We start from the raw sequence: 230,686 nt of genomic DNA on the forward strand, positions 1-230,686 counted from the left end.
AGCGGCGCGAGTCGGAGTTCGCCGCCCAGCGGGAGCGCCTCGACGAGGTGCGGCGGCGCCTCGCGGCGCTGCCGGCCGGCGATCCGGTGGTCGCCGACCTGCGCAGCGTGCTGGACCATCTGGTACGCCGCAGCGTCTGGATCGTCGGCGGCGACGGCTGGGCGTACGACATCGGCGCGGCCGGCCTGGATCACGTGCTGGCCACCGGCCGGAACGTGAACGTGCTGGTGCTCGACACCGAGGTGTACTCGAACACCGGCGGGCAGATGTCCAAGGCCACGCCGCTGTCGGCGGTCGCCCGGTTCGCCGCCGGCGGCAAGACGACGCCGAAGAAGGACCTGGCGTTGCAGGCCATCGCGTACGGCAACGTCTACGTGGCCCGGGTGGCGATGGGCGCCGACCCGCAGCAGACACTGCAAGCCCTGCGGGAGGCGGAGGCGTACGACGGGCCGTCGCTGGTGATCGCGTACGCGCACTGCATCGCCCACGGCATCGAGATGCGCGACGGCCTGAACCAGCAGCACCGGGCGGTGGCCACCGGGTACTGGCCGCTGATGCGCTACGACCCGGTGCTGCGCGCCGCGGGCGCCAACCCGTTCCTGCTCGACTCGCCCCGGCCACGCCTGCCGCTGACCGAGTTCACCGGGCATGAGCTGCGCTTCCGGCAGCTGCACGACACCGATCCGGTCGAGGCCGAGCGGCTGGCCCGGCTCGCTCAGGAGGCGGTCGACCAGCGGTGGCGGGTGTACGAGGAGATGGCGTCGCACGGCCCGGAACGGTTCCCGGCGGATGCCCGTTCGCAGATGACGTGAACCTCGCCGCCCGCGCGGGCCGATCGGCCCTGGCCGAGCGCCCGGTGGCGGGCGAGCGTGGAGGGTGAGGACCGGCGCTGCGCGTGGTCCGTGACGGCTAGGAGGTCCCATGTTGCTATCCCAGGCGGCCCGGCGACGGATGTACCGCGGCGGCCGCCCCGACCGCGTGGCCCGATGGCTCAACCGGCTCTCCGCGGCCCAGTTCTCGGCCGGCTTCCTGACCCCGGCCACCTGGGTGACGCTGGAGGTGACCGGCCGGCGCAGCGGACGGACCATCTCGTGCCCCCTCGTGGTGACCCGCTATCGCGGGGAGCGCTACCTCGTCGCGATGCTCGGCCGGCGAGCCAACTGGGTGGCGAACGTGCGCGCCGCGGACGGGACGGTGGTGCTGCGACACGGCGATCGGGAGGAGGCCCGGCTGGTCGAGGTCGAGCCGCGGGACCGGGCGCCGATCCTGCGCGCCTTCCTCGCCGCGGCACCCGGTGCCCGGGCGCACCTGCCCGTGGACCGGCACGCCGCACTCGCCGACTTCGCCCGGATCGCCGACGACTACCCGGTGTTCCGGATCATCACCTCCGGCCGCCCGGCCGAGCATCACCGGCCGGCCGGCCGGCGAACCTGGGGTGAACTGTCCCCCGCGCAGCGAACGGCAGTTCTGGTTCTGGGCTCGGTGGAGGTGGCCCTGACCGTGACGGCCGCGCTCGACCTGGCACGCCGACCGGCGGGAGAGGTCCGGGGACCGAAGGCGCTGTGGTGGCCGGCGTTGCTGGTGCAGCCGATGGGCCCGCCGTCGTACCTGGTGTGGGGCCGCCGGCGCTGAAAAGCGAGCGGAAACAGTCCGAAGTGGCACCGCCCGCCAACTTCGGCCGGTCGCGGCACCGGAGGCTGTGACGTGATGCGACCCTTCACCGGCGGCACCGTTCACCTTCCAAGGAGCGGACATTGGAGATCACCGGATTCCTCACCGCCATCGTCATCGGCCTGATCATCGGAGCCCTCGGCCGTCTCGTGGTTCCCGGCAAGCAGCACATCGCGATCTGGCTCACCCTGCTCATCGGCGTGGTGGCCGCGCTCATCGGGACCTTCCTCGCCGCCGCCATCGGCGTCGACGACACCCCCGGCATCGACTGGATAGAACTCGCCCTGCAGGTGGGCCTGGCCGCCGCCGGCGTGGCCCTGGTCGCCGGCATCCGCGGACAACGCCGCTCCTGAGCCCCTCGCTCGGCGGAGAGCACCCAGCATGGCCGGTCAGCGACCGGCCCGGGCCGGCGAGCCGGTCCTCGTCGGCACCGACGGCTCCGCTCCCGCGCAGGCGGCTGTGCGGTGGGCCGCGGTGGAAGCCCAGCGGCGTGGCACCACACTCACCGTCCTGTGCGCCTACGATCCGGCCGGAGCCGCACTGCCCTGGCGGTCCCGCCAGGATCCGGCCACGGCGGCCGTCCTCGCGGAGGCCACCGTGGCCGACGCCCGCGCCGCTCTCGGCGCCCTGGCTCCCACGGTGAGCGTGCGCACCGTGGTCGCGCCGGGCCAGCCCGCCGCCGTGCTGCTTCAGCACAGCGGGGACGCCGGCCTGCTGGTGGTCGGCCATCGCGGCCGCGGCGGTCTCACCAGCCTGCTGCTCGGGTCGGTCGGGCAGCGGGTGTCCACCCACGCCCGGTGCACCACCGCGGTGGTGCGCGGCCGGTCCTTCGCCATCGACGGCCCGGTCGTGGTCGGCGTCGACAGCTCCCCCGGTGGCCGGGCGGCGCTGCGCGCCGCTCTCGACGCCGCCCGCCTGAGGCACGCGCCCGTGCTCGCGCTGCACGCGTATGCCGAGGCGCTGCCACCGGTCGCCTCGGGCCTGCACCCGACCCTGCCTACCGGCCCGGAGGAGTTGGCGAAGTCCCGCATGGACGAGGTGGTCGGGCTGCTGGCCGGAGGGCAGGCCGACTTCCCGGATGTTCAGGTGCGGAGCCAGGTGGCCGCCGGATCGGCTGCGGGCCTGCTGGTGGGCGCCTCGTACCACGCCCAGCTGATGGTGGTCGGCAACCACGGCCGCGGCAGCCCGCTGGGATCGGTCGGTCAGCAGTTGCTGCACCACGCGGACTGCCCGGTGCTGATCGCCCGCTGATGAGCCGTGGCCGGCCCCTGCCGAGGGCCGGCCACGCTTGCCGCGACTGCTACGAACGCTCGGCGCCGTAGAAGGCGGCCCGCATCAGCTCCCGCATGTCGGCGAGCATCGGCATCCGCGGGTTGGCCGGGGCGCACTGGTCCTCGTACGCGTTGAGCGCCTGCTGCGGCAGTGCCGCGAGGAACGCCTTCTCGTCGACGCCGAGCGCGGCGAACGACGGCTCGATGCCGACCGCGTCGCGCAACCGTTCAACGGCGGCCGCCAGGGACTCCACCGCCTCGGCCGGGGTGGCCGCGGGCAGGCCGAGCATCGCGGCGATGTCGGCGAAGCGCTCGGGTGCCCGGTAGTTCTCGTACTTCGGCCAGCCGGACAGCTTCGACGGGGTGCTGCCGTTGTAGCGGATCACGTGCGGCAGCAGGACCGCGTTGGTCCGCCCGTGCGCGAGGTGGAAGGTGGCCCCGAGGGTGTGCGACATGGCGTGCACGATGCCGAGGAACGCACTGCCGAACGCCATCCCGGCGATGGTGCCGGCGTTGTGCATCCGCTCCCGGGCCTCGCCGTCGCCGTGCACCACCGACTTCTCCAGGTTGGCGAAGATCAGCCGGATGGCGTGCAGGGCCAGGCCGTCGGTGAAGTCGTTGGCGTAGACCGACACGTACGCCTCGATCGCGTGGGTGAGCGCGTCGAACCCGCTGTCCGCGGCGATCACCCGGGGCAGGCTGGCGGTCAGCGCCGGGTCGACGATCGCCACGGTCGGGGTCAGCGCGTAGTCGGCGAGCGGGTACTTCTTGCCGGTGCGGTGGTCGGTGATGACCGCGAACGGGGTCACCTCGGCGCCGGTCCCGGAGGTGGTCGGGATGCAGACCAGCCGCGCCTTCTCCCCCAGGGTCGGGAAGGTGAACGCCCGTTTGCGGATGTCGAAGAACTTCTCCCGCATGTCGGCGAAGTCGACCTCCGGGTGCTCGTACTTGAGCCACATCACCTTGGCCGCGTCCATCGCCGAGCCGCCGCCGAGCGCGATGATGGTGTCCGGGTGGAACGAGCGCATCAGCTCGGCGCCGCGTTCCACGGTGGTCATCCGGGGTTCCGGCTCCACGTCGTCGATGATCTGCAGGACCACCCGGTTCGGCCGGTTCTGCAGCACCCGGTCGATGCGCTCGACGAAACCCAGCCGGGTCATCGTCTCGTCGGTGACCACGGTGACCCGGGCGACGTCCGGCATGTCGCTCAGGTAACGGATCGCGTGCGGCTCGAAGTAGATCTTCGACGGCACCTTGAACCACTGCAGGTTGTTGGTACGCCGGCCGATCCGCTTGACGTTGATCAGGTTGACCGCCGACACGTTGTTGGACACCGAGTTGTGCCCGTAACTCCCGCAGCCCAGGGTCAGCGAGGGCAGGAACGCGTTGTACATGTCGCCGATGCCGCCCTGCGAGGCCGGCGAGTTCCAGATCACCCGTACCGCCTTCACCCGCTGGCCGAACTCGACGACCAACTGCTCGTCCGCTGTATGGATCACGGCGCTGTGGCCCAGCCCGTGGAACTCCACCATCTGGGTGGCCGCGCGCACCCCCTCCTCCCGGGAGTGCACCCGCAGGACCGCGAGGACCGGGCACAGCTTCTCCCGGGTCAGCGGCTCGCTCGGGCCGACCTCGGCGACCTCGGTGAGGATGATCGAGGTCTGCGGCGGCACGGTGAACCCGGCCTGCTCGGCGATCCAGGCCGCGGACTGCCCGACCACCCGCGGGTTGAGCTTGGCGCCGTCGCACGCGGTGCCGAACGCCGCGACCCCGAAGATGAACTCCTCCAGCAGTCGCTTCTCCTCGGCGGTGGCGAGGTGGGCGTGCAGACCGCGGAACTCGTCCAGGGCGGCGTCGTAGATCTCGTCGTCGATGATGGCGGCCTGCTCGGAGGCGCAGATCATGCCGTTGTCGAAGGACTTCGACAGCACGATGTCGTTGATCGCCCGGGGAAGTTTCGCGGTCGCCTCCACGTAGGCGGGCACGTTCCCGGCGCCGACGCCGAGGGCGGGCTTGCCGGCCGAGTACGCCGCCCGCACCATGTTGTTGCCGCCGGTGGCCAGGATGGTCGCGACGCCCGGATGGTGCATGAGGGCCGTGGTGGCCTCGACCGACGGGTGCTCGATCCACTGCACGCAGTCCGCCGGCGCGCCGGCGGCGACCGCGGCGTCCCGCACGACCCGGGCCGCCTCGGCGCTGCACCGCTGCGCGGCCGGGTGGAACGCGAACACGATCGGGTTACGGGTCTTCAGCGCGATCAACGCCTTGAAGATGGTCGTCGAGGTCGGGTTGGTGACCGGGGTGATGCCGGCGACCACGCCGACCGGGTCGGCGATCTCGGTGACCCCGGTGATCTCGTCGTGGCTGATCACGCCGACCGTGCGCAGCTTCGCCATGCTGTGCGTGACGTGCTCGCAGGCGAAGATGTTCTTGACCGCCTTGTCCTCGAAGACGCCCCGGCCGGTCTCCTCGACGGCCAGCTGGGCCAGCGCGGCATGCCGGTCGAGAGCCGCGACCGACGCCTTCTTGACGATGTAGTCGATCTTCTCCTGGTCGAACGAGTCGTACTCGGCGAGCGCCTTGAGCGCGGCGGTCACCAGGGTGTCCACCTCGATGGCGACGTCGGAGGGCACAGGTTGCGGGCCCGATCGCTGAGCGGTCACGGCCGCCTCCTTCACTCGTGGTCCGTCTCGAACGGACCGGACACCCTCACCTTGATCCACGCAGCGGCCGGGACACAGGGCCACTGGTCCCGGACGGCGGGATGCGAAGGGCCCGATCGGGGCGGACCACGGCCGGCATGCGACCGCGACGCGGCGATCTGTCCGCGAGTTCGGGACTCCCGGCCCTGGGCTCCGCCCGGAAAGCGGCCGACACTGGCGGCAGAGGCAACCACATCGAGGTGATCACCATGACCAACGCGGTCGTGCACTGGGAGATCGGCGGCCCGAACCTGCCCGAGCTGCGCGACTTCTACGCCAAGGCCTTCGGCTGGACGATCGACGACGCGAGAGAGGACTACTGCCTGGTACGCCCGGTCGCCGACGGGACCGGCGGTGGCCTGATGCAGACCCGTGAGCGGATGCTGCCCTACGTGACGATCTACATCGACGTCCTGGACCTGGATGCCGCGCTGAAGACCATCACCGGCCTGGGCGGTGACCTGCTGACCCCGCCCACCCGCATCAACGACTCCCTGTCGTTCGCGCTGTTCCAGGACCCGGCCGGCAACGCGATCGGTCTGCTGCAGGGCGAGCCGATGACCGCCGCTTGAGGCCCCAGGCCTGCTCCGGCACGCGGCACGCCCCGGTGCCGGTCAGCCAGGTAGCCCGGTGCCGGTGGTGCTGACGCCGCCGGTCCAGGCGGCTCTGGCTCCGGAGTCACCGATGCGGTAGATGCCGTAGACACCCGTCGTCGCCACGGCGATGGCGGCCGCGGCGACCATTCCGGTGACAGCCGGCGACAGCGGCGCCAGGTAGGTGCGGCGTTCGGGTGCCCCGCCGGGACCGGTCGCCGCGATGATCTCCCGGTGCCGCCACCAGACGAGCAGGGCCAGCACGGCGATCGGGACGGCGTAGAAGATGGCGCTGTCCCCGAGTTCGGCGTGTTCGTGTACCAGGACGCTGCCGGGGACACGGCGCTCCAGCCACTCCCCCGCCTCGGTGGTCAGCGGCACCAGCCCGGTGACGCCCCAGGCCAGCAGGGCGTTCGCCCCGGCCAGCCGGTGCCGGGCGGCCGGCCAGAGCGCGGTGAGCACCAGCAACAGGGCGCTCAGCGGAAGCAGCACGACGACGGCGTGCACGAGCAGGACGTGTGCGGGGAGTCCGTTGATGGTTGACATGCGAGAGCCTTCCGGATTCTGTACGAGGTGATCGGGCTGCCGGGCATTCCTGGCAGCGTAGGAGTCGTTTTCTTGGAGTTTTCCGATGCGGTCGCGGCATTCTTGGCCGGTGCGGACCACGACCACAGCGACCGGCGGCGGCGGCCGGCACCCGGCGGAACGGCGGATCCTAGTGGTGGAGGACGACCGGGAAGTCGGTGACATGCTGCTGCGCCTGTTCCAGCAGGCGGGGTACATCGCGGATCTGGCCCGTGACGGTCAGGCCGGACTGCATCTGGCGCTGATCCGTCGCTACGACGTCCTGGTGCTCGATCGCCGGCTGCCCGCCATCGAGGGCCTGGACCTGCTCGCGCGGCTGCGGCGCAGCGGTATCACCACCCCGGCGCTGGTCCTGACCGCTCTGGGCACCGTCGACGACCGAGTGGCGGGCCTGGACGGCGGAGCCGAGGACTATCTGGTCAAGCCGTTCGAGGTCGACGAGCTGCTGGCCCGGGTGCGGGTGCTGCTGCGTCGCCCGGTCGCCGCGGTGACCACCCTGTCCGTCGGGACGTCCGAGTTCGACCTGCTCACCCGGCAGGTCACCGGTGCTGATGGCAGCGTCGCCGCGCTGTCCGGGCGAGAGGCCGACCTGCTGCGCATGCTGGCCGAGGCGCCGGACCGGACCTTCAGCCGGGCCGACATCGTCGCCCGCGTCTTCCCCGACGCGGCAGCGGAGACCCTGGTCGACACCTACGTGCACTACCTGCGCCGCAAACTCGGCGCCGAGGTCGTGCACACCGTGCGCGGCGCCGGTTACCGGCTGGGCGCGCGATGAGCGCCGCCGGCCCCGACCGGCAGCTGCTGCGGCGGGCGCGCCGTGCCCTCGCGGTGCAGAACACCGTGACGGTGGCCCTGATCCTGCTGATGTTCGGCCTCGTCACGGCGTACACCGTCGCGCGCGCCCAACGTGCCGAGCTGCAGCGGTCCCTGTGGAAGACCGCCGCCACGGCGGAGGACGTGATCGACCCGCCGGATGGCACCTGGATCTTCCGGGTGGCTCCGGACGGCCGGCTGACCTCGACCGCGCATCCGCCGCACGGCCTGCCGGACCGGGCCGCACTGGACCGGGTCCGGGCCGGCGGCGCCGCCGAGACGACCGGGATCGACATCGACGGATCCGACTACCTGATGGTGACCCGGAGCCGCGGCCACAGCACGGTGCAGGTGGTCGGCAGCCTCGCCGGCGAGGAGGACGAGCGGCACCGGCTGCTGACCGCGCTCGGCGTGGCCGGGCTGTTCGGCCTGGCCGCCGCGGGCGCGGCCGGGACGCTGCTGGCGCGCCGGGCCACCGCACCCCTCGGCGAGGCGCTGGCCCGGCAGCGCCGGTTCGTCGCCGATGCCAGCCATGAGCTGCGGACCCCGGTCACGCAACTGCACACCCGCGCCCAGCTGCTGCAACAGGATCTGCTGGCCGGGGCGTCGCGGGACGCCATGGCAGCGGACGTCGCCCAGCTGGTGACAGGTACCGGGCAGCTCGGCGAGGTGATCGAGGACCTGCTGCTCTCCACCGGGCCGGCGCACAACGCCGGCGCGACGGCCGAGGTCGACCTGGGTGTGCTGGCCGCCGGCGTGGTCGCGGCCTTCGCCGCCCGGGCTCACCACCAGAACGTCGAACTCGCCCTGAATCCCGACCCGGACAGTCCGTCGCTGGTCCACGGCCGGGAGGCGGCACTGCGCCGGGTGGTCGTCGCGCTGGTCGACAACGCGCTGAGCCACACGCCGGCCGGTGGACACGTCACTGTCGAACTGCGTTTCCAGCGCCAGGAGAACTCGGTGCGGCTTACCGTACGTGATGACGGCACCGGTTTCGACCCGGCCGACGCCGAGCGCATCTTCGACCGGTTCGCCCGCGGCCACGGCGATCATCGCCGCTTCGGCCTCGGCCTGGCGCTGGCCCGCGAGGTGGTGGCCGGGCACGGTGGCACCATCGAGGCCGGCGGCGAACCCGGCCGCGGCGCCACCTTCACCATCCGGCTGCCCGCCCCGCAGTGACCGACATCCGCCGGACCGTTGCCAATCGCCTCACGCGCCCGTGCTGGAGTCGCCTTTCTCCGGCACCGACAGCGGGTGTTCCTCGTCGTCCCGGGCCGCCAGCCGTTCCAGCGCATGCTGGTACTGGCCGCGGTTGATCTCACCGCGGACAAGCTGAGCGGCCAGCGCGCCCTCCAGGGTGGTCGCCCGGACCAGCCGATCTTCAAGGTCGGGGGACGCGGTGGCGTCCTTCGACGGCACCGCCGTGACCGCCGGCCATGCGGCGAACACGGCGGTGAACAGCAGGGCCATCGTGAACAAGACCAGGTAGAACAAAGCTTCCACCTCCTCCGACGTCAACCCTGGTGGGTAGTGACCTCGATCAGCAGGGACCAAGGTCCCGTCCGCGAAGTTCGGATGACCCGTGACCAAGCCATCGGGCGCGCCTCGTTCACTCCGGGAACATGCGGGCGGCTACCGTGACCGGGTCAACCCACGAGGAACGCCGGCGTCCGGTCGGCCGACTGCCGGTCGTCGATGTCGTGACCGAGCCGGCAGTCGACGTCGAGCACCCCGGGCACCAGGCGGACCAGCCGGACGGTCAGGGCCATCGTGGACCACCGCTCGACCCGGCCGGTCAGGGTGACGACGCCCTGCTCGACGCTCGCCTCGGCCTGCGCGGTGTTCTCGGTGTAGGTGGCCTCGTGGACCGCCGCGCGCACCTCGGCGAGGATCTCCGCGTCCGGGCGCAGATACTCCCTGAGCAGGTCGCTGCGGCTGACGATGCCGACCAGCCGGCCCAGGTCGTCCTCCACCGGCAGCTGCTTGACGTGCGCCTGGTCCATCCGGCGGGCGGCCGTACGGATACTCGTCGTCGGCAGCACCACCTCGACCGGCGCGGTCATCAACTCCCCGGCGGTCAGCGCGCCGGCCTTGCGGCGGGCGGCGCGCTCCCGCCGCTGGAACCAGCGCGGCTGATCCGCGCCCACGTATTCGATCTTGCGCAGCAGGTCCGACTCGGACACCACGCCGAGGACCCATCGTCCCGCGTCCACCACCGGCAACGCGTTGATCCGGTGCGTGGCCAGCAGGGCGACCAGTTCCCGGTACGGTGTGTCCGGCCCGACCGCGACAACGTCGGTGGTCATCACGTCGCTGACATGCCAAGTCTTCATCGTCGATCCCTCCACCTCCGACGCTAGGCCTGTGGCGCCGGGAAGGGCAGGACGGTTGGTCCCGTCGGCCGGGGTCCATCGGCCGCGCGGAGCAGCACCTCGGACAGCGCCCGGCGCGGGCTGCCGCCGGGCGTCTGCACGCGGCCGTAGCCGACGCGCACCACCAGTTGCGGCGACATGCCCGGCGTCCGGGCGGCCAGCGTGGCACGCACCGCGGGCGCCTCGATCGGCTGGCTGATCGGCATGGTGGCGAGGCCCAGCCAGGTAGCGGTCAACAGGACTCGTTGCAGCGCCTGCCCGGCACGCAGCCAGTCGAGCCGGGTGTCCCCGCCGGTGGCCAACACCATGATCGTCGGGTAGGGCTCGAACGGCTCCGGGGCCGGCTGGCGCCGCGCCCGCGTCGCGAAGTCGCGGACCGGTACCACCTCGAGGGCGTCCCACGGGCCGGCCGCCCACACCGGTACCCCGTCGTGCCGCCGACGGCCGGTCCAGTCGCCGAGTTCTGCCCGGTAACCAGGCTGGTCGCGCAGCCAGCGATCGGCGGCCCGGGCCAGGTCGAGCACCGCGTCCCGACCGACCGGGTCCGCGACGGTCAGCACCGCGCCCTCCCGGCGGGCGGCGTCCCGGAGCCGGCCGAGCTGGTCGGCGGGCACCGGCACCTGCGCGAACGGCCAGCGGTTGGTGTGCCGGTACGGGATCGCCGCGGCGAGCGCCTCGGCCGGCGGGTCGACGGCCAGGGCCCGGGTCGCGGTGACCCGGGCGGCCAGCGTCGGCTGGTCCGGGTCGGGCAACAGGTCGCAGCGCGTGTCGTAGCCGGCCCCGCGCACCGCCGCCCGCAGTGTGAACACCGCAGCGCCCACACTTATCAGCAGCTCCCGGCCGTCCGGGTCCACCACCGGCAGTCGCCGGGACGGGTCGGCGTACACGTCGACGTGCGGGCCACTGATCCGGAACAGCCACGGCTGACTGTTGTGCAACGACGGCGCGGTCATCGCCGAGCGAACGCAGTCGGTGAGCACTCCCCGCGACGGCGGGACGAAGGAAACGTTCATGACTCCTCCTCTGCTCTCCTTCCACGAGACCCTCCACTCGCCCACCCGGCCAGGGTCTTTGGTCCCCGCGATGGCATACACGACGGGACTTCCGGAACATGCGGAGCCGGCCGGGTCCGGCCTAGCGTCAAGTCATGGCCCGCTGCGGGCGATCTCGCCGAGGGCCGGCACCGCGTCCGGTGGGACGGGTGGCCGGGCGGACCCGCGTCCGCCCGGTGACCGGCCGGGTCCGGCCGATCGAGCACGCGCTCACCGAGGTGGCGCGCCTCGACGAAGCACCATCGCCGATCTTCGCCGCTCCAGGCGGCCGGCGCCGGCCGCGGCACTGGTGGTACGCCGCCGGGATGCTGCTGCCGCTGTGGCCGTTGTGGAGCCTGCCCCTGCAGCAGATCGCCTACCGCCAATTCCTGTACCTGGTGCTGCTGCGCGCCGCGCTGACCGCACTGACCGGCCGGGGGCTGCGCTGGCAGAAGTTGCGCCGGACCGGCGGGGTCGTGGTCCCGGCCCGCTCCGGATGAGCGAACGAAAGGAGATTCGCGATGCCACACGCACCCGGCGACCTGATCGCCGGCCGCTACCGGCTCGACGACCCAATCGCCGCCGGTGGCATGGGCGAGATCTGGCAGGCCACCGACACCGCGCTGAACCGGCCGGTCGCGGTCAAGACGCTACGCGCCGACCGGGCCCTCGACCCGCAGTTCCAGATCCGGTTCCGCCAGGAGGCACATGCCCTGGCCGCCCTGCACCATCCGGGCGTCGTCGACGTCTACGACTACGGCCAGGAGTCCGGCGCTGATGCGTATCTGGTCATGGCCCGGGTGCACGGGCAGCCGCTGGACGAGCGGCTCGCCGAGCGCGGCCGTCTCGGCCCGGCCGAGACGATGTCGATCGTCGCGCACGTGGGCCGGGCGTTGCAGGCGGTCCACGAGGCCGGCATCGTGCACCGGGACGTCAAACCCGCCAACCTGATCATCCAGCCGGACGGTTCCGTGGTCCTGGTCGACTTCGGCATCGCCCGCTCGGCCGGATCGGCCACCCTCACCGGGGTGGGCGAGGTGGTCGGCACCGCCGGTTACATGGCGCCCGAGCAGGTAGCCCGGCGCCCCGTCGGCCCGGGCGCGGACGTGTACGCGGTGGGTGTCGTCGGCTACCACTGTCTGGCCGGGCATCCGCCGTTCCTCGGTGACAACCCGGTCGCCGTCGCCATGCAGCACCTGCACGACGAGCCGCCCCCACTCCCCCCGGACGTCCCGGCGGCGGTGCGCGCCGTGATCACCACCGCGCTGGCCAAGGATCCGGCCGATCGCTTCCCGTCGGCGGCGGCGATGGCCACGGCCGCCGACCGGGCCGCGGGCGTCGCGGCAGGCGGCGACGTCACGGTCGTCCTTCCCCGGGACAGCGTTTACGGTACGCCGGACGCCCCGCCCCCCACGGGCAGCCGTCGCGGGCTCCTGCTGGCCGTGCTGGCCGCCCTGCTGACCTTGCTCGCGACCGGCACGGCGCTGGCTTTCGCCGACCCGTTCGGCTGGTTCCCCGGAGCCCCGCAACCGTCCACGTCGACCTCGTCCGCGAGCCACCGGCCTCCGTCGGCCACTCCCACCGAGGACTCCCCGACCACCGGGGCGACGAGCACCGCCCCTCGCCCACGCCGGTCCACGCCGCACCCGTCGACCAGCCGGTCGCCGGCCAGCAGCCCATCACCGTCGAGCCCGCCGCCGTCCAGCAGCCCGCCGCCGGCCAGCAGCCGGCCACCGGCCAGCAGCCGGCCAGCAGCCACGGCCACCACGACTCCAACGACCACGACCCCGCCGGCCGAAGGTGTCCAGCCATGAGCATCGAGATCGTCCACGACGTCCCCCGGAGTTGGTCGAGGCCGTCGGCCACCTGCTGCCGCAACCGTCATCGTCAGCTCGGGCCCGGACCGTCGACCTCACCTCGCGGCCGTCGCGCCGGGCGGCGATACGGCTCTACGAGCGGCTGGGCTTCCGCCCGCGCGAGTCCCGGGTCTACCGGCTTCCGGCTGGCACGGATGTCCGTTGATGATCCGACCTTCGGCTCTGCCGCCCGTACCCCGCCCGGCCGAGGATGAGTGCAGGCCCAGCACTTCGGGGAGGGGATCGGCATGACGTACCCGGCGACCATGACACTTCCAGGGCAAGCGGCGGAACTGTCCGCTTGCGATCGCACCGACCTGCTCCGTCGGATGCTGGTCCTGCGGCACCTGGCCGTGCTGCGCCACTCGCCGAGCCGGGGTGCGGAGGCCGTACTGGCCGGCATCCGAGCGGCCCTCTCGCCGTCCGACACCATTCGCGTCGTCGGTGGCCGGCCCTCGCCGGATCAACTGACCGGAACCGCTGCCGGCGTCACCGTCTGGCTCGCGCACTTCGGCGGCAACGGCGGCCCGGACCGGATCTGTGCGCTGTTCGCTCACCAGTATCGGGACCGGGTCCAACGGCAGCTGGCCGTCGACGGCTGGGATGCGGAGGCGGTGCTGGCCGCGTCGGCCGGGGCCGCCCGGGTCGTCCGGACCTGGGGTGCCGCCCGGCTGCTGACCCTGCGCACCGCCGCGCGCCGCGGACGCCGGGATCCGATAGCGGTGCTGGCCACTCGGATGCGGCTGGCCCGCCAGCTCGACGACGGCACTTTCCGGGCGTTGGAACTCGACGCCCGCCGGATCGCCAACCGGCTCAGCCGCGACAGGGGGTTCGACAGCGGACTGGCGGCGCTGGCGACGGCCGCCGATGAGCTGGCACCCCGGTTCGCTCCGGGAGTCCCGGAGGCAGCGGGCGAACCGCCCGGTCAGCGGCCGCGGCGATAGTGATCGGCGAGCAGGAAGGCGACGGTGGCGACGCCCACGAGGATGGTCAGCACCACACCGGCCGCTCCCCAGGCGACCATCGCGACCGAGAGCAGCCCCCAGAACAGCCCGCCGAGCACGGCAGCGGTGATCCGGACCCGGCGCGGCCAGGGACGCCGGCCCGCCAGGCCGGGGAAGTCGTCGACCAGCCGGGCGACGATCCGATCGAACTCTCGCTGGTCCCTGTCGCTGTCCACCGGGCCACCTCCGCTTCGGAGCCCCCGAGTCTCACCACCAGAGTAGGCCGCCATCCGCGCCACGGCTCCCGCCTCGATCCTCCGATCCCCACAAACATCAAAACCCGCCTCGTGTACGCCCGGAGCACAGTCCCGCCCGTCCCCGTCGCGTCGCACCCATCCACGCCGGACCGCCGCGCGGCCCCGGTCCCCAGGCGGTCAGACCATCGCCCGGGCGCTGCTGCCCAGGCCGTACCCGATGACCCCTCTGTCCGGGCCGGCGGGACCTACGGCCCTGGCCTCTCCCAACCGGCCGGCGGGACGCTGGCGGTGAGCGACGCGGGAACTCGACGCGAAGAAGGTGGCCGCCATGCGGCAGAGCATCAGGCTCGGCACGGTCCGCGGGATTCCGGTGGGTGTCCACTGGTCCGTGCTGGTCATTGTCTTCCTGCTGACCTACAGCCTGGCCGCGGTCCAGTTGCCCGCGGCGGCGGCCGGGTACCCCACGGTCGCCTATTGGCTGACCGCCGGCTGGATGGCGGTGCTGTTCCTGACCGCTCTGGTCGGGCACGAGCTGGCGCACGCGCTGGTCGCGCAGCACTACCGGATCAGGGTCCAGTCGATCACGTTGTGGGCCCTGGGCGGCGTCTCGACGCTCGACGAGCAGGCCAGCCATCCGCGGGCGGAGCTGTTCACCGCGCTGGCCGGGCCGGTCACCAGCCTGGCCGCCGCCGGGCTGTTCGCCGCCGCGACGATCCCGGCCGGGCTGCTCGGCTCGGACCTGCCCCGGCTCGGCTGCTCCTGGCTGGCCGTGGCCAACCTGGTGCTCGCGGTGTTCAACCTGCTGCCCGGCGCGCCGCTGGACGGCGGCCGGATCCTCACCGCGATCGTGTGGTGGAGCCGCGGCGACCGGGCCGCGGCCCGACGGGCCGGCGCGCGGGCCGGCGGGTTGCTCGGCCTGGTCCTGGCCGGCCTGGGGGTGGTCCTGGTCTTCGGCTACACCGCCACCGGCGGGCTGTGGCTGATCGTACTGGGCTGGTATCTCAGCTTCGCCGCCCGCGCCGAACTCGCCACGGCCGTGGTGAGTGAGCAGTTGCGGGGCGTGCCGGTACGCGCGGCCATGTCCCGCCCGGCGGTCTGCGGGTACGCCGGGCACACCGTCACCGAGTTCGTGGCGCACACCGCACGGTTGTGCCCGCACCAGAGCTATCCGGTCGTCGACCTGGACGGCCGGCTCGCCGGCCTGGTCACCGTCGACGCGCTGATGGCGGTACCACCGGAGCACCGGGTGATCACCAGGCTGGCCGAGGTGATGGCGCCACGCGCCCGGCTGCGCGCCGTGCACCCGGACGAACCGTTGCTGGGCGTGGTCGGCGCGCTGAACAACCCGGCGCGGCTGCTGGTGGTGGTCGAGCAGGACCGCCCGTGCGGGGTGCTCACCACCGGGGACGTCGCCCGCCTGGTGGGGGTGGCCCAGCTCGGGGTCGCACCGGCCGGCCGGGTCGACGTCAGCACGGTCGGTTGATCCGTATCACTGGTGAGGAGGGGCCTCGTGGGCATCGCGATACAGACCTGGCAGCTGAGCAAGACGTACCACGGCCGGCCGGCGCTGTCGGCGATGGATCTGACCGTGCCGTCCGACATGGTCTTCGGCTACCTGGGTCCGAACGGCGCGGGAAAAACCACGACGATCCGGCTGCTGGCCGGGCTGCTGCGACCCAGTGGCGGCCGGGCCGAGATCGGCGGGCACGACGTGGTCCGCGAGCGGGAGCAAGCCCAGCGGCGGATCGGCTACCTGCCCGGTGACTTCGCCGGCTATCCACGAATGACAGCGGCGGCCTACCTGGACTACCTCGGGCACCTGCGCGGCGGCCCGGACCACGGGACCATCCGGGCCCTCGCCGACCGCCTCGACCTGGACCTGACGGTCCGCATCGGCGCGATGTCGCACGGCACCCGGCAGAAGGTCGGGATCGTGCAGGCGTTCATGCACACGCCGGCCCTGCTGGTGCTGGACGAGCCGACCGCCGGTCTGGACCCGCTGATCCAGCGGGAGTTCCTCGGCCTGGTGCGTGAGGCCCGGGATCGGGGGCAGACCGTCTTTCTCTCCTCGCACAACCTGTACGAGGTCGAGGCGGTCGCCGACATGGTGGGGATCCTGGTCCGCGGCCGGCTCGCCGTGGTCGAGGAGGTCGGCAAGCTGAAGGCGCAGGCGGTCCGCCGGATCGATCTGACCTTCGCCGGTGTCCCGCCGGACGCCGTCCTGCGCGAGGTCGCCGCCGTTCAGCAGCTCACGGTCACCGGGCACACCGCCCACCTGGTCGTCGAGGGCCACACCGCGGAGCTGCTGCGGGTCGCGGCGCCGTACGGCGTCGAGCAGATCGTCACGCACGAACCGGACCTGGAGGACGTATTCCTCAGCTACTACGACGCGCAGGGGTGAATAGGATGCGCTCAGTCTTCGTCAGGGCCCTGGCCGACCAGCGGCGTTCGCTGATCGGGTGGGGTATCGGCCTGTTCCTCATGGTGCTGATGGAGACGGCACTGTGGCCGTCCATCGGCAAGATGCCCGACCTGCGGCAGTTCCTGGCGAACTATCCGGAGGCGATGCGCAAGCTGTTCGACATCGAGGACTTCGGCACCGGCGCCGGGTTCGTCAACACGGAGTTGTTCAGCATCCTGGTGCCGGTGCTGTTGCTGACGTACGCGATCGGCCGCGGCGCCCGGGCGATCGCCGGCGAGGAGGAAGCCGGCACCCTCGACGTGCTGCTGGTGACCCCGGTGACCACCACCGGCCTGCTCGCCTACCAGGCGGCCGCGTTGCTGACCGGCCTGCTGACGCTGGGCACGGTGCTGTACGCCGCGGTGGTGGCCGGGTCGGTGCTGTTCGGGCTGGGCATCGGGCTGTTCCCGCTGTTGTCCGCGACGCTGGCGATGGTGCTGCTGGCGGCCGAGTTCGGCTTCCTCGCCCTGGCCGTCGGCGCGGTCACCGGGCGGCGGGCCGTGGCGATCGGTGTCGCCGCGGCGTCAGCGGTCGGCGCGTACCTGCTGTACGTGGCCGGAGAACTGGTCACGGCCGTGCAGCCGTGGCAGTGGCTGTCGCCGTTCGACCAGGCGATGAGCGGCGGACCGATCGGTGCCGGATTCCGGGCCGTTCACCTGGTGATGCCGGTGGTGGCGGTACTGCTGGTGGCCGCCGCGGCACCCCGTTTCGCGCGCCGGGACATCTCGGTCGCGCACTGAAGGTGTGAGGAGACATCATGACCATCCATACCGGCGCGCCGGTCGTCGTCGGGGTCGACGGTTCGGCCTCGGCGCTGCACGCGGTCGAGGCGGCCGCGGCCGAGGCCGCCCTGCGACGCCGTCCGCTGAAGATCGTGCACGGGTACGCCTGGCCGCCCAACGGCGTCCCGTTCTCGCCCAGCCTGGCCGCTTCGGCGGACGCGACGCTGCGGCGCGCCTCCGCCGAGATCCTGGCGGAAGCGGCCCGGCACGCTGCCAAGGTGGCGCCCGATCTGCCCGGCGATCCGCTCACCGTCATCGGGTCGCCGGCGAGGGCTCTGCTACAGCTCAGCGAGGAAGCCGCCCTGCTGGTGCTGGGCGCGCGTGGCACCGGCGGTTTCGCCGGGATGACGCTCGGCTCGGTCGCCGCGCACACCGCCCTGCACGCCCTCTGCCCGGTCATGGTGATCCGTGGGGCGGCCGGCAACGGGCCGGTTGTCGTCGGGGTGGACGGTTCGCCTGGTTCGATGGCGGCCTGCGAGTTCGCGGCCGACGAGGCGGACCGCCGTGGGGCCGAACTCGTCGCCCTGCACGCGTGGACGCCGGGCCAGGCCAGCGAGCTCGACTACGGTCTGCCGCTCAGCTATGAGACGTGGCACGGTGCGGACGAGCATGAGCGGCTGCTGGCCGAGGCGGTCGCCGGCCTCGCCGAACGGCATCCGGGTCTGCGTATCCGCCGGCAGGTGCGGGAGGGGATGGCCCGGCAGCTGCTCACCGACTGGTCGCAGGACGCGCAACTGGTCGTGGTGGGCAGCCGCGGGCACGGTGGCTTCGCCGGGTTGCTGCTCGGTTCGGTCAGTCAGCACCTGACCTACCGTGCCGCCTGCCCGGTCGCCGTGGTGCGCCGGGTTCCGGTCGCGGCCTGAGCCGCCGCCATCGCGTCTTCGTCCGCACGCGACGAAACCGTTCCCTTACCGTCGGCGACGCGGCACGGTCTCGAGCTTCCCTCGGGCGGCCCTACCCGGCAGGATGGGACCCGTGGCCCTGGCCGGTGGGGCAGCGCCGGCGCGACGCTGAAGGTTGGCGTCCGGACGCGAAGGCCGTGATGACGATGACGAGTATGCCGATCATCAGCGATCCCGACGGCGCCGACGCGCTGGCCTCCGATGGTGGCATCGTCACCATCCGGCCGGTCCGGCCGGGCGACCGGGGAGCGCTGGCCGGGCTCTATGCCGGGGCGTCACGGGAGAACCTGTTGCTGCGGTTCTTCATCGTGCCGGGCCGGCTGACGATCGCCGCCGAGCTGGATTCGCTGTGCCGGCCGGAGACCCGGGACCGGCTCACCGTCGTCGCCTGGCAGGCCACCGAACTGATCGGGGTCGCCTCCTGCGTCCGCCTCGACGCCGGCAGCCGGATGGCCGAGATCGCCGCGTTCGTCGCCGACGAACACCACGGACGCGGCATCGGCACCCTGCTGCTGGAACACCTGGCCGCCCGGGCGAAGCGGGTCGGCATCACCGACTTCGTCGGGGAGATGCTGCCCGGCAACATCGGTGTGCTGCGGATGGTCCATGATTTCCACGAGCACACGCACACCCAGACCCGCGCCGGGTATGTCGACCTGAACATCGATCTCACCGACCAGTTCGCCTTCGAGCGGGCCGTCGACGCCCGGGACCGGCTCGCCGAGCGGGCTTCGCTGCGCCCGCTGCTCGCGCCCCGCTCGGTGGTGGTGATCGGCGCCGGGCAGCGGCACGGCACCGCCGGACACGAGACGCTGCGGGCGCTGCGCGACTACGGTTTCGCCGGCCGGCTGTACGCGATCAATCCAGCCGGCCGTCCGGTCTGCGGACTCCCGGCCCATCGCCACGTCGGTGACCTGCCGGAAGCCGTCGATCTGGCGGTCATCACGGTGCGTGCCGAGCTGGTGCCCGGCGCGCTCAAGGAGGCGGGTCAGCGAGGGGTGCGGGCGGCGGTCGTGCTCAGCAAGGGGTTCGGCACGTCCGGGCCGGTCGGCCGGCAGCGGCGCGCCGACATGCTGCGGATCGCCAGGGAGCACGGCATACGACTGGTCGGTCCGAGCAGCATCGGGGTGCTCGGCACCGGTGCGCAGCTGCGGCTCAACGCCTGCCTGTCCCCCATCCGGCCGCCGGCCGGCGGTCTGGCGGTCGCCACCCAGTCCGGGACGGTGGGCATCGCGCTGCTGGCGAACGCCGCCCGCAGCGGATGCGGCATCTCCAGCTTCGTGTCGCTGGGCGAGAAGCTCGACGTCAGCGGCAACGATCTGATCGCGTACTGGTACGACGATCCGGACACCCAGGCGGTCGCGCTCTACCTGGAGTCCTTCGGCAATCCGCGCCGGTTCGCCCGCACCGTCCGGGCACTCGGCCGCCGTAAGCCGGTGCTGGCGTTGGAGACCGGGCGATCGCTCGCCGCCCGGCACACCGAGGCCGCCACCCCGGAGTTGATGGACGCCCTGTTCACCCAGGCGGGCGTCATCCGGGTCACCGGCATCGACGAGATGCTGGACACCGCGCGGATGCTGATCGGCCAGCCGCAGCCGGCCGGGACCCGGCTGGCGATCGTCGGCAACGGCGGTGGGCTGACCGCGCTGGCCGCCGACCACGCCGTGGCGGGCGGCTTCACGCTGGTGCCGCTCAGCCGCGACACCCGCCGTCAGCTTCCCCGCGGTCGCGACAACCCGGTGGATCTCGGCATCGAGGCCACCCCGGCGACAATCGCGGCGGCCGCCGAGACCATCGCGAACAGCGGCGAGGCCGACATCCTGCTGCTCATGATCGTCGGTACCCGGGCCAACTGTTCGGTGGGGACGATGGCCGCCCTCGCCGAGGTGGTCGACAATCATCCCGACATCACCATCGCGGCCGTGTTGACCGGCAGCAACGACGACATCCAGCGGTTCGGGGCGCGGGGCGCGCCGGTCTTCGCGCAGCCGGAGCCGGCGATCCGGGCCCTCGCGCATGCCCAGCGGTACGCGCGGTGGCAACGGCAGCCACTGGGCCGGCACCCCGACCTGCCCGGCATCCAGCGGGCGCGGGCACGGACCCTGATCGCACAGGCGCTGGCGACCGGGCCGGGCTGGCTGCCGCGGATCCGGGTCGCGGCGCTGCTCCGGGCGTACGGGATCTCGCTCGTGCCGGCGTCCGCGGCCCGGACCGGAGTCGACGCGGTCGCCGTGGCCGAGCGTCTCGGCTTTCCGGTGGTGTTGCGCTCCGCTCACCCGGCACCGGATCGGGTGACAACGGTCCGGCGCGACCTGTCCAGCGCGGCCGCGGTCCGGGACGCCTTCGACGCGGTGATCGGGAACTGCCCGGGGCCGACCGGCGTGCTGCTCCAGCGGCAACTCGCGGCGCCGGTCGAACTGGCCGCCGGCATCCGGCATGATCCGCTGTTCGGTTCCCTGGTACGGCTCGGGCTGCACGACGGCTGGACCGGGCACACCGCGCGCCTGGTGCCGCTCACCGATCTCGACGCCGGCCGGATGTGGCGGGATCTGCCAGCCGCGGCGTCGTCCGGCCCGCGCCGGCTGGCGCAGCTGCTCGACACGTCCGTCTTGGAGGATCTGCTGCTGCGGCTGGGCCGCCTGGCCGAGGACCATCCGGAGATCGCCGAGCTGGACCTCGCGCCGATCTTCGCCGGGCCGGACGGGGTGCTGGTCGCCGACGCGCGGATCCGGCTCGCCGCGGTCGGCGCCGAACCGGACGCCACCCTGCGCCGGCTCTCCCCGGTCGCCCTGCCGGCCGCTCCGGCCCGGCCGGAACGCGGGACGTTGGACTCTGTCCGCGGCACCCGGGCGGCCTCCTAGGCTGAGAGGGTCTCAGCGGAGGTGACCCGATGTCCGTGATCCGCGCAGAGGACCTGCACGATCTCGCTTGCCTGCACGATCCCACCGGTGTGCTCTCGGTGTACGTCACCGTCGGTCCGCACGGGGAGACGGCCGTTCCGGCGCCCTGGCAGGTGGGCGTCCCGCATCTGCTGGCCGAGCTGGGCCGGCGGGCTCCGGCCACCCTGCGGCACCGGCTCGACCTGCTCGAACCGGAGCTCAAGACGCTGCTGGACATCACGACGGTGGGCCGTGGCCGGGCGCTGTTCGCCACCGTGGACGGCGGGGACATACGCCTGATGCGGGTGCAGTCGGCGCTGACGGACACCGTCCGGTTCGGCGAGTCGGCGTACTTGGGTCCACTCGCCGCCGCGTACAGCCAGGCGTCGCCGGCCGGGATCGTCGCCGTGAGCGGGCACGGCGTACGGGTGGTGGATTACCGGCTCGGGCAAGCCGAACAGGTGGGGGCCGCGGACTACCGGCCGGGCACCCCGCCGCGGGCGTCGAACCGGCGTGGTGGCGCCCAGCGCGACCGGCAGGACCGGCGTTGGACGGTCCACCTGGAGCGCTTCCTCACCGCCAGCGGTTCCGGGCTCGCCCGGCTCGGCGCCCGCCCGGACTGGGAGCATCTGCTGGTGACCGGCGACACCGATCTGGTCGCGGCGTTCGTCGCGCGACTGCCTCACCTGCCGCACACCGAAGTGCTCACCGCCCACCACGTGGTCGCCGCCGGGCTGCCGGTGCCCCGGATCGCCGCCCTCGTGGCGACCGAACTCCGAGTGGCCCGGGAGGACACGCACGTGCGACTGGCCGTGACGGCTCGCGACACCGCACACGCCGGTGGCGCGGCGACTGCCGGGCCCGGCGATACCGCGCGGGCCGCGGCGCAGGGCCGGATCCGGCGTCTGCTGCTGGACGGCTCCGCCCGGCACGGCACAGGAACCGACCTGGCCGAGCTGCTGATCGAGCGGACCTACCGCGCCGGCGGTGCCGTCACCCTCGTCGGCGGCACGGCCGCCCAGTCCCTGGCCGGCTGCGGGGGCGTCGCAGCCCTGCTGCATCCCTGATCTGGCGCCGTTCGCGCCGCACGCCGGGCCGCGGCCCGGCGTGCGGCGCGAACGGCGGTTCACGAATGCTGATCGGAGACCGCGTCGGCGTAGAGGAAGTCCTTGACGTTCAGCCGCCGCCACACCCAGCGCCGGGCGGGCCGCACCCGCGGCAGTGCCTGGTCGGGACCGATCACCTGGAAGCCGGTGAGGGTGGAACGCCGCCCGTGCAGGTCGATCGTGGCCCGGCCGGCCGCGCGCAGGTTGCGCTGCCAGTCCACCCCGCTGCCGTAGGGCATCGGGATCAGGAAGCCACCGGGCACCGGCTCGGCGACCACCGGGGTGGTGTAGGCCCGGCCCGAGTTGCGGCCGGTGTGGTGCAGCGCCGCGGCATACCAGTGCCGCCGGCCCGCCATCGTCCGCATCACCGGATTCAGTACGCGTTTGGTGAACTGCCGCACCGCCTCGTGGTGGTGGGTGTCCTTACTGGTCGGCACGGCCCCTCCCGAGTCAGAGCTTGTAGCCGAGTTCCCGCAGCAGCGTGTGCCGCTCGGCGGCGTCGGCGTCACTTTCGATCCCCAGGGGCGTGCCGCCGTCCAGCACTGCCGCGACGCCACGCGCACCCTGGACGGTTGCCACGACGACCCCGATCGGGTTGGCGGTGGCACACCAGATGCCGCACACCTCCGGCACGGCCTTGACGGCGTTGAGCACGCTGACCGGGTACCCGCCACGCAACATGACGACGAAACTGTGGCCGGCCCCGATCTGCTCGGCGGCCCGGCAGGCGCTGGCCTGCAGCTCCTGGTCGTTGCCGCTGTGCCGGATCAGGCGGGCACCGGACGCCTCGCAGAACGCGATGCCGAACCGCAGGTGCGGCCCGGTCCCGGCGATCACTTCGAAGAGGTCTTCGACGGTCTTGACGAAATGCGCCTGGCCGAGGATGACATTGGCGTCCGCGGGCTTGTGCAGGTTGACGAAGTCGAAATCGATACCCATGGCATCTCACCCCTCTCCAGTCTCGGGTCGGGCAGGAACCCCCCGTAGGGCCGGAGGTCCCTACCGGCGCACCCCCTTCGCACATGCCCCGGGGGGGTATCAGGAGGTGGTGACGGTGCGTCGGCTACTCGTCCTGGGCGCGGGACCGCGGGCACCATGGTGGTCAACAAACTGCGCCGCGACCATTGGCGGATCACCGTCGTCGAGGCCGGGGACCGGCACTTCTACCAGCCGGGCTTCCTTTTCGTACCGTTCCGGACCTACACCCCGAAGCTGGTGTCGAAGCCCACCGAGCGGCTGATCGCCGACGGCGTCGAGCCGCGATCGACTTCCTGCGCCGTGACTACGCGGCGCAGGGCGAGACCGCGACACTGCGCCGGGTCTCGATCGCCGGCGGCATACCGGTCAAGGAGCTGTTCGCGCTCTTCCTCACGAAGCCGGCGAAGAAGATGGCCTACATCGGCGGCCTGCCCAAGCCACACGGCTGCGTCTGACAGGAGGTCACACCATGACCAGCGACGCCGCGCCGGCCCTCGTCCCGGACTTCGGCGACGAGCGGAGCACCGGCCGCAAACTCGCCATCATCTGCTCCAAGGGCGACCTCGACATGGCCTACCCCGCCCTGGTGCTGGCCAATGCCGCCCTCGGCGAGGGCGTGGAGACACACCTCTTCTTCACCTTCTGGGGCTTCGACATGATCACCAAGACGCGGATGGCGGACCTCAAGTTCACCATGCTCGGCAACACCGCCACCCACCTTCCCCAGGGCCTGGGCGGGCTACCCGGGATGACCGCGCTGGCCACCCATCGCATGCAGGACCAGATCGCTGCCATCGGCGTGCCCGAGGTGCCGGAATTCCTCGACCAGATCGTCGACTCCGGCGGCCACCTGTGGGCCTGCCGGATGTCCGCCGGCATGATGCGGCTGACCCGCGACGACCTCTACGACGGCGTCGAGGACGTCATCAACGCGTCCGACTTCATCGAGAAGACCGCCGGCGCCCAGCTGCTGTTCATCTGACGCCCGCCGGCGACGGGACGTTCGGCCCTGGCCGCCGCCCCGGCGCGAGACACAGGTTGGGTGGGTGATGACGGCGCGATGAGTAAGGAGACGGCGATGACCACCATGAAGGACGCCGCGTCGGAGTTCCTCGCCAAGAAGCGGATCGCGGTCACCGGAGTGTCCCGCAACCCGCAGGGGCACGGCAGCAACGCCGTGTACAAGCGGCTGCGGGACCGCGGCTACCAGGTGTACGCGATCAACCCGAACGCCGACCGGGTGGAGGGCGATCGCTGCTACCCCGACCTCTCCTCGGTCCCGGACGATGTCGAGGCGGTCGTGATCGGGACCAGGCCGGAACTCGCCGACGCCACCGTGCGGGAGTGCGTCGAACTGGGCATCCGGCACGTGTGGATGCACCGTGGCCCGGGCGCCGGCAGCGTGTCCGCGCCGGCGACCGAATACGGCCGGCAGCACGGCGTGTCGGTCATCGACGGCGGCTGCCCCTGCATGTTCGAGCCGACCGCCGACATCGGGCACAAGATCGCTCGCCTGGTGTTGTCGGCCACCGGCAACGTGCCCCGCACCGTCAAGAACCCCTGAGGCGGCGCGGGGCCCGGACGACCCTCAACCGCAGTGACGAAGGTCGATGACCCTACGGTCTTTCGGGCCTGTCGGTGACCGGGACGCCACTGCGACGCTTGGCGTAGGAACGACCTCGGGAAGCACCGTGTCCAGACCCAGCACCACGGCACATCTCAGCCTCACCAGAACCCTCGTCCTGCCGGCCCGGGTTCCCCGCCTCGTGCCCATCCACAAGGCGCACAGCGGCAGCGGTGAGAGCCTGGTGCTGCTCGCCCTCGACGGGCTCGCCGTCACCGCCGTGGTGTGGGCCGCCCAGGCGCCCTGGCCGGTGGCCTTCCTGCCCGCCGCCCTCGCGGCTGCCGGTCTCTACCGCACCCGCCTGCACTTCTCGGTGCTCGACGACCTGCCCCGGCTGGTCCTGGCCATCGTGCTGACCGCGGCCTCGATCCACCTGATCGGCCCGTCGCCGGGCCCGGACCTGGCCGTGCTCGGTGTCCTGCTCGGGGCGGTTCTGCTCGCCCGGGCCACCGGGTACGCCCTGCTGCACGCGCACCGCCGCAGTTCCCCGGGCCGGGCCGCGATCGTGGTCGGCAGCGGCGAGCTGGCCGTCCGGGTCGCCGGCGCGCTGCGCCGGGACCGCTCGTGCGGGCTGACCCCGGTCGGTTTCGTCGGGCCGCGCACCCTCGCCCAGCACGACATGCCGGTGCTCGCTCCGGTGGAGGAGCTGGAGAAGGCCGTCCTGCGGTACCAGCCGCTGCACCTGATCGTGGCCTACCCGGCCGTGCCGGACAGCGAACTGGTCGCCCGGCTGCGCCGCTGCCGCCGGCTCGGGGTGACCGTCCACGTGGTGCCGCGACTGCACGAGCTGGCGGTCGGCAGCAGTGGCGCGGACGTGGTCCGTGGTATTCCGCTGACCCGGCTGCGCCCGGAACCGATGCAGCTGCGCCGGTGGGGGTTCAAGCGGCTGATCGACGTGGTCGGTGCGGTCGTCGCGCTGGTGCTGCTCGCACCGGTGTTGCTGCTCTGCGCGCTGGCGGTGAAGCTGGAGTCCGGGCGGCACGCCGTGCTGTTCCGCCAGGAACGGGTGACCCGCGACGGCGAGCCGTTCACCATCCTCAAGTTCCGTTCGCTCACGCCGGGCGACGAGACCGAGTCCCGCCGACGCTGGAACATCGACACCGACGCGCGGGTCGGCCCGGTCGGCCGCCTGCTGCGCAACTCGTCACTGGATGAACTGCCGCAGCTGGTGAACGTGCTGACCGGCAGCATGTCGCTGGTCGGCCCGCGACCCGAGCGCCCGTACTTCGCGAACCGCTTCGGGCACGTCTACAACGGCTACCCGGACCGGCACCGGGTGCCCGCCGGGATCACCGGCTGGGCGCAGATCCACGGCTTGCGCGGCGACACCTCGATCACCGACCGGCTGCGCTTCGACAACTACTACATCGAGCACTGGTCCCTCGGCCTCGACCTGAAGATCATGCTGCGGACCCTCGGCAGCATGCTGCACCGGCCGCGGGGGTGAGCCATGCGCACCGGTCAGCGGCACCTGCGGCCGAGCCTGCTGATCGCCGGCACGGTGCTGCTGGCATGCCTGCCGGGCGCCACCGGTGACCCGGCCACCTCCCGGCTGAGCCCGGCCGACGTCGCCGCCGGTCTGCTCGTCGCGGTGATCGCGGTGCGGCTGCTCGCCGGCCTGCGCACCGGCGTCCGGTGGGGGTGGCTGCCGTTCGGCGTCGCGCTGGCGTCGTTCGCGCTGGCGACCGTGACCGCCTCGGACGTGTCCACCAGCGTGTTCGGCTTCATCCGTTACGCCGAGATCTTCGTGCTCGTGCCGGTGGCGGTGGCACTGTCCGTACGGGATCGCTACGACCTGCGGGTGGTCGCGGGCGCCTTCGTCACGATCGCGGCCGCCGAGGGCGCCGTCGGCGTCCACCAGTACCTGACCGGGACCGGCGCCTCGTACGCCGGCGAATACGTCCGGGCGATCGGCACGTTCGGACCCGAGGCGATCATGGCGCTCGCCACTCTGCTGGGTTACGGCATCGTCGTCGCCCTGGCCCTCGGTCTTGCGGCGCACGGGCCGGCCCGGCCGCTGCTGATCGTTCTCGCCGGCCTGTTGCTCGTCCCGCTCGCGCTCACGCTCAGCCGCGGCGCCTGGATCGCGACCGCGGTCGCCGTGCTCGCGGTGCTGGCCGTGGCGAACTGGCGGGTGGCCGCCGGCGTCGCCGGTGCCGGGGCGCTGTTACTGGTCACGCTGTCGCTGACGGCCGGGGGCAACGCCGCGAACGGCACGTTCGTGCAGCGCGTCACCAGCATCGCGACCTCCGCCAGCAGCCCCGACCAGTCCGTGCTGGACCGCTACGCGCTGTGGCGGACCGCGACCGCCATCTGGGCCGACCATCCGGTGCTCGGCGTCGGGATCAAGGACTTCGCCGGGTACCGCGACTCCTACGCCTCGGTGGCCCTGTCGGCCGGCAGCGACATCGGAGACCCGTCCAGCGGGATGGGTCGTGAGCCGCTGCAATCGGCTCACAACCAGTACCTGCAGGTCCTCAGTGAGCAGGGCACCATCGGACTGCTCGCGTTCGGCGGGCTGCTGGCGGCGCTCGCGGTGAGCTCGCTCCGCCGGGTCTCGCCCGGGCCCGAGAAGCATTTCCTGGACCTGGCAGCGCCCGGCATCATCGCCTGGACCCTGATCGACTTCGTCTACGGGGACCTGGGCGGGGGGCCGGCAGCGGTCCTGCTGGCGGTGCTGCTCGGCCTCGCCGCGCGCCGCGCCCTCATCGTCCCGGCCACCCGGCCGGTGGCGGTGGCGGCATGAACACCGCGACGTTGACCAGGGCGGCGGTCCTCACGGTCGGGATCTCGCTGACCGGTACCGCGCTGGGGCTGGGCCGGGATCTGCTGCTGGCCCGCTACTTCGGCGCCGGTGGCGGCACCGACGCGTTCCTGGTCGCGTGGACGGTGCCGGAGACGGCGTACGTCCTGGTGGTGGAGGGCGCGATGTCGCTGCTGATGATCCCGTTGTTCAGCGCCGCGCTGGCCCACGACGGCGACGCCCGTACGGTGGTGGCCACCACCCTCCCCCGGATCACGTTCGTGCTGGTCACCGTGTGCGCGATGGCGCTGGCCGCCGCGCCGCTGCTGGTCCGTGTGCTCGCGCCCGGCCTGGCCACTCACGACGTGGCCGTCACCTGCACCCGCTGGACCGCCCTCACCGTGCTGACCTTCGGCCTGGCCGGCTATCTGAGCGCCGCCCTGCGCGCACACCAGGTGTTCGGCGCCCCGGCCGCGCTGACGCTGGTCTACAACCTCGGGATCGTCGGCTCGATGGTGCTGCTGCACCACCGCGCCGGGGTGGTCGGCGCGGCCGCCGGGGTCGCCCTGGGCGGGCTGTTCATGGTCCTCGTCCAGGTGCCGTCGTATCTGCGGCGCGTCGGCCTGCCCCGGTTCTGGCGGCTCGGCGGGTCGGCGCTCACCGTCGGGGCGGTGCTGCCGGTGATCGCCTACACGCTGGCCCGGCAGGGACAGGTGTTCGTCGAACGCTTCGTCGGTTCCGGTCTGCCGCCCGGAACCATCTCGCATCTCAACTACGCGCAGAAGATCGACCAGATCCCGATGCTGATCGCGCTGCTGATCTGCGCGGTGACGTTCCCGGCGCTGGCCCGCGACGTCGCGGCCGGGGAGGTGGATCAGGCGCGCCGCCGAGTCGAGTCGGATCTGCGTACGGTCACCGCCCTGATCCTGGTCTCGGTCGCGTTCCTGATCGCCTACGCGCCACAGGTCATCGCCGTCCTGCTGCAACACGGCCAGTTCACCGCCGCGGACACCGCCGCGACCGCCACGGTCACCCGCGTCTACGCGCTGGGGGTGCTGGGGCACGCGTTCGTCGGCGTGCTCGCCCGGCCGTTCTACACCGGCGGGCAGCGCACCTGGTACCCGGTCGCCGCGATGGCGGCGGGGCTGGGCCTGACCGCCGTGCTCGCCGCCGCCGGGGCGCCGGCCCTCGGCGCGCCCGCGATCGCCGCCGCCAACGGCGTCGGTATCACCGTCACCGCCCTGCTGCTGCTGATCGGAGTGCACCGCCGGGTGCTGCCCATCTCGGTGCACGCGATCGCCGGGACGGCGGGCCGGCTCGTCCTGGCAGCGGCCGCCGCGTGCGCCGCCGGGCTGCTCGCCGCGCGGCTGACGACCGGGCTGCCGTCCCTGGTGCAGGCGCTCGCCGGCGGCCTCGTCGTGCTGGCCGTGTTCGCCGTCGCGGCGCGGCTGGCCGGATTCCACGAATGGAGGTTGCGCGATGCCGGCTGAGACGGCGCCGTTCGTGCTGATGTACCACTCGGTGCAGGCGTACCGGGCCGACCCGTACCGGGTGACCGTGCGGCCCGGCCGGTTCGAGGAACAGCTGCGCTGGCTGGACCGGCGTGGCCGGCGCGGCGTGTCGGTCCGCGACCTGCTGCGCGCCCGTCGTGCCGGGCGGGGCGCCGGGCTGGTCGGGCTGACGTTCGACGACGGGTACGCCGACTTCGCCACGCAGGCGCTGCCGGCCCTGTGCCGGCACGGCTTCACCGCGACCGTGTTCGTCGTCGCCGGCTCGCTCGGCGGGCGCAACGCCTGGGACGAACCCGGCCCCCGCAAGGAACTGCTGACCGCCGGACAGGTGCGGGAGATAGCCGCCGCCGGCATGGAGATCGGCTCCCACAACCTGTGCCACGTGCACCTGCCCCGGCTCGACCCCGCGCAACTGAACGAGCAGGTACGCCGCAGCCGTCAGATTCTCGCGGCCCTGACCGGCGAGCCGGTGATCGGATTCTGCTACCCGTACGGCGACGCCGGTCCCCGGGAGACGGCAGCGGTGGCCGCCGCCGGTTACGAGTACGCCTGCGCCGCCGGCCGCGACCTGCCCACCGGTTCGTTCACCCTGCCACGCACCTTCGTCGGTGACCACGACACCAGCCCGCGCCTGTACGCGAAGCTGATCCGCCACCGCCTGACCACCGGGTGGGTGCCGGTATGAGGGTGCTGCACGTGATCAGCGGGCTGGACGCCGGCGGCGCCGAGCATCAGCTGCGCCTGCTGCTGCCCCGCCTGCCGGTCGACGGTGAGGTCGTCACGCTGTCCCATCCGGGAGCGGTCGCCCGTGCGCTCCGCGCCGGCGGCACCCGGGTGCACGAGGTGGGCATGACCAGCAACCGGGACGTCACGGTCGTACCCCGGCTGGTCCGTCTGATCCGCGGCGGCGGCTTCGATCTCGTCCACACCCACCTGTACCGCGCGTGCGTGTACGGGCGGGTCGCGGCGCGGCTGGCCGGCGTGCCGGCCGTGGCCACCGAGCACTCGCTCGGCGACGGCGTGCTCGAGGGCCGCCGCACGTCGGCCGGTGTCCGCGCGCTCTACCTGGCCACCGAGCGCCTGGGCCGGATGACCATCGCGGTCTCCGCGGTGGTCGCCGCGCGGCTGGCGGCGTGGGGCGTTCCCGCCCGCCGGATCACCGTGATCCCGAACGGGATCGACCCGGCCGAGTTCCGCTTCGACCCCCACCTGCGCCGCACCACCCGGCGCCGCCTCGGCATCCGCCCGGACACCCCGGTCATCGGAGCGGTCGGGCGGCTCGTCCCCGGCAAGCGCTTCGACCTGCTGATCCCGGCCCTGGCCCGGGCGCCGGGGGCGACGTTGCTGCTCGTCGGGGCCGGCCCGGCGGGCACCGCGCTGGAGAAGCTGGCCGCGCGGTACGGCGTGGCCGACCGGTTCGTCGTCACCGGCGAAGTCGCCGAGCCTCACCAGCTGTACTGCGCGATGGATCTGTTCGCGTCCCCGTCGCCGCAGGAGACCTTCGGGCTGGCCGTCATCGAGGCGCTCGCCAGCGGCCTGCCCGCGATCTACGCGTGCTGCCCGGCGCTGGACGGCGTCTCGCCCGGCGACCGGTGGCGGCGGATCGCCGGACCCGAGGCGCTGAGTGGCGCGCTGGCCGCCGGACTCGCCGCGGTCCGCGAGCGCGCCGGCGCCCGGCTGCCGGTTCCGGACGTGGTCGGGCACTACGACATCGCGCGGCTGGCCGGCTCGGTCGCGGACCTCTACCGGCGCGTCGTGTCGCCGGTCCCGGAAGGGAGATCCTCGTGAACTCGTCATCGGTCCGGCGCCGGACGCTCCGGCGGATCGCCCTGATCGTGCTGCTCGCTTTGCTCGGCGGCGCGGCCGGGGCGGTGTACGCGGCGGTGAAGACGCCGACCTACACCGCGAAGGCCTACGTGGTGGCCACCGCCCGCGACGACCCGGCGACCGCACTGAACTTCGCCCAGGCGTACGGCCGGATCGCCACCAGCGGGCCGGTGCTCGCCACCGCCCGCAGCGCGTTGTCCGACCCGACCGGCCTGTCGTCGGTACGGTCGTCCACCTCGCCGGACGCTCCCGTCGTCGAGATCGTCGCCACCGGCGGCGACCCGCAGCACACCGCCGGCCTCGCCAACGCGGTGGCCGGCGCGCTCGCCGACTATGCGAACAAGCGCAGCAAGGCCACCACCGTGAAGCTGTCAGTGCTCGCCCCGGCGACCGTGCCGGCCCGGCCCACATCGCCGAAACCGCCGCTGGAACTGGCGGTCGGGGCCGCCGCCGGGCTGCTCATCGGCGGGCTGGCCGCGCTGGGCGGCGGCGCTCGCGGCGAGCCGCCGCCGCGACCCGAACCGGCACCCCGGCCGGCGCCCGAGCGCGTCGCCCGCGCAATGGCGCGTCCGCCGTCGCCGCGGACCGCCACCATCCCGGTGTTCGCCATGCCACCACCGGCACCGACATCGAACCTGGACGCGGAGCCGCCTGCCGTCGGACGCGCCGTCGTGGACGGATCGGAGGACGAGCGATGAGCACGCGGACCGGCACCGGATGGACCACCGAGACGGTCCGCGACGACGCCGCGTTCCGGGATCTGCGCGACGACTGGGACGAGCTGTACCGGCACTGCGCCACGGCTTCGGCCTTCCAGAGCCACGGATGGCTGACCGGCTGGTGGCAGGGATACGCCCGGCCGGGCCGTCTGCGGCTGACCGTGGTCCGCCGGCACGGCCGGCTGGTCGCCGCCGCCCCGCTGATGCTGGACCGCCGTGGCGCCTTCGGGGTGCTGGTGCCGCTGGGCGGCGCGCTCGCCGACCACACCGAGGTCCTGGTCGCCGACGACGTCGCCGGGCCCGCCGCGCGGGCCCTGGCGGCCGCGCTGCTCGCCGAGCCCGGCTGGCAGGCGGTCGACCTGCCCGAGTCGCGGCCCGGCGCGGTGACCGGCACGGCGTTCTGGGATGCCTGGCCGGGCCGCCGCTACCGGCTCGCCTCGTCGGTGTGCCAGGACCTGCCCGCGCTCCCGCTGACCGGCTTCCTCGCCCAGCTTCCCGGGAAGCAGCGCCGCACCGCCCGGCACGGGCTGGTCACGCTGAACCGATCCGGGCTGGTGCCGCACGAGGTCACGGCGGACGAGGCGGACCGGGCGGTGGCCGACCTGCTACGGCTGCACGAGCTGCAATGGCGCGGCCGGGGCATCGACCCCGAGCACGTCAGTCCGGCGTTCGCGGCGTACCTGTGCCGGGCGGTCACGGCGATGCTCGCCACCGGGCAGGCCGCCCTGGTCGAATACCGGGCCGGGGACCGGCTGATGGCCTCGCACCTGATGTTCGTGAGTCACGACTCGCTGGACGGTTACCTGTCCGGGGTGGACCCGGCGCTGCGCAAGGGCCTGGACGTGACCATGACGCTGCTGGCCGACGCGCTGCCGCGGGCGCACCGGCTCGGGCTGGCCAGGGTCGGGTTCCTGCGCGGCGAGGAGCCGTACAAGGACCGGTGGCGCCCGCGCCGGGTGCGCAACCAGCGGATCGTGCTGGTCCGGCCGGCGAGCGTGGCCGGGCTCGGCTACGCCGCCCGGGTGCGCGCCGGGCGCGCCGTCGTGGCCGCCGCGAAACGGCACGCGCCGTGGCTGCGCACGCTGCGCGATCGGCTCCGGCGATGACGATCACCGTGCTGCACGTGGCTCAGCCGACCGAGGCCGGCGTGGCCCGCTACGTCCTGGGCGCCTGCCAGGACCAGCACGCTCGTGGCTGGCTGGTCACGGCCGCCTGCCCGGACGGTGGGCGGCTCGCCGACGGCCTGGCCCGCGCGGGCATCCCCCGGCGGCATTGGGCCGCCACCCGCGGTCCCGGCTTCCGCTCGCTCACCGAGACCGTCCGGCTGCGCGAGCTGATCCGTTCGGTACGGCCGGACGTGCTGCACCTGCACGCGTCGAAGGCCGGGCTGGCCGGCCGGCTGTGGCCGGTCCCGCGGCTGCCGATCCTCTTCCAGCCGCACGGCTGGTCGTGGTTGGCCGTCGACGGTGCGCTGCGCCGGGCCTGCGTGGCGTGGGAGCGAGCCGCCGCCCGCCGCACCGCCCTGCTGATCTGTGTCGGCGAGGACGAGGCGGAGCAGGGCCGGCAGCGGGGCGTCCGTGGCCGGTACGCGATCATCCGCAACGGCGTGGACCTGACCGAGTTCCGGCTCGCCGGCGCCACCGAGCGGGCCGCCGCCCGGCGCAGGCTGGGAGTTCCCGCCGGGGTGCCGCTGGCGGTCTGCCCCGGCCGGCTGACCCGGCAGAAGGGGCAGGACGTACTGCTGACCGCCTGGCCGGCGGTCCGGCACGCCTGCCCGGACGCCCACCTGGCCCTGATCGGTGACGGCGAGCTCGCCGAGCCGCTACATGCCCGGGCGACGCCCGGCGTCACGTTCGCCGGCGCGGTCGACGACGTACGGGACTGGCTGGCCGCCGCCGACGTCGTCGCCCTGCCGTCGCGGTGGGAGGGGCTGTCACTGGCCCTGCTGGAGGCGATGGCCACCGGGCGCGGTGTGGTGGCCAGCGACGTGCCGGGCCTGCGTGAGGCGCTCGGCCCCGGGGCCGGGCAACTGGTGGCCGCCGGCGATCCGGTGCCGCTGGCACACGGCTTGATCACGCGGCTGCGCGATCCGGCGGCCCGAGCCGCCGAGGGCGCCGAAGCGGCCCGGCAGGCCACGCGGTTCGACCTGCGACGTACCTATCAGCAACTCGCGGCGCACACCGAGCAGGTGCTCCAGTGATCCGCCGGATGCTGGTCCTGCTGACCTGCGTGGTCCTGTCCGGCTGCGGCGCCGCGACTCCGGCGGAGACCATCCGGCCGCTCGGCGCGCCCGGCGGCTGGCGCCTGATATTCGGTGACGACTTCGACGGTACGGCCCTCGACCCGGCGCGCTGGGCCGATCGTTCCAGTGCGGAACCGGACGACGGCCGCGGCAACCCGGGCAACGAGCAGCTCGAATGGAACCAGGCCGCCAACTGCCGGGTCGGCGACGGCCGGCTGACCATGACCGCCCGTCGCGAACCGGTGACCTCGCCGCTCTCCGGGCAGCGCTACGCCTGGACGTCCTGCCTGATCACCAGCAGCCCGGCGGCCCATTTCCGGTACGGGTTCGTGGAGGAACGCGCGATCCTGCCGGCGCACCGCGGCTTCTGGCCGGCCTTCTGGACGTGGCAGGCGCCCGGCGTGGACCGACACGCCGAGACCGACGTGTACGAGTACTACTCGGACAACCCGCTGCGGCTTTACGGCACCCAGTTCTCCGGGGCGGGCGGTCGCTGCGAGTGGCGCCCGCCGTTCCACCCGGCCGGCGGCTGGCACACCTACGGCGCCGCGATCGAGCCCGACGGCACCACCTGGTACGTCGACGGCACGGCGATCTGCCACACCACGGCCACCTCGGACGCGCCGACGGCTCTCATCTCCAACCTGGCCGTCTACTCCCGCATCCCGCCCGAACCGGGCACCGGTGCCGCGGTCAAACAGGTCGACTACATCCGCGCGTGGGCGACGGCACCGAGCCGTCAGGGGTGATCGGGAGCCACGGCCGCCGCGTGCCGCCACAGGGCACCGGCGATCCAGGCGAGCCACCCGAACAGCAGCACGCCGTAGATCGCGTAGGCCCCGCCGAGCACCGGCCGCAGCACCTCCGCGATCACCCCGGTGGCGCCGGTCGCCACACCCAGCCACGCGACACCCGAAGCGAACGGCCCCCTGAGCATCAGCAGCGAGATCAGCAGGATGCCGAGCGTCTGCAGCACCCCGATCACGGCCGGCACGTCGTTGAGCGCGATCAGCAGTTCCGCGCCGGCGACGAACGGTGCCCGGTCCACGGCGGTGCTCACGTCCGCGTACCTGTCGGCGAGCAGCACCATGGCCAGCGAGCCGTCCCCGGTGGTCGGCCACGCGAGCGACACCGCCCAGGAGGTGACCGCGACGAGCCCGCCGGCGGCCGCGAGACCCCGGCTCCGGAAGCGCAGCGCCACCGCGAGGGCGAGGAAGACCACCATCAGGAACACGCTGGGGACCGTCCAGAGCAACTGCCTGACGATGTAGAGGGTCCGGTGCCGCTCGACGTACTCCAGGACGCTCGCAGCCCCCGACGTGGGTGGCGAGCTGGTGCTCGCGACGATGACCAGCGCCGTCACGTACGAGACGACCGCCAGTCCCGCCGAGACGGCTCCGGCGCGGTAGAGCGACCGGACTGCCGGATCGCCGTCCGGCGCCCGGCCGGCGCCGGGTGTACGACCAGAACGTGACGACGAGATCATTGTCGTGCGGAGATCAGGCTCGGCCGTACGGCAGGTCGTTACCGGCCTCGATGTCGATCAGCCGGTTGTATTTGGCCACGCGTTCGCCGCGGGCGGGTGCTCCGGTCTTGAGCTGGCCGCAGCCGGTGCCGGTGGCGAGGTCGGCGATGAACGTGTCCTCGGTCTCGCCGGAACGGTGCGAGACCATCTGCGCCCAGCCGGCGTCGCGACAGATCCGCATGGTCTCGAGGGTCTCGGTGACGGTTCCCACCTGGTTGACCTTGATCAGGGCGGCGGTGGCGGCCTCGCGGCTGATCGCCTCGGTGACGATGGCGGGATTGGTGACCAGCAGGTCGTCCCCGACGAGCTGCACCCGGTGGCCGAGGCGTTCGGTGAGCCGCACCCAGCCGTCCAGGTCGTCCTCGGCGAGGCCGTCCTCGATGCTCCACACCGGGAACCGGTCCACGATGGCTTCGTACCGGGTGATCATGTCGGTGCTGGTGAGATTCTCGCCGGCGACGCGGTAACGGCCGTCGCGGTGAAACTCGCTGGCGGCCGGATCCAGCGCGATCGCCACCCCGTCCCGGCCGGGCGGATAACCGGCGTCGGCGATGGCGTCGACCAGCGTGGTCAGGACGTCCTCGGGGGCGTCGATCTCCGGGGCGAATCCGCCCTCGTCGCCGAGCCCGGTCGCGAAGCCCTTGTCGGCCAGCCCGCGGCGCAGCGCCGCGTAGATCTCGGCCCCGGCCCGGACCGCCTCGGTGAGGCTGGGTGCCCCGAGCGGCGCGATCATGAACTCTTGGAAATCGAGCCGGTTGGGTGCGTGGGCACCGCCGTTGACGACGTTGAAATGTGGAACCGGTAGGCGCGGCGGGACTCCCGGCGGGTTCAGATAGCGCCAGAGCGGCAGGCCGGCCAGGACGGCGAAGGCGCGCGCGGCAGCCATCGAGACGCCGACGATCGCATTGGCGCCGAGTCGCGCCTTGGTGCCGGTGCCGTCGGCATCGATCATCGCCCGGTCCACGGCGGCCAAGTCCGCGAATTTTCGGCCCACCAGGAGATCCGCGATCTCCCCCCGGACGTTGCCGACAGCGTGCCGAACGCCTCGGCCGGCGTACCTGTGCGGGTCGCCGTCGCGCAACTCGACGGCCTCACGGCTGCCGGTGGACGCTCCCGACGGCACACCGGCGCGCACCCGTCGGCCGCCGGGCAGCACCATTGTCACCGCCACGGTGGGACGTCCTCGCGAATCGAGCACTTCCACGGCCGAAAGGCCGGCGATCGTCAACGTCATGTCCTGCCCCTTCCGACAGCTCGACGGTCGTCTCTTTCGACTCTGCCAGCCAGAGCCCGAGGTGTGCGCGGGCCGAAGGTCCCGTCATCCGGCATGGCCGGGCGGCCCGCGGATCCATCGGCGCCTTCTCGCACTGACCCGGTAAGACGAACGTGCTGGTGGGCGACGAGAACGCAGGTGTCGCCGCCGGGACCGGCCCGGCGTGGCCGATCGAGGAAGTCGCCGCCACCGAGGGCCCGGCTCAGGCCGGGGGCGTCACCGGCCGCGCGGCCGAAGTGTTTCCGGCAGGGCGCGACAACGCCTGGCGCACCGCCTCCGGGGTGCGCGCCACGGTGGCCGTGTCCTCGTCGGCGGTGATGATCGGGCGCTGGATGAGTGCCGGATGCGCGGCCATCGCCTCGAGCCACCGGTCCCGGCCGGCCTCGTCGCGGGGCCAGTCCGCGATGCCCAGTTCGGCCGCGACGGGTTCGCCGGACCGCACGATGTGCCACGGCTCCAGGCCGAGACGGCGCAGCACCTCACGCAGCTCGGCGACGGTGGGTGGCTGCTCCAAATAGTGCCGCACGGTGTACTGGGCACGCTCGGCGTCGAGGATCGACAGCGCCGAACGGCACTTGGAGCAGTCGGGGTTGATCCAGATTTCCATCGCGCGATCATAGGCGGCTGAACACGCCCTCCTCCTCCTGCGCGTTGTGCAGGCGCAGGATCGCGTAGAGGCCGTAGAGCTGCCGCCGGAGGTCGGTGACGTCCTCGGGCATCGGGTCGTCGAGCGTACGACGCAGCCGGCTGACCTGATGTTCGATCTCCGCGTGGGTACGGCTGAGCCCGCTGGTGGCCTCGGTGCCGCCCAGCGCCCGAGCCATGATCGGCAGCAGTTCGGCCTCTTCGGCACGCTCGTGGGCCAGCAGCCGCAGCTCCAGGTCGGCCAGCAGCGCGCGGACCGGGCCCAGGTCGTACGGTGGCTGGTCGAGGTCATCACCGACGGTGCGCACCCGCTCGACCAGCGGCCGCACCTCCTGGTGCTCGGTGTACAACCGCTGCGCCGTGGCGACGTCGGCCGGGCGCAGCGCCGCGGCGTGCCCCCGGCCGGGGATCAGCGCGGTCAGCGCGATCGCGATGGCGGCCACGTCGATGCCCTCCTGCAACACCGCGCCGGCCACCGGCGGCAGGTAGCCGGCCGCCGCGACCAGCATCGCCACCGCCGACAGTCCCATTCCGGCCCCGGCCGCCCACCCGGCGACCCGGCGGCTGCGCCGGGCGATCAGGATCGCGTCGGCCAGCGCGCCGATCTGATCGACGGTCAGCACCACGTCGGCGGCCTCCGCCGACGCTGTCGCGCCGCGGGCCGCGAGGGCGACGCCCACGCTCGCCGCGGCCAGCGCGGGCGCGTCGTTGATCCCGTCCCCCACCATGATCGCCGGGGCCCGGTCCTGCTCGGCCCGGACCACTGTCAGTTTGCCGGCCGGATCGCAGTCCGCGTGCACCGCGTCGACCCCGACGATCCGGCCCACCGCCTCCGCGGTGTCCGCCCGGTCCCCGGTCACCAGCACCATCCGGCTGATCCCGGCCCGGCGCAGTGCCCGCACCATCCGCGGCGCCTGCGGGCGGATCGGATCCTCCAGCAGCAGCACCCCGGCCGGTATGTCGTCGACCGCCACGAAGACCGTCAGTGAGCCGTCCAGCAGCGCCCGCCGGCGGGCCCGCCGGATCCAGTCCGGCATCGGGCCGGGCACCACGGTGGCCGCCTTGCCCAGGTGCACCCGACGGCCGCCGACCAGGCCGGCGATGCCGTGCCCATGGCGTTCCACCACCCGGTCCGGGGTGCTCAGCCGCAGCCCGCGATCGTGGGCGGCGGTCACGATCGCGCCGGCCAGCACGTGGGCCGAGCTCTGGTCCAGGCTCGCCGCCAGGCGCAGGACCTCGGCGGCAGGCACCGGCCCGGCCACCGGGGTGACCACGTCGGACAGCACCGGCCGGCCGGCCGTCAGGGTCCCGGTCTTGTCGAAGAGCAGGACCCGGCCGGCGGCCAGCTGTTCCAGCGCGGCGCCGCCCTTGACCACCACACCGGCGCGGGCGGCCCGGGAGATCCCCGAGATGATCGCGATCGGCGCGGCCAGCAGCAGCGGGCACGGCGTCGCGACCACCAGGACCGCCACCGCGCGGACCGGGTCGCCGGCCAGCATCCAGGCCAGACCGGCGAGGGCCACGGTGACCGGCACGAACACCACGGCGAAACGATCGGCCATCCGTACGAACGGGGCGCTCTGTGCCTGCGCCTGCCCGACCAGGCGCAGCACCCCGGCGTACGTGGAGGCCGCCGCGGTCGTGGTGGCGGTCAGCCGGAATGCCTGGCCGGCGTTGACCACGCCGCTGCGCACGTCTTCCCCGGCCCGGCGCTCCACCGGCAGCGGCTCGCCGGTCAGCGCCGACTCGTCGAGCACCGCCGGGCCCAGCAGCCGCCCGTCCACCGGGACGATCTCACCGGCACCGACCAGCAACCGGTCGCCGACGACCACCTCGGCCACCGGCACCTCGACCGGTCCCGCGCCGGTGTCCCGCCGGGCGGTCCGCGGTGCCCGCGCCACCAGCGCGCTCAGCTCCCGGCGGGCGCGGGCCTCGGCACGGGCCTCCAGCAGCACACCGGTGGCCAGCATGACCGCGATCACCGCACCGGCCAGCATCTCGCCCACCCACAGGGCGCCGGCCAGCGCCAGCCAGGCGATCACGTCGACGCTCGGCTCGCGGCGGCGGACCGCCGCGATCAGGGTGACCGACGAGTACGCCAGGCCGAGCACCGCTGCCGTCGCCCAGGCGGTGTCCGCCGCGGCCCCGGCGCCGGTCGCGGCCAGCGCCAGACCGGCCAGCGACAACATCGTGGTCGCGGCGAACAGCAACTGTTCGCGGTGCTGGGCCCACCACCGCATGATGTTCCTTCCCGCCTCCACACCTCCACCGTCCGCCGTGGTCACGAGGACCACCAGGGCCGACGGGCCCGGATCATCGGGTGAAGGCGGCCAGGTGCATCTGGGACGCCATCAGCAGGTGGGTGTAGGCGCGCTGGACGTCCGGGGCGGTCAGTCCGCCGAGCGCGGCGGTCAGGGCGGCGATGTCGTCGCGTTCGACCTGCTGTGCGGCGGTCAGCGCCGCGGACCGACCCGCCTGGCCCTGTCGGAGAAGTTCGTCGTAGGTGGCCTGTACCGTGCTGTCGGTGAACGTGCCGGCCGGCTGCTTGGCGGTCGGGTCGCTCACGCCGTAACGCTGCAGCAGCACGCGGAGCACGGTCAGGTGCTGTGTCTCGGCCGCGCCGACCCGGTCGAAGACGACCGCGTCGTAGCGGGCGCCGAACTCCGCGTACAGGTCATGGGCGAGCTTCTCCTCCTGCGCCATCGACGCGAGGGTGCTCTTCTGTGCGCCGGTCAGGGTTCCCTGCGGGGCGGTGGAGACCCCGCCCTGGCAGCCGCCGCCGTAGCCCATGCCCTGGCCCATGCCCTGGCCCATGCCTTGGCCCATGCCCTGACTCATGCCGTAGCCCGTACCCCAGCCCGGCCCGTTCCCGGCCAGTGCCGGAGCCGCGACCGTCAGGCCGCCCACGCCGAGCGCGCCGGCCAGCACAACGGTGGCGGTCCGTCGAGTGATGCTCCTCATGGCTCCTCCTTCGCTGTCCCCTCACCGTGCGCCACCGGCATGGCAGCACCGTGGAGCCGGTGTGCAGATCGCATGGAGAAGGCCGGTCGGCCCTGGCCCGGCGGGTGCCGATGCGCGACGGTGAAGGCGTGCCGGCCACCGTTCTGGTCGTCGAGGACGACCGCGAGTTGCGCGAGCTGGTCCGCCGCTATCTGCAGCGGGCCGGGCACCTGGTGCACACCACCGGGTCCGGTGCCGAGGCGATCGGGCTGCTCACCGCCGGCGGCGTGGACCTCGTCGTGCTCGACCTCGGCCTGCCCGACGTGGACGGGCGCGACGTGCTGGCCGCCGCCCGCGACGGCCGGGACGTACCGGTGGTGGTGCTGACCGCGCGCAGTGCCGTCGACGACCGCATCGAGGGTTTGCGGCGCGGCGCCGACGACTACGTGACCAAGCCGTTCTCGCCCACCGAGCTGGTGTTGCGGATCGAGGCGGTGCTGCATCGCGCCCGCTCCGGGCAGTCCGATGCCGGGCCGGCCACGTTCGGCGGTGGGCGGCTGTGGTGGGACGAGGTCCGGCACGAGGCGCGGCTCGACGGCAGGCCCCTGATGCTCACCCCCACCGAGTGGGGGCTGCTCACCGCGCTGGCCGCGACTCCGGGGCGGGTGTACTCCCGATACGAGCTGATCAATCAGGTACGCGGCTATGAGTTCCCCGGTTACGAGCGCACCGTCGACTCGCACGTGAAGAACCTGCGGCGCAAGCTCGGTCCGGACGCCGCCGAGATCGTGGCGACCGTGCTGGGTGTCGGCTACCGGCTGGGGTGGTCGCGTGACCGGTGACCGCGTGCTGCCGGCCGGGCCGCTCGCCCGGCGGCTGCTGGCCGCCTTCCTGCTGGTGGCGCTCTCGTCGGTGGCGGTGCTCACGGTCGCCGCGCTGGTCGCCACCGACCGCGGCCTGGCCAGCTCCGAGCAGCACGACCGGGAACAGGCAGCCGGCCGGGTCGCCGCAGCCGCCGCCCGGGCGTACGCACAGGTCGGTGGTTGGCAGCACGCCGACCTGGCCGTGGCCTCGGCGCTGGCCACCGCCGCCGGCGCCCGGCTGGTAGCGCCCGGCACCGGTCACCGCATGGGATCCGGCATGGGGATGGGTTCCTCCGTCGACGCGGCCGTGTTGGTGAACGGCACCCAGGTCGGAACGGTACGGCTCGAGTTTCCGGCCGGGCCGGCCACCGGGCGCACCGTCGCCTGGTCCTGGATCGCCGGGGCGGCCGCCGTCGCCCTGCTGGCCGGGCTGCTGGTGAGCGGTTATGTGACCCGCCGGCTCACCCGGCCGCTGGTGGCCCTGGCCGCGACCGCCCGGAGGTTCGCGGCCGGGGAGCACACCGCCCGGGCCCGGCTGGCCGCGCCCGGCGAGCTAGGCGAGGTAGCGCACGCGTTCGACACGATGGCCGACGAGGTGGTACGCGCCGAGACCGTCCGTCGCCGGCTGGCCGCCGACGTCGCGCACGAGCTGCGCACCCCACTCGCCGGGCTGCAGGCCGGCCTGGAGGAACTGCGCGACGGGCTGCGCGAGGCCGACCCGGCCCGGCTGGCCGCGCTGCACGACCAGTCGCTGCGGCTGGGCCGGATCGTGCAGGATCTCGCCGACCTGTCCGCCGCCGAGGCGGCCGCGCTCTCGCTGCACCCGATCGACACCGACCTGGCCGAGGTCGCCACGGCCGCGCTGGCCGCCCAGCGCCCACGGCTGGACGCCGCCGGGCTCACCGTCGCGGCCCGGCTGGACACACCGGCGCCGGTGCGCGGCGATCCCGACCGGCTGCACCAGGTGGTGGCCAACCTGCTTGCCAACGCGGCCCGCTACTGCCGGCCCGGCGACCGGGTGCGGGTCGAGACCCGGGTCGAGGAGGGCACGGTGACGCTCGAAGTCGCCGACACCGGCCCGGGCATCCCGCCCGACGAGCTGCCGCACGCGTTCGAACGCCTGTGGCGCGGACGCGGCGCGGCGCGCGTCGCCGGCTCCGGTATCGGGCTGGCGGTGGTCCGCGAGCTGGTCACGGCGCACGGCGGCCGGGTCACCCTGGACGCTCCGGCCGGCGGCGGCGTCACCGTCACGCTCCACCTGCCCCGCAGGTCCTGACATCGGGTGTGGTGCGGGCTGGCTCGGCCTCGGCCGTTCCGGACATACCCCTGAACCCGGGGGTCTGATTTCCGGCTGTCCGTCAAACGGGTTAGGCGCGCTGCCAAACGACTCGGACCTGTGGGAGATTGCCGGTACGGCTCAACGGGTGGGGGAAGCCATGACGCTTGCGTTGATCCGAGCAGACGATCACCTGGTCCTCGGAGTGCGGTGGTCGGGGTTCACGCTGGCGGGAAGTGGCACCTCGGCACGGCTGGTCGCCGGCGCTCAGGCGCGCCTGGTCCTGCTGTTCCCGCCTCAGCACATCGGCGAGGAGACCTCACCACCGGGATCCGTGGGACTCCCCATGCCGCCGGAGGAGGGGGCCGCGCCGGTACCCACCTGGCGCGGCGTCGTCTCCGGCCCGAGCCGGCTGGCCTTCACCGTGCCCTCGGGAACCCGGATCCCGCTGACCGCCGAGGGCTTGCTCGCCGCGGTCACGGACAATCCGCTGCTCGCCGCGGCGGGTGTCCCCGGGCCGGACGACACCGCCGTCGAGCTGCCCTGGCGGCTGGTGATCACACCGCGCGGCCGGTCCGGAACCGTGGTCTGCCGCCACCCGGCCCAAGCCCCGCCCGGCGCCAACGGCCTGTGGCGCACCCGGCTTCTCGACTCGGCCTCCGCCGTCCGGTTGCCCGCGGCGGAGTCGGCACCGCCGGACGCGGGCCTCACGATCAGGGTCGCCGATCAGGCCACCGCGGGCGCGGCGGACCCCGCGTTCGGGCCGGGCAACTCCGTCCCCCTGGCGCGGTCCGAGCGACTGCGGCTGTTCGCCGAGACCGCCGGCACGCCCGCCCGCGCGAGCCGGCTGGAGCTGAGCGCGCTCGGCGGCACCCTCGATGCCGGCGGGGTGTTCCCGGGGTTCGAGTGGGCACAGCGCGCGGTGCTCGGCCGCGACATGCACGTTCGAACGCTGGCCAAGGGCGCGATGTATCCGTTCGGCCATCGCGCGGAATTCCAGCAGATCACCGAGCGGATCAGCGACCCGTCCGCCGGGGGCGCGGACGTGCTGCGCTCGGTGCGCGTGCTCACCATCGTCGAACCAGTGCGCCGTGCACCGGCCGAGGGTGCGATCCGCCGCGCCTTCCCGCTGGGCGACGTCGAGATCACCGGTACCGTGTTCGCCGAGCTGGCGCCACCGGTGTGGCAGGCCACCGAGCTGACCGGAGTGGGCAGGGTGGACACCCATTTCTGGCCCACCACGCTCACCGGCGAGAAGGTACGGTTCCCGGTCGCCTGCGACACCGGCGGCGGCGTGGTCAGGTTCGGCCTGCCGATGCTGTTCGTGGCGGACCTACGCCCGGCCGCCGACTCGCTGGGCAGCCCGCTCCTCGTGCGGCGGCTGGCGGCGGACTTCCCGGCCACCGAGGTGCGGATCGCCCCGACCGACATCGACCTCGTCGGAGCCGCGGCGGAACGCTTACCGGGAGACGTGCTCGAGGTACGGTCCCTCACCGTCGCCGGTGTCGCCGAGGGCCTCGACCTCGCCCAGGGCTACCGGTCCAGGCTCACCGAGCTCGAGGTCGGACTGCCCGCGCTGCGCGCCCTGAGCGGTGCGGACCCGCGAGCCAGGGTGGCCTTCGCCGAGCCGTACCTCCGCAACGGCCCGGTGGAGGACGTACTGCTCACGATGCTGCCCGGACAGTCCGTCCCGATCGACTTCAGCAAGGCGGCGGACCGGGCCGGCGGCCTGGTCGCGCCCAAGTACGCCACCAACGCGCTGTCCCGCAGCCTCGGCCCGATCGACCGGTTCGCGCTGCCCGACCCGGCCACCGGACTCATCGACCCGGCCCGCCTGTTCCCCTCCGACGAGGCCAGCCTGCTGGGCTTCCCGCTGCGCACCCTGCTGACGCAGCTGCGGTTGCCACCGGAACTCACCTACACCCCGCTCCCCGGGTCGGCGCCCGAGGTCCGGATGCGGTGGGAGGACGTGCGGCTCACGTCGGCCGGCCCGTTCCGGGCGAAGCCCACCACCCGGCTCACCCTCGCGGTCACGACCGCACCCGGCCGGGCCGAGACCGAGTGCGTCCTGACCGACGTCACGCTGGAGTTGCCGCCCGGCCCGAAGCGGGTGCTGCGGCTGTCGTTCGCGGAGATGAGGTTCACCCAGCGCGACGGAAAGGCGCCGCGGCTGGACGTCGGCGGCGTGTCGGCCGAGTTCCTCGGTGACCTCACGCTGCTGAGCAGGCTGAGCGAGGCCGTCGACCTGGGCGCCGCGGGCAAGCTGATCGACGTCCGGCCCGGTGGCGTCTCGGTGCGGTACTCGTTGCCGGTGCCGGCCGTCGCCGCCGGCGCGTTCGTGATGCGCAACATGGCGTTCACCGCCGGGATCGAGGTGCCGTTCGACGGCCGGCCGATCTCGGTGCTGCTCGGCTTCGCGAGCCGGGCGAACCCGTTCCAGCTGGCCGTGATGATGTTCGGCGGCGGCGGGTACGTGGAACTAGCGCTCGGCAAGGACGGGTTGACGCGCTTCGAGGCGGCGCTGGAGTTCGGCGCGTTCGTCGCGGTGGACTTCGTGGTCGCCGCCGGCGAGGTGCACGCGCTCGGCGGCGTACGGTTCGTACTGGAGCGGGACGGTTCCGTCACGGTCAGTGGATACCTGCGCATCGGCGGCTGCGTCCAGGTGCTCGGACTGATGTCGGTCTCCATCGAGCTGGTCCTGTCGCTCGCCTACCGGTCCGAGCGGAACGCCCTGGTCGGCCGGGCCACTCTGGTGATCGAGATCGACCTGACCCTGTGGTCGGACAGCGTCGAGCTGGACTCCGGCGACTGGGTGCTGGCCGGCGATGACCGGCCGCACCTCTTCGCCGACGCGGGCGCCACGGACGCCGCCGAGCACAGCCCGTTCGAGCTGTGGCAGATCTACCGCAAGGCGTACGTACGCGAGACCGACAGCGCCGTGGCGGTCGCCCGCGGGTTACGGAACCGGGCCGCGAACGGCGACGACGAGCGCGGGCGCCATGAGTGAGCTGCTGTGGGTGGCCGTCCCCGACGGCCGGCGGCCGACGAACCGGGCATCGATCCGGGTGTTGGTGGTGCCGCGTCTGGCCGAGGGCAGCATCCAGGAGTTCGGCCTGGGCGACTGGCCGGCCACACTGGCTGACGAGGTCGTGTTCCAGTTGCGAACCCGTACCTCGCTCGGCGAGCGGGTGGCCGCCGGGCGTCCCCGGTACGTGGCCCGGGCCCGCTCCGAGGTCTGGTCCGGCTTCTTCGGCGGCGACGCCGGCCTGACGAACGCGTACGAGGCCCGGACGAACCCGGTCCCGGACGTGACGTCGTCGTACGACGACGCCCGGACGGTGGTCGCGACGTACCGAGCCGTCACCCGGGACTGCGCCGACCCCCGCACCGACAGCGGCGCGGCGATCCGGTCGGCCCTGATCCCGCTGGCCGCGCACGAGCCGGAGCCGCCGCCGGTGAGCACCGATCCGCCGGCGTTCGCCACCCCGGACTTCCACGCCACCGTGTCCTGGCTGCGCGAACACCCGACCGTCCTGCTCGACCTGGGGCTGGTGTTCGAACTCGTCGTCGACGTCGCCGACCTGGACCTCGGCACGGCCGAGGCGGGACGGCAGCTGTCCATCCGGTGCACCGACCCGCCGTTCCTGCGCCCCTTGGTCAGCTCGCCCTGGACCCGGTACGACCTGACCGGCGCCGACTTCCGGCCGGCTCCCGAGCCGGGGTCCGACGCCGGCATCCGGCACGGCTTGCTCGATCTGTCGGACTCGGTGTCGATCACCGATCCGACAGCGCCGGCGGACCCGGTCCGCTGGGCCATCGCGACCTTCGACGTGGGCGTCGCCGGCAACCTGCGCCAGGCCGGGCGGGAACTCGCCGCGGACCCGCGGAAGCAGCCGGCCATGCCGGTCCTGCGGTCCACGGGGCTCGCGTTGCTGCGCCCGGGCCGGCGCCAGGATTTCGCCGCCCGGGTCGGTGCCGCGGCGCTCCGGAGCACTGCGGCGATGACCGACACCGTGCTCGGCGCGGAGGATCTCGTCCTCGGTTACCGGGTCGACATCCGGCGCGAGTCCACCCCGTGGCTGTCCGTCTGCGAACGGGACGCCGCATACAGCATCGACGACATCGGCATCGGGACCGCCGAGTCGCCGGACGGCTTCGTGCGGGAGGAGGGCCACGTCAAGGCGCTGGCGGCGGTGAAGGACGCCGATGGCGGGCTGCGCGCCGACGAGGTCGCGTTCCGCTGGACGGGCTGGAACCTCGCGGTGCCCCTGCCGAACCTGCGCGGCGACACCCGCGGGCCGGTCCCCGATCCGCGTCGCCCGCTGCCCTACCGCTTCATGTGGCGCTTCGCCGTACCGGTCGGGCGACTGCCCAAGCTGCGCTTCGCCGACCTCTACCAGCTGCGTGTCCGCGTCGCCGACCTGGCCGGCGGCGGCCTGCGGCCGGACGAGGTGGAGGACGCCGTCGCCGACGGCCAGGCCTTCGCCAGCGCGACAGTGACCTACCGGCGTCACGACCCGATCCCGCCACCGCGCCTGCGCGCCACCGGTCCGTACGCTCCGGGTGCCGCCATCGATCGGATGGTCGTCCGCAGTGACAAGGACCTGACCCCGGAACAGCTGCACGCCCTCGACCCCGACTATCCGCTCACCGAGACCCGCACGCTGGACACACCGATCGCGCCGCTGCAGCTGATCGAGCAGCACCGCGTCCTCGACGACCCGGAGCTGTCCGACGAGGAGACGTTCGTCCTGGCCCGGCGGGCGATGATCGCCGAAGCGGACGGCAGCGGGCTGGCCGATCCCGCGGCGGAGGGGGTCAACGCCACGGTCCCGAAGGCGCCCGGCGGGCTCGCCGATACGCTCTCCGACCGCAGCGCGTGGACCGCGCTCACACCGGGCCGGCCGGTCTGGCCGGACCGGCGACCGAAGACGATCAAGCTGGCCGCGCACGGGGCCGGGTCCGTGCCGGTCACCATGAGGTGGACCGGCGACGGCCGCAACGATCTTCAGGTCACGCTCGGCAAGGGCGAGCAGGCCACGGTCGAGCTGTCCTCCACGATCGTCGGCGACTTCGAGGATCACTTCGCGCTGACGGATCACCTCAGCAACCAGCAGATCTCCCCGGACAAGACCAAGAAGGGCCGCAACCCCGTCGTCTGCCCGCCGGCCCGCATCGTCGTGGTGCACGCCGTACGGCGGCCGCTGGCGACACCGCGGTGGCTGCCGCCGCCGGACACGGTCGTCGAGCGGGCGCCGGGCGACACGACTCTCGTGCTCAAGCCCGTCTTCGCGGCAGTCGCCGCCGGTGAGGGCCTGAACACCGACAGCACCGGCCGGCTCGACGTGGCGGCGTCGTGGACCGAGTACGAGGACGTCGGCGCGGAGGCCGGTCCGGGCGAGCGGACGGTCACCGTCGAGCACCTGCACAGTCAGTCGATCGACCGCGGTGACCCGCCGAGGATGGCGATCCGGCACGAGTTCGGCGACACCAAGCACCGGACCGTCACCTACACGCTCCACGCGACCACCCGGTACCGCGAGTACTTCAAGGCCACTGAGCCGGAGTCGCTGTTCCAGGACAGTCAGCAGCAGCAACCGGTGAACGTGCCGTCCTCGGTGCGCCCGCCCGCACCGGTCGTGCTCGGCGTCGTTCCGGCCTTCGCCTGGGAACGTACGCAGCCCGGGCCCGACCGCATCGAGCACACGCGGCGGTCCCGGCGGCTCCGCGTCGAGCTGGCCCGCCCGTGGTTCGTCACCGGCGAGGGGGAACGGCTCGCCGTCGTGCTCGCCCCGGACGACACCGGTCCCGCCGCGGCGAGCGACCTGGTCAGCAGGATCGGGCGCGACCCGCTGTTCGCGACCGCGGCCGTCCCGCCCCGGCCCGCACCGGGCTGGTTCCCGGGCACGACGGCCACGCGGGTCCCGCTGCCGGAGCTGAACGGGCAGGTCACCGTCGTGCCGTTCGATGTGGTGGCGGCGGGCGACCGCTGGTACGCCGACGTCGAGCTCGCCCCGCCCACACGCTCCTACCATCCGTTCGTCCGGCTCGCCGTGGCTCGCTACCAGCGGGACAGCCTCACCGGGCCGGCCGTGCCGCCGCTGTGGCTGTCACCGGTCGTCATCACCGAGCGCGTTCCGCTGCTGCCGGACCGGCATGTCGTCCTGACCCGTACCGGCGGCCAGGTCACCATCACCGTGGACGGGGTCGCGCCGCACCCGCCCAACCGGCTCGAAGCGATCCTGGAGACCTGCGACCCCGGCGTCGACCCCGCGGCCGTCCACCTCGTGCTCGACAACACCGTGCCGGGCGGCCCCGCGGTCGAGCCGGGGGTTCCGGCGTGGCGGCCGGTCGAGGGCGCGCGGGTCGTGCGGACCCCCGCCGGTGCCATCCCGCCGCTGCCGCTGGCCGCGACGCCCGGCCCGTTGCGGATTCGTATCCGCGAGACCGAGGACCTGCCCGGCTCGGCCGACGGCGGGCCGCCGGACCTGGTGCGCCGCAACGTCTTCGTCGACACGATCATCCTGCCGGCGGCGTGGCGGCCGGCATGAGCGCTCGCCCGTCCACCGTCGGGAGGCCCCGGACGCGGACCTCAGGGAGGCCAGAATGACCGCGAAGTACCACGGCCGGCCCGCCGAGCTCGACGTCGACGTGGCCTCCCTCGACGTGTCCGTCCCGATCGTGTGACCGGGCGGGGTGTCGCGATGCCCGGTGAAGCACCCAGCCTGACGTTCCCGCTGCCGTTCGTGCCCAGCCTGCTGCTGTGGAGCGACGACGGCAGCCGGCTCGTGGCCTGCGGGAGTTTCTGGTCGTTCGTCGACTTCGGGACGCCCGGGCTCGCCGTCGTCGACAGCGCGACCGGCGCGGTCACCTGGCAGCTGACCGGCCTGAACTGCACCGCCGCTCAGGTCGCCGGCTCTCGTCTCGCGGTCTGTCAGTTCGTCAGCTCTCCGGGGGGCGGGGTCTTGGGCGAGGGCCGGGTGGCGGCGTTCGACCTGATGACCGGGCAACAACTGTGGCTCCATGACCAGCTCTTCGGCGCGGGGATCGCGGCCGATCCGGGCGGGCGCTGGCTCGCGGTCACCGCCGCCGACCACTACGCGATCCTGGCGCTGGAGGACGGCACGGAGCTCAGCCGGGTCGTCCTGCGTCCGCTGCCGCGGTTCCGCCCGCTCATCAGCCCGACGGGCCTACATCTGGCGGTGGCGGACGCCACCCGGATGGTCATCGCCGACCTGCCGTCCGGCGCGATCCGGCACGAGCTGCCCACGGCGGCGCCGACGATCACCGCGGACTTCGACGAGGCCGGCGAGACGCTGACCATGGTCTGCAGGGACGCCTCGGTGACCGTGGTGGACGTGGCGTCGGGCCGGCCGGTCGGCCACGCCGTCCTGGCGGACGCGCACCTCCCCGCGGGCTCCGGTGACCTGGTCCTGCTGGCCGGCTGGCCGGTGGCACTCAGCCCGGACCGGCGGGTCGTGGCCGTGACGGGGACGACCGGCACCGCCACCTTCGCGGCGCGGACCGGCGCGCGGATCGGCAGCACCCCGGGGCCCACCCCGCTGGGGGCACGTACCGCCTACAGCCCGGACGCGCGCCTGCTGGCGACCACCAGGGTCACCACCCACCATCAGGTCATGACGGCGCCATCCGCGCAGGTGGTGCGGGAGCAGCGGCTCGACGCGAGAGCCGCCGCCACCTTCCACCGGTCCGGCCGGGTGGCCATCGGTTATCGGGCCGAAGGCCGGGGCATGCTCCAGATCGACGCGCCGGGCAACGGGCTGCTGCGGCAGGTCGCCGTGGCGCCGGGGACTCCGGTGCGCGGCGTCGACGTGACCCTCGCCGCGATGCCCGATGCTGTCGGCACATCGGGGACGGAGCTCCTGGTCAGCGCCTCGGACAGGATCGCCAGACTGCACACGGCCGCCTCGGGCGAGCTGCTGTTCGAACGCTCGCATCCGGCACCGCTCACCGACATCGCCCTCCTGCGGGGAGGCGCGAGCTTCGTCACGGCCTGCACGGATGGCGGGGTACGGCTCTTCGACACCGTCACCGGCGCGAAGCGCTGGGGGTTGTCACACGCCTCGGCGGTGAACGCGCTCGCTGTCGACCCGGCTGGCGAGGTGGTCTTCAGCGCCGGCAGCGACAAGACCGTACGCGGCATCGAGGCGGCGACCGGTACCGAGCTGTGGCGGGTCACGCTCCCGCGGGGCGTCGCCCGGGTGGCGGTGAGCGCCGACGGCCGCTTCCTGCTGGTGGCCTGCGCCGACCGCACCGCGCGAGCGCTCGAGATCGCGGACGGGGCGGAGCGCTGGCAGGTCCCGCACGACGGCGCGATCAATGCGCTGGCGACCGGCGCGGCGACCGTCGCGACCGCCTGCGAGGACGGGTCGGTGCGGGCACTCGCGTGCGAGACCGGAGCAATCATCCGTACGGTCGGTCATGTGCGGGCCCCGACTTCGGTGGCCTTCTCCCCGGACGGCCAGACCATGATCTCGGGGTCGCTCGACGGGGCCGTACTGGCGAGCTCGGTCCCGGAGCCGGACGCCGCGCCGGAACGGCTGACGACCACGGCCACGCCGGTCACCCAGATCGCGCGAGGCGAGGGGGCGATGGTCGTGGTCACCGAGGACGGCACCGTCAGGATCATCGATGTGCGGCTACGGGCCGAACTCGCCCGCTTCTTCCACGACGCCGCGGTGCACGACGTCGCCGTGGACACCCGGAACGGCCTGCTGGTGACCGGGGCCGCTGACGGGGTCGTCCGCGTCTGGGAATGGCCGGCGACCGACCGGACCGAGGGCATGTCGTGATGCCGGGCAGCGCCGCCCCCTCCGCGCCAGTGATCCTGCGGTGGATGCCCGTCAGGCTCGCACCATGACGGACCGGCGTCGTGGGTGCGTGGCTGCTGGCGGCCGGGCCGTTCGAGGTGGCGCGGTGTCGCTCGGGTGGGTCTCCGATCAGGATCCGCGGGAACGCGGCGGGAAACGTGGCTTCACGCTGGATCGGGTCCCTGGATCACCGCTCGGACGCCGATCGCGGCGAGCCAGGCGATCAGCGCCGGGTCGTCGGCACGCTCGGCGCTGGCGCCCACGTGCCCGTCGGGACGGACCACCAGCAGGCCCTGTCCGGGCGTGCCGCTGAGCCGCCGGACATGCACTGTCCCCCTGTCCGCGGTGACCGCCGGCGCGTCCCGGTCGAGCAGCAGGTGCACACCGGGGACGGCGGTCAGCTCATGCAGCCGCATCGGGGTGCCGTCCACGGTGACCGGCTGCTCCGGCAGCCGGTCACCCGGCATCGGAGCGCCAGGCCGGTGGGGCGCGGCGCGGGACAATGAACCGGCCCGGTAACTCAGGTCGAGCTGTCCCAGCATCCGCACCGCGCCGCTGATCAGGCGGCGCCGGCGCAGCACCGCCGGAATCAGCGGCGCGCCCAGCGGCAACAGCACGCCCCGGACGAAGCCGGACACCGGGTCGGTACCGGACTCGGCTCGGAAGATCAGGTTCGTCAGCCGGCGCGCGCGCAGCGCCGCCGGACGGCGTTCGTCGGTGTACGAGTCGAGCAGGTCGTCCGGCTGGCTGCTGTACGGCTCCAGCGCCAGCTTCCAGCCCAGGTTGATCGCGTCCTGGATGCCGATGTTCATGCCCAGCCCGCCGGCCGGTGAGTGCACGTGGGCCGCGTCGCCGGCCAGGAACAACGGTCCGTTCCGGTACGTCCGCGCGACGCCGTGCCGCAGCCGTAGCCGGGTGGACCAGGCGACGGCCGTGACCCGGACCGGGATCTGGGACCGGTCCAGCAACGCCTGCAACTCGGCCCGGTCCGGTGGCGGCCCGACGCGTGCCTCGGCACCGAGCGGTCCGCTGACCGGCCGGGTGGTCAGCAGTCGCCAGGGCGCCCGCTCACCGAGTGGGAAGAGGAAGGACAGGCCGTACCGGCCGGCGTGGACGTGCACCAGCCCGGGTGGGAGGTCGCCGCTCAGGGTCACGTCGGCGAGCAGGATCTCCTGCCGGTAGCCGGTCTCCCGCCGGGCCAGGCCGGCCAGCCGGCGTACCGTGCTGGCCCGGCCGTCGCAGCCGGCGATCGCCCGGCAGCGCACCTGGCTGTTCTCGCCGGCCGCGCACAGCACCGCCGCCGGTCCGTCGCCGGTGCCGGGGCCACCGTCGACGAGCTCGGTGCCGTGCTCCACCGCGACGCCACGGCCGGCCAGGGCGGCGGCGAGCACCGCCTCGAGGTGGGCTTGCCGCACCAGCGTGAGATGCGGGTACCGGGTGTCGTCGAGGCCCAGATCGGCCAGGTGAGCCGGTACCACAACGGTCCCGGCGTGCAGGCTGGCCCGCGGGGCGGTGTCGGCACCGGCCAGGATGGCGTCCACCACACCGAGCGGCCGGAGCACCTCCAGAGTGCGCGGATGCACGATCAGCGCGCGGGACGGCCGGGACAGCCACGGCCGGCGTTCCACCACGCGCACGCTCGCGCCCAGGGCATGCGCCTGCAACGCCAGGGTCAGCCCCACCGGACCGGCACCGGCGACCAGTACGTCGACCGGCCCGTTCATCACGCCGCGACCGGGCACCACCACGCGGCTCCGGCGCCGGTTGTGGCGGCGACCCAGGCCGGGGTGCGCTCCAGCACGTCCGCCCGGGTGAGACCCGGAATGACCCGGTAGTCGATCGAGGCACGATGGCTGACCAGTGCCAGCACCCACCACAGCGCACGGGCGTACCCGGCGGCCGACTCGGCGCCGTCCCACTCGTACAGCCCGCGATAGACGTCGTGCTCGTCGTGGGCCAGCCACAGCTTCGACACGAAGCCGGGGAAGCCGACGAACAGCGGCGTGTTGAGGATGCTCTCGGCACGGAACAGGGCGTGTCCGCGCCCGTGGACACCCCGCAGCCGGAACTCGACCACGAGCACGCACGGATCCCGCGGCGCGGGCCGGTCCACCACCGTGTCGCGGTAGATCCGGGCCGTCGTGCCGTCGCCGAACGACAGCCGGCGGCCCACCCGGTCACGCGGCAGATGTACCCGCCGCCGGGCCAGCAGTGCGGCGGTCACCCCGGCACAGCGGGCGACGGCCCACCCGGCCGCGGGCAGCGACAATGGGCGATCTCGCATGGCGACCTCCTTCCATTTCATCCTGGTCCGGCCCCGCGCCGTCCCGGCAGGGCCGGACGGCCGCGGCGCCCGGGCAGAATGGGGTCATGGAGGCTCCGCGCTGGCTGGCCGTGGGTGAGGCCGACCTGCCGTCCGGCACCGCCTGGCTGACCGGGGCCGAGCAGGCCCGGGCCGCCGGGCTGCGGTTCCGCAAGCGGCACGACGAGTTCCTGCTGCGCCGCCTGGCCGCCAAGCACGCGGTCGCCGCGATCCTGGGCCGGCCGGCCGATCCGGCGACCCTGGCCACCATCGAGGTCGGCAACGCGCCCAGCGGCGCGCCGCTGGTTCACGTCGACGGTGTGCCGTCCGGGCTCGACGTGTCGATCTCGGACCGGGCCGGCTGGGCGATCTGCCTGGCCGGGCCCGGCGTGGGCTGCGATCTGGAGCTGGTCGAGCCGCGCACCCCCGGGTTCGTCCGGGACTTCCTGACCGAGGCCGAACAGCGGCTGGTCACCGGTCTGCCGCCGGGTGACGCGCGGGACGCGGTGGCCAACCTGATCTGGTCGGCCAAGGAGAGCGCGCTCAAGGTTCTCCGGACCGGCCTGCGCCGCGACACCCGCGAGGTCGAGGTCACGGTGCCGGGTCCGCCGGGTGCCGGGTGGGCGCCGATTTCGGTACGCGAGAGCGGCGGTGCCACCTTCCCCGGCTGGTGTCGCCGCTCCGGCTCGTTCCTGATCACCGTGGTCGGCAGGGAACCGGCTCCACCACCGATCGCCCTGGCCGGCCCGGATCCGCTGGCCGGCGCCTCACCCCGGCACTCCTGGGTCGACCGGCCGCTGCGCTGAGGCCGCGAGGCCGCGCTCCAGCGCGTCGATCAGGTAGGGCCGGAGCCGGCTGGCGGGAATGATCCGGTCCACCGAGCCGACGGCCAGGGCCCGCTGCACGGTGTGTACCCGGTCGAACTCGTCGGCGACCTGACCGAGCTGGGCCGAGCGGACCGCCGCGGTGATCTCGGCGAGCGCGGCCCGCCGCCTGCCGGCCTCGTCGCCGTCCGCGGTGCGCAGCCGCTCGGCCGCTTCCCGCACCCGCGGATCCTGTTCGGTTCGTTGCCGCACGTCGCGGGCGAAGACGGTGGCGGCGGCCGGGGCCCCGCCGATCACCGAGGCGAACGAACCCTCGACGGCGGCGATCTCCATCCGCTCGTTGAGCCGCTGGGAGAACACCACGAACGCGCCGCCGTGGTAGCGGGAGACCACCACGAAGACGATCGGGCCGCGGAAGTTGGTGACCGCCCGGCCGATCTCCGCGCCGTACTCCAGCTGCCAGCGACGCATCGACTCCGGCGAGCCGTCGAAGCCGGACAGGTTGGCCAGCACCACGAGCGGGCGGTTGCCACTGGCCGCGTTGATCGCCCGGGCCAGTTTGCGCGACGACTGCGGGAAGAGGGTTCCGGAGGTCCACGCGGCCGGGCCACCGGCCGGAACGAACCCGCGCCGCGGCACCGGGTGCGACTCGATGCCGAGCAGGCAGACCGGGATGCCACCGAGGTGCGCGTCCCAGACGATGGCGGTCTCCGCGCCACGCCAGTGCGCCCAGCGTTCCAGCGGCTCGGCGTCGGTGTCGGTGACCGCGCGCAGCACCGAGCGCATGTCGAACGGCTTCTTCCGCTCACCGTTGTGCTCGGCGGAGAACACGTCGCCGACGGTGTGCAGATCGGTGCCGGCCACGCCGCGGTGCGGCGCGGTACGCACATCCCGATCGGCCGGGTCCGCGGTCGGCCGCCGCCGCGGTCCGGGCTCGCCCGGTACGACGTACGTGTGCTCGTAGTGTCGCAGCAGGACCTGGCACGCCTCGGCGAGGTCCGCGGCCCAGTACTGGGCCTGCCCGTTCGGTCCCATGATCCGGTCGAAGCCGCCGATGCCGAAGTTGTCCTCGGCCGACACCCCGCCGGAGAAGTCGAGCGCCTGCTTGCCGGTGAGCACCATGGCACTGGCCGGCGTCATGATCAGGATGCCGCGGGTGTGCATGAGCATCGTCGCCTCGGCGTTCCAGTACGGCTGGGCGCCCACGTTGATCCCGGTCACGACGATGTTCACCTCGCCGCCGCCCTGGGTGAACTCGATCAGCCGGCGCAGCACCGCGGCGATCCAGTCCATGTTCTCGGTGCCGCTGTCCATCGCGATCCGGGCGCCGGAGGAGAGCGCGAACCACTCCACCGGCAGCCCGTGCCGCTCGGCGAGGTCCAGCGCGGCGATGATCCGCCGGCATTCCGGTTCGGCCAGGTTGCCCAGTCCCCGGGTGGGGTCGCCGAGCACGATCACCCGTTGCATGCCGGCCGGCACCTTGGCGGTGTCGCTGGCGAGCAGCCCGGTCACGATATTGGCCGTGTTCAGCCCGTAGGGCCGGGACACCGCCGCCAGCCGGCCGTGCTCGTCCAGGTCGTACTCGGTGAACCGGCCGTGCGGGAACCGGGCGACCGCGCCCGTCGGCGGCGTCAGCATCCGGACGATCTCGTACGGGTACGGCGCACCCAGCCGCCGCGCCCGCAGCAACCTCTGCCGGTACGGCGTCAGCGGCCGGATCGGGTCCCGCCCGGGTGGGCGTTCCCGGACCGTCACGTCGTCGCCGAACGCCTCGACGTGCAGCACCGTGTCGCGGCCGTCGGCCAGGCGCACCCGCAGCACCGCCTTGTCCAGGCCGGCGCCGGCGGCCAGCGGCATCAGCGACCGGGCCAGACCGGGCCAGGCTGCCGGGGTCAGGTCCCACGGTGGTTGTACGTAGAGCACCAGCCGGTTGGCGGCCGGTCGCTGCCTCGCCGGCATCCCGGCCAGCGCGGCGCGGATCGCGGAGAGGCTGAGCAGGCCGATCAGTTCCAGTCGCGGGTAGCGGACGGCACCGTCGGCGTCCCGGACCGTGGTCAGGTCCCGCACCTCGGCGAGGGCGAACAGCCGGTGGTCGCCGGGATTGTCGTGGGCGACCGCGTCGAACAGGTAGACGTCCTCGGCCTCCGTGGGCAGCCGGCGCAGCCGGAAGCCGGACAACCGCCACAGCTCCAGGCGAGCGGCGAACATCGGGTGCAGGTCGCGGTAGCGCGGGTCCTCGGTCAGGCCGCCGTCGCCCGGCCGGTAGGTCACGTTGATCCGCTGCCCGGCCACGGTGGTGACGGCGACGTTCAGCCGGCGCAGCGACGGGCCGAAGTCGACGTCGGCCAGCGACTTGTCCAGGTCGGCGACCACCTCGTCGGCGCCGCTGTCCGGCACGTCCCGCCAGGTGACCACGTCGATCACCACCGGGCCGGCGGCCGGCTGACCGGTGACCGCCCGGGCCAGCTCGGGAAGTTCACCGACCGGCAGGAACGCGGTGATCAACCGGAAGCCCTCGGCGGGGCAGTCCGCCACGCACAGCTGGTGGCCGTCCGCTTCGGCAAAGCCCAGCCCGGTGAGCCGGACGACCCGGTAGTAGCGGCGGGCACAGACTTCCAGCAGGACCCGGCGCAGCCGCGGGTCGGCGGTGTCCCGCCAGGCGCGGACCAGCGTGCCGTGCAGCGGTTGCGGGCAGGCGACCAGCCCGGCCACCCGCTCGGCCCGGTCGGCCCGGCAGGGGTCGGCGCGCAGCGCGTCGAGGTGCCGGCGGGCGCGGGTGTACTCCTCGGCCACCGCGCCGGCGAGCAGCGGCTCGTCGACGAACCGGAACCGGACGTCCCGGGCCAGGTCGGCGACCACGGCCGGGTGTCCCCGGGTGGCGGCGGCCAGCCGGTCGAGCCGGGCCCGGGTGTCGTCGTCGACCAGGTGCAGCAGCGCGCCGCGGTGCCGCAGGCGCCGGTCCAGGATGGCCAGCACGGCCGGGACGATCTCGTCGATCCGGTGCAGCGACCGGGTCAGCCACACCACCGCCTCCACCAGGGCCGGGGTGCGGTCCAGGCCGGTCACGCCGTAGCGGCTCAGGGCCCGGGCCAGGCGCTCGCGATACTCGTACGGCAGGCCGGCCCGGTCCGGGTCGAGCCACTGCAGGTAGGCGAGCAGGTGCTCGCGGCCGCTGCCGCCGGCCGCCGGATCGTCGGTGTCGGCCGCCTCCCGAGGCCGGTACAACGCGCCGACGTCGGCGAACAGGTCGAGCAGCCCGTCCTCGCAGTGCAGCAGGCCCGGATCGGCCGGCGGCGACACCTCGCCGAGCCGGCGCTGCCGGGTCAGCATCTCGCGCAGCGTGGCCGGATCCAGGTCGTAACCGAGTAGGTAGCCGCGCAGGGCTTGGTAGACCCGGTCGCACGACGGCGTGCCCGGGGGCGGGACCGCGGTGAGCCCGGTCAGCCGCACGCTCGCGGCATCGCCGCTGGTCGTGGTCTCCGAGGCGATTATCCGTACGATCGCGGCGCCCGCCTCCACTTGCGCGTTCTCGGCCACGTCGACGGAGACGACGGTGCCGCCGAACGGGGCCGTCAGGGTGGACTCCATCTTCATGCTCTCCAGCACGGCCACCGGCTGCCCGGGCACCACGGTGTCACCGGGCGCCACCCGCAGCGCCACCACGAACGCCGGGCCGGCGCACCGCACCACCCCACCGTCGTCGCGGGACACGGTGTGCCCGATCCCGTCCACGTCGACGCGGATCGCCGCGCCCTCCACGGTGGCCAGGAAGCGGTGGGTGCGGCCGGCGACGGTCACCCGGCTCTCGTCCCGGCCCCGGCGCACCAGGCCGACGTCGGCGGCGCCCCCGGCGCCCACCACCCGGTAGGTGGCCGGGCCGGTGCGGTAGACGTGCAGGTCGTACCGGTGCCCGCGATAGGTGAGCCGGCAGCGGTGCCCGGTTGCGGGCGGCGCCTCGGCTCCGCCCCGAGCGGCCCGGGCGTGGAAGGCCGCCTGCTGGTCGGCCTCGTCGGCGTCGTACGAGGTGACCGCCGCGACCAGCAGCGCGACCGGGTCCGCGGCCGGTAGGTGCCCGCCCGCGCCGGTCAGCCGGTCCAGCCAGTGGTTGTCGTAGTCGCCGGCACGCACCTGCGGCCGGTGGAGCAGGTCGAGCAGGAAGGACCGGTTGGTGGTGCCGCCCTCGATCACCGCGGTGGTCTGGGCCAGTGCCCGCCGCAGCCGGGCCAGCGCCTCGGCGCGGTCGGCACCCCAGGCGATGATCTTCGCGATCATCGAGTCGAACTCGGCCGGGATTTGATCGCCCTCGCGGACCCCGCTGTCCACCCGGATGCCGCTGCCGGCCGGCAGGGTGAGCCGGACCAGCCGCCCGGGTGCCGGGGCGAAGTCGTTCTCCGGGTCCTCCGCGCACAGCCGGGCCTCCACGGCGTGCCCGCGCACCGGCGGCGGCGCTCCGGTCAGCCGGCCGCCGGCCGCCACGTGCAGCTGCAGTTTCACCAGGTCCAGGCCGGTGGTCACCTCGGTGACCGGGTGCTCCACCTGCAGCCGGGTGTTGACCTCCATGAACAGGTGGTGCCCGGTGTCCGGGTCGACCAGGAACTCCACGGTGCCGGCACCCCGATATCCGGCGGCGGCGACCACCCGCACGGCGGCGTCGCGGATCTCGCGCTCGACGGCCGGGTCCAGGACGGTCGAGCCGGACTCCTCGATCACCTTCTGGTGGCGGCGTTGCAGGGTGCAGTCGCGGACGCCGACCGCCCAGGTGGTGCCGTAGGAGTCGGCGATCACCTGGACCTCGACGTGCCGGGCGGCGGGCACCAGCCGTTCCAGGAACACCGTCGGGTCGCCGAAGGCCAGCGCGGCCTCGTCGCGGGCCGCGGTCAGCGCCACCTCGAGATCGGCCTCGGCCCGGATCAGCCGGATGCCGCGGCCGCCGCCACCGGCGGCCGCCTTGAGCACCAGTGAGTAGCCGAGCCGGGCCGCGTGGGTACGTGCCTGGTCCAGGTTCTCCACCGGGTCCTCGCTCCACGGCACCACCGGCACCCCGGCGCCCTGCGCCAGCCGTTTGGCGGCGACCTTGTCACCGAGCAGCCGGATGGTGGCGGCGGCCGGGCCGACGAAGGTGATGCCGGCCTGCTCGCAGCGTTCGGCGAAGCTGGCGCGTTCGGCGAGGAACCCCCAGCCCACCCAGACCGCGTCCGCGCCGGCCGCCCGCACGGCGGCCAGCACCTCGGCCTCGTTCAGATAGGCCGACTGCCGGTGCCCGGAGCCGGGATCGAGGTAGGTGGCCGGGCCGAGCGCGACGGCCTCGTCCGCCTCCCGGACGAACCACGCGTGCTCGTCCGGGTCGGTGTAGAGGGCGATGGTGGTGATCGGCGGCCGGTCACCGGCCTGGTTGATCTCGTGTACGGCGGTCAGTGCCCGGATGGCTGCCTCGCCACGATTGACGATCGCCAGCCGGCGGATGGTTGCGGGCATGGCACCAGGTCTCCTCAGCCTCGGCGCAGGATCGATCGGATCGGGGCGATCACCTGCTCGGGCGGGGTGTCCGGCAGCGGTACCGACCGGTAGCCGCGTACCGCCAGGACGACCGTGTCGCCGTCGACCACCCGGGCGTCGAACCCACCGGTCCCGTCCGGTGCGACGACGGCCAGCAGTCCGGCCCGTTCGGCCGGCGCGGCGCCGAGCCGCAGCGTGTCGAGGTGCCGCGGCAGGGCCAGCCGGCCCTCATGGCCGGCTTCGACCAGCCCGGCCGTCTGGAAGCAGAGCTCCAGCAGCCGGGCGGCGGTCAGCGTCGGCTCGCCGGTCGCCGCCGGCAGGTCGGCGGCGTACCGGGCGGCCGCGCCGTCGCCGACCGGCCAGGCCGCCTCGACCACCTGGTAGGCGGGGCCGTGGAAGTAGAGCCGATAGACGTCGGCCGGGGTGAGTGTCGCGGCGTCACCGGGTTCCGGTACCGCGGCCGGCGCCTGCTCCGCGTCCGGCGGCTCGGCGGCCAGCCGGATCGTGCCGGTGAAGTGGACGGTGCGCTGTGGCCGGTCGGCGCCGGGCAAGGTGCGTTCGGTGGTCAGCCGGCACTCGGCGGCCAGCCCGGCGCCGTCCGGGCGCACCAGCGCGGTGACGGTCAGCGTGCGCGGCTCGTCCCGGTGGAACTTGACCGGGGCCAGGAAGTCCACGTCGGCCGCGCCGGTGACGTGCGCGCCGGGCACCAGCAGCCGGGCGGCCTCGGCGAACGCCTCGATGCCCATCACGCCGGGCAGCACCGGCACGCCGTCGATCCGGTGGTGGTCCAGGAACGGCACCTGGACCGGGTCCAGGGTGCTTTCCACGACCAGGCCGTCGTGGAGGCCGAACCGGGCCACCCGGCCGGCGAACGCACCACCGGACGGCCAGGCGGCCGGGTCGACGCCGCCGCTGTCGTGCGGCTCACCGGCGAGGGCACCGAGCGCGCCGGCGACGAGCACCTCGCGGTCGGGCACGCCGGTGGCCAGCTCGCGCCGGATCCAGGCGACGCCGGCCTCGGCCGGCAGCATCTCCACCCCGGCCTGCGCCATCATCGCCGGGATCGAGCCGCGGGTGGCCATGCCGATGTCGCCCCAGGCGGTCCAGTCGACAGCGCACACCCGGGTGTCCGGCCGGGTCCGCCGCAGACTGCTGAGGATCTTGCATTGCAGGTCGTTGGCGGCGCTGTAGTCGGTCTGCCCGGCGTTGCCGAACCGGCCGGCGATCGAGCTGAACGCGATCACGGTGCCCAGCGGCACCCCGTCCAGGGCGCGCAGCACGGCGTGCAGGCCGTCCGCCTTGACGCCGAGGACCAGGCCGAACTCGTTCGGCTCCTTGTCCGGGAGCAGGTGGCTGATCTCCACTCCGGCCGCGTGCAGCAGCACGTCGACGCGGTCGTGCTGCTCGCGGACCGCGGTCAGGGCCCGCCGGACGGCGTCCGGGTCGGTCAGGTCGACCTGGTGGTAGTGGGCGGTGCCGCCGGCCCGCTCGATCGCCTGGATCGCGGTCAGCGCCGCCTGCCGGCGTTCCAGGTGGGCCAGTTCGCGTTCGATCCGGGCCGGGGTGGGCCGGTCGCCGTGCTCGCGCATCCGGGCGGCCAGTTCGGTCTTGAGAGCGTCGCGGTTCTCGGTGTACCGGCGCAGGTCCGCGTCGGCCGGGTCGGGTTCCGGGGTCAGGTCGAGCAGGTGGAAGGTGCCCCGGCAGGCGGCGGCCAGGTCGGCGGTGATCGCCGAGACGATGCTGCCGGCCGCCCCGGTGATCACGAAGACCTGGTCCGGGCCGAGCGCGCCGTCGCCCGCCGGGAACGGCCGCTCGGCCAGGCCGACACCCCAGCGGTGCCCGTCCGCGTAGCCGACCTCGACGCAGCCGGGATCGCCGAGCGTCTCCTCGATCAGCCGGGTGGCCAGCGCGGCCGGGTCCGGTCCGGTGCCGAAGTCGACGGCCTTCACCAGAGCGTCCGGCCGTTCCCGCCGGTAGGCCTTGGCGAACCCGGTGACCGCACCGCCGAGCGGGCAGGTCGCCCCGGCCTCGTGATAGCCGTGGTAACCGCCCAGCCGGGTACCGGTGACCAGGAACGGGCTGTGCTCGTAGCAGCGGCGCATGGTGGTGTGCAGGGCACGGACCCGGGTCTGCAGGGCGGCGTGCCAGCCGTCGGCGTCAAGCTGGTCCAGCGGGCCCTCGTCGTCGAGCCCGGCCAGCCAGTACACGCCGTGCACCGGACCGGCGGCGAGGAAGTCGTCCTGGCCGTGATCCGGCTCGCCGGGGCGCAGCATCAGCACCTCGGCGCCGTGCTCGCGCAGCTCGGCGGCGAGCGCCTCGCCGGTACCGGCGCTGTCCGGCATGACCAGGATGCGGGTGCCGCCGTCCAGGACCACGCCGGTCGGCAGGCAGCCGGCCAGCTCGGGGCGCAGTGCCGGGACCGGTACCCGCCGGGTGATCCGGTCGGTCGCCGTCAGGCTGCCGGTGACCGTGGGAGCCGGCGCCAGGTCGCCGGTGGTTGCCGGGGCCGGCAACTCGGCCGGCGCGACCGCCGGCGTGGCGTCGAGCCGCTCCCGGACCCAGCCGATCACGTGGGTGAGGGTCGGGAAGTCACGCAGCCGCAACGCGTCGTCGCGGGCCACCCCGAACCGCTCCCGCACCGCGGCGAACACCTCGGCCTGCTTCACCGTGTCGACACCCAGGTCCGCCTCCAGGTCCAGGTCCAGATCGAGCAGGTCGGACGGATAACCGGTCAGCCGCGACACGATCCCCACCACGGCCTCGGTGATCTCGTCGGGGGCGGCGGTGGTCGTACCGTCGAACGGGCTGACCTCGGCGGGAGGCGGCGCGGCTGCCGCGGCCGCGGCCGCGACCGGGGCGGCGGCCGCGGTCTTCTCCCGGACCCAGCCGATCACGTGGGTGAGGGTCGGGAAGTCACGCAGCCGCAACGCGTCCTCGCGGGCCACCCCGAACCGCTCCCGCACCGCCGCGAACACCTCGGCCTGCTTCACCGTGTCGACACCCAGGTCCGCCTCCAGGTCCAGGTCCAGATCGAGCAGGTCGGACGGATAACCGGTCAGCTGCGACACGATCCCCACCACGGCCTCGGTGATCTCGTCGGACGTGGTGACCGGCTCGACGGGCGCGGCGGGCGGGATCGGGGCGGGTTCCGGAACGGACACCGGGGCCGGCGGCTGCGGCCGGACGACGGCCGGGGCGGCCGCCGGGGCGGTGTCGGCGATCCGCAGCCGGCGTTGGACGACCTCCAGGTCCGTCGCTCCCCCGCTGAGCCCGGCCAGCCAGCGCTGCCAGGCCGCCGGGTCGGTGATCCGGTAGGCGTATCCCAGCTCCCGCGGCGACCGGTGCTGCCCGTCCGCCGGCGGCGTCCAGCGCAGCAGCGACATCGCGATCTGCGAGCCGAACCCGGCGGCCAGGCGCAGCGCGTAGCGCACCGGGTAGGCCCCTCCGGTGGACAGGTTGAGCCGCCCCAGCTCCGGGTCGGGTTCCTTGAAGTTCGGCACCGGCGGAACCAGGCCGGTCTCCAGCGCCTTGATCGCGACGACGTCCTCGATCCCGGCGCCCATCGCGTGCCCGGTGAAGCCCTTGGTGTTCGTGATGACCACCGCGTCGGCGTCGGCGCCGAACACCCGGCGCAGCGCGTTGATCTCGGCGGCCGCGCTGCCGCCGCGGGCCGGCGTGTACGTCTCGTGCGAGACGAACGCGGTGGCCGGCGCGATCGCGTGCCGGTCCACCCCGCGCGCCTCGGCCTGGCGGATCAGCTGCTCCATGACCTGGCCGATGTGGTCGACGTCGAGCCGGGTGCCGTGGAAGGCGCTGTTCGCGGTGACCGCGCCGAGCACCTCGCAGATCGGTTGCAGGCCACGCTCGCGGGCCGCGGCGGCGGACTCGACCACGAACGCGGCAGCGCCCATCCCGACGATCATGCCGTGCCGGCGCCTGTCGAACGGCATCGCGGCCTCCTCCACCACGTCGTCGGTGGCGGCCGCGCCGGAGGCCAGGAAGCCGGAACCCAGCCAGGGCAGCAGGGTGTCGGTGGTGGCGTCGTCGGCCGAGATGACCACGACCCGGCGGCACCGGCCGGCCCGGATCCAGTCCTCGGCCAGCGCGACCGCCTGGGTGGTGCTGGCGCAGGCCGCGTTGATCTGGGTGTTCGGCCCGCGCGCCCCGATGATCTCGGCGAACTGCGCGTGGCCCATCGACAGGATGCGGAACAGGAAGCGCCGGTCGAAGGTGTATCCGTCGCTGTCCAGCAGGTGGCGCAGCTCGCGGATGCGGCGGTCGGTCTCCGCCGCGGCCGGTTCGTCGCCGCGGATCCGGGCACGCACCGCCTCCAGCGCCGCGAGCTGATCGCGGCGGCTGCGGTCGGTGTAGTACCGCTCCAGGTCCCGGGCGAAGTTGTCCAGCCCCGGGAACGCGGACGCGAAGATCACGCCGGTGTCGTCGCGCAGCGACTCGGGCAGCCCCCAGCGGTCCGGCAGGCGGGTGCCGAGCGTGCTGGTCTTGTAGTGCATGACCAGCGGGATCCCGGCGTCGCGCAGGGCGTCGAAGCCGGCCCCGACGGCCAGCTTGGTGCCCCGGTCCAGGGCTGCTTCGCGGGCCGGGTCGACGCCGAACTCGGTGACGATGTCGACGTGGGCGCCGCGACCGGCGAGTTTGATGACGTCGGCCTCGCTGTCGATCGGGACGAAGGTGGGGTCGCCGGCGGCCGGTTTGACCAGCCGGGTGATGTGCCGGTCCACCATGGCCCGGCGCAGGCCGTGCGGGATGGTGTCGATGAACTGCTGGCCGGCCAGGATCCGGGCGAGGTTCTCGTCGTCGAAGACGCGCGGCACGCCGGGCAGGCCGAGCGCGGCCCCGGTGACCACCACCGGGTCGGTGCCGGCCGGGGCGGGTGTGCCGCCGGCCGGGGAGGTGGCGCCGGAGTAGACACGCAGGCCGCGTTCGATCGCGTCGGCGAAGAGGTGGCCCAGCTCGGTGTAGCGGTCGGTGGTCATGGTGGTCCCTCCGGTGGTGGCCGGGCTGATCTCGGAGGTGGTGGTCGTCGCGACGGCGGCGACCGGGGCGGCGGGCTGGATCTCGCCGAAACCGAGGCCCGCCGCGTAGAGGCCGCAGAGCGCCTGGTTGAACGAGGCGATGTCGCCGGTCTTGGGGTGGTTGGTGTACAGGCTGAGCACGTCGTCGCCGAGCACGTCGGCGGTGAAGCCCTGCAACGCCTTCTTCGGGCCGACCTCGACGAAGATCCGGGCGCCGGCCGCGTACAGGGTGCGCAGGCCGCTGACGAACTGCACCGGGGAGGCGACCTGGCGGCCGAGCAGCTCGACGATCGTCTCGGGGGTCGCCGCGGGCGGGTAGAAGTCGCCGGTCACGTTGGAGACGATCGGCAGGGCCGGCGGGCGCACGTCCAGGCGGCGCAGCACCGCGGTCAGCGGCTCGCTGACCGGGGCCACGATCGCGGTGTGGAAGGCATGGCTGACCGGGATCCGGTCGGCGGACAGCCCGGCGGCCCGGAAGGCGTCGACGGCCCGGTTCACCGCGTCGGTGGCGCCGCCGATCACCGCCTGGCTGGTGCTGTTGAGGTTGGCGATCACCACGTAGCCGTCGGTCGCGGTCACCACTCGTTCGATCTCGTCGAGCGGGGCGGTGACGGCGGCCATCGCGCCGTTGTCGGCCATGGCCAGTCCGGCCATCCCCCGGCCCCGGGCGCTGACCGCCTCCAGGGCGGCGTCGAACGACAGCACGCCGGCGGCGACCAGCGCGCCGTACTCGCCGAGGCTGTGGCCGATCACCAGGTCGGGGCGTACGCCGTAGGCGGCGAGCAGCCGGGTCAGCGCCAGGTCGGTGGCCAGCACCGCGGGCTGGGTGATCTCGGTCTGCATGAGCTGGCGTGCCAGCCGCTGGGTGGTGCCGGCGTCCGGGTGCTCGGCGAACACGTACTCGGACAGCGGCCTGCCGAGCAGCGGGGTCATCACCCGGTCCGCCTCGGCCATCGTCGCGGCCACTATCGGTTCACGTTCGCGCAGCTCGTGCAGCATGTTGACGTACTGGGAACCCTGCCCGGTGTAGAGGAACGCGACCTTTCCCGGCGTGCCGCGCCCCAGGAACACCCCCTGGGCCCGCAACATCTTCCACAGCGGCGCGTTCCCGGTGCGCAGCGCCTGGCTCGCCTTGGCCGCCTTGGCGGCCAGGTCGGCCGCGTCGGCGAAGTCGATGGCGACCCGGACCGCGGCGCCGGCCAGCGCCGGGTCCGGCGGCCGGACCGGCGGGGGGTCACCCGCGGCGGCCCGCTCGCGCAGGGTCTCCAGCTGGGCCAGCACCTCGGTGTCGTCGCGGCCACCGACCACGGCCGCGCCCCGCAGCGGCGCCCGTGGCGCCGTCGGCGTGACCGTGTCCACCCGCCGGGGCAGGTCCGCGCCGGCGAACGAGCGGGCCGCACCTGGGTCGCGGTGCCGGCCGGGCTGGTAGTCCTCGAGGACGGCGTGGAAGTTGGTGCCGCCGAAACCGAACGCGCTCACCCCCGCGTAGCGGACGCCGCCGGCCGGTGCGGGCCACTCCCGCAGTTCGGTGGTGACCCGGAACGGCACGTGGTCCCACTCGACGTTCGGGTTCGGCACGGCGAAGTGCAGGCTGGGTGGCAGCACCTTCTCGTGCAGGCTGAGCACGGCCTTGACCATCCCGGCCGCCCCGGCGGCGGCCTTCAGGTGACCGATGTTGCTCTTCACCGAGCCGAGCGCGATGCTGCCGGGTGCCGCGCCCGCCTTGCCGAACACGTCGGTGAGGCTGGCCAGTTCGGTCGCGTCGCCGACCCGGGTGGAGGTGCCGTGCGCCTCCACGCAGGTGGCCAGGGCCGGATCGATCCCGGCCACCTGCCAGGCCCGCTCCACGGCGAGCCGCTGGCCCACCGGGTTGGGCGCGGTGATCCCCTTGCCGCGCCCGTCGCTGGCGCCGCCGACGCCGAGCAGCACCGCGTAGATCCGGTCGCCGTCGCGTTCGGCGTCGGCGAGGCGGCGCAGCACGAACAGCGCCGCGCCCTCGCCCATCACGAAGCCGTCCGCGCCGGCGTCGAACGGCCGGGTGCCGGTCGCCGACAGGGCGCCGATCTTGCAGAATTTGACGAACGCGCCGACATTCATGTTGCGGTCCACACCGCCGGTGACCACCGCGTCGGCCTCGCCGGACTGCAGGGCGTGCAGGGCCGCGGACATCGCGGCCAGCCCGGAGGCGCAGGCCGCGTCGGTGGTGAAGTTCGGGCCGCGCAGGTCGAAGAGGTTGGCGACCCGGCCGGCGATGATGTTGGTCAGCTCGCCGGGCATGGTGTCCTCGGTGATCTCCGGCAGGCCGGCCAGCAGCGGCTCGCGGACCTCGGCCAGCAACCGGTCGCGGGCCGCCGGTGGCAGGGCAGCGAACGACGGCGCGGCCCGCAGCGCCTGCTCGACCTCGGCGTACTGCACCCGCAGCAGGGTGCGGTAGTGCTTGTCGCCGCCGAGGGCGTTGCCGATGATGACGGCGGTCCGGTCCGGGTCGACCCGCCAGTCCGGCCAGCCGGCGTCGAGCAGCGCGGCCCGGGCCGCGGCCACCGACCAGCGCTGACCCTCGTCCATCTGGGCGCCGACAGCGGGCGGCACCGGCAGGCGCCAGGCGAGCGGGTTCCAGTCGTAGTCGCGGACCCAGCCGCCGATGCGCGAGTAGGTGCGATCCGGGGCGCGCGGGTCCGGGTCGTAGTAGAGGTCGGGATTCCAGCGTTCCGGCGGTACGTCGCTGATCGAGTACCGGCCGGTGGTGAGGTTGCGCCAGAACGCGGTGGCGTCCGGGGCGTCCGGCATGATCGCGCCGATGCCGACGACGGCGACGGGCGGCGGGGTGGTGCTCATGAGGGGGTCTCCTGGGTGGGTGCCCGGCCGTAGACCGCGTCGGCGATCCGGTCGAGGTCGGCGATCAGGCCGGCCTGCACGGCGCGGACCCGGTCGAGGGGCAGGGTGGCGGCCAGAGCGGTGGAGCCGGCGCCGACGATCCAGCGCAGGCCCTCCTCGGCCACCTTCAGCGCCGCTTCGCGGGCGAAGACCCGGCTGATCGCGGCGAGGGCGTCCGGCGTGAAGCGGCGGTCCGCCTTGGGTGCGGGGGTGCCGGCGGCGCGCCGGGCCAGGGCCGCTGCGCTCTCGGCGTACGCGATCAGCTCACCGAGCCGCAGCAGGATGTGCTGGTGGCGGGTCAGCCGACCGGCCCGGCACGCCTCCATCAGCTCGGCCAGGCAGTCCAGCGCGAGGGCCGCGGCTGGGGCACCGCACGCGTCGGGCAGGCCGGCCAGCTCGCGGGCCGCGTCCCGGTAGTACTCGCCGCGGGTCTTGAGGTGCTGCTGCCAGCGGTCCCGGGCGATGGTCATCTCCAGGATCTCCGAGGTGCCCTCGTAGATCGTGGTGATCCGGACGTCGCGTTTGATCTTCTCGACCAGGTACGGGCGGGTGTAGCCGTAGCCGCCGTGCGCCTGGATCGCCGCCTCGGCCGCGGCGTTGCCGGACTCGGTGGCCAGGTACTTCGCGATCGCGCCGGCGGTGTTCAGCGCTTCCGCCGGGCTGTCGCCGGCGTCGATCAGCGCCGCGGTCTGCTCCAGGAACGCGCGGGCCGCCTCCAGCCGGACCACGTGCGGCACGATCAGCTTGTGGGTGTAGCCCTGTTTGGCGGCCAGCAGCGTGCCGCCCTGCACCCGCTGCTGGGAGTAGCCGATCGCCCGCTCCAGCGCGGCCCAGCCGCCGCCGAGGCCGAACGCCGCGACCATCACCCGGGTGTAGCCGAACACCTGTTGCGCCTGCTGCAGGCCGCGGCCCTCGACCCGGCCGACCAGGTGCTCGGCCGGGACCTCGACGTCGTCGAGGAAGAGTGCCGCGGTGTTGGACAGCCGGATGCCGTGCTTGTCCTCCGGCGGCGCGGCGGTGAACCCGGGCGTGCCCTTCTCCACCACGAACCAGGACGGGCCACCGGGGGCGAGGGCGAGCACGGTGGTGACGTCGGCGATCGACCCGTTGCTGATCCACTGTTTGCGCCCGGTGAGCCGGTACGCGGTGACCCGCCCGCCGTTCTCGACCGGGGTGGCCGTGGTGGTCAGCGCCCCGAGGTCGCTGCCGGCCTCCGGCTCGGTGGCGCCGTAGGCGAACATGGTGCCCTGCTCGGCGATCCGGCCCAGCCACTCCTTGCGCTGCTCGGGCGTGGCACCGACCAGGATCGGGTCGCTGCCCAGGAAGGTGGCGAACACCCCGGTGGCCACGCCGATGTCGACCCGGGCGAGGCGCTCACAGACCCGGTACGCGTCGAAGGCGCCACCGCCGAGCCCGCCGTACTCCTCCGGGACGAAGACCAGGTGCACGCCGAGGTCGTCGCCGCACATGGCGCGCAGCACGTCCTCCGGGCAGACGTCCTCGTGGTCGAGTTCGAGCAGGCGGCTGTCCGGCAGTGCTCCGGCGGCGAAGTCGTCCAGTGCGGACAGCATCATCGCCAGCGTGTCCGGGTCGAGCCCGGTGGTCCGGGTGCTCATCGGGTGGCCCCTTCCGGGTCGTCGGGGATGGCACGGACGGAACGCAGCAGGACGCCGGCGACGTCGGTCACCGTCACGCCCTCGGCGGCACGCTGCGCCACGCCGTCGGCCAGCATGTCGATGCAGTAGGGGCAGGCGGCCGCCACCACGTCCGCGCCGGTGGCCAGCAGCTCGTCGGTGCGGGCCTCGTTGATCCGGGTGCCGAGCGGCTCCTCCAGCCACATCCGGGCGCCGCCGGCCCCGCAGCAGAAGGACCGCTCGCGGGTCCGGTCCGGCTCGGTCAGGCGCACCCCGGCGACGCTGCCCAGGATGTCCCGCGGGGGTGCGAAGATCCGGTTGTGCCGGCCCAGGTAGCACGGGTCGTGGTAGGTCACGGTGGCCTGCACCGGGGTGACCGGGGTGAGCCGGCCCTCGGCGAGCAGCCGGGACAGCAGCTGGGTGTGGTGCACCACCTCGAAGGTGCCCCCCAGCTGCGGATACTCGTTGGCCAGGCTGTTGAAGCAGTGCGCGCAGGTCGTCACGATCTTCCGGACGCCGGCCGCGGTGAGCGTCGCCACGTTCTGCCGGGCCAGCTCCTGGAAGAGCAGCTCGTTGCCGAGCCGCCGGGCCGGATCGCCGGTGCAGGTCTCCCCCGAGCCGAGCACGGCGTACCCGACACCGGCGGTGTGCAGCAGCTCGGCGACCGCCTGGCTGGTCCGCACGGCACGCTCGTCGAAGGCGCCGGCGCAGCCGACCCAGAACAGGTATTCGGCGTCGTCGGGCAGCGCCTCGCCGTCGCCCAGGACCCGCACCGGGAAGTCCAGCTTGGCGGTCCAGTCCAGGCGGTTGGCGGCGCCGCGGCCCCAGGGGTCGCCGGCGTGCTCCAGGTTGCGCAGCAGCACCGCCGCCTCGCGCGGGAAGCTGGCCTCCATCACCACCTGGTAGCGGCGCATGTCGACGATGTGGTCGACGTGCTCGATGTCGACCGGGCACTGCTCGACGCAGGCCCCGCAGGTCGTGCACGACCACAGCACGTCCGGGGTGATCACGCCGCCCTCGGCGACCAGCGGTCGCTGGGCCTCGGCCGCCGCGAGCGCGTCCACCCCCGCGTGATCGTCGCCGGCCAGCAGGTAGGGCGCCTTGGCCAGGGCGTGGTCCCGCAAGCTCATGATCAGCAGCTTGGGCGAGAGCGGCTTGCCGGTGTTCCACGCCGGGCACTGGGACTGGCAGCGGCCGCACTCGGTGCAGCTGGCGAAGTCCAGCATGCCCTTCCAGGTGAAGTCCTCGATCGCGCCGCGGCCGATCACGTCGTCCTCGCCCGGATCGTCGAAGTCGACGAGCTTGCCACCGGAGCGCACCGGTTGCAGGGCGCCCAGCGCCCGCGGCCGGCGGGAGAACGCCACGTTGGGCGCGGCGGTGAAGATGTGCAGGTGCTTGGAGTGCACCACGATGACCAGGAAGGTCAGCACCACGCCGAGCGCGAGCAGCAGCCCCGCCGTCTCGATCACGTCGTTCGCGGTGGTGCCCAGCGGCGCGAGCACCCGGGCGACGACTTCAGAGGCGAAGGCGCCATCGGCGTACGGAAAATTGCCGGTGTTGATCTGTGCCCCGCGGTACAGCAGCAGGGTCCACACCACGTTGAAGATCATGAAGAGGATCAGCCATGCGCCGCCCAGGTGCGAGCCGAAGAACCGGGAGCGGGTGCCCTCGCGGGCCGGCAGGTGTCGCAGCCGGATGGCGGCGAAGACCAGCACGGCGAGCAGGACCGCGACGGCGAACAGGTCCTCGAGGAAGCCCAGCCACGGCTGGGTGCCGATCCACGGGAGGTGGAAGTCCCGGTCGACCAGCGCGCCGTAACCCTCGATCAGGGTGAGCCCGAGGATCAGGAAACCCCAGAAGGTGAGCAGGTGCGCGGTCCCCGGCACCGTCCACTTGAGCAGTTTGCGCTGGCCGAGCACCTCGGTGAGCTCCGCGCGCACCCGCGCGGCCACTCCCCTGGTGCGGCCGGGCTCAGCCGGCTGCCCGGCCCGGCCGAGCCGGTACAGCATCAGCAGCCGCCGCCCGGCCAGGCCGGACGCGACGACGGTGAGGAGCAGTCCGAGGATCACCCGCACGGCCATCATGGCGGCTCATCCACGCCGCTGCTGGATCTCGGCGATCAGCGCCGGGACGATGGTGTGCAGGTCACCGACCACCCCGAAGTCGGCGATCTCGAAGATCGGCGCCTTCGGGTCCTTGTTGATCGCCACGATGGTGTGCGAGCCCTGCATGCCGGCGCGGTGCTGGATCGCACCGGAGATCCCGCCGGCCAGGTAGAGCTGCGGGGTGACCGTCTTGCCGGTCTGCCCGACCTGCAGCTCGTGCGGGCACCAGCCCAGGTCGGTGGCGGCCCGGGACGCGCCGACGGCGCCGCCGAGCGTGTCGGCCAGCCGCTCCAACAGGGCGAATCCGTCCGCCGAGCCGACACCGCGGCCACCGGCGACGACCACCGTGGCGTCGGTCAACTCGGGGCGCCCGCTGGCCACCTTGGGCCGGCGCGACACCAGGCGGGGGGCCGGCGCCGGCGCGGCGGCCGGCTGCGGAACCGGCACCACCCGCGGCTCGACCGGCATCTCCTGCGGGGACACCGTGTTCGGCCGGACCGTGACCACCGGAGTTCCCCGGCACACCTGGCTGTCCACCAGCCAGGCACCGGCGAACACCGCCTGGGTGACGACCGGGCCGTCCGGACCGGCGGTGACGTCGACCGCGCCGGTGATCAGGCCGGCGTCCAGCCGGACGGCCAGCCGCGCGGCGATCTCGCTGCCCGCCGGGCCGGCGGTGATCAGCACGGCGGCGGGTGCGGTGCGACCGGCCAGCTCGGCCAGGGCCGTCACCGGTTCGGGCACCGGGTGCACCGTCGCGGCGCCGTACCGGCCCAGGACGGCGACCAGCGCGGGGTCGGCGTCTCCGGTGATCACCGCGGCTGGTTCGCCCAGGCGGCGGGCCAGGGTCAGCAGTTCCAGAGCCGGCTTGCGGACGTCGGCGCCGTCGTGTTCGACGAGGACCAAGACTGTACTCACCGTGCCCCTCCCTCGGGGTCGTGGTTCACAGCAGCTTGTTCGCGGCCAGGAAGTCGGCCAACTGGACGGCCGCGTCGCCCTCGTCGGTGATGACGGTGCCCGCCTCGCGGGCCGGCCGGGGGCGTACCGCCCGGACCACTGTGGCGGCGCCGATCCGCTCCGGCGCGATCCCGAGGTCGGCCAGCGACCAGGTGACGACCGGCTTCTTCTTGGCGGCGACGATGTTGCGGAACGACGGCAGCCGCACGTCGCCGGACCGGTCGGTGATCGACAGCAGCGCGGGCAGCGGCGCGGTCAGCTCCTCGGTGGCCACGTCGGTGTCGCGCCGCGCGGTGACCGCCGAGCCGTCCGTGCTCAGCTCGGCGGCGAGGGTCACCGCCGGCACGCCGAGCCGGTCGGCGACCATCGCGGGGACCACCGACATCTCCGCGTCGGTCGACGCCATGCCGCAGAGCACCAGGTCGAACCCGGCCTGCCGCAGCGCGGTGGCGAGTACCAGCGAGGTGGCGACGGCGTCCGCGCCGTGCAGCGCGTCGTCGAGGACGTGGACGGCGTCGTCGCCGCCCATGGCGAGGGCCTTGCGCAGGCCGTCGGCGGCCCGGGCCGGGCCCATCGTCAGGTAGCGGACGTGCGCGCCGGGAACCGTCTCGGCGATCCGGAGCGCCTGTTCGACGGCGTACTCGTCCAGCTCGGACAGGCGGCCCTCGACGTTCTGCCGGTCGAGCGTGTGGTCGTCGGCGAAGCTCCACGTGGCGGTGGGCTCGGGAACGTACTTGACCAGGACTACGATCTTCATGGGATTCCCCTGTGGATGCGGTAGTGCCTCAACTACGCACCGTAGAAACAATCGTCGATCGATTGCAGGGACCAATGACCCTGATGCTCGGGCCTGTCGCTGGTTGCCCGGGGCCGCCACGAGTGCGGAGACTGGCGGCATGACGCTCCGCAGCCCATCGGTGGCCGTGCTCGGCGGTGGGACCTGGGGCACCGTTGTCGCGTCGATCACCGCCCGCCACACCGAGACCGTGCTGTGGCTGCGGGACCCGGCGCTCGCGGCGACCATCGGCGAAACCCACCGGAACCCGCGCTACCTGCCCGACTTCTCCCTGACGCCCACCTTGCGCGCGACCGCCGACCTGGCCGGGGCGGTCCGCGACGCCGACGTGCTGATCGCCGCGGTGCCGTCGCAGTACCTGCGCGGCGTACTGATGGCGGCCGCCGACCACGTGCGTCCACTGATTTCGGTGATCAGCCTGGTCAAGGGCCTGGAGCAGGGCACCCGCAAGCGGATGACCGAGGTGGTCGCCGAGGTGCTGCCCGGGCATCCGGCCGGCGTGCTCTCCGGCCCGAACATCGCCCGGGAGATCGCCCGGGGATACGCCGCCGCCGCCACCCTGGCCATGCCGCACCACCACACCGCGCAGGCGTTGCAGGCCATCTTCAACACCGGCCGCTACCGCGTCTACACCAGCGACGACGTGATCGGCGTGGAGATCGCCGGCGCGCTGAAGAACGTCTTCGCGATCGCCGTCGGCCTCGGCGACGGGCTCGGCGCCGGCGACAACACCCGCGCCATGGTGATCACCCGCTCGCTGCACGAGCTGACCCGGCTCGGCACCGCCGTCGGCGGCCGCCCGGAGACGTTCGCCGGCCTCGCCGGCATGGGTGACCTGATCGTCACCTGCGTCAGTCCGTACAGCCGCAACCGGCACATCGGCGTCGAGCTCGGCCGCGGCCGTCCGCTGCCGGAGATCCTCGCCGGGATGCGCCAGGTCGCGGAGGGCGTGCGAACGACGGCGGCGGTCACCAAGCTCGCCGCCGAACAAGGGGTCGAGATGCCGATCGCCCACGAGGTCGACGCCGTGCTCAACCACGGCCAGCCGGTCGAGCAGACGTACCGGGGACTGCTGCGGGTGGTGCCCGGCCACGAGTTCTACGGCGACACCTGGTAGCCGGGACTCTCGGCCCTTGGCGGGTGCGCCGCCACCGGCCCACACTGACGGCATGCGGCATCCCGCGTACCCCGTGGACCCGTGGCAGGTGCGCGAGACGCGCCTGGACCGGGACGTGCTGGCCCGCGCCGAGTCGATCTTCGCGCTTGGCAACGGGCACATCGGGCTGCGCGGCAACCTCGACGAGGGTGACCCGTACGGCATTCCGGGGACCTATCTGAACTCGTTCTACGAGCTGCGCCCGCTGCCGTACGCCGAGGGTGGCTACGGCTATCCGGAGTCCGGTCAGACCATCGTCAACGTGACCGACGGCAAGGTGATCCGGCTGCTGGTCGACGACGAGCCGTTCGACGTGCGCGACGGCCGGCTGCTGCGTCACGAGCGGGTGCTCGACCTGCGGGACGGGGTGCTGCGCCGCGACGTGGAGTGGCAGTCGGCGGCCGGGCGGACGGTCCGGGTCAGCTCCACCCGGCTGGTCTCGTTCGCGCAGCGGTCGATCGCCGCGATCGAGTACGAGGTGACCCCGCTGGACGCCCCGGTCCGGGTGATCGTGCAGTCCGAGCTGGTCGCCAACGAGGCACTGCCCGGCCCGCTCAAGGATCCCCGGGTCTCGGCGGTGCTGCGGGCGCCGCTGGTGGCCGAGGAGCACACCGCCGGGCCGGCCGGGGCGGTGCTGATGCACGTCACCCGGGAGAGCGGCCTGCGCCTGGCGGCCGCCATGGACCATCTCGTGGACGGGCCGCCCGGCGTGCGCTGCGACACCGAGGCCGAACCGGACCTGGCCCGCACCACTATCGCCTGCCGGCTGGCGCCGGGACAACGGCTGCGCCTGGTCAAGCTGCTGGCGTACGGCTGGTCGAGCCGGCGCTCCCGCCCGGCGATCCGCGATCAGGTGGCAGCCGCGCTGGCCGGCGCCCGGTTCGAGGGCTGGGCCGGGCTCCGGGCCGCCCAGCGGGCCTATCTGGACGACTTCTGGGACGGCGCCGACCTGGAGCTGGACGGCGACGCCGAGGTCCAGCAGGGCGTCCGGTTCGCGATGTTCCACGTGCTGCAGGCGGGCGCCCGGGCCGAGCGGCGGCCGATCGCCGCCAAGGGGCTGACCGGCGCCGGCTACGACGGGCACGTGTTCTGGGACACCGAGCGTTTCGTGCTGCCGGTGCTGACCTACCTGCAGCCGGCCGCCGCGGCCGAGGCGCTGCGCTGGCGGCACGCGACGCTCGACCTGGCCCGGGAGCGGGCGGCGACGCTCGGCTGGGCCGGCGCGGCGTTCCCCTGGCGGACGATTCGCGGGCACGAGTGCTCCGGGTACTGGCCGGCCGGCACCGCGGCGGTTCACCTGGCCGCCGACATCGCCGACGCGGCGGTCCGGTATGTGAACGCGACAGGCGACACCCGGTTCGAGCGTGACGTCGGCGTCGATCTGCTGGTCGAGACCGCGCGGCTGTGGGCGGCGTTCGGCCACTACGACCGCAGTGGCGTCTTCCACCTCGGCGGCGTGACCGGGCCGGACGAGTACACCGCCGTCGCCGACGACAACGTGTACACCAACCTGATGGCGCGGCGGAACCTCACAGCGGCGGCCGACGTGGCGGGCCGGCATCCGGACCGGGCCGGCACGCTGCGGGTCACCGGCGCGGAGATCGCGGCATGGCGGGCGGCCGCGGCGGCGATGCACCTCCCGTACGACTCGCAGCTCGGCGTGCATCCCCAGGTCAGCGGCTTCACCCTGATGCGGGAGTGGGACTTCCGCGGTACCGCGCCCGGCGACTACCCGTTGCTGCTGCACTTCCCGTACCTGGACCTGTACCGGTCCCAGGTGGTCAAGCAGGCCGACCTGGTGCTGGCCATGCACTGGTGCGGGGACGCGTTCAGCGCCGCGGACAAGGCCCGCAACTTCGCCTACTACGAGCCCCGTACCGTCCGTGACTCCTCGTTGTCCGCCTGCGCCCAGGCGATCATCGCCGCCGAGGTGGGGCATCTCGAGCTGGCCCACGACTACCTCGGCGAGGCGGTCCTGATGGACCTGCACGACCTGCACCACAACACCCGCGACGGGGTGCACATCGCGTCGCTGGCCGGGGCGTGGCTGTCCCTGGTGGCCGGGCTGGGCGGGATGCGTGACCACGGCGGGCGGCTGTCGTTCGCGCCGCGGCTGCCCAGCCGGATCGAGCGGCTGGCGTTCTCGTTGCTCTGGCGCGGCTTGCGGCTGCACGTGACGGTCCGGCCCGCGGAGGCCGAGTACTCGCTGCGCAACGGCGACGGCGACGCCGAGCTGCACCTGTGGCACCACGGCGAGCCACTGGTGCTCACCACCACCAAGCCGGTCACCCGGCCGATCACGCCGATCACGCCGCTGACCGGCGTCCCCGATCAACCGCCCGGACGCAAGCCCGCGCACCGGGCCGATCTGCTCTCGTGAGGCGCTGATCGTGCGGGCGCCGAGGCCGGGCCGGCGGACGTGCCGCCGCGCGGCGCGCACACCTGCCTGCGGGCCGGGCCGGCACCGCGCGTCGAAGCGTCATCGAAGCGATTCGATTGCCATGGGAGCGATCCCATGCCACCATTTCTGGCCGGGCGCGGACCGGAGTCACCGCCGGCTCGCGCGCCGCGACCGCACGAGAGGAACCCCTTATGAGTTCGATGGCAAGGAGGGCCGGGCTCGCGTTCACCGCCGCCGCGCTGGCCCTCGCCGGAGCCGTGTACGGCGTGACGTCGGCCTCGGCCGACGTCACCGCCCAGCTGACCGCTCCTCAGCTGGTTGCCGACATGGGCGCCGGATGGAACCTGGGCAACCAGCTGGAGGCCAGCAACAACGGCATCCCCAGCGAGACGGCGTGGGGCAACCCGGTCGTCACGCAGGCCCTCATCAACCGGGTGAAGGCGTCGGGCTTCAAGACGATCCGCATCCCGATCTCCTACCTGGGCAACATCGGATCCGGCCCGAACTACACGATCAACTCGGCCTGGCTGAACCGGATCCAAGAGGTCGTCGACTACGCCTACGGCCAGGGCCTGTACGTCGTGATCAACATGCACGGCGACGGCTACAAGTCCGTCACCGGCTCCTGGCTGATCTGCGACGCGTCCGACCAGACGACGGTCAAGGCGAAGTACCAGAAGGTGTGGCAGCAGGTCGCCGCCCGGTTCGCGAGCTATAACGAGCACCTCATCTTCGAGTCGATGAACGAGGAGTTCGACGGCCAGTACGGCAATCCGACCCAGCCGTGCTACTCGAACATCAACGCCTACAACCAGACCTTCGTCGACACCGTACGCAGGACCGGCGGCACCAACGCGTCGCGCTGGCTGCTCGTCCCCGGCTGGAACACCAACATCGACTACACCGTCGGCAACTACGGGTTCACGCTGCCGACCGACCAGTACCGGTCGTCGTCGATCCCCAGCACCGAACAGCGGCTCATGATCTCCGTCCACTACTACGACCCGTGGGACTTCACGGGCCAGGAGGACGGCACCATCACCCAGTGGGGTCCGAACGCGACCAACCCGGCGAAGACGTCGACCTGGGGGCAGGCGGACTATCTCGACGGACAGCTGAAGAAGATGCACGACACCTTCGTCGCGCGCGGCTATCCGGTGTTCGTCGGTGAGTACGGCGCCATCGACAAGACGGCCGCCGACCCGGCCAACAACCGGTACCGCGCCGATTACGCGCGCACCCTGGTGGCGGCCGCCAAGAAGTACGGCGCGGCCACCGCGTACTGGGACAACGGCTACAACGGGGCGTACGGGTTCGGGCTGTTCAACCGCGGTTCCGCCACGGTGACCCAGCAGGGCATCATCGACGCCATCATCAGCGCCGTGGGCGGCAGCTCGCCCTCCACGCCACCCACCAGCCCGTCGACGTCACCGTCGTCCTCCCCGTCCGCCACGCCGCCGACCAGCAGCCCCGCCGGCGCCTGCCGGGTGACCAGCGCGGTCAGTGCGTGGAACACCGGGCTGACCAACAGCATCACCCTCACCAACACCGGCGCCACGACGGTCAACGGCTGGACGCTGACCTTCACGCTGGCCCCCGGACAGACCATCACCGCGGGCTGGAGCGCCACCTACGCCCCGGCCAGCGGCAATGTGACAGCGACGAACGCCGGTTACAACGGCACCCTCGCGCCGGGAGCCTCGACCACCATCGGATACCAGGCCACCCACACCGGCAACGCCGCCGCCCCCACCGGGTTCCGGCTCAACGGCGCCAGCTGCAACTGACGCGCCCCGCGGGTCGGGGCTGCTGAGCAGCGCCGACCCGCGCCTGTCGAGGCCCACGGAAACCCTCGGCGGGCCGCCGAGAAAATCTGGCCTCGGGGGACTAGACATTCTTGGCGCCGCCAGCTAACGTTGCCTTCGTTGACGACGAGGATTGGTTAAGACGCCGACGAAACAGGCCGAGCGTCAAGCAGGGCCCGACACCGTTCGCGGCTCGCTCGGTAACCGCGGTGGAAACACCTCACCGCATGCGACACAGGCAAGGTGAGTGCACGACAAGACCTTGACGTAATTCCAGGTCAGGGCAACCGCTGGCAGGGCCGACGCAGGTTCGGGGCTCTGCCGGACGCAAGAAGATCCGTCGCACGTGCGCGGGGCCATGAAGTCGCGTGGGGCTCCGACACCGGCGGGCAAGTTCCACAGGTAAGAGGAAAGAAGAGGAAAGGGAGGGCTGGACGCCGTTGGATCGCCCACTGTCAGGACGGATTCCGAGTTCTGCGGTGGACACCGTTGCCACATCGAACGTGAGGTGGTCTCCGGTCACGCTTATGCGATCCTCGCACCCCCTGCCGCCGGTAGCGGCACGGTGCGGAAAAGAGAACCCGGCGAACCTGTCGGTAGATGGTGTATTCAACCCGTAACCCCGGGCCCCGGCGCGACATGCGCCGGGGCCCTCGTTCATGAAGAGGAATGGATGGCCCAACCCGACGACATGCTCGACGACGAGCACTACCCCGCCTACACCATGGGCCGCGCCGCGGACATCGTCGGCGCTTCACCGGATTTCCTGCGCCGCCTGGACGAGGCGAAACTGATCATCCCGTTCCGCTCCGCCGGCGGGCACCGCCGCTACTCCCGCTACCAGCTGCGTCTGGCCGCACGAGCCCGGGAGATGGTCGACCGGGGCACCGCCCTGGAAGCCGCCTGCCGGATCATCGTCCTGGAAGACCAACTCGAAGAGGCCCTGCGACAGCGCCAGAACCGGCAGCACAGTCAGCGAGCCGACGCCGCCTGATCCCCGACACCTGACGGTCCCTGCTCCACCAGGAGAGGGACCGTTTGCCGTACCTGCCGGAACCTTCGGCGGAAGCCGACGCCGCGCCCCGGCATGATCCGTGCTACGGTTTTCCCGTTGCAGTTTTGATTTCCGTGGACGTTTTCGGCGCCTGATCGGGTTATCTGACACCCGCCAGGCGCTTTTTCGTTTGTCGTGTCGGTTCCGGCGCGGGTGATCAACGCGGCGGCGTGAGGGGTCCGCACACCGCGGTCCCCCGACAGCCTGCGAAGGAGCAAGACATGGCTACAGGTACCGTGAAGTGGTTCAACGGCGACAAGGGCTTCGGCTTCATCACCCCGGACGACGGCGGCGCCGACGTCTTCGCCCACTTCTCCGCCATCGCCTCGAGCGGCTTCCGCAGCCTCGACGAGAACCAGCGGGTGGAGTTCGAGATCACCCAGGGCCAGAAGGGCCTGCAGGCGGAGAACATCCGCTCGCTCTGATCCACAGCTTCGCACCGAACGGCGGCCCGACTGGTTCAGCGGGCCGCCGTTCGGCGTTCCACCACGCCGGCTACCTCCCCCACGACGGTGGACAGCGGATTCCCGCACCCCGGCGTGGCGATGCGGATCCGGTCGGCCGCCTTCGCTGGTGCCGGGGCGCTCCGGGTCAGGTGCGCGGCGCCGCCCCGTTTCCGGCCAGCGCGGCGATGTCGCCGGTGATCGCCGGCTGCAGCGCGTCCGGCAGATCGTGCCCCATGCCATTGAAGATCACTAGTTTGGCGCCCGGGACGGCCTGCGCGGTCTCCGCACCACCGGCCGGCCTGACCAGCAGGTCCTCGGTGCCGTGCACGACGAGCACCGGCATCGTGAGGTCACGCAGCAGCGGCCGCCGGTCCTCGGCCGACAGAATCGCCGCCAGCTGCCGCCGGGCGCCGTTGGGGTCGTGCGCCTCGTCGAAGTCCCGGCGGGCCGCCTCGGCGATCCACTCCTCGTCCCGGTGATACCCGGGCGAGCCGACGACCCGGAAGATGTGCACCATCCGGCGGGCCGCCGCCTCCCGGTCCCGGATCGGCCGCGGCGCCAGGGCGGCCACGGCACGCGGATGCGGCCGTCCGATGTGCGACGCCGGGGTGGAGGAGATCGAGGTGAGGGTGCGCACCCGGTCGGGGTGCAGGCAGGCAAGTGTCTGGGCGATCATCCCGCCCAGGGACACCCCCACCACGTGGGCGCTCGTCCAGCCCAGGTCGTCCAGGACCGCCACGGCGTCCCCGGCCATGTCCGCCAGCGCGTAGCCGTGCCAGCGGTGGGTCACCCAGACCAGCGGCGACGGCAGGCCCAGCTCGGTCAGATGGGTCGACCGGCCGACGTCCCGGTTGTCGAATCGGGCGACACGGAAGCCGTGTTTCACCAGCCGGCGGCGGAAGCCCGCCGGCCAGAACGACATGGACAGGCCCAGCCCCATGATCAGTAGGAGCGGGACGCCGTCCTCGGGTCCCTCCACCTCGTACGCGATCTTCACGGCCCCGTGCCGCGCGACACCCACCGCAATCCCTCCCCGGTCACGAGCCGGCGCCCTCGGCGCCGCTCATCGCCAGTACCTTCCTCGTCCACTCCCCGATCCGAGACCAGTCCCGCAGGTCACGCCGCGGGCGGCGGCCACCGGGCGGATCCGCGCCGCCGAACACGGCGACCGCCACCGGCACCAGCCAGGGCCGCCGGGTCAGCGCCCGGTCCAATTGCGCCGAACTGCCGCGCCAGGCCTCCTCCTCGTCGCGCCGAGGGCCCATCCCGAACACCGCCACCGGCACCCCGTCCAGCTCGTGGCGATGGCGCCGGAGGAACCGGTGCGCGTCGCGGTGCCAGCGGCCGGAGTAGATCGGCGCACCGAGGATGATCAGGTCCCAGTCGCTCAGCGGTGCCGTGACCAGCCGGGCCGGCATCGCCTGCGCCGTCGCCCCGCCGGCGGTGGCGGCGGTCGCCACGGCCTCGGCGGCCTCCCGGGTCGAACCGTTTCTGGTGGCGTAAGCAACCAGGATGCGTGCCATCGCAGCCACCTCCCCATCCCAGCGTGCGTCGCCGCGCCGACGGCGGTCAGGGCCGAAGGCAATGCGCTCAGGGGCCTTCCGCGGCGGCGAGCGCATTGCCCCGGTACCGGTCAGCAGCCGCCGAGCACCACGACCAGCGCGACGGCGTCCGGCACGGCGTTACGCGAGGCCACCGGACAGCTTCATCCGGGCTCGCTCAGCCGATCAGGAAGACCGGGCAATCGACCTGGTGCAGGACCGCACGGCCGACCGGGCCTAGTTCCGCCTTGCCAGCCGGCCGGCCGAGCACGACGGCGGCGGCCCGGTGCGAGGCGTCGACCAGCTCGGTGACCGGGTTGCCGGCCACGGTCCGGTTCCGCACGGCGACGCCACCACGCCGGTCGGTCCAATCCGGGGTGCCGGCCGGTTCGCGGGTCACCCGCAGCAGCTCCACGTCGCAGCCGCGGAGCCGGGCCTCCCGCACGGCGAAATCAGCCGCCTGATCCGCCGCCGCCGAACCGTCCATGCCGACCAGCAACGGCCGGGTGGCCAGTTCCGGGCCGGCCGGCCACGGCGCCTGCACCACCAGAACCGGGCCACGGTGGCGGGCTGCCACCCGGTCGGCCACACTGCGCCGCAGTGAACCCCGGATCGGCCCGTGCCGGTGTCCGACCACGATCAGGTCGTCGTCGCCGGCGTCGGCGAGCAACATCTCCGCCGGGCCCATCCCGGCACCGAGCCGGGTGGTGACAGTCACCTTCGGGGCGAAGTCGTGCACCCGCTCGACGACCTTCTCCAGCAGTCGCGGATCGCGCGGTGTGTCGCCGGCGTGCACCAGCAACAGGGCGTACCCACGCAGCTCCGCCTCGATCGCCGCGTGATCGACGGCAACGTGGCCACTCGGCGCGTCGTCCACACCGACGATCACCGTCCCGCTGGCGGTGGATTCGATCACGACCGGCGGCGTCGCGGGCTGCGGGACGTACGGATCCACGTAGGAGTAGCTGGAGAGATACCGATTGATCACTTCACCGTACCGGGTTGTCCGGCGGGACGCGCCGGCTCGCTGCCGCGCCTCCTGCTCAACCTGGAACTTGCCGAGGTCGCTCATGGCCGCCTCCCTGCCCATCTGCGCGCTGGCCACGCGCCGACGACGAAGCGACGCCCCGGAAATGCGGGGCGCCGGCCACGCTGCCGGCGCTCCTAACTTCATCTCACACCTCGGCACACGCCACGAACAGGGCTGTTAGACCTGTTCAGAGGCCATTCGCCCCGGGATTTCAGCGCTTGCCGAGCCGGTCCATCTCGGCGCGGATCGCGTCCTCGGACGGCTCCGAGCCGATCAGCACGTCCCAGGCGTGGAAGGCCAGCCCGATGCCCCAGCCGAAGATCGGGAACACCGGCCAGAAGAAGCCCTCCGGGGTGGTCAGCAACCACACCACCACCAGGAACGAGTTGAACAACAGGTAGGCCAGCGCGTGGGTACCCAGCTCGCGCCGTTTGCGCAGCCGGTCCCTCGCGATCTGGTGCAGGTCACCCGGCGGGGACGCGGCCGGGGTGCCCGACGTGGTCGTCATCGCAACTCCCCTCCCATCGCAGCCACGCCCGCGGCAGTGGGCGCCGTCGCGGACGTCGGTACCCTCCCACCCTCATCCGAGCCGTCGCGGTCCGTACAGGGCCGGAGGTCACCGGGTGGCGGGCCTGGCGGGTGCCTGCCGCAAGTCGTCGCCCCGGCCGCCGGATGACGCGCCGACGACCCGCACGGCGCTGTGCGCACGATGCCTCAGCGCGGCGATGGTGGCCGCCGCCCGAGGCCCGGGCGCGGCTGCGATGACCAGCAGGTCCGCCCGCCGGCTCGCCGCGGCCAGCGTGATCACGGCGTCCACACCGCGTCGGGCGAGGAACTCGGCCTCGACCGAGTACCGCCCGGCCCAGTGGCGCACCGTGTTCTCGAGGCGTACCGTCTCGGCGTCCGTTGCCGGGCCGGTGGCAACGACGCTGACGGCGTTGGCGTCACGTGCGGCCTCGCTGAACGCGTACCGTAAAGCATCCTCGACCGGAGCCGGGCCGATCACGCCCACGATGATGCGGCGCGTCGCCGGCGGAGCCGGCACGCCGGGGCGGGCGACCAGCGTGGCGGTCATCGTCCGACGCTTTCGAGCACACCGGGGCGGCTCCAGCGGTGCACCGGCACGCCGGTCACCGCCGCCATGGTGGCCGCCATGAGCAGCCCGCCGGCGACACCGATCGCGATCACCGCGCCGACGGCCTGGCCGGGATGCCACAGCGGCGTGCTGAAGGTCATGAAGACGGTCAGCCCGGCCAGCCAGGCGAGCGCGCTGTAGACGATCCACCGGTCCGCCCGCGGTGCCAGGTGCCGCAGGACCGTCCACTGGGCGACGCCTATCGAGTTCAGCAGGGCCAGGCCGAGCAGCACGGCCACCGGAATCAGCAGGCCGGGTGGCCAAGCCGTCCAGACGGTGACGAAGGTGGGCGCGAGCAGGGCGATCGCGTACGCGAGAACCGCCGCCGCCGCGGTGACGGCGATCCAGCGCCGCACCGGGAGGTCCGGCAGGATCCGGCGCAGCACCGAACTCTGTCCCCAGCCCAGCACCGCGCCCTCCACCGCGCCCGCGGCCAGCAGGGCCGGCACCGCGACGACCGGCCGCGCGGCGACGGTGAGCGCACCCACCGTCGCCGGTACCGCGAACCCGGTCACCTCGGCCGCCGTCACGGTCGCCATCCATACCGGCCACACCCGTTCCATGCCTCCAGCGTGGATCCGTTCCCGCCGCGGAACAGCGGCCGGAAGTCCCGGTGCCGGCGGGACCTTTCGCGCTGCCGCGACCCACGGGTCCGGGTGACGCTCGGAACATGGCCACCATCGAGGTACGCGACCTGGCGCGGGCGTACGGGCCGGTGCGAGCCGTGGACGGGATCAGCTTCTCGGTCGGCGACGGCGAGATCTTCGCGTTGCTCGGGCCGAACGGGGCCGGCAAGACGACCACCGTGGAGATCCTCGAGGGATACCGCACCCGGGACTCCGGCACCGTACGGGTGCTGGGCTACGACCCGGCGACCGGCGGGCCGGCCTACCGCTCGCGGATCGGCGTGGTGCTCCAGTCGGCCGGGTTCGAGGAGGAGTTCACCGTCCGCGAGCTGGTGCGCCTGCAGGCGAGCCTGTTCCCGCGCGGGCACGACCCGGACGAACTGATCGCCCTGGTCGGACTGGGCGACAAGAGCGGTGCCCGGGTGAAAGGACTCTCCGGTGGCCAGCGGCGCCGGCTGGATCTGGCGCTGGGCCTGGCCGGCGCACCCGAGCTGCTCTTCCTCGACGAGCCGACGACCGGGTTCGATCCGGCCGCCCGCCACCGCGCCTGGCAGCTGGTGGCCGGCCTTCGCGAGCTGGGCACCACCATCCTGCTCACCACGCACTACCTGGAGGAGGCGCAGCAGCTCGCCGACCGGGTGGCGGTGATGCGTGGCGGCCGGCTGCTGGCCACCGGAACGCCGGAGGACCTGCGAGCCGGCAGCAAGCTGCCCACTGTGATCAGCTTCGGTCTGCCGGCCGGCGACCTGCCGGCGCTGAGCGCGGCACCGGAGGTGACCGGCACGACCGTGCGGGTCGTCTCGCGGGATCCGGTCGCTGACGCGTGGCGGCTGACCGGGTGGGCGCGCGAGCATGACATCGCGCTGCCGGACTTCACGGTCAGCCCGCCGACGCTGGAGGACGTCTACCTGGCCCTGACCGAGGAGACTTCCGATGAGCCCGCGGACTGAGGCCGCGCTGACCGGGCATGCCATCCGGAGTTTCCTGCGCAACCCGGTCGCGGCGTTCTTCACCCTGGCGTTCCCGGTCACCTTCCTGATCATCGTGGCGTCGCTCGTCGGCGACGTCCGGACCGGGTCGGGCGTGCCGGTGGCGCAGTTCCTGGTGGCGCCGTTCGCGGTGTTCGGGGTGGCGCAGGCGTCCTTCGTCCTGGTCGCGGTGGACATGGCCGGGCTCCGGGAGAACGGCGTGCTGCTGCGGCTACGCGCCACGCCGGTGCCGGCGTGGGCGGTGCTCGCCGCCCGGATCGGCGCATCGGTAGTCGCCTCCGGCATGGCGGTGGCGCTGCTGGTCACGGTGGGCATCCTCGGATACGACGTGCGGATCGTGTGGCACAAGCTGCCGGCCATGCTGGTCACCCTGCTGCTGGGGATCGCTTGCTGCGCCGCCCTGGGCCTGGCCCTGGCCGCGCTGACCCGGACCGTTCTGGTCGCGCAGTCGCTGGCACAGGGATTGCTGATCACCCTGGCCTTCGTCTCCGACGTGTTCATCGTCGGTGCCGTCCTACCCCGCTGGCTGGACGTGCTCGGCTCGGTCCTGCCCCTCAAACACTTCGCCCGGGCGATGGCAGAGACCTTCGATCCGGCCCCCGGATCCGGCTTCTCCCCCGGCCATCTCACCGTTCTGGCGCTGTGGACCGTGGCCGGTGCGGTGGTCGCGAGTCTGCGGTTCGGGTGGCAGCCGCGAGGCGCCGGGACGCCCCGGGTGCCGGTCGATCCGGATTCACCCGCGGCGGCCCGGCTGTCGCCGCCGACGGTTTCCCATCGGTCACCGCTCGCGGGACAGATCGCGTACGCCCTGCTCGGACTGCGCCGCAATGGTCTCGCGGTGTTCTTCTCGCTGGTCTTCCCGGCGCTGTTGCTGGCGCTGTTCCCGACGGTCTTCGGCGGCGGGCAGGTGCACGGCATGCCGATGGCCCAGTACCTGTTCGCCGGGATGATCGCTTACAGCGCCACCGTCACCGCCTACGTCGACATGCCGGAGTCGGTGGTGGTCGCCCGCGCCGCCGGGGTGCTCAAGCGGCTGCGCGGCACCCCGCTGCCGTTCCGCTGGTATCTCGCCGGGCGCGCCGGCGCCGCCCTTTTCGCCGCGCTGCTGGCCGCCGCCCTGCTCACCGCCGTCGGCGTGGGCTTCCTGGACGTGCGGCTGGACGCCACCCGGCTCCCGGCGCTGCTGCTCACGATCGCCGCCGGTGTTCTCTGCTTCGCGGCACTCGGCCTGGCGGTCGCCGCGCTGCTGGCCTCGGCCCGCTCGATCGTCGCCGTCACGCTCGGCACGTTGCTGCCGCTCTGCTTCGTGTCCGAGGTCTTCGTGGTGGGTGACCAGCCGCTACCCGGCCGGCTGACCGCCGTGGCGAACGTCTTCCCGCTGCGGCACCTGCTCCAGGCGGTGCTGGCCGCGACGGATCCGGCGGCCACCGGCACCGGCTTGGCGCCCGGCCACCTGGCCGTCCTGGCGGGGTGGACGGCACTGGGGCTGCTGATCGCGACGCGCCGCCGGGCTGCCCTGGACTGATCCGAGGAGGCAAGATGCGGGCCGTTCTGCTGCTGGCCGGGATCGTCACCGCGCCGCTGAGTTCGCTACTGATCTTTCTGCCGTCCCGGCGGACCGGCGCCGCGTCGGTGATCCGGCGGGTGCTGCTCACCACGGCGTTCACCGCGCTGGTGTACGCCGTGCTCGCCCTGTTGGGGGCCCCGCCCGCTCAGATCGCCGGCGCCGTCATCGCCTACCTGCTGACCGGCGTGGTGTGGCTGCCGTGCACCGGCCGCTGGACCGCCCGGGCCCATGTGGCCTGGGCGTCCAGCGTCTTCCTCTTCGTCGCGTACCTGCTGTTCGTGATCGGCTGGACGCTCAGCAGTGGCCTGGGTCCCTGGGGCACCGCCGCCGGTCTGCTGCTCTGCCTCTTCGAGCTGGTCGCGGCGTTGCTGGGCGCGGCCTACCTGTGGGAGCTGTGCGACGCGCTGGGCAGTCAGGTGTGGCAACGGCGGGTGCCGGTCGACCGGTCCGTGGAGCTGGCCCGGCGCAGCCGCACCCGGGCGGCGGCCACGCTGCCCTTCGTCAGCCTGCACGTGCCGGCCCACAACGAGCCACCGGACATGGTGATCGACACGCTGCGCCGGATGAAGCTGATCGACTATCCCCGCTTCGAGGTCATCGCGATCGACGACAACACCGGCGACGAGGCTCTGTGGCGACCGGTCGAGGCCTGGTGCGCCGGGCACGGCGTCACGTTCTTCCACCTCGACGGCTGGCCCGGCTTCAAGTCCGGGGCGCTGAACTACGCGTTCGGCGAGCTGGCCGACCCGGCCGCCGAGATCATCGGGGTGGTCGACTCCGACTACCGGATCGATGCCGGGTTCCTGCGCCGGTGCGTGCCGCTCTTCGACGATCCGCGGATCGGGTTCATCCAGGCGCCGCAGGACTACCGCGACTGGCACTCGGTACCGTATCTGCGCTGGCTGTACTACTCGTACCGGTATTTCTTCGCGGTGTCACAGCCGTCCCGCAACGAGCGCGACGGGGCGATCTTCGCCGGGACGATGGGGCTGATCCGCCGGGAGGCGCTGCGCGCCGTCGGTGGCTGGGACGAGTGGTGCATCACCGAGGACGCCGAACTGTCGCTGCGCCTGCTGCGGGCCGGCTGGTCCGGTCTGCACGTCGACGCGTCGATGGGTCGCGGGGTGATGCCACTGACCTTCGAGGCGCTCAAGAGCCAGCGCTACCGCTGGTGCTTCGGCGGCATCCAGATCATGCGGATGCATTTCCGGTCGCTGCTGCCCGGGCCGCGCACCGAGCACAACCGGCTGTCGCTCGGACAGCGGTGGGCCTACCTGTCCGGGGCGCTGCAATGGTACGGCGATCTGCTCGGCCTGATCTTCTACGTCTTCCTGCTGTGCGGCGCGGTCAATCTGGCGCTCGGTGGTGACCAGCTGTTCCGCAAGCTGTCGGCGTTCCTGGTCGCCACCGTGCCGGTGCTGATCGTGCTGGGCCTGCTGCGCGCCGTGGCGCTGCTGCGCCGGGAGACCGGGGCGACCTGGCGCGATGCCGTCGGCGCCTTCTTCGTCTGGCAGTCCACCGCGCTGGTGGTGGCCCGGGCGTCGGTGCAGGGGCTGTTCGCCCGGCGGGCGGAGTTCCTGCGTACGCCGAAGACCGGCGAGCGCGAGAGTCTCGGGCAGGCGCTGCGGGCGAACTGGGCGGAGACGCTGCTGGCGGCTCTCGGCGTGGCCGGGATCGTGGCCTCGCTGACCCGGTGGGACACCTACAGCGGACCGCTGCTGGCCGGGCTGCTGGTGGTGCCGACACTCGGGCTGGCGGCGGCGCCGTACTACAGCCGGGCCGCGCAACGGGCCATGCTGCCGCCGGAGCTGGCGGCTCGCCGTCGTTCGGAATGGCAGCGCGACCGGCGTGCCGTGCTCGCCGGCACCACCGCCGGACTGACCCTGGGTGCCGCCGGGGTCGCGGTCGCCCTGCTCGTCACGCTGCTGACCGCGCCGAGCACCGGCCTGGTCAAGCCGCCCGACCTGAATCCGGCACCGACCACCCGGCCGGCCACCACGAAACCCACGCCCAGCCAGTCACCGAGCCGGTCACCGAGTCCGGCGCCGAGCAGCGCGACGCCGAGCGGCACCCCGTCGCAGAGCCCGTCCGCCTCGCCCTCGGAGAGCCCGTCGAGCGAGTCGCCCGCCCCCAGCTCCCCGACCGTCACCAGCACACCCAGCCCAGCCGGGTAGCCGCGAGAGCGGCGTGGCGGGCCGCATGGCAGGTGCGCCGCGGGTCATGCGGCCATGCCGCGCGGGTCCGGCGCGGTGTCGACTGGGGGTATGGCAAGCCCGCGCATTCCCCGCAGCATGTCCGACGACTACACCCGGACGATGGCGACGCAGCGCCGGCAGGTGCTCAGTGAGCACAGCGGCGCGGTCCTCGCCCACGTCGGGCGCTACAGCATCGATCCGGCGGTGCTGCGCGGCAACATCGAGGGCTTCATCGGCGCCGCGCAGGTGCCGATCGGCGTGGCCGGTCCCCTGCTGGTCGACGGCGAGCACGCGCGTGGCGAGTTCCTGGTGCCGCTGGCCACCACCGAGGGCACGCTGGTCGCCAGCTACAACCGCGGGATGCGCCTGCTCGGTGCGTGCGGCGGCGTCACCACCACGATCGTCGAGGAGTCCATGCAGCGCGGCCCGGCGTTCCGGTTCGACACCGCGCGGGAGGCCCGCGACTTCGGCCGGTGGGTGCTCGACAATCTCGCCGGGATCCGGGCCACGGCCGAGGCGACCACCCACGTCGGACGGCTGGTCGACATCGGCCAGTACCAGGTCGGCCCGCTGCGCTACCTGCGGTTCAACTACACCACCGGGGACGCCGCCGGGCAGAACATGACCGGCAAGGCCACCCGGGCGGCCTGCGAGTGGATCCGCCGGCACTGCCCCGGGCAGCCGTGCTACGTGCTGTCCGGCAACGTCGACACCGACAAGAAGCACTCGCAGATCAACACGCTGCTGACTCGCGGACGGCGGGTGGTCGCCGAGGCGGTACTGGGCGCCGAGGCGCTGCACCGGATCATGCGGGTCGACCCGGCCGAGTTGTTCCGCTGGCGGCAGGTGTCGATGACCGGCGCGATGCTGGCCGGCGCCGCGGGCACCGGGGTCCACGCGGCCAACGGGCTGGCCGCCCTGTTCATCGCGACCGGGCAGGACGCCGCGAACGTCGCCGAGTCGCACGCCGTGATGAGCTACACCCAGCTGCTGGACTCCGGTGACTACTACTGGTCGGTGACGCTGCCGGCGCTGATCGTGGCCACTTGCGGCGGTGGAACGGGGCTGCCGACCCAGCGGGAGTGCCTGGAACTGCTCGGCTGCTACGGGCCAGGGCGGGCACGGGCGTTCGCCGAGATCTGCGCGGCCGTGGTGCTGGCCGGCGAGATCTCGCTGGCCGCCGCGGTCCTGCACGACGACTGGGTGGGCGCGCACGAACGGCTGGGCCGCAACCGGCCCTGACCGGCAGGTCCGGGCGCGGCTGATACCGGCCGGGCGTCGCCGCACTCACCTCGGTGAGTCGCCACGTGGTCGAACACGCCGCCTGCCCGGTGCTGGTCGTCCCGTCGCCGGCCGGATGACGCGTCGACCACCGCACGCCTCCGGGTCGTATCGCCGATCTGGGCCCGTCGGCCCTATCCGGCGCCCGGTCGCCGGTGGAGGCTGAACGAGGAAAGGCAGAGTCATGACCACAGCAACCGCGAGACACCGCCCGTCGGTGGGCTCACGCCGGTTCGGCTACGGCGTCGCCGCCACGATCAACATCTTGCTGATCTATCTCGTCAACGTGCGTCCGGGCTGGGCGGCGGTCCCGTTCCTGTCTGCGGATACCGCTCAGATCATCCCCCTGGTCAACGCCTCGCTGGTCGTCGGGCTGGTCGTGGACGCCGTCCAGTTCGTCCGGGATCCGCGCTGGCTGGTCGCGCTCGGCGGACTGGCCACCACCGCGATCGGGATCGCCGTGCTGGTCCGGATGTGGCGGGTGTTCCCGTTCGACTTCGGGGACGCCTCATTCGACTGGACGCTGCTGTTCCGGTTCGGGATCGCGGCCTGCCTGGTGGGTGCGCTGATCGGCTTCATCGTGCAGGCGGTGACACTGCTGCGCGCGCTGGCCGGGCCACATCCCGGCTGACCGTCGCGGTCCCGTGCCGTAAGCTCGCTCCGCCAGGTCAGCAGGACCGCGCCGGGAAGGTGTCACTGCCGGGCGGGACGCTGGTCACCATCGGCCGGGAGGATTCATGAAAGCATTCCGTCAAGCGGTCGAGGCACGCGACATCGCCGCGATCGCCGCCCTGCTCGCCGACGACGTGGTCTTCGTCAGCCCGGTGGCGTTCCAGCCCTACTCCGGCAAGGCGATGACCGTCGCGATCCTGCGCGGGGTGCTGCGCGTCTTCGAGAATTTCCGGTACGTCGGTGAGCTCGCCGGCGCGGATGACCGGGACCACGCGCTGGTGTTCGAGACCAGCGTCGGCGGCAAGGACATCACCGGGTGCGACTTCCTGCACCTGGACGACGACGGGCTGATCGACCGGTTCACCGTGATGGTCCGGCCGCTGTCCGGGGCGCAGGCGCTGGCCGAGGCGATGAACGCCCAGTTCGACCAGATCCGGCGCGAGGCGGCTCAGGGCTGAGCGATTCGCTCATCGGTGGTAGCTTGGCCGCATCCCGGCTCGGGAGGTGCGATGGCTCGGCGACGGTGGCAGGCGGCTCGGGCGATGATCGCCGCGGCGGCGGTCATGGTGACGGTGGCCTGCGGTTCCGGCTCCAGCGCCGGGAAACCCTCCGCCAGCGCTCCGGCCGTGCTGCCGTCGAGCGGCACCGGCACCGCCGAGATCGGTGGCCGCCAGGTCACCGTGCACGTCCCGGACTCCTACCACCCCGACCGGCCGGCGCCGCTGGTCATCGGGCTGCACGGATATTCGTCCGATGCCCGGGAGTTCGAGAGCTACATGCGGTTGACGCCCGAGTCGGACCGGCGGGGCTTCGTCTACGCCTACCCAGACGGCACGACCGACGATCGTGGCAATCGCTTCTGGAACGCCACCGACGCGTGCTGCGCCTTCTCCAGCCCGGAGACCGACGACTCGGGTTACCTCAGTCAGCTCATCTCGACGATGCGGGCCACGTACCGGATCGACAGCTCCCGGGTCTACCTGATCGGCCATTCCAACGGCGGCTTCATGGCGTTCCGGATGGCCTGCGAGCACGCCGACCAGGTCACCGCGATCGTCTCGCTGAACGGCGCGAGCTGGACCGACGCCGCACGATGCCGGCCGTCCCGGCCGGTCAGCGTGCTCGCCGTGCACAGCAGCGCCGACGAGACCATCGCGTTCGGCGGCGGCCAGATCAACGGCGTCGCCTACCCGTCGGCGGCCACCACGATCACCCAGTGGCTGGGTTACGACAGGTGCGCCGCGACGGGCCGCGACGCTGCCCCGCTCGACCTGGTCACCGACCTGCCGGCCGCCGAGACGTCGGTACGTGCCTACACCCAGGGGTGCGCCGGCGGATCGACAGTGCGGGAGTGGACGATAGACGGTGGGACCCATGTGCCGCGCCTGACCTCCACCTTCGCCACCGCCGTGACGGACTTCATGGTCGCCGCGGTCCGGCCCGCCCGGTGACCCGGCGGTTCAGCAGATGCGTGGCAGCTGCTCACCCAGCGGCATGTCGAGCACCCGCCGGGAGCCGACCGCGGTGCGGACCACCACCGGTCCTTCGGGCAGGACCGTGCCGATGCGGACCGCGTCGCGGCCCTCCGCCCGCCCGCGCATCGCCGCGAGCACGGCGTCCGCCCGGCCCGGCGCGACGAACGCGACCAGGCAGCCCTCGTTGGCCACGTAGGCCGGGTCGAGACCGAGCATCTCGCACGCCGCCCGGACCGGTTCGGGTACCGGCAGTGCCCGCTCCTCGATCTCGGCCCCGGCTCCGGAGGCCACCGCGATCTCGTTGAGCGACGCGGCCAGGCCGCCCCGGGTCGGGTCGCGCAGCGCGTGCACGGCGTCTCCGCCGGCCGCCATCATCGCGGCCACCAGCCGGTGCAGCGGGCGCGTGTCGGAGGTGATGTCGGCTTCGAAGCCGAGGCCGGCACGGGTGCTGAGCACGGTGACGCCGTGGCAGCCGATCGGCCCGGAGAGCAGGATCGCGTCTCCGGGGCGGGCGCCGGCCGCTGACGGGGCGGTGCCGGGCAGCCGGCGGCCCAGACCTGCGGTGATCACGAAGAGCCGGTCGGCGGCGCCGCGGCCGACCACCTTGGTGTCACCGGTGACGACCGGCACGCCGGCGGCCACGGCGGCCGCCCCAGCGGAGGCGGTGACCCGGCGCAGGTCGGCCATCGGCAGGCCTTCCTCGACCACGTAGGCGAGGGTCAGTGCGACCGGCATGGCCGCCCGCATGGCCAGGTCGTTGACGGTGCCGTGCACGGCCAGCGCGCCGATGTCGCCGCCGGGGAAGAAGAGCGGGTCGACGACGTACGCGTCGGTGCTCAGGGCCAGCTCGGTGCCGTCGGCCCGCACCACCGCGGCGTCTTCGAGCGGCCCGCCGCAGGCGGCCGCTCCGAGCGCGGGCACCAGCACGTCGGCGATGAGTTCGGCGGAGAGCCGGCCACCGGAGCCGTGCCCGAGCAGAACGCGTTCGGTCTCCGGGACCGGCGCCGGGCATGTGCCGGCCGCCGGGTCGACGATGGTCATGACGGATCTCCCGGTGCGGGGGCGCGGCGGCGCCCGGCGGAGTAGTAGGCGGCACAGGTGCCCTCGGCGGAGACCATCGGTGCGCCCAGCGGCGTGCGCGGGGTGCAGGCGGTGCCGTAGGCATGGCAGTCGGTCGGTACCCGGTCGCCGGTCAGGATGCCGCCGGCGATGCAGTCGGGGTGCTCGCGCACCACGATGCTGCCGACATCGAAGCGGCGCCCGGCGTCGAACGCGGCGTACGCGTCGGTCAGGGTGAGTCCGCTGGCCGGGATGGCGCCGATCCCCCGCCAGCTGCGGTCGGTGATCCGGAAGACGCTGCGGACGGCGTCCTGCGCCGCGGTGTTGCCCTCGCGGCGCACCGCGCGGGCGTACTGGTTCTCCACCCGGTACGACCCGGTCTCCAGCTGCCGGACCGCCATCAGGATGCCCTCCAGCAGGTCGAGTGGCTCGAATCCGGTGACCACGATCGGCACCCGGTGCTCGGCGGCGATCGGCTCGTACTCGGTCCAGCCCATCACCGCGCAGACGTGCCCGGCGGCCAGGAAGCCCTGCACCCGGCAGGTGGGTGCGCGCAGCACCGCGGTCATCGCGGGCGGCACCAGCACGTGGCTGACCAGGACGCTGAAGTTGGTCAGGCCGAGGGTGGCGGCGTGCCGCACGGCCATGGCGTTGGCCGGCGCGGTGGTCTCGAAGCCGACCGCGAGGAACACCACCTGCCGGTCCGGGTGCGAGCGGGCCAGGGCGACCGCGTCCATCGGCGAGTACACGACGCGGACGTCGGCACCACGGGCACGCAGGGCGAGCAGATCGGTGTGCGAGCCGGGCACCCGCAGCATGTCACCGAAGCTGGTGAGGATCACCTCGGGGCGCTGGGCGATCGTCATGGCCTGGTCGAGTACTTCGAGCGGGGTGACACAGACCGGGCAACCCGGTCCGTGGATCATGCGGATGCCGCCGGGCAGCAGCTCGTCGATGCCCTGCCGGACGATGGTGTGGGTCTGCCCGCCGCACACCTCCATCAGCGTCCACGGCCGGGTGGTGACCCGGCGCAGCTCGGCGAGCAGCGCCCGGGCCAGGTCCGGGTCGCGGTATTCGTCGAGGTACTTCACGGCCCGAGCTCCTGTTCCAGGACGTCGCCCATGGCGCGCAGCACGGCCAGGGTGCGCTGTGCCTCGGTCGCGTCGACGACGCTGATCGCGAAGCCGACGTGGACGATCACGTAGTCCCCGACGCCGGCCTGCGGGGTGTAGGCCAGACAGACCTGCTTGCGGACGCCGCCGAAGTCGACGGTGCCGACCCGCAAGCCGTCCTGCTCCTCGATCCCGGTGAGCCTGCCGGGGATGCCCAGGCACATGTCAGCCGTCCTCGGCCAGCCGGGCCGCGGCGATCACTGCCTGGCCGTAGCTGATGCCGCCGTCGTTGGCCGGCACGTCGCGGTTGAGCAGCGCGGTCAGCCCGGCGGCGCGCAGGGCGTGCGGCAGGCCGGTGGCCAGGATGCGGTTCTGCAGGCAGCCACCGGAAAGGCAGACGACCCGCACACCGGTCCGCTCGGCGGCCCGGGCGCACAGCGCCACTGTCACCTCGATCACGGTACGGTGGATCGCCGCCGCCAGATCGTCGGCGGACTCCCCCGCCGCGCTGCGCTCCAGCAAAGCGCCGAGGGTGCCGGACCAGTCGTAGACCCACAGCCCGCCGACCCGGGTGATCCGCCACGGCAGCGGCTCCGGACGGGTGGCGCCACGGTGTGCCGCCGCCTCCAGCAGGATCGCGGCCTCGCCCTCGTAGCCGGCGTCGTCGCGGATGCCGAGCAGGCTGGCCACCGCGTCGAGGAAGCGGCCGGCGCTGGAGGCGGGTGGGCAGTGCACGCCGCGCTCGATCATGCGGCGGACCAGCGCCTGCTCGGCGGGGGGCATCCGGCTGAGCAGGGCCGGTTCTGGGCCGGGTGGCAGCGGGAACTCGCCACCGTACAGGTAGCCGAGTGCCATCCGGGCCGGCCGGCGCACCGCGGATCGCGCCCCGGGCAACGGCGCGGTGCCGAACCGGCCCAGCCGCCGGAATCCGGTGTAGGTGGACAGCAGCAGCTCACCACCCCAGAGCCGGCCGTCGTCGCCGAACCCGAGGCCGTCGTAGGCGACGCCGAGGAACGGACCGTCCAGGCCGTGCTCCGCGGCGCAGGACACCACGTGAGCGTGGTGGTGCTGCACTGCGATCCGCCGGGGCGGGGGTGCCGCCCGCTGGGCATAGCCGGTGGAGAGATAGTCGGGGTGCAGGTCGTGGGCGTACACCTCGGGCTCGCACCGATGCAGGTGGCACAGTTGCGCCACGGTGGCCTCGAACGCGGCGAGCGCGTCGGCGTCCGCCAGGTCGCCACCGTGCGGACCGATCAGGGCCTGGCCGGCGCGGGCCACCGCGAAGGTGTGCTTGAGCTGTGCTCCGACGGCGAGGATGGGTCGGCGGGCCGGTACCGGCAGGGGCAACGCGCCGGGGGCGTAGCCGCGGGCACGCCGGATCAGGCGGACGGTGCCGCCGGCCGCCTGGACCACCGAGTCGTCGTAGCGGGCCCGGATCGGCCGGTCGTGACCGAGGAAGCCGTCGGCGATCCCGGCGAGGCGGTCGGCCGCGTCGGCGTCATCGATCGCGATCGGCTCGTCGGCGCGATTGCCGCTGGTCACCACGAGCGGGCGGGCCAGGTCGTGCAGTAGCAGGTGGTGCAGCGGAGTGGTGGGCAGGAACAGCCCCACCCGGTCCACGCCGGGCGCGACGGCCGGCGCCAGGGCGGTCCCCGGCCGGGCCGGCACCAGCACGATCGGATGTGCCGGGCTGGTCAGCGCTTCCGCCGCGGCCGGGTCGAGACGGGCCAGGGCGTGGGCGGCGGCCAGGTCGGCCACCATCACCGCGAACGGCTTGTCGGGCCGTTGCTTGCGCAGCCGCAGCCGGCTCACCACGGCCGGGTTGGTGGCGTCGCAGATCAGCTGGAAGCCGCCGAGGCCCTTGACCGCCACGATCCGGCCGACCGCGATCGCGCCGGCCGCCGCGGCCAGCGCCTGCTCGCCATCGGTTTGACGCCCTCCGGCCCGCCAGGTGAGCCGGGGCCCACAGGCCGGGCAGGCCACCGGCTCGGCGTGGAACCGCCGGTCGGCCGGGTTGCGGTACTCCGTGGCACAGCGCGGGCAGAGCGGGAAGCCGGACATGGCGGTACGGGCCCGGTCGTACGGAAGATCGTCGACGATGGTGGCCCGCGGTCCGCAGGCGGTGCAGTTGACGAACGGGTACCGGTAGCGCCGGTCGGCCGGATCGAACAGCTCGCCGAGACAGTCGTCGCAGGTGGCGAGGTCGGCTGGTAGCCCGGCGAACCCGGCCGGCAGGGCGGCGTCGCCGCTGGGCACGACGCGGAATCCGGGTGGCGGCGCGGCGCCGTCCGGGGTGACGGTGATCGCGGCGACCCGCGCGGCCGCCGGGGCCTGCGCGCGCAGCGCCTCGACCAGCCGGGACACGGCCGTCTCGGGCCCGCCGACCCGGATGACCACCTCGCCGCCGACGTTGCGGACCTCTCCGTCGAGGTGCAGACCGGTCGCGACCCGGTGCACGAACGGGCGGAACCCGACGCCCTGCACGGTGCCGCACACCCGCACCGACCATGCTTGCGGTGTGCCGACGGCGGTCATGGCGCGGCCACCAGATCGCAGATCCGCTCGGTGACCGGCCGGATCGTGGCGGCCACCGGGGCGCTCAGTCCGGTCCCGAAGCCGAACTCGTGGCCGTAGGCGACCAGCGCGACCAGGCGGCACGGAAGCCGGTCCAGTGCCCGGGCCAGCCGGATGGTGTCGCCGAGCCCGATGCTGTGCCCGGAGGTGGCCGGCGCGGCCGGCCCGGCGTCCTCGGGCAGGCAGACCTCACACCAGCCGGTGCCGCCACCGGCGGCGACATCGACCACCACGGCGAGGGCGGCCCCGGTCCACGCCTGCAACATCCGGCTCGGTTCGCCGTCGCTGACCCGCAGCTCGACCCCGTCCAGCCGGTGATCGCCGTCGCGGCGGGCGGTCAGTTCGGCGAGCACCCGGGGGCCGAACCCGTCGTCGCGCCGGTATTCGTTGCCGACGCCGATCACCACCCTGCGCGCCGCCATGTCAGCTCCGCTCCACATGCAGGTCGAGAAAGTGAGTGGCGCACGAGATGCACGGGTCGTAGTTGCGGATCGCCTGCTCGCACTGGGTGGTGAGCCGCTCGTCGTCGAGGTCGAGCCGACCGGCGACGAAACGGGCCAGGTCGTCCTCGATGGCGGCCTGGTTCTGCGAGGTGGGCGGCACGATCCGGGCCGCGGTGATCCGGCCGTCGGGGTCGAGGTCGTAGCGGTGGAAGAGGGTGCCGCGCGGCGCCTCGGTGGCACCACGGCCGGTGCCGGCGCGGGCGGGCACCGGTACCGCCGGGCTCGGCGGCGGCTCGTAGGCGTCGATCAGCCGGATGGCCTCCTCCACCGCGTACACCGTCTCCACGGCCCGGACCACGATGCTGCGGTACGGGTTGCGGCATTCCTCGCCGAGCCCGGCCGCCGCGGCGGCCTCCCGGGCCAGTGGCGTCAGCCAGTGCCGGTTGAGGGTGTAGCGGGCGGCCGGACCGGTCAGGTATCGGCCGCGGCCGGCCAGGTGGGCGTGCAGGGCGGTGGAGTGCGGCACCTGCTCCTCGATGATGTGCTGCTCGAACTGCGCGACGTCGAAGCTGAGGCCGCCGGTGGTGGTGACGAATCCGGTTTCGATCGGGTAGGTCCCGGGCGTGCACAGCGCCAGCATCTCGTGGTCGTGGTGGAATTCCGGGAAGTCGAAGCCGGCCACCCAGCGCACCGTGTCGAGTGCCTGGTCCAGGGCGGCGCGCAGCCGCTCGCGCAGCGGCGCCAGTTCCCTGGGCGCGGGTACCCGGTAGAAGCCGCCGACCCGGACGTTGATCGGATGTATGGCCCGGCCACCGATGAGTTCGATCAGGTCGTTGCCGGCCTGTTTCAGGGCCAGGCCGCGTTCCACCAGGTCGCGCCGGTCCTTCGCGAGGGCGAGCGCGCTGCCGTAACCGAGGAAGTCGGGGGCGTGCAGCAGGTAGATGTGCAGGGTGTGGCTCTCGATCCACTCACCGCAGTAGATCAACCGGCGCAGCGCCGCGACGCCGGGCGACACCGTGACCCGGCAGGCGTCCTCGATCGCGGCGCAGGCGCTCATCTGGTACGCCACCGGGCAGATCCCGCAGATCCGGGCGGTGATGTCCGGCGGCTCGGTGTGCTGCCGGCCGCGCAGAAACGCCTCGAAGAAGCGCGGCGGTTCGTAGATCTCCAGGCGGACGTCGTCGACCGCGCCGTCGCGGACCCGCACGTGCATGGCGCCCTCGCCTTCGACCCGGGCCAGCGCCCGTACGTCGATCACCCGTTCGTAGCGGTGCGTCATGACGCCCGCTCCGTGTCGAAGGCGGTGACGTTGAAGGTGCGGTGGACCCGCCGGATGTCGTCCTCGGACATGCCGGTGGCGCGCAGCAGGGCCGCCTCGGCCGGGGCGTTCGGCGACTCGGCGGGGCCGAAACAGCCGAAACAGCCGCGCCCGAAGGCCGGGCAGATCGCTCCGCAGCCGGCCCGGGTCACCGGTCCCAGGCACGGCTCGCCGCGGGCGACGACGACGCACACGTTGTTGCGGAGTTTGCAGTCGAAGCAGACGCTGTGCGCGGGCAGGGCGGGCCGCCGGCCGGCCAGCAGCGCACCGATCGTGTCGAGCAGCTGCCGCCGGTCGATCGGGCAGCCGTGCAGCTCGTAGTCGACGTCGACGTGCGCCGCGATCGGGGTGGAGGTGGCCAGGGTGCTCAGGTACTCGGGCCGGGCGTAGACCACCTTGGCGTACTCGTCGACGTCGGCCTGATTGCGCAGGGCCTGGATGCCGCCGGCGGTGGCGCAGGCGCCGATGGTGATCAGGATGCGCGAGTCGGCCCGGACCCGCTGGATGCGCTCGGCGTCCTCGGGCGTGGTGATCGACCCTTCGACCAGCGAGATGTCGTACGGGCCGGGCAGCACGTCACTGGAGGCCTCCAGGAAGTGGGCGATCCGGACCCGGTCGGCGACGGCGAGCAGCTCGTCCTCGCAGTCGAGGAGGCTGAGCTGACAGCCGTCGCAGGAGGCGAACTTCCACACGGCGAGGGTGGGCGTCGACATCACAGCTCCCGTACCGACATCAGTGGCTCGGCGACCGGGTAGGGCACCACCGGGCCGTCCCGGCAGATCAGCAGCGGCCCCAGCTGGCAGTGCCCGCACCAGCCGACGCCGCAGCGCATGGACCGCTCCAGAGAGACCTGCACCCGCTCGGCGGGCACCCCGCGGGCGATCAGGGTCCGGGCGGTGAACCGCATCATCACCTCCGGGCCGCAGAGGTAGGCCACGCTGGCGGCGGGGTCCACAGCGGCGGCCGGGATCACCGTGGTGACCAGGCCCACCGGCCCGGTCCAGGTGTCGTCCGGGCGGTCCACGACGGTCAGCACCTGCGCCTGGGCCGCCCACCGGACGAGGTCGTCGCGGTAGAGCAGTTCGGCCGGTTGCCGGGCGCCGGCCAGGACCGTCACCTCGCCGTACGCGGAGCGGTCGGCGAGCAGCCGCTCGACGACCGGGCGCAACGGGGCCAGCCCGAGGCCGCCCGCCACCACCAGCACGTCGTGACCGGCCGCGGCGGCCAGGTCCCAGCCTATCCCGAACGGGCCGCGCACGCCGACGAGATCGCCGGGCTGAGCGGCGCACAGGGCCTGGGTGACCGCGCCGACAGCGCGGATGGTGTGCGCGGGCCCGGCACCCTCCGTCCCGCTGATCGAGATCGGGACGTCGCCGACGCCGTACGCGGTGAGCATGGCGAACTGGCCCGGCTGAAAGGCCGGCAGCGGCTCGTCGACCCCGCTCAGCTCGACGGTGACCGTGTCGGCGGTGTCCTGGCGTCGGCGGACCACCCGGCTGGGCGCGGGGACGGCGGGGTTCACGACCGGCTCCACAGGTCGAGAAGCCGCAGCCGGGTGGTGACCAGCCGGTCGCCGATCACCGGGACGAAGCGTTGCAGGATCGCGTACCCGAAGTCGGTGTCGGCGGCACAGCGCCGGCGCACCGCGGCGGCGTCGAACTCGGTGGCGATCACCGGGCTGCGGGTGGTCGCCCCGAACCGCCACCGGTACGGCGGGTAGAGCCAGGACCACCCGAGCACGTCACCGGCGCCGAGGGTCTCCAGCACCTGATCGCCGCGTTCCGGTACGTGTACGCCGAGGGCGACGGTTCCCTCCTGGACCAGCCAGAAACGATCGGCGGGCGCCCCCTCGGCGAAGATCCGGTAGCCGCCGGGGTATCGCACCCCGACGCCGCAGTCGATCAGATCGCCGAGTACCCGGGAATTCAGCCCGTCCAGGAAGGGCTGCGCGCTCATGTCCGGTCCCCGTCCGCCAGGGCGGCCGCTTCCCGGGTGATGTCGATGCCGGCCGGGCACCAGGCGATGCAGCGGCCGCAGCCGACACAGCCGGAGACACCGAACTGTTCGGGCCAGGTGCCCAGCTTGTGACTGATCCACTGCCGGTACCGGGACTGGCCGCTGGTGCGTACCGAACCGCCGTGCAGGTAGGAGAAGTCAAGGCTGAAGCAGGAGTCCCAGTGCCGCCACCGCTCCACGTGCTCGCCGGTCAGGTCGGTGACGTCCTCGGCCGTGGTGCAGAAGCAGGTGGGGCAGACCAGCGTGCAGTTGCCGCAGGTCAGGCAGCGGGAGGCGACGTCGTCCCAGTGCGGCGACTCGCGGCTCGCGGCGATCAGGCCGGGCATCGGCTCGTCCGGCAGGTGCCGGGACATGCGGCCGGCGGCCTGCCGGGTCAGCTCCTGTGCGGTGGCGACGTCGTCGTCGGCCGCGGGCCGGGTGGGCAGGGCGGCGAGCACCTCGTCGCCGGCCGGCGAGCCGGCCCGGATCAGCAACCGGTGGCCGCCGTCGAGCACCTCGGTCAGGGCCAGGTCATAGCCGGCGGTGGCGGACGGTCCGGTGCCCGTCGACGTACAGAAGCAGGTCGCGCCGGGCTCGGTGCACTCGGCCACGACCACGAAGACGCCGTCACGGCGAGCGGTGTAGATCGGGTCGGGGTATCGGCCCTCGGCGAGGACCCGGTCGAGCACGGCCATCGCGGCCACGTCGCACGGGTGCACGCCCACGAACGCGTACCGTTTGCCGGGCGGCGCCGCGGGGGCGACAGCGCCGGTCGCCCGGTCGCCTGACCAGAGCTGGGCCCTCGGTGGGTGCAGGAAATCCTTCATCGACTGCGGTCCGGCACTGTGCGCGAAGACCGCGCGGTCGCTCCGGCGGCGCAGCCGGTAGCGGCCGGCTTCGGTGTCGGCGCTCCAGCCGTACGGCAACTGGTCCGCCGAGTCGAGCTCGGCGAGCTGCACAGCGCCGTCCCGCACCGTCGGGCCGACGATCGTGTAGCCCCGATCGCGCAGCGCCCCGAACAGAGCGGCCAGCTCCGCCGGTTCCAGAATCCCCGATCGCATGGCACCTCCCGGGCCTGTCGCCTTCACCCTGCGCCGCTCGGACCCGGGGTGGACAGGGCCGGAAGTCCCGGACCGATCCGGACCGGCTCGGTGGCGCTGACCGGATCCAGGTATCGCCCGGCCGCCCCGGTGCCGGTCTGTCCGCCCCGGTCGAGGTGGTAGAGCATCGGGACCCCGGTCGGGATGTCGAGCCGTTCGACGGCAGCCGGCGAGAGTCCCTCGAGGTGCATGACGAACGCGCGCAGGCTGTTGCCGTGCCCGACGACCAGCGGCGTCTCGCCGGCCACCAGCAGCGGCCGCAGCACGTCCGACCAGTAGGGCAGCAGGCGGGCCCGGACGTCGGCGAGGCTCTCGGTACGCGGAAGTGCCTCCGGTGGCAGGCCGGCGTATCGGGGATCGGCATACATCGCCGCGGCGGCGGACTCGCTCATCGCGGGTGGGGCGATCGCGTACGACCGTCGCCACGCCCGGAACGTGGCGGCGTCCACCTCGGCGGCGACGGCCCGCTTGTCCCGGCCGGTGAGCGCACCGTAGTGGCGTTCGTTGAGCCGCCACGACCGGTGTACCGGTAGCCGGCCGAAGCCCAGTACGGCCACGACGATCGCCGCGGTGTCGATCGACCGGCGCAGCAGCGACGTGTGGACACTGGTCGGCCGCCTGCCGAGCCGGTCCAGGGTGGCGCCGGCCTGGCGTGCCTGGGTGGCGCCGAGTGCGCTCAGCGGCGGGTCGGACCAGCCGGTGAAGATGTCGGCGGCGTTGCTCACGCTCTGCCCGTGCCGTAACAGCAGCAAGGCCCCGCCCGACGCGGTCATCGGGCGGCGCGCCGCTGGACGACCCGCATCACCAGGCCGGGCAGGGCGGCGATCCCGGCGCAGGCCAGCAGTTCCACCCCGGTCAGCGGCTCGGTGGTGAGCAGCGTGCGCAGCGGCCCGGTGAGCACCGCGGCCAGCTGGAGCCCTCCGGAGAGTGCCACGGCGAGCGGCAGCCACCGGTTCGGGCGGTCGCCGGCCGCCGGGCGGGCCCGGACCGCGAGCGCGACACCCAGCTGGGCGAGGCCGAGCACCAGGAACATGACCGACTGCCAGGGCCGGCCGCCGAGCCGCGCGACGACGCCGGCGGCCAGGGTGACCGCGGTGACGGCGACCCCGCCGAGCAGGACGCCGCGCAGCAGGCCGGCGCCGAGCACCGATTCCTGCGGTGGGCGCGGCGGACGCCGCAACACGCCGGCCTCGGCGGGTTCGGCGCCCAGCGCCACGCCCGGGATGCCGTGGGTGAGCAGGTTGATCCAGAGCAGCTGGCCGGGCAGCAACGCCAGCGGCATCCCGAGCAGCGGGCCGGCGAGCATGACCAGTAGTTCGGCGAGGCCGCCGGTGAGCGCGTAGCGCAGGAACCGGCGGATGTTGTCGTAGATGCGCCGGCCCTCGCCGATGGCGGTGGCCACGGTGGCCAGGTTGTCGTCGACCAGGACCAGCTCGGCGGCCTGCCGGGCCACCTCGGTGCCGCCGCCCATCGCGACCCCGATGTCGGCGCGGCGCAGCGCCGGGGCGTCGTTGACGCCGTCACCGGTCATCGCCACCACCTCGCCGTCGTGCTGGAGGCCGGCGATGATGTCCAGCTTCTGCTCGGGACGGGTCCGGGCATGGACGCGCGATCCGTCGAGGCCGAGTTGGTCAGCGATGGCGGCGGCGGTGGCGGGATGGTCGCCGGTGATCAGGGTCAGCCGCACACCGGCCCGTTCGAAGACCTGCGCGGTGTCCCGGGCGCCGGCGCGCAGCGGGTCGCCGATGCCGACGAGCCCGGCAACCCGCAGCGGAGGCGGCGCGGCCGGGTCCACCGGTCCTCGGGTGGTCGCGGTGGCGACCGCGAGCACGCGCAGTCCGTCGGCGGCCAGGTTCTCCGCAGCGGCCAGCAGCGAAGGGCCGGCGAGCCGCTCCGGCGCACCCTTGGTGACGGTCAGGTACTCGCCGCTGTCCAGCCGGTGCACCGTGGTCATGTGCCGGGTGCGCTGGTCGAACGGCAGCTCGGCGACGCGGGGCGCCTTGGCGCGTTCGGTGTGCGGGTCGAGGCCGCAGCGGGCGGCGAAGGCGAGCAGGGCGGCCTCCATCGGATCGCCGGCCGCCGTCCAGTCCGCGCTGCCCGGCGCCGGTGCGATCAGGTCGGCGTCGTTGCACAGCAAGCCGGCCCGGGCCAGCGACTGGAGCGCCTCGTCCGGGCCAGGGGGCGGATGGATCTCGCCGGTCGGCTGGTATCCGTGGCCGGTGACCCGGTAGCGGCGGCCGTCCGCGAGGACCACCCGCTGCACCGCCATCCGGTTCTCGGTGAGCGTCCCGGTCTTGTCGGCGGCGATCACGGTCACCGAGCCGAGCGTCTCGACGGCGTGCAGCCGGCGCGGGATCGCGTTCGCGTGGGCCATCCGGCGGGCGCCGAGCGCGAGCGCCAGGGTCACCACCGCGGGCAGGCTTTCCGGCACCGCGGCGACGACCAGGCTGACCGCCGTGATCGCCATCCGGACGACCGGCTGACCGGCCAGCACGCCGAGACCGAAGACGATCGCCGAGACGGCCAGCGCGGTCAGGCCGAGGATGCGGCCGAGACGGGCCAGCCTGCGTTGCAGCGGGGTGGGACCGGGCCGGGCGGCGGCCACCATCGCGGCGATCCGGCCGAGCGAGCTGTCCGGCCCGATCCGCTCGACCGAGCCGGCGGCCCGGCCGGTGAGCAGCACGGTGCCGGCCGCGGCCGGCTCGGTCGCCTGGCGGTGCACCGGCACGGATTCGCCGGTCAGCGACGATTCGTCGAAGGTGGCCCGTTCCGCCTCGGTCAGCGTCAGGTCGGCCGGGACGATGTCGCCGGCCTCGAGGCGGACGAAGTCGCCGCGGACCACGTCGGCGGCCGCGATGATCAGGTCCTGGCCGTCCCGGACGACCCGGGCCTGCGGGGCGGCGAGCCGGTTCAGCGCGGCGATCGCCGCGTCCGCCCGGACCTCCTGCGCCACCCCGATGGCGGTGTTGACCGCGATGACCAGCGCGATGACAGCGGTGTCCGGCAGGTCCCGCAGCAGCGTGGTGACCACCGCCGCGGCCAGCAGCAGCGCCACCAACGGATCGGCCAGTTGCCGGCCGACCCGGCCGAGCAGCCGGCGCGGCGGGGCGGTCGCCACCGCGTTGGGCCCCTCGGCGGCTCGCCGGGCGGCGGCTTGCGCACTGCTCAGGCCGGTACGGATGGTCTGCACGGCTGCCTCCGGCCGGGTGATCAGATCAATGGTGGACGGAGTGCAGCGTCCGGAGGCGCTCCTGGTACTCCTCGGTGTCGATGTCGCCATGGGCATACCGGTCGGCCAGGGTCTTCTCGGCGCTGCTGTCGTCCTCGCGGCGCGACGGCCACCAGGCCAGTGCGCCGACGACGGCGATCAGCAGCAGCACGGCGAGGATCAGGAACCAGACCGGCCCTGCCATGGTCATGAAGTGCGGGTAGCCGTACATCATGGTCGTGCTCCTTCCGCTCCCCTTCATGGTCGAGCGCCCGCCGGGAAGTGGTCAGGGCCGGACGGCCCGGGCATCGCGGACTAGTGACCGTACTGGTGACCGGGGATCGCTCCATAACGTGTGGACATGGGAAAGGCCCTCGCGTCACGAGACCACCGCACCGTCGTGGTCGGCGTCGACGGCTCGATGACCAGCACGGTCACCGTCGGCCTGGCCGCTGCCGAGGCAGCCCGCCGGGCGGCGCGGCTGCTGATCGTGCACGCGTGGCCCGGGCACTATCGCGGCCGGTTCCGGATGCGTGGCCCGCACCGTGGCGAGGCGGAGGGCAGCCAGTTGCTGGCGGTCGCCGCCCGGCACGCCGCGGCCACCGATCCGGAGCTGGTGGTCGAGACCGAGCTGCGGGCCGGTCTGCCGGGTGACGCGCTCGCCGAGTGGTCACGCGAGGCCGGGCTGCTCGTGATCGGGCACCGGGACGGGCAGACCACCCGGCAGGACTGGGGCTCGACGGCACGGGCGCTGGCCCGTACCTGTCACTGCCCGCTGCTGGTGCAGCAGGGGCGCTGCAACCCGCGCGGACCGGTGGTGGCCGGTGTCTCGGGACGCCCGGGCGAGCCCGCGCTGGGATACGCGTTCGTGCAGGCCGCGCTGGCCGGCGTGGACCTGGTCGCGGCGTACGGGTGGCGCCGTCCGGCGGACCGTCCGGACCGCCATCCGCTTCCGGTGATGGCCGGCGACCCGTTACGGCAGGCGGTGGCCGAGCGACTGGCCGCGGCCCTGGTCGAGTGGTCCTGGCGGTTGCCGCAGGTGGCCGTCCAGCCGCTGGTGGTACCGGATCTGGATGTGCCGTACACGGTGGATCGTGCGTTGCGCCGGTCCCGGCTGCTGGTCACCGGAACCGGTGGCCGAGGGGAACTGACCGAGTTGATCGGCGTGCCGCCGCGGCGGGCGGCCGGCAATCACGGGTTCTGTCCGGTCCTGCTGGTTCCGCCGGACTGGCCGGTGGAGCTGCCCGACGACGCCTCCGCGCCGGCCGGCCGGGTCACCGGTTGACGGGTACTCGCCAGGTCATCGCGGCACCGGCGCCCGCCGGGCCGGGGCCGATCTCGAAGCTGCCGCCCAGGTCCTCGGCGCGTCCGCGCAGGTTCACCAGACCGCTCCGGGCCTGGGCCGGGTCGATGCCCACCCCGTCGTCCTCGACCCGGACGACGACCTCGCCATCGCTGGTGGACACCGACACCCGGACCTGAGATGCCCCGGCGTGGCGCGCGACGTTGGACAGTGTCTCGCGCACGACTGCCAGCAGCTCGGGCACGATGTCGTCGGGGACCGCGCTGTCCACCGGCCCGCTGGTGTCCAGTACCGGCCGGAATCCCAGGCTGTCGGCCGCCGCCTGGACGACCTCGCCGACGGCGGCGCGCAGTGACCGGCCGACCGGCGAACGCAGCTCGAAGATCGACCGGCGGATGTCGCGGATGGTGGCGTCCAGGTCGTCGACCGCCGCGCTGATCCGTTTGGTGACGTCCGGCTTGACGACCTGGGGAATGATGGCCTCCAGCTGCATGCCGGTGGCGAACAGCCGCTGGATGACCACGTCGTGCAGATCCCGGGCGATCCGCTCGCGGTCCTCCAGCACCGCCAGCAGTTCGCGTTCCTCCTGGGCGCGGGCCCGTTCCAGGGCGAGTGCCGCCTGCCCGGCGAACGTCGAGAGCAGCACCGCGTCCCGGTCCTCGACCGGCCGCCCGGCGGGCTGGGTGACGATCAGGACACCCTGCAGCGTGTCGCCCGCGGTGAGCGGCGCCGCGAGGGCCGGCACGGCCGGCATGTCGATCGGCCAGTCGGTGATCGCCCGCAGGTTGGTCACCGCCCGGTACCGTTCCTGCCCGAACGCGATGGCGGCGTCCCGGTCCACCGGGATGAGCCGCCCCACCAGCTCGGCAGCGGCCGGGTCGGTACCGTCGGCGACCTCGACGGCGTATCGACTGTTCGGCTCGTCGTAGAGCAGGACCAGGACCAGGCCGGCGTCGGCGACCTCACGGGCCCGGCGGGCGATCAGCCGCAGCGCCTCGGTGCGTTGCACGGTGCCCAGCAGCACGCTGGTGATCTCGGCGGTGGCACTCCCCCAGCGTTCTCGTCGCTGCGCGAGCTCGTAGAGCCGGGCGTTGTCGATGGCGATGCCGGCGGCGGCGGCCAGCGCGATCACGATCTCCTCGTCGTCGTCGGTGAACTCGGCGGCGCCCCGCTTCTCCGCCAGGTAGAGGTTGCCGAAGATCTGATCGCGGGTGCGGACCGGGACCCCGAGGAAGCTGTGCATCGGCGGGTGGTGCGGCGGGAAGCCGAAGGAGTTCGGGTGCTTGCGGATGTCCGGCAGCCGGACCGGCTCCGGCTCGGTGATCAGCAGGCCGAGCACGCCGCGGCCGTGCGGCAGGTCGCCGATCGTGGCGTGCGTGGCCGGGTCGATCCCGCGCGTGATGAAGTCGGACAGGCTGCGATGGTCGGGCGAGAGCACGCCGAGCGCGCCGTATTTGGCGCCGGCCAGGGCGCACGCCGCCTCGACGATCCGCTGCAGGGTGCTGCGCAGGTCGAGGTCGGAGCCGATGCCGACCACCGCGTCGAGCAGGGCGCGCAGCCGCTCCCGGCTGTTCACCACGTCGCCGACCCGGTCGAGCATCTCCTGGAGCAGCTCATCCAGCCGCACCCGCGACAGCGGGGAGAGGCCAAGTGACGGTGGCTCGACCATGCCGACAGCCTAGCGCCGCCCGAGGCGACACGGAACCGGCGGTACCGTGCGTCCCGGACGGCGCAGGTCACGTCCTACCGGGTGTCCGAGCCGGTCGTGCCGGCCACCGCGGCCCGGCCCGCCTCCAGCCGGGCGATCGGCACCCGGTAGGGCGAGCACGACACGTAGTCGAGCCCGGCGTCGTGGAAGAACCGCACCGAGGCGGGATCGCCGCCGTGCTCCCCGCAGACGCCCACGGTCAGCTCCGGCCGGGCCGCCCGGCCCCGCTCGACGGCCATCCGAACCAGTTCGCCGACGCCGTCGCGGTCGATGGTCTCGAACGGCGAGGCGGCGAAGACACCGAGTTCCAGGTACCTGCCGAAGAACGCGCCCTCCACGTCGTCGCGAGAGAATCCCCAGGTCATCTGGGTCAGGTCGTTGGTGCCGAAGGAGAAGAACTCGGCCACCCCGGCGATCTGCCCGGCGGTCAGCGCGGCCCGCGGCACCTCGATCATCGTGCCGATCCGGATCGGCGGCGCGCCGGGCACCGCGGCCAGTACCGACGTCGCCTCGGTGCGGACGATCTCGAGTTCCTGCACGGTGCCGACCAACGGCACCATGATCTCCGGCCGCGGGTCGCCGCCGGCGGCAACCCGGGCCGCGGCGGCCTCGGCCACCGCGCGGACCTGCATGCTGAACAGACCCGGGACGACCAGACCCAGGCGTACGCCCCGCAGCCCCAGCATCGGGTTGGCCTCGTGCATCCGGCGCACCGCGGTGAGCAGCACCCCGGCATGCCCGGCGTCCTCCCCCAGCGCCTCGGCCCGGGCGACCTTCGCGGTCAGCTCGTCGAGCGGCGGCAGGAACTCGTGCAGCGGCGGATCGATCAGCCGGATGGTGACCGGCAGGCCGTCCATCGCCGCGAACAGCTCCTCGAAGTCGGCCCGCTGCAGCGGCAGCAGGGCGGCGAGGGCGGCCTCCCGTTCGGTGTCGTTCTCGGCGAGGATCAGCCGCTCGACCAGGATCCGGCGGTCCCCGAGGAACATGTGCTCGGTGCGGCACAGCCCGATCCCGGTCGCGCCGAACCGCCGGGCCCGGACCGCGTCGGCGCCGGTGTCGGCGTTGGCGTGCACCCCGAGCCGGGCCACATGGCTCGCGTGGATCATGAGGCGCTGGACCGCGGCGAGCAGCGGGTCGCCGTGCGCGGACAGCTGCCCCTCGAAGAAGCGCACCACCTCGGACGGGCGCACCGGCACCGGGCCCGGGTAGACCCGGCCGCTGGTGCCATCGATCGAGATCACCTCACCGGCGTACACGATGGTGTCGCCGATGGTGAGCGCATCCGTGCCGATCCGGATCTCCTCGGCCCCGCAGACGCAGGTCTTGCCCATGCCGCGGGCCACTACCGCGGCGTGTGAGGTCTTGCCGCCGCGCGCGGTCAGGATGCCCTGCGCGGCGATCATGCCGGGCAGGTCGTCCGGGTTGGTCTCCCGGCGCACCAGGATGACCGGCTCGTCCGCGGCCACGGCGGCCGCCGAGTCGAACACCACCTTGCCGACCGCGGCACCGGGCGAGGCCGGGACGCCGACGGTCAGTGGCGCCGGGGCCGCCGTCTCGTCGAAGCTGGGGAACATCAGCTGGGCGAGCTGCTCGCCGGTGACCCGCCGCAGCGCCTCGTCCAGGGTGATCACCCCCTCCTCGACGAGCTGGGCGGCGATCACGAAGGCGGCCGCCGGGGTGCGCTTGCCGACCCGGGTCTGCAACATCCACAGTTTGCCGTTCTCGATGGTGAACTCGATGTCGCACAGGTCCCGGTAGTGCTGCTCGAGCCGCTGCATGATGGACAACAGCTGCGCGTAGCAGGTCGGATCGATGCTGCCCAGCTCGTGCAGCGGCACGGTGTTGCGGATCCCGGCGACCACGTCCTCGCCCTGCGCGTTGCGCAGGTAGTCGCCGTAGCTGCCGCGCCGGCCGGTGGCCGGGTCGCGGGTGAACGCCACGCCGGTGCCGGAGTCGTCACCACGGTTGCCGAACACCATGGCCATCACGTTGACAGCGGTGCCCAGGTCCTGCGGGATGCGTTCCTGCCGGCGATAGAGCACCGCCCGCTCCGCGTTCCAGGACCGGAACACCGCGCCGATGGCGAGGAACAGCTGTTCGTGCGGCGCCTGCGGAAACACGCGGCCCGTCTGGGCTTCGAACACTTTCTGGTACGCCATGACGAGGTCGCGAGGGTCCTCCGCCGTCTCCGCCTCGAACGCCTCGGCCGGCACGTCGAACACGGTCCGGCCGAACATCTGGATCAACCGCCGGTAGGAGTCCCAGGCGAACCGTTCGTCGCGACTCTGCCGGGCCAGGCCCTCGACACTGCGATCGTTGAGCCCGATGTCCAGGATCGTCTCCATCATGCCGGGCATCGAGAACCTGGCGCCGGAGCGGACCGACAGCAGCAGCGGGTCGTCCTGGTCGCCGAAGGTCTTGCCGAGCTTGAGCTGGACGGCGCGCAGGTGGTCCTCGACCTCGTCGAGCAGCCCGGCCGGGATCGCGCCGGTGCGCAGGTACTCGCGGCAGGCCTCGGTGCTGATCGTGAAGCCGGGCGGGACCGGCAGGCCCATCCGGGTCATCTCGGCGAGGTTGGCCCCCTTGCCGCCGAGCAGGTCCGCACGGTCCTTGTTGCCGTCCATGAAGTCAAACACGTATCCAGACACCTGAATCCCACCCTCGCTCCTCCGCGGTTCTTTCCCTCTTACGTTGCTAACCCGCTTCCGGCCCCGGGGAGTAGGGCCATCGGCCCTATTCCGCCCGGCACCGCGGACGTCCCATGGAGAGAGACCCGAGAAGGAGGCCCGCCACCATGCGCGACAAGAAGATCGTCATCGGTTACGACGGGTCACCCGCCGCGGAGGCGGCACTGACCTGGGCACTCGACGAGGCCGACCGTACCGGCATGCGGGCCGAGCTGGTGTACGCCGACGAGTACCCGGCCTGGGCACCCGCCGCGAGCATGGTGCCCTCACCCGCGCTGCGGCCGAGTGACTATCGGGTCCGGGTGATCGGCGGCATGCTGCGACGGGCGGTCACCGAGTCCCGGCAGACCCACCCGATGGTCCCGGTCACGGCCACCGCCGTGACCGCGCTGGCCTCGACCGCGCTGGCCGAGCGCTCCGAGCACGCCGGCCTGATCGTGCTCGGCACGCGCGGGCACGCCGCCCTGGCCGGCCTGCTCGGCTCGGTCGGCGCCGCGGTCGGCGCCCACGCGCACTGCCCGGTCGTGGTGGTGCACGACGGGACCGCGCCGCCCGCGTCCACCGCGCCGGTTGTCGCCGGACTGGACCACTCGTCGCTGGCCCCGGCCGTGCTGCGGTTCGCCGCCGAGCAGGCCGCCGACCGCGATGTCGCACTACGGGTACTCGGCAGCCGGCCCGAGGCCGACGCCGCGGTGGCCGGCATCCGCGACGACTTCCCCGGCCTGGCGATCCGGACCGAAGCCGTCCACGGTGAACCGGGCCAGGCGCTGGTGGCCGCCGGGAAGACCGCCCAGCTGCTGGTCATCGGCAGCCGCGGCCACGGTGCGGTACGCGGCCTGTTGCTCGGCGCGGTGAGCCGGCACCTGCTGCGGCACGCGACCTGCCCGATCGCGATCGTGCCCGAGGCCGTCCCGGCGGGACACCCGTCATGAGAGCGCGTACCGGGGACCGGATCGTGATCGAGCCGGCCGGCCTGAACGGCCGGCGCCGGGTCGGGATCGTCACCGGGGTGGGGCACGCGGACGGGCATCCGCCGTTCCGGGTGCACTGGCTGGACAACGGGCACACCACACTGCTCTTCCCGGGTGCGGGAGCGCACATCGAACCGCGAGGAGGCGGAGACGATGACCATGCGAACGGTCGAGATCCGCGACCCGTCGACCGGTGAGATCACCGATCGCTGCCACGGGCCCGGTCCGGACGGAGCCTGCCCGCGGACCGGCCGGCACGGTGTCGTGCCGTGCGCCGGGCGGCTGATCGGGCCGCGTGGCGGCGACCCGCGGTACTGGCCGGTCGAGGTGCCGCGCGGCTGCCGGCAGTGCCGGTTGACCTGGAACGACCAGGCCGCCGCCTGCCTGCGAGCCGCCGAACGCTGCCGTGCGGAGTGGGAGACCGGTCTGGCTCTGGAGATCGCTCACGTCCGCGAGCGGGCCGCCCTCGGCGATCCCCGCTTCCGGGACATGTCGATCCGGCAGCAGCGGGTGACCGCGCTTTGGCGGTGGCGGCTGTCCGGGCCCGCGCAGGGCCTGCGGCACGCCGAGCAGAAGGAACGGGACCGCAGCCGTCTCTACCTGGCCCTGGCCGAGCAGCAGCGGGCCGGCAGCCCGCCGCCGCCCTGAATCGCCACCCGCGCCCCGGTCAGTTCGGCCGGGGCGCGCGATCGTGTAACGCCACCGGGGCCGGCCGGGACTACAGGGCATCGACCGAGGAGGAGCGATGCCCGAAACCCGCTACGACGACCTGCGCGCCCTGTTCATCAACTGCACCCTGAAACGTTCCCCGGCACTCACGCACACCGGCGGCCTGATCGACCTCAGCCGGACGATCATGGAGAAGCAGGGGGTGCGGGTCGAGGTACTGCGGGCCGTCGACCAGGACATCGCCACCGGGGTGTGGCCGGACATGACCGAGCACGGCTGGGCCTCCGACGCCTGGCCGGCGCTGTACCGGGACCACGTGCTGCCGGCCGACATCCTGGTCGTCGCCGGGCCGATCTGGCTGGGTGACAACTCGTCGATCACCAAGAAGGTCATCGAGCGCCTCTACGCCTGCTCCCACCTGCTCAACGACGCCGGCCAGTACGCCTACTACGGCCGGGTCGGCGGCTGCCTCATCACCGGCAACGAGGACGGCGTCAAGCACTGCGCGCAGAACGTGCTGTACAGCCTGCAGCACCTCGGTTACACGATTCCGCCGCAGGCCGACGCCGGGTGGATCGGCGAGGCCGGTCCCGGGCCGTCCTACCTCGATCCCGGCTCCGGCGGCCCGCGGAACGACTTCACCAACCGCAACACCACCTTCATGACGTGGAACCTGCTGCACCTGGCCCGAATGCTCAAGGACGCCGGTGGCATCCCGGCGCACGGCAACCAGCGCAGCGAATGGGACGCCGGATGCCGCTTCGACTTCGCCAACCCCGAATACCGCTGAACGGAGAAGACCATGCCCGGTACGCCCGCCGACGTCATCACCGAGTTCGCCGCCGCCCTGCACGACGGCCGCGTCGACGACGCCGTCGCCCTGTACGAGCCGGACGCCGCGTTCATCGCGGAGCCCGGCGCGGATCCACTGCGTGGCACCGACCAGATCCGCGCGGCGCTGGCCGGATTCGCCGCCCTGCGACCCACCCTGACCCCGGAGATCCGCAAGGTCGTCGAGGCCGGTGGGGTGGCCACCGTGCGTCATGCCTGGACGCTGGAGGGGACCGGGCCGGACGGTACGCCGCTGCGGCTCAGCGGCACCAGCGCGGACGTCGTGCGCCGCCGGCCGGACGGCACCTGGGGTCTGCTCATCGACGACCCGTGGGGGGCCTGACCGGTGGCCCCGTAGAGTGCGGTGGTGGTCGAGACCGCACCCTCCGACAGCGCGCTGCCCGGCGACCCGGTCGTCGTGGCGCGGCTGCGTGCCCGGGACGAGACCATGTTCGCCGCCCTGATCGACGCGTGGTCGCCCGGCATGCTGCGGGCCGCCCGGGCTCACGTGGCCGACGACCACACCGCCCACGACGTGGTGCAGGAGGCGTGGCTGGGTGTGCTCCGGGGCATCGACCGGTTCGAGGCCCGATCCTCGTTGCGCACCTGGGTCTACCGCATCCTGATCAACAAGGCCAGGACCCGTGGCGTACGGGACGCGCGCGCCGTGCCGGTGGGCGACCTCGGCCTGGTCGGTGGGGACCGGGAGCCGACTGTCGATCCCGCCCGGTTCCGCGGTGCCGACGACCCGTACCCCGGGCATTGGCGCAGCTCGCCACCGGCCTGGCCGTCGCCCGAGGACGGCGCCGTCGCCGCCGAGACCCGCCGCGAGGTGGCGGCGGCGCTGGCCGGCCTGCCCGCCCGCCAGCGCGTCGTGGTCACCCTGCGCGACGTCACCGGGCACAGCGGCGACGAGGTCTGCGCGTTGCTGTCGATCAGCGCGGCCAACCAGCGGGTGCTGCTGCACCGCGGGCGGGCCGCGCTACGGGCCGCCCTGGAGCGGCACTGGGCCGGGGAGGCAATGTCATGAACTGCGACGCGTTCGTGGAGCTGGTCACCGCCTACCTCGACGGCGTCCTGGAACCGGCCGTCGAGCAGCGGTTCGTCGCCCATCTCGCCGAGTGCGACGGCTGTGACAGATATCTGGAGCAGATCCGCACCACCGTCGCCGCCCTGGGTCACCTGCCCGAGGAGAGCCTGGCGGCAGACGTCCGCGACCGGCTGCTGTCGGCTTTCCGGGACTGGCCCGCCGACTGAGCACGACAGGCGGGCCGGCGGCGCCGGTGTGACCGGCCGGGAAGGATATATTTGAGCCTTGTCACTTTGGCCGGGCGGAGGTCGCACCGTGAGCGACACCGAGCCGGCCCGGCGCACCGTGAGCGACACCGAGCCGGCCCGGCGCACCGTGCGGACCGAGCCGCCGGAGCGTGATCCCCGCCCGGTGCGGCTCGCGCAGTGGTCTGCCGATCTGTTCCGGGACAGCGACGACGGCATCTTCGTGGCCGACGAGGACGGCGTCGTGCTGGAGGTCAACGACGCCTGGGCGCGGATCGTCGGATACGGGCGCGACGGTGCTCCCTACCGTCCACCGCATCCCTGGTGGCCGGAGTCCGGGGACAGCGCCGAGTCCCATGCCCAGCTGGACGCCGCCCTGGCCCGGTTACGCGGCGGGGGCAGCGGATCCTACGAGGTCCGGTTCCGGCACCGGACCGGCCGCCGGCTCTGGGTGTCGATCACCGCGACGTCGGTGCCCGATCCCGGGTCGGCGCGACAGCTGCTGGTCGGCACCGCCCGCGACGTCACCCAGGAGCGGGCCGTCCGGCGGCGGCAGCAGCTCGCCGTCACGTTGTCCCAGCGACTCAACGACGCGGCCGAGGCCGACGAGGTCCTCCGGCTGCTGACCCACGATCTGGCCGAGATGTTCGACGCCGAGGTCCGGCTCACCGTCCACGACGCCGAGCCGGCCACCGACCCGCGCACCGGCGACGGGACGGCGCCGCACGATGCGGTCCGGCCGGCGACGGCATCGACCGGCCCGGTGCCCGGCGTGCCGGCCAGCATCCGGGCCGGTCGCCGGGAGTGGCGGCTGTGGATCGCGTTCGCCGAGGCACGCCCGGTCACCGGCGAGGAGCACCTGGTGCTCGGTCTCGCCTCGACCGCCGCGGCCCAGGCCTTGCAGCGGCTGCACACCCGCGACGAGCAGCGGCGACTGACCGATCGGCTGCGGTCGGCGGCGGCCAGCGCCGCCGAACAGGCGCGGGCCTGGCAACGCGAGGCGGCCACCCAGACCGAGCAGACCCGCGCCGAACGCCGGTTCCGCTCGCTGGTGGAGGCGACCAACACGGTGGTCTGGTCCCGTGACCCGGACGGCATGATCAGCGAGCCGCAGGACTCCCTGGCGCGCTACACCGGTCAGCCGTGGCCGGCCCATCGGGGAGCCGGCTGGCTCGACATGGTTCATCCCGACGACCGCCCCGGGCTGGCGACGGCGTTGCCGACGGCCGCCGGGGCGGAGCCACCCGGCGAGGTCGGCTTCCGCCTCTGGCACGCCGGCAGCGGCACCTACCGGCACGTGCTCGGCCGGGCCGCCGCCATCCGGGACCAGCGGGGTGACCTGGTGGAGTGGCTGGGCACCATCACCGACGTCCACGCTCAGGTGGCGGCCGAGCAGGACGTCCGCCGGACCACCGCGATCATCGACGCCATCCTGCGGGAGGCGCCGGTCGGCATCGGGTGGGCCGACCTCGACCTGCGCCTGCGGCACATCAACCCGGCGCTGGCGCGGATCAACGGCCGGTCCGTCGCCGACCACCTCGGGCGGCGCCCGGCCGAGCTGTGGGAGGAGGCCGGCCCGCGGATCGAGGAGCTGATGCGGCGGGCGATCGAGCACGGGCCGGTGACCGGGGTGGAGTTCACCGCGCCCGAGCCGGGCACCGGGCTGGTACGACACCGGGTGGCGAGCTACTTCCCGATCCGCATCCCGGGCTCGGCGCAGGACGTCGGCGTCGGGTTCACCATCGTCGACGTCACCGAGCGGACCCGCCTGCTGCAGGCCCTCGGTGAGCAGCGCACCCGGTTCGAGCGGCTGGTGGACACCGACGTGCTCGCGGTCTTCGGCGGCATCGACGAGGCGATCACCGAGGCCAACGACGCGTTCCTGACCATGCTGGGACACACCCGGGACGACCTGAACCGGGGCCGGCTGCGCTGGCCGGACCTCACCCCGCCCGGCTGGGAGGACGCCGACCGCCGGTCCCTCGAGGAGCTGAGCGGCACCGGCCGGTCCCGCGCGTTCCCCAAGGAGTACCTGCACGCCGACGGGCACCGGGTGCCGGTGCTGATCGGCGTGGTGGCGCTCGACCAGGCGCCGCTGCGCTGGCTGGCGTACGCCGCCGACCTGACCGCCGAGCGCGCCGCGCAGGCGGAGTCCCGGCTCTTCCAGGCCCTGGTGGAACGCTCCGGTGACCTGATCGCGGTGGCCCGGCTGGACGGCTCGGTGCGCTACGTCAATCCCGCCGGGCTGCGGATGACCGGGCACACCGACGCCCCCGGGCGGCTCACCGATCTCATCGGGGAGCCGCTGGGGACCCGTGCCGCGGACCGGCCGTCGTCGGTGCAGCGCACGATCCGGGCGCTGCCCACCGGCCGGACCGGGGTCCCCGCCGAGGTGGACCTGCAGGCCTTCACCGTCGCCGGTGACACCGAGGCGACCCCGCACCTCGCGATCGTGGCCCGCGACGTCACCGATCGCCAGCGGACCCTGCGTCAGGCGGAGGCGCTGGCCCGGCTGGCCGGCGCGCTGAGCGCCGCCACCGACCGCACGGCGGTCACCGACGCGGTGGGCCGGCTGCTGCCGCCGGTCGTCGAGGCCGCCTCGGCCACCTGGGCGGCGGTCCCGGACCCGGCCACCGATGCCGGCGCGGGCACCGGTACGACCTTCACCGTGCCGGTGGTCCCGAACTCGGCGACCCCGGACGGGTCGGTGCTGCTTCGCTGGCACCGGCCGACCGAGATCGACGATCGGTTGCGCAGTGTGCTGCGGACCGTTGCCGACCTGATCGGCCAGGCACTGCAGCGCACCGACCTGATCGCGGCCGCCTCCGGCATGGCCACGCTGGCCGCGAGGCTCAGCGTCACCCGTACGCCGGACGAGACCATCGCCGTGGTGCTGGCGACGCTCCCGGCGGTGCTCGGCGTGGCCGAGGCGGACCTGCTGGTCCTGGAGCCGGCCGACCGGCTACGGCGGTACACCACCGGCGGCCCGCACGCCGCCGCGCCCACCAGCAGCGACCTGCCGCCGGACGACGCGCGGGCCACGGTGACGGCCCTGCGGTCCGGGCATCGGACGGTCCGGTACACCACCGGGCCGGAGATCGCCACGACGGTGGCGCTGCCGCTGCACGACTCGCAGGGCCGGACGGTCGCCGCGCTCGGCCTCGGCTGGCGGCACCGGCGGCACTTCGGCGCCGACGACCTGGCCCGGCTCGACACCGTGGCCGACCTGTGCGAGCAGACGCTGGAACGGACCAGGCTGGTCGCCGCGGAACACCAGTTGATCATGCGGCTGGCCACCCGCCTGCACCCGGCGTCCGCCAGCGTGCCCCCGGAGCTGGACATCGCCGTCCGATACCGGCCGGCCCTGTCCGGCCTCGGCCTGGGCGGTGACTGGTACGACCTGATCAGCCTGCCCGGCCGCCGCTTCGCCGTGGTGGTCGGCGACGTCGTGGGACACCACATCGACGCGGCCGCCGACATGGCCCAGCTGCGGACCGTGATCAACACTCTGATCCGGCTCGAGGTGCCGCTTGCCGACCTCTTCGCCCGGTTCACCGCCCTGGTCGGGCGCGACTTCTGGGGTACGGCAGTGGTGGCGGTCGTCGACCCGGAACGCGAACGCGCCGACGTCGTCCGGGCGGGACACCCGTACCCGATCCTGCTCGGCGCGGACCTCGCACCGGCGGCGGTGGCGACCACCCGGACCCCGCCGCTGGGCCTGGTGACGCGCCCGGTGCCGGTCACCTCGGTGCCGTTCGCGCCGGGCACCGCACTGCTGGCCTACACCGACGGACTCGTCGAACGCCGCGACGCCGGGTACGACGAGGAGGTCCGTGACCTGCACGCCACCCTGGCCGCCACCAGCCCCGACGCGTCCGCCGAGGGCATCGCCGAGGCCGTGCTGACCGCGTCCCGGCCCGGCGAGGACGACCAGGCGCTGGTGGTGGTCCGGCACCGGCCGCGAACCGGCCGGGGCGAGGCGGACGGCGTCCGTACCTCGTTCACCGCCGGGATGATCGGCGGGCTGCGGCACACCACCCGGGCCGAGGCCGAGCGGGCCGGCCTCTCCCCCGACCGGGCCGAGGACTTCACCATCGCGGTGTACGAGCTGCTCACCAACGCCGTCCGGCACGGCGGCGGGCGTGGCGAGCTGCGGCTGCGCCGCACGACGACGACGCTGACGTGCGAGGTCCGCGACGACGGCACGACCGGCGGCAGCGTGAGCCCCGCGGACACGCCACCCGCGCCGGACTCCCCGGGCGGCCGCGGCCTGTGGCTCGCCCGCCGGCTCGCCGACGAATTGCACCTGCACCCGATCCGGTCCGGCGGCCTGATGGCCACCCTGCTGATGCGGCTCGCCCCGGCACCACCGGACGCCACCCCACACGATCACCAGTGAGTTCTCCGCGGCGCGCCGGGCGCGGGCCGCACGGCGTTCCGGCCCCGAGGGCACTCGCGGCATGCTGTGCTGAGCATCGTGGCAGGTCGCGACTGGCTCACCGGCGGGGGCGCCGGAACCGTGTCTCGCTGGTACCTCGGTGTCGGCGCCCTACTCGGCGCTGCCCTGCTGATGACGCCGGCGTCCTGGCGGATGTGGCTGTACACGCTGGTGGCGGTCATGGTGGTGACCGCCCTGTGCGCCGGGATCCACCGCCATCGGCCGGTGTGGTCACGGCCCTGGTGGCTGCTGGTCGCCACGGTGGGCGCGTCGGTCCTGGCCAACATCGGATGGGCCGCGTCGATGACGCCGAGCGGGGCGCCCCGGTTCCCGTCGGCCGGTGACCTGTTCTACCTCGTGTCGATGGGGATGCTGCTCACCAGCGTCTACTGGTGGGTCCGGCCCGGCCGCTATCGCGGCGGCCTGCTCGACGCGGCGATCGCCCTGGCCGGTGGGGCTGCCGTGGTCTGGGTGGCGGTGGTGGCGCCGTTGCTGTCCGGCGGCCGGTACAGCGGGCTGCGCCTGGCCGGCTACCTCTGCTACGTGGGCTTCGATCTGCTGATCCTGGCCCTGACCGTGCGGGTCGCGGTGGTCTCCCGGGTACGCACTGTGGCATATCGGCTGATGGTGGGCGCCGCGGCGCTGTGGGTGACCGCCGACACCGTCTTCTACGCCACGCTGCCCGACGGCGCGCCGGTCGCTGCCGACTGGGTCCAGGCGGGCTGGCTGACGGCGTACCTCATGATCGGCGCCGCGGCGCTGCACCCGTCGATGGCCCGCAGCACCGGAAGCATGCCGCGCAACGCGGCGTTGCTGACCCGCACCCGCCTGCTGGGGTACGTCGTCCTGAGCATGCTGGTGGCGGGCCTGGCGGTGGCCGAGACAGCCGGTGTGGCGTCCGGCGACGGGGCCTGGCGGGTGATCGTGCTGCTCTGCCTCGGCTGCCTCACCTCGGTGCTGCTGATCGGCCGGCTCGCGCAGCTGGGCGCGGCCCTCAACCAGCGTGCCCACGTGGATCCGCTGACCGGTCTGGGCAACCGGGCCGCCCTGCAGGACGCGCTGGTCCGGCGCACCCCGGAGGAGCGGGTCCTGCTGGTGCTGGACATCGACGGCTTCCGCGACATCAACGCCACCTTCGGGCACAAGGTCGGCGACGCCGTGCTGACCGAGAGCGGCCATCGGCTGCGCGCGGCGACCCCCAGCGACGCCGTGGTGGTCCGGCTCGACGCCGACGCGTTCGCCGTGCTGGCCCGTGGCGGTGAGCAGACCCTGGGCGGCCTGGCCGAACGGCTGCTGCGGGCGCTCGCCGAGCCGTACCCGACGGCCGGACTGACCAGCCGCCGGATCCGGGCCAGCATCGGCGCCGTCGCGATCCGCGCCGGCCAGGACGGCGCCGGCGCGCTGCGCGACGCCGATCTGGCCCTGCGGACCGCCCGGGACGAGGGCAACGGGACAGCCGTCTTCGACCCGGCGGCGTACGCGCGGTGGCGGGCCAACCGCGACCTGATCGCCGACCTGCAGCATGCTCTCGGCACCGACGAGCTGAGCATGCACTACCAGCCGATCGTCGATCTGGAGTCCGGCCGGATCGTCGCGGCCGAGGCCCTGCTGCGCTGGACGCGCCCGGACGGCACCGCGGTCTCGCCCGCCCACTTCATCCCGCTGGCCGAGCAGAGCGGCGACATCACGCTGCTCGGCGAATGGGTCCTCGGCCGGGTCTGCTCGGACCTGACCGGGCTGTGGGCGGCGCACCGGCTGCCGGTGACGGTGAACATATCGGCCCATCAGCTGCGCGACGCCGGCTTCGCCACCCGGCTGCTGGAGCGTCTCGAGCGGGCGGGGCTGCCCGGCGCCGCGCTGATCGCCGAGATCACCGAAACGGTACTGGTCACCACGGTGACCGACGCCGCCACGACGATCAGCCAGCTGCAGCAGCTGCGCGAACACGGCGTACGGATCGCCGTCGACGACTTCGGCACCGGTTACTCGTCGCTGGCCTACCTGCGCGAGCTGCCGGTGGACATCCTGAAGATGGACGGTTCGTTCACGTCCCGGCAGATCGAGGCCGGCAGCCCGCGCGAGATCGCCTTCGTGCGTACCATCGTGGAGCTCGGCCGCAGCCTGGACCTGTGCACGCTGGCCGAGGCCGTGGAGACCGAGGCGCAGGCGCAGCGGCTCCGGGAGCTGGGTTGTCACCTGGCCCAGGGTTACCACTTCGCCCGCCCGGCGCCGGTCGCGGTGCTACACGATCTGCTCGCCGCCCAGCGGGCCCCCTCCACCGGCACCGCGGCGTGACCCGGCGGAACGAAGTTCGCTGAGCCACCGGACGCCGAGCCGGCGGCCGTCGGGGAACCGGTCGTCGCGATCCCAGCGCCACGTGGTGATCATCGCCTGCACGAGGGTCCGGCACTCCCGGAGCAGGCGGTGGTCGACGCCCGGATAGTGGCCGGCGACCTCGTCGGGTGCGTGGGCCAAGTCGAACTCGACCGGCCCCCGGCAGCACGTCTCGAAGTCGATGAAGAGCGGGCCGGCCGCGGTGCGGAGCAGGTTGCCCGGATGAGGCTCGCCGTGCAGGAGCTGCTCGGGCCGCCCGCTGTCGCTGACCGCTCGGCGCAGGCGGTCCAGCGTGCCGGCGAGAAAGGTCCGGTCCGCTCCGGCCAGCTCCGGCGTCCGGTCGCGGGCGGCCACGAGTGTCTGTGCCTGGGCAACCCGGTCCGTGAAGTGCGGGACGGACAGGTGTACCCGGCGCATCCCGGCGTGCAGGCGGTCGAGCGCCTGAGCGTAGTCAGCGGGTGGCATCGCCGCGGTGGTCACCGGTTCGTAGTAGGTCCACAGGGTGATCTCGTAGTCGTCCCGGACGAAGACCCGGGGAGCGGTCAGGGCGGCCACCGGGCTGCCGGCCTCGGACAGCCGCTGGGCGATGTCCACTTCGAGCTGGGCGCCACGATGCGCCGCCGGTGCCACTCGGGCCAGCACGTCGCACGGCCGCAGGCGCAGGGCGATCTTGTTCGAGTTGTGCAGCACGGCGGCGTGGCGGGCGGTCAGGCCGAGCGATGAGGCGCTCGACATGGCCGCCTGTATCGCCCGCTGGACCTGGTACGCCCGCACCGGGACACGGTAACCCGGCCTTCGCCTGCTGAACCGAGCACCTCCGTGAGGCAGCCGCCCGGGCGGCCGGGTCAGCGCACGACCGAGCTTTTCAGTACGCCGCGAACGGCGGCCGCGGACTCGCCAACGTCCGGTCGTCCAGGTCGTACGCGAGGCTCGAGATCACCTCGACCACGCCGGCGACCTGGCGGCTCAAGCGTTCCGCGAGGTCGGCCGACGCCCACCGCTCGACCTTGCCGGACAGGGTGACCACGCCGTCGCTGACCTCGACGGTGACGCCGTCGGCCTCGTCGGCCAGGAACGGGCGCAGCACACCGGCCCGCACGTCGTCCCGGATCTCCTCGTCGCTGCGCAGATAGGTCCGCAGCAGGTCGCCGCGGGAGACGATCCCGACCAGCCGGCCGAGGTCGTCGGTGACCGGCAGCCGTTTGATCTCGTTGGCGTCCATCAGCCGGGCGGTGCGCGCGATCGACATGTCGGCCAGTGCCACCACGGCCGGGGTGCTCATCAGTCCGGCGGCGGTCCGGGCCAACGCCTTCGCCCGCTCACCACGGCGCCGGCGACGCTCGAAGATCCGGGGCTGCTCGTCCCCGCCGTACTCGATCTTGCGGAGCAGGTCGGCCTCGGACACCACCCCGGTGACCCGGCCGAAGTCGTCGACCACCGGGACCGCGCTGATCCGTTTCGAGACCAGCAGGTCCACCAGATCGCGATAGGGGGTGTCCTCGCCGACCGACACCACATCACTGGTCATCACGTCGCCGACCTTCCAGGTCCTCACCGTGCATCCCTCCTTCGCCGCTTTCCTACACCGTGGCCTCCGGCGGGCCCGGCGAGTAGGGACTTCCGGCCCTGATCGGTGGGCATCGACCGGCATGACGATGAGTGTGAAACCGTGGAGAGCGAGGACATCATGCGGACACAGACCGTCGTCGTCGCGGCCGACGGCACCGATGCCAGCCGCGCAGCGATCAGGTGGGCCGCGGCCGAGGCGCAGCGCCGGGAGTGGCCGTTGCGGGTGGTGCACGTGCTGGACTGGAACTGGGGCGGGGCACGCTTCGACGTCGCCGGGCACGAGTACGAGACCGCCCGCCGGCACGCGGACGCCCTCGTCGCCGGGGCCGCCCGGCAGGCGCGCGAGACAGCACCGAAGATCGAAGTGGAAACCGACGTGCTGATCGGTGACGCGGCCGCCCAGCTGATCATCGATTCGGAGTCGGCCGAGCTGATGGTGCTCGGGCACCGGGGCCACGGCGGCTTCGCCGGGCTACGGCTCGGGTCGGTCAGCCAGCGCGTCGCCACCCACGCCCGCTGCCCGGTGGTCGTGGTGCGCGGTGGCACCGGCAACGACGCCCGTCCGATCACCGCCGGGGTCGACGACTCGGACGCGGCCGACGGGGTGCTGGAGACCGCGTTCGCGGCGGCGCACCAGCGCGGCGTGGACCTGGTGGTGATCCGCTCCTACACGCCGCCGTTCCCGCACTACCGGGGCAGTCTGCCGCCGGCCCAGGTGCACACCCCCGCGCAGGACGCCGCCGAACACACCCGGCTGGCCGAGCGGGTGGCACCGTGGCAGGCGAAGTACCCCGACGTCACGGTGGAGATGCTGGTGTCGCACGACAGCGCCGCGGCGGTGCTGGTCGGCGTCTCGCACAGCGCTCAGCTGGTGGTGGTCGGCAGCCGCGGCCACGGCGTGATCGCCGGGACGCTGCTCGGCTCCACCGGCCTGCAACTACTGCACCACGCCGAGTGCCCGGTCCTGATCGTCCGCACCGGCACGAAGCACCGCCCGGCGCGATGAGCACCGGCCCGGTGGACGCGCTCACGGCGGACGGCGGGATCGTGTCGATCCGGCCGGTGACGCCGCGCGACCGCCGGGCCGTCGCCGGCCTGTACGCGCGAGCCGCGCCGGAGAATCTGCGGCTGCGCTTCTTCACCTGGCCCACCGCGGCGACCCTGGCCACCGAGGCGGACCGGCTGTGCCGCCCGCAGTCGCCGCAGTTCCTGGCGATGGCCGCCTACCAGGGTGCCGAGCTGGTCGGCGTGGCCTCCTGCGATCGGCGCGGCGAGGAGCCCCGCGGTGAGTTCGCCGTCTTCGTCGGCGACCGGCACCACGGCCGAGGGATCGGCACACTGCTGCTGGAGCATCTGGCCGCCCGTGCCCGCCGGCACGGCATCACCGAACTGGTCGGCGAGGTGCTGTCCAGCAACGCCGACATGATGAAGGTCGCCCGGGATCTCGGGCCGGACGGCCGGTCCCGGCTGGACCACGGCATCGTGGACGTCACCCTGGACACCGGTGGCGCGGCGGCCCGCGAGGCGGTGGACCGGCGCGACCGGATCGCCGAGCAGGCCTCGCTACGCGCGGTGTTCGCCCCGGCCACCGTCGCGGTGGTCGGTGCCGGGCGCCGCCCGGGTGGGGCCGGCCACGAGGCGTTCCGCGCCTTGCGGGACTACGGGTTCACCGGTCGCCTCTACGCGGTGCATCCCCGCGGCGCCCCGATCGGCGCGACGTACGCCTACCGGACCCTGGCCGACCTGCCCGAGCCGGTGGAACTGCTGGTCATCGCGGTGCCGGCCGATCGAATCTGCGGGGTGCTGCGCGACGGTGCCGCTGCCGGGGCTCGTGCCGCGATCATCCTGACCCCGCTGGGGCCGGACCCCGATGGGCGCCGGCGGGCCGAGTTGCTGCGCCAGGCCCGCTCGCACGGCGTCCGGCTGGTCGGGCCGGGCAGTCTCGGCGTGCTCAGCACTCGGCCGGAGACCCGGCTCAATGCCGGGCTGTTCCCGATCATGCCGCCAGCCGGGCGACTGGCGGTGGCCGTCGAGTCCGGGGCGGCAGCGCTCGCCGTGATCGACCACGCGGCCCGGACCGGCTGCGGGATCTCCCAGCTGGTGTCCCTCGGTGACAAGACCGACGTGGGCGGCAACGACCTGATCGCCTACTGGCACGACGACCCGGCCACCGCCGCTGTCGCCCTGCACCTGGCGTCGTTCGGGAATCCCGCCCGATTCGCCCGCACGGTACGCGAGCTGGCGCGCCACAAGCCCGTCCTGGCGGTGCGTGATTCGCGGGCGCCGGCCGGCGTGGACGAGATGTTCGCACGGGCGGGCGTCGTCCGTACCGAAAATCTGGGTGACCTGATGGACGCGGCCCGGATGCTGACCGGCCAACCGCTCCCCGCGGGCCACCGCCTCGCCGTGGTCGGCGACGCGGGCGGCCTGGTCGCCGCCGCGCACGCCACGACGATCCACGTCGGCGCCGACGCGTCACCGGCGGCCTATGCGGCCACCGCCGACGCCGTGGCCCGCGACGGCGATGCCGACCTGGTGCTGCTCGTTGTCACCGGCACGCGGGTCAACCCGGCCGGGAAGACCCTCGCGGCGCTCGGCCCGGTCGTCGACCGGTATCCACGGTTGCCGGTCGCCGCCGTGGTGCTCGGCGCCGAGGACGTGCCGGCCCGGCTGGGGCGGCGCGGCGTACCGATCTACGACCTGCCGGAGCGGGCGGCCCGGGCGCTGGCACACGCCGCCGGCTACGCGGCCTGGCTGCGGGCGACGCCCGCCGACCCGCCCGGCACCGATCCCGAACCTGGCCCGCGCGCGCTGCGCGGGCCGGCGAGCCCGTGAAGGAGGAAGACATGAACAACCATCTGATCGTCGTCGGCGTGGACGGCTCCGACGGTAGCCGCCGCGCTCTGGACTGGGCGGCCGGCGAGGCCGCCGACCGGGACACCGCGGTGCGTGCGGTGATGGCCTGGTACTGGGACGGTGTCGAGGCGGACGTGCTGACCGCGACCTCCCCCGAGGAACAGCGGCGCCACGCCAGCCAGGTGCTCCACCGGCAGGTCCAGGAGGTGATCGCGGCGCGGGGCACCCACCTGCCGATCACCGCGGAACTCGTCGAGGGCAGCCCGGCCGCGGTGCTGACCACCGCGGCACGCGGCGCCGACCTGCTGGTGCTGGGCAGCCACGGGCACGGCCGGTTGCGCCACTCGGTGCTCGGCTCGGTCAGCGAGGCCGTCATCCGCAAGGCGACCTGCCCGGTGGTGGTGGTCCCGACCCCGGTTCCGGCGAGCATCCCCGAATGAGGTCCACCGATGCGACGGCCGGCGCCCGGATCGGGCGCCGGCCATTCGCTGTCGCCGGTCACGCTCGGGCATCCGCCATCAGGCGGGTCAGGTCGAGCAGCCGGTTGGTGTAGCCCCACTCGTTGTCGTACCAGCCGAACACCTTGGCGAGAGTGCCCTGTGCCTGGGTCAGCCGGGCGTCGAACACACAGGACGCCGGGTCACCGACCACATCGGTGGAGACCAGCGGTGCCTCCGTGTACCGGATGATGCCGTGCATCGGTCCGGCCGCGGCCGCGGCGACCGCCTCGTTGATCCGCTCCGGGGTGACCTCCTCGGCGAAGGTCAGGGTCAGGTCGCTGATCGAGCCGTCGACCACCGGCACCCGCAGCGCCACGCCGTCGAGTTTCCCGTCGAGTTCGGGCAGGACCAGGCCGACCGCCTTGGCGGCGCCGGTGCTGGTCGGAATGATGTTGACGGCCGCCGCCCGGGCCCGGCGGGCATCCTTGTGCGGGGCGTCGAGCACGTTCTGGTCGTTGGTGTACGCGTGCACCGTGGTCAGGTAGCCCCGCTCGATCCCGAACGCCTCGTGCAGCACCTTGACCAGCGGCGCCACGCAGTTCGTGGTGCACGACGCGGCCGACACGACCAGGTGCTCGGCCGGGTCGAAGGTGTCCGCGTTGACCCCGGGCACCAGCGTGGCGTCGGCTTCCTTGCCGGGGGCCGAGATCAGCACCCGGCCGGCGCCCGCCTTCAGGTGGAGCGCGGCGTCGTGACGGGCCCGCAGCTTCCCGGTCGCCTCGATCACCAGGTCGACACCGAGTTCGCCCCAGGGCAGCGTGTCCGGGGTGCGCGAGGCGAACGTCGGGATCCGGTGCCAGCCGACGATCAGCTGGTCGTCGTCCCGCCCGACCTCGGCGTCGAGCCGCCCGAACGTGGAGTCGTACTCCAGCAGGTGGGCCAGGGTGGCCGTGTCGTACAGGTCGTTGATCGCCACCACCCGCAGGCCGCTGTTCACCATGTCCTTGGCGGTCAGCCGGCGCAGGAAGTTGCGGCCGATCCGGCCGAACCCATTGATCGCGATGCGGTAGGTCATCGTCGTCCTCCCCTTTGGTCTCTCCTTTCAGGGTGGTCCGGACAGCCGGGCACGGGCAGGGACGAAAGTCCCGCCCGAAGGCGGCGCCCGCCCCCTCCGCCGGGTCCCGGGACGGACCTACCTTGACGGATAGGGAGGTCTATGATGTCCGCTCCGAGCGCACAGCAGATCTGGAAGACCCTGGCCCGCCACTCCTTCGCGGTGCTCAGCCACGTGACGCCGGCCGGGGAGCCCCGCTCGAGCGGGGTGGTTTACACCATCGACGGCGACCGGATGTTCGTGGTGGTCGCCAAGGACAGTTGGAAGGCCCGGCACATCGCGGCCGGCCGGCGGGTCGCGGTGACCGTGCCGGTCCGGCGCGGTGGCCTGCTGTCGCTGGTGGCGCCGATCCCACCGGCCACCGTCAGCTTCCCGGCCGTGGCTCTCGTCCATCCCGGCGACATCCTGGCCGGAATGCCCCGGCTCGCCGCCCTGATCCCGCCCGCGCGGCGGGCCACCTGCACGGTGCTGGAGCTGCGGCCGGTGGGCCACTACGTCACCTATGGCATCGAGGTGCCGCTGCTGAGCATGCGTGACCCGGCCCGGGCCCGGGCGCGGGTCGCGGTCCCCGACGACATGCGGGAGCGACAGCCATGATCACCGAGATTCTGGACCGGGCCGGCGTGACCGCCGACCCCGCGGAGGTCCGGCAACTGCTGACCACGCCCGCCTTCACCGCCCAGGTCGACGCCCTGGCAGCGACGCTCGGGCGCGATCCGCGGCAGGTGCGGACCGAGGCCGCCGGGTATCTGCGCGAGATGGGCGCCACGCACACCCGGCGCGCGGTGGACGACTGGGGACGGATGAGCCGCTGGCTGACCCGCGCCCACGATCTGGTGCTGGATCCGGAGCAGCTGCGCCGGCTCCGGGTGCTCGATCGCACCCAGTCGCTGCTGTTCCCGTTCTCGCACCGGTCGTACCTGGACGGCATCACGGTGCCGGCCGCCGTGTCGCGCGGCGGCATCTCGCCGTCGTTCGTGCTGGCCGGCGCGAACCTCGACGTGTTCCCGTTCAACCACCTGCTGCGCCACTCCGGGTTCGTCTACGTCCGCCGGTCCACCGCCGACCTGCCCGTCTACCGGCTGGTGCTGCGCGCCTACCTGGCCGAACTGCTCCGCAACCGGCGCAACCTGTGCTGGTCGATCGAGGGCGGCCGGACCCGGACCGGCAAGTTGCGCCCGCCGACGTACGGCGTGCTGCACTACCTCGTCGACGCGCTCGACGCCGAGCCCGGCAGGCGGGCGCTGATCGTCCCGGTGTCCATCGTCTACGAGCAGCTGCACGAGGTCCGGTTGATGACCGACGAGGCACGCGGGATGCGCAAGCACCCCGAGGATCTGCGCTGGCTGTGGAACTTCGGCCGCTCCCAGCGGGAGCGGTTCGGCCGGGCCTACCTGGAGTTCGGAGACCCCATCCCGCTGCGGGACCGGCTCGCCGAGCTGCGCGCCGGCGACCCCGCCGGAACCCATGTCGTGGAGCGGGTCGCACTGGAGACCTCGCACCGGATCAACCGGGCCACCCCGGTGACCACCACGGCGGTGGTGTGTCTGGCGCTGCTGGCCGCCGACCGGGCCCTCACCCTGGACGAGGTGCTGACCACCGTCGCCCCGCTGGCGCGGTACCTCATCCGGCGCGGCCGGCCGGTGGCCGGCGCGGCGAACCTGACCGACCGGGCCACCATCCGGCGCACCCTGGACGACCTGGTCCGCTCCGGCGTGCTCGCCGGCTACGACGAGGGCACCGACACGATCTGGCGGATCGCGCCCGGCCAGCATCTGGTCGCCGCGTTCTACCGCAACAACGCGGTGCACGTGCTGGTGAACCGGGCGATCGGCGAACTGGGCCTGGCGGCTGCGGCGGAGGGGGGCGAGAACGGGCTGCGCACCGCGCACCGGGAAACCCTGCGGCTGCGCGAACTGCTCAAATTCGACTTCTTCTTCCCGTCGCGCGCCGAGTTCGCCGAGGAGATGACCACCGAGCTGGCCCTGGCCGACCCGGGCCAGGCAGCCGGGCTGCACGAGTTCACCCCGGCCGAGGCCCGCGGCTGGCTGGAACACACCCGGCCGCTGGTCGCGCACCTGGTGCTGCGCCCCTTCCTGGACGCCTATCACGTGGTCGCCGACCGGCTCGACGCCACCGACGAGTCCGAGCCGTTCGACGAGGAGCGCTTCCTGACCGAATGCCTGCGCGTCGGCAGGCAGTGGGCTCTGCAGAAGCGCCTGGCGAGTGAGGAGTCGGTGTCGCTGGAGCTGTTCAGGCCGGCGCTACGGCTGGCCCGGCACCGCGACCTGGTCGAGTCCACCTCGCCCGGCCTGGCGAAGCGGCGCGCCGACTTCCTGGCCGAGGTCCACGAGACGGTCCGGCTGGTGAACGTGATCGCCGCCCTCGCCGATCAGGACCGGTCATGAACGTCACCGCCGCCGACGTGATGGAGGCCGTCCGCAGCGGACCGGGCGGGCCACGGATCGGCGCCTTCTTCGACCTCGACGGCACCCTGGTGCGCGGCTACACGGTGGCCGCCCTCTACCAGGACCGGATCCGCCGCTGTCAGGCCGGACCGGCGGAGCTGGCCCGGGTGCTGCTCGCCGCGGTCGACGGCATGGCCCGCGACGGCGACCCCGAGGCGATCGGCCGGGCCGGTCTCGCCACGCTGCGCGGCATGCGGGCCGACGAGGTGGCGGCGATCGGGCAGCGGGTGTTCGCCGAGCGGATCGCCGGCGCGATCCGGCCGGAGGCCCGCGACCTCGTGCGGGCGCACCTGCGGCGCGGGCACACCGTCGCGGTGGCGTCCTCGGCGACCCGCCCGCAGATCGAACCGCTGGCCCGCGACCTGGGCATCCCGCACATCATCTGCACCGAGTTGGAGCAGAGCGACGGCGTCTACACCGGCCGCGGCACCACGGATCTGGTGTGTGGCGAGCGCAAGGCCGCGGCGGTGCGGGCGTTCGCCCGCGGCGCACGGATCAATTTGCGACAGAGCTTCGGGTACGCCAACGGCGCCGAAGATCTCGCGTTCCTCACCTCGGTCGGCCGGCCGTACCCGCTGAACCCGCACCCGGCGCTGACCGAGGCCGCCGCCGAGCGCGACTGGCCGGTGCTGACGCTGCGCGAGCCGAAGTCACCGACCCTGTGGGCCGGGCTCGGCACGCTCGGCGCGCTGACCGGGGTCAACGTGGCGCTGGGCGTGGGGATGGCCTACGGCCTGCTGTCCGGTGACCGGCGGCGGGGCATGAACCTCGGCATCGAGCTGGCGGTGGACACCGGGCTCGCGCTGGCCGGGGTGAAACTGAACGTGACCGGCGCGGAGCACATCGATCGGGCCCGCCCGGCGGTGTTCGTCGCCAACCACCAGAGCACCCTGGACGTGCTGGTGCTGGGCGCGCTGCTGCGGCACGACTTCACCGCGGTGGCCAAGCGGGAAGCCCGGTTCGACCCGCGGATGCTGGTGATCGGCACGATCCTGAACCCGGCGTGGATCGACCGTGCCAACCTGGCGAACGCCAAGCACACCCTGGAGCAGGCGGTGGACCGGCTGCGTGGCGGGACGTCGATCCTGGTGCTGCCCGAAGGCACCCGGATGCCGACGCCCCGGCTGGGCCGGTTCAAGAAGGGCGCGTTCCACCTGGCCATGCAGGCCGGCGTCCCGATCGTGCCGATCGTGCTGCGCAACACCGGCGAGCTGGCCTGGCGCCGCTCGCTGCTGGTCCACCCCGGAACCGTCGACGTCGCGGTGCTGGACCCGATCCCCACCACCGGCTGGACCGTGGACGAGCTGGACAAGCGGATCGCCGAGCTGCGTGACCGGTTCGCCGATACCCTGGCGAACTGGCCGGTCAGCGGCGGGTAGCACGCGGCGGCGGCGGGTAGCACGCGGCGGAGGCCGGCCTCCGCCGCGTCTTCGGCCGCCTCGCCGTGATGCCGCGCGCGGCATCACGGCGAGGGGTCGACGTCGTCGGCCCCGTCCCGTGGTCAGGCCGGCTTGCGGGCCGCTGCCGCGTCCCGCCGGCGTCGCGGCCGCTTGGCCCGCGCCCGGTGCAGCGCGTCCAGTTCCGCGGCCAGCCAGCCGGCGAGGTCGTCGGCCTCCGGAACCGAGGCGTAGTCGGTGGTGATCCCGAAGGCGGCCTGATCGGTGTAGGTGAAGGCGGCCACCCCGACGCGCATCCGCTCGCCGATCGGCACGTACGGCAGGATCTCGCGGATCGGGCGGCCCAGGATGTAGAGCGGCTTGCGGGGACCGGGCACGTTGGTGGTCACGGCGGAGAGGGCGCGCTGCGGCAGGCGCAACGCGGTACGGACGACCAGCGACACCACGCCGAACGGCTCGTTGTCGGCCAGCTCGACGATGCCGCTGACGGCCTCCACCTCGTGGGCGGCGCGCAGCTCGGCGATGCGCTGGTGCACCGCGGCCAGCCGGGCCAGCGGGTCGTCGAACTCCACCGGCAACTGCACCAGCAGTGAGGCGAGCCGGTTGTCCAGCTGGTTCCGCTGGTCGGTGCGGCGCATGCTGACCGGAACGAGGGTGCGCACCGCGAACGGATCGGCCTGCTCGCCGCGGGCCAGCAGCAGCCGGCGCAGGGCGCCGGCGACAGCGGCCAGATAGACGTCGTTGACCGTGACACCGTGCGCGTGCGCGGTCTCGACGAGCCGGGCCAGCGGGACCCGGGCCAGGGCGTACCGGCGGGCCTGGCCGATCGGGCCGAGCAGCGGGGTGGGGGTGGCCGGGACGAAGCCCTCGGCCAGCACCACCAGCCCACTAGCCACCTCGGCGGCGGCGGCCGGGGTACGCAGCAGGCCGACCAGCATCCGGGCCTGGTCGTAGGGGAACCGCAGCAGGCTGGTCAGGGTGCCCAGGGACAGGTCGAGCCCGGGACCGGGCGGGGCCGGCGTCCAGTCGTCGGTGACCGGCGGGCGCGGCTCCGGGCCGGTGTCGCAGATCAGCCGGTACAGCTCGTTGCCGGAGACGCCGTCGACCATGCAGTGGTGCACCTTGGACAGCAGCGCCCAGCGGCCGCCGGCCAGCCCCTCGATGACCCAGTCCTCCCAGAGCGGGCGTTCCCGGTCCAGCCGCTGGCTCATCACCCGGCCGATCAGGGTGGCCAGCTCGCCGTCGCCGCCCGGCGCGGGCAGGGCGGTGCGTCGCAGGTGGAACCCGAGGTCGAACTCCGGGTCGTCGGTCCAGACCGGGCGGCCCAGGTTGAACGGCATCCGGCGGACCTTCTGCCGGTAGCGTGGCACCAGTGGCAGCCGGCCGCGGATCGCCGCGGTGAACTCCTCCTGGCTCGGCGCCGGCCCGTCCAGCACGGCCACCGAGGAGATCGCGAGCGATGCGTGTGGATCCTGGTCCTCGGCGTCCAGGAAGGACGCGTCCAACGGGCTCAGATAGTCCATGACACTCCCCTTTGCATCGCTCTGGGTCGCTATCTCTTCACGATGTCGCCAGGCGTCCTCTTCTCGGCAGGGCCGGACGCCCCCTCTTGGCGGGCGAGGCGTGCAACCATGGGAGGCACAGGGGTGGGACGCATGGTGACTGAGAAACGGGTGGCCCTGGTGCTGGGGGCCGGAGGCACGCTGGGCGCGGCCTGGATGATCGGCGGCCTCGCCGCGGTTCAGGAGCGCGTCGGGCGGCCGCTGGCCGACGTGGACACCATCATCGGGACCAGCGCCGGCAGCGTGGTGGCGGCTGCCCTGCGGCACGGGTCCCGCCCGGACGACCTGGTGGCGCATCAGCTGGGCGCCGGTGACGCGACGGTGCCGGGCACCGACGAGTTCGAGCGCGACTCGGGAATCCGGCCGTCGGCGCCGCGCTGGCGGCTGGGGTCGCCGCGGATGCTGGCGACCGCCGCGCTGGCCCCGCACAGCGTGCACCCGCGCGTGCTGGCCTCCGCGCTGCTGCCCGAGGGCCGCTGCGAGCACCACTCGGTCCGCCGGTACGTGCAGGCGCTGGCCGGCGACGTCCCGGACCGGTGGCCGCGGCACCACACCTGGATCGTCGGGGTGGACTACGAAGCCGGCCGGCGCATCGTCTTCGGCCGCGCCGGCAGCCCGCCGGCACCGCTGGCGGACGCGGTGGTCGCCTCCTGTTCGATCCCCGGCTGGCACCGCCCGGCGGTGATCGGCGGCCGCCGGTACGTCGACGGCGGGGTGCGTTCGATCGCCTCGGTCGACCTGCTGTGCTCCGAGCCGTACGACGAGGTGTACGTGCTCGCCCCGATGGCCAGCTTCGAGACCGACCGGCCGCGCCACCCGGCGATACGCGCCGAGCGGATGGTTCGCCAGTTGCTCGCCGCCGAGCTGCGCCGCGACGTGGCCAAGGTGGAGCGCACCGGCGCCCGGGTCACCGTCCTGACCCCGGGCCCGGCGGATCTCGACGCGATCGGCGGCAACCTGATGGACGGGCGGCGACGCGCCGACGTGCTGCGGACCGCCCAGCGGACCATCCCGGCGGCGCTGACCGCTTAAGCTGCGAGAACTATGGCGGAGCAGGACACCCCGGTGACGCTCGGGGAGATCATCCGGAGGCAGCGCGAGCTGGCCGAGCTGTCGATGCGGCAGCTGGCCTCCATGGTGGGCATCTCGAACCCGTACCTGTCGCAGATCGAGCGGGGCCTGCGCGCCCCGTCCGAGCGGGTGCTGCACGCGATCGCCGGATCCCTGCGGACCACTGCCGACGCGCTGATGGCGGAGGCCGGGCCGACCGAGCCCGGTCCGCCGGCGGTGCTCGCCGCCATCGCCGCCGACCCGAACCTGACCGCGCGGCAACGCCAGGCGCTCGGCGAGGTGTACGCGGCGATGGCCGAGGCGACGATCGCCCGGCGTGGCCGGGAACGCCGGGCCGGGAACGGTGAGCGGCCCGGGGCCTGAGCCCCGGGCCGGTGTGGACGGATGCCTACCGCAGGATCTGGCGCGCCGTGCGGATGTAGGCCGCGCCGACGTCCTCGATGAGTCCGGCGCTCACGGTGAGCGCGTTCTTCGCCCACGGGTACGGCGTGATCTTCGCGGCGTCCTTCTCGAACGCGACGATGTCGGCGATCCCGCGCTCGTAGACGTTCACCGCGAGCGTGCCGATCTCACGGCCGTACGCACGCCGCTTCTCCGCGGCGGGCGCCGCCTTGGGCGTCTCGGCCTTGGTGGGCCGGGTGGTCGTGGTGGTCATCGCAACCTCCCTTCTCGACTCTCAATTAGCACGTTAGCCGCGCACTGCTAACACCGTCAGGGCCGTTGGTCCCGACTCAGCAGCACCTTCAACGCGCCGCTGGTCGCCGCGCTCGCGAAGACGTCGTAGGCCCGCTCGAACTCGTCCAGGCCGAACCGGTGCGTGATCATCGTGGACACGTCGAGCTGCCCGGCGACCAGCATGTCCAGCAGCCGGGGCGTCGAGTACGTGTCGACCAGGCCGGTGGTGATCGTGACGTCGCTGCCCCACAGCTCTTCCAGGTGCAGAGTGGCGGGCTTGCCGTGCACGCCGATGTTGGCGATCCGGCCGCCCGGGCGGACCAGCCGCTGGCACATCTCGAAGGTCTCCGGGATGCCCACCGCCTCCATCACGACGTCGGCGCCGAGACCGCCGGTGAGGCCGCGGATCGCGCCGAGCGGCACCCGGTCCGGGGTCATCGTGATGTCGGCGCCCAGGTTCTTGGCCGCCTGCAGCCGGCTCTCGGCCTTGTCGATCGCCACCAGATGCGCCGGGGAGAACAGCTGCGCGGTGCGGATCGCGGCCAGGCCGATCGGTCCAGCGCCGACCACGACCACCGTGTCGCCCGGCCGGACGGCGCCGTTGAGCACCCCGACCTCGTACGCGGTGGGCAGGATGTCGGCCAGCAGCACCGCGGCCTCGTCGGGCAGCTCCCGGGGCAGCTGATGGGTGGACAGGTCGGCGAACGGGATCCGGGCGTACTCGGCCTGCACGCCGTCGATGGTGTGCCCGAGCAGCCAGCCGCCACCGCCGCGGCACTGCCCGTACCGGCCCTCGCGGCAGAACACACAGCTGCCGCAGGCCGAGATGCAGGAGGCGAGCACCCGGTCGCCGGCGCTCAGCCGGCTCACCCCGGTACCGGTCTCCACCACGGTGCCGACCGCCTCGTGCCCGAGGATCCGGCCGGGCCGCACCTCGGGCACGTCACCGCCCAGGATGTGCAGGTCGGTGCCGCAGATGGTGACCGCGTCGACGCGGATCACGGCGTCCCGCGGGTCGCGGATGGTGGGGTCCGGGACCTCCGTCCAGGAACGGGCGCCGGCTCCGTCGTACACAAGGCCCTTCATGGTTTTCTCCTTCTCCGTCGAAGGATCGTGTCCGCCTCAGCGTGCGCCGTCGCGAACCGCACCGACAGGGCCGAATGGCAGCGATCGGGACCTATGACACTGTCCGGCGCGACCCGGCGGAGCGACGCTGGTCTCAGGCGCCTTCCCGCCGCCGGGATCACCGAGGGCGTGGCCGATGAGCCACCAGACCCACCGTCGTCAAGACGGTCACCCGGCGGCGGGGATCCGCCGTGATCACGGCGAAGAGGTGATCTCCGTGCTGCGAAAGATCATCGTGGGGTACGACGGATCGCCCGCCGCCGTCCACGCCCTCACCTGGGCGCTGGACGAGGCGGATCGCACCCGGACCCCGGTGGAACTGCTCCACGCCGACGAACGACCGGTGTGGACGCCGGTCGGCGACTCGCTCGCCGGCCCGGCTCACCCGCGGGATCACCTGGTCGAGGTGGTCGGCGACATGATCGAGCAGGCCCTCATCGAGGCGAAGCTGACCCATCCGACGGTGGACCTGACGGTGAAGCACGTGCGCTCCCTGCCCGCCCAGGCGCTGATCGACCGGTCCCGCCGGGCCCGGCTGGTCGTGGTCGGCGGGCGCGGGCACAGCGCGGTGGCCGATCTGCTCGGCTCGGTCAGCTCCGCGGTCAGCGCGCACGCGCACTGCCCGGTCGTGGTGGTCCGGGGCGCGCCGGCGCCGTACGCCCCGGTGGTCGCCGGCGTGGACGACGCCATGATCGCCTCGCCGGTGCTGAGTCTCGCCGCGGCCCAGGCGACAGCGCACCGGGTGTCGCTGCGGGTGGTCCGGGCCTGGGCGCCACCGACCGGCATCTGGCCCGACGGCCCGGGCCGTCTCGTGCCCGGCTCCGCACGCGAACCGTTCGACTCGCTCGTGACCGACCTGCGCGACGAGTACCCGAATCTCAGGATCGAAGCCGAGGCGGTGGCCGAGCACCCGGCGGCCGCGCTGACCCGGGAGAGCGGCGCCGCGCGGCTGGTGGTGGTCGGCAGCCGTGGCCGGGGCACGGTGCGCGGGCTGGTGCTCGGCTCGGTCAGCCAGCACCTGCTGCGGCACAGCGCCTGCTCGGTCGCCGTCGTCCACGACACCCTGATACCGGTGTGAGCCTCGCTCGGGGATGCCCCTCGGCGGAGCGGGCATCCTGCCCCACCGTGTCGAACGATCCGTCGGGCAGCTCCAGGGCCTGCGCGTCACCGAGGCTCAGCGACACCTGCCGGAGGGTTCGACGGTGCCCGACAGGGCCCGGGCCAGGTCTCGTGGAGTAAGCCGGCGGCGGCAACGGCCGGGGCGCCGCCCGGGACGGTCACCGTCGCGGGTTTGCCTCGGCCCCGAGGTGGAGCGTGGCACGCCCGGGCAACCGCGCCGGCGCTCATCCCGCTGCCCTCACCGGCGTAGTACCGCGGCGACCAGGCTGTCGGCGGCGGCGTGCAGGTCCGCGGCGTCCACCGGGCTGCCCGCGTGGACCCCGGCGATGTTGTCGAAGAGGATCCCGTCGATGCAGGCGACCAACCAGTTCGCTTGGCGAGCCGGGTCGGCGGCGCCCAGTTCGGTGAGGATCACCGCGATGCGCCGGCGCAGCTCGCCGCCGGAACGGCGCAGTTCGGCGGCGACCTCGGGGCGGCGCACCGACTCCAGGGTGAGTTCGTAGCGGGCCAGGTGGCGTTGCCGGCCGGCGGTCAGCCACCGGTGCAGGATCGCGGCGACGGATCCGGTCAGCGCGGCGGGATCGGCCGCCTTGATCATGGCCGTCAGCGCGTCCAGCTCCGCGTAGTCCGCCTCGACCAGCCGCTCCACGCAGGCGCTCAACAGGGCCGCGCGGGAGCGGTAATAGTACGACGTGGAGCCGGGCGGCAGGCCGGCGGCGGTGTCCACCGCACGGTGCGTCAGGCCCCGCGAGCCGTGCTCGGCCAGCACGTCGAGGGCGGCGTCGGCGACGAGGCGGTGCCGGGCGGAGATCATGACCACACTCTACCCATGTAGAGATTGCCACCACTCCCTCTACAGCTGTAGCGTCGCCTCTATGGATGTAGAGAGAAGGCCGTCGGCAGTAGTCGCCGGTGGCGGCATCGGCGGGCTGACCGCCGCCATCGCGCTGCACCGCGCGGGATGGACGGTGGCGGTCCACGAACGGTCCGCCACCAGGCAGCAGATCGGCGCGGGGCTGATCCTCTGGCCGAACGCGGTGCGGGCCCTGCACACCCTGGGACTCGCCGAGGCGCTGCGGTCCCGGGCGGTGGCACTGGCCGGTTCCGGGGTGCGCCGGCCCGACGGGCGATGGCTGTCGCGCACGAGCGCCGATCAGATGGTCGCCCGGTACGGTCTCCCCCAGCTGGCCCTCACCCGCGCCGGCCTGGCGGAGCTGCTCACCGCCGCGCTGCCGCCCGGCTGCCTGCGGCTGGGCGAGACGGTCACCGGCGTCGACGCCGGTGACCCCGACCGGCAGGCGAGCGTCCGCTGCGGCGACCGGCTCGTCCCCGCCGATCTCGTCGTCGCGGCCGACGGGGTCAACTCCCGGCTGCGCCAGACGTTCTGGCCGGCCCAGCCGCCGGCGGAGTTCCGCGGCTACGTCGCCTGGCGGGCACTGGTGCGCTTCCCGGCAGCGGAGATCGACGGGGCCGGCGAGACCTGGGGGCGCGGGGAACGCTTCGGCGTCGTACCGATCGGCCCCGATCTGGTCTATCTGTACGCCACCGCGAACACCACCGCCCGCGAGCCCGGCACGGCGGAGCTGGCCGGCCTGCGCAGCCGGTTCCGGCGCTGGCACGACCCCATCCCGGCCCTGCTCGACGCGATCGAGCCCGGCGACCTGCTGCGCCACGACATCACGGCGGTCCACCCGGCGCTGCCGCGGCTGCACCGCGGCCGGGTCGCGTTGCTCGGCGACGCCGGCCACGCGATGGAACCGAACCTCGGCCAGGGCGCCGGCCTGGCCATCGAGGACGCCGTCGTGCTGGCGCACGCGGTGGCCGACGGCTCGTCGACAGTCGCCGGTCTGGCCCGGTACGACCGGGCCCGGACCGGCCGTGTCACCGGCCTCGCCCGGCAGTCGCGCCTGCTAGGCCGGCTCACGCAGAGCTCCTCGGCCGCCGTCACGGCGCTGCGCGACCTCACCGTACGCCTGACTCCGGACCGTCTCGGGATGCGCGGGTTCGACGCCGCCGCCGGCTGGCACCCACCGGCACCGCGACCCGCGCCCGCCATGCCGGAGGAGCGGGCATGACCGTGCACAGCTCGCTCGCGCGTCGCCGGGCCTGCGCCGCCGGGGCCTGGTCCCTGGTGGTCGCCGGCGCCGTGCACGCGGCCGTCGTCGCCGCCGGCACCGCCGCCCCGGTGCCGGCCGCCGAACGAGCCGCCCGCGAGGCGATGGCCACCACCCACGTCGCCATCGCCGGACTCGACCGCACCATGTGGCAGCTCTTCACCGGGTTCAGCCTGACGATGGCACTGTTCATCTTCGGTCTGGGAGCGCTGAACCTGTTGGTGCTGCGCCGGGCCCCGCACCTGTTCCTCGGCAGCCGGGCCGCGCTCCTGCTCAACCTCGGCATCGCGCTCCCGGCACTCGTACTGTCGATCCTGCTCTTCCCTCCCCCGCCGATCCTGTTCCTCGGCGTGAGCTGTGCGGCGTTCGGTTACGCTCTCGCCCGGCCCTCCGCGCTGACACCCGCTCGACCGAGCGGTTACCGGGACGGCCCACGTGGAGGTGTCCGGTGAGCGAGGCATTCGGTCTGGTGGTGCGCTTCACGCTGCGCGACCCGCGAGCGGCAGCGGGGTTCGACGCGCTGACCGAGCTGACCCTGCGCGGGATCACCTCGACGGAACCCGGCACGCTGACCTATCTCGTGCACACCGTCCCGGACGAGCCACTCGTCAGAATCTTCTACGAGCTGTACGCGGATCGGGAAGCCTTCGACGTCCACGAGCGGCAGCCGCACACCCGGCACTTCCTCGCCGAGCGGGAGCAGTACCTCGCTGGGGTCGAGGTCACCTGGCTACGGGGCGGGACCGGAAAGCCGGCCACGCGGTGACCGGGCGAATGACAGACGAATGGGAACGCCACCGCGCCGTGCTCAGACTCCGATCCCGGCGGCGTCGAGCGCCGGCCGTGGTGCCCGTCGCCAAGGCCTCGATCTGATCGCACTCGAGAGCGGACCCGGTACCGCCGATGCGCGTCCTCCGGCCGGCCACCCGCTGCTGGGTGACCGGCCGAAGGATCCGTCATGCGTACGGGTCACGGGCCAGTAGCTGGGCCTTGTAGCCTTCGCCGACGCCCGGCTCCGGTGTGCCGTCGTAGCTCTTGATGAGCACAGCTCCGGTGGTGCAGCCCCAAGCGTTCCACGTCCAGGCCAGGTACGAGACGCCGTGCTCGTCCGCCCAGTTCGCCAACGTCTGCATGTAATCGAATCCACAGCCTTCCTGGCCGAACTCGCCGAGGACGATCGGCACCTGCTGCGCGACCGGGGCGACCTGGCTATCCCAGCAGGACACTGACGCGCAGGCGTTGTTGCTGTACGCGTGCCACGAGGCGGCCAGGTTGTGCAGCGGATCGGTTGGCTCGTATGCCAGCCACTGCCGCAGGTCGTTCGCCCATTCCAGCCCACCGATCATGAGGATGTTGGTCGCGCCGGTCGCCCGCACCGCGTCCACCAGGTCCTGCATGCCGGCTACCTCGTAGGGGATGCCGGTGCACATGCCGCCGTCGCGCAGGCACTGCCAGGCCAATGTCTTGTCCCAGTCGCTGGCGAGGTCCGGGTACGGCTCGTTGAACAGGTCGAAGACGACCGCGTCGTTGCCCTTGAACGCGTTGGCGACGCCGGTCCAGAACTGCGGGGCGTACTTCGCGTCCGGCATCGGCTTCTGGCAGGTCGCGTGCTCGTCCTTGCAGTGCCAGTCGGGTCCTGTGGTGTAAGCGCCCCAGGTCCAGTGCAGGTCGACGATGGGGGTGATGCCGTTGGCGACCAGCAGGTTCACGTAGTCCTTGATGCCCTGCTGGTACGTGGCGCCGCCGGGGGTTCCGTTGACACCCAGCCAGCACTCCTCGTTGAGCGGAACCCGAACGGCATGAATGTTCCACGTCTTCATCGCGTCGACGGAGGCCTGGTCCACGGGGCTGTTGTCCCAGAGACCCTTGCCCTGAACACAGGCGAACTCGGCGCTGGACCGGTCCACCCCGAGAAGCCGATACGCCCGGCCGTCGGCGGTGACGATCTTGTTGCCCGCCACGTGCAGTTTCGGCGCCGGCCCGCTGGGCGGCGGGGGCGCGGAGGTGCTCGTGCTGGGTGACGGGCTGGTACTGGGACTGGCTGTCGGGCTGGTTACCGCGCCGGTGCAGGGGGTGCCGTTGAGGGCGAACGATGTGGGTACCGGATTGGCGCCGTTCTGCGATCCGATGAATCCGATGGACGTGGACGCGCCGGTGTTCAGTGACCCGTTCCAGGCGAGGTTGGTGGCGGAAACGTGGGCGCCGGACTGAGTCCAGGTGGCGCTCCAGCCGTTGGCGACCTTCTGATCGGCGTTCGGGAAATCGAAGGTCAGGGTCCATCCGGTGACGGCGCTGCCGAGATTGGTGATCGCTACGCTGGTGGTGAACCCGGCTGGCCATTGGCTCTGGACGGTGTACGTGACGGAGCAGCCCGTGGTAGCGGCTGACGCGGGAAGTGTGGCGACTACGATGCCGCCCAGGGCGAGAGCTCCAGCGACGGTGGACGCGAGTAATGCATGACGATGTCTCATCGGATCCTCTTCTTGATCCAGAACGATCGATGGGAGCGCTCCCAAAGTTTGGTGCGAGGATCCGCGGAAGTCAATGCGCGTGGGCGCCCTGTCCAGGGCGACCGGGAGCGAGCGAGACGCAGCCATGGAAAGCTCTGTAGATCCGCCGCGACTCGGCCTGGAGATGGTCGAACTCGACTGACCGGCCGTGCCGTCGCGGCGACCGGCCGGCGGTGACTGAACGGATCACGCCAAGTCAGGAATCACCGCAGGTACCGGCTGGCTCCCGGATCGATAGGCATGGTGATCCGCCCGTTGCGGTCCCACCGCTCCAGCGTCCACCAGTTGCGCTGCTGACGGACAGTCACCTGAACGTTGGTGGATTCACCGTGCCAGGCGGAGCCGCCGATCGAGACACCGAAGCGACTCCGGGCGAGAAGACCGACCTTGGTCAGGGCGGCGCAGGCACGGCACCGGCCGTCCTCGGTCACCACGCAGTCACCGCAGGCCGCGCCCTGACACAGCCGGCACCGGCGAACCGCCTCCGGACAGGAGACACAGGTCGATTGCAGGCAGTGCGTGCACCACTCGAGCACGCCGGCCAGGTGGTGGTTCCGGCAGGGCTGGAGGGTGATGTGTGGCGTCCCCGCCTCGTCCACGAAGTACCCCTGGGTCTGACCCGGCGCCACGTCGTACATGACCGGAACCTGGAAGCCGTCCGGCAGCTGCCAGGTTTCGGCGACACGCAGCCCGACCGCGATGCGGACCACGTCGACCGGTTTGCGGCGCAGCCGCCGCAACAGCGAGGTGGTCAGGTCTTCGGGCAGGTCGAGGGGCGCGGCGGGAGCCTGGGCGGCCGGCGCGCCGACGACGACGCGAGCCTCGGCGGGGTCCATCTCGCCGCCCGGCGGGTGCTCGACGATCCGCGGAACGACGAGCTGCTGGATCCGCTGGGCGTCATGGACGTGGATGCCGGTGAAATTCTCCCGATGGGTCGCGGCAGTGACGTCGGCCAGGCGCCCCGGGTCCAGCAGGCTGGCCCCGATCATGCCGCGGTTCATGTCGTCCGGCGACTTGCTCAGCCCATGCCAGGCGGGCCGGCCGCCGTCACGCCGGACGCCCAGCTGAGCATGCCGGCCCACCCGGGCCAGGACCGCTTCCCACTCACCGAGTTGCGCGTACGCGACGATCTCCGGATCCGGCTGCCAATCCCGCGCCGCCCAGTCCACTGGCGCCGTCGGCTCGCGCCAATCAGCGACGGTCTCACCGTGGACGATGCCGCGCTCGTCGATCCCGGTCTCGTCGTCGAGATGCAGGCGGCTCACGTATCCGATCTTACTCGGCCGTCTCGGCGCCCCCTCGGGCTTCGGCTCGTCCACAGGCGCTCCCCCCATCGGGCCAGTGGCAGGCGAGGACGGCATCGAGCGGCCGTGGGCACGTACGGCGCCACGCCCGTGCCGGTTCACCCCGGTGACGCGACCGGCGCAGCTGCTCGCGGACCGGGGTCAGCGGGTGGCGACGATGCCGAACAGCGCCCCGGCGGGATCCCGCAGGAGCACGGTGGCGCCGCAGTCGAGTCCGGCGTGGGTCGCACCGAGGCGGAGCGCGCTGGTGACGGTGGCGTCGACGTCGTCGCTCGTGAAGTTGACGAGCCACAGGGAGGGTTGAGGGGTCGGGCTTGGTGGAGGCGTTCCCCTGACACCGGTTTCCGGCCGGCGTTCCGTGCCGTCGAGGTGCCACCCCAACACGCGGCGGTAGAAGTCCGACGCCTCGTCGGGTCGACCCGTCAGGAGTTCGATCGAGGCGAAGGCGCCGTGTTCTCCGACCGCCTGCATTCCCGTCTGGGTCCCGGGCTGCCACAGGGAGACCGGTGCGCCGACGGGGTCGACGACGACCGCCGCGTGCCCGAGTTCCGCGACCGGGGCGGGCGGCACGACGATCCGTGCGCCCGCCGCGGCGAACGCCGCGGCGGCGGCGTCGATGTCCTCGACGCTGAGGACAGCCGTCCAGTACGGAGGCCCCGGATCCTCGGCCGGCCCGAGACCTGACACCGCCCGGCCATCGAGCAGAGCCGCCCGGTAGCCGTCTGCCCCGGAGGCGGTGTAGGTCCAGCCGAACAGTTCCCCGTAGAACGCCGCTGTCGCATCGGGATCCGGGGCCCCGATGTCGATCCAGCAGACGGTCCCCGGGGTGTGCGCAGCGACGTCCATACCTACTCCTTCACCGCGTCGACGGCGTCCGCCGCGTAATACGGCGAGCGCAGGTCGACACTGGCGTCACGGACGACCTCCCCGTCGAACAGTCGGGTCGTCGCGGCGGCACCGGCCTGGCGGGCCTCCTCGGCGAAGGGGCCCTGCGCGAAGGCCAGCGCGTGCTCGGCCGAGTCGAACTCGTAGAACCCGCCGATCGTGTTGGTGCCCAGCCCGGACAGCCAGGTCTTCCGGATCAGTCCGGGTGCGGTCTTGATCGGGCCGTTGGCCCGCTCCCAGTCGAAGTGCTCGAACGGCACCGACGCCTGGACTTCGGTGTAGAGGAACGTCTTGCCCACTGCTCGCCTCCGCGGCTAGGGATGGAATTACCCATCAATTAGCTAGGACGTACGTACTAGCTCGGCTAGCATGGCCTAGTATGGGCGTACTAGTCAAGTGAGGAAGGCGCGGATGGCCAAGGACACCCGTACCCGGATGATCGACGCCGCAGTGGCCGCATTGCGGCAGCGGGGCCTCGCGGGGATGTCGTTCAGCGACGTTCTCGCCGACAGCGGAGCCGCCCGCGGTGCGATCTACCACCACTTTCCCGGTGGCAAGCGGCAACTCGCCGCCGAAGCGGCCAGCCGCAACGGTCAGGACGTACACGCTCACCTGGCCGGGCTTCCGAGGACCAGCCCGCTCGCCGTCGTCGAGGCGTTCCTCGCCGGCATCCGCCCGGTCGTCGAGGAATCCACCCGTGGCAGCGGCTGTGCGGTTGCCGCTGTCACTCTCGAACTGGATGGGAACAGTGCCGAACTGCGCGGGGTCGCGGCAGCCGCGTTCGCTTCCTGGGCCGGGCAACTCGCGGAGTCACTCGCTGCGGCGGGGATGGCCCGCGATGACGCCGCCGACCTCGCCAGCCTGCTCATCAGCCTCCTCGAAGGAGCACATGTGCTGTGCCGGGCGGCCGGCAGTCTCGAACCCTTCGATCAAGCAGCTCGGGCAGCCGTCGCCCTCGTGGGTGCCACGTCGGCGCGGCAGCATTAGGCCGTGCCTGACAGTCGTTTCGGTGCGCCACGAGCGCGCGATCGAACGTCCGGGCGCCAAGGCGCTCACCGTCACCCCGGTCCGGCGACGTTCAGCGTCTGTCGGAGCCGGGCCACCGCGTCGGCGAGAGGAATGGCTTCCTGCTCGATGCGGCGCAACGGGGTCGGACCCGCGGTGGCGATGGTGCCGTAGGCGACGGCCTCGCCCTCGGTGAGGTGCGGCAAGACCTCCGCGGACGGCTTGATCGGCCGGCCCGCCTTGTCGTGGTTGACGCCGTGGGCAGCGTAACGGTGCAGATCGGCGGCGTCCATGAGGATGGAGGAGACGTCCCTGGCCGGTGCGCCGTCCGGCGCGGGCACGGCGAGCGTGGCACGGAAGTGGTCGAGGATCGTGTACCCGTCCGCATCCATGTCACCCCAGTAGACGACGTAATCCGCGGAACGGATCCAGGGCACGTTCCCGAGCAGGGCGGCCGCTGCCTTGCCACCGCCCTCCACCACGATCGTGTCGCTGACCGGCGGGAACCAGAGGCGGGAGTCGCGGTTCTCCACGACCAGGACGACGCGCGGCGGGTAGGCGATGTCGTGTACGTCCCCGGTGGTCCAGGCGTCGTGCCTGCGCCTGCCCGACGCTGCGTGACGTGGGTCGACGTAGGTCAGGTGAATGACGGCCGGCCGGGGCCGGACCTCGTCGCGGACATCGCGTCCGGTGACGTCGCGCAGCAGCGCGCCGTGGGTATCGAGCCATTTGGTGTGCATTCCCGGCACGGGAAGTTGCCGCAGGGTCCAGTCACCGGCGTCGGGGTGCCGGCGTAACCAGGTCACCGCGTTGATCAGCACTTGCACGTCGCCGGTACGAAGCGCGGAGACGGCTCGCAGCGTGGCCGGGGTGAGGATCGCGCCGGCGGTCCGCAGGCTGGAAGCCAGCGCACGGGCGCGGCTGACGTCCACGGCCGGTGGTTCGGCACCGAGCAGCGCCACGGCGCCGTCCAGGCCGGCACGGAGCACGGTCGGGAATCGGCCGGTGACGCCTCGGATCGACACCGCGTCGCGGACGAGCTCCACGCCGGCCGGAAGCCGGTCCGCGAAGTCGCGCCACCGCATGTGCCAGGCGTGCCAGCTGGCATAGCCCAACTGCTCGACAGCCTTGCCCGTTCTCACTCCCGGCCGGAGCCGCACGGAGAACACCATTTCGCCGCAGATCGCCTCCGCCCACTTCTGTTCGAGCTTGCCGCGGACGGCAGCGACGGCCTCCTCCGGGGTGACCAGTGGATTCATTCGCCGGGAACACCTACCAGGGGTTTCGCCCAGGATCGCCCGTTGGCGTTCTTGAGGATCAGGTACTCCGCGTCCACGTGCGGTTCGATAGCGCTGTGCTTGTCGTTCGGGGCCCCGATGATCAGCTGGAAGCCGAGCCCGCGCCAGGCGCCGATGGCACGGCCGGTGAAGTGCGCGTCCGCCTTGATCAGGGCCTCGTCGAGAAAGACCGGGGCGTAGCGGGGGCGGGCGGCGCCCGCATCGCCCAGCTGATACCGCAACGCGGCGCCGACGATGAACGCCACCAGCTCCTGTGACTCGCCGCCGGACTTCTCGCCGATGTGGTCGTAGACCGCGACGTGGCCGCCGTCGAGGTCGACCTTCTCCGCGCTGATCCGGACGTGGTTGCGCACGTCGACGAGGTCGGCGAAATCGGGGGCGGTGCGGCGGATGCGGTCGATCACCTTGGCCATCCGGCGGTAGGCGCTTTCCCGGTCGTCGTCTGTCGCCGCCTGGTCGATGAGAGCGCGCACGTCGCGCAGTTCTTTGCGGAACCGGGCACGCGTCGCCGAATGGCTCTCCTGCGGGTCGATGCGCAGACGATGGTTGTCGTCGGCGAACGGCAAGGCGGCGAGGATCCGGTTGACCGGGTCGATCCGGTCACGGATCTCCCGGACCGCTGCGGCGAGTTCGCTGTCCAGGCCGGTCAGGTCGTTGCCGGACAGGTTGAGCAGACTGTCCCGCCACTCGGTCTCCAACTCGTGCAGACCACTGGTCTCCAGGTCGGTGAGCAGACGGTCGAAGTCGCGGTAGGAGGCGTCCGGATCGATACCGAGGTTCGGGTTCGGCCAGCGTTCGAGGAACATGGCGAAGGTGTCGGCCAGCGCTTTCCTGGACCGGCCGATCATCTCCGTCGCGAGCTGCCGGTCGGTGCGGAGCCGCTCGGCGGCACGTTTGACGTCCGCGTCGAACCGCGTCAGCGACTCGGCCGGAGTGGCGCTGTCCGGGTCGCTGCCGAACAGCGTTTCCAGGTATTCCCGGTGTTGCTCGCTGAGGCCGGCACCCGACGCGGCGGCCGCGTCCAGGACCTGCTGAGCGCTGTCCACCTCGTCGACGGTCGCCGCCCACGAGTCACCGAGCGCCTTCACGATCTCCTTCTGCCGCCCGACCCGCTCGGTCAGATCCCTGACCTGCTGTTTGAGGGCGTCCCATTGACCCTGCAGCTGGTCGATCTCCGGATTGCCGGCGCGGATCTCCTCGAGGACGCGGTGCCAGCGTTCCCGTTCGGCCCGGACCGCGCCGACATCCACCTGATCCCAGGACAACTCGGTCACGTTCTGGTAGCTCGTGCGCCGGGCCTCCAGCGAGTTGAGGTCCTTCTCCGCCCTCGAAACCGCCTCGGCGGCGTCGTCGAGGCGCTTGCGCGTGCCGCTGATCCGGTTCTCGAGGTCGGCGAGCGTCCTGCCGTTCGTGAAGCCCAGCACATTGGCTCTGCCGTGACCACCGTGCGCGCCCCGGCCACCTTCCGACGTCTGGCCGGTGATCGTGAGTGCCTTGGCATACTGCGGCAGCAGTTTGGGGGTGTCGACGCAGACGAAGGCGAACCGGCGGGCGAGTTCGGCCTTGAGCCAGGCGGTGAAGGGCGACGGCCGGTAGTCGAGCCGGCCGGGAAGCGTCTTGCCGTCGAGTCCGACCTCGTCTCGCAGCCCGGTGCGCACGCCCTCGAACTGGACCCGCCGTGCGGTCGGCACCGAGTTGATCGCCTCGCGGAACCTGTTCAGGCTGCCGATGTCGATCAGCATCCGGGTGGCGAACCCGCCGAGCGCCAGGTTGAACGCCTCACGCCACGGCTCGAACTCGGTCCGGACCTCGATCAGCTCGCCGACGAACGGCAGGTCGTCGGGGGTGAGTCCGGCAGCCTCGGCCAGCATCGCGCGAGCCGCGTGCAGCTCGGTCGGGATGTTGCCCCGGCGGGTCTTGACCGCCTCGTGCTCGGCGCGCAGCCCTTTCAGCTCCCGGTCCGCCTCGTTTCTCTCCGCAACGGCCTCGGCGTACGCGTTCTGCGCGGTCCGGCGAGCGTCGACGTCGCCCAGAGCGTGACGTGCCGTCTCGACCAGTGCCGCGAAGTCCGCACCGGTGGCGACTTCGGCGTCGATCGTGGCCAGCGCCCGGTCCAGTCGCTCCCGGGCGCGTTCGACGTCACCCAGCCGCTGCTCCACGACGCGGATTTCCCGTTGCGCGGTGTCCATGCGGTCACCGCCGGAGGCGCGAAGGGCGGCCGCCACGCCGTCGCGCTGCGCCTCGGCCGCGGTGACCGCGGCGTTCGTCTCCGCCAGCTCCTGCCGGGCCCGGCGGTGCCGCTGGTCCAGGTCCGTCTCCACCGCGCGCAACAGATCGAGGCGGCGGTGATGACGCCACAACGCGGCCGGGGACACCGCCTCGGTGAAGGAGCCGATCTCGTCGATCGAGCGCATTCGGCTCGCCGCGTCGTCGATGGTGCGCCGGTGTTCGCGGATCGGGGTCAGCGCCTTGACCTGCTGACGGGCCGTGATCATCCGGGCCCGGGTGCCGGACAGCTCGTCGAACTGCTGGACCACCGCGTCCGCGGTGGCCAGCGTGGACGGCTCCTCCAGGACCATCGTCTTGTACAGGGCGTCGACAGTGGTGATCTGCTGGCCGGCCTGAATCCGGCCGAGCAGAGCGACTGCTTTGTTCCCGTCGCCCGCCGCGCCGATGCCGAGCGTGGTGTGCAGCCGAGCGGTGAAGTCCCGATCCGTCTCACTCCAGGTCAGGCCGGTTGCCACGACGTCGGCACGGGCGAGTTTGCGGCCCGCCGGGCCCTCCAGCGCCCGCAGCTGATATCCGTGGTCGCAGGTGGCCCGGACCGCCACGACGTCGTCCAGGCTGCGCGCGGACGACGGGACGTACCAGGCCCGCAGCGCGGTGAACTCGGCACCGGTGTGGTCCACCCAGGTCATCGCGATGGCGGACCAGGTGTCCCGGTCGTCGCCACGCAGCACCCGCAGCTTCGTCTCACCGTCGGTGCGCGACTCGTCGAGCTTTCCACGGGCGTACGAGAGGATGTTGCGCTGGTCCTTGCCCCGGGGCCGGCCCACCACTCCGCCGTTGGACGCCCCGTTGAAGGGAGTGGTGTGCGGCATGAGCAACGCGATGTACGAGTCCATCAGCGTCGACTTGCCCGATCCGGACCCTCCGCTGAGCAGGGTCGCGCCGGGCGCCAGCCGCAGGTGGTGATAACCGTCGTAGCCACCCCAGTTGACCAGTTGCAGGTCCCGTGCCACCCACTGCTGGCCCCGCGACGCCGCCGGAACCAACCCGAACAGGGTGTCGATCATGCTCACGCCGTGGCCTCGTTCTGTTCGCGCAGCCACTGGTTCAGCTCGGCGAGCTTCTCCCGGCTCAGCACCACCTCCACCATCGGGGTGATCCGGTACCGCCCGGCCGACTCCTCCGCGAGCAGCCCCTCGGTGGCCAGCCGCTGCACCGCGTTGCGCACCTCCTGCTGGCGCCGGGCCAGGTTGAGGTCGTGCGGGTCGAAGTAGGTCAGCACGGTCTGTTCCAGCTCCTCGATGTCCACTCGCGCGGACGTCTCACCAGTACCGCGCTCCCGTTGGAAGACTGTCCGCAGGTGCACCAGGACCAGCGTCTCGGCCCGGTTGTAGGGGTCGTCCTTGAGCAGGATCGGCACGTCCAGCTCCACCGGCCGCACCTGCTGCTTGTACGCGACGCCCCGATCGCGGTCGACCACGAGACGGACGAACAGGTCGTGCATCCGTGACTCGATGATCTGCTGGTTCTCCAGCAGGGTGCGCCACTGCCCCGGGTTCTTCTCGGCGAGCAGGAACTTACGCCGTAACAACTGAACCAGCACCCGTCGTACGTCCGCGTCCAGCGTGCCCGCGTCGCCGGCGAACAGCTCGGCGGGATCCTCCTCCATCGAGACCGGATCGATGAAACCGTCCTCGGCGTCGATCGCCTCACTCATCGCCACCGCTCCTGTCCGTGCCCCACGCATTCGCCGCCACCACGCCGCCGAGAGCGAACCGTCGCCGGCTGCGATCGGGTCGCACCGTGTCGACCACCCTCACCTCGCCGGTCTCGGTCATCCCGGCATCATGGGCGATCTCCAGCATCCCCAGCAGGTCGACCGGCCGATGGAGCTGCTCACCCGCTGCCGCGAACGCGGCCAGCACATCGACGCTGCCCGCCTCGCCGGCGAACGCCGCCAGGTGCGTGCGCAACTCGGCGTACCGCGGGCCACCCCACGCCCGCGTGTCCGCAGCCGGAAGGTCCTCGGTCGCGTCCCAGTCCCGCAACGGCGCGGGCGGCTGCGGCGGACGCGGGTCACTCGTCCGCTGCCGCAGGTGCCCCACGTCGGCGACCGGCAGACGCCGCAGCGGCTCCACGGCCTCGCCGCGGCGCGAACCGGGAACCCACTTGTGCAGGCCCGACATCACATCCCTCAGCAGCTCGTCCACCTGGCGATCCCGCATCGGATCGTGGTTGCGCACCTGGGTGGTGATGACATGCGATGCCTGCCGCTGGGCGGCCAGCACCTCTCTGACCCCCTGCTCGATGCGCCGTGATATCTCGGTGAGTTCCCGCCGCTGCTGCTCCGGCAGCAGCTCGGTGAACCGGTGCCGCAGCACGGTACGCAGCTGGCCCCACAGGACGTCGATCTGCGCCGGGTCACCGATCAGGCGCAACGCCCCCGCGAACGCGCGTCCTTCCGACGTCGCATCCAGGATCCGCTGCCCGCGCGCGAGGTACTCACGCAGCACCTCACCGGTCGGCCGGACATCGTGCCGCAACTCGGCGACGACGTCCCGCTGAATGGCTTTGATCGACTCCGCCACCCGCGCGAAATCCGCGGGTAGCTCCCGCGCCAGGTGCAGCACGTTCTCGGCCGCCTCGAGCAGTTGCTCATCGCCGGCCGTCTCGACAGCGCCACCCTTCTCGAGCCGGGTCAGCTCCTTCTGCCGTTGCTGGATCTCCTCGTGCAGGCGCACCATCCGGGACATCAGGTCCGGATCAGCGTCCTGCGCGAGTCGCTCGATCGCCTCCAGCAGCGTCCTGACCCGCGACTCGGACACCCTGGTACGCGTCCCGCCCACCCGTCCGGCGACCTCGAGGGCGCCGACCCCGTACGCCGAGAGCCGGTACACCTCGACATCGTCGTCGGACACCTGCCGCACCAGCCACCCGGCCTGCACCCACTGCCGGCAGAGATCCCGCGCGTTCCCCGCCGGCAGCGGCTGACCGTCCTCGTCGCCGTAACCCGCGGCCCGCAGCTGATCGAGCGCGTCATTGATCTCCGCATGCACGTCCGCCACCGCCACCGCCGGGCGCTCCGCGGTGAAGACCATGGCCAGCACCGTCACCACGAACGGCGCGTGCGTCTGGTGGAGCAAGGCGAGCATCGGATTCTGGAACGCCCGGAGCGCTCCCTGGTAAGCGCCCTCAACCCCTCGTGTAACCATCAAGCAGGTAGCCTACGGTGCGGGTACGACACGGCCGGTCTCGGCGTTCACCGCCACGCGGACGGTCAGTACTTGGGTGTACCCGGACCCCGTCGTAGCCGGCCGTCAGCCTGGCACCGGAGTAGGTGCGGGGTGCGAGCCGTTCTCCTGGTGGACCAGCACGCCGACACTTCGTCCAGCATGGTCCGCAGTCCCCGCATCGTGGCCGGGAATCCGAGTGCCGCCCAGCTCGGCGAGCTCAGAAGTAGCGCGAGTAGAGATCGGTCGTGGGCCACGAGGTGACCTGGCCGGCGGCTGTCCAGAGCGCCGCGTCGATGTCGCCGTAGTCGAGTCCGGAGATGTCGTCGCGCTGGTTGAACAGCGCCGCCCAACTCATCCCGTGGTAAGTACGCACCAGCAGGGTGTAGGTTCCCGGCAGGCTGCCGGTGTGCCAGGTGTTGCGGCCCGACCCCCCAGTGACCGGCCGTACCTGCCAGCCGAGACCGTAATACCAGCCGTCCGCGTTGACGCCGATGCCGGGCTGCGCGAAGACCTGGCCGATCGCGGTTCTACCCAGCACCGCTCCGGCCTTGTCGAACACCGACGCCCAGCGCACCATGTCGACGGCCGAGGCGATCCAGCCACCGTGCGCCTCCATCAGCCGCATGCTGAACGTGCCGTACGGGGCGGCCACGGTAGCGCCGGTCTCGTCGAGCACGGTGGTGCCGGTGTACTGCGACACGTACGGCACCTCGCCCGGATGCCTGGCGATGCTCCAGCCTTGCGCCATCCGGGTGATGCCCAGCGGCGCCAACAGCTTCTGCCGCACGTACGTGGCGTACGGAAGTCCGCTGGCCCGTTCGATCACCCGGCCCGCGAGGTGGTAGCCGAAGTTGCTGTAGACCGCCTTCGTGCCCGGGTCGAAGTCCAGTGGCTGCCCGGACATGTACGTGACCACGTCCGTGGGGCGCAGCTCCATCGGCACGCCCAGCGCCCTGGCGATCACCCGGTCGTTGAACTGCGGGTCCGGCGAGACCGTCCGATCCCAGCCCGCGGTGTGCTGCAGCAGCTGCTGCAAGGTGATCTTGTCGATGCGCGGGTCCCGGGTCCGGCCGGCCGGCGGCGTGAGGTCGGCGACCGTGGCGACCCTGGTGCCGAGGGTCAGCTTGCCGTCCTGTACCAGCTTCACGATGGCGGCCGCGGTCAGCGACTTGGACAGGCTGGCGATCCGGAACAGTGACGTGGGCTGCACGTTCAGCGTGCTGTCGGCGCTCCAGCGGTAGCCGCGGGCGAGCACCAACCGCCCCTTGTAGGTCACGGCGAGCTGCCCGGCGGTGATGTCCCGCGCCTGCATGAACGCCTTCATGGTGTTGTCGAAGGGTGTCAGGGCAGGCACCGTGGTGCCGGTCGCCTTCCACATCTTGGCACCTGTCGTTCCCGCCGACGCGGCCCGCAACCCGCCGTACGTGGCGGCGCCGAATCCGGCCGCCACGGCAAGCCTGCCCAGAGAACGCCGGCTGATTCGATTCTCCCGTTCGGTCACGACCGACCATGATGCCCGACGCGCGCGCCACAGTGGACACCGATTGCCCGAATCTTGATCCTTACCGCGCGTCGAGCTCGTCGCCGAGGACGAACAGCGCGATGAAGTGCCACAGCGGCGTTCCTCGACATCCGCTCTCCGGCGCACCTGCCGTCAGCCTCATCCTCAACGCCGACATCGACACTCCGCGCGCCTGGGCCGTCGGCACCGGCCGGCTGGCCGTCCCGGGACAGCGGTGCCGGCAGCCGGCCGGTCTTCTCCACCGAGCCGTGATCGGTCATAACAATGGTCAGAGGCAGCCGGGCAGTCGGGCCGCTCAGCGCAGTCCCGCGAACAGGTCGTCCTCGGGCAGCGGCGCACCGGTCGTGTCGTGCACCCGCAGGAACGTCTCGACCCCCATCAGCTCGGTGAAACGCTCCTTGCCCATGCGCAGGAACTGGATGTTCTCGCTCTGGCTGGCGTGCGCCGCGAGCGCGTCGTACTTCTGGCCGCCGAACGCCCGGACGTCCACCCAAGTGGTGATCTCCGCATCGGGCAGGCCGAGCTGCGGGGCCGCGTCGTCCCCGGCCACTTCGGCCTCCGCCCAGTCGACCCCCAACTCGCGCAGCGCCTCGCCGAAGGCGGCCATCGCCGAGTGCGGCGCGGTCGTCCAGTAGACCTTGGCCGGAACGCCGGTCATGGCCACCGCCGCCATGGTGACGCGGTGCGCCTGAATGTGGTCGGGATGCCCGTAGAAGCCGTTCTCGTCGTAGGTGACGATGACGTCAGGCTCGTACCGTCGGATCTGTTCGGCGAGCCGGTTCGCCGCCTCGGTGATCGGTGTGCTCCAGAAGGAGCCGGGCGCGTCGTTGCCCGGCCAGCCCATCATCCCGGAGTCGGCGTAGCCGAGCAGCTCAAGGTGCGTGACCTTGAGCGCGGCGCAGCTGGCCTCGAGTTCCTCGCGACGCATCGCGGCCACCGCCACCGGATCATGCCCCGGTTCACCCGGTTTGACCCCGCCCGGCCCGTCCCCGCAGCGGCCGTCGGTACACGTCACGAGCACTGTCGTGACGCCCTCCGCGGCATAGCGGGCGAGCACCCCGCCGGTGCCGGTCGCCTCGTCGTCGGGATGGGCGTGCACCGCCATCAATGTCAGGGATCGATCAACCATGCCGACACCTTACGGCTGCCGGCTCCACTCACCTCCGGGGCACCGACGGTGCGCGATGGCAGTGCGCTACAACGACCCCGACCAGATACGGCCTTAGCCGACCGGCTCTCCGCGCATATACCTATAATAGGTTACAAATCGTCTAGACCTCGATCGAGATTTGACATGCGTCTCGCTCGGCTTCCCCAGATACTGGGGTGGCGGTTCGTCGCCGCGCCCCTGGCCGTGTGGCTCGCGCTCGCCTGCGCCGGCACAGCGGGGCTGGTCCTGGCGGAGCGTTCCAGCCACACCTCGCTGGTCCAGCGGTTCGACCTCCGGGTCGGGCTGGTGGCCGACTTCGTCACCTCCTACGTGACCGACCTCATCGACCGCGAACGCGTCCAGGCGGCGGCTTTCCTGACCGAACGGAAGGTGCCCGAACGTGAGTTCAGCCGCGCGGTGAACAGCTTCGGCTATCCCGCGGCGGTGCTGCTCGACGCCCGCGGCCGCGTGCTGCACCTGACGCCACCGGATTCCGCGCTGATCGGCAAGGACCTCACCGACCGGTACCCGCACCTGCGCACCGCCGTACGCGAGGGTCGTCCGGCGGTGTCGCCCGTCGTACCTTCGGCCGCGCGCGGGGTGCCGGTTGTGGCCTTCGCCGTGCCCTTCGACACCCCCTACGGCCGGCGGGTCTTCTCCGGCGCTGTCGCGATCGCCGACGGCCCGCTGGCCGCCTATCTGACCACGGCGGTCCCGTTGCCCGAGGTGAAGCTGCACCTGATCGACGCGGTGGGCGCGATCGTGGCGGCCAACCACACCGAGGTCAGGCGGGTGACCACCCTGGCCGAACACGAGCCGGTCCTCGCCGCCGCCCGCGGGGCGGGGCGGAGCCGGTTCCGTCAGGGCGGTCAGTGGTGGCGGCAGCTCTCTCGCACCATTCCCGGTACCCCGTGGCAGTTGTCGGCCGCCGTCCCGGAAGGCGTCCTCTACGCTCCGGCCACGAACGGCCAGGTCGCCGGGCGGGCCGCGCTGGTCACCGCCTCGCTGGTGGGACTGCTGGTGGTCGCCCTGACCGCCCGCGGCCGCCGTGACCAGCGCGAGCTGCAGGCCAGCGAGCAGCGGTTCCGGATGGTGTTCGACAACTCCCGGATCGGGATGTTCCTCACCGACCCGGCGGGAAACTTCGTCCGGGTCAACCGGGCGCTGTGCAACATGCTGGGTCGCAGCGAGTCCGAGCTGCTGGGCCACAGTTTCACCCAGTTCACCCACCCGGACGACCTCGAGGAGTGCCTGGCGTACGCCGACGCCTGCCTGACCGGCCGCGCGGACAGTTTCCTCGTGGACAAGCGCTACCTGCACACCGACGGGCACGTCATCGAGACCACGGTCACCGCCACCCTGCTGCGCGATCAGCACGGCCAGCCGCAGTACTTCGCGACCCAGATCATCGACATCACGGAACGCCGCACGATGGAACGCGCCCGCGAACGCGACGAGGCCGCGCTCGCCGAGCACGCCGAACGGCTGCAACGCGCCAACGGGCAGATGGCCGACTTCATCGCGATGCTGACCCACGACGTCCGGCAGCCGTTGGCCACCATCGTCTCCGGCGGCGAGATGCTGCTGGAGGAGTGGTGCGACATCCCCGACGAGACGAAGCACTACTATCTGCGCCGGATGACCACGGCCGGGCACCGCGCGGAGCAACTGGTCAGTGAGATCCTCACCCTGGCACAGCTGGACGACGGTGCGCTGACCGCCCGGCCGGCCCGTGTCGACGTGGCCCACGCCGTTCGCGAGGCCGTCAACGCCCAGGGCTGCGACCCGCTGAACCCGATCAGGGTGACCGCCGGCGACCAGGTCAGCGCGTTCGCCGACCCGGTCCACCTCCAGTTGGTGCTCGGCAACCTGTTGGGCAACGCGACCAAGTACGGCGCTCCGCCCGTCGAGGTCACCGTCACCGACGACCCGGCCTGGGTCAGGGTCGAGGTCAGTGACCACGGTGAGGGCGTACCGGAGGAGTTCGTGCCCACCATGTTCGAACGGTTCACCCGCGCCGACAGTGGGGTGGCCACCACCAAGCCGGGCACCGGGCTGGGGCTCTACCTGGTGCGGCAGCTCGCCGAGGCCAGTGGCGCGACGGTCGCGTACCGGTCGAACCAGCCACACGGCGCCACTTTCGTGCTGGCGCTGCCCCGGACCCCGTTCGGGCGCGGCCTGTCGGCGGGGACGGCCGTGGAGCCGGGCGTCATCCCGGTCGGCGCGAACTGACCGCCCGCCGGCCCGGTCGCCGTGCCGGCCACCGGCTGGGTTCGCCGAGACGCCGGCACGCGGACGACTGTGGCACTCACGCCAGCTTCCGCAGGTATTCGCGGTAGGTGTCGAGCACGCCGCCCGCGAGCAGCGCCCGTGGCCACAGGACCGCGGTGGCCAGGCCGACCACATCGGACTCCTCCATGACCGGCCGGGCCAGCGAGTGCATGCTGTCGAACCGGGTGACCGTCACCCGGTCTCCGAGGATCCTCCGGTACGTCGCCCGTGTCTCCTCCGTGTCGACGTTGCGGTCGTGGCGGCCCAGCATGAGCAGGACCGGCAGATGCCGGCCGGCCATGGCGTGCAGGTCGGCCGTGGCGTCCGCGGTGTAGTTGCGGGTGACGAACCGCCACCGCGCCGCGCTCATCGGCTCCGGGTCGCCGCTGCCGGCCAGGTACGTGTCGTAGTCGGCGTGGTCGTCGAGCAGCCGCCGGGTGCGTTCGCTGACGGCGATGACGCGCTCCCGTTCCGCGGCGTCCGCCCCGTCGTGGTCGAGTTCCGCGAGCAGGTTGTAGCGGCCCTGCCGCAACCAGTTGATCGCGGGGCCGACCGCCACGACGGCCTTGATGTCGTCCCGCGTCGCGGCGAGCTTGGGGAGCACCCAGCCGGCCTGGCTGGCTCCCCACAGGACCACCGGACCGGCGGGGACGTCCGGCTGCCCGCGGACGTGGTCGATGACCGCCCCGGCCTCGGCGGCCCGATCGGCCATGCTCTGCGAGAGCCAGTCACCCGTGGAGCCGCCGATCCCCGGTTTGCTCCAGGACAGCGTCGCGAACCCGGCGTCGGCGGCCGCCTCGAACCACGGGCGGTACAGCCCGTCATGGGTCGCCTCGACCGGACCGTCGCCGTGGACCATGACCACCAGGCCGCGGGCCGGGTCGCGCGGGGGCAGCGTCAGCACGGCGTCCAGACTGCCGCCGGCCACCGGCACGCTCAGCCGCCTTTCCCGCATCCGGTAGTCGTTGCCGATCAGGGTGACGACGACACCCGTGCCGAGGAGAACGATCATCGCGCACAACACTCGTAGAGCTATCTTCTTTCGCACGGTCGTAGCGTACGCGATAGAATCAAGCGCATGACGACACTGGCGATCGGGAATGGATTCACCGAGGCGGAGCGAGCCCGGGTCGGCGCGCTGTACTGGGAGGCGTTCGGCCGCAAGCTGCGCCCGGCCTTCGGCGACAGTGCCATCGGGTCGGCGCAGGTGACGGCCGCGCTCACGGCCGACCGGATGCTGGTGGCCCGCAGCGACGGCGAGGTGGTCGGCGTGTGCGGCTACCACCGGGACGGCCGCGGCGCCGCCGACCTGTCGTGGGGCCGCCTGCGGCGCGCGCTCGGCACGCCGGCCGCGCTGCGCGCCCTGCTGGTCCTCGCCCCGCTCGACCGGCGGGAGCGGCCCGGCGTGCTGGTCCTCGACGGGATCTGCGTCGACGCCGGGCAGCGCGGACGGGGCGTCGGTTCCGCGCTGCTGTCCGCCGCCGTCGAGCGGGCCCGCCACTACCATGATCAATGGGTGCAGCTCTCCGTCGTCGACACCAACCCCCGCGCCGAGGCGCTGTACCGGCGGCTCGGGTTCCGCGCCGTCGGCGAGGGCTCGCTCGGCGCCCTCGGCCAGGTGTACGGCTTCCAGCGCTTCACGACGATGCGGAAGAAGGTCGGCGAGTGACACCCACGCCCCGGACGGTCGTCGAGGCGTTCCTGCCCTTCGACGGGGTGACTCCGCTGGATCTGCTCTACGACACGGCCAATGCCGCCGGCCTCGACGACCAGCCGGTCCGGCTGAGCATCCGCCGGATGCTCGCCGCCGGCGAGGTCACCCAGAGCGGGCGCGGGCGGCGCGGCACCCTCGCGCTCACCGACGCCGGCCGGGTACGCCTCGGCCGGGACCGGCTGGCGCTGCGCCTGGCACTCGGCCAGGACCACGGGCAGGCGCCGTGGGACGGCCGGTGGCACCTGCTCGCGGTCAGCGTGCCGGAGACCGACCGCACGGTCCGCGACGCGCTCCGCCGCGACCTCACCGAGGCGGGCGCCGCACCGGTCTCCACCGGCCTCTACGTCAGCCCGCACGACCTGGGCGCGATGCTCGGCGACGCCAACGCCGAGCACCTGGTCCGCGCCGCCGCGACCGCACTCGACGTCCGCGGGACCACCGAGCCCGCCGCCATCGCCGAGCAGCTCTGGCCGGCGTCACCGATCATCGCCGGGTACGCCGTGGTGGAGCACACCGTGGCGCGGGTGCGCGCCACCACCGACGCCGGCGTCCATGCCGTCCTGGCGCACCAGCTGAGCTTGGCGGACGCCCTGGAACAGGCGATGCGCCACGACCCGCTCGTCCCGCTCGAGCTGCGCTCCGACTGGCCGCCGAGCCGGATCCGCCGGGCCTGGCATGCGACCTGGACGGCACTCACCGCCCGGCTCCCCGAGGAGATGCTCTACCGCGGCTGGCTGCCCTGACCACCGCCCCCGCCGGCCTGGCCGCCCCGCACCGCGCCGACGAACCGGGCGGTCAGGCCGGGTCGTACGCGCCGGCGGCGAACTCCTCGAGCAGCGACCGGCGCGACGGCTTCCAGTTCAGCTCGCGGCGCGCCTTCTCGCCGGTGGCCTGCTGATCGAGCAGCAGGGCCTCGCCGAACCCGCCGAGCCGCTCGACCAGCGCGGCGGCGTCCTCGGCCACCACCCGGCCGTCGAGACCCAGCCGGCGGGACGCGGCCTCGCCCAGCTCGCGGACCGTCGGGTTGTGGCCGCTCACCCCGAGGTACACCGAGCCGCTCTCGGCCCGCTCGAGCGCCGCCACGTAGAGCTCCGCCAGGTCGTCGACGTGCACGCTGGTCCAGTGCTGGGTGCCCGGGCCGACCAGGCGCAGCGCCGCCGGGTCGCCGGCCCGCTCACCGGCGAACACCAGGGTGGGGATGCCGATGCCGTTGCCGTAGACGAGGCCCGGCTCGATGAGGACCGACCGGATCCCGGGCGCGGTCAGCACCAGCGAGTCCAGCTTCTCGCGCCAGGCGACCAGAGCCGGCGCGTCGCGCGGGGTCTCCTCGGTGATCGCCGGTCCCGAGCCGTGCACCCAGACACCACCGGTGCGCAGGAAGGTGGCGCCCGGCCGCAACCCGTCGAGGACCGCCTCGGCGAACGCGGTCTCCACAGCGCTGCTGGTCGCGTCACCCGGCGACGCCGTGGCGAGCACAGCTTCGGCGCCGGCGGCCCAACGGCGTACCGAAGCAAGGTCTTGAATGTCGCCGACGACGGCCTGGGCGCCGGCGGTGCGCACGGCGGCCGCCTTCTGCTCCGAGCGCACCAGCGCCGTGACGGAGTGGCCGGCGGCGAGCAGGGCGGGCAGGACGGCCGAGCCGATGTGGCCGGTGGCGCCGGTCAGGAAGACGTTCATGGTGGCGAGCTCCTCGCTCAAGATCGGATGTCGACGCCAAGACTGCCGTGGACAAGGCATCGCCGCCAACGAATAGTTCCGATTGGCCTTATCGCCCACGGCGATTAGCATCACCGGGGTGGAACAGCGTCAACTGCAGTACTTCGTGGCCGTCGCCGAGGAGCTCAACTTCACCCGCGCCGCCCAGCGCACCCATGCCGTGCAGTCGACGGTCTCGGCGAGCGTCCGGGCGCTGGAGCGGCACTTGGGGACCCCGCTGTTCGAGCGCAGCACCAGCAAGGTCACGCTGACCGACGCCGGGAAGGCGCTGCTGCCCGAGGCGCGCCGGGCGCTCGACGCCCTGGACCAGGCGCGCGCCGCGGTCGCCGGCCTGCGCGAGGGCCTGACCGGCAGCCTGCGCGTCGGCACCCTCTCCGGCCTCACCGCCGTCGACCTGCCCGGGCTGGTCAGCGACTTCCGCGCTCGCCACCCCGGGGTGCGGCTGGGCCTGAGCATGGCCGCCGGGGGCACCGACGGGCTGCTGGCCGCCCTGCGCAGCCGCGAGCTCGACGTCGCGTTCGTCGGCGTGCAGACCGGGAGCGTGCCCGACCTGCGACTGGATCCGATCGCCGAGTTCCAGCCGCGGGTGCTGGTCCCGGCCGGCCATCCGCTGGCCGGGCGGGCCACGGTGAGCCCGGCCGCGCTGGCCGACGAGCCGTTCATCGACCTTCCACCCGGCTTCTGCAACCGCATCCGCACCGACAACGACTTCCGGCGGGCCGGCATCACCCGCACCATCGCTGTCGAGGTCAGCGACATCACCACCATTCCGGGGTACGTCGCGTCCGGCATCGGGCTGGCCCTGGTGCCGCCGCTGGCCGCCGAGGACGGGCAGGACGTCGCCCCGGTCGACCTGGACCCGCCCGCCGCGGCGTGGACCCTGGCGGTGGCCAGCCTGGGCGGGCCCACGCCGAGCCCGGCGGTGCGGGCGTTCCTCGACCTGGTCGACGCGCACGTGGTCCGCCGGGACCGCTACTAGCCCGTGTTTCGGAGTCCGACCGGGGCCGCGGCGGGCGATCCAGCCGCGATCGCACCCCGGTCCGGCCGGGGCCGGGGCGGTCGCATCCGGTTGCCGCGTCGGCGAAGATGGATGCATGCACACCCCGACCGATCGGGAAACGGGCGCGTTCCTGCTGGTGCTCGCCCTGCGCACGCTGCTGGCGCTGGCCGTCGGCGCGCTGGGCGGCGCCGTGGCGGTGTGGCTGCGCGGTCCGGACCCGACCACCTTCGCCGTGGTGAGCCTCTGGATCGCCGCGATCGCCGCGTTCCCCGCGGCCTTCGTGGTGCCGTTTGCCTCCACCCGGCCGCTGCCGCACGGGCTGCTGGAGTACCGCTGGCGGCTGGCCCGGGCGGTCCGGCAGCATCCGCCCGGGGCGCGCCGGTCGATGGCCGCCTGGCCGCCCGGTTCGAAGGCCTGGACCCTGCACAGCGCCCTGCTGGCGGGCATGGAGGCGGGCGCACGGGGGCGCGCCCGCGACCATGAACGGATCCTGCGGGCCGCGGCCCGGGTGGTCGCCACCGGCGGCGACCGGGCGGGCGACATGTCGAGCCGGCACGGCTGGGCCCGGCTGTCCGCATACCCGATGATCTTCGACGCGCTGCGGGCGCTGCACCGCACCGCGGAGATCGAGCCGTACGCGTGGGCGGCGGTCGCGGAGTTCGGCATCCCGGCGCGCCGGGCGTTGTGGTGCCCGGAGACGCTGGCGGTCGTGCGTCGGTTGTGGCGCGAGCGCTGGGCGGCCGGGGAACGCACCCCGGAACTGGGCAGGTGCCTGCTGGTGGTCACCGAGGGCGACCCGTGGCAGGAGGAGTTCCTGCGCGAGGCCGTCGCCGCCGGGCTGCCCTTCCGGCTGCCGCTGGTGCGGATGCCGGCGGTCGGGCCGGCGGAGCGCGAGGAGCTCGCCCGCGCCGGCCTGGGCACCGAACCCGAACTGCTGGGCGACCTCGTCGGCTTGCTCGGCGCCGCCGACCGGCTGGACGAGGCGATCAACCTGGCCCGCGACGAGGAGCAACGGGGCAACCCGTTCGGCGCCGAGCAGCTCGACCGGGCCGGTCAGTGGCGGCACCGCGGACATGATCCCGGGGTGCGCCGGCCGGTCGCGGCTCGCGGTTCGGCCCCGGGCTGGTCCGGCGGCTCCTACTCGCATCTGGCGAACTGGTCGGTCTCCGACAACGCCGGGGCGGCCGGCGCTCTCGCCTCGGGAAGCTTCGGATCGGGGCCGGGCGCCGGCTGACCGGACGACGGGCTTGACCCTGACGCAGCGTCAACCCTCGATGCTGACCGGCATGAGCACCCCACCGGCGGATGACCGCACCGCGATCCAGGTACGCGGCCTGACGAAATCCTTCACACAGTCGCACGTGCTCCGCGGCGTCGACATCGACGTGGCGCGGGGAAGCATCTTCGCCCTGCTCGGCTCGAACGGCGCCGGCAAGACCACCCTGGTGAAGATCCTGTCCACCCTGCTCCAGGCGGACTCCGGAAGCGCGCGGGTGAACGGGTTCGACGTGGCCGGGCAGGCCGCCGACGTCCGCCAGTCGATCAGCCTCACCGGCCAGTTCGCGGCGGTCGACGAGATCCTCACCGGCCGGGAGAACCTGATCATGGTCGCCCGGCTGCGGCACCTCAGGAACGCCGGCACGCTCGCGGACGACCTGCTGCGCCGGTTCTCCCTGACCGAGGCGGGCGCCCGCCGGGTGGGCACCTACTCCGGCGGGATGCGCCGCCGGCTGGACATCGCGATGAGCCTGGTCGGCACGCCGCCGATCATCTTCCTCGACGAGCCCACCACCGGACTCGACCCGGAGGCCCGTCTGGAGGTGTGGCGGGCCGTTCAGGAGCTCGCCTCGGGCGGCACGACAGTGCTGCTCACCACGCAGTACCTCGACGAGGCCGAACACCTGGCCGACCGGATCGCGATCCTGCACGAGGGCCGGATCCTCGTCGACGGCACCCTCGACGAGCTGCGCGCACTGCTGCCCGCGGCCAAGGTCGAATACGTCGAGAAACAGCCCACCCTCGAGGACGTCTTCCTCAGCCTGGTCGGCGCCACCCCGAACGGAGAGCAGCGATGAACCGCCACTTCCTCAGCGACACCGCCGTCCTGCTGGGCCGTTCGCTGCGCCACATCGCGCGCAGCCCGGACACCATCATCACCACGGCCATCACCCCGATCGCCATGCTCCTGCTGTTCGTCTACGTCCTCGGTGGCGCGATCCAGGCCGGCACCGGCAAGTACGTCAACTACCTGCTGCCCGGCATCCTGATCATCACGATCGCCTCGGGGATCTCCTACACCGCCTACCGGCTGTTCCTGGACCTGCGGAGCGGCATCTTCGAACGGTTCCAGTCCATGCCGATCGCCCGCTCCGCGGTGCTGTGGGCACACGTGCTGACCTCGGTCGTCGCCAACCTGATCTCCCTGGTGGTGGTACTGGTCGCCGCCCTGGTCATGGGTTTCCGGGCGCAGGCGGGCGTGCTCGGCTGGCTCGCGGTCGCCGGCGTCCTGGTGCTGTTCACCCTCGCGCTGACCTGGCTCGCCGTCATCCCCGGTCTCACCGCGAGTTCGGTGGACGGCGCGAGCGCGTTCGCGTACCCGTTGATCTTCCTGCCGTTCGTCAGCTCGGCGTTCGTGCCCACCGAGTCGATGCCCGGCCCGGTCCGGGCCTTCGCCGAGAACCAGCCGGTGACCTCCATCGTCGACAGTCTGCGGGCCCTGTTCCTCGGGCAGCCGGTCGGCTCGGGCATCTGGACCGCGCTGGCCTGGTGCGCCGGCATCCTCGTGGCGGCCGTCGCCCTCGCCGGGCTGACCTACCGCCGCCGGGTCGGCTGAGCCAGGATCGGGCCATGCTGACCATCGGGCAACTGGCCGCGTACGCCGGCGTCACGGTACGGGCGGTGCGGCACTACCACCAGATCGGCCTGTTGCCGGAGCCGGAACGCGACGCCTCCGGCTACCGCAGGTACGGCGCGCCGGCCGTGGTCGCGCTCATCAAGATCCGCACGCTCGCCGACGCCGGGGTACCGCTGGGCCGGATCGCCGACATGCTCGCCGCCGGCCCGGCGGACTTCGCCGAGGCGATCGCCGGGATCGACAGCCGCCTCCGCGACGAGATCGACCGGCTGGAGCGCAGCCGCCGGCAGGTCGCGCAGCTCGTCGCCGGCGACAGCCTGGTGCTGCCACAGCCGATCGTCGCCTACCTGGACCGGCTGCGCGAGATCGGGGCGTCCGAACGGGTCCTGGCCGGCGAGCGGGACGGCTGGATCCTGGTCGCGGCCCGCTGGCCCGACCAAGTACTGGACTGGATCCCGAGCAAGTTCGCCCAGCTCGAGGACCCGCGGCTGGTCCGGCTCTACCGGGTGTTGTCGGCGCTGATGGAAACCGCGGAGACCGACGACGCGCTGCTGAGGGAGGCCGCCGGCCTGCTGGTCGAGCTCGCCGAGGACGCCGAGGCCGCCGGTGGGCTCGACGCCGCCGCCGAGGAGCGCGACGACACGTCGTACGCGCTGCTGGACGACCTCGCCGACGCGGCCGACAAACGCGCCGAGCGGCTGCGCGAGCTGATGCGCGAGCGTGGCTGGGACGGCTGGACCCGGATGCGGCGGCTGCCGAAGCCGGCGCGGTGAGCCCCGCATGGTTCAGCACAGCTCTCCCTCCACCCGGCCCGGGCATGCCGGGCGTTCGCGGTGGAGACCTCCTGGCGGGGAGAGGCGTAACACGAACGCGGGAGATCTTCTCGGTCAGCACTACGCCGCTGACCGGGCGGACGCCGTTCGGCGGCAGTGCCGGGCCCACCCGCGCGCCGCTTGCCAATCGCCGATCGCCCGCGCCGTCGCGTGCCGGTGGACGTGCACCCGCCTGCGCCGCGCGGGCCGGCGATCTACGCGGCCTCCTGGCTCGCCGGAGTCGGCGGCAGATCGAAGAAACCGCACGTCCGAAGGTACCGTTCCGCTTGCGGAGGGCATCCGCTGACCCGTAGCCGGCGACCCTGCTGGTGCAGCTTGAAATGGGCGCACAGCAGGACCGCGACCGCCTCGGCACCGAGCAGACCCACACCTCGTAGATCGATCTCGACGTCGGCCAAGCCCGCTTGCCGGGTCAACTGATGCTCGATGGCGGCGACGCCGATGACGCGCTTGGCGCCCTTCACCCGCAACGGAGGTGTGACATCGGTGATGGACATCGGCAAGCACCTCTGAGTTCGACGCGATGAAAGTGCCGCCGACACTAAAACGACGCAGATTTCGACGCAATGCGCGACGGGCGGCATGCACTCCGTAGGGTGCCAAGATTTCCCCGTTGGGGCGCCCGGCCGAGCCGACCAGGCAGCGGCTGCACCGATGAGACGGCATCGCGCGGCCGAGCATCGCGTCCCACCCATGCCCGTGGTCCACCAGCCCGCTCTGGATCGCCCGCTGGGCGAGCGCTCCCGGCACCCTGCCCGCCGGCGCGCCGTACTACACGTTCTGGCAGTACACCGCCGGCGGATCGGTGCCGGGCATCAGCGGCGCTGTCGACCGTGACTACTTCAACGGCGACCGGACCCGGCTGGTCGCCCTGGCCAACAACACCTGATCCCGCGGCGCCGAGGGCGGTCCGGACATCATCCGGGCCGCCCTCACCGTCCGCTGCCTACTTCCCGTGGATCACGCTGGTGATCCAGCTGGTGATGTTGTCGGTACGTGCGCCGTTCTCCACCTGGGTGTGCGGGCAGCTGGGACCGTTGCTGACCACCGCCACCAGCCTCGGCCGGCCCTTCCCCTCGACGAAGTAGGGGCCGCCCGAGTCGTAGGGACACGGCGTGGTGTCCGCCTGCGGGGCGTACCCGTGGAAGCCGATCACCGAGTCGCTCAGCTCGGCCACCGACAGCTGACCGGTCCGCAGCCGGTTGACCGGCGCCGGATTGGTGCTGGTCAGCGAGCCGTAGCCGGTGAGCCGGACGACATCGCCGACGGCCGGCGGGTGGTTACCGAGCTTGATCGGGCGGATGTCACGGACCGGCTCGTCGAGCTCGGCCAGGGCGACGTCAGCGGTCGGCGACTGCCGGACCGCGACCACGGTACGCAGGTAGCCGCGGCTGGTGTCGGTGACGTCGGTACGGCCGACGGCGGCCGTGGTGAGGTCGGCGACCGGGTACTCGACCCGGGTGCCCGTCGCATCGCGGAAACAGTGCCCGGCCGTGATGATCCATCGGGCCGAGACCAGCGCGCCGGAGCAGCCGCTGTTGCGTTTCCCGCCGGTCGAGGTGGGGATGCCGGTCATCGTCAGCTTGACCGAGAACGCGTACTCGCCGATCGGGACTTCTTCGCCGTTGGCTATCGCGTTCGCCGGAGTGGACCCGGTCACCAGGCCCACCGCGACGGCGGCCGCGATCAGTGCTCCCGTCAGGGTTGGCTTTCGCATTCGCCACACACTATCGATCCATGCCAGTACGTGCACGCAGCCCTGCCCACCGGCGGAGACAGTGGACCGGCTCAGGCGCGCAGGATGCGCAGCTGGGCGTCGCACAGGTGCGGGCCGGCGTCGAGACCCAGCTCGGCGGCCAGGGTGTGCCGGGTCTGTTCGATCACGTCGAGGGCCTCGGCCTTCAGACCACAGGCCGCCAGCGACAGGGCGAACGCGGCGCGCACCTGCTCGTCGTACGGTGACTCGGTAGCCACCGGCTCGATCAGCGGCAGCGCCCGCCCGGACAGCCGGGCCTCCCGGGCCGCCGCGGCCAGGTCCAGGGTCGCCTGCCGGCGCAGCCGCTCCAGCCGGCGGGCCGCGTACTGCCGGCGCACCGCGGCCGGCGCGTCCATCCCGACCGGGCCGCGCCACAGCGCCAGCGCCGCGACGAGCAGCTCGGTCCGCTCGGCCGCGTCGGCGGCGCCGGCGGCGGACTCCACCAGCCGGCCGAAGCGGGCGGCGTCGACCTCACCGCCGGCCAGGATCAGCCGGTAGCCGCCCGGTTCCAGCTCGAGACGGTGGCCGCCGTGCCGATCCAGCCAGCGGCGCAGGCGGTGGATCGCCACGTGCATCGGCCCGGCGCTGTCGCGCCAGCGTTCGTCCTCGTCCAGGACGGCGCGGACCCGGGCGGGCGGCACCGGCTGGCCGTCGAGCAACAGCAGGGTGAGCAGTCCGCGAAGTTTCGGCGCGGTCAGGCCCCGGTGACCGCCGGGGTACCACAGCGCGAGCGGTCCGAGCACCCCGAAACGCAGGTCTGCCTGGGCGTACGTGTTCATCATGGCGGGCTCCCGGAGGGTCACAGCGAACTCGTACCCATTGACACACGTGACCCCGGTGCGGCGGTCCTGCGTGGTCTTAGGGAGGGGCCGAGGGTGGCGGGAGGTTGATAGACAATGCCGTATGTACACTGCGGCCTTCGATGGCATTTGCACGGCTGTGGGGCGGTGAACTGATGGAGACCGTGCTCATCCACGTCGCGGACGGGGACGGCGCGAAGGTGGCACTGCGGCCAGGTGGCCGGGCCCGGTTCGGGCGGGGCGCGCCGGGGATCGCGGTGGACGTGCGGCTGGCCCACCCCGGGGTCCCGCGGCTGGCCGGGGAGATCGAGGCGCGCGCCGACCACTGGTTGCTGAGCAATCTGAGCACCGACAAGACGTACGTGGTGGAGAACCCGGAGGGCGCCGGCGAGCACGTGAAGATCGTGCCGGGCCGCCTGGCCGCCCCGATCCCGTTCGAGATCTCCCGGGTGGTGCTGCCGGCCGGGCTGGACTTCGTCAGGTTCAGCGTCTTCGCGCCGATGCACACCCACCTGGACCGCACCGCCGTCGCGGCGCCGACCGGCGAGGGCACCCTGACGGCGTTCCCCCTCGACGAGTCCGCCAAGTACTTCCTGGTCCTGGTCGCGCTCTGCGAGCCACGGCTACGCGACCGCTCGCACGTCGCCATCCCCACCGTCGAGCAGGTCGTCGCCCGGCTGCGCCCGCTGCCCTCGTGCGCGGACTTGACGGTCGCCGCTGTCAACTTCCACATCGACTACCTGGCCCGCACCAAGCTGCGGGTCAAGCAGGACCCGGTGGACGGGCCGAAACGCCTGGACACCAAGCGGGCCGCGCTGGTGTCGCTGGCCCTGCGATTCAATCTGGTACGCGAGGAGCACCTGCGGCTGCTGCCGGCGAGGGCGGGAGTCGGATGAGCGGTCCGGAGCCGGCCGCGTGGTCGGTCGAGGTGCCCACCGGCTACCGCGTCGGCGGGTGGGAGGTCACCGGCGGGATCGCCACCGGGAGCTGGGGCAGCGTGTACGACGCCCGCCTGGTCGACGCCGGTGGCGACGACCTGCCGGCCCGGGCGGCGCTCAAGTTCCTGCCGACCGGGACGGTCACGACCCGGCAGCTCGGTCACCTGGCCGCGATGGCCGGCCGGGAGGTGCGGTTCCACAGCGGGGACGGGCACGACCGGCTGATCCGCTGCTACCAGACGCTTGTCGTCGAGGACCCGCGGACCCCGGCCCTGGACGGCGCCGCGGTGATCGTGATGGAGCGCGCCCGCCGGTCCCTGGCCGATCTGCTGCGCGAGCACCCGGGCCGGCCGCTGCCGGAGGCCGCGGTCCTGGTCACCCAGGTGTGTGAGGGGCTCGCCCACATGCACCAGAACGGCTGGATCCACGGCGACCTGAAGCCGGCGAACGTGCTGCTGATGGACGACGGCTCGGTGCGCCTGGCCGACTTCGGGCTGACCGCCGAGATCGAGGGCACCCACGGTTACCTGCCGCCGATCGGCTCGTCCGGCTACCTGCCGCCGGAGTACTGGACCGAACGCCTCGGCGAGCGCGGCATCGCGGTACGCACCACCGCCGACATCTGGGCCCTCGGCGTGCTCGCCTACCAGGCGTTCACCGGCGAGTTCCCGTTCGCCGGCGGAGGCCAGCGGGCCTGGGCGCTGGCCGCCGCCGAGTACGCCGAGACCGGTGCCGAGCTGCCCTTCCCGGACGGCGTGCCGGCGCCGTGGCGGGCGATCATCCGCGACTGCCTCGCCCCGAGCCACGCGCAGCGCTCCGAGCACACCGCCGCCGAGCTGCTGGCCCGGATGCGCGAGCAGCCGGTCCCGCGCCGGCGCCGGTCGCGGCAGCGGCGGCTGGTCGCGGCCGGCGCCGCGGTGCTGGTGCTCGGCGGCGCCGCCACGGCAACCACGCTGACGGTCCGGCAGCACGACTCCCCCTCCCCCACGTCGTCCCGCTTCCCGGGCGACGACTTGCTCAAGCACGGGGTCGGCATCCCCGAGCAGTACCGCGGGCTGATCGTCGCGGCCGGTACCGCCTGCGACGCTCCCGGGCTAAACCCGCCGCTGATCGCCGCGATGCTCAAGGTGGAGAGCGACTTCGACCCCAACCTGAGCGACCCGGCCAAGGACGAGTACGGCATCGCCCGCTGGACCCCGAGCGTGCTCGCCGGCTATCTGCCGGGCAGCCCGCCCCCGGTGCCGCCGAAGCCCCCGTTCCCACCGGAGATGTCCATCCCGCCGATGGGCCGCCTGCTGTGCTTCCAGGCCGAGAGGCTCCGGACGGTGCCGGGTGACCGGGGGCTGCTGCTGGCGGCCGCCTACCGGTCCTCGGCGACCAGCGTCGTCCAGGCCGGCGGCATCGCTCCGAAGTGGCGGCACTACACCGACGAGGTGGCGAAATACCGCGCCCTGTACACGCCCTGAGCGCCGGGCGTGATCACTTCCAGTCGCCGACCATCGGGCGGTCGGTGGTGACGCCGTACGCCACATGCACGTCGGCGTCCCCGCTGGAGTTGCTGTCGCGCAGGAGGAACTCCTTGGTCGACGGCCGCCGCACACCGATGGTGTCGCGGCCGTCGCCGTCCCAGTCACCGGTCACCGGCACGTCGCCGGCCGCGCCGTACACCAGCGCGTAGTCCGAGCCGCCGCTGCCGGTCAGCGCGTTGCGCAGATGGAACGACCGGTCGGCCGGGTCGTAGTAGCCCAGGCTGTCACTGCCGTCGCCGTCCCAGTCCCCGGTCAGCGGGGTGCCTGTCGACTTGCCGAACGCCTGGCTCACCTCGGCCGCGCCGGCCGTGCTGGTGTTGCGCAACCGCACCGTCTGGTCACCCGGCCGCCAGGTGCCGACGGTGTCCCGGCCGTCCCCGTCGAAGTCCCCGGCGATCGGCACGTCACCGGCGGCCGCGTACGCCGCGGTGAACTCGATGTCGAACCCGCCGGCACTCAGCGCGTCCCGCAGGTGGAACGACCGGTCGGCCGGGTCGAAGTAGCCCCAGCCGTCGATGCCGTCGCCGTCCCAGTCGCCGATCACCGGCACCTGCGAGCCGGATCCGACAGCGAACGCCGGCACGTCGTTGTTGCCGGCGGTCAGGCTGGTGCGCAGATACGCCTTGTGGTCGGCGGGCCGGAACACCCCGATGGTGTCGGTGTGCGCCGCGGGGCCGTCGCCGCTGCCCGGCCCGCGGCCGAGCAGGCTGAACGCGAGCGCGCCGGTCGAGGCGAAGTCGATCGCCGGCTCGTTGCTCATCCACGCGTCGTAGTTGTCCAGGTAACGGGCGCCGTTGCCGTTGAAGGCGGCGTAGTGGTCGACACCGTCGGCCGGGCACGCCCGCCCGGCGTCGCTGGACTCGAAGTCCTCGAAGGTGGCGGTGCCGTTCGGGCCGTTGACAGCGGCGCCGGCCAGCACGTCGCCGCCGCCGGTGAGGCTTCCGGCCAGGTTCGCCACCTGGTGGTGCGGACATTTCGGGTACGTCGTGCCGACGCCGACGATCAGCGAGGTGCCCCACGGGTTCCCGCCGAGGATCCAGTTCGCCTGCTGCTGGGCGAACGTCGCGTACCTGGTGCTGCCGGTGACGTCCCGGTACCGGACGGCCTGGGCGATCAGGCCGAGCGTGTGCGACGTCGAGTCGTAGTCGCTGTAGACGGCGCCGGCCCGGAACCGGTCGGCGGCGGCCCGCGCGACACCCGCGTCGAGCTGCTCCTCCAACGAGCCGGTCAGCTGCGCCGGGGTGACCGCGAGACCGGTGGTGGAGCCGATCGCGGTGATCAGGTCGGCGTGGGCCAGCGAGCTGACGTCGTACAGGTTGAGCGTGTCGCGGTAGTCGCCGGCCAGGTACTGCCCGGCGTACTGGGCCGCCTGGCTCAGCCAGGTCGTGGCACGGGCGTCGCCGAGCGCCTTGGCGGCCAGGTGCAGCTCGACGGCGCCCAGCGTCATGTCGTCGGTCCAGGCGTCCTCGCCGTAGTAGTCGTGCGGGAACGCGGTGACCAGCTCGCCGACCGAGGTGGTCTTCGCGATGCCGTAGATCGCGGCGGCCTTGGCGAGCTCGGTGCGGGCGCGGGCCGGGTCGCTGCTCGCGTGCACCTGGGCGGCCAGCGCGAACGCGGCGGCGACCCGCCCGGCCAGGTTCGGGCTCAGTTTCGCGCCCGGCTCGTTGGCCCGGAACACCGGCCGGTACCGCTGGTAGTACTGCCCGGTGCCGGCCGGGTCGGTGACGGTGTCGTCCTGCTCGGGCAGCCGCCACGAGTCGTGGTCGCCGTAGTACTTCTGGTTCTGCTCGCCGCTGCCGATGCCGACCTGGGCGTACAGCACGTTGGTGGTGTCGTCCCACATCTTGTCGAGCCAGCCGAGCCCGAAGTCGATCTCGGCGGCCCGGGTCGTGTCGGGTGCCCCGGAGCGCTGCGCGACCAGCAGCGTGTCCAGGGCGTACGCGGTGGTGTGGGTGAATTTCAGGTAGTCGCCGGCATCGAACCAGCCACCGGCCACGTCGACGGTGGCGGTGCCCGCCTTGGTGAGCGCGCCGACGATCGCGCCGTTCTTGTCGAACGTCGGCGTCTTGTAGACGTTCGCCGACGCGTCGGCCAGATGTGCCGGCTTGCGGTCGAGCACGCCGGGCAGCACGTCCGCCCCGTCCCGGTTGGCCTGGAAGAACCTCGTCATGGTGGCGGAGACCGGGGCGTACAGGCCGTCCGGGGTGCCGATGCCGAACGTGGGCGAGGTGGTCACGCCGGCGACCTTGATGCTGTACCGGCCGGCGGCCCGCAGCGACGAGAAGTCGATCGGGGCGACAGCGGAGTACGAACTGTTCCACGAGCCGAGGTTCGCGCCGACCGTACCGGAAAGCCTTGGTGTGCCGGTGGTGTCGACCACCTGGAACGTGCTGCCGGCCTGGGCCGTGCCGCCGAGCAGGAAGGCTACCTTCGGCCCGTCGGCGGGGTAGCCGACCTGGTTGACGCGGATGTAGGAGGTGACCGCGGCCCGCGCCGGGGTCACCGCGACGGCGCTCCCGGTGCACAGCACGACGGCGGTCAGGGCGGCGGTCAGCGGGGCCCTCATCGGTCGTCCCAGTCGCCGGCGACCGGTGTCATGCCGGCGCTGAATCCGGTGAAGGTGATGGTGGCGTTGCCGGCGCCGTGGCTGTTCTTGAGCAGGAATTGGGTGGTGTCCGGCCGGTACAGGCCGGGGGTGTCGGTGCCGTTGCCGTCCCAGTCACCTATCACTGGCTGGTCGCCGGCGCGTCCGTACACGTAGGTGTAGTCGGCGTCGCCGCCGCCGAGCGTGTTCGTGAGGGTGAATCGGGAGGTGGCGGGGTCGTAGTAGCCGACGGAGTCTTTGCCGTCGCCGTTCCAGTCGCCGGCGAGCGGGATCAGGTTGGTGTTGTCGGGGCCGAAGGAGAATGCGTAGGTGGAGGAGCCTTCGCTGAGGGCGTCGCGTAGGTGGAAGGTGCCGTCGGAGGGGCGGTAGATGCCGACGGAGTCTTTGCCGTCGCCGTTCCAGTCGCCGGCGAGGGGCAGGTCGGTGGGCAGGCCGGAGGCGAACGCGTAGTCCGAGGTGCCGCTGGTCAGGTCGTTGGACAGGTGGAAGGTGCCGGAGTCGGTACCCGGCCGGAACACGCCGACGGAGTCCTTGCCGTTGCCGTCCCAGTCCCCGGTGACCGGGAGATCGCCGACCGCGCCGTACTGGAAAGCCCACCGGGAGTTGCCTGCCGCGTTCGCGGCCAGCAGGTGGAACGAGTGACCGGCCGCGTTCCACATACCCACCGTGTCGACCGGCTTGGCGGGCGGGGTGTTGAGGGCGTCCCAGATGTTGTACGCGATGGTGCTGCCGTCCGACGCCTGCGCCTGGTACGCGGTCGGGACGGCGGACACCTGCACGTCCTGGCAGATCTGCCCGATCGAGTTGGCGGTGTTGTTCCAGGAGTTGTTCGGATAGAGCCGCACCATCTTGTTCAGGAACGCGTTGGTGGCCCAGACCGGGTCGAGCCGCTGCGACGCGGTACCCCAGGAGGCCCGCTGCTGGAACAGCCCGAGACTGTCGTGGTCGACGGCCTCGCTGATGTTCTCCAGCGTCGACTCGACGATCGCCGTGGTCACCGCGATCGCGGCGGCCCGCTTGGCCAGGCCGCGGGCGCGGACCGTCTCGACGATGCGCCGCGCGCACGACATCCGGTAACCGGTCAGGTAGCCGCGCAGCTTGCCGTTGAGTTTCGGGTTGAGGCCGGTGGCCAGCGCGGTGTCCATCGCCTTGGTGCCGCCGCAGGTGATCGTCGCGTACGCCGCCGCGGCGGCGACGCCCATGCCCGGCTCGGCCCGGGCCGGCGTCGGGACGGTGACGGCGGCCATGGTGGCCGCCAGCGTCAGCGTCAGGGTGCGTTTCATTCTCGTCCTTCCCCGCAGGGGGTGACGCGCCGGTCGACGCGCGCCACCACGGTGGCCGGAGCCCGCTTACCGACCGCTTTCGCGCGGCGGTAAGCGTGCGGAAAGCCCGCCGTGGCTTGCTCATTCCCGACCGCCGATGTCGAGGGAAGGGAACCGGCGTGCTACTCACGATCGGAAGGACGGCCGTGGTGCTGGCCGTCGCAGCGGTGGCGACAGCGGTGGCGGTGCCCCGCGCGGAGGCCGCCACCAAGGCCTACTACCTGCCGTTCCCGGCGGGTGTCAGCTATCGGGTGACCCAGGGCTGGGACGGCTCGTTCAGCCACAACGGCAGCGAGTACGTGCGCTATGCGGTCGACTTCGCGATGCCCAGCGGCAGCACCGTCGTGGCGTCCGCCCCCGGCGTCGTCTACGCGTCGTACTACTCGGCGGACAGCTGGGGCAACACCGTCGTCATCAAGCATCCGTGGGGCGAGTGCACCCGCTACTCGCACCTGTCCTCGCGCAAGGTGGTCGAGGGGCAGAGCGTCACGCAGGCCCAGATCGTCGGCATCTCCGGCGCCACCGGCAACGTCAGCGGCGCCCACCTGGACTTCAAGGCGGAGAACTGCGGCAACCGCTACTCGATCAAGATGGCGTTCCAGGAGTACGGCGGCTCGCTGTACGACTCCGCCGTCCAGGGCAAGACGCTGACCAGCCGCAACTCGCCCGCCAAGCCGGTCGACACGGTGGGTATGTGGAACGCGGCCGGTCACTCGTTCCACCTGCTCGGCGCGAACGCCGCCGGGAACTCGACGTGGGCGTTCACCTACGGCGCGGTCGGCGACCTCCCGGTCACCGGGGACTGGGACGGCAACGGCAAGGACTCCGTCGGCGTGTTCCGGCCGGGTACCGACTCCGGCACCTTCCACCTGTCCAACGACCTGACCAGCGGCACCTCGGACTACGCGTTCGCCTCCGGCCTGCCCACCGACCTGCCCCTCGCCGGCGACTGGAACGGCGACGGCAAAGACTCCGTCGGCATCTACCGCCCCTCCGACGGCACCTTCCACCTACGCGACGCCCTCAGCGAAGGCTCCTCCACCTACGCATTCTCCTTCGGCCCCGACAACACCAACCTGATCCCGCTCGCCGGCGACTGGAACGGCGACGGCAAAGACTCCGTCGGCTACTACGACCCCGCCACCTCCCGATTCACCCTCACGAACACGCTCGGCGGCGGCGACGCCGACTACACCTACGTGTACGGACGCGCCGGCGACCAGCCGGTGATAGGTGACTGGGACGGCAACGGCACCGACACCCCCGGCCTGTACCGGCCGGACACCACCCAATTCCTGCTCAAGAACAGCCACGGCGCCGGCAACGCCACCATCACCTTCACCGGATTCAGCGCCGGCATGACACCGGTCGCCGGCGACTGGGACGACCGGTGAGGGCCCGGCTCGCCGCGGCGCTCACCGCCGCCGCGCTGCTCGGCGCACTGGCCGTGACCCAGCCGGCGTCCGCCGCCGGCTACCTGGTCGGCCCGGACATCTCCAGCTACCAGCACCCGAACGGCGCGGCGGTCAACTGGGACACGGTGTACGCCTCGCAGAGCTTCGCGATCGTCAAGGCCACCGAGGACGCCGACTACACCAGCCCGACGTTCCGCGGCGACTGGACGAAGCTGCAGGCCAAGGGCGGTATCCGGGGGACGTACCACTACGCGCGCCCGAGCGGTGCCGCGAACGACGCGCTCAACGAGGCCCGCTACTACATCTCGGTGACCGGCACGCTGCGCGAGCGCAACCAGCTGCCGCCGATCCTCGACCTGGAGGAGACCGGTGGTCTCGGCCAGGCGGCGCTACGCACCTGGATCCAGACTTGGCTCACCGAGGTGCAACGGCTCACCGGGCGCAAACCGATGATCTACGTGAGCCCCGGCTTCTGGGACGCCAACGTCAACAGCACCGCGTTCGGGTCGTACCCGCTGCAGGTCGCGCACTACACGACCGCCGCCGCGCCACGGCTGCCGGTCGGCTGGAGCAAGTGGACCATGTGGCAGTACACCGACAACGCCACCGTCGCCGGTATCCCGGCGGCCACCGACCACAACCGGTTCAACGGCGACCTCGCCGCGTTGCGGGCCCTGGCCAACGGCGCGGGCGGCGGGGACCTGGTCGGGGTCTGGGACCCGTCCGGTCACTCGTTCCACCTGCTGGCCGCGAACGCGGCAGGCAACTCCCGGTGGGCTTTCCAGTACGGCGCGGTCGGCGACCTCCCGGTCACCGGGGACTGGGACGGCAACGGCAAGGACTCCGTCGGCGTGTTCCGGCCGGGTACCGACTCCGGCACCTTCCACCTGTCCAACGACCTGACCAGCGGCACCTCGGACTACGCGTTCGCCTCCGGCCTGCCCACCGACCTGCCCCTCGCCGGCGACTGGAACGGCGACGGCAAAGACTCCGTCGGCATCTACCGCCCCTCCGACGGCACCTTCCACCTACGCGACGCCCTCAGCGAAGGCTCCTCCACCTACGCGTTCTCCTTCGGCCCCGACAACACCAACCTGATCCCGCTCGCCGGCGACTGGAACGGCGACGGCAAAGACTCGATCGGCTACTACGACCCCGCCACCTCCCGATTCACCCTCACGAACACCCTCGGCGGCGGCGACACCGACTACACCTACGTGTACGGACGCGCCGGCGACCAGCCGTTCGTCGGTGACTGGGACGGCAACCGCACCGACACGCCGGCCGTGTTCCGCCCGGCGACCACCCAGTTCCTGCTCGCCAACGCCCAGGGCGGCGGCGACGCCGACATCACCTTCACCGGATTCACCGCCGACCAGGTGCCGCTGCACGGCGCCTGGGGCTGACACACGAGGGAGACGACAGATGACCATCGCACGAATCATCCGGGCCGGCGCGGCCGCCGTGACGGCGACCATCGGCTTCCTGGCCGCCACCGGATCCGGCGCGTACGCCTCGGTGACCGAGTTCCGGCACCACGACGTGGTCGGCATCCGGCAGGCCGACTACAAGATCACCTTCTACAGCGACCCCTACGGCAACGGGCGCAAGCACCTCATCGTCGCCGACAAGAGGGCCGACGGTGTCACCGCCCGCCTGCGCATCTGGCCGGCGCCCATCGCGTCGCCGTGCTCCTACATCGACTACAAGGACCAGGGCGGCGCGGACGACGGCGCCTACCACTACGACATCTACTACCCGGTCGGGATGATCGCCTACGTCTACGGCAGCGACGTCAAGGTCTGGGGTGGCACCTACAGCTACGACGAGCCCGCCATCCTCGACAACTGCTGACAGCCCCATCCCGCGCAGAGAACTGCCGGCGTCGATGACGCCGGCAGTTCTCCTGTCCCGGACAGTCCCCATCGACACCGGCATCGAGACTGGTTCGCATCGCTCCTCGATCAAGACCCTGCCGCCGGCTACTCGCCGGGAAGCAGCGCCACACCGGCACCCGCGAACACAGTGTTCGCGCCGGTCAGGAACAGTTTCGCGGTGGCGAGGCCCAGGCGTCGCACGGTCCGGCCGTCGTCGAAGCCCCGGTGGTCGCAGCCGGAGTAGCGCACCACCACCTCACCACCCCCGGCCAGCAGCACGACCACCTCGTCGCCGTAGGAAGCCTCCGGCGCGCAGTTCTGCGGCTCGTCCGGACCGCCGCCGACCGGCTCGGCGCGGACCGCGGCCAGCGCCCGTTGTGCGGCCGCCCCGTCCAGCCGCAACGAGGAGATGATCGACTCGTCCGCCGCCAGCGGGTACCGGCACGCCGACACCGACGTGACCGCGTCCCCGGCGGGCGCCCGCACCGGCCGGTACCCGGGATTCTCCGTGACCGGATGCCGCACCGGGCAGCCGTGGTGGTCGACGCCGTCGACCACCCGTACCGTGCTCGCGATTCGTTCCCGCAGGTCCTCCCCCACCTGCACAACCACCGCCACGCCACGCAGCCGCACGGTCGTCCGGTCGCCGCTTCGCGTCACCCCGTCGGAAGGCTCGCCCAGGTCCCGTTCCAGGGACACCACCGGCCCGGTGTCGGCGACGTCCACGCTCTCCGGGCACCCGGCCGCGGTGGAGATCCCGGGGCGGCCCACCACGGGCGGTGAGCCGGCGTTCGCCCGCCGCTGCCCGACGCACCACTGGCCCAGCCGCTGGCTGCCGTTGTCATACCCGAATGCGGCGGGCACCCCCACCTCGATCCCGCCGTACGACTCCCACCGCCACCCCGGGGGCAACGCGGTCGCCGACGGAACCGGTCCCGTGGCAGGCTTCCCGGCAGGGCCCGCACACGCCGTCACCGACAGTACCGCCGCCAGCGCCACCGCGATCCTTCGCGACCTCACCCGCCTAGTCTCACCCGCCTGCGCGCGGGGATCCGGCGTTCGATGGAACCGGCCGCCCACCAGGATCTTCGCGTCGGGACGCGTCCGGCGGGCCCGGTCGGCCCGGACCGCGTACCCGAAGCACCTCCCTGGCCTGAGCCACCAGCTCTCGCCCGACGGTTTCCGCCGGAAGTTAGGGTGTGGCGTGACTGTCATCGGCACGATCCGGGAGTGGAACGACGACGAGGGCTGGGGCGTCATCGATTCCCCGCGGACACCCGGCGGATGCTGGGCGCTTTTCTCGCAGGCCGCCGTCTCGGGCTACGTCAGCTTCACCGCCGGCCAATCGGTCCGGCTCGAATGGGAAAGCCCGGGCCAGGACGGATGGCCCTATCGCGCGGTCAGGTTCTGGCCCGAAGGCCAAGAGCCGGTGGACCGGTTCGCGGACGCGACGGGCGGCCCCGGCGGCGCTTACCACAGCACACTTTCGCTGTCCTTCGACGACGATCCCGAGGGCACGGATCGCCCGCGGGAATGACCGTAACCGGTGCTCCACGGACCGGAAACTGCCGGCGTCGTCGACGCCGGCAGTTTCCGGTACCGGTCAGTCCCCGTTGATCAGGTGGGTGGCCAGGTCCGGCGAGAACGTGCCGGCCGGAATGTCCGAGCCGTGGCCGCAGGACGCGTCGGCCCCGTCGGAATCGCCGGGCACCTTGACCCACAGCGTGAGCTCGGGCCCGGTGGCGCCATCGACCCGCGACGGCGCGCCGAGCTTGGCGCCGACCGGGTTGCACCACTTACCCGGCTGCCCGCCGTTGCCGTTACGGCTGGTGTCGATCAGATAGGGCTTGCCGGTGCCGGCCCGCACCTGCTCGGCGTAGGACGTGGACTCGGCCGTGGTGAAGAAGTTCGACACGTTCACCGCGACCCCGTGCGCCTCGGCGACACCGGCGCGCCGCAGACGGTCGGCCATCGTCGCCGGCGGCACCCAATGGGCGTTCCCACCGTCCGCGTACGCCCACGCCCGCCCGCCGAACTGCTCGATCGCATACCGCACCAGATCGAACCGCGTCCGCAGATCGTCGGGGTCGGGCATGCACCCGGCATCGGCCTGGGCGAGGGCGTCCGGCTCGATCACCACGATCGCCGGCCGGTCCCCCACGCCGGCCGCGAAATCGCTGATCCATTCCCGGTACGCCGCCGGGCTGCCCGCCCCGCCGCTGGACGCACCCCCGCAGTCCCGGCCGGGAATGTCGTAGGCCACCAGGATCGGCACCTTGCGCACCGCCGCCGCGGCGCTCACGTAGTCGTCGACCGCCTCGGCGATGTCGCCGCTCCAGCTGCCGAACCAGTGTGCTCCGGGCCGGCGCGCCATCGCCGCCCGGATCGCCGGCGCCCGCGAGTCGTCCGGGTGCGCCGCCAGCCACGCGTCCGGATGCGCGTCCGGATCGGCGTAGAAGCCGTACACCTTGGCCAGCCGCGCCGGGTCCGGTGCGGCGGTGTCGAGCGTGAAGTCGCCGGCCAGCGGCCGGTCGCCGGCACCGCCGTACCGGTAGGACGCGGTCACCGCGGCGGTCGCGGTGTTGCCCGCCAGCACGGTGACCGTACGCGTCGACGGCTTGTAGGCCCCCGTGGTGTCCGTGCCGTCACCGTCCCAGTCCCCCACGATCGGCAGGTCACCCGGGTCGATCCGGACATGGTCGAAGGAGCGGTCAGCGGCCCCCGAGCCGAGCGAGTCGCGCAGGAACATCGCGCCGGTCGACGGCCGGAACACGCCGACCGTGTCCCGGCCGTCGCCGTTCCAGTCCCCGGCGATCGGGGTGTCGCCGGCGGTGCCGTACCCGAAACTGACGTCCGCGCCGCCCGCGCTCAGCGCGTCACGCAGCCGGAAGGTCCGGTCCGCGGGCCGGTAGGCGCCGATGCCGTCGCGGCCGTCACCGTCCCAGTCACCGATCAGCGGGACGTCACCGGACTGAGCAAAATCGGCCACCGAGAACGCGAGATCGGACGGACCGCCCGCGTCGAGCGTGTTGCGCAGGTGAAAGGTCCGATCCGACGGCCGGAAGAAGCCCAGGCTGTCGACACCGTCGCCGTCCCAGTCACCGACGACCGGGACGTCGCCGCTCGCGCCCACCGGGAACGGCTGGACGTCGGCGTTGCCCGGCCCCAGCGAGGTGCGCAGATAGGCATTCCGGTCGGAGGACCGGAAAACCCCGACCGTGTCGGTCTTGATCGGCACGGCCGCGACCGCATTTTTCGGTACGAGTGGGAGCACGAGCAGTGGTACCAGGAGAAGCCGGCGTAGCACGGTGGAAGGCTCCTTTCGGACGGCGGCGTCGGTGGTGTGCTTCGCCGATGCTCGGCCGGCCCGCTTACCGCCCGCTTACCCGTGCCGCGCCGCCGTGGCGGTCATCGCCGGATCTCCGTCGGACCCGTCCCGGTCAGCGAGCGGCCAGCCAGCGGTAGCGGTGTTCCGGGCGGCCGGTGCTGCCGTAGCGCAGGCGCATCTCGGCCACGCCGTCGCGAGCCAGAGCGGCCAGGTAGCGCTGCGCGGTGGCCCGGGAGATGCCCAGTTCATCGGCGATCTCGGCGGCCGTGCGTGGCTGGCTCGCCTGCCGCAGGGCCTGGCTGACCAGGTGCACGGTGACCGCGGACTGGCCTTTCGGCACACTGGGCCGGTCGCCCTCGTGCAGCAGCCGCCACACCCGGTCGATCTCCTCCTGGCCCAGGTCGCGGTTACCGGCCAGCGCGCCACGATACCTTCGGTACGCCGCCAGCCGGTCGCCCAGCTGTTCCGCGGTGAACGGCTTGACCAGGTAGTTCAGCGCCCCGCGCGCCAGTGCCAGCCGCACCGACGCGGTGTCCGACGCGGCCGTCAGCATGATCGTGTCGACGCTCAGCTCGGCCAGCAGGTCCAGGCCCGGCTCGTCCGGCAGGTAGCTGTCCAGCAGCACCAGGTCCACCGGCTGGGCGGCCAGGAACTCTCGGGCCTCGGCGGCGGTCCGCGCGGTGCCGGCCACGGCGAAGCCGTCCGCGCGGGCGGTGAAGCCGACGTGCACCTGGGCGACCCGGAAGTCGTCCTCGACCACCAGTACCCGGATCACGGGGTGACCGCCACCAGGGCGTGCGGGAGTCGCGCCTCGAACACCGCGCCGTGCCCGTCGCCGGCCGGGGCGCTCAACCCGACGTCGCCGCCGAGCTGCCGGGCGGCCTGCCGGGCCAGCGCCAGCCCGAGTCCCCTGCCCTGTTCGCCGCAGGTGGTGACGCCGGCCGTGAAGACGGTCTCGCCGAGGTCCGCGGCGACCCCGTCGCCGGAGTCGACCACCGAGATGTGCAGGGCGTCGTCGTCGGAGAGCAGCGCCAGATCGACCCAGGCCGGTCGGCGGCCACCGCGGCGGGCCGCCTCCAGGGCGTTGTCGACCAGGATGCCGAGCACCGTGGTCACCTCCACCGGCGCGGTCACCCGGGTGCCGACCCAGCTGGTGTCGGACAGCGCCAGGCGTACGTCGCGCTCGGCCGCCTCGGCGGTCTTGGCGGCGACGAACGCCTGCAGGTACGGGTCGTCGACGGCGCCGACCGGACCGGCTGCGGCGATCGCCCCGCCCGCGACGGCGTGCAGATATTCCAGGGCCTCGTCGCGGTGGTCGTTCTGCAGCAGGCCGGAGAGCACGTGCAGCCGGTTGGCGAACTCATGTCGCGAGGCGCGCAGCGCGTTGCTGAGGGTGCGCACCGAGTCCAGCTCGCGGGTCACGTTCTCCAGGTCGGTACGGTCCCGCAGGGTCAGCACGCCGCCCAGGTCACGGCCGTCCCGGCGGACCTCGCGGTAGTTGACCACCAGTACGCGGTCGCCGGCCACGGTGATCTCGTTGTCCGCCGCACGCCGCTCGAAGACGGCGACCAGCCCGGGTGGCAGGCCGGCCGCGGTGACCGGGGTGCCCGGCTCCGGTGCGGTGCCGAGCAGCCGTACCGCCTCCCGGTTGCACACGGTGACCCGGCCGGTCGCGTCGACTGCCAGCACACCTTCGCTGATGCCGCGCAGCACCGCTTCGCGTTCCCGGACCAGCTCGGCCAGGTCGGCCGGTTCCAGGCCCAGGGTCAGGCGCTTGAGACGGCGGCTGAGCAGCGCCGACCCGGCCACGCCGAGCAGCAGCGCGCATCCGGCGACGATGCCGGCGACGCCCAGTTGCTGCCACATGTACTCGCTGATGTCCGAGGCCCGGAAGCCGACGCTGACCTCGCCGACGATGCTGCCGTCCGCGGCGCGCAGCGGTGTCTTGCCCCGGGCGGACAGGCCCAGGGTGCCGCGCTCGACACTGATCGTGTCGCGCCCGGCGAGCACCGCCGACGGGTCGGTGCTGACCGGTTCGTGCAGACGCTGCCGAATGGGGTGGGCGAGCCGGATCCCGTTCCGGTCGGTGATCACCACGAACAGCGCGCCGCTGGCCTTCTGCGCCGCCTCGGCGCGGGCCGGCAGCACTCCGCCCGGGTCACCGATCGCGGCGGCCGCCGGGATCGCCGGGTCGGCGGCCAGGGTGTGCGCGACGGCCAGCGCGCGGCTGCCGTACTGGTCGGTCAGCTCACGGTCGAAGAGCCAGCCGATCAGCGCGCAGCCCATCCCGAAGACGACCACGAGCAAGCCGACCTGCAGGGCCATGACCTGCCAGGCGAACGGAACGGGGCGGCGCAGCATGACGGCACTGTAACGCCGGTGACGGCCGTTCCGGCCGGTGAGCAGAACGCGCAATACGCGGTCAACGCGGCTTAGCGCCGCAAGGCCCACAAGGATTCCGGCCGGCGGCCGACCTTCCTAGGTTCTCCGCATCGGCTGGACCCATCAACAGCCATGACGACGTACCAGTTAGGAGGCGTTCTCTTGACGGTAATCGCGTTGCGGAACGCGACCAAGCGTTTCCCCGGCACCGGTGGCCAACCGCACACCGCCGTCCGGGACCTCACTCTGACCGTGGCGGCGGGCGAGTTCGTCGCCGTGGTCGGCCCGACCGGCTGCGGCAAGTCGACGACGTTGTCGCTGGTCTCCGGCCTCGAACCGCCGTCCAGCGGCGAGGTCGAGGTGGACGGGACGCCGGTGCGCGGCATCCCGGACGGGATCGGCTACATGTTCCAGGCCGACGCGGTGCTGCCCTGGCGCTCGGTGCTCGACAACGTCGCCGCCGGTCCGCGCTACCGGGGGCTGGCGAAGGCCGAGGCCCGGGCGAAGGCGATGGTCTGGGTCGAGCGGGTCGGGCTGGCCAGGTTCGCCGCCTACTACCCGCACCAGCTCTCCGGCGGCATGCGCAAGCGGGTCGCGCTGGCCCAGACACTGGTCAACGAGCCGCGGATCCTGCTGATGGACGAGCCGTTCAGCGCGCTCGACGTCCAGACCCGCCAGCTGATGCAGGACGAGTTGCTGCGGCTGTGGCAGGGCACCGGCGCGGCGGTCATCTTCGTCACCCACGACCTGGAGGAGGCGATCGCGCTCGCCGACCGGGTGGTGGTGATGACCTCCAGCCCGGCCACCATCAAGGCGGTCTTCGACGTGCCGCTGGACCGTCCCCGCGACGTCGAGGAGATCCGGATGACGCCCGAGTTCACCGCCACCTACCGCGAGATCTGGGAGAGCTTGCGCGACGAGGTCGCCCGCGCCCGGACGGAGGCCGGCCATGCAGGCTGAGATGACCGTCGCGCCCGACATCACCGCCGAGCGGGTCCGGAAGCCGGCGAATCGGCGTACCAAAATGTGGGTTGTCCGGTGTGCTCTGGTGGTGGTCTGGCTCGGCAGCTGGGAGCTGGCCGCGACCCACTGGATCGACCCGTTCTTCTATTCCAAGCCGTCGGCGATCGCGGACCGGCTGGCCGACTGGTTCACCGTCGGTACCGCGTTCGGATCGGTCTGGACGCAGCTGTCGGTCACCCTCGAGGAGTCGGTGCTCGGCTTCCTGATCGGCGCGGTGGCCGGCGTGGTGCTGGGCATCCTGCTCGGCCGGGCCCGGTTCGCCGCCGAGGTGGCCGCGCCGTTCATCAAGGCGGCCAACGCGGTGCCCCGGATCGTGCTCGCGTCGCTGTTCATCATCTGGTTCGGTTTCGGCCTGACCTCCAAGGTCGCCACCGCCGTCGTACTGGTCTTCTTCGCGGTGTTCTTCAACGCCTTCCAGGGCGCCCGCGAGGTGGACCGCAACCTGGTCGACAACGCCCGGATCCTGGGCGCCTCGCGGATGCGGGTGCTCACCTCGATCGTCGTTCCCAGCGCCACCAGCTGGATCTTCGCCTCGCTGCACGCCGCCTTCGGCTTCGCGCTGATCGGCGCGGTCGTCGGCGAGTACGCCGGCGCCGACAAGGGCCTGGGCCTGCTCATCGCGAACGCCCAGGGCACCTTCGACGCGGCCGGCATCTACGCCGGAATGATCGTCATCACCGTCGTCGCGCTGCTCGCCGAGTGGCTGCTCACGCTGCTGGAGAACCGGCTTCTCCGCTGGCGTCCCCCGGTCCGATCCCTGGGAGAACAACGTGCGTAAGTTCCTCGCTGTCACCGCCGTCGCCGCGCTCGCCCTCACCGGCTGCCGTGGCACCAGCCCCGACGACGCCGCGTCCGGTGCCTCGGCCGGACCGATCAAGATCATGGTCGGCGGGATCGACAAGGTGATCTACATGCCGGCCAAGCTGACCGAGCAACTCGGTGGATTCGCCGCCGAAGGCCTGGACGTGCGGCTGCTCACCGAGCCGTCCGGCGCGAACGCGGAGAACGTGCTGATCGCCGGCGACGTGCAGGGTGTGGTCGGGTTCTACGACCACACCATCGACCTGCAGACCAAGGGCAAGTGCATCACCGGGGTGGTGCAGTTCGCCGATGTGCCCGGCGAGGTGGAGATCGTCGCCGCCGGCCAGGCCGCCACGCTGACCGGTCCGGCGGACTTCAAGGGACACAAGCTGGGTGTCACCAGTCCCGGCTCGTCGACCGACTTCCTGACCCAGTACCTGGCCACCAAGGGCGGCCTGACCAGCGCGGACTACACGACTGTCAAGGCCGGCGCCGGGCAGACGTTCATCGCCGCCATCGACAACGGCGGGATCGACGCCGGGATGACCACCGACCCGACAGCCGCCAAACTGCTCACCACCGGCAAGGGCAAGATCCTGCTGGACATGCGTACCGAGCAGGGCACCCGGGCCGCGCTCGGCGGGCTCTACCCGGCCAGCTCGCTCTACATGGACTGCGCCTGGGTGGACGGCCACCGGGCGCAGGTGCAGAAGCTGGCGAACGCGCTGGTCAAGACGCTGCGCTGGATCAAGGGGCACAGTGCCGAGGAGATCGCCGCCAAGATGCCGGCGGAGTACGCGGCCGGTGACCCGAAGCTGTACGCCAAGGCCGTGCACGACAGCGCCGGCATGTTCAACGGCGATGGGCTGATGAAGGAGGAGGGCGCCAGGAACGTCCTCGAGGTGCTCAGCCAGTTCTCCCCGAACGTCAAGGGCAAGAAGGACCAGGTCGACCTGAGCAAGACGTACACCACCGAGTTCACCTCGAAGGTGGCCGGCTGACGGAGTTCCGGATGGCCCGCGCCGGCGTCTTCGGATGTCCGGGCGGGCTGCCCGGCGGCCCAGGTCGGCGATCGGCGGCTGGCCGCGCGGGCGGTGGCCCGGGCTCGGCTCTGATCCGTCGCGGTCGGCGATCGATGTGCCCTCGATGCCGCACTCGCCCGGCCACGGTCCTACCGTGGTGACCATGGACACCCGAGAACGACGGATCGACACCGCCCGGATCCTCGGCACCATCGCCGTGGTCGTCGGCCTTCTGATCACTGTCGTCGGCCTCGTCACCGACAGCACGCCCGCCAAGGGCTATTTCTTCGCCGGGATGCTGGTGTTCACCGGGATCGGGCTGCGCATCGAGGCCGCCGTGACCGACCGTCGCTGAGATGAGCCGGGCAGCCGGCCCCCAGGCCGCGCTGCGCCGCCAAGGGCGACAACTTCGAGTCTTCGTCGGTCCGTGGGCGTCGCAGCGCACCTCGGGTTACCGGCGCGCGTCCCGCCGCCGTTGCTGGTGGGCGGCGGCCAGGATGAGGTAACCGCTGGCGGTCCAGGTGTAGGCCCGGTCCCGCAGCCCGGCGCCGGTCTCGGCGTCGAAGTTCTCGGCGAAGCCGGACTTCTCGCACAGCGCCCGGAAGCGCTCGCTGACCGTGTCGGCGAGCCCGGCATGGCCGGCCCGGCGCAGGCCGTCCTCGATGAGGACGGTGGCCGGAGCCCAGATCGGGCCGCGCCAGTAACCGTCCGCGAGGTAGCCCGGTGACGCGATCGGCTCGGTGGCCAGGCCGTGGGCGGTGAGGTGCGACTCGATACGCACGGCCAGTGCGGCGCTGAGGTGCTCGGGCAGGTCGTCACCGAGGACGATCGGCATCAGGTCGAGCAGGCTGGAACTGGCGCGCAGGTCTCCGGTGCGGGTGGACCGGGAGACGAACGCGCAGTCTTGCCACAACTCGTCGAGCAGCGCCGTGCGTATCGAGGTGGCGGTCGCCTCCCAGGTCGCGGCGTCGGCGGGGCGGTCCAGGTCGCGGGCCAGCGCGGCCAGTTCGCGCAGCTGGAGGACGAGGAACGCGTTGAGGTCCCCGGTCTCGATGACCCGGTCCCCGTCGAAGGTCGTCGCGTTGTCCCAGCCGCTGTCGTTGCCGTGCTGGTAGTGCGCCAGCCGGCGGCCGGGCGCGCGCCGGTGGTCGAGCCAGAACCGGGTCCAGGCGGCGAGCCGCTGGTACGCCTGGCTCAACTGGCCGGGGTCGAGGTGCAGCCGTTCCCGGAGCCGGCGCAGCGCCCAGCCGTGGATGGGTGGCTTGACGAAGTTGTGGAGCACTTCGGAGTGGGTGATCGAGTCGGGCAGCGCGCCGGTCGGGTCCTGGTGGTCGAAGGGCAGGTGGAACTGGTCCCAGGCCAGGTCGGGCACGCCCGCGGCGAGAGCGAGGGCGTTGAAGCAGTGGTCCCAGCTCCAGACCTTGTCCATCCAGTGCTTGGACATCAGGACGCCCGGCCGGCCCAGGAAGCCGGCCGGGTCGACGGTGGCCGACCACATCACGTAGGCGGCGAGTTCGGCGGCCGGGGTCTCGGCGTCACGCCACGGCGCGACGGCGTCCGCGAAACCGGTGAACTCTCGGGCGGTCGCGGCGACGACGTCGTCGAAACCGCCGGTGGCGGCGAACGGCGGCCGGCCGGTCCGGTACTCCTCGATCGCGATCTCCCAGGGCTGCCCGGCGGGCAGGGTGAGGTGGCGGTCCCCGGCACCGAGGGCTTCCAGCCCGGCCGCCTCGGTGATCGCGCCGGTCAGGACGGTGATCCGGTAGCGGCGGCCGGTCTCGTAGGAGGTCAGCACATAGCCGCCGGCCACCGGATCCTGGAACAGGTAGCTGCCGGTGAACGGGGTCAGGGCACCGGCGGCCACCTGGACGCGCAGACCCAGCCCGGCGCCGCGCAGGCGGATCGTGTCGGCCCTCTGGTAGGCCGCGTCGATGCGCCCGTCGTCGCTCGTCCAGGTGAGCCGGGCGGGTGTCGCGGTGATCCGGGTGTCGGCCCGGGCGTCCGCGTGCTGGGGCAGGAACCGCAGGACGGGGTGCATGCCGGTCTGGTGGGAGACCAGGTGCAGGTCGTCGGCGTAGGTCTTCTCGGCGATGACCGGGGAGATGTCGAACCACGATCCGCGGTAGGAGAAGGGGATGTCCTGGATGGCGTACACGGTGCCTGCCTTCGTGGGTACGGGTGTGCCGGTCAGTCCTCGACGGTGGCGGGGATGCGGGCGATCACGGCGGTGGCCGCCCGGCGTGCTCGATGGCGATCGCGCATGAGGTTGGCCCCCTTCTCGAGTGCCGTGAGCGAATCGGTTCGACGACGCGATTCGACGGCACAGTAGGGCCACCCACGTGTCCTAGTCAAGCATCTACAAGCGCAAACGGGACGGTATTGACACCTGTCATTGCGGGCCCATACTGGCAAACGAATCGGTTCGATGATGCGTGCCGATCGGCGGTGCGTCATGATGAGCTGCGCGCAAGGAGGTCCAGATGAACATCGGCGAGATCGCCCGCCGGGCTGGGGTGTCCCGCAGCACCGTCTCGTACGCCCTCAGCGGCAAACGGCCGGTGACCGAGGAGACCAAGCGGCGCATCCAGGCGGTGATCGACGAGCTGGACTACCGGCCCAACGCCGCCGCCCGGGCGCTCAAGGAGGGCCGTACCCGCACGCTCGGGCTGGTCATCCCGCCGGCCGGCGCCCGGCTGACCGACATGCAGCTCGGCTTCGTCGCCAGCGTCGTGGAGGCGGCCGCCCGCGCCGACCTCGACGTGCTGCTCTCCCCCTCCGGCGGCGACCACGACCGCTCGTTCGAACGCATCGTCAGCGGCCGCCGCGTCGACGGAGCGATCCTCATGGAGATCCGGCTCGAGGACGAACGTGTCGCCCGGCTCCAGCAGACCGGACTGCCGTTCGTCACCATCGGGCACACCTCGAACCCGCACGGCACCTGCTGGGTGGACGTCGACTACGGCACCCTGATCGCCCGGTGCGTGCACCACCTGGCCGACCTCGGGCACCGCTGGATCGCGCTGATCAACCGCTCCGCCGAGCTGGTCGCCGCCGGTTACGGACCGGCGCACCGGGCCCTGGCCGGCTTCACCGAGGCCGCCGTCCAGCGCGATCTGCGCGGCATCACGCTGACCTGCGGTGATGACCCCATTGCCGGGGAGACGTGCATCGAACAACTCCGGCAGGACCATCCCGAGATCACCGCAGTGGTCACCCTCAACGAGGCAGCGCTGCCCGGCATCCAGCGCGGACTGGAACGCGCCGGCGTCCGCATCCCGCAGGACTTCTCCATCGCCGGTGTCGCCGCCCGCCACTGGGCCGAGGACTTCCGGCCCCAGCTGACCGCCGCCGACGTGCCCACCCTGGAGATGGGCGCCAGCGCCGTCGACCTGCTGCTGGAACGCATCGCGGCACCCGGCGCGCCGGCCCGGCACCTGCTGCTCACGCCGCCGATCTCGCTGCGCGCCAGCACCGGACCGGCACCCACGCGCTAGTCGCGCACCTTGATTCCCGGGACGAGCCGACCGGCTCCTCCCGCGATGTCCCCTGCCCTTCTCCGGATCCCCGGACCCGCCCGCGAAGGACCGCCATGCCCCCACTCCGCCAGTTGGGCGCCGCGATCGGCGCCACCGCCCTGCTGCTGGTCGGCTCCGCCGCACCGGCACACGCCGCCGACGAGAGCATCAGCGTCGACTTCTCGATCGCCGGCGGCACACCCGCCCACCGCGCCGCCGGCTGGATCTACGGCATGACCGAGAACGCCGCCGGTCCCGCCGACCACTTCCTCACCGACCTCAAGTTCCAGGCCATGCGCGCCGGCGGCGCCCAGCTGGACAATCCCGGCGGCTGGACCGGCGGCACGTACGACCGCCGCTGGGCCTCCACCCTCGCCCAGGCCCGCCGGACCAGCGCTCTCGGCGGCACCTTCGTCATGCTGGTGCACGACCTCTGGGGCGCCGACGGGCTGAGCTCACCGCAGTGGCCCGGCGACAACGGCGACTGGAGCACCTTCGACGCCTTCTACACCCGTCTCATCGCCGATGTCCGCGCCAGCGGCCTCCCTGTGCAGTGGGACATCTGGAACGAGCCGGACGGCGCCGGGTTCTGGGGCGCCTCCCAGGCCCAGTACCTGCAGATGTGGCAGCGGGCCTACGGCCGGATCCGCGCGGCCTTCCCGAACGCGCTGATCGTCGGACCCAGCACCGCCGCCAGCCCCAGCACCGGCAACACCTGGTGGGCGAACTACCTCACCTTCGTCAAGGCCAACAACGTCGCCCCGGACATCTGGAGCTTCCACAACCTGCCCGGCGATCCGGTGGCCACCTCGAACACCCTGGCCGGCATGCTCGACTCCCGCGGCCTGGCCCACCCGCGGCCGTTCCAGATCAACGAGTACGCCGCGCCCGGCGAGCAGAATCCGGGCGACGGCTCCTGGTACCTCACCCGGTTCGAGCGGGCCGGAGTCCAGGGCCTGCGGGCGAACTGGGCGTCGGGCCAGAACCTGCACAACGATCTCGCCAACCTGCTCGTGCGCAACGCGGCCGGGCAGTCGCTGCCCAAGGGCGAATGGTGGGTCTACCGCTTCTACGGCGGCCAGACCGGGCTGATCGCGTCCACCACCCCGAGCCCGGCCTACGACGCGTTCGCCACCAAGGACACCGGAACCGCCAAGATCCTCATCGGCGGGGGCGGCACCACCGGGAACATCGCCGTCCGGCTCAACCGGATCGACGCGACCACCGGCATCGTCGCCGACAACCGGATTCGCGTACGCGTGCAGCGCGTCCCGTTCAACGGCGGCGGCGCGGTGGCCGGCCCGGTCACCGTCGCCGACTCGATCGTCACGCTCTCCGGCAACGCCACCACGGTGAACCTCCCGCACAGCAACGCCGACGACACGTTCACCATCACCCTGCTGCCGCCCTCCGACGCCGGCTTCCCGACCGTCGCCGTGGCTCAGCACAGCCAGCAGTGCCTGGACAACACCGGCCTGTCCACCGCCGACGGCGACCGGCAGCAGCAGTACTACTGCGAGGGCGGTGACCAGCAGCTCTGGAACTTCCGGCCGGTCAGCGGCGTCGCCGGCACGTACACCGTGGTCAACCAGCAGAGCGGCAAGTGCCTCGACGTCAGCGGCGCCTCGTCCGCCGACGGCGCCGCCGTGCAGCAGTGGCCCTGCCTGAGCGGGGCGGCCAACCAGCAGTTCACGCTGCGCAAGGTCACCTACTCCGGCAGCGACTCGCACGACTACCAGCTGGTCGCCCGGCACAGCGGCAAGTGCGTGGACGTCAGCGGGATCTCCACGGCCGCGCACGCGCCGGTGCACCAGTGGACCTGCAACCCGGTCAGCCAGGGCAGCCCGCTGAACCAGACCTGGCGGCTGCTGGGCCGCTGACCAGGCCCCGGCCGGACGCCGCGACACGGCCTGCGTGCGGCTGCTGGGTAGCCTGGCGGCTCGGAACGGGGAGGGCGGCCGGGGTGGACGACGCGGGAATCGAACGGTTCGATGACGTACGCGTACGCCGCTCGTGGGAGCGGCCCGGTCGCAGGCTGCGGCCGCGACTCACTCTCGACGTCGATGCCGAGGTGGCCGTCGCGGTCGCGGCCGGCGACGGCCGCACGCTGCCGGCGGCCGGCAACGCCACCCCGGCGCGCGGCGGCGGCTGGGCGGCCCGGCTGTGGGATCCGATGACCGGCCGGCCGGTCGGGGAGCAGATCCGGGTGTGGTCGCTGGCCGCGACGCCGGCCGGGCGCGACCGGGTGCTGCTGGCGATGGGCACGGTTCTGGCGCTGGCCGCGACCGGCTCGCGGCTGGCCGTCGGGTGCGCCGAGGGCCTCGCCGTTCTCGAGATCGGCGAGGTGGCCGCGTGAACGTCGACGGCGCGTTGGAGGCGGCCGAGCGCTGGATGTCGCTGCCCCGGCACCGCAACGTGCGTATCTGCCACTACGCCGAGATCGTGGACGGCCACCCGCGCCTCGACGTCGAACAGGTCGACGGCGGCCCGGTGCGCGACCTGGTCGATGCCGCGTCGCCTCTGGACCGGGTTCTCGACATCGCGATCCAGACCGCCTGGGGGGTCGGCCACGCGCACCGGCACGGCGTCGCCCACGGGGACCTCGGGGCCGGCAGCGTGCTGATGACCCCGGACGGCACCGTCAAGGTCACCGGCTTCGGCGTCGCGCGGGAGACGGCCCGGCGAGCCGACGTGGCAGGCGTCGTGACGCTGGTGCGCGAGCTGGGCGGGCCGGCGCTGCCGGTGCCGCTCGCGGAGCTGCTCGACCGCTGCCTGGACGACGGGCCGCCGGTGGCGGACGTCGCGGCCGGCCTGGTGCGGATGTACCGGCAGCAGTGCGGCCGGCCGTACCCGCGCCCGGCGCCGCAGCCGCTCCCCCGCACCTCCGACGAGCTGAGCGATCACGGCCTGGTGCTGGCCGCCCTCGGCCGCACCGAGGCCGCCCGGTCCGCGTTCGGCCAGGCCCTGGCCCTGCATCCGGGGCATCCGGAGGCGACCTACAACGACGGGTTGCTGCGCTGGCGCGCCGGTGAGCTGACCGACGACCGGCTGCTGACCGCCCTGGACGCGATCGGGACCGGGAGTCCGCCGTGGCAGGGCGGCCATCTGCGCGGCGAGGTCCATCTCGAGCGCGGTGACGCCGCGGCGGCGCTGCCGCTGCTGCTCGAGGCCTCCCGGGCAGCCGGCGACAACATCCAGGTCGAAACCGCTTTCCGGTACGCGGTGCACGCCGAGCGCCCGCCCCGCCCGCAGCCGCGAACGGTGCGTGTCCGGCCGGGAATCAGAACCGACTCGTTGCACGGGGGCCCGGGGCACCAGGTCGACCACGTACGCCTGAGCGCGGACGGGCGGATCGCGGTGACCGCCGGCAACGAGACGGTCCAGGCGTGGGACACCCGGTCCGGCCGATGCCTGAGCGAGGCGCACGAGCACGCCGGCAAGGCCAGCGCGCTGCACATCACCGCCGACGGGCGACACGTGCTGTCCGGCGCCCGCGACGGGACCGTCTCGTGGCGCGCGCTCCGGGACGGACAGCTGCTGCGCCGGTTCCGGACGGGTGAGCAGGTCGTCGACGTGTGGGCTGGCGACGACGCGCGGACCGCCGTGATCACCGTCGAGAGCCGGTTCCAGGTGTGGGACCTGCGCGACGGCCGGCTGCTGCGCGCCATCGACCACGACGGTCCGATCGTGGCGGCCGCGGTGTCCGCCGACGGCCGGCGCGCCGTGTCGGCCGGCCGCGACCACGTCGTCCGGCTGTGGGATCTGCCGACCGGGCAGTGCCTTCTGCGCCTTGACGGTCACACCTCCCGGGTGCACGCGCTGCGGCTCAGCGCCGACGGCCGGGTGGCGGTCTCCGCGGGCGAGTACGACCCGGTGATCCGGGTCTGGGACCTGGCCGGCGGACGGTGCCGGCACCTGCTCACCGGGCACGTCCGCGAGGCGCGCGGGCTGGCCGTCAGCCCGGACGGCCGGTACGCGCTGTCCGGCGGCGGGACCGACCACACGGTACGGCTGTGGGAGCTGGCGGCGGGCCGCTGCCTGCGCACGTTCGCCAGCGAGTACGACGACACGGTGGCGCTGAGCGCGGACGGCCGGGTCGCGGCGGCCGGCGGGTTGACCGGCGTGGTGCGGGTGTGGGACGTACCGGCACCGACCGGTCATGCCGCGCCGCTCCAGCCGTGCCGGCCCCGCTCGTCCACCGAGGCGGAAGCGCTCGCCGCCGCCGCGAGCTCGATCCTCGACCGGGCGGAGCTGGCGATCGCCGAGGAGCGGTTCGACGCGGCGCATGCCCTGCTGGCCGGGCTGCGCACCGACCGGCGGCACGATCGGACGCCGCGAGCGCTGCGTGCCTGGCAGCGGCTCAGTGCGCGGGTGGACCGCGTCGCTGTCGAGGACGTCCTGGTCGCCCGGACACTCGGCGGTCACACCGACCGGGTCGCGTCGATCTGCGCCGGCCCGGACGGCCGGATCGCGGTGTCCGGCGGCCGCGACGGGACACTGCGGGTGTGGGATCTGGCGTCGGGAGAATGCCGGCGCACCCTCACCGGTCACACCGGCGCGGTGCTGTCGGTGGCGGCGAGCGGTGACGGTCGTACTGTCGTGTCCGCCGGCCGGGACAAGACGGTCCGCGTCTGGGAGCTCGATTCCGGGCGGTGCGTGCGCACCCTGACCGGGCACGACAGTCTCGTGTACGCGGTGGCGGTCAGCGCCGACGGACGCCGGGCCGTGTCGGGCGCGCGGGACGGCGACCGGCTGCTGGTGTGGGACCTGGACAGCGGCGACAGCATCCACCGCCTCGGCGGGCACACCGGTGGGGTGCCCACGGTGGCGATCACCGCCGACGGGCGGCGGGCCGTCTCCGGCAGCCACGACGGCACCGCCCGGGTGTGGGATCTCGACACCGGGGACTGTGTCCGCGTCCTCGACGCATCGCATCAGGGCTTCGCGGTCGCCGCCGTCCGGCTCGGTGCCGGCGGTGACCGGGTTCTCACCGTCGATGCGGGCGGCCGGGCCCGGCTGTGGGACCTCACCTCCGGCGCCCGCCCGCGCACCTTCGCGCCGGACTGGTCCGGGTGCACCGACGTGCGGCTCAGCGACGACGGCCGGTACGCGCTGGCCGCCGGCGACCGGCTGCTGAGGCTGTACGACCTGGCGACCGGCGACCCGGCGTACGACCTGCCGGATCGGCCGGCGGAGATCTCCGCGGTCTGCCTGAGCCCGGACGGCCGTTTCGTCGCCGCCGCCTGCCGCGACACGACGGTACGCACCTGGGAGCTGACCTGGCGGCTGCGACCCACCGCCGACCGTCGCGTGCTCGCGCGGCCTCTTGTCGAGGAGAGCGTCGCTCAGGGCAGCAACGTCATCGGCGCCGACCACGAAGGCGGATGACCGCTCTCCCGTGCGCCCTCAGTCGATATCGAAGACCTCCTCGTTGGCGTCGAATCCGTCCGTAGTCGTCACTCGGACCTTGAACGGGTTGCCTCCGCTTTCCGTACGAATGCGCTGCAGGTCGATCGACTCGGTCCGTTGGCCGACCGCCCAGGTCGTCCAGGTGCCGCCCCCGTCAAAACTTGCCTGCACGTGATAATGGACCTGAGGCGCTGAACCGACATCGGCATGCCATTCCAACTGGTCCGTTCCAGCTCGCCGTTCGACTCGGGCACCGGCGACCGCGTCGAAGCCTGACACACGCTCATAGGAACCGATCACTCTTTGACCGTCCCGGAACTCGATCCGGCTCAGCTGCGAGCTGACCGGCAGCACGGCCGTCACCAGGGCGGGCGCGGCCGGAGCGTCCTCGCTCGGCGGATGCACGACGACCGGCCCGACAACCAGTTCCTCACCGCGAGCGCCGAGCCCCACGGCGGTGAGAGCAGCAGATGGCTCGCCGACCCACGCCTGCCGTACCCGGTCGACCGACGTGACGGTGATGGCGTCGGCATCGTGGTTCCACAACCCGATGACGACCAGCAGATCGTTTTTGATCAGCCGGTTCGGCTCGGGAATCTCCCGTCCCGCCGAAGGCAGCTTGTCCTCTGCGCCGATACGGTCCATGAGGGCCTCGTAGGTGTAGGAGGAGACCCATTGGTTGGCGCAATAGCCCATGACGTCGTGCCAGACGGTTCCGTCCATCGCCTGCATCCGGATGTTCATGGCGGCATCACCGACATCGAACCCGACGAACCCGTCGGTAGGCCCCGACAGCTGCCCGGACGGGAACGGGAAGTTGGGGTCGAGCGTCCCCGGTTCGCCGCAGGTGCCGCCGACGTGCCGGCGGCCCAAGGTGTGCCCCTGCTCGTGCCCGGTGTACCAGTCTCCGTACGACCCGTCGTTGTCCCAGCCGAACGTCCCTGACCCCGTCGGGCCCGAGCCGACAGCCGATGGATCGGCCGCGCCCGCCGGGGTGTGCGAAAGACCACGCATGAACGTTCCGGTCGCCGGCGTGACCGATGCGCCGTCGAAGACGAGGCCGTAATAGTGCGTGCGTTTGTCGACACCCCCGCTTATGTCGAGTGCGCGGATCTGGGCGATCTGCGTGTTCGCCGTCGAGGCCGCCGTGCCGGTGACGGTGAAATTCGCCGCCACAGTCCGGGTGCTGTATACCAGAGAAGTTATCGGATAGGCGCGCAAGAACCACGAACGGATGAGATCGAGATCGATCTGCCGGGGCGCGTGCGAGGTCGAGTTCTGGGTGTACTGCAGACCGATGATCGTGAGACGATGCGGCGCACCGGCTGTGAAGGAAACCGTTCTGGTGAGCGTATCGGCATTCGTGCACGGTACTGTCGCACGATTACGATACATGTCCATCACCTGCAGCACTGATATCGTGCAACTGCCCTCGACGGTCAAGAAGTCGGGCAACTCGAAATTCAAACTCGTGTCAACGTTGACCCTCTTGAAGGAATCCATGTTGCCATTCCATTGATCCAACACAGAGATCGATTGGATCGAGGGGTCCACGATCACGTCGTGGCCGGCCGACTTCACCAGCAAGCGTCCAGATATCTGCCCGAACCCCTGGTCCGTCGTCACACTGAAATAGACCCTGATCACCGTTCGACGACCGGCAATCAAGGCAACCGAGTGATTCATGTCCTGGACAGCCTGCGTGACCTCGATCCCCTCGATCGTCACGGACTGGGTATATGGTGCCACAGGCCCGAATTCAGGACCGCCGAGATCTATGCCCGGCGCACCGGGTTGGGCCATCAGCGGCGCGTTCCGCTCGTCGGGGCGACCCATTATCCACCTAACCTAACTGAATGGTAGATCTGACTGAGAGGCGAGGTGACGGACAACCGCCCTACCAGTACCCAGCAGGACATTTCTCCGACGCGACTCGCGCTTTCCTTGTCGCCACACAACCGCAAAGATGGCAGACCCGCTGGTCGCTGCTGCCCACCAGCGCCACACGGTAGACCAGCTTGGTGGGCGGGTCGACAAGATGCGGACAAGAACGGCAAGTGCTGAGCCTCTGCTCGTGAAGATCTTTGGGCGCGAATCGAGCGCCGTCGGCCACCCACGACGCCAGCGAACTCACCAGTCCGCGACCGAGCTGGGTCACGGACCGCTCTGCCGAATCCTGCGGCCGCTCGAAGGCGCGGTTCCCGGCGTCGAACAGGGCCTCCTTGAGCAGATCCGGAGTGCCCCGGCAGATCATCAAATGTGCGGCGAAGCGATCGTCCGCGCGGGCCCGGCGCAGCACGGAGCCCGGGACCGGAGAATCCAATCCGAGGATACGGCCCAGCCGCAGGCACATTTCCTGCCAGCTCGCCCCGTCCTTCTCCACCTCTTCAAGGATGGGGATCATGACTGCCGATTCGCAGCGCGACCCGAGGTCTCCGAGTTCGGGATACGCCGGAAACTGATGGCACCCTGATAGGTCTGGAGCCGGTCGCCCACGGAGGGCAGTTCCGTCGTGCCGATCTGCCCGGCGCCCGAATTTTCGGAACTCACACTGGCAAATAGTGTCGCAGCTTGCTCCAGTGCTCCGGTCACCGTCGTCGCATAATGTGGACCGTCATACTTCTCACGTAAGTGGTACGCCACGGCCTCATAGTCGGCATCCGTAGCCGACGGAGTACCGTCCACATGCGCCTGCAGGACGGACAGAACCAAGGAATAGAACTCCCGATACAGCCCTTTCACACGCAGAAAAGCCCCCGTGAAAAGGATGAACTTCTGCCCGGCACGATACCAGGAAAAGGCGTTCGGTGTCTCTCCGTCCCGATCGATGATGCAAACAGTGTCCGGGTGATATGCTCGATGTTCCTTGAAGAGCCGCAACATCACCGCTTGGTTGCTGGCAATCCAGGTGCCGTGGAACTCGGCATTCTTGGCGACATCCGCGGCCTGGTCGGAAGTCAGGTACCCAACGGCTTCCCGCGGCGGCTGGATTGTCTCGGCCGGCGCGATCGGAACGATCCCCTTCGGCCAGGAGGACGGATTGTTGAGGTAAGCCTGCAACTCGGGTGACGGATAGGATCTGACATACTCAGGACTCCCGGCCACCAGGTTGTTTCCGCCCGGCTCGAACAGGGAAGCGAACGATTCGGCGTTACCTTGTCTTTCGAAGAACGTCTGGATGATGTAGTCGGCGGTGACGACCCCGTTGGAGTTGACAAGGTGACCCGAGGGGTCCGTTCCATCGAAGTCGCCGTCCATGACCAATGTGTGGACAGCGGTATCGACGTTGTCGCACCGGACAGCGAACAATACGTTCGCACTTGCGCCGTCCTTGGTGGTCAGACCATCACCTGGCACCAGGTTCTGGACGGGCTTGAGAGTACGCCTGCCATGCAGAAGGAAAAGATGATCGGGCGTAGTGACCAGGTCCCTCGTGCCGGCTTCTCCGGGAATCTGGTATCTGACCTGCCAGAGGCCGGGAACGATGCGGCGATCCAACGGCCCGGACTGGAGCCGCACTCGGCAGGGTTTCCAATCGAGGTCGAGCCCCGCGGCCAGGACCAGATCCCCCTGTTGCACATTCTCGATGAGTTCGTACTGGGCCGGCGCCACCTCGATGGGTGTACCGAGCGTGAAACACGAGCAACAGCAATAGCAAAAACCGGGAACACCCGGTCCTCCGAAGTCGGGATCCTGGGTCATGAACGGCTCCTCGTCGTTCAGACCGAGAGCCTTGCAGTGGGTACCGTCGATGAAATTTTTCTCATTACAGATCGACGGGCACGGCCGGTTCAAGGGCGGCGGCTTCGTTGCGATCTTGTCCAGGCAGATCTGGCTTACCATGTCGCGCTCCCCGATGTCGCATCAACTGTTGTCCCGCGCGTCTGCCGCACCGCCGTCAACCTCCGCGAAGACCGACGGCTCGGTCTGGCGACGTACCGGTGAAGGACGTCCCGGGACGTCCCCGGCCTGGATGCCCGATTGACCGTCCGTGGGCCCCGCCCATCGGCCGACACCTCACCACGGGTGCCGCACGCCTCACCAAGCCGCCGCACGACCCTGCTCTCCGGGTGGTGGCTCACGCCTTGCCCCCTCGCGCTCGCCGGCGGCATGCCCGCGCACCCACCGTCAGCAGGACGGTACCGACCCACAGGGCCGGCGTTCGCCGATCGCGACGATGTAGACCGAACAGGTGAACAGACGCGGCATGCCGGAGGCGTCCGGTGCGGACGGATCTCGGCGGAGCCGAGTGTCAGCGGCGTAGTGGCGCCCGGTCACCCGAACGGCCGACTGGCTTGACGGCACCGTCGGACCTGCTGTGCACGACAGAGATGGACAGACGCCACTTCATCACTCACCGGAGCGGCGGTCTGATGTGGATGGCCCGGACGCCCGGCTGGTGCCGGCCGAAAGGCGCCCGTGCGGGCACTCGTCCGGCACGACCGTCCACCAGCCGGCGGCCGAGTCGTCTACGTCAACCGGTTCGGGCCGCCGAACCGGCGGCCGCTGCCCGGCGGAGTGCCGCAACCACGAGGTCAGCCGGCCGGTTCCGAGCGACCCACCACCGTGACCACGGCGACCGACACATGACCGCCGACTCCAAGATCCGTCGTCTCGGTCACACCTTCGATGCCGCACGACGAGGCACTAACCGGACTTCTGATGGGCCTGCAACTGGGCGAGCAGGCCGCCGCGGTCGGTGAGGATCTCGGCCAGGATGGCGCGGCCCGCGGCCAGCAGATCGGCCACGGCCGGCGTGCTCAACGCGTACATGACCAGGCCGTTGTCGCGGAACGAGACGACGATGCCGGCCCGGCGCAACACGGCCAGCTGCTGCGACAGGTTGGACGCTTCGATATCGATCTCGTCGAGAAGGTGACGGACCGGCCGAGGGCCGGTCTGCAGCAGCTCCAGGACACGAATCCGAACCGGATGCCCGAGGGTCCGGAACATCTCGGCCTTCGCTTGGTACAGCGGCACCGTCACGGGAAGTCCCTCACCATGGCTCGAGTCACGACGTCGCCGGCTCCGACAGCCGCTGCCTGCTGGAGCTGACGTGCGGCGTGCGTCCAACATACACGGCGACACCCGGGTGATCGGATCGATGACCCGGCGCCGGTGCGTCGCTTCAACCCATCGGCGACTTTTTGCAAAAAGTGGGCTTTGCTCAGTTGCAAAACTATTCAACTTCATACCCGCGTGCTGAATTATGGCACTCATCGGCGGTGTCGGGTCGCACCTGATGTCCGGTTCATCGCAGGTGGCCACGTCGACACTGGCAGGCACGCTGACAACCGGGAGTCGGAGATGGCTGAGCTGAGCGCGGCGTTCCAGGGTGCCGCCGGGATGTCGATGTCGCCACGGGCGGCGGAGGGTCAGCGTCCGCGCTCCATCGAGCGGCATCTTGACTCCTGACCGCGAGCGGGCGGCGAGCAGGCAGCCCGCCCGGACACACGCCGCCGGGCCGGCGCCCGAGCGGCCACGGCACGCCTCGAGGCGCCAGCCCCCACGGCCTGGACGGGCGGACTCGTGATGAACCTCAACGGTGACCATTGCTGGCACGCCGACGCCACCGGAACGCTGCACGGCGCGATCACCCGCTCGGACAGCCAGCTGCTGGCCGTCGCTCTCGCCGGTGAGATCGACCTCGCCAACGCCGCGGAACTGGCACTGTGGCTGACGACGCTCGCCCACGAGACGACAGCGTTGTCCATGTGCATCGATGCCTCGGCCGTGACGTTCTGCGACGTCGCGGGCGTTCGCGCCCTGCTGTCGGTGCAGGCCGCCGCCGCCCGCCGGGACCTGCCCTGCGCCATCGGCAATCCGAGCCAGAACGTCGAACGGCTGCTCCGGATGACCGGCGCCGAGTGCCTTCTCCGCTAGCCGGCCCCGGGCTGACGTGTCACCGCCGCACCGGGCGCTCGAACCACGCGGAGCTGACGCGCCGGCAGGTCGTCCTCGCGCCCGGCGCGTATCTCGACGGTCACCCGAGCATCTGCGGGACCAGCCGATCGCTGCGAATCGGCGAGTCCACATCGGCACCCGGACACCGACGATGTACCACCAGCAGACGGCGGGGGTTTGGTGAGCGCTTCGCACGGTTAAGACAGATGACATGACCGCCCGGGTTCGTGTGGCTGCGATCCCCGTTCTCGGACGCGACAACTGCGGCCCCTTGCCCTAACGGGAGGGGCCGCCGTCGCGCACAGGACCGCCGATCCGCTACGGGGCGGGCGGACGACGAAGGTGTCGCGGGCCTCCAGCCGGTCCTGTGCCAACCGATCGTCCGATTTCGCCCATCGTCTAGGGTCTGCGTCATGACGACTGAGCGAGTCCGTGCTCGCGTGTTCGGCGAGGTGGCCCACGAGTACGACCGGATCCGGCCCGACTATCCGCCAGGCTTGATCGACGACGTGCTGGCCTATGCCCGGCTTGACGGCGCCCCCGCGCTCGAGGTCGGCGCGGGAACGGGCAAGGCCACTGTGGCGTTCGCCGGGCGGGACGTCGCCGTCACGGCGGTCGAGCCGGACGAGGCGATGGCGGCGGTGCTGACCCGGCGCCTGGCCGGCCACCCGAACGTCGTGGTCGAGGTGACACCGTTCGAGGACTACGCGCCGCGGCAGCCTTTCGGGCTGCTGTTCAGCGCGCAGGCGTGGCACTGGACCGATCCGGCCGTGCGGTGGCAGCGGGCCGCGTCGGCCCTCGCACCGGGCGGCGCACTGGCCCTGTTCTGGAACGGCGACCGCCCTGCCGACCGGACGGTGCTGGCCGCGATCCTGTCGGCGCACCACACCCACGCGCCGGACATCGACACCGCCGCGGAGGTCGCCCCGGAGTCCACTCCGGAAGCGGAGCTCGGGGCCTATTGGCCGCGCACGGACCTGGACCGCCTGCCGCAGTTCGGTGACTTCTCCGAGCGCTTGTACCAGCGGGAGCGGACCCTCTCCGCCACGGACTACGTGTCCTACCTGTCCACCAAGTCGGCCTACCGGATGCTCACCGAGCAGGCCCGCACGGACCTGTTCCAGGCGATCACCGATTCGGTCGGCACGCACGTCACACTCATCGTGGAGACCGCGCTGTTCCTGGCACGCCGGCAGCAATGCCCCTGATCGACCGGCCCGGCAGCCGTCGGTGTGCCGCGACGGCGCGACCGATCCGCCGTGCGGCAGACCCCGTTCCGGTACGCCGGGATGACGCGGAGTGTCACAGCTGGGGCCGGCGGCGCTGATTCATCGGGCCCGGTTCTATCGTCTCGGCCAGTTCCCGAGCCACCTGCAGAAGGGAACGCTCGCAGTGCTGGCTGGCCCGGACCAGGAGCCCGAAGGCCTGGTCGGCGGTGAGGCCGAACCGTTCCATCAGAATGCCCTTGGCCTGACCGACGGTGTCCCGCACCTGCACCGCCTGACTGAGCTGGTCCTGGTGCTGGGCGCTCGACATGGCGACGGCGGCGTGCGCGGCGAACAACGTCGCCACCTGTTCGGCCTCGGCATCGAAGGCGCCCGGCTGTTTCGACGACAGGGTCAGTGCGCCCAGCGTGCCGCGTTCCACCTCGAGCGGTAGCGCGAGCAGGGCGTGGACACCGAGCGTGGCGGCCCGGGACTCGAGCTCGGGCCACCGCTGCTCGCCGGCGATGTCGGCCAGCCGGATGCCGTGTTGCTCCTTGACCGCGTCCCGGCACGGGCCGCGGCCGCTGTCGCACTGCACCTGGTCCAGCCACCGGGCCACCTCGTCGGTGGCCGCGGCGGGTATCAGCCGGCGATGGCGGCGGACCACCAGGCCGGCGGACTGCGCGCCGGGAACGATCTCCAGCGCGGCCGCGACGATCGCCTCCAGAGTCGCCTGCTCGCTCTCCGCGGCTTCCCAGCGCAGTGCCGCCCAACTCAGTGCCACGGCGAGGCCGTCGCCGGCCATTTCTTCGACCCGGTTCGATGGTGGAGTGCTACGAGGCCGAGGGTGCTGCATCAGATCTTTACCTTCTTCGAACCCAACCGGGGCGCGAACCAGGTTCGCGGCCGCGAATCACCGTCATGGCAACGGGGCGGGGTTACGAAACACCGATCTGTCCCTGAATGGTAGCTCTTTCTGGCATGCGAACCACCATGTCCGGCAAAGACGCCGATGAATCGGTTGCCGTTTTACGCAAACCGCCGGCCACGCTCCGGGCCGTGTCCGGACGGCGTGGCCAGCCGGCCCGCGAGGCGCGTCACCGCCGGCTGGGCAGCGACCTCATCCGGCGCGACGGGTCAGCAGCGACGTGGCGGCGTACTGCAGCAGCGGCCGGTAGACGCGCACCGAGTCGCTCAGGCTGCCGAAGTGCGACGAGGCGTTGCCGTTCAGGTAGGTGGCCGGGATCCTGATCTCCTCGATCGGCCGGCCGGTGCGGGCCGCGTCGAGCAGCACGTTCATCTCGTATTCGAACCGCTCGCCGGGCACCCTGCCGAGCCGATCGAGCAGGCCGGCCGGGTAGGCCCGCAGCCCGGTCTGCGTATCCGACACGCGACGGCCGGTCGCGGCGCGGAAGAGCAGCCGGGTCAGCGTGTTGCCGAGCTTGCTGCGCGGTGGCATCGGACCGAAGTCGCGTACGCCGAGAACGATGCTCCCCCGGCCGGCGTGCTCGGCGACCAGGCGTACGTCAGCCGCTCGGTGCTGCCCGTCCGCGTCGGCGCAGATCACGTCCGAGCCGGGGAACGTGGCGGCGGCGTACCGGAAAGCGGTTTTGAGAGCGACGCCCTTGCCCTGATTGACCGCGTGCCGCAGCACCACGCAGCCGAGCAGCCGAGCCTCGGCCAGCACCGGTTCGGCCCGCGGGCTGCTGCCGTCGTCGACGACCACCAACCGGGCCGGGTCGAACCCCTCGGCGATCAGCGCGGTGACCATCTCGGGCAGCGACGAGCTCGGCTGGTAGACCGGCAACACCACGACAGTCGGGGGGATACTGCGCTCCGCTGGCACTCGTCGTCCTCACTGTCGGCGGCGGGGATGGTCCTATACCCGCACCAGTGCGGCGTTCAATCCAGCTCCGGAGCCGGATTCACGCTGTCGAGCGGGTCGCCGGTGTGGCGCGGGCGGCCGGAAGCGGGCCGCCGGTAGCGGGCGGCCGGTCGGCGAGCGGATCCGCAAGGTCGTCATCCGTCATCGGACCGGCATCCCGAAGCGCTGGCCCGACCTCGCGCTGCCTGCCGAGCAGGCACGGGACCGGGCCGTCGACGACCTGACCAGGGAGGCCCGCACCCGGGTCAGCGTCGCTCACGCCCCACCCGGAGCGACCGTCTGGGCCGACCCGGTGCACACCCACGAGGTGCTGAAGGACCATTCGTGGTCAGCACGAGTCTGCTGTTCGCGGCGGCCCGGGCGGTCTCCTGAGCGAGATCCTTGACCTCGGACGCCACCACGGCAAAGCCTTCGCCGGCCTCAACTCGTCCAGCTTCGCCGGTACCAGTGGCTCCAACTGACCCAGACGGTCCGAATGGGTGCGGCGGGTGCGGCGGGCGGCGCTCAGAGCGCGTGACAGTCGTCGCTCTCGCCCGGGCGTACGTCGTAGCAGCCGTACTGCAGGCCGTCGGCGGACTGGTCGGGAAGGGGGTCGGTGAAGTGGACCAGCGAGACCCAGCCCCACTGCCCGTTGTCCGCTCGCGTGTAGGCCCACCAGAAATTGTGCAGGGAATAGTAGGGGTACGCCTCACCCGGCTGCTGGCCCAGGAACCAGGTGGAGCCGCCCTTGGCAAGCGATCCGACGGGCGCGGAGTTCTGGTCGGGGCGGCTCATGACCGGCACATCGCCGGTGGCGAGGGTGCAGTATTGCCCGACGAGTCGCTGCTCCGCGATCCATTCGGGAACACCGCAGTGGCCACCACCACCCCCGGCGGCGTTGGTGGTGAGCCAGTCGCCCAGCAGGGCCAGGTGACTGGTGCTGAGATAGTCGACGCCGCCGAAGAGGGCATCGGTCCAGAAGTCGCTCCGGTCGGGGCAGTCCCGGGGGTCCCACACCCGTACGTGATGTCCGGTGCTCTGTGCCTTGACGATGTTGTCCCAGTGCCTGGACTGGATCGGCTTTCCGCCGGGGGCCGGGCAGCTCCGGTCCGTGGCGGGAGTCGGGAAAGTGATCACCGGGACCAGGTCCGCGTTGTACTGGTCCCGGTCGACGGCGAAGCTTCCGTCGAGAAACGCGTACGTGTCGGCCTGCCGGGCGAGCAGTTCGCGTACCGACTCGTCGCCGGTGGCTCCGGTGGGAAACCGGTCGTCGTTGTGGTCGCCGGCGACCACCACCTGCACCGGGCCCCAGTGCCGTGCCGTTCCGTCGACGTGGAAGAGCATGCCGCGGTACGGCACGAGCGCGTCCATGATGGTGCGGGCGACCACCAGCGGGTTGTTCGGGTCGGTGGCCGCCGCGGCCCGGTCGGCCGGCAGTCGGCAACCAGCCCCGTCCGTCACGCACGTGATCTCGACGAAGAGCAGGACCGGCTGCTGGAAACCCGGGTACACCCGGCCTCCATAGGTGCTCACCCGGGTCTGGAGGCCCCGCAGATAGGTCGCGTCGAAGGGCCTCGCGGCGATCCTCCTGTCGCGCGGGTCCCGGCAGACGTCGCCGTCGACGTGATGGCAGAGCAGCAGCCGGCCGTGGTGCACGACGACATCGACGTCGAGGCCGGTGAAGCCGTGATCGAACGCATCCCGCACCGGCCGCGGGTTGAGGTAGTCGTCGTGGGCGTCCCCGTGGCCCAAGGCCGTCACCGCGCCCCCCGCGGCCGGGGCCGGGGATGTCACCGCGGCCGGCGGCGTCTCCGCTCCCCAGTCGCGGAAGCCCACGACGGCCGCGGAGCCGGCGAGCACCAGGGCACCGAGGATGCCGGCGATCAACGCCCGGCGACGGCCGGGCCGGCGCGTCGTGTAGTAGGCCTCGATGATCACCGGCTCCGCCGGACGCGGTTCGCTGGCGCGGCTGTCCTCCGTCGGCCGCGGTTCCTCGGCGCGGCTGTCGTCGGCCGGCCGGCGGGGCACCGGCACGAGGTGCGGTGCACGCTCGTCCGCCTCCCGGGCCGCGTCGATCAGAGCCGACACGTGGGCGGCCGCCACGACCAGCCGGTCGGCGTCGGCGCGCTCGAGGGGCACCCGGGCGATGAGGTGGGCGGCGCGGGCGACCGCGAGGACGAGCACCGGGTCGGCGACCGACTGCGGATTTCCGGCCAGAACCGCCGCGACGCCGTCCTTGTCGACGGACGTACCGGGAGCCAGCCGGTGGGTCCGGATCACCTCGGCCAGGTGCCGCAGTGAGGCGGGCTGCCGGCGGCGGCGGGGTGCCGGCGCTCCGGGCGGCGGGCTGTAGACGCCCTCCCGCGCAGCGCGCGTCACCAGGGCGTTCAGCCGGGAAGCCAGCAGTTGGGCGGCTTCCTCGACCCGGTTCCACCACGGTGACAACGGCTCCCGCACCAGACCCTCCGCTCGCGCCATCCCGTTTCGGACCCATCGGCCATGATGCCGCACCGATCGATGCTTGACCACGCGCGAGGACTCCGCCGGGCACCGGCCGGGCGGCCGGCACCCGGCAGACGATTCGCCGCCGCGACCAGTCGACGCGACGGCGTCCGCTCTCGCAACCGGCAGCACCCGGCCCTCTCTCAGCCGGTCAGCCCCGGTGAGCGCAGCGCCGGCCGGCGGGCCTCGGGTGGCCGGGGTGAGGGCGGGGCGGGACGGGTCTCGATCGGTTCGATGGGCAGCGTCGTGCTCTGGCCGTGCGCCAGCGTCACCGCCGATCCGTGGTGCGCGAAGGTGATCTGATCGCCGGTGACCTCGTAGGTGGCCCGCTCAGGCGTGACCGTCACCCGCAGCCGGCTCTCGTGGTGGCGCAGGCGGAACCGTAGCCGCGGCAGGTGCGCGGGAAGCCGCGGCGCGAACGACAGACGGCCGTCCTGGTCGCGGAACCCGCCGAAGCCCTGCACCAGCGCGATCCACACCCCCGCGCAGGCGGCGATGTGCAGGCCGTCGCCGCTGGACTCGCCGCCGGGACGCAGGTCGAGCAGGGCCGCTTCGGCGAGATAGTCGTGGGCGAGGTCGAGGTGGCCGGTCTCGGCGGCCAGGACGGCCTGCACCGGTGCCGACAGTGACGAGTCGCGGACGGTCCGGGCCTCGTAGTAGATGAAGTTGCGCAGCTTCTCCGCCGCGGTGAACTCCTCCGGATGCAGCATCATGCCCAGCACCAGGTCGGCCTGCTTGACCACCTGCTGGCGGTACAGGTTCAGGTAGGGGAAGTGCAGCATCAGCGGATAGTCGTCGTCCTTGACCTGCTCGAAGTCCCACTCCCGCAGGCTCGTGAAGCCGGCATGCTGTTCGTGCACGGCGCGCTTGTCCGCGTACGGAACATGAAGCCCTCGCGCCACCTGCCGCCAGTCGCGAATCTCGCCGGCGCTGACGCCGGCCGCGCGCAACAGGCCCTCGTGGGACGCGGCGCCGAGCAGGTTCTGCCGGGCCAGCAGGTTGGTGTAGAGGTTGTCGTCGGCCAGGGCCGTGTACTCGTCCGGGCCGGTGACCCCGGCGATGTGGAACACGCCGTCGTCGTCGGCGTGCGCCACCCGGCACCACAGGCGAGCCGTCTCGGCGAGGATCTCCAGCCCGCACTCGCGCAGGAACTCCTCGTCGCCGGTGGCGGCCACGTAACGCAGCACCGCCGCGGCGATGTCCGCGTTGACGTGCAGCGCCGCGGTCCCGGCGGGCCAGTAACCGGAACACTCGGCGCCGCCGATGGTGCGCCACGGGTAGGCCGCCCCGGCCAGGCGCAGCTCGCGAGCCCGGTCCCGGGCCTCGTTCAGGGTGCGGTGCCGCCAGCGCAGCGCCATGCCGACGCAGGCCGGATGGGTGTAGGTGAGCACCGGCAGCACGAAGGCCTCGGTGTCCCAGAGCACGTGACCGTCGTATCCGTTGCCGGTCAGGCCCTTGGCCGCGATCGGGTGCGGGCCCGCCTGGGCGCCGGCCTGGAGCACGTGGAAGAGACTGAACCGTACGCCCTGCTGAACCTGCGGATCGCCGTCGAGTTCGACGTCCGCGCCGGCCCAGAAGTCGTCGAGGTATGCCCGCTGCCGTTCCAGCAGGACGTCGAAGCCCAGCTCGGCGGCCTCGTCCCGGTCGGCGAGCGCCTTGCCGACCGGGTCCGGCTCGGCCCACGCGTACGCGAGGAACTTGTCCAGCCGCAGCGGCGTGCCGGGCCGCAAGGTCGTGGTGATGCCGGCGCGGATGCGGTCCGGTTCGCTCGACGTCGACACGGGGGTGCCGCGGTGGGTCACGGCGGAGGCCACCTCGATGCCGCTGCGCCGGGTGCGGTGCAGCAGCACCTCCGGCGAGTGCGACAGCGGCCGCAGCGGCGCGTCCAGGACGGCCGACGCGCGCGGGTCGTCACGCTGGTCCGGCTGCGCCTCGTTGGCCAGCAGATCCGAGTCGATCCGGATCCGCACCGGACGGTCGAGCGCCTCGACCTCGTAGCGGATCGCGGCGACCGACGGGTGGGCGAACGACACCAGCCGGGTGCTGCGCACGCGCACGGCGGCCCCGGACGTGGCCACCCACTCCAGGTCCCGCCGCAGCGTGCCGGCGCGCAGGTCCAGGCAGCGCTCATGGCGGCGCAGCGTGCCGGCTCGGACGTCGAGGCGCTCACCGTCGACGGTGAGCGCGATCAGCTTGCCGTTCGGGGCGTCCACAATCGTCTGGGTACGTTCCGGGAAGGCGTACCCGGCCTCGGGATAGGTCAGGTCGCGATCCTCGTACAGCGAGTTGAGGTAGGTGCCGGGCATGCCGGAGGGCACCCCCTCGTCGAGGTTGCCGCGCAGACCGATATGGCCGTTGGCCAGGGCGAACACGGACTCGGACCGGCGCAGCGGCGCGGTGTGCGGCGCGTCGGGGGTCAGCGTCGTCTCGCGGATCGTCCACGCCTCGGTGGGCCCGGTCTCACTCACCGGCGAGCTCGCTCACCCGCTTGCGCAGATCGGCGCCGGCCAGGTCCGGGCGCCCGCTCGGGTGCCCGACGGTGGCCCCGGACGCCGCCACCGCCCAGCGCGCGGCGGTGGCCGGATCCTCGCCGCGCAGCAGCGACACGGTGAGTGCGGCGGTGAACGCGTCCCCGCCGCCGGTCGTGTCGACGACGTTCTCGGCGGTCAGCGGCAGATGCAGGTGCCCGTCGCGCCAGACGAACAGGTTGCCGTCCGTCACGCCCAGCGCCAGCAGCCGGGGCCCGTTGTCGAGCAGGGCGCGTGCGCTGCCGGCGGTCGGCGTACCGCCCAGCAGCAGTCGCGCCTCCTGCTCGTCGGCCCGGACGACGTCGGCGGCGGCCAGCAGGTCGTCGCGCCGCTCCTGCGGGGCTCCGTCGAGGACGACCAGCCGGCCCGCGTCGTGGCCGATCCGGGCGGCGGCGAGCGCGGCCGCGGCGGGTTGCTGCAATTGCACGAGTACGGCGTCGGCGCCGGCGATCACCGCGCCGGCCGCCACCACGTCCCGCTCGGTGAGCAGCACCGACTCGGGCAGGTGCTGGACGTACCGCCAGGTGCCGTCCGGTTCGAGCACCTCGACGATCAGCCCGGTGAGCGGGCCACGCCGGACCACGGCGCGCACGTCGACACCGTCGCGCCGGGCCTGATCGAGCAGCTCGTCGCCGGCGCTGTCCTCGCCGGCCACGGCGACCAGCCGGGCCTGGGCGCCCAGCTGCGTCAGCCCGACGGCCTGGTTGGCGCCCTTGCCGCCGAGCTGTTCCCGGCGCGCCGTCGCGTCGGCGGCGCTGCCGGCTGACGGCAGGCCGTCGACGCTCAGCACGAGATCACGGGCGAGTTGTCCGACTACGGCGACGACCGGTGTTTTCACGCCCGGTCCTGTACCCAGCGGTTCGTCCGGCATTCCCGGCCGGCGGCCCGGTCGATCAGCTTTCCCGCGCGTCCGACGACGGCCCGGCGCCCGGGCGGTCGCGGAGTGGTCAACCGTGGTGTACCCGGCCCCGTCCGGCGTTCTTGGCCGCGTACATGGCGGTGTCGGCACGGCGTAGCTGCGCGTTCGGGTTGTCGCCCCGGGCCGCGGTGATGACGCCGATGCTGGCGCCGATGTACACCGCGCGCCCGGACAGCTCGAACGGCTGCGCGAGCTCCTGGACGATGCGCCCGGCGATCGCGCCAGCGGTGGTGTCGTCGGTCCAGGGCAGGATGATCGCGAACTCGTCGCCGCCGAGACGGGCGACCACGTCCCCGGCGCGTACCAGGCCGCGCAACCTGTCGGCCACGCCGAGCAGCACGACGTCGCCGGCGTCATGACCGAGCTTGTCGTTGACCGGTTTGAACCCGTCGAGGTCGATGTAAAGCAACGCGGTCGGGCCCACCTCACCGGTCAGCGACTGCTGCCAACAGGCCTGGAAGCGCCGGCGGTTGGCCAGTCCGGTCAGTTGGTCGGTGGTGGCCTGCTCCTCGGTCGCGCGCAGGGTGTCGGTCAGCAGCACCACCAAGCCGTGCAGGCGGGCGATGACCAGCAGGAAGAGGATCACACAGCCGGACACGATCACCGGAATGTCGATCGGGGTGCCGCGAAGCCACTCGATGATCAACGCGGCCGGCGCCATGAGGCTGGCCAGCGCCAGCGCGATCAGCCGCCGGACACCGATGGGACCTTCCGCCACCGGCGGTGACAGCCGGGACATGTCGGCCATCGTCGGGTGCAAGGCCGCCGCGCCGGCGAAGGCGTACATCAGCATCCATGCCGCGTCGATCCAGTCCCCGGCGCTGTAGCCGATGGTGAGCTCCAGCAGCCCGTACACCACGTCGCCGACCAGCATGGCCCCGATGGCGGCCACGAAGAGCCGGAACGCCGGCGGCTGATCCCCACGGCCGGTCGTCAGCCGCACCAGCACCGCCAGAAGCAGCAGGTCGGCCACCGGATAGGCCAGCGACACCACCCGGCCGACCAGGTCGAGGTCGCTGGCGTGGACGTACGGTTCCATCAGGAAGACCCACGACAGCATCGCCGCACCCGTCGACAACACCAGCGCGTCCAGCAGGCCGGGCCGGTCCTTGCCCGGCCGGCGGGCCCGGACGAGGCCGAGCAGACCCGCCACGAGCAAGGGGTAGGAGCCCAGATAGAACGCGTCCGCGATCGACGGGAAGACGTCACGGCCCAGCACCGAGCTCTGCACCCAGTAGACGACGTCACCGGTGGCGAACAGCAGCCAGCCGATCGCCATGACGTACCACGGCCACCGCACCGCCGGCCGATGCCGTGCCACGCCCACCACGCTCGCGACCGTCGCCGAGACGCCGAGAAGTCCGGACAGCACCGTCTTGACCGGCTCCCACGGTGCCAGGAAGCACGCGAGCATCACCACGACGCTCGACGCGAGATAGACCGACCAGCCCTGACGACCGAACCGCAGCACCATCACTCCTCGGACCGAAGACTCCGACGCCACCATCGGGAGCGGGTGGCCCGGTCTGAGGTTTCATGGCGATCGCTCTCCACCACTTCTGGCCGGCGTCATCCGACCCGGATCGCAACCGGGCATGTTGCCGTGACCTCTCACCTCGACGGCGGTCTGACCGATCAGTCGGTGTATGGGGGCCTTGCCAACCGCGCGGCGGCGACACGGCGGCGTCGACGGCCGTGGCGAGAAGTCCACGGCAGGATCGGATGATCCGAGCGGGCGGCCGCGTCCGCTGGGTCATCTCCAGCGTGCTGCTCCGCGTCGACGTACGACCATCTACCTGCTGATCCTCGCGGCACTGGCGGTACCCGCCGGCAGCGCGGTCGCCATCACCCGGCTGCAACAGAGCGCCGCGACCCGTGGCGAGCTGCGCGTGCTCCTGGCCGAGGTGGAGAAGGCGGCCTGGCAACAGAACGCCCTGCGGTCGCGTGCCCTGCTCGCCAAGAGCCTGCCGGCCACGCTGGCACAGACGCGCGACCAGATCGATCGGACGGTCGACACGATCGGCGCCACCTTCGAGCGGCGCGATCCCGGTGACCGGTACGCACGCGCGGTGCAGGACGCGTTCCTCACCTACGACGCGGTCGTCGATCGCGAGTTCGACCTGCTGGAGTCGGGCGACCTGCTGACCGCGGAGCGCGTCGACGAGAATCAGGCAGTACCCACGTTCATCGCTCTGCGAGCGGCGCTCGACGACGCGGCCCGGCACTACGACCGGCTGGCCCGGCAGAGCAGCGGCCGGGCACGCATCGGCACCGTGCTGATTCTCGCGCTGGCCGCGTGCGGCCTCGCCGGGCTGGTCAGCCGAGCGCACCGGATCCGCACCCGGGCGTTTCGCCGGGCCGTCCACCAGGCGACCCACGACGCGCTCACCGGTCTGCCCAACCGCGTGCGGCTGCACGACGAGATCACCGCCACCATCGCGACCACCGACGCGGATGCCACGTCGGGTGCCGCGCTGCTGCTGATCGACCTCGACCGGTTCAAGGAGATCAACGACACGCTCGGGCACCACTACGGCGACCGGCTCCTGATCCTGGTCGCCCGGCGGATGCGCGACACCGTACGCGGCGGCGAGACGGTGGCGCGTCTCGGCGGCGACGAGTTCGCCGTTCTGCTGCCGGGCATCACCGGCGCCCAGGACGCCGCCGCCGCCGCGACCCGCCTGCACGAGGCGTTGCAACAGCCCTTCGATCTCGGTGGCATCAGCCTCGCTGTCGGCGGCAGCATCGGCGCCGCCCTGTACCCGCACCACGGCACCACCGCCGACGAACTGCTGCAGCACGCCGACATCGCCATGTACACCGCCAAGACCAGGCGCACCGGCTTCACGGTCTTCGAGCCGGGCCAGGGCAGCACCGACCCACGCAAGCTGAGCCTGGCCGCCGACCTGCGCCACGGCATGGCACGCGACGAGCTGACGCTGCACTACCAGCCGAAGGTCGATGCCCGGACCGGCGACGTGCTCGGGGCCGAAGCCCTGGTCCGATGGCAGCACCCGGAGCACGGGATGATCCCACCCAGCGAGTTCATCCCGCTGGCCGAGCACACCGGCCTGATCACTCCGCTGACCCGGATCGTGCTGGACTCCGCCCTGCGGCAGTGCCGCGCGTGGCGGGACGAAGGGCATCAACTCAGCGTCGCGGTCAACGTCTCCGCCCACGGCCTGCTCGACCGCGACCTCGCGACCGAGGTCGCCGACCGGCTGCGACGGTGGCGTGTGCCGGCGCACCTGCTCACCATCGAGATCACCGAAACCGCCATCATGACCGACCCCGGCCGCGCCCTGCAGGTCGTCGAGCAACTGCACGCTCTCGGGGTGCGCCTGTCGATCGACGACTTCGGCACCGGCTACTCCTCCCTGGCGTACCTGAAGAACCTGCCGGTCCACGAACTGAAGATCGACCGGTCGTTCGTCAGCTGCATGACCACCAGCCACCGCGACGCCGTCATCGTCCGATCCACCGTCGAACTCGGTCGCAACCTCGGTCTGCGGGTCGTCGCCGAAGGCGTCGAAGACGACGCCACCTGGCGAGCGCTCGAGGCGGCCGGCTGCGACGTCGTGCAGGGCTACCTGATCTCCCGCCCCGTCCCACCGGCCGAGTTCTCCGCCTGGCTGCACCACCGGGGATCGGCGGCGCCCGTCGCGGTGGCGAACTGACCGACACGGCGCCACGGGCACCACCCGGGGGCATGCTCACAGCGGTATCTCCGACCAGGGGATCCGCCGGGTGTCGCGGCGGATCACGTGACGCGCGAAGATCTCCAGCAGCCACGGGCCGGCGCCCCGATCGCGTTCGTAGCCGAGCAGCCGGCCCCAGGGCCCGCGGGTGACGACGGCGGCGACGACCTGCTCGCGGCCGGCGGCGTCGCGACGGGTCTCGAGGTCGGCTATGCGGCCCAGGTAGCGCCCGTCAGGGTCGTACACTCGGCGGCCGAGGTAGGTGCTGGCGCGGTGCGGTGACGGCGTGTCAGCCGGCATTGTCGGCTCCCGGGATCCGGGTGATGAGGTGATCGCGCAGCCACGTCTCCAGCGGCGCGTCGGGCAGTAGTTCGCGCGCGACGGTGAGTTTCACCGCGCTGTCGACGGTGCCGACGTAGTCGTACGGAATGCGGATCGGCTGTTGCCGGTCGTCGGGGGCGAGCCGGCGTGCGGTGCCGGCGATCCAGGCGCCGAGCCGCCCGCCGATCCGGTCGCCGAGGGCCTGCTGCCCGACGAGCAGGGCCGCAACGTGCGGGCTGCCGTCGTCGTGGATGGCCAGTTCCAGGTCGTCGACCTTGCCGACCGGCCGGCCGTCCCGGTCCAGGATCTGCCTGTCGAGCAGGTTGAGCGCGAGGAGCATGTCAGCCGCCTCCCATCCGGGTCACGAGCATCAGCGGGATCGCGGCGGCCGCGGCAGCCACGACGATGACGAGATAGACGGTGCCGACGGTGTTGGCGAGCCGGCCGTTGATCCGGTTGCCGAGGTAATCGCGGTCGTTGGCGACGACCAGGATCGGCAGGTAGGTCAGCGGCAGTGCGACGGCGCTGAACACCAGTGTGTACTCGGTGAGCTGGATCGGGTCGATGGTGGTCATCAGCACCGCGACGCCGACCAGGATGCCGATGATGAGCACGGTGTGGAAGCGGGCCGCTTCCCTCGGACGGCGTCGTTTGCCCCAGTCCCAGCCGAAGTACTGCGCGACCGTGTAGGCGGTGGACAGGCCGGTCTCCATGGCGGCGCCGAAGGTGGCGGCGAAGAATCCGAGGATCGCGGCGGCGAGTCCCAGCTTGCCGACGGCGAGCGCGACAGGCATGGCGACCTGGGCGAGGGTGTCGACGGAGGTGCCGCGCGGCTGGAACACGGTGGCCGAGGTGACCATGATGGCGAAGGCGAGCAGCCCGCCCAGCGGGAATCCGACGAAGACGTTGACCCGCGACCGGGTCAGATCCTTGCTGGTCCAGCGTTCCTCGACACCGCCGGAGGAGAAGAAGAACACTTCGTACGGGGTCAGCGCGGAGGCGAACAGCGCGACCGCGACGAACCAGTAGGTGCCCCAGTCCTCTCCCCCGGCCGGACCGGGATGCGACGCCTGCTGCCACAGCTGCGCCGGATCGGGGCCGAGTTTGACGGCGGCGACGATGAACACGATCAGGACCAGGCCGGTCAGGCCGAAGATGTTCTCCAGGACGGAGAACTTGACCCGCCACAGTGCCACCCACAGCACGACGGCGACGACCGGCACCCACAGCAGGTAGTCGACGCTGGTGGCCAGTTGCAGGGCCAGGCCGACGCCGCCGAGTTCCGCGCCGAGGGTGAGCACCGTGACCAGCAGCGAGCCGGCGAGGTTGGCCAGGGCGACCCGCGGGCCGAGGCGTTCGCGGACCAGGTCGAACACCGGCCGCCCGCTGACCGCGGTGACCCGGCCGCTCATCTCCGCGTAGGCGCAGATACCGATCACCCCGACCACCAGGACCCAGGCATGTGCCAGCCCGAAGCGGGCTCCGGCCTCGGCGTTGGCGACGATGTCACCGATGTCGACGAACCCGCCGATGGCGGTCAGGATGCCCAGCGCGAGGGCGAGGACGCGCTTCACGCCTCCCCCCATTCGTGCAGCAGGTCGTCGAGATCGTCGGCGACCCGGTCCAGCCGCTCGGCAGCGGTACGGCGGGCCACGTCGTCGTCGGCTGTCGCCGCGGCGCCGGCCTCCGCAGTGGTGCGCTGCAGCAACGGCACGAGCCGGTCCCGCATGCCGGCGGTGCGATCGTCCGGTGGCGGCTTCGCGGCCAGCTTCTCGGCCGCTCCCGCCAGTGCGGTGCGCGCGTCGTCGTAGGCGCTGGTGGCGAACGTAGCGAAGATCCGGTCGTCGAGCTGCTGACGGGCGGTGAGCGCCGTGGTGCTGGCGGCGTCATGGGTGGTGGCGGCGACCTGCACCAGCGTGCGCCGGTAGTCGCCGGCGGTCGGCGGCTCGGTGACCCGATAGGCGATCCCGGCCCAGAACAGCAGCACGGCGGCGGCGGCGATGCCGAGGCGGGCGTTCATGACGAGGGTTCTCCGGCACTGTTCACGATGGACTCCTCGACTGACCTCACGAACGGTCTCCCTGATCGGTAGCGGTTCCCCAGCCCAGCGACCAGTGCTGTTCGGGCACCTCGCCGGCGGCGTCGGAGAAGGCCCGCAGCGCGGCCAGCAGCGCGGTGCGGGAGCGGCCCGGCATGGTCCTCAGGATGGTGCTGATGTCGGCCCGGCGCGCGTCGGTGACCTGGCGGACCAGCCGCCGCCCGGCGTCGGTGATCTCGACACGCACGGCGCGGCGGTCGCCGGGCGCCGGCTCGCGGCGGACCAGGCCCCGCCGCTGCAGCCGGTCGCACTGGCGGGTGGCGGTGGAACTGTTCACCGCCAGCAGGTCAGCCAGGTCGACCATCCGCTGCCCGCCGCGGGAGGCGAGCACCACCAGCAGACGGTGCTGCGGCAGCGTGATCTCGGCATCACCGGCGGCGAGCGAGCGTGCCGCGACGCCGACCAGTGCGCGGCTGGCGGTCAGAAACGCTTCCACGAGGTCGGCGTCGACCTCCTCGGGACCGTGGCGAGACGAGGGCACGGGCGTTTCATGCCCAAGGCATGGGTGTCCTATGCACGGTTGGTCGCCGAACGTGCCGCACACTGCCGTGCCACTTACGATCGCTGCGCGCCACAGGCGCACCCTGACCAGGTGACGGGTTCAGGGTGTGGTCAGCCCGACCGCCTCGTCGACGCGGTTCAGGACGTTGTCGTCGTGGCCGACACCGCGCAGCAGGTCGATGGCGGTGGCCCGGATCTGCCCGATGATCATGGTTAGCGGCAGGGCGGGTTGCGACTCGAGGAGCTTCGCGGCGATCCGTACCGCCTCCAGCGCGGTGTGGTCGGCCCGGCCGGCGTGCTGCTGCGGATCGTCGGCGCCGGTCAGGTCGGTGGCCAGCGACTCACCGGCGGCCAGGATCGCCTCGCCCAGGGCTCCGAGCGCACGGCTCAGCGCCGGTGGTGCGGGCACGTCCAGCCGGGTGAGCGTGACGGCGTTGCGGGCCAGCACCCAGATGTTGTCCACGACGCGGTCCAACTCGACGGCGGTCGCCTCGACCTGGCGTACCTGGCTCAGGTGCCGCCGGCGGCGGACCCGCAGTTTGAGGGTCTCGCCGGTGGCCAGCACGGCGGTCTCCAACCGCTCCACCCGGGCGTGGGCGTCGCGTGCCCGGCGTAGCGCGCCGTCCGCCGCGTCGCGGTCACCGTCGCGCAACGCCTGGTCGATGGTGTCGAGCAGCCCGGCCAGGTCGGTGAAGGTCTGCCGGGCCTCGGCGACCAGCGGGGCCAGCGGGTTGCGGGCGACGGCGAGCTGGCTGACCGCGACGGCGAGCACACCGCCGATCAGCGCGTCGACACAGCGCCCCTGCATGACGTCGGTGCGCGGTTCCGCCACGCCGACGATGTAGATCGCCGAGATCGCCGCCTGGACGATCAGGGTGGTACTCGCGCCGGCCGCGATCATCGGGCCGACGGTCAGCAGCAGCACGACGGCGATGGTGAGCGTTCCCGGCCCGAGCAGCTGCACGGCGAGGTCGGCGACCAGGACACCGGCCGCGACACCGAGCACGATCTCGGCACTCTGCCGCAGCCGGCGCCCGCGGGACTCGGCGAGCACGACCAGCGCCGACGACGCGGCGAACACCGGTGCGGGATGGCCGACGCCGCTGGCGGCGAGGTACCAGGCCAGCGTGGCGGCCAGGACCGCTTCGGAGACCGGGATCACGGCCTGCCTGAGGCGCTTCGTCGCTGACTGGCCTCGCTGCCGGAGCCGGGCGCGAAGGTTGTGGATCGCTGGCAGGTCGGGCCTCCGAAGGTCGGTTGCCCGGGGTTGGGCAAGGATCAGCCCAGTACCCGGGAAGCCCCGGGAGGTAACGAGACGAAAGTCGCTCAGCCGTTACCACGCAGAACGGCGCGCCAGAAACAGCGGCCGGACCCGCCTAGCGTGGCAGGCGGACGGTGATCCGGGTGCCGAGGTGGTAGGCGGGATCGTGGGTGACGGTACCGCCGTGCGCCTCGACCAGTGCCCGGACCAGGGCGAGACCGAGGCCGGTCCCGGTGATGTCGGTGTGCCGGGCATTGGCGGCCCGGTGGAAGCGGGTGAACAGTCGGGCCCGGTCCGGTTCCGGGATGCCGATACCGGTGTCGGTGACGGTCAGCTCGGCGACGTCGCTGCTGCTCGCCGACAGTGTCACCCGCACGTCACCGCCGTCCGGGCTGTACTTGACCGCGTTGGAGAGCAGATGCTCGACGATCTGGCGCAGCCGATCGGAGTCGCCGGTGACGACCAGGCTCGACGGCAGGTCGGTGTGTATCCGGATGGTGTCGCGGTGCGGGACCTCGGCGACCGCGGCGGCGATGACAGCGACCAGGTCGGTGGGGCGTCTGCGGAGCACGTGGTGACCGGACTCCACTCCGGCCAGATCGAGCAGGTCATCGATGATCTGTTGGACGGCGCTGGTGTTGCGGGTCACGGTACCCAGCATCTGGCGGGTGTCCTGGTCGAGGTGCGGATCGTCGGCCAGCATGGTGGAGCAGGCGAGCACCGAGGTCAGCGGGGTGCGCAGCTCGTGGCCGATCAGGGTGAGGAAGTCATCCTTGGCGCGGGCCAGTTGCAGGTCCAGCTCGGCGGCCCGGCGGCGGGCGAGGAACCTGCCGATCTGCTCGGCGATGTCGGTGAGTAACCCGGTGAGCAGGAACTCGTCGTGTTCACCGCGAGCGGTCAGGCAGGTGAGCACGGCGAGGACGGTGTCGCTCTCGCAGACCGGGACCGCCATCGCGGCACGCAGATCACGCTGCGCCGCGGCCGCCACGAACGCCCGCAGGCGCGGATCGGACGAGGCGGTCCGGGCGAGATCGGGAATCCAGATCGCCCGGGCGGTGGCCCAGGCGGGCCCGACCAGACCGGGATCCTGCCGGGTGAGCCGTTCCGGCATCAGGTCCTCGATGTGTACGCCGGGGGCCTCCCAGTGCCCGGCGGGATACGCCACGTCGGCCACGTCGTCGATGAGCCAGAGGGAGACGTACTGCCAGCCCAGCGTCTCGCCGACGGCTCGCAGCAGGCCGGGCGCCGCGTGCTCGACGGTGGCGCTGCTGTTGAGGATCTGCGCCACCCGTAGCTGGCAGTCGTGGAAGCGTTCGCTGCGCCGCCGGCCGGTCACGTCGAGCACCGTGGACACCGCGCCGAGACGGTTGCCGTCGCGGTCGTACAGGGGTTGCCCGTTGACCAGCAGGTAGCGGTCCGGGGCATCCGGCGTACGCAGCATCGACTCGGCGTCGCGTACCGTCTCGCCGTTCAGCGCCCGGGTCACCACCAGTTCGTGGGCGGCGATCGGCGTGCCGTCGAGGTGATGGACGCGCGCCAGGCCGGCCGCCAGCCCCTCCTCCCTGGAGACGCCCTCGGGCAGGCCGAACAGCTGCCGCATCATCCGGTTGACCACGACCGGCCGCCGCTCCCGGTCGCAGGCGACGACGCCGACCTGCAGGCTGTCGAGCAGCGCGTTGATGAACGCTTGCTGCACCTCCGCCTGGGCCACGGCGCCGGCCGCCGGCCCCAGCCGGGCGAGCGCGGCAGCCTGGTGATCGGCGGAGAGCATGTCCATCGCCACCGTGACCGACCGGGTGCCGGCGGGGATCGGGCCGAGCATGTCAGCGACATCCGTCAGCAGCGCCCGCTCCCGGGTGGTCCAGGCGCGACGGTCGGTGTCGAGGACGGTGATCGCGCCGACCGGCTCGCCGTCGGTGTCGTGCACCGGGATCCCCGCGAAGGATCGCACGCCCCACTGCTGAACCGTCGGATGCTCGCGCAGCCGTTCATCGATGAGGGTGTCGCTCACGGCGACCACGTCGTCGGCGCTGACCACGAAGGCGCACACCGAGAATTCCTGGCCACCGCGCCGTGCGCTCGCGAACGGCTCGGGCAGCCCGTACAGCCCGAGGAACTCCTCCTCGCCGGCCCATACCAGGGTCACGACCGCCATCGGCGTGTCCAGCATCCGCGCCGTCATCCGGGCGACGCCGTCCAGCGGCACCGGCATCACCGGCAACTCGCGACGCGCACTGGCCACCGCCCGCAGCCGTTGCGGCGAGTTCAGGACCGCTGGATCGAGTTCCGGCACGATTACCACCAAACAATCCCGGCTTAACGGACAATTTGTGCGATCGTAGAGCCGACACCCGGAAAAACCCCGCAACACGCCGCCCTCCGGCCAGCGGTTGGCGACAATCGACCACGCACCTTGAGTCATTCGCATCGGCCTGCGAGCCGGGAACCCCGCTGTACTCCGTCAGCCGCACGAATCCGGCCGCATCGCTGGCTGCCGGTCACATCGTGTTGAGCCGCGCCTCGGCATGCGCGATGAACTCCTGAACGCCGCGGTGCCGCCCGCCACGACGCAGGTCCGCCAAGAGGTCGCGCACCAGGTGCACGCCGCGCCGCGAGCGCACCTGCCTCAACCGGCCGACCACAACCCGCCCGACCACGCACGCCTGCTCCAGCTCGCCACCGGTCACGTAGCCGCCGGCGAGGTAGACGCCTTCGTAGAGCGCCGCCCGCGGCCGCGGATGCTCCGGTGCGACGAGCGTCTCGGGACGCAACATCGCGGTCCCCTCGCGCACCAGCGCCAAGGCGCGAACTCGCCGGCCCCGGGCGAGGTCGTCACGAGCCACCCGCAGCAGGGTGCGCGCGACCATCGGCTCGGCCGTGTCCTCGGCCACACGCCGCACCCACTCCGGTTCGTGGCCGGTGGCCGCCGCGACCCGCCATTCCACGGCCTGGTCCGCCATCCGGCGTGCGGACCGCGCGTCGCCGGCCAGGGCGTGCGCGTAGGCGAGCTGACCGGCGGCGAAACTGCGGGTGGCGGTGGTACCGGCGGCCGCGTCGAGGGCCGCCTGCCCGATGTCCACCGCATCGGCGGGGCGTCCCGCGACGGCGACGTTCGCCGAGAGATCACGCAACAGGTGCGCCACGAGCCGGCGGTCGCCGCCCTCGTGCGCGGCGTGCAGCCCGGTGACGAGATAGCGCTGCGACTCACGGTGCCGCCCGGCGTCAATGGCGAGCCACGCGGCGAGTTGTGCCAGCTGTGCCATCACGACCATCAACCGCCGGGTGCGGCTCTCGCTACGGGCATCCCACTCCAGCAGCAGACGCGTCGCCTGGTATTGAGCCGCGACGTAGCCGAGCGCGTCCAGGCCGTCGGATCCGGCGGCGGCTTCGCGCAACGCGTCGACCCCTCGTTCGGCCACGGTCACCAGCTCGGTGCCAGGGCCAGGGTCACGGGTTGCGGAAAGCCCGCCCGGTCGCGGCCGCAGAAACCCTCGCGCGACATCGGGAAGCCGCCGGCCGGCTGGCAGCGCCGGGTCGAGGACGGCCCGGAGTTCGTGGCTCGCCGCCCCGCAGGCAGCACCGCCGGCGATCGCCGGCCTCGATCCTCTCACCGCCCACAGCTCCTCGGCGGCGATGGGCCGTCCCAGGGCATCGGCGAGCACCTGAGCCGCGTAGCCTGCCACCGGCGGATAGGGCACCCGGCCGCGGTCGCGCCAGTGGTACGGCGCCGACTCAGAAATGGTGCCGGGTCCGTAAATGGCATTGATGCGCCGGGCCAGGGCCCGAGGGGTCCACCGCAGTTCGGCGAGGCACTGAGCGAGCACGTCGTTGGACTGTCCTGTGCCAGTCATGGCGCAAAGGTTAACAACGTTGACGGCATTGACGCCTGGCAATGCGTTGGCGCTCTCGTTTGGATGCGGAGGAGAAAGCGTTGACCCGCACCAGGAAAGGGGCACTCGATGGACCACGACCACCACGACGACGACATCTTCAACCGTGGCCTCCAGTTCGACCTGACGACGCTGCTGCGTCGTCGCCAGATGCTCGGCCTGACCCTCGGCGTCGGCCTCGCCGGCCTGGCGGCCGGCCCCGCGTTCGCCGGGACTCCGGCGGAGCCCGCGTCCGCCAAGGTCGCCGCCGCCTGTCAGGCCATCCCCACAGAGACCGCGGGTCCGTTCCCCGGCGACGGCACGAACGGCCCGAACATCCTCACGCAGAGCGGCATCGTCCGCAGCGACCTGCGAACGAGCTTCGGCACCAGTTCCGCCACCGCCGGTGGCGTCAACCTGATCCTCCGCCTCACCGTGCTGTCGGCAACGACCTGCGCTCCGTACGGCGGGGCCGCCGTCTACCTGTGGGGGTGCGATCGGGAGGGCAGGTACTCGATGTACTCCGCCGGGGTCACCCAGGAGAACTATTGCCGTGGCGTACAAGCCGCCGGCGCCGCCGGCCAGCTGACGTTCACCACCGTCTTTCCCGGCTGCTATCCGGGGCGCTGGCCGCACCTTCATTTCGAGGTGTACCCGAGCCTGGCCCGGGCGACCTCCGCCAGCGGGAAACTCAAGACGTCCCAGCTGGCATTCCCGGCCGACATCTGCCGCAACGTTTACCGCACGGCGGGCTATCAGGCCAGCATCACGAATCTCGCGCGCGTGTCGCTGTCCACCGACAGTGTCTTCCGGGACGGCTACGGCCAGCAGATGGTCACGATCTCCGGCACCCCGCAGTCCGGGTACGTCGCGAGCTTGACGATCACCGTGTAGTCGGCGATCGCGTCGCCGCCGAGCCCGTCGGTAGTGGGTCACCCCGCCCACCTGCCCGGACGTCAGCTCCTGGGCAGGCTCCGAGGCACCCCTTGCCGTCGAGGCGCAGGTCCTCGACGGCAAGGGGAAGGCGTCGCCTGGCGGCACCGCCTCTCGCCTCGGTGGCGGTCACCCCACGCGTTCGATGACCGCGCGCCGGATCAGGAACTTGCCGGGCTCGCGCACCTGCTCGAACGCCGCGTTGTTGAGCAGAACACAGCTACCGGACGTGGACGCCACCTTGACCGTGGTGCTCTTGTTGTTGTCGAGGTTGGTGACCTTCAAGACGGTCCCGATCGGGAACGTGCCACTCGACGCGGCCGGCGCCCCGCCCTCGCCGGAAAGAGTAACCGTCGACCCCTTGCAAACCACCTCGCCACTGCCGGCATTCTGCCCGGCGGGCGCCGTCGCGCCCGCCTGCGCGTCCTGACCCCCGCGGTTCTGCTTGCCGGCGCCGTTGTTCTGCTTGCCGGCGCCGCCGGCTCCGGCCGGTGAGCCCTGACCCGTACCGTTGGCCTGCTGGCCGGCACCGGCGGCAACCTCACCCGCCACATCAGCAGTACAGCCGGCGGCGGCACGCCGCTGATTGATCAGATCGACCACCGCCTGCCGGTTCGCGATTCGACCCGCCGACTGAGCGTCCGGATTGCTCTTCTGCCCCGCGATGAACTGAAGGTTCTGCCGCAACGCCTGATCCAACCCGGCGCAACTCTCCGTCGCACCGTTCTCCGCCGCACTACTCAACCCGGTGCTGACAACGAACGCGCCACCCGCCAGCGCCGCCGCCGACAGGGCGAGCACGACCTTGCGAGACGTCCCAGAAAACGTACGCCGTCCGGTCCGATACATCGCATCGCTCCTTCGCTCTCAGGCTGCCTCGGTGCAGCACTCACAGTTACGAGGCAGGCGATGAGCCGGGTTGAGGACGCGTACCTTAAAGATCCTTAAACATGCTTAACGAGCCGGGGAGCCGGACGCGATTGCCGAGGTCGACGACCCACCTGGCGCGCGGTGGCGGCGGGTGTGGTCCGGTGCCGGACCCACCGCCGCCCTCACGCTCGCACCTCCGTCAGCAGCGGCGGATCGGCGCCCCTTCTGCTGCAGGCGACCGCGGCGGTGTGCGCGGCGAACCGCAGCATGGTGGTGAGGGTGTCCTCGTCGACGGCGGTCAGGGCATCCCGCCGGTCGGCACCGAGCAGGTTCGCCTCGGCGCACGCGTGCAGGAGGCCGGCCATGAAGGCGTCGCCGGCGCCGATCGTGTCGGCGACCGTCACGGGTACGGCGTCGACAGTGACGGCGCACCCACGGCTGGTCGCCCAGGCTCCGCCGGCGCCGAGCGTCACGACCACCAGCCGCACGCCTCGTCGCAGCCACCCGGCCGCGACCTCCTGGTAGGGCTGCCGCGGATGGAGCCAGGCGAGGTCGTCGAGGCTGATCTTGACGATGTCGCTCGTGCCGATCAGCGCCTCGACCCGGTGCAGGGCCTGCTCCGGGTCGCCCATCAGGGTGGGGCGGCAGTTGGGGTCGTAGCTGATCGTCGCGGAGGCCCGTGCCGCCCGCAGCAGGGCCGCGACACTCTCCGCTCCTGGTGGGACCACCGCGGCGATGGAGCCCGTGTGCACGCATCGGGTGTCCGGCGGCACCTCGGCGTGGAACGGCCGCCAGGTGAAGTCGAAGTGGTAACCCGCCTGCCCGGCGGCGTCGACGTGGGTGCGCGCCGTGCTGGTGGGGGCCCCGTCGACCAGTGACGCGGTAGCCAGCGCGACCGAGCTGGCGGCCAGGTGCTCGAGGATGAGCTGGCCGTGGGCGTCCGAGCCGACCTGGGTCAGCAGTGACACCGGCTGGCCGAGGCGGCCGAGGGCCGTCGCCACGTTCGCCGGGCTGCCGCCCGGGCACGCGGTGAGGTGCCCCGACGCCGGGTCGGTGATCAGGTCGACGAGGCTCTCGCCCACCACCAGGATCACGCCGGTTCTCCGACGTCGGCAGTGGTGCGGCCCGGGGTCTCGGCCAGCGTGGTGGCACCGGTCATGATCGCCACCGCCTCGGTCATGGTGTGCGACCGCGGTGTGATGACGCCGGCACACCGGCCCAGTCGCTGGATGTGGATACGGTCGGCCACCTCGAAGACGTGTGGCATGTTGTGACTGATCAGGACGACCGGCACGCCGCGCGAGCGCACCTGGTCGATCATGCGGAGCACCTGCTGCGACTCGCGTACGCCGAGCGCCGCCGTCGGCTCGTCGAGCACGATCACCTTGCTGCCGAATGCCGCCGCCCGGGCCACCGCGACGGCCTGGCGCTGTCCTCCGGAGAGCGTCTCGACCGCCTGCGACATGTCCTGGAGGGTGCCGATGCCGAGGCCGGCCAGTGCGCTTTCGGCTTCCCGCCGCATCCCCCTCTTGTCGATCATCCGGAATACCGAGCCGAGCAGACCGGCCCGGCGGCGTTCCCGGCCCAGGAACAGATTGCTGGCGATGTCCAGCGCCGGCGCGACGGCAAGCGTCTGGTAAACCGTCTCGATACCCGCGTTGCGGGCGTCCTGCGGCCGGCGGAAGTGCACCGGTTCGCCGTCGAGCCGCAGCTCACCGGCATCCGGAACCATCGCGCCGGTCAGGCATTTGATCAGCGTCGACTTGCCGGCTCCGTTGTCGCCGATGACGGCGAGCACCTCGCCGGGATAGAGGTCGACGTCCACACCGTCGAGCCCGACCACCCGGCCGAACGTCTTGACCAGCCCGCGGGCGGAGAGTACGGGGGTTGTCACGATTTCACCTTCCGGATCCACTGGTCGACAGCGACGGCGAGCAGTACCAGCAGGCCCACGGCGAGCACCCGGTACTGGTCGTCCACGCCGGCGAGGGACAGGCCGCTGCGGAAGAATCCGACGATCAGGGCACCGAGCAGGGTGCCGACCAGGACGCCGCGCCCGCCGAAGAGGCTGGTGCCGCCGATCACCACGGCGGTGATGCTCTCCAGGTTGGCGTCGGTGATCGCGTTCGGGCTGGCAGCGCCGGCCCGTCCGACGAGGATCCAGGCGGCGAGGCCGTAGATGGCCCCGGCGGTGAGGTACACGCTGAGCAGCACCCGGTCCACCCGGATGCCGGCAAGACGGGCGGCTTCCTTGTCGTCGCCGATCGCGTAGACGTGCCGGCCCCAGGCGGTGGTGGCCAGCGCGTATCCGACGACGAGGTAGAGGACCGCCACCAGCACCACGCCGATGCTGATCCGGAACCGGCCGATGGGGAACGTCTCGCCGGTCCAGTTGAGCAGGGCGGGCAGGTCCGTGGCCGGAACGCTCTGCCCCTTGGTGTAGAGCAAGGCGATCGCCCCGAAGATGCTCAGCGTGCCCAGGGTGACGATGAACGGTGGCAGGCCGATGCGGGTCACCAGGGTCCCATTGACCAGACCGGCGAGCAGGCCGACGCCGATGCCGGCGGCGACCGCGAGGACGCCTGGCAGGCCGTGCCCCTCGGCGAGTTTCGCGGCGAGCATCATCGCCAGGATGGTGACGGCGCCTACCGACAGGTCGATACCCGCGGTCAGGATGACCAGCGTCTGACCGACGGCGAGCGCCCCGACGACGGCGACTTGCTGCAGCACCAGCGAGAGCGAGTTGGGTGCGGCGAAGCGCGGGTTGACGGCGGAGAACACCGCGAAGGCCAGGATCAGCACCAGCAACGGGCTGATCGCCGGGTACGCGTGCAGCACGTGCTGCAGCCGTTCCAGTGGTGTGCGCCGGCGCAGCGCGAACTGTTCGACCGCTGTTGCGGCCGTGGGGGTGGTGGTCACGACGGCTCCCTGCCGTTGACGGATCTGGACTGGTGCGCCGCCGGACGGCACGCGCGCGGCGTGCCGGCCGGCAGGACGCCGGTGCTCAGGCCTTGCCCCAGCACTTGCTGGCGCCGTCGGCGCTGGTGATGCTGTCGACACCGGTGGCCGGCTTGTCGGTGACCAGGGTGACGCCGGTGTCGAAGAAGTCGAGCCCGCTGGTGGTCTGCGGCTTCTCGCCGCCCTTGGCGATCTTCGTGATCGCCTGAACACCCAGTTCGGCCATCTTCACCGGGTACTGCTGGCTGGTGGCACTGATCAGCCCGCTCTTCACCTGCTGCACGCCGTTGCATCCGCCGTCGATCGACACCACCAGCGCGTCCTTGACGCCCGCCGCCTGCAGGGCCTTCTGCGCGCCGACCGCGGCCGGCTCGTTGATGGTGTAGACGACATTGATCGCCGGGTTCTTCGCCAGGCACCGCTCCATCGCGGTACGGCCGCCGTCCTCGGCACCGTCGGTCGGCTCGTTGCAGACGATGCTGTAGGTGCCCGCGGAGTACGAGCCGGACTTGGCCTCGTCCCCGTTGACCTTGCGGTCCTTGGTGTCGATGCCCATGCCGCTGAGGAAGCCCTGATCCCGGTTGTAGTCGACGGACACGATCTTGTCGTTGAACAGGTCGAGCAGGGCGACAGTGGCGGGCTTGCCGCCCAACTGCTTGGCGGTCCACTTGCCGATCAGTTCGCCGGCCTTGAAGTTGTCGGTGGCGAACGTGATGTCGACGGTGTTCGCGGGCTCCGGCGGGGTGTCCAGAGCGATGACGTAGAGGCCGGCGTCGCGGGCCTTCTTGATGGCCGGATTGACGCCGGGTCCGTTCGGGGTGATCAGGATGCCGTCGTCACCGCGAGCGATGGCGTCCTCGATCGCCTGCACCTGTCCGGCCTCGTCGCCGTCCTCCTTGCCGGCGGCGAGGGTCAGCTTGACGCCCTCGGTCTCGGCCGCCTTGCGCGCTCCGTCCTGCATGGTGACGAAGAACGGGTTGGTGGAGTTCTTCGTGATCAGGGCGACCGCGACGCTGTCGTCCCCGCTCTTGTCGCTGCCACCACCGCAGCCGGTGGCCACCAGGCACGTCGCGGTGGCGAGGGCGAGCAGCAGCGCGCTCCGCCGTCCTGTGTGCAGGCCCATGTGTAGCTCCTCATGTGACGCCGATGGTGCGTCGAGCGATCTCGACAACGATGTCAAAGGAGCTTCGATCATCGATTCGCCAACTGTCAACGGTGGCGATGAACTGGGAATGTAACAAAGCAGCAACGTGAGATCCGTCTTGACAACGTGGTCATTCGGGTTTCAGGATCGGCTCCTGGCCGCAGCCGTCGACGCCCGTCGACCGACGCCGGAGAGGAGAGATCACCACCCGGTCAGCGGCGATCCGCACCGGCGATAGCCTTCAGCTCGTACGGGTGCCACCATCCGACCCGCGCGACAAACGCCGAGGAGAGCCGTGCCGCACGATGCCGAGGAAGCCGAGACCGCGGTGACCCGCGCGACCCTGCGCGACGTCGCGATACTCGCCGGAGTGAGCGCCAAGACCGCGTCCCGGGTCGTCAACGGCGAACCCGGGGTCAGCGTCGCCAAGCTCGCCGCCGTGCAACGCGCTGTCGCCCAGCTCAACTACCGCCCCAACTTCACGGCGAGCAGTCTGCGCCGGTCGAAGGGGCGCACCGCGGCGATCGGCGCGGTGCTGGAGAACGTCGCGAACCCGTTCTCCTCGGCATTGCACCGGGCGCTGGAGGACGTCGCCCGCGACCGCAACGTCATGATCTTCGCCGGTAGCGTCGACGAGGACCCGCGGCGTGAACGGGCCCTCGTCCAGGCCTTCACCGCGCGTCAGGCGGACGCCCTGCTGGTCGTTCCGGCCAGCGACAACCAGGCCTATCTGGCCCAGGAGGTCGCCGCCGGCACACCGGTGGTCTTCGTCGACCGGCCACCGGTCGGGCTGCTCGCCGACGCCGTGCTGGCGGACAACCGGGCCGGCGCCGCGGCGGCCGTGCACCATCTGGTGTCACACGGGCACCGCGACATCGCCTACCTCGGTGACCTGTCCACCATCTCCACCGCCGCCGAGCGCTTCCAGGGATACAAAGAGGCGCTCAGCGACCACGGCATCCGCCCCCAGCCCGAACACATCGTCCACGACCTGCACACCGAGGACGCGGCTCGCGCGGCCACCCTCCGCCTGGCCGGCGGCCAGCACCCGCCGACCGCCTACTTCACCGCGCAGAACCTGGTCACCATCGGTACCATCCGCGCCCTGCGTGACCTCGGCCGGCACGACCGGACGGCGCTGGTCGGATTCGACGACTTCCCCCTGGCCGAGCTGCTGCAACCCGCCGTCACGGTGGTGGCCCAGGATCCCTTCCAGATGGGTCGCGTCGCCGCCGAGCTCATCTTCCGCCGGCTGGACGGCGAACGCTGGGACCCCACCGTCCACGTGGTGGCGACCCGGCTCGTCCCACGCGGCTCCGGCGAGATCACCGGGCCGTTCACGAACCCGGGATGACCACGCAGGGCAGGCCCTCCGCATGGCACCGCACGACTTGACGCACGGCTGAGACACGTGTACGGCAACTAGCGGATACGTGCTTGATGAGCCACCACTCGCCGAGGAGGGGTGACGATCGAAGCGGGGTTGCTCACCCGGGACCGCGGTAACCGCACAGGCCGACCGCGCCGGCCCGCCACACCCGCGGGCCGACGCCGTCGTGGCGGCCGCCAACGGATCGGCCGAGAACCCGCCGCGCCGATCGGCGTTCTCACGGTGTCCGCGTGTCGAGGATGTCGGTCAGCGGGCGGCGCGGTGTGGGCGGCCCCGAGGGGGCGTATCCCAACCGGATGACCATCTGCGCCGAGCGGCCGTTACCGGTGTCGGTGAGCAGGTCACGGATCGCCGGGATCTCGATGGGCTGGCTGATCGGGGTGGTGGCCAGACGGAGGCGGGTGGCAGTCAGCAGGACGCGTTGCAGGGCCTGCCCGGCACGGACCCAGTCGACAGGGCCGTCGCCGTTGGTGGCGAGGACGGTGATCGTCGGGTGGGCCTCGAATCGCTCGGCGTTGCGGGACGGCTGATGGTGCACCAGGCCGAAGTCACGCATCGGCAGGTGCTCCAGGGCGTCCCAGGGGCCGACCGCGGTCGGCGGAATCCCGTCGCGGCGGTGCGGGTGGGGCCTGGTCCAGTAACCGAGCTCGGCGCGGTACCCGCCCTCGGCACGGAGCCGAGCCTCGGCGGCCTGGGCGAGGTTGATGATCACGTCTCGCCTGACCGCGTCCGCGAGGGTCAGGGTGGCGCCTTCCGCCGTGGCGGCTGCTCGCAGTTGCGCCAAGCTGTCGGCGGGCACCACGGCGTCGGCGAACGGGCTCCGGTTGGTGTGCCGGGCGGTGATGGCCTCGGCCAGGGCAGTGGCGTACGCCGACGACGGCCTGGCATATGCCGGCCGGATGCGGGCCACCAGGTCGGGCGAGCCGGCATCAGGAAATATCGACACCTCGGTCACGTGGCCCTCCACCCTGATCGCCAGGCGCAGCGTGAACACGGCGGCACCGACGCTGATCAGCAGTTCCCGGCCGTCCGGGTCGAGCACCTCCAGCTGCCGGCGGCGGTCGGCGTACACCTCGACGGCGCCGTCGACGAGCCGGAACCGCCAAGGTTGACTGTTGTGCAGCGACGGTGCCAGCGACGCGGTGCGCACACAGTGGGCAAGAGCCCGCTCGTCGAGCGATGTCATGATCGCCTCCTTCGGCCGCGGCGTGTCAGCGCAGTTCGCCGGGGTCGGTATCCGGGTAGGCATAGAGCTCGGCGAGCCGGCTCCGAGCGGCTCCCAGCCGATCGGCGAGCACGGCCAGGAAGCGGCCGTTGAGGTCACGACCGATCTTCGGATCGTCGTCGATCATGGCGCGCACGTGGGCGGCGTCGAACTCGATGGCGTGCATGTCTTCGGCGACCACAGCCCCGAACCGCCACCGGTACGGAGCAAGCAGCCACGACCAGCCGACGACCGAGCCATGGCGTAGCTGTTCGATGACGATGTCGCCACGGCCCGGAACCGGGAGGTCGAGAACGACGGCCCCGGAGTTGACCAGCCAGAACTTGTCCGCCGGATCGCCGGCGCGAAACAGGCGGTGCCGGTTCGCGCGGAACACCGGCCGGCCGCGAACGGCCCAGCGACGCAGCCAATCCGCCGGTAGGTCGACGGCGAAGTCGTGCACGGCCAGCTGGTCGAAGACACTCAACGACGGCATGGTGTTCCTCCTGTGGGATCACGGCTGCTCAGCAGGCTCGCTGCTTCGGCTGCGGCGGCGTTGTTCCGGAGGGTCGTGACTCGCCGTCCGCCCCGTCCACCTACGACGCTATGCCCGGCAGGTCCCGGGGAGCAGGACCGTCTGTCCTGCTCCCCGGGATCGAAAGACCTCCGAGTCGCGGGACGACAGCAGGACCGTGACGCCCACCGTCACGGCCGGCATCGCGGACGCGGCCGGCTACCGCGCGGCCGACGGCCGCGCCCGTTGCCACCGCACGGAGACTCCGGTAAGACCAATACCGGACTTCGGTACACGTCGATGCGTATGGCGTCTACGCCAGATCCGCATGCCTCACGATTGACCGCTGAATAAGCGACATTCATGATCTAAAAGGCTTTTACGTGGTTAGTTTACTAATTGTCCTTTCAGTCCGAACTCAAGGAGATTGCCATGGCGGTCAAGCAGCCGGGAACAGCCGAGGCCGGGCGCCGCCCGCTGCTGGTCAGCAAGGCCTGGATCCAGGCGGTCGCGTTGGTCATGCTGGTGGGGTTCGGGGTCATGGGTCTGCTGGCCTATCGGACCTACACCGCCGAGCCGCCGATCCCGCAGCGCGTCGTCGCCCCG

General features: G+C 72.5%; 193 protein-coding genes and 4 pseudogenes (2 of these 197 cut by a window edge). 99 read left to right on the forward strand and 98 right to left on the reverse strand.

Annotated features, from left to right (window positions below; all coding sequences use genetic code 11):
- The 4 genes from nifJ to Actob_RS24075 all read left to right on the forward strand — a co-directional run.
- A protein-coding gene (gene nifJ / locus Actob_RS24060) for a pyruvate:ferredoxin (flavodoxin) oxidoreductase (protein ID WP_284914061.1) crosses the window boundary here: on the forward strand, positions 1-812 show its 3' end. Its footprint begins 2,737 nt before the window's first position; only the last 812 of its 3,549 coding nucleotides appear in the window; its start codon lies beyond the left edge, outside the window; the stop codon is at positions 810-812.
- A gap of 109 nt (positions 813-921) precedes the next feature.
- Complete coding sequence (locus Actob_RS24065; RefSeq protein ID WP_284914062.1) at positions 922-1,632, forward strand: nitroreductase/quinone reductase family protein; 711 nt, start codon at positions 922-924, stop codon at positions 1,630-1,632.
- A 122-nt stretch (positions 1,633-1,754) separates the two neighbouring features.
- A complete protein-coding gene (locus Actob_RS24070) occupies positions 1,755-2,024 on the forward strand; it encodes a GlsB/YeaQ/YmgE family stress response membrane protein (RefSeq protein ID WP_284914063.1) in 270 nt (89 codons plus the stop codon).
- Between the two features lie 28 nt (positions 2,025-2,052).
- Positions 2,053-2,922 (forward strand): universal stress protein, encoded by an 870-nt coding sequence (locus tag Actob_RS24075; protein ID WP_284914064.1) that lies wholly within the window; start codon positions 2,053-2,055, stop codon positions 2,920-2,922.
- Between the two features lie 49 nt (positions 2,923-2,971).
- Here Actob_RS24075 and adhE read toward each other — a convergent pair whose 3' ends face one another.
- Positions 2,972-5,605, reverse strand: coding sequence for a bifunctional acetaldehyde-CoA/alcohol dehydrogenase (adhE, locus tag Actob_RS24080; protein WP_284914065.1), 2,634 nt, complete (start codon positions 5,603-5,605; stop codon positions 2,972-2,974).
- Between the two features lie 248 nt (positions 5,606-5,853).
- On the opposite strand from adhE, the gene Actob_RS24085 reads away from it, so the two are divergent.
- Entirely contained in the window at positions 5,854-6,216 is a 363-nt protein-coding gene (locus Actob_RS24085) for a VOC family protein (RefSeq protein WP_284914066.1), read from the forward strand.
- Positions 6,217-6,258: 42 nt separating this feature from the next.
- Here the strand turns inward: Actob_RS24085 and Actob_RS24090 are convergent, their stop codons facing one another.
- The gene (locus Actob_RS24090; RefSeq protein ID WP_284914067.1) at positions 6,259-6,783 is read right to left on the reverse strand and encodes a DUF2231 domain-containing protein; all 525 of its coding nucleotides are present in this window, start codon (positions 6,781-6,783) and stop codon (positions 6,259-6,261) included.
- A gap of 109 nt (positions 6,784-6,892) precedes the next feature.
- Here Actob_RS24090 and Actob_RS24095 point away from each other — a divergent pair, with 109 nt between their 5' ends.
- On the forward strand, positions 6,893-7,597 hold the full coding sequence (locus tag Actob_RS24095; protein ID WP_284914068.1) for a response regulator transcription factor: 705 nt from the start codon (positions 6,893-6,895) through the stop codon (positions 7,595-7,597).
- Positions 7,594-8,814: a sensor histidine kinase gene (locus tag Actob_RS24100; protein WP_284914069.1), complete on the forward strand. Its 1,221-nt coding sequence runs from the start codon at positions 7,594-7,596 to the stop codon at positions 8,812-8,814. The genes Actob_RS24095 and Actob_RS24100 overlap by 4 nt, the downstream gene beginning before the upstream one ends.
- A 30-nt stretch (positions 8,815-8,844) precedes the next feature.
- Here the strand turns inward: Actob_RS24100 and Actob_RS24105 are convergent, their stop codons facing one another.
- The 3 genes from Actob_RS24105 to Actob_RS24115 all read right to left on the reverse strand — a co-directional run bounded on the left by Actob_RS24105 (position 8,845) and on the right by Actob_RS24115 (position 11,020).
- On the reverse strand, positions 8,845-9,129 hold the full coding sequence (locus Actob_RS24105) for a hypothetical protein (RefSeq protein ID WP_284914070.1): 285 nt from the start codon (positions 9,127-9,129) through the stop codon (positions 8,845-8,847).
- A gap of 152 nt (positions 9,130-9,281) precedes the next feature.
- On the reverse strand, positions 9,282-9,968 hold the full coding sequence (locus tag Actob_RS24110) for a CBS domain-containing protein (protein WP_284914071.1): 687 nt from the start codon (positions 9,966-9,968) through the stop codon (positions 9,282-9,284).
- Positions 9,969-9,991: 23 nt separating this feature from the next.
- Positions 9,992-11,020: an Acg family FMN-binding oxidoreductase gene (locus tag Actob_RS24115; RefSeq protein WP_284914072.1), complete on the reverse strand. Its 1,029-nt coding sequence runs from the start codon at positions 11,018-11,020 to the stop codon at positions 9,992-9,994.
- A gap of 188 nt (positions 11,021-11,208) precedes the next feature.
- Here Actob_RS24115 and Actob_RS24120 point away from each other — a divergent pair, with 188 nt between their 5' ends.
- The 3 genes from Actob_RS24120 to Actob_RS24130 all read left to right on the forward strand — a co-directional run bounded on the left by Actob_RS24120 (position 11,209) and on the right by Actob_RS24130 (position 13,838).
- A complete protein-coding gene (locus Actob_RS24120) occupies positions 11,209-11,538 on the forward strand; it encodes a hypothetical protein (protein ID WP_284914073.1) in 330 nt (109 codons plus the stop codon).
- 21 nt (positions 11,539-11,559) lie between these two features.
- On the forward strand, positions 11,560-12,852 hold the full coding sequence (locus tag Actob_RS24125; protein WP_284914074.1) for a serine/threonine-protein kinase: 1,293 nt from the start codon (positions 11,560-11,562) through the stop codon (positions 12,850-12,852).
- A gap of 290 nt (positions 12,853-13,142) precedes the next feature.
- Positions 13,143-13,838: a hypothetical protein gene (locus Actob_RS24130; RefSeq protein ID WP_284914075.1), complete on the forward strand. Its 696-nt coding sequence runs from the start codon at positions 13,143-13,145 to the stop codon at positions 13,836-13,838.
- On the opposite strand, the gene Actob_RS24135 is transcribed toward Actob_RS24130, so the two are convergent.
- Positions 13,820-14,074, reverse strand: coding sequence for a hypothetical protein (locus Actob_RS24135; RefSeq protein WP_284914076.1), 255 nt, complete (start codon positions 14,072-14,074; stop codon positions 13,820-13,822). The genes Actob_RS24130 and Actob_RS24135 overlap by 19 nt on opposite strands.
- A 349-nt stretch (positions 14,075-14,423) precedes the next feature.
- Between Actob_RS24135 and Actob_RS24140 the strand changes: the two genes are divergently transcribed.
- The 6 genes from Actob_RS24140 (at position 14,424) to Actob_RS24165 (ending at position 22,186) form a co-directional block, all read left to right on the forward strand.
- Positions 14,424-15,578, forward strand: a complete 1,155-nt coding sequence (locus Actob_RS24140; protein WP_284914077.1) for a site-2 protease family protein — start codon at positions 14,424-14,426, stop codon at positions 15,576-15,578.
- A 27-nt stretch (positions 15,579-15,605) separates the two neighbouring features.
- Entirely contained in the window at positions 15,606-16,496 is an 891-nt protein-coding gene (locus Actob_RS24145) for an ABC transporter ATP-binding protein (protein ID WP_284914078.1), read from the forward strand.
- 5 nt (positions 16,497-16,501) lie between these two features.
- On the forward strand, positions 16,502-17,296 hold the full coding sequence (locus Actob_RS24150; protein WP_284914079.1) for an ABC transporter permease subunit: 795 nt from the start codon (positions 16,502-16,504) through the stop codon (positions 17,294-17,296).
- 17 nt (positions 17,297-17,313) lie between these two features.
- On the forward strand, positions 17,314-18,201 hold the full coding sequence (locus tag Actob_RS24155; protein ID WP_284914080.1) for a universal stress protein: 888 nt from the start codon (positions 17,314-17,316) through the stop codon (positions 18,199-18,201).
- A gap of 194 nt (positions 18,202-18,395) precedes the next feature.
- Positions 18,396-21,101, forward strand: coding sequence for a bifunctional acetate--CoA ligase family protein/GNAT family N-acetyltransferase (locus Actob_RS24160; protein WP_284914081.1), 2,706 nt, complete (start codon positions 18,396-18,398; stop codon positions 21,099-21,101).
- A 29-nt stretch (positions 21,102-21,130) separates the two neighbouring features.
- A complete protein-coding gene (locus Actob_RS24165; protein WP_284914082.1) occupies positions 21,131-22,186 on the forward strand; it encodes a baeRF10 domain-containing protein in 1,056 nt (351 codons plus the stop codon).
- A gap of 59 nt (positions 22,187-22,245) precedes the next feature.
- Here Actob_RS24165 and Actob_RS24170 read toward each other — a convergent pair whose 3' ends face one another.
- Together Actob_RS24170 and Actob_RS24175 are read right to left on the reverse strand one after the other, a co-directional pair.
- Positions 22,246-22,662, reverse strand: a complete 417-nt coding sequence (locus Actob_RS24170) for a PNPOx family protein (protein ID WP_284914083.1) — start codon at positions 22,660-22,662, stop codon at positions 22,246-22,248.
- Positions 22,663-22,675: 13 nt separating this feature from the next.
- Positions 22,676-23,164 carry an adenosine-specific kinase gene (locus Actob_RS24175; protein WP_284914084.1) on the reverse strand — a complete coding sequence of 163 codons (489 nt, stop codon included), beginning with the start codon at positions 23,162-23,164 and terminating at the stop codon, positions 22,676-22,678.
- Positions 23,165-23,279: 115 nt separating this feature from the next.
- Between Actob_RS24175 and Actob_RS43910 the strand changes: the two are divergent.
- The 13 genes and pseudogenes from Actob_RS43910 to Actob_RS24235 form a co-directional block, all read left to right on the forward strand.
- Positions 23,280-23,482 (forward strand): annotated as a pseudogene (locus Actob_RS43910) (type III sulfide quinone reductase, selenoprotein subtype); the annotation flags it as partial.
- Between the two features lie 11 nt (positions 23,483-23,493).
- Positions 23,494-23,658 (forward strand): annotated as a pseudogene (locus Actob_RS43915) (TusE/DsrC/DsvC family sulfur relay protein); the annotation flags it as partial.
- Between the two features lie 14 nt (positions 23,659-23,672).
- Positions 23,673-24,185: a DsrE/DsrF/DrsH-like family protein gene (locus tag Actob_RS24185; RefSeq protein ID WP_284914086.1), complete on the forward strand. Its 513-nt coding sequence runs from the start codon at positions 23,673-23,675 to the stop codon at positions 24,183-24,185.
- A 96-nt stretch (positions 24,186-24,281) separates the two neighbouring features.
- Positions 24,282-24,767, forward strand: coding sequence for a CoA-binding protein (locus tag Actob_RS24190; RefSeq protein WP_284914087.1), 486 nt, complete (start codon positions 24,282-24,284; stop codon positions 24,765-24,767).
- A 127-nt stretch (positions 24,768-24,894) separates the two neighbouring features.
- A complete protein-coding gene (locus tag Actob_RS24195; RefSeq protein WP_284914088.1) occupies positions 24,895-26,274 on the forward strand; it encodes an exopolysaccharide biosynthesis polyprenyl glycosylphosphotransferase in 1,380 nt (459 codons plus the stop codon).
- Positions 26,275-26,277: 3 nt separating this feature from the next.
- Complete coding sequence (locus tag Actob_RS24200; RefSeq protein ID WP_284914089.1) at positions 26,278-27,573, forward strand: O-antigen ligase family protein; 1,296 nt, start codon at positions 26,278-26,280, stop codon at positions 27,571-27,573.
- Complete coding sequence (locus tag Actob_RS24205; protein WP_284914090.1) at positions 27,570-29,060, forward strand: lipid II flippase MurJ; 1,491 nt, start codon at positions 27,570-27,572, stop codon at positions 29,058-29,060. The genes Actob_RS24200 and Actob_RS24205 overlap by 4 nt, the downstream gene beginning before the upstream one ends.
- On the forward strand, positions 29,050-29,766 hold the full coding sequence (locus Actob_RS24210; RefSeq protein ID WP_284914091.1) for a polysaccharide deacetylase family protein: 717 nt from the start codon (positions 29,050-29,052) through the stop codon (positions 29,764-29,766). The genes Actob_RS24205 and Actob_RS24210 overlap by 11 nt, the downstream gene beginning before the upstream one ends.
- Entirely contained in the window at positions 29,763-30,869 is a 1,107-nt protein-coding gene (locus tag Actob_RS24215; RefSeq protein WP_284914092.1) for a glycosyltransferase, read from the forward strand. Before Actob_RS24210 ends, Actob_RS24215 begins: the two co-directional genes overlap by 4 nt.
- A complete protein-coding gene (locus Actob_RS24220; protein ID WP_284914093.1) occupies positions 30,866-31,606 on the forward strand; it encodes a Wzz/FepE/Etk N-terminal domain-containing protein in 741 nt (246 codons plus the stop codon). Before Actob_RS24215 ends, Actob_RS24220 begins: the two co-directional genes overlap by 4 nt.
- The gene (locus tag Actob_RS24225; RefSeq protein ID WP_284914094.1) at positions 31,603-32,733 is read left to right on the forward strand and encodes a GNAT family N-acetyltransferase; all 1,131 of its coding nucleotides are present in this window, start codon (positions 31,603-31,605) and stop codon (positions 32,731-32,733) included. Before Actob_RS24220 ends, Actob_RS24225 begins: the two co-directional genes overlap by 4 nt.
- Positions 32,730-33,827: a glycosyltransferase gene (locus tag Actob_RS24230; protein WP_284914095.1), complete on the forward strand. Its 1,098-nt coding sequence runs from the start codon at positions 32,730-32,732 to the stop codon at positions 33,825-33,827. Before Actob_RS24225 ends, Actob_RS24230 begins: the two co-directional genes overlap by 4 nt.
- Complete coding sequence (locus tag Actob_RS24235; protein ID WP_284914096.1) at positions 33,824-34,618, forward strand: glycoside hydrolase family 16 protein; 795 nt, start codon at positions 33,824-33,826, stop codon at positions 34,616-34,618. Before Actob_RS24230 ends, Actob_RS24235 begins: the two co-directional genes overlap by 4 nt.
- Here Actob_RS24235 and Actob_RS24240 read toward each other — a convergent pair.
- The 5 genes from Actob_RS24240 to Actob_RS24260 form a co-directional block, all read right to left on the reverse strand.
- Positions 34,609-35,232 (reverse strand): hypothetical protein, encoded by a 624-nt coding sequence (locus Actob_RS24240; protein ID WP_284914097.1) that lies wholly within the window; start codon positions 35,230-35,232, stop codon positions 34,609-34,611. The two genes, Actob_RS24235 and Actob_RS24240, sit on opposite strands and share 10 nt — an antisense overlap.
- A gap of 136 nt (positions 35,233-35,368) precedes the next feature.
- Positions 35,369-36,628 (reverse strand): phosphopyruvate hydratase, encoded by a 1,260-nt coding sequence (gene eno / locus Actob_RS24245; RefSeq protein WP_284914098.1) that lies wholly within the window; start codon positions 36,626-36,628, stop codon positions 35,369-35,371.
- Between the two features lie 241 nt (positions 36,629-36,869).
- A complete protein-coding gene (locus Actob_RS24250) occupies positions 36,870-37,274 on the reverse strand; it encodes an arsenate reductase family protein (protein WP_284914099.1) in 405 nt (134 codons plus the stop codon).
- A 7-nt stretch (positions 37,275-37,281) separates the two neighbouring features.
- A complete protein-coding gene (locus tag Actob_RS24255; RefSeq protein ID WP_284914100.1) occupies positions 37,282-39,552 on the reverse strand; it encodes a heavy metal translocating P-type ATPase in 2,271 nt (756 codons plus the stop codon).
- A gap of 73 nt (positions 39,553-39,625) precedes the next feature.
- The gene (locus Actob_RS24260) at positions 39,626-40,273 is read right to left on the reverse strand and encodes a DUF2202 domain-containing protein (RefSeq protein ID WP_284914101.1); all 648 of its coding nucleotides are present in this window, start codon (positions 40,271-40,273) and stop codon (positions 39,626-39,628) included.
- Positions 40,274-40,332: 59 nt separating this feature from the next.
- Here Actob_RS24260 and Actob_RS24265 point away from each other — a divergent pair, with 59 nt between their 5' ends.
- The 5 genes from Actob_RS24265 to Actob_RS24285 all read left to right on the forward strand — a co-directional run bounded on the left by Actob_RS24265 (position 40,333) and on the right by Actob_RS24285 (position 51,204).
- On the forward strand, positions 40,333-41,094 hold the full coding sequence (locus Actob_RS24265; protein ID WP_284914102.1) for a response regulator transcription factor: 762 nt from the start codon (positions 40,333-40,335) through the stop codon (positions 41,092-41,094).
- Positions 41,084-42,391, forward strand: coding sequence for a sensor histidine kinase (locus tag Actob_RS24270; protein WP_284914103.1), 1,308 nt, complete (start codon positions 41,084-41,086; stop codon positions 42,389-42,391). Before Actob_RS24265 ends, Actob_RS24270 begins: the two co-directional genes overlap by 11 nt.
- Positions 42,392-42,551: 160 nt before the next feature.
- Positions 42,552-45,398 (forward strand): hypothetical protein, encoded by a 2,847-nt coding sequence (locus tag Actob_RS24275; RefSeq protein WP_284914104.1) that lies wholly within the window; start codon positions 42,552-42,554, stop codon positions 45,396-45,398.
- The gene (locus Actob_RS24280) at positions 45,391-48,942 is read left to right on the forward strand and encodes a hypothetical protein (protein ID WP_284914105.1); all 3,552 of its coding nucleotides are present in this window, start codon (positions 45,391-45,393) and stop codon (positions 48,940-48,942) included. Before Actob_RS24275 ends, Actob_RS24280 begins: the two co-directional genes overlap by 8 nt.
- Positions 48,943-49,095: 153 nt before the next feature.
- Positions 49,096-51,204 (forward strand): WD40 repeat domain-containing protein, encoded by a 2,109-nt coding sequence (locus tag Actob_RS24285; protein WP_284914106.1) that lies wholly within the window; start codon positions 49,096-49,098, stop codon positions 51,202-51,204.
- Between the two features lie 182 nt (positions 51,205-51,386).
- Here Actob_RS24285 and Actob_RS24290 read toward each other — a convergent pair whose 3' ends face one another.
- Positions 51,387-52,967: an FAD-dependent monooxygenase gene (locus Actob_RS24290; RefSeq protein ID WP_284914107.1), complete on the reverse strand. Its 1,581-nt coding sequence runs from the start codon at positions 52,965-52,967 to the stop codon at positions 51,387-51,389.
- The gene (locus Actob_RS24295; protein ID WP_284914108.1) at positions 52,946-53,506 is read right to left on the reverse strand and encodes a hypothetical protein; all 561 of its coding nucleotides are present in this window, start codon (positions 53,504-53,506) and stop codon (positions 52,946-52,948) included. The genes Actob_RS24290 and Actob_RS24295 overlap by 22 nt, the downstream gene beginning before the upstream one ends.
- 86 nt (positions 53,507-53,592) lie before the next feature.
- On the opposite strand from Actob_RS24295, the gene Actob_RS24300 reads away from it, so the two are divergent.
- Positions 53,593-54,330, forward strand: a complete 738-nt coding sequence (locus Actob_RS24300; RefSeq protein ID WP_284914109.1) for a 4'-phosphopantetheinyl transferase family protein — start codon at positions 53,593-53,595, stop codon at positions 54,328-54,330.
- Here Actob_RS24300 and Actob_RS24305 read toward each other — a convergent pair.
- The 7 genes and pseudogenes from Actob_RS24305 to Actob_RS24330 form a co-directional block, all read right to left on the reverse strand.
- Positions 54,292-59,823 (reverse strand): ATP-binding protein, encoded by a 5,532-nt coding sequence (locus tag Actob_RS24305; protein WP_284914110.1) that lies wholly within the window; start codon positions 59,821-59,823, stop codon positions 54,292-54,294. The genes Actob_RS24300 and Actob_RS24305 overlap by 39 nt on opposite strands.
- Positions 59,824-59,837: 14 nt before the next feature.
- A complete protein-coding gene (locus Actob_RS24310; RefSeq protein WP_407653716.1) occupies positions 59,838-65,966 on the reverse strand; it encodes an SDR family NAD(P)-dependent oxidoreductase in 6,129 nt (2,042 codons plus the stop codon).
- A 384-nt stretch (positions 65,967-66,350) separates the two neighbouring features.
- A pseudogene (locus tag Actob_RS44100) lies at positions 66,351-67,712 on the reverse strand (beta-ketoacyl [acyl carrier protein] synthase domain-containing protein); the annotation flags it as partial.
- Complete coding sequence (locus Actob_RS24315) at positions 67,709-69,367, reverse strand: acyl-CoA dehydrogenase family protein (RefSeq protein WP_284914112.1); 1,659 nt, start codon at positions 69,365-69,367, stop codon at positions 67,709-67,711. The gene Actob_RS24315 and the pseudogene Actob_RS44100, both read right to left, overlap by 4 nt.
- Positions 69,364-71,466, reverse strand: coding sequence for a (Fe-S)-binding protein (locus Actob_RS24320; protein WP_284922378.1), 2,103 nt, complete (start codon positions 71,464-71,466; stop codon positions 69,364-69,366). The genes Actob_RS24315 and Actob_RS24320 overlap by 4 nt, the downstream gene beginning before the upstream one ends.
- A gap of 9 nt (positions 71,467-71,475) precedes the next feature.
- The gene (locus tag Actob_RS24325; protein WP_284914113.1) at positions 71,476-72,408 is read right to left on the reverse strand and encodes an electron transfer flavoprotein subunit alpha/FixB family protein; all 933 of its coding nucleotides are present in this window, start codon (positions 72,406-72,408) and stop codon (positions 71,476-71,478) included.
- Positions 72,409-72,433: 25 nt separating this feature from the next.
- Complete coding sequence (locus Actob_RS24330) at positions 72,434-73,204, reverse strand: electron transfer flavoprotein subunit beta/FixA family protein (RefSeq protein ID WP_284914114.1); 771 nt, start codon at positions 73,202-73,204, stop codon at positions 72,434-72,436.
- Between the two features lie 139 nt (positions 73,205-73,343).
- Between Actob_RS24330 and Actob_RS24335 the strand changes: the two genes are divergently transcribed.
- From Actob_RS24335 to Actob_RS24355, 5 genes are all read left to right on the forward strand, one after another.
- The gene (locus Actob_RS24335) at positions 73,344-74,360 is read left to right on the forward strand and encodes an NAD(P)H-dependent glycerol-3-phosphate dehydrogenase (RefSeq protein ID WP_284914115.1); all 1,017 of its coding nucleotides are present in this window, start codon (positions 73,344-73,346) and stop codon (positions 74,358-74,360) included.
- A 52-nt stretch (positions 74,361-74,412) separates the two neighbouring features.
- A complete protein-coding gene (locus Actob_RS24340; RefSeq protein WP_284914116.1) occupies positions 74,413-76,779 on the forward strand; it encodes a glycoside hydrolase family 65 protein in 2,367 nt (788 codons plus the stop codon).
- A gap of 212 nt (positions 76,780-76,991) precedes the next feature.
- Positions 76,992-78,587 (forward strand): cellulase family glycosylhydrolase, encoded by a 1,596-nt coding sequence (locus Actob_RS24345; protein WP_284914117.1) that lies wholly within the window; start codon positions 76,992-76,994, stop codon positions 78,585-78,587.
- 691 nt (positions 78,588-79,278) lie between these two features.
- A complete protein-coding gene (locus tag Actob_RS24350; RefSeq protein ID WP_284914118.1) occupies positions 79,279-79,599 on the forward strand; it encodes a helix-turn-helix domain-containing protein in 321 nt (106 codons plus the stop codon).
- A gap of 281 nt (positions 79,600-79,880) precedes the next feature.
- The gene (locus Actob_RS24355) at positions 79,881-80,084 is read left to right on the forward strand and encodes a cold-shock protein (protein ID WP_284914119.1); all 204 of its coding nucleotides are present in this window, start codon (positions 79,881-79,883) and stop codon (positions 80,082-80,084) included.
- 166 nt (positions 80,085-80,250) lie between these two features.
- On the opposite strand, the gene Actob_RS24360 is transcribed toward Actob_RS24355, so the two are convergent.
- From Actob_RS24360 to Actob_RS24385, 6 genes are all read right to left on the reverse strand, one after another.
- Complete coding sequence (locus Actob_RS24360; protein WP_284914120.1) at positions 80,251-81,126, reverse strand: alpha/beta fold hydrolase; 876 nt, start codon at positions 81,124-81,126, stop codon at positions 80,251-80,253.
- A 16-nt stretch (positions 81,127-81,142) separates the two neighbouring features.
- The gene (locus Actob_RS24365) at positions 81,143-81,628 is read right to left on the reverse strand and encodes a flavodoxin domain-containing protein (protein WP_284914121.1); all 486 of its coding nucleotides are present in this window, start codon (positions 81,626-81,628) and stop codon (positions 81,143-81,145) included.
- A 196-nt stretch (positions 81,629-81,824) separates the two neighbouring features.
- Positions 81,825-82,718 (reverse strand): universal stress protein, encoded by an 894-nt coding sequence (locus tag Actob_RS24370; protein ID WP_284914122.1) that lies wholly within the window; start codon positions 82,716-82,718, stop codon positions 81,825-81,827.
- Between the two features lie 169 nt (positions 82,719-82,887).
- Positions 82,888-83,184: a 2TM domain-containing protein gene (locus Actob_RS24375; protein WP_284914123.1), complete on the reverse strand. Its 297-nt coding sequence runs from the start codon at positions 83,182-83,184 to the stop codon at positions 82,888-82,890.
- A gap of 108 nt (positions 83,185-83,292) precedes the next feature.
- Positions 83,293-83,751, reverse strand: a complete 459-nt coding sequence (locus Actob_RS24380) for a hypothetical protein (RefSeq protein ID WP_284914124.1) — start codon at positions 83,749-83,751, stop codon at positions 83,293-83,295.
- Entirely contained in the window at positions 83,748-84,374 is a 627-nt protein-coding gene (locus Actob_RS24385) for a hypothetical protein (protein WP_284914125.1), read from the reverse strand. The genes Actob_RS24380 and Actob_RS24385 overlap by 4 nt, the downstream gene beginning before the upstream one ends.
- A gap of 107 nt (positions 84,375-84,481) precedes the next feature.
- Here Actob_RS24385 and Actob_RS24390 point away from each other — a divergent pair, with 107 nt between their 5' ends.
- The 7 genes from Actob_RS24390 (at position 84,482) to Actob_RS24420 (ending at position 92,592) form a co-directional block, all read left to right on the forward strand.
- Positions 84,482-85,387, forward strand: a complete 906-nt coding sequence (locus Actob_RS24390) for an ABC transporter ATP-binding protein (protein WP_284914126.1) — start codon at positions 84,482-84,484, stop codon at positions 85,385-85,387.
- Complete coding sequence (locus Actob_RS24395; RefSeq protein ID WP_284914127.1) at positions 85,371-86,951, forward strand: ABC transporter permease; 1,581 nt, start codon at positions 85,371-85,373, stop codon at positions 86,949-86,951. The genes Actob_RS24390 and Actob_RS24395 overlap by 17 nt, the downstream gene beginning before the upstream one ends.
- Before the next feature lie 14 nt (positions 86,952-86,965).
- Positions 86,966-89,167, forward strand: coding sequence for a glycosyltransferase family 2 protein (locus Actob_RS24400; protein ID WP_284914128.1), 2,202 nt, complete (start codon positions 86,966-86,968; stop codon positions 89,165-89,167).
- Positions 89,168-89,257: 90 nt separating this feature from the next.
- Positions 89,258-90,430, forward strand: coding sequence for a hydroxymethylglutaryl-CoA reductase (locus Actob_RS24405; RefSeq protein WP_284914129.1), 1,173 nt, complete (start codon positions 89,258-89,260; stop codon positions 90,428-90,430).
- A 223-nt stretch (positions 90,431-90,653) separates the two neighbouring features.
- Positions 90,654-91,100, forward strand: a complete 447-nt coding sequence (locus tag Actob_RS24410; RefSeq protein WP_284914130.1) for a hypothetical protein — start codon at positions 90,654-90,656, stop codon at positions 91,098-91,100.
- A gap of 106 nt (positions 91,101-91,206) precedes the next feature.
- Positions 91,207-91,599 carry a nuclear transport factor 2 family protein gene (locus Actob_RS24415; protein ID WP_284914131.1) on the forward strand — a complete coding sequence of 131 codons (393 nt, stop codon included), beginning with the start codon at positions 91,207-91,209 and terminating at the stop codon, positions 91,597-91,599.
- Between the two features lie 51 nt (positions 91,600-91,650).
- Complete coding sequence (locus Actob_RS24420; protein ID WP_284914132.1) at positions 91,651-92,592, forward strand: alpha/beta hydrolase family esterase; 942 nt, start codon at positions 91,651-91,653, stop codon at positions 92,590-92,592.
- A gap of 9 nt (positions 92,593-92,601) precedes the next feature.
- Here Actob_RS24420 and hypE read toward each other — a convergent pair whose 3' ends face one another.
- From hypE to Actob_RS24485, 13 genes are read right to left on the reverse strand one after another with little or no spacing between them, the layout of a single operon-like run.
- Complete coding sequence (gene hypE, locus Actob_RS24425) at positions 92,602-93,657, reverse strand: hydrogenase expression/formation protein HypE (RefSeq protein ID WP_284914133.1); 1,056 nt, start codon at positions 93,655-93,657, stop codon at positions 92,602-92,604.
- Positions 93,654-94,766: a hydrogenase formation protein HypD gene (hypD, locus tag Actob_RS24430; protein WP_284914134.1), complete on the reverse strand. Its 1,113-nt coding sequence runs from the start codon at positions 94,764-94,766 to the stop codon at positions 93,654-93,656. The genes hypE and hypD overlap by 4 nt, the downstream gene beginning before the upstream one ends.
- Positions 94,763-95,011: a HypC/HybG/HupF family hydrogenase formation chaperone gene (locus Actob_RS24435; protein ID WP_284914135.1), complete on the reverse strand. Its 249-nt coding sequence runs from the start codon at positions 95,009-95,011 to the stop codon at positions 94,763-94,765. The genes hypD and Actob_RS24435 overlap by 4 nt, the downstream gene beginning before the upstream one ends.
- Before the next feature lies 1 nt (position 95,012).
- Positions 95,013-97,322 carry a carbamoyltransferase HypF gene (gene hypF, locus Actob_RS24440; RefSeq protein WP_284914136.1) on the reverse strand — a complete coding sequence of 770 codons (2,310 nt, stop codon included), beginning with the start codon at positions 97,320-97,322 and terminating at the stop codon, positions 95,013-95,015.
- Positions 97,319-97,783, reverse strand: coding sequence for a hydrogenase maturation protease (locus tag Actob_RS24445; RefSeq protein WP_284914137.1), 465 nt, complete (start codon positions 97,781-97,783; stop codon positions 97,319-97,321). The genes hypF and Actob_RS24445 overlap by 4 nt, the downstream gene beginning before the upstream one ends.
- A gap of 1 nt (position 97,784) precedes the next feature.
- Positions 97,785-99,083, reverse strand: coding sequence for a Ni/Fe hydrogenase subunit alpha (locus Actob_RS24450; protein WP_284914138.1), 1,299 nt, complete (start codon positions 99,081-99,083; stop codon positions 97,785-97,787).
- On the reverse strand, positions 99,080-99,835 hold the full coding sequence (locus tag Actob_RS24455; RefSeq protein ID WP_284914139.1) for an NADH-quinone oxidoreductase subunit B family protein: 756 nt from the start codon (positions 99,833-99,835) through the stop codon (positions 99,080-99,082). The genes Actob_RS24450 and Actob_RS24455 overlap by 4 nt, the downstream gene beginning before the upstream one ends.
- Entirely contained in the window at positions 99,835-100,644 is an 810-nt protein-coding gene (locus Actob_RS24460) for an FAD/NAD(P)-binding protein (protein WP_284914140.1), read from the reverse strand. Before Actob_RS24460 ends, Actob_RS24455 begins: the two co-directional genes overlap by 1 nt.
- A complete protein-coding gene (locus tag Actob_RS24465; RefSeq protein ID WP_284914141.1) occupies positions 100,641-101,078 on the reverse strand; it encodes a cyclic nucleotide-binding domain-containing protein in 438 nt (145 codons plus the stop codon). Before Actob_RS24465 ends, Actob_RS24460 begins: the two co-directional genes overlap by 4 nt.
- Positions 101,075-102,178: a 4Fe-4S dicluster domain-containing protein gene (locus tag Actob_RS24470; RefSeq protein WP_284914142.1), complete on the reverse strand. Its 1,104-nt coding sequence runs from the start codon at positions 102,176-102,178 to the stop codon at positions 101,075-101,077. The genes Actob_RS24465 and Actob_RS24470 overlap by 4 nt, the downstream gene beginning before the upstream one ends.
- 23 nt (positions 102,179-102,201) lie before the next feature.
- Positions 102,202-102,990, reverse strand: a complete 789-nt coding sequence (locus tag Actob_RS24475; RefSeq protein ID WP_284914143.1) for a 2,3-bisphosphoglycerate-dependent phosphoglycerate mutase — start codon at positions 102,988-102,990, stop codon at positions 102,202-102,204.
- Positions 102,987-105,407, reverse strand: a complete 2,421-nt coding sequence (locus Actob_RS24480; RefSeq protein ID WP_284914144.1) for a cation-translocating P-type ATPase — start codon at positions 105,405-105,407, stop codon at positions 102,987-102,989. Before Actob_RS24480 ends, Actob_RS24475 begins: the two co-directional genes overlap by 4 nt.
- Positions 105,408-105,432: 25 nt before the next feature.
- Positions 105,433-105,660, reverse strand: coding sequence for an SHOCT domain-containing protein (locus tag Actob_RS24485; RefSeq protein WP_284914145.1), 228 nt, complete (start codon positions 105,658-105,660; stop codon positions 105,433-105,435).
- Between the two features lie 126 nt (positions 105,661-105,786).
- Between Actob_RS24485 and Actob_RS24490 the strand changes: the two genes are divergently transcribed.
- Positions 105,787-106,710: a universal stress protein gene (locus Actob_RS24490; RefSeq protein ID WP_284914146.1), complete on the forward strand. Its 924-nt coding sequence runs from the start codon at positions 105,787-105,789 to the stop codon at positions 106,708-106,710.
- Here Actob_RS24490 and Actob_RS24495 read toward each other — a convergent pair.
- On the reverse strand, positions 106,700-108,397 hold the full coding sequence (locus tag Actob_RS24495) for a GAF domain-containing sensor histidine kinase (protein ID WP_284914147.1): 1,698 nt from the start codon (positions 108,395-108,397) through the stop codon (positions 106,700-106,702). The genes Actob_RS24490 and Actob_RS24495 overlap by 11 nt on opposite strands.
- A gap of 74 nt (positions 108,398-108,471) precedes the next feature.
- Positions 108,472-111,060 carry a pyruvate, phosphate dikinase gene (gene ppdK / locus Actob_RS24500; protein ID WP_284922379.1) on the reverse strand — a complete coding sequence of 863 codons (2,589 nt, stop codon included), beginning with the start codon at positions 111,058-111,060 and terminating at the stop codon, positions 108,472-108,474.
- A 170-nt stretch (positions 111,061-111,230) separates the two neighbouring features.
- Here ppdK and Actob_RS24505 point away from each other — a divergent pair, with 170 nt between their 5' ends.
- The 9 genes from Actob_RS24505 (at position 111,231) to Actob_RS24545 (ending at position 121,602) form a co-directional block, all read left to right on the forward strand.
- A complete protein-coding gene (locus tag Actob_RS24505) occupies positions 111,231-112,055 on the forward strand; it encodes a universal stress protein (RefSeq protein WP_284914148.1) in 825 nt (274 codons plus the stop codon).
- Positions 112,052-112,291, forward strand: a complete 240-nt coding sequence (locus Actob_RS24510) for a DUF1918 domain-containing protein (RefSeq protein ID WP_284914149.1) — start codon at positions 112,052-112,054, stop codon at positions 112,289-112,291. Before Actob_RS24505 ends, Actob_RS24510 begins: the two co-directional genes overlap by 4 nt.
- Positions 112,248-112,742 (forward strand): hypothetical protein, encoded by a 495-nt coding sequence (locus Actob_RS24515; RefSeq protein ID WP_284914150.1) that lies wholly within the window; start codon positions 112,248-112,250, stop codon positions 112,740-112,742. The genes Actob_RS24510 and Actob_RS24515 overlap by 44 nt, the downstream gene beginning before the upstream one ends.
- Positions 112,743-112,839: 97 nt before the next feature.
- Positions 112,840-113,553: a flavodoxin family protein gene (locus Actob_RS24520; protein ID WP_284914151.1), complete on the forward strand. Its 714-nt coding sequence runs from the start codon at positions 112,840-112,842 to the stop codon at positions 113,551-113,553.
- 12 nt (positions 113,554-113,565) lie between these two features.
- Positions 113,566-113,937, forward strand: a complete 372-nt coding sequence (locus Actob_RS24525) for a YybH family protein (protein ID WP_284914152.1) — start codon at positions 113,566-113,568, stop codon at positions 113,935-113,937.
- Between the two features lie 24 nt (positions 113,938-113,961).
- Positions 113,962-114,624 carry an RNA polymerase sigma factor gene (locus Actob_RS24530; RefSeq protein ID WP_284914153.1) on the forward strand — a complete coding sequence of 221 codons (663 nt, stop codon included), beginning with the start codon at positions 113,962-113,964 and terminating at the stop codon, positions 114,622-114,624.
- Positions 114,621-114,851 (forward strand): anti-sigma factor family protein, encoded by a 231-nt coding sequence (locus Actob_RS24535; RefSeq protein ID WP_284914154.1) that lies wholly within the window; start codon positions 114,621-114,623, stop codon positions 114,849-114,851. The genes Actob_RS24530 and Actob_RS24535 overlap by 4 nt, the downstream gene beginning before the upstream one ends.
- Positions 114,852-114,939: 88 nt before the next feature.
- Entirely contained in the window at positions 114,940-119,268 is a 4,329-nt protein-coding gene (locus tag Actob_RS24540) for a SpoIIE family protein phosphatase (protein WP_284914155.1), read from the forward strand.
- 120 nt (positions 119,269-119,388) lie between these two features.
- Positions 119,389-121,602 (forward strand): putative bifunctional diguanylate cyclase/phosphodiesterase, encoded by a 2,214-nt coding sequence (locus tag Actob_RS24545; RefSeq protein WP_284914156.1) that lies wholly within the window; start codon positions 119,389-119,391, stop codon positions 121,600-121,602.
- Here Actob_RS24545 and Actob_RS24550 read toward each other — a convergent pair.
- Positions 121,549-122,415, reverse strand: coding sequence for a phosphotransferase family protein (locus tag Actob_RS24550; RefSeq protein ID WP_284914157.1), 867 nt, complete (start codon positions 122,413-122,415; stop codon positions 121,549-121,551). The genes Actob_RS24545 and Actob_RS24550 overlap by 54 nt on opposite strands.
- A gap of 91 nt (positions 122,416-122,506) precedes the next feature.
- Positions 122,507-123,196, reverse strand: a complete 690-nt coding sequence (locus Actob_RS24555) for a CBS domain-containing protein (protein WP_284914158.1) — start codon at positions 123,194-123,196, stop codon at positions 122,507-122,509.
- A gap of 132 nt (positions 123,197-123,328) precedes the next feature.
- On the opposite strand from Actob_RS24555, the gene Actob_RS24560 reads away from it, so the two are divergent.
- From Actob_RS24560 to Actob_RS24570, 3 genes are read left to right on the forward strand one after another with little or no spacing between them, the layout of a single operon-like run.
- Complete coding sequence (locus Actob_RS24560) at positions 123,329-124,216, forward strand: universal stress protein (RefSeq protein ID WP_284914159.1); 888 nt, start codon at positions 123,329-123,331, stop codon at positions 124,214-124,216.
- Complete coding sequence (locus tag Actob_RS24565; protein WP_284914160.1) at positions 124,213-126,045, forward strand: GNAT family N-acetyltransferase; 1,833 nt, start codon at positions 124,213-124,215, stop codon at positions 126,043-126,045. The genes Actob_RS24560 and Actob_RS24565 overlap by 4 nt, the downstream gene beginning before the upstream one ends.
- 11 nt (positions 126,046-126,056) lie before the next feature.
- Positions 126,057-126,506 carry a universal stress protein gene (locus Actob_RS24570; protein WP_284914161.1) on the forward strand — a complete coding sequence of 150 codons (450 nt, stop codon included), beginning with the start codon at positions 126,057-126,059 and terminating at the stop codon, positions 126,504-126,506.
- Between the two features lie 58 nt (positions 126,507-126,564).
- Here Actob_RS24570 and gap read toward each other — a convergent pair whose 3' ends face one another.
- Positions 126,565-127,581: a type I glyceraldehyde-3-phosphate dehydrogenase gene (gene gap / locus Actob_RS24575; protein ID WP_284914162.1), complete on the reverse strand. Its 1,017-nt coding sequence runs from the start codon at positions 127,579-127,581 to the stop codon at positions 126,565-126,567.
- A gap of 144 nt (positions 127,582-127,725) precedes the next feature.
- On the opposite strand from gap, the gene Actob_RS24580 reads away from it, so the two are divergent.
- From Actob_RS24580 to Actob_RS24590, 3 genes are read left to right on the forward strand one after another with little or no spacing between them, the layout of a single operon-like run.
- Positions 127,726-128,217, forward strand: coding sequence for a PNPOx family protein (locus Actob_RS24580; protein ID WP_284914163.1), 492 nt, complete (start codon positions 127,726-127,728; stop codon positions 128,215-128,217).
- Positions 128,214-130,028, forward strand: a complete 1,815-nt coding sequence (locus Actob_RS24585) for a lysophospholipid acyltransferase (protein WP_284914164.1) — start codon at positions 128,214-128,216, stop codon at positions 130,026-130,028. Before Actob_RS24580 ends, Actob_RS24585 begins: the two co-directional genes overlap by 4 nt.
- Positions 130,025-131,467, forward strand: coding sequence for an HAD-IB family hydrolase (locus Actob_RS24590; RefSeq protein WP_284914165.1), 1,443 nt, complete (start codon positions 130,025-130,027; stop codon positions 131,465-131,467). The genes Actob_RS24585 and Actob_RS24590 overlap by 4 nt, the downstream gene beginning before the upstream one ends.
- Positions 131,468-131,589: 122 nt before the next feature.
- Here the strand turns inward: Actob_RS24590 and Actob_RS24595 are convergent, their stop codons facing one another.
- Positions 131,590-133,008 carry a WS/DGAT/MGAT family O-acyltransferase gene (locus tag Actob_RS24595; RefSeq protein WP_284914166.1) on the reverse strand — a complete coding sequence of 473 codons (1,419 nt, stop codon included), beginning with the start codon at positions 133,006-133,008 and terminating at the stop codon, positions 131,590-131,592.
- Positions 133,009-133,140: 132 nt separating this feature from the next.
- Between Actob_RS24595 and Actob_RS24600 the strand changes: the two genes are divergently transcribed.
- Positions 133,141-134,079 (forward strand): patatin-like phospholipase family protein, encoded by a 939-nt coding sequence (locus Actob_RS24600; RefSeq protein ID WP_284914167.1) that lies wholly within the window; start codon positions 133,141-133,143, stop codon positions 134,077-134,079.
- A gap of 12 nt (positions 134,080-134,091) precedes the next feature.
- The gene (locus Actob_RS24605; protein WP_284914168.1) at positions 134,092-134,481 is read left to right on the forward strand and encodes a helix-turn-helix domain-containing protein; all 390 of its coding nucleotides are present in this window, start codon (positions 134,092-134,094) and stop codon (positions 134,479-134,481) included.
- Between the two features lie 25 nt (positions 134,482-134,506).
- On the opposite strand, the gene Actob_RS24610 is transcribed toward Actob_RS24605, so the two are convergent.
- On the reverse strand, positions 134,507-134,773 hold the full coding sequence (locus Actob_RS24610; RefSeq protein ID WP_284914169.1) for a hypothetical protein: 267 nt from the start codon (positions 134,771-134,773) through the stop codon (positions 134,507-134,509).
- A gap of 56 nt (positions 134,774-134,829) precedes the next feature.
- Positions 134,830-135,879 carry a zinc-dependent alcohol dehydrogenase family protein gene (locus tag Actob_RS24615; RefSeq protein WP_284914170.1) on the reverse strand — a complete coding sequence of 350 codons (1,050 nt, stop codon included), beginning with the start codon at positions 135,877-135,879 and terminating at the stop codon, positions 134,830-134,832.
- Positions 135,880-136,135: 256 nt separating this feature from the next.
- Between Actob_RS24615 and Actob_RS24620 the strand changes: the two genes are divergently transcribed.
- Complete coding sequence (locus tag Actob_RS24620; RefSeq protein WP_284914171.1) at positions 136,136-136,996, forward strand: universal stress protein; 861 nt, start codon at positions 136,136-136,138, stop codon at positions 136,994-136,996.
- Between the two features lie 279 nt (positions 136,997-137,275).
- On the opposite strand, the gene Actob_RS24625 is transcribed toward Actob_RS24620, so the two are convergent.
- On the reverse strand, positions 137,276-137,851 hold the full coding sequence (locus tag Actob_RS24625) for a TetR/AcrR family transcriptional regulator (RefSeq protein WP_284914172.1): 576 nt from the start codon (positions 137,849-137,851) through the stop codon (positions 137,276-137,278).
- 61 nt (positions 137,852-137,912) lie between these two features.
- Between Actob_RS24625 and Actob_RS24630 the strand changes: the two genes are divergently transcribed.
- From Actob_RS24630 to Actob_RS24640, 3 genes are read left to right on the forward strand one after another with little or no spacing between them, the layout of a single operon-like run.
- Positions 137,913-139,112, forward strand: coding sequence for an FAD-dependent monooxygenase (locus Actob_RS24630; protein WP_284914173.1), 1,200 nt, complete (start codon positions 137,913-137,915; stop codon positions 139,110-139,112).
- Positions 139,109-139,603, forward strand: coding sequence for an LIC_13387 family protein (locus tag Actob_RS24635; protein ID WP_284914174.1), 495 nt, complete (start codon positions 139,109-139,111; stop codon positions 139,601-139,603). Before Actob_RS24630 ends, Actob_RS24635 begins: the two co-directional genes overlap by 4 nt.
- On the forward strand, positions 139,600-139,917 hold the full coding sequence (locus Actob_RS24640; RefSeq protein WP_284914175.1) for a putative quinol monooxygenase: 318 nt from the start codon (positions 139,600-139,602) through the stop codon (positions 139,915-139,917). The genes Actob_RS24635 and Actob_RS24640 overlap by 4 nt, the downstream gene beginning before the upstream one ends.
- Before the next feature lie 190 nt (positions 139,918-140,107).
- Here the strand turns inward: Actob_RS24640 and Actob_RS24645 are convergent, their stop codons facing one another.
- A complete protein-coding gene (locus Actob_RS24645) occupies positions 140,108-141,112 on the reverse strand; it encodes a glycoside hydrolase family 5 protein (protein WP_284922380.1) in 1,005 nt (334 codons plus the stop codon).
- Here Actob_RS24645 and Actob_RS24650 point away from each other — a divergent pair.
- Complete coding sequence (locus tag Actob_RS24650; RefSeq protein ID WP_284922551.1) at positions 141,090-141,362, forward strand: hypothetical protein; 273 nt, start codon at positions 141,090-141,092, stop codon at positions 141,360-141,362. The two genes, Actob_RS24645 and Actob_RS24650, sit on opposite strands and share 23 nt — an antisense overlap.
- Here the strand turns inward: Actob_RS24650 and Actob_RS24655 are convergent.
- The 4 genes and pseudogenes from Actob_RS24655 to Actob_RS24670 form a co-directional block, all read right to left on the reverse strand.
- A pseudogene (locus tag Actob_RS24655) lies at positions 141,278-141,748 on the reverse strand (cellulose binding domain-containing protein); the annotation flags it as partial. The gene Actob_RS24650 and the pseudogene Actob_RS24655 sit on opposite strands and share 85 nt — an antisense overlap.
- 116 nt (positions 141,749-141,864) lie before the next feature.
- Entirely contained in the window at positions 141,865-142,926 is a 1,062-nt protein-coding gene (locus Actob_RS24660; protein WP_284914176.1) for a hypothetical protein, read from the reverse strand.
- Positions 142,927-143,106: 180 nt separating this feature from the next.
- On the reverse strand, positions 143,107-143,811 hold the full coding sequence (locus Actob_RS24665; protein WP_284914177.1) for a VOC family protein: 705 nt from the start codon (positions 143,809-143,811) through the stop codon (positions 143,107-143,109).
- 2 nt (positions 143,812-143,813) lie between these two features.
- Positions 143,814-144,149 (reverse strand): hypothetical protein, encoded by a 336-nt coding sequence (locus tag Actob_RS24670; protein WP_284914178.1) that lies wholly within the window; start codon positions 144,147-144,149, stop codon positions 143,814-143,816.
- A 112-nt stretch (positions 144,150-144,261) separates the two neighbouring features.
- Here Actob_RS24670 and Actob_RS24675 point away from each other — a divergent pair, with 112 nt between their 5' ends.
- Positions 144,262-144,837 (forward strand): TetR/AcrR family transcriptional regulator, encoded by a 576-nt coding sequence (locus Actob_RS24675; protein ID WP_284914179.1) that lies wholly within the window; start codon positions 144,262-144,264, stop codon positions 144,835-144,837.
- Between the two features lie 71 nt (positions 144,838-144,908).
- Here Actob_RS24675 and Actob_RS24680 read toward each other — a convergent pair whose 3' ends face one another.
- The 6 genes from Actob_RS24680 to Actob_RS24705 form a co-directional block, all read right to left on the reverse strand.
- Positions 144,909-146,114, reverse strand: coding sequence for a Wadjet anti-phage system protein JetD domain-containing protein (locus Actob_RS24680; RefSeq protein ID WP_284914180.1), 1,206 nt, complete (start codon positions 146,112-146,114; stop codon positions 144,909-144,911).
- Complete coding sequence (locus tag Actob_RS24685) at positions 146,111-149,449, reverse strand: ATP-binding protein (protein ID WP_284922381.1); 3,339 nt, start codon at positions 149,447-149,449, stop codon at positions 146,111-146,113. The genes Actob_RS24680 and Actob_RS24685 overlap by 4 nt, the downstream gene beginning before the upstream one ends.
- Before the next feature lie 2 nt (positions 149,450-149,451).
- Positions 149,452-150,099, reverse strand: a complete 648-nt coding sequence (locus tag Actob_RS24690) for a DUF4194 domain-containing protein (RefSeq protein ID WP_284914181.1) — start codon at positions 150,097-150,099, stop codon at positions 149,452-149,454.
- Positions 150,092-151,534, reverse strand: coding sequence for a DUF3375 domain-containing protein (locus Actob_RS24695; RefSeq protein WP_284914182.1), 1,443 nt, complete (start codon positions 151,532-151,534; stop codon positions 150,092-150,094). Before Actob_RS24695 ends, Actob_RS24690 begins: the two co-directional genes overlap by 8 nt.
- 298 nt (positions 151,535-151,832) lie before the next feature.
- On the reverse strand, positions 151,833-153,065 hold the full coding sequence (locus Actob_RS24700) for a serine hydrolase domain-containing protein (protein ID WP_284914183.1): 1,233 nt from the start codon (positions 153,063-153,065) through the stop codon (positions 151,833-151,835).
- Between the two features lie 367 nt (positions 153,066-153,432).
- Positions 153,433-154,266 (reverse strand): PIG-L family deacetylase, encoded by an 834-nt coding sequence (locus tag Actob_RS24705; RefSeq protein WP_284914184.1) that lies wholly within the window; start codon positions 154,264-154,266, stop codon positions 153,433-153,435.
- A 165-nt stretch (positions 154,267-154,431) separates the two neighbouring features.
- Here Actob_RS24705 and Actob_RS24710 point away from each other — a divergent pair, with 165 nt between their 5' ends.
- Positions 154,432-156,519, forward strand: coding sequence for a PAS domain S-box protein (locus Actob_RS24710; RefSeq protein WP_284914185.1), 2,088 nt, complete (start codon positions 154,432-154,434; stop codon positions 156,517-156,519).
- A gap of 76 nt (positions 156,520-156,595) precedes the next feature.
- Here the strand turns inward: Actob_RS24710 and Actob_RS24715 are convergent, their stop codons facing one another.
- Positions 156,596-157,570 carry an alpha/beta hydrolase family protein gene (locus tag Actob_RS24715; RefSeq protein ID WP_284914186.1) on the reverse strand — a complete coding sequence of 325 codons (975 nt, stop codon included), beginning with the start codon at positions 157,568-157,570 and terminating at the stop codon, positions 156,596-156,598.
- Positions 157,571-157,636: 66 nt separating this feature from the next.
- Here Actob_RS24715 and Actob_RS24720 point away from each other — a divergent pair, with 66 nt between their 5' ends.
- Together Actob_RS24720 and Actob_RS24725 are read left to right on the forward strand one after the other, a co-directional pair.
- Positions 157,637-158,227: a GNAT family N-acetyltransferase gene (locus tag Actob_RS24720; protein WP_284914187.1), complete on the forward strand. Its 591-nt coding sequence runs from the start codon at positions 157,637-157,639 to the stop codon at positions 158,225-158,227.
- Positions 158,224-159,015 (forward strand): PaaX family transcriptional regulator, encoded by a 792-nt coding sequence (locus tag Actob_RS24725; protein WP_284914188.1) that lies wholly within the window; start codon positions 158,224-158,226, stop codon positions 159,013-159,015. Before Actob_RS24720 ends, Actob_RS24725 begins: the two co-directional genes overlap by 4 nt.
- 52 nt (positions 159,016-159,067) lie before the next feature.
- Here Actob_RS24725 and Actob_RS24730 read toward each other — a convergent pair whose 3' ends face one another.
- Positions 159,068-159,970, reverse strand: coding sequence for an NAD(P)H-binding protein (locus Actob_RS24730; RefSeq protein WP_284914189.1), 903 nt, complete (start codon positions 159,968-159,970; stop codon positions 159,068-159,070).
- A gap of 97 nt (positions 159,971-160,067) precedes the next feature.
- Here Actob_RS24730 and Actob_RS24735 point away from each other — a divergent pair, with 97 nt between their 5' ends.
- From Actob_RS24735 to Actob_RS24755, 5 genes are all read left to right on the forward strand, one after another.
- Positions 160,068-160,967, forward strand: coding sequence for a LysR family transcriptional regulator (locus Actob_RS24735; RefSeq protein WP_284914190.1), 900 nt, complete (start codon positions 160,068-160,070; stop codon positions 160,965-160,967).
- Between the two features lie 115 nt (positions 160,968-161,082).
- The gene (locus Actob_RS24740) at positions 161,083-162,222 is read left to right on the forward strand and encodes a hypothetical protein (protein ID WP_284914191.1); all 1,140 of its coding nucleotides are present in this window, start codon (positions 161,083-161,085) and stop codon (positions 162,220-162,222) included.
- Positions 162,223-162,262: 40 nt separating this feature from the next.
- Positions 162,263-163,063 carry an ABC transporter ATP-binding protein gene (locus Actob_RS24745; protein WP_284922382.1) on the forward strand — a complete coding sequence of 267 codons (801 nt, stop codon included), beginning with the start codon at positions 162,263-162,265 and terminating at the stop codon, positions 163,061-163,063.
- Positions 163,060-163,821 carry an ABC transporter permease gene (locus tag Actob_RS24750; RefSeq protein ID WP_284914192.1) on the forward strand — a complete coding sequence of 254 codons (762 nt, stop codon included), beginning with the start codon at positions 163,060-163,062 and terminating at the stop codon, positions 163,819-163,821. Before Actob_RS24745 ends, Actob_RS24750 begins: the two co-directional genes overlap by 4 nt.
- A 14-nt stretch (positions 163,822-163,835) precedes the next feature.
- Positions 163,836-164,615, forward strand: coding sequence for a MerR family transcriptional regulator (locus Actob_RS24755; protein ID WP_284914193.1), 780 nt, complete (start codon positions 163,836-163,838; stop codon positions 164,613-164,615).
- Positions 164,616-164,869: 254 nt separating this feature from the next.
- Here the strand turns inward: Actob_RS24755 and Actob_RS24760 are convergent, their stop codons facing one another.
- The 3 genes from Actob_RS24760 to Actob_RS24770 form a co-directional block, all read right to left on the reverse strand.
- Complete coding sequence (locus Actob_RS24760) at positions 164,870-165,172, reverse strand: STAS domain-containing protein (protein WP_284914194.1); 303 nt, start codon at positions 165,170-165,172, stop codon at positions 164,870-164,872.
- A 449-nt stretch (positions 165,173-165,621) separates the two neighbouring features.
- Positions 165,622-166,392, reverse strand: coding sequence for a S1 family peptidase (locus Actob_RS24765; RefSeq protein ID WP_284914195.1), 771 nt, complete (start codon positions 166,390-166,392; stop codon positions 165,622-165,624).
- A gap of 71 nt (positions 166,393-166,463) precedes the next feature.
- Positions 166,464-167,234, reverse strand: a complete 771-nt coding sequence (locus Actob_RS24770; protein ID WP_284914196.1) for an AfsR/SARP family transcriptional regulator — start codon at positions 167,232-167,234, stop codon at positions 166,464-166,466.
- A 119-nt stretch (positions 167,235-167,353) separates the two neighbouring features.
- Between Actob_RS24770 and Actob_RS24775 the strand changes: the two genes are divergently transcribed.
- Positions 167,354-168,127: an FHA domain-containing protein gene (locus tag Actob_RS24775; RefSeq protein ID WP_284914197.1), complete on the forward strand. Its 774-nt coding sequence runs from the start codon at positions 167,354-167,356 to the stop codon at positions 168,125-168,127.
- Positions 168,124-169,635 carry a serine/threonine-protein kinase gene (locus Actob_RS24780; RefSeq protein ID WP_284914198.1) on the forward strand — a complete coding sequence of 504 codons (1,512 nt, stop codon included), beginning with the start codon at positions 168,124-168,126 and terminating at the stop codon, positions 169,633-169,635. The genes Actob_RS24775 and Actob_RS24780 overlap by 4 nt, the downstream gene beginning before the upstream one ends.
- Before the next feature lie 13 nt (positions 169,636-169,648).
- On the opposite strand, the gene Actob_RS24785 is transcribed toward Actob_RS24780, so the two are convergent.
- Together Actob_RS24785 and Actob_RS24790 are read right to left on the reverse strand one after the other, a co-directional pair.
- Entirely contained in the window at positions 169,649-172,264 is a 2,616-nt protein-coding gene (locus Actob_RS24785; protein ID WP_284914199.1) for a glycoside hydrolase family 9 protein, read from the reverse strand.
- Entirely contained in the window at positions 172,261-173,586 is a 1,326-nt protein-coding gene (locus Actob_RS24790) for a hypothetical protein (RefSeq protein ID WP_284914200.1), read from the reverse strand. The genes Actob_RS24785 and Actob_RS24790 overlap by 4 nt, the downstream gene beginning before the upstream one ends.
- A gap of 188 nt (positions 173,587-173,774) precedes the next feature.
- Between Actob_RS24790 and Actob_RS24795 the strand changes: the two genes are divergently transcribed.
- Genes Actob_RS24795 through Actob_RS24805 form a run of 3 tightly spaced genes read left to right on the forward strand, consistent with a single transcriptional unit; the run spans position 173,775 to position 176,894 of the window.
- Positions 173,775-175,019, forward strand: a complete 1,245-nt coding sequence (locus tag Actob_RS24795; protein WP_284914201.1) for a M23 family metallopeptidase — start codon at positions 173,775-173,777, stop codon at positions 175,017-175,019.
- Positions 175,016-176,446: a glycoside hydrolase family 25 protein gene (locus Actob_RS24800; RefSeq protein ID WP_284914202.1), complete on the forward strand. Its 1,431-nt coding sequence runs from the start codon at positions 175,016-175,018 to the stop codon at positions 176,444-176,446. Before Actob_RS24795 ends, Actob_RS24800 begins: the two co-directional genes overlap by 4 nt.
- A gap of 19 nt (positions 176,447-176,465) precedes the next feature.
- Complete coding sequence (locus Actob_RS24805; RefSeq protein WP_284914203.1) at positions 176,466-176,894, forward strand: hypothetical protein; 429 nt, start codon at positions 176,466-176,468, stop codon at positions 176,892-176,894.
- A gap of 128 nt (positions 176,895-177,022) precedes the next feature.
- Here Actob_RS24805 and Actob_RS24810 read toward each other — a convergent pair whose 3' ends face one another.
- Positions 177,023-177,781: a hypothetical protein gene (locus Actob_RS24810; protein ID WP_284914204.1), complete on the reverse strand. Its 759-nt coding sequence runs from the start codon at positions 177,779-177,781 to the stop codon at positions 177,023-177,025.
- A 340-nt stretch (positions 177,782-178,121) separates the two neighbouring features.
- Here Actob_RS24810 and Actob_RS24815 point away from each other — a divergent pair, with 340 nt between their 5' ends.
- A complete protein-coding gene (locus tag Actob_RS24815; protein WP_284914205.1) occupies positions 178,122-178,454 on the forward strand; it encodes a cold shock domain-containing protein in 333 nt (110 codons plus the stop codon).
- 66 nt (positions 178,455-178,520) lie between these two features.
- Here Actob_RS24815 and Actob_RS24820 read toward each other — a convergent pair whose 3' ends face one another.
- The 3 genes from Actob_RS24820 to Actob_RS24830 form a co-directional block, all read right to left on the reverse strand.
- Entirely contained in the window at positions 178,521-180,155 is a 1,635-nt protein-coding gene (locus Actob_RS24820; RefSeq protein WP_284914206.1) for a glycoside hydrolase family 6 protein, read from the reverse strand.
- Between the two features lie 202 nt (positions 180,156-180,357).
- Positions 180,358-181,020: a response regulator gene (locus Actob_RS24825; RefSeq protein ID WP_284914207.1), complete on the reverse strand. Its 663-nt coding sequence runs from the start codon at positions 181,018-181,020 to the stop codon at positions 180,358-180,360.
- Complete coding sequence (locus Actob_RS24830; RefSeq protein WP_284914209.1) at positions 181,017-182,606, reverse strand: sensor histidine kinase; 1,590 nt, start codon at positions 182,604-182,606, stop codon at positions 181,017-181,019. The genes Actob_RS24825 and Actob_RS24830 overlap by 4 nt, the downstream gene beginning before the upstream one ends.
- Before the next feature lie 183 nt (positions 182,607-182,789).
- Between Actob_RS24830 and Actob_RS24835 the strand changes: the two genes are divergently transcribed.
- The 4 genes from Actob_RS24835 to Actob_RS24850 all read left to right on the forward strand — a co-directional run bounded on the left by Actob_RS24835 (position 182,790) and on the right by Actob_RS24850 (position 185,828).
- Positions 182,790-183,587 carry an ABC transporter ATP-binding protein gene (locus Actob_RS24835; RefSeq protein ID WP_284914210.1) on the forward strand — a complete coding sequence of 266 codons (798 nt, stop codon included), beginning with the start codon at positions 182,790-182,792 and terminating at the stop codon, positions 183,585-183,587.
- Positions 183,577-184,428, forward strand: coding sequence for an ABC transporter permease (locus Actob_RS24840; RefSeq protein WP_284914211.1), 852 nt, complete (start codon positions 183,577-183,579; stop codon positions 184,426-184,428). Before Actob_RS24835 ends, Actob_RS24840 begins: the two co-directional genes overlap by 11 nt.
- Positions 184,421-185,452 (forward strand): ABC transporter substrate-binding protein, encoded by a 1,032-nt coding sequence (locus Actob_RS24845; protein ID WP_284914212.1) that lies wholly within the window; start codon positions 184,421-184,423, stop codon positions 185,450-185,452. The genes Actob_RS24840 and Actob_RS24845 overlap by 8 nt, the downstream gene beginning before the upstream one ends.
- Before the next feature lie 184 nt (positions 185,453-185,636).
- Positions 185,637-185,828 carry a hypothetical protein gene (locus Actob_RS24850; protein ID WP_284914213.1) on the forward strand — a complete coding sequence of 64 codons (192 nt, stop codon included), beginning with the start codon at positions 185,637-185,639 and terminating at the stop codon, positions 185,826-185,828.
- 96 nt (positions 185,829-185,924) lie between these two features.
- Here Actob_RS24850 and Actob_RS24855 read toward each other — a convergent pair whose 3' ends face one another.
- The gene (locus tag Actob_RS24855; protein ID WP_284914214.1) at positions 185,925-187,628 is read right to left on the reverse strand and encodes an amylo-alpha-1,6-glucosidase; all 1,704 of its coding nucleotides are present in this window, start codon (positions 187,626-187,628) and stop codon (positions 185,925-185,927) included.
- Positions 187,629-187,953: 325 nt separating this feature from the next.
- Here Actob_RS24855 and Actob_RS24860 point away from each other — a divergent pair, with 325 nt between their 5' ends.
- The 4 genes from Actob_RS24860 to Actob_RS24875 all read left to right on the forward strand — a co-directional run bounded on the left by Actob_RS24860 (position 187,954) and on the right by Actob_RS24875 (position 194,376).
- Positions 187,954-188,967, forward strand: a complete 1,014-nt coding sequence (locus Actob_RS24860; protein WP_284914215.1) for a LacI family DNA-binding transcriptional regulator — start codon at positions 187,954-187,956, stop codon at positions 188,965-188,967.
- A gap of 95 nt (positions 188,968-189,062) precedes the next feature.
- Positions 189,063-190,868: an RICIN domain-containing protein gene (locus Actob_RS24865; RefSeq protein WP_284914216.1), complete on the forward strand. Its 1,806-nt coding sequence runs from the start codon at positions 189,063-189,065 to the stop codon at positions 190,866-190,868.
- Between the two features lie 83 nt (positions 190,869-190,951).
- The gene (locus tag Actob_RS24870; protein ID WP_284914217.1) at positions 190,952-191,344 is read left to right on the forward strand and encodes a hypothetical protein; all 393 of its coding nucleotides are present in this window, start codon (positions 190,952-190,954) and stop codon (positions 191,342-191,344) included.
- The gene (locus Actob_RS24875; RefSeq protein ID WP_284914218.1) at positions 191,341-194,376 is read left to right on the forward strand and encodes a protein kinase; all 3,036 of its coding nucleotides are present in this window, start codon (positions 191,341-191,343) and stop codon (positions 194,374-194,376) included. Before Actob_RS24870 ends, Actob_RS24875 begins: the two co-directional genes overlap by 4 nt.
- Before the next feature lie 18 nt (positions 194,377-194,394).
- Here Actob_RS24875 and Actob_RS24880 read toward each other — a convergent pair whose 3' ends face one another.
- From Actob_RS24880 to Actob_RS24895, 4 genes are all read right to left on the reverse strand, one after another.
- On the reverse strand, positions 194,395-196,125 hold the full coding sequence (locus Actob_RS24880; RefSeq protein ID WP_284914219.1) for a hypothetical protein: 1,731 nt from the start codon (positions 196,123-196,125) through the stop codon (positions 194,395-194,397).
- 169 nt (positions 196,126-196,294) lie between these two features.
- Positions 196,295-196,801: a hypothetical protein gene (locus tag Actob_RS24885; protein WP_284914220.1), complete on the reverse strand. Its 507-nt coding sequence runs from the start codon at positions 196,799-196,801 to the stop codon at positions 196,295-196,297.
- On the reverse strand, positions 196,798-198,240 hold the full coding sequence (locus Actob_RS24890) for a Hint domain-containing protein (RefSeq protein WP_284914221.1): 1,443 nt from the start codon (positions 198,238-198,240) through the stop codon (positions 196,798-196,800). The genes Actob_RS24885 and Actob_RS24890 overlap by 4 nt, the downstream gene beginning before the upstream one ends.
- An 804-nt stretch (positions 198,241-199,044) precedes the next feature.
- Positions 199,045-199,383 (reverse strand): ArsR/SmtB family transcription factor, encoded by a 339-nt coding sequence (locus Actob_RS24895; protein ID WP_284914222.1) that lies wholly within the window; start codon positions 199,381-199,383, stop codon positions 199,045-199,047.
- Between the two features lie 546 nt (positions 199,384-199,929).
- Between Actob_RS24895 and Actob_RS24900 the strand changes: the two genes are divergently transcribed.
- Together Actob_RS24900 and Actob_RS24905 are read left to right on the forward strand one after the other, a co-directional pair.
- Complete coding sequence (locus tag Actob_RS24900; RefSeq protein ID WP_284914223.1) at positions 199,930-200,280, forward strand: STAS domain-containing protein; 351 nt, start codon at positions 199,930-199,932, stop codon at positions 200,278-200,280.
- A gap of 434 nt (positions 200,281-200,714) precedes the next feature.
- Complete coding sequence (locus Actob_RS24905; RefSeq protein WP_284914224.1) at positions 200,715-201,509, forward strand: class I SAM-dependent methyltransferase; 795 nt, start codon at positions 200,715-200,717, stop codon at positions 201,507-201,509.
- A gap of 94 nt (positions 201,510-201,603) precedes the next feature.
- Here Actob_RS24905 and Actob_RS24910 read toward each other — a convergent pair whose 3' ends face one another.
- The 6 genes from Actob_RS24910 to Actob_RS24935 all read right to left on the reverse strand — a co-directional run bounded on the left by Actob_RS24910 (position 201,604) and on the right by Actob_RS24935 (position 210,790).
- Positions 201,604-202,311, reverse strand: a complete 708-nt coding sequence (locus Actob_RS24910) for a GAF and ANTAR domain-containing protein (RefSeq protein WP_284914225.1) — start codon at positions 202,309-202,311, stop codon at positions 201,604-201,606.
- 315 nt (positions 202,312-202,626) lie between these two features.
- The gene (locus Actob_RS24915) at positions 202,627-203,352 is read right to left on the reverse strand and encodes a glycosyltransferase family 2 protein (protein ID WP_284914226.1); all 726 of its coding nucleotides are present in this window, start codon (positions 203,350-203,352) and stop codon (positions 202,627-202,629) included.
- 543 nt (positions 203,353-203,895) lie between these two features.
- Positions 203,896-205,827: a hypothetical protein gene (locus Actob_RS24920; protein WP_284914227.1), complete on the reverse strand. Its 1,932-nt coding sequence runs from the start codon at positions 205,825-205,827 to the stop codon at positions 203,896-203,898.
- Positions 205,828-206,015: 188 nt separating this feature from the next.
- Positions 206,016-208,340 (reverse strand): glycoside hydrolase family 65 protein, encoded by a 2,325-nt coding sequence (locus tag Actob_RS24925; protein WP_284914228.1) that lies wholly within the window; start codon positions 208,338-208,340, stop codon positions 206,016-206,018.
- Complete coding sequence (locus Actob_RS24930) at positions 208,333-209,238, reverse strand: PfkB family carbohydrate kinase (RefSeq protein WP_284914229.1); 906 nt, start codon at positions 209,236-209,238, stop codon at positions 208,333-208,335. The genes Actob_RS24925 and Actob_RS24930 overlap by 8 nt, the downstream gene beginning before the upstream one ends.
- Positions 209,239-209,347: 109 nt before the next feature.
- The gene (locus Actob_RS24935; protein ID WP_284914230.1) at positions 209,348-210,790 is read right to left on the reverse strand and encodes a GGDEF domain-containing protein; all 1,443 of its coding nucleotides are present in this window, start codon (positions 210,788-210,790) and stop codon (positions 209,348-209,350) included.
- 175 nt (positions 210,791-210,965) lie between these two features.
- Between Actob_RS24935 and Actob_RS24940 the strand changes: the two genes are divergently transcribed.
- Positions 210,966-212,996, forward strand: a complete 2,031-nt coding sequence (locus Actob_RS24940) for a putative bifunctional diguanylate cyclase/phosphodiesterase (protein WP_284914231.1) — start codon at positions 210,966-210,968, stop codon at positions 212,994-212,996.
- 36 nt (positions 212,997-213,032) lie between these two features.
- On the opposite strand, the gene Actob_RS24945 is transcribed toward Actob_RS24940, so the two are convergent.
- The 8 genes from Actob_RS24945 to Actob_RS24980 form a co-directional block, all read right to left on the reverse strand.
- Positions 213,033-213,317: a PRC-barrel domain-containing protein gene (locus Actob_RS24945; RefSeq protein WP_284914232.1), complete on the reverse strand. Its 285-nt coding sequence runs from the start codon at positions 213,315-213,317 to the stop codon at positions 213,033-213,035.
- The gene (locus Actob_RS24950) at positions 213,307-213,678 is read right to left on the reverse strand and encodes a hypothetical protein (protein ID WP_284914233.1); all 372 of its coding nucleotides are present in this window, start codon (positions 213,676-213,678) and stop codon (positions 213,307-213,309) included. The genes Actob_RS24945 and Actob_RS24950 overlap by 11 nt, the downstream gene beginning before the upstream one ends.
- Before the next feature lies 1 nt (position 213,679).
- The gene (locus tag Actob_RS24955; protein ID WP_284914234.1) at positions 213,680-214,912 is read right to left on the reverse strand and encodes an NRAMP family divalent metal transporter; all 1,233 of its coding nucleotides are present in this window, start codon (positions 214,910-214,912) and stop codon (positions 213,680-213,682) included.
- Positions 214,909-215,358 (reverse strand): hypothetical protein, encoded by a 450-nt coding sequence (locus Actob_RS24960; RefSeq protein WP_284914235.1) that lies wholly within the window; start codon positions 215,356-215,358, stop codon positions 214,909-214,911. Before Actob_RS24960 ends, Actob_RS24955 begins: the two co-directional genes overlap by 4 nt.
- Before the next feature lie 46 nt (positions 215,359-215,404).
- Positions 215,405-215,917 (reverse strand): MarR family winged helix-turn-helix transcriptional regulator, encoded by a 513-nt coding sequence (locus Actob_RS24965; RefSeq protein WP_284914236.1) that lies wholly within the window; start codon positions 215,915-215,917, stop codon positions 215,405-215,407.
- A gap of 120 nt (positions 215,918-216,037) precedes the next feature.
- Positions 216,038-217,099, reverse strand: coding sequence for an FUSC family protein (locus tag Actob_RS24970; protein WP_284914237.1), 1,062 nt, complete (start codon positions 217,097-217,099; stop codon positions 216,038-216,040).
- A gap of 214 nt (positions 217,100-217,313) precedes the next feature.
- Positions 217,314-219,491 (reverse strand): ATP-binding protein, encoded by a 2,178-nt coding sequence (locus Actob_RS24975; protein ID WP_284914238.1) that lies wholly within the window; start codon positions 219,489-219,491, stop codon positions 217,314-217,316.
- A 205-nt stretch (positions 219,492-219,696) separates the two neighbouring features.
- Entirely contained in the window at positions 219,697-221,175 is a 1,479-nt protein-coding gene (locus tag Actob_RS24980; RefSeq protein WP_284914239.1) for a hypothetical protein, read from the reverse strand.
- On the opposite strand from Actob_RS24980, the gene Actob_RS24985 reads away from it, so the two are divergent.
- Positions 221,158-221,961 (forward strand): intradiol ring-cleavage dioxygenase, encoded by an 804-nt coding sequence (locus Actob_RS24985; RefSeq protein WP_284914240.1) that lies wholly within the window; start codon positions 221,158-221,160, stop codon positions 221,959-221,961. The two genes, Actob_RS24980 and Actob_RS24985, sit on opposite strands and share 18 nt — an antisense overlap.
- Before the next feature lie 168 nt (positions 221,962-222,129).
- Here Actob_RS24985 and Actob_RS24990 read toward each other — a convergent pair whose 3' ends face one another.
- The 5 genes from Actob_RS24990 to Actob_RS25010 all read right to left on the reverse strand — a co-directional run bounded on the left by Actob_RS24990 (position 222,130) and on the right by Actob_RS25010 (position 226,951).
- The gene (locus tag Actob_RS24990; RefSeq protein ID WP_284914241.1) at positions 222,130-222,849 is read right to left on the reverse strand and encodes a hypothetical protein; all 720 of its coding nucleotides are present in this window, start codon (positions 222,847-222,849) and stop codon (positions 222,130-222,132) included.
- Positions 222,850-223,052: 203 nt separating this feature from the next.
- A complete protein-coding gene (locus tag Actob_RS24995; RefSeq protein ID WP_284914242.1) occupies positions 223,053-223,964 on the reverse strand; it encodes a carbohydrate kinase family protein in 912 nt (303 codons plus the stop codon).
- The gene (locus Actob_RS25000; RefSeq protein ID WP_284914243.1) at positions 223,961-224,764 is read right to left on the reverse strand and encodes an ATP-binding cassette domain-containing protein; all 804 of its coding nucleotides are present in this window, start codon (positions 224,762-224,764) and stop codon (positions 223,961-223,963) included. Before Actob_RS25000 ends, Actob_RS24995 begins: the two co-directional genes overlap by 4 nt.
- Positions 224,761-225,789, reverse strand: a complete 1,029-nt coding sequence (locus tag Actob_RS25005; RefSeq protein ID WP_284914244.1) for an ABC transporter permease — start codon at positions 225,787-225,789, stop codon at positions 224,761-224,763. Before Actob_RS25005 ends, Actob_RS25000 begins: the two co-directional genes overlap by 4 nt.
- Before the next feature lie 85 nt (positions 225,790-225,874).
- Positions 225,875-226,951, reverse strand: coding sequence for a substrate-binding domain-containing protein (locus tag Actob_RS25010; protein WP_284914245.1), 1,077 nt, complete (start codon positions 226,949-226,951; stop codon positions 225,875-225,877).
- Between the two features lie 316 nt (positions 226,952-227,267).
- Here Actob_RS25010 and Actob_RS25015 point away from each other — a divergent pair, with 316 nt between their 5' ends.
- Positions 227,268-228,326: a LacI family DNA-binding transcriptional regulator gene (locus Actob_RS25015; protein WP_284914246.1), complete on the forward strand. Its 1,059-nt coding sequence runs from the start codon at positions 227,268-227,270 to the stop codon at positions 228,324-228,326.
- 253 nt (positions 228,327-228,579) lie between these two features.
- Here Actob_RS25015 and Actob_RS25020 read toward each other — a convergent pair whose 3' ends face one another.
- Together Actob_RS25020 and Actob_RS25025 are read right to left on the reverse strand one after the other, a co-directional pair.
- Positions 228,580-229,548 (reverse strand): Acg family FMN-binding oxidoreductase, encoded by a 969-nt coding sequence (locus Actob_RS25020; protein WP_284914247.1) that lies wholly within the window; start codon positions 229,546-229,548, stop codon positions 228,580-228,582.
- Between the two features lie 25 nt (positions 229,549-229,573).
- Positions 229,574-230,029, reverse strand: a complete 456-nt coding sequence (locus tag Actob_RS25025) for a Crp/Fnr family transcriptional regulator (RefSeq protein ID WP_284914248.1) — start codon at positions 230,027-230,029, stop codon at positions 229,574-229,576.
- Between the two features lie 483 nt (positions 230,030-230,512).
- On the opposite strand from Actob_RS25025, the gene Actob_RS25030 reads away from it, so the two are divergent.
- Positions 230,513-230,686: the 5' portion of a nitric-oxide reductase large subunit gene (locus tag Actob_RS25030; protein ID WP_284914249.1), read on the forward strand. 2,193 nt of this gene lie beyond the right edge of the window; the window shows 174 of its 2,367 coding nt (coding positions 1-174); its start codon is at positions 230,513-230,515; its stop codon lies beyond the right edge, outside the window.

Origin of the sequence: Actinoplanes oblitus, assembly GCF_030252345.1 — a bacterium.
GTDB classification, from domain to species: domain Bacteria; phylum Actinomycetota; class Actinomycetes; order Mycobacteriales; family Micromonosporaceae; genus Actinoplanes; species Actinoplanes oblitus.

Coding starts and splice junctions, on each gene's coding strand:
- Actob_RS24490 (WP_284914146.1), top strand. CDS start 105,787: ATGGGAAAGGCCCTCGCGTCACGAGACCACCGCACCGTCGTGGTCGGC.
- Actob_RS24595 (WP_284914166.1), bottom strand. CDS start 133,008: ATGGACTATCTGAGCCCGTTGGACGCGTCCTTCCTGGACGCCGAGGAC.
- Actob_RS24295 (WP_284914108.1), bottom strand. CDS start 53,506: ATGCGAGATCGCCCATTGTCGCTGCCCGCGGCCGGGTGGGCCGTCGCC.
- Actob_RS24175 (WP_284914084.1), bottom strand. CDS start 23,164: ATGGGTATCGATTTCGACTTCGTCAACCTGCACAAGCCCGCGGACGCC.
- Actob_RS24790 (WP_284914200.1), bottom strand. CDS start 173,586: ATGAAACGCACCCTGACGCTGACGCTGGCGGCCACCATGGCCGCCGTC.
- Actob_RS24600 (WP_284914167.1), top strand. CDS start 133,141: ATGGTGACTGAGAAACGGGTGGCCCTGGTGCTGGGGGCCGGAGGCACG.
- gap (WP_284914162.1), bottom strand. CDS start 127,581: ATGACCTACCGCATCGCGATCAATGGGTTCGGCCGGATCGGCCGCAAC.
- Actob_RS24775 (WP_284914197.1), top strand. CDS start 167,354: ATGGCATTTGCACGGCTGTGGGGCGGTGAACTGATGGAGACCGTGCTC.
- Actob_RS24950 (WP_284914233.1), bottom strand. CDS start 213,678: ATGCTCCTCGCGCTCAACCTGCTCGACAGGCAGATCCTGGACCGGGAC.
- Actob_RS24125 (WP_284914074.1), top strand. CDS start 11,560: ATGCCACACGCACCCGGCGACCTGATCGCCGGCCGCTACCGGCTCGAC.
- Actob_RS24340 (WP_284914116.1), top strand. CDS start 74,413: ATGCGGCATCCCGCGTACCCCGTGGACCCGTGGCAGGTGCGCGAGACG.
- Actob_RS24785 (WP_284914199.1), bottom strand. CDS start 172,264: ATGAGGGCCCCGCTGACCGCCGCCCTGACCGCCGTCGTGCTGTGCACC.
- Actob_RS24110 (WP_284914071.1), bottom strand. CDS start 9,968: ATGAAGACTTGGCATGTCAGCGACGTGATGACCACCGACGTTGTCGCG.
- Actob_RS24310 (WP_407653716.1), bottom strand. CDS start 65,966: ATGTTGCGGGCCCAGGGGGTGTTCCTGGGGCGCGGCACGCCGGGAAAG.
- Actob_RS24280 (WP_284914105.1), top strand. CDS start 45,391: ATGAGTGAGCTGCTGTGGGTGGCCGTCCCCGACGGCCGGCGGCCGACG.
- Actob_RS24250 (WP_284914099.1), bottom strand. CDS start 37,274: ATGGAAATCTGGATCAACCCCGACTGCTCCAAGTGCCGTTCGGCGCTG.
- Actob_RS24985 (WP_284914240.1), top strand. CDS start 221,158: ATGGACCACGACCACCACGACGACGACATCTTCAACCGTGGCCTCCAG.
- Actob_RS24755 (WP_284914193.1), top strand. CDS start 163,836: ATGCTGACCATCGGGCAACTGGCCGCGTACGCCGGCGTCACGGTACGG.
- Actob_RS24320 (WP_284922378.1), bottom strand. CDS start 71,466: ATGGCCGTGCGGGTGATCCTCGGACTGCTCCTCACCGTCGTCGCGTCC.
- Actob_RS24615 (WP_284914170.1), bottom strand. CDS start 135,879: ATGAAGGGCCTTGTGTACGACGGAGCCGGCGCCCGTTCCTGGACGGAG.
- Actob_RS24830 (WP_284914209.1), bottom strand. CDS start 182,606: ATGCTGCGCCGCCCCGTTCCGTTCGCCTGGCAGGTCATGGCCCTGCAG.
- Actob_RS24635 (WP_284914174.1), top strand. CDS start 139,109: ATGACCGTGCACAGCTCGCTCGCGCGTCGCCGGGCCTGCGCCGCCGGG.
- Actob_RS24715 (WP_284914186.1), bottom strand. CDS start 157,570: ATGATCGTTCTCCTCGGCACGGGTGTCGTCGTCACCCTGATCGGCAAC.
- Actob_RS24745 (WP_284922382.1), top strand. CDS start 162,263: ATGCTGACCGGCATGAGCACCCCACCGGCGGATGACCGCACCGCGATC.
- Actob_RS24890 (WP_284914221.1), bottom strand. CDS start 198,240: ATGGTAAGCCAGATCTGCCTGGACAAGATCGCAACGAAGCCGCCGCCC.
- Actob_RS24400 (WP_284914128.1), top strand. CDS start 86,966: ATGCGGGCCGTTCTGCTGCTGGCCGGGATCGTCACCGCGCCGCTGAGT.
- Actob_RS24100 (WP_284914069.1), top strand. CDS start 7,594: ATGAGCGCCGCCGGCCCCGACCGGCAGCTGCTGCGGCGGGCGCGCCGT.
- Actob_RS24705 (WP_284914184.1), bottom strand. CDS start 154,266: ATGGTTGATCGATCCCTGACATTGATGGCGGTGCACGCCCATCCCGAC.
- Actob_RS24720 (WP_284914187.1), top strand. CDS start 157,637: ATGACGACACTGGCGATCGGGAATGGATTCACCGAGGCGGAGCGAGCC.
- Actob_RS24905 (WP_284914224.1), top strand. CDS start 200,715: ATGACGACTGAGCGAGTCCGTGCTCGCGTGTTCGGCGAGGTGGCCCAC.
- Actob_RS24465 (WP_284914141.1), bottom strand. CDS start 101,078: ATGAGCGCGCAGCCCTTCCTGGACGGGCTGAATTCCCGGGTACTCGGC.
- Actob_RS24990 (WP_284914241.1), bottom strand. CDS start 222,849: ATGTATCGGACCGGACGGCGTACGTTTTCTGGGACGTCTCGCAAGGTC.
- Actob_RS24150 (WP_284914079.1), top strand. CDS start 16,502: ATGCGCTCAGTCTTCGTCAGGGCCCTGGCCGACCAGCGGCGTTCGCTG.
- Actob_RS24900 (WP_284914223.1), top strand. CDS start 199,930: ATGAACCTCAACGGTGACCATTGCTGGCACGCCGACGCCACCGGAACG.
- Actob_RS24535 (WP_284914154.1), top strand. CDS start 114,621: ATGAACTGCGACGCGTTCGTGGAGCTGGTCACCGCCTACCTCGACGGC.
- Actob_RS24315 (WP_284914112.1), bottom strand. CDS start 69,367: ATGAGCACCCGGACCACCGGGCTCGACCCGGACACGCTGGCGATGATG.
- Actob_RS24370 (WP_284914122.1), bottom strand. CDS start 82,718: ATGAGCGACCTCGGCAAGTTCCAGGTTGAGCAGGAGGCGCGGCAGCGA.
- Actob_RS24680 (WP_284914180.1), bottom strand. CDS start 146,114: ATGAATCCACTGGTCACCCCGGAGGAGGCCGTCGCTGCCGTCCGCGGC.
- Actob_RS24130 (WP_284914075.1), top strand. CDS start 13,143: ATGACGTACCCGGCGACCATGACACTTCCAGGGCAAGCGGCGGAACTG.
- Actob_RS24255 (WP_284914100.1), bottom strand. CDS start 39,552: ATGCGGTGGTGGGCCCAGCACCGCGAACAGTTGCTGTTCGCCGCGACC.
- Actob_RS24115 (WP_284914072.1), bottom strand. CDS start 11,020: ATGAACGTTTCCTTCGTCCCGCCGTCGCGGGGAGTGCTCACCGACTGC.
- Actob_RS24865 (WP_284914216.1), top strand. CDS start 189,063: ATGCCCCCACTCCGCCAGTTGGGCGCCGCGATCGGCGCCACCGCCCTG.
- Actob_RS24345 (WP_284914117.1), top strand. CDS start 76,992: ATGAGTTCGATGGCAAGGAGGGCCGGGCTCGCGTTCACCGCCGCCGCG.
- Actob_RS24675 (WP_284914179.1), top strand. CDS start 144,262: ATGGCCAAGGACACCCGTACCCGGATGATCGACGCCGCAGTGGCCGCA.
- Actob_RS24420 (WP_284914132.1), top strand. CDS start 91,651: ATGGCTCGGCGACGGTGGCAGGCGGCTCGGGCGATGATCGCCGCGGCG.
- Actob_RS24365 (WP_284914121.1), bottom strand. CDS start 81,628: ATGGCACGCATCCTGGTTGCTTACGCCACCAGAAACGGTTCGACCCGG.
- hypF (WP_284914136.1), bottom strand. CDS start 97,322: ATGACCGCCGTCGGCACACCGCAAGCATGGTCGGTGCGGGTGTGCGGC.
- Actob_RS24155 (WP_284914080.1), top strand. CDS start 17,314: ATGACCATCCATACCGGCGCGCCGGTCGTCGTCGGGGTCGACGGTTCG.
- Actob_RS24630 (WP_284914173.1), top strand. CDS start 137,913: ATGGATGTAGAGAGAAGGCCGTCGGCAGTAGTCGCCGGTGGCGGCATC.
- Actob_RS24380 (WP_284914124.1), bottom strand. CDS start 83,751: ATGACCGCCACGCTGGTCGCCCGCCCCGGCGTGCCGGCTCCGCCGGCG.
- Actob_RS24610 (WP_284914169.1), bottom strand. CDS start 134,773: ATGACCACCACGACCACCCGGCCCACCAAGGCCGAGACGCCCAAGGCG.
- Actob_RS24710 (WP_284914185.1), top strand. CDS start 154,432: ATGCGTCTCGCTCGGCTTCCCCAGATACTGGGGTGGCGGTTCGTCGCC.
- Actob_RS24695 (WP_284914182.1), bottom strand. CDS start 151,534: ATGCTCGCCTTGCTCCACCAGACGCACGCGCCGTTCGTGGTGACGGTG.
- Actob_RS24410 (WP_284914130.1), top strand. CDS start 90,654: ATGACCACAGCAACCGCGAGACACCGCCCGTCGGTGGGCTCACGCCGG.
- Actob_RS24515 (WP_284914150.1), top strand. CDS start 112,248: ATGACCATGCGAACGGTCGAGATCCGCGACCCGTCGACCGGTGAGATC.
- Actob_RS24205 (WP_284914090.1), top strand. CDS start 27,570: ATGAACACCGCGACGTTGACCAGGGCGGCGGTCCTCACGGTCGGGATC.
- Actob_RS24415 (WP_284914131.1), top strand. CDS start 91,207: ATGAAAGCATTCCGTCAAGCGGTCGAGGCACGCGACATCGCCGCGATC.
- Actob_RS24750 (WP_284914192.1), top strand. CDS start 163,060: ATGAACCGCCACTTCCTCAGCGACACCGCCGTCCTGCTGGGCCGTTCG.
- Actob_RS24805 (WP_284914203.1), top strand. CDS start 176,466: ATGACCATCGCACGAATCATCCGGGCCGGCGCGGCCGCCGTGACGGCG.
- Actob_RS24405 (WP_284914129.1), top strand. CDS start 89,258: ATGGCAAGCCCGCGCATTCCCCGCAGCATGTCCGACGACTACACCCGG.
- Actob_RS24385 (WP_284914125.1), bottom strand. CDS start 84,374: ATGGAACGGGTGTGGCCGGTATGGATGGCGACCGTGACGGCGGCCGAG.
- Actob_RS24765 (WP_284914195.1), bottom strand. CDS start 166,392: ATGCGAAAGCCAACCCTGACGGGAGCACTGATCGCGGCCGCCGTCGCG.
- Actob_RS24185 (WP_284914086.1), top strand. CDS start 23,673: ATGACCAGCGACGCCGCGCCGGCCCTCGTCCCGGACTTCGGCGACGAG.
- Actob_RS24305 (WP_284914110.1), bottom strand. CDS start 59,823: ATGCCCGCAACCATCCGCCGGCTGGCGATCGTCAATCGTGGCGAGGCA.
- Actob_RS24395 (WP_284914127.1), top strand. CDS start 85,371: ATGAGCCCGCGGACTGAGGCCGCGCTGACCGGGCATGCCATCCGGAGT.
- Actob_RS24910 (WP_284914225.1), bottom strand. CDS start 202,311: ATGGCCGGCGACGGCCTCGCCGTGGCACTGAGTTGGGCGGCACTGCGC.
- Actob_RS24330 (WP_284914114.1), bottom strand. CDS start 73,204: ATGAAGATCGTAGTCCTGGTCAAGTACGTTCCCGAGCCCACCGCCACG.
- Actob_RS25010 (WP_284914245.1), bottom strand. CDS start 226,951: ATGGGCCTGCACACAGGACGGCGGAGCGCGCTGCTGCTCGCCCTCGCC.
- Actob_RS24375 (WP_284914123.1), bottom strand. CDS start 83,184: ATGACGACCACGTCGGGCACCCCGGCCGCGTCCCCGCCGGGTGACCTG.
- Actob_RS24685 (WP_284922381.1), bottom strand. CDS start 149,449: ATGATCGACACCCTGTTCGGGTTGGTTCCGGCGGCGTCGCGGGGCCAG.
- Actob_RS24455 (WP_284914139.1), bottom strand. CDS start 99,835: ATGTCGACGCCCACCCTCGCCGTGTGGAAGTTCGCCTCCTGCGACGGC.
- Actob_RS24230 (WP_284914095.1), top strand. CDS start 32,730: ATGACGATCACCGTGCTGCACGTGGCTCAGCCGACCGAGGCCGGCGTG.
- Actob_RS24335 (WP_284914115.1), top strand. CDS start 73,344: ATGACGCTCCGCAGCCCATCGGTGGCCGTGCTCGGCGGTGGGACCTGG.
- Actob_RS24525 (WP_284914152.1), top strand. CDS start 113,566: ATGCCCGGTACGCCCGCCGACGTCATCACCGAGTTCGCCGCCGCCCTG.
- Actob_RS24260 (WP_284914101.1), bottom strand. CDS start 40,273: ATGAGGAGCATCACTCGACGGACCGCCACCGTTGTGCTGGCCGGCGCG.
- Actob_RS24085 (WP_284914066.1), top strand. CDS start 5,854: ATGACCAACGCGGTCGTGCACTGGGAGATCGGCGGCCCGAACCTGCCC.
- Actob_RS24090 (WP_284914067.1), bottom strand. CDS start 6,783: ATGTCAACCATCAACGGACTCCCCGCACACGTCCTGCTCGTGCACGCC.
- Actob_RS24885 (WP_284914220.1), bottom strand. CDS start 196,801: ATGATCCCCATCCTTGAAGAGGTGGAGAAGGACGGGGCGAGCTGGCAG.
- Actob_RS24065 (WP_284914062.1), top strand. CDS start 922: ATGTTGCTATCCCAGGCGGCCCGGCGACGGATGTACCGCGGCGGCCGC.
- Actob_RS24275 (WP_284914104.1), top strand. CDS start 42,552: ATGACGCTTGCGTTGATCCGAGCAGACGATCACCTGGTCCTCGGAGTG.
- Actob_RS24210 (WP_284914091.1), top strand. CDS start 29,050: ATGCCGGCTGAGACGGCGCCGTTCGTGCTGATGTACCACTCGGTGCAG.
- Actob_RS24485 (WP_284914145.1), bottom strand. CDS start 105,660: ATGATGTACGGCTACCCGCACTTCATGACCATGGCAGGGCCGGTCTGG.
- Actob_RS24495 (WP_284914147.1), bottom strand. CDS start 108,397: ATGGTCGAGCCACCGTCACTTGGCCTCTCCCCGCTGTCGCGGGTGCGG.
- Actob_RS24190 (WP_284914087.1), top strand. CDS start 24,282: ATGACCACCATGAAGGACGCCGCGTCGGAGTTCCTCGCCAAGAAGCGG.
- Actob_RS24445 (WP_284914137.1), bottom strand. CDS start 97,783: ATGGCGGCGCGCAGGGTGGTGATCGGCGTCGGCAACGAATACCGGCGC.
- Actob_RS24470 (WP_284914142.1), bottom strand. CDS start 102,178: ATGCGATCGGGGATTCTGGAACCGGCGGAGCTGGCCGCTCTGTTCGGG.
- Actob_RS24075 (WP_284914064.1), top strand. CDS start 2,053: ATGGCCGGTCAGCGACCGGCCCGGGCCGGCGAGCCGGTCCTCGTCGGC.
- Actob_RS24215 (WP_284914092.1), top strand. CDS start 29,763: ATGAGGGTGCTGCACGTGATCAGCGGGCTGGACGCCGGCGGCGCCGAG.
- Actob_RS24390 (WP_284914126.1), top strand. CDS start 84,482: ATGGCCACCATCGAGGTACGCGACCTGGCGCGGGCGTACGGGCCGGTG.
- Actob_RS24140 (WP_284914077.1), top strand. CDS start 14,424: ATGCGGCAGAGCATCAGGCTCGGCACGGTCCGCGGGATTCCGGTGGGT.
- Actob_RS24585 (WP_284914164.1), top strand. CDS start 128,214: ATGATCACCGAGATTCTGGACCGGGCCGGCGTGACCGCCGACCCCGCG.
- ppdK (WP_284922379.1), bottom strand. CDS start 111,060: ATGGACGGCAACAAGGACCGTGCGGACCTGCTCGGCGGCAAGGGGGCC.
- Actob_RS24435 (WP_284914135.1), bottom strand. CDS start 95,011: ATGTGCCTGGGCATCCCCGGCAGGCTCACCGGGATCGAGGAGCAGGAC.
- Actob_RS24570 (WP_284914161.1), top strand. CDS start 126,057: ATGAACAACCATCTGATCGTCGTCGGCGTGGACGGCTCCGACGGTAGC.
- Actob_RS24225 (WP_284914094.1), top strand. CDS start 31,603: ATGAGCACGCGGACCGGCACCGGATGGACCACCGAGACGGTCCGCGAC.
- Actob_RS24780 (WP_284914198.1), top strand. CDS start 168,124: ATGAGCGGTCCGGAGCCGGCCGCGTGGTCGGTCGAGGTGCCCACCGGC.
- Actob_RS24605 (WP_284914168.1), top strand. CDS start 134,092: ATGGCGGAGCAGGACACCCCGGTGACGCTCGGGGAGATCATCCGGAGG.
- Actob_RS24520 (WP_284914151.1), top strand. CDS start 112,840: ATGCCCGAAACCCGCTACGACGACCTGCGCGCCCTGTTCATCAACTGC.
- Actob_RS24300 (WP_284914109.1), top strand. CDS start 53,593: ATGGAGGCTCCGCGCTGGCTGGCCGTGGGTGAGGCCGACCTGCCGTCC.
- Actob_RS24350 (WP_284914118.1), top strand. CDS start 79,279: ATGGCCCAACCCGACGACATGCTCGACGACGAGCACTACCCCGCCTAC.
- eno (WP_284914098.1), bottom strand. CDS start 36,628: ATGACGTTGACGATCGCCGGCCTTTCGGCCGTGGAAGTGCTCGATTCG.
- Actob_RS24740 (WP_284914191.1), top strand. CDS start 161,083: ATGCACACCCCGACCGATCGGGAAACGGGCGCGTTCCTGCTGGTGCTC.
- Actob_RS24625 (WP_284914172.1), bottom strand. CDS start 137,851: ATGATCTCCGCCCGGCACCGCCTCGTCGCCGACGCCGCCCTCGACGTG.
- hypE (WP_284914133.1), bottom strand. CDS start 93,657: ATGACCATCGTCGACCCGGCGGCCGGCACATGCCCGGCGCCGGTCCCG.
- Actob_RS24510 (WP_284914149.1), top strand. CDS start 112,052: ATGAGAGCGCGTACCGGGGACCGGATCGTGATCGAGCCGGCCGGCCTG.
- Actob_RS24200 (WP_284914089.1), top strand. CDS start 26,278: ATGCGCACCGGTCAGCGGCACCTGCGGCCGAGCCTGCTGATCGCCGGC.
- Actob_RS24580 (WP_284914163.1), top strand. CDS start 127,726: ATGTCCGCTCCGAGCGCACAGCAGATCTGGAAGACCCTGGCCCGCCAC.
- Actob_RS24560 (WP_284914159.1), top strand. CDS start 123,329: ATGCGGACACAGACCGTCGTCGTCGCGGCCGACGGCACCGATGCCAGC.
- Actob_RS24850 (WP_284914213.1), top strand. CDS start 185,637: ATGGACACCCGAGAACGACGGATCGACACCGCCCGGATCCTCGGCACC.
- Actob_RS24945 (WP_284914232.1), bottom strand. CDS start 213,317: ATGCCGGCTGACACGCCGTCACCGCACCGCGCCAGCACCTACCTCGGC.
- Actob_RS24760 (WP_284914194.1), bottom strand. CDS start 165,172: ATGTCCATCACCGATGTCACACCTCCGTTGCGGGTGAAGGGCGCCAAG.
- Actob_RS25020 (WP_284914247.1), bottom strand. CDS start 229,548: ATGACATCGCTCGACGAGCGGGCTCTTGCCCACTGTGTGCGCACCGCG.
- Actob_RS24960 (WP_284914235.1), bottom strand. CDS start 215,358: ATGAACGCCCGCCTCGGCATCGCCGCCGCCGCCGTGCTGCTGTTCTGG.
- Actob_RS24475 (WP_284914143.1), bottom strand. CDS start 102,990: ATGACCGCGTCGGGCGGGGCCTTGCTGCTGTTACGGCACGGGCAGAGC.
- Actob_RS24165 (WP_284914082.1), top strand. CDS start 21,131: ATGTCCGTGATCCGCGCAGAGGACCTGCACGATCTCGCTTGCCTGCAC.
- Actob_RS24285 (WP_284914106.1), top strand. CDS start 49,096: ATGCCCGGTGAAGCACCCAGCCTGACGTTCCCGCTGCCGTTCGTGCCC.
- Actob_RS24565 (WP_284914160.1), top strand. CDS start 124,213: ATGAGCACCGGCCCGGTGGACGCGCTCACGGCGGACGGCGGGATCGTG.
- Actob_RS24355 (WP_284914119.1), top strand. CDS start 79,881: ATGGCTACAGGTACCGTGAAGTGGTTCAACGGCGACAAGGGCTTCGGC.
- Actob_RS24840 (WP_284914211.1), top strand. CDS start 183,577: ATGCAGGCTGAGATGACCGTCGCGCCCGACATCACCGCCGAGCGGGTC.
- Actob_RS24160 (WP_284914081.1), top strand. CDS start 18,396: ATGCCGATCATCAGCGATCCCGACGGCGCCGACGCGCTGGCCTCCGAT.
- Actob_RS24940 (WP_284914231.1), top strand. CDS start 210,966: ATGGGGGCCTTGCCAACCGCGCGGCGGCGACACGGCGGCGTCGACGGC.
- Actob_RS24860 (WP_284914215.1), top strand. CDS start 187,954: ATGAACATCGGCGAGATCGCCCGCCGGGCTGGGGTGTCCCGCAGCACC.
- Actob_RS24450 (WP_284914138.1), bottom strand. CDS start 99,083: ATGACGCACCGCTACGAACGGGTGATCGACGTACGGGCGCTGGCCCGG.
- Actob_RS24665 (WP_284914177.1), bottom strand. CDS start 143,811: ATGGACGTCGCTGCGCACACCCCGGGGACCGTCTGCTGGATCGACATC.
- Actob_RS24590 (WP_284914165.1), top strand. CDS start 130,025: ATGAACGTCACCGCCGCCGACGTGATGGAGGCCGTCCGCAGCGGACCG.
- Actob_RS24690 (WP_284914181.1), bottom strand. CDS start 150,099: ATGAGTGAGGCGATCGACGCCGAGGACGGTTTCATCGATCCGGTCTCG.
- Actob_RS24505 (WP_284914148.1), top strand. CDS start 111,231: ATGCGCGACAAGAAGATCGTCATCGGTTACGACGGGTCACCCGCCGCG.